At 66.7% G+C, this 227,507-nt stretch carries 204 protein-coding genes, 2 tRNA genes and 1 other annotated feature (1 of these 207 running past the window's edge); of the genes, 94 read left to right on the forward strand and 112 right to left on the reverse strand.

Going from position 1 to position 227,507, the window contains the following annotated elements:
- Positions 1-878: 878 nt before the first annotated feature.
- Positions 879-2,495, forward strand: coding sequence for a gamma-glutamyltransferase (locus tag DWF00_RS16350; RefSeq protein ID WP_114832220.1), 1,617 nt, complete (start codon positions 879-881; stop codon positions 2,493-2,495).
- A gap of 165 nt (positions 2,496-2,660) precedes the next feature.
- Here DWF00_RS16350 and DWF00_RS16355 read toward each other — a convergent pair whose 3' ends face one another.
- The 9 genes from DWF00_RS16355 to DWF00_RS16395 all read right to left on the reverse strand — a co-directional run bounded on the left by DWF00_RS16355 (position 2,661) and on the right by DWF00_RS16395 (position 13,896).
- Entirely contained in the window at positions 2,661-4,247 is a 1,587-nt protein-coding gene (locus DWF00_RS16355) for an ABC transporter substrate-binding protein (protein ID WP_114832221.1), read from the reverse strand.
- 40 nt (positions 4,248-4,287) lie between these two features.
- The gene (locus DWF00_RS16360; RefSeq protein ID WP_114832222.1) at positions 4,288-5,781 is read right to left on the reverse strand and encodes an amidase; all 1,494 of its coding nucleotides are present in this window, start codon (positions 5,779-5,781) and stop codon (positions 4,288-4,290) included.
- Between the two features lie 9 nt (positions 5,782-5,790).
- On the reverse strand, positions 5,791-6,951 hold the full coding sequence (locus DWF00_RS16365; protein WP_114832223.1) for a M20 aminoacylase family protein: 1,161 nt from the start codon (positions 6,949-6,951) through the stop codon (positions 5,791-5,793).
- Between the two features lie 403 nt (positions 6,952-7,354).
- On the reverse strand, positions 7,355-8,128 hold the full coding sequence (locus tag DWF00_RS16370) for a ferredoxin--NADP reductase (protein ID WP_114832224.1): 774 nt from the start codon (positions 8,126-8,128) through the stop codon (positions 7,355-7,357).
- A 373-nt stretch (positions 8,129-8,501) separates the two neighbouring features.
- Entirely contained in the window at positions 8,502-9,281 is a 780-nt protein-coding gene (locus tag DWF00_RS16375; protein WP_114832225.1) for an SDR family NAD(P)-dependent oxidoreductase, read from the reverse strand.
- A 3-nt stretch (positions 9,282-9,284) separates the two neighbouring features.
- Entirely contained in the window at positions 9,285-10,073 is a 789-nt protein-coding gene (locus DWF00_RS16380; protein ID WP_114832226.1) for an alpha/beta fold hydrolase, read from the reverse strand.
- A 4-nt stretch (positions 10,074-10,077) separates the two neighbouring features.
- Entirely contained in the window at positions 10,078-11,670 is a 1,593-nt protein-coding gene (locus DWF00_RS16385) for an ABC transporter substrate-binding protein (RefSeq protein WP_114832227.1), read from the reverse strand.
- Positions 11,671-11,793: 123 nt separating this feature from the next.
- Complete coding sequence (locus DWF00_RS16390) at positions 11,794-12,678, reverse strand: MurR/RpiR family transcriptional regulator (RefSeq protein ID WP_114832228.1); 885 nt, start codon at positions 12,676-12,678, stop codon at positions 11,794-11,796.
- Between the two features lie 87 nt (positions 12,679-12,765).
- The gene (locus tag DWF00_RS16395; RefSeq protein ID WP_114832229.1) at positions 12,766-13,896 is read right to left on the reverse strand and encodes an ROK family transcriptional regulator; all 1,131 of its coding nucleotides are present in this window, start codon (positions 13,894-13,896) and stop codon (positions 12,766-12,768) included.
- Positions 13,897-14,059: 163 nt separating this feature from the next.
- Here DWF00_RS16395 and DWF00_RS16400 point away from each other — a divergent pair, with 163 nt between their 5' ends.
- On the forward strand, positions 14,060-17,725 hold the full coding sequence (locus tag DWF00_RS16400) for a glycerophosphodiester phosphodiesterase family protein (protein ID WP_114832230.1): 3,666 nt from the start codon (positions 14,060-14,062) through the stop codon (positions 17,723-17,725).
- 92 nt (positions 17,726-17,817) lie between these two features.
- Here DWF00_RS16400 and DWF00_RS16405 read toward each other — a convergent pair whose 3' ends face one another.
- Both DWF00_RS16405 and DWF00_RS16410 read right to left on the reverse strand, forming a co-directional pair.
- A complete protein-coding gene (locus DWF00_RS16405) occupies positions 17,818-18,693 on the reverse strand; it encodes a beta-keto acid cleavage family enzyme (RefSeq protein ID WP_114832231.1) in 876 nt (291 codons plus the stop codon).
- Between the two features lie 17 nt (positions 18,694-18,710).
- Positions 18,711-20,042, reverse strand: coding sequence for an aspartate aminotransferase family protein (locus DWF00_RS16410; protein ID WP_114832232.1), 1,332 nt, complete (start codon positions 20,040-20,042; stop codon positions 18,711-18,713).
- A 137-nt stretch (positions 20,043-20,179) separates the two neighbouring features.
- Here DWF00_RS16410 and DWF00_RS16415 point away from each other — a divergent pair, with 137 nt between their 5' ends.
- The 9 genes from DWF00_RS16415 to DWF00_RS16455 all read left to right on the forward strand — a co-directional run bounded on the left by DWF00_RS16415 (position 20,180) and on the right by DWF00_RS16455 (position 28,736).
- A complete protein-coding gene (locus tag DWF00_RS16415) occupies positions 20,180-21,088 on the forward strand; it encodes a dihydrodipicolinate synthase family protein (protein WP_114832233.1) in 909 nt (302 codons plus the stop codon).
- A 21-nt stretch (positions 21,089-21,109) separates the two neighbouring features.
- On the forward strand, positions 21,110-21,394 hold the full coding sequence (locus DWF00_RS16420) for a (2Fe-2S)-binding protein (protein WP_114832234.1): 285 nt from the start codon (positions 21,110-21,112) through the stop codon (positions 21,392-21,394).
- Entirely contained in the window at positions 21,391-22,815 is a 1,425-nt protein-coding gene (locus tag DWF00_RS16425) for an FAD-dependent oxidoreductase (RefSeq protein ID WP_114832235.1), read from the forward strand. The genes DWF00_RS16420 and DWF00_RS16425 overlap by 4 nt, the downstream gene beginning before the upstream one ends.
- On the forward strand, positions 22,812-23,942 hold the full coding sequence (locus DWF00_RS16430; RefSeq protein WP_114832236.1) for an NAD(P)/FAD-dependent oxidoreductase: 1,131 nt from the start codon (positions 22,812-22,814) through the stop codon (positions 23,940-23,942). Before DWF00_RS16425 ends, DWF00_RS16430 begins: the two co-directional genes overlap by 4 nt.
- Positions 23,943-24,107: 165 nt before the next feature.
- The gene (locus DWF00_RS16435) at positions 24,108-24,764 is read left to right on the forward strand and encodes an amino acid ABC transporter permease (protein ID WP_114832237.1); all 657 of its coding nucleotides are present in this window, start codon (positions 24,108-24,110) and stop codon (positions 24,762-24,764) included.
- A gap of 46 nt (positions 24,765-24,810) precedes the next feature.
- Positions 24,811-25,572, forward strand: coding sequence for an amino acid ABC transporter ATP-binding protein (locus DWF00_RS16440; RefSeq protein ID WP_114832298.1), 762 nt, complete (start codon positions 24,811-24,813; stop codon positions 25,570-25,572).
- Between the two features lie 37 nt (positions 25,573-25,609).
- Positions 25,610-26,524: a dihydrodipicolinate synthase family protein gene (locus DWF00_RS16445; RefSeq protein WP_114832238.1), complete on the forward strand. Its 915-nt coding sequence runs from the start codon at positions 25,610-25,612 to the stop codon at positions 26,522-26,524.
- 32 nt (positions 26,525-26,556) lie between these two features.
- On the forward strand, positions 26,557-27,939 hold the full coding sequence (locus DWF00_RS16450; RefSeq protein ID WP_114832239.1) for an aspartate aminotransferase family protein: 1,383 nt from the start codon (positions 26,557-26,559) through the stop codon (positions 27,937-27,939).
- Between the two features lie 14 nt (positions 27,940-27,953).
- Complete coding sequence (locus tag DWF00_RS16455; protein ID WP_114832240.1) at positions 27,954-28,736, forward strand: SDR family NAD(P)-dependent oxidoreductase; 783 nt, start codon at positions 27,954-27,956, stop codon at positions 28,734-28,736.
- 102 nt (positions 28,737-28,838) lie between these two features.
- Here DWF00_RS16455 and DWF00_RS16460 read toward each other — a convergent pair whose 3' ends face one another.
- Both DWF00_RS16460 and DWF00_RS16465 read right to left on the reverse strand, forming a co-directional pair.
- The gene (locus DWF00_RS16460; protein ID WP_114832241.1) at positions 28,839-29,660 is read right to left on the reverse strand and encodes an IclR family transcriptional regulator; all 822 of its coding nucleotides are present in this window, start codon (positions 29,658-29,660) and stop codon (positions 28,839-28,841) included.
- A gap of 132 nt (positions 29,661-29,792) precedes the next feature.
- Positions 29,793-30,641: a transporter substrate-binding domain-containing protein gene (locus DWF00_RS16465; protein ID WP_114832242.1), complete on the reverse strand. Its 849-nt coding sequence runs from the start codon at positions 30,639-30,641 to the stop codon at positions 29,793-29,795.
- A gap of 332 nt (positions 30,642-30,973) precedes the next feature.
- Here DWF00_RS16465 and DWF00_RS16470 point away from each other — a divergent pair, with 332 nt between their 5' ends.
- The 4 genes from DWF00_RS16470 (at position 30,974) to DWF00_RS16485 (ending at position 36,472) form a co-directional block, all read left to right on the forward strand.
- Positions 30,974-32,560: an ABC transporter substrate-binding protein gene (locus tag DWF00_RS16470; RefSeq protein ID WP_114832299.1), complete on the forward strand. Its 1,587-nt coding sequence runs from the start codon at positions 30,974-30,976 to the stop codon at positions 32,558-32,560.
- A gap of 88 nt (positions 32,561-32,648) precedes the next feature.
- Positions 32,649-33,662, forward strand: coding sequence for an ABC transporter permease (locus tag DWF00_RS16475; protein ID WP_114832243.1), 1,014 nt, complete (start codon positions 32,649-32,651; stop codon positions 33,660-33,662).
- Between the two features lie 12 nt (positions 33,663-33,674).
- On the forward strand, positions 33,675-34,583 hold the full coding sequence (locus DWF00_RS16480; protein ID WP_114832300.1) for an ABC transporter permease: 909 nt from the start codon (positions 33,675-33,677) through the stop codon (positions 34,581-34,583).
- Positions 34,584-34,771: 188 nt separating this feature from the next.
- Entirely contained in the window at positions 34,772-36,472 is a 1,701-nt protein-coding gene (locus tag DWF00_RS16485) for a dipeptide ABC transporter ATP-binding protein (protein ID WP_114832244.1), read from the forward strand.
- A 362-nt stretch (positions 36,473-36,834) separates the two neighbouring features.
- Here the strand turns inward: DWF00_RS16485 and DWF00_RS16490 are convergent, their stop codons facing one another.
- From DWF00_RS16490 to DWF00_RS16515, 8 genes are all read right to left on the reverse strand, one after another.
- Complete coding sequence (locus tag DWF00_RS16490) at positions 36,835-37,173, reverse strand: helix-turn-helix domain-containing protein (RefSeq protein WP_114832245.1); 339 nt, start codon at positions 37,171-37,173, stop codon at positions 36,835-36,837.
- On the reverse strand, positions 37,166-37,501 hold the full coding sequence (locus tag DWF00_RS16495; RefSeq protein ID WP_114832246.1) for a hypothetical protein: 336 nt from the start codon (positions 37,499-37,501) through the stop codon (positions 37,166-37,168). The genes DWF00_RS16490 and DWF00_RS16495 overlap by 8 nt, the downstream gene beginning before the upstream one ends.
- A gap of 222 nt (positions 37,502-37,723) precedes the next feature.
- A complete protein-coding gene (locus DWF00_RS29470) occupies positions 37,724-37,897 on the reverse strand; it encodes a hypothetical protein (RefSeq protein ID WP_181832867.1) in 174 nt (57 codons plus the stop codon).
- Entirely contained in the window at positions 37,894-38,304 is a 411-nt protein-coding gene (locus DWF00_RS29115) for a lipocalin-like domain-containing protein (protein ID WP_147283821.1), read from the reverse strand. Before DWF00_RS29115 ends, DWF00_RS29470 begins: the two co-directional genes overlap by 4 nt.
- Before the next feature lie 91 nt (positions 38,305-38,395).
- Complete coding sequence (locus DWF00_RS16500; RefSeq protein WP_114832247.1) at positions 38,396-38,749, reverse strand: hypothetical protein; 354 nt, start codon at positions 38,747-38,749, stop codon at positions 38,396-38,398.
- Positions 38,750-38,801: 52 nt separating this feature from the next.
- Positions 38,802-39,086, reverse strand: a complete 285-nt coding sequence (locus DWF00_RS16505) for a hypothetical protein (protein WP_114853048.1) — start codon at positions 39,084-39,086, stop codon at positions 38,802-38,804.
- Between the two features lie 240 nt (positions 39,087-39,326).
- Complete coding sequence (locus DWF00_RS16510; RefSeq protein WP_114832249.1) at positions 39,327-39,929, reverse strand: twin-arginine translocation signal domain-containing protein; 603 nt, start codon at positions 39,927-39,929, stop codon at positions 39,327-39,329.
- A gap of 4 nt (positions 39,930-39,933) precedes the next feature.
- Positions 39,934-40,200: a hypothetical protein gene (locus tag DWF00_RS16515; protein WP_114832250.1), complete on the reverse strand. Its 267-nt coding sequence runs from the start codon at positions 40,198-40,200 to the stop codon at positions 39,934-39,936.
- Between the two features lie 371 nt (positions 40,201-40,571).
- Here DWF00_RS16515 and DWF00_RS16525 point away from each other — a divergent pair, with 371 nt between their 5' ends.
- From DWF00_RS16525 to DWF00_RS16565, 7 genes are all read left to right on the forward strand, one after another.
- On the forward strand, positions 40,572-40,823 hold the full coding sequence (locus tag DWF00_RS16525; protein WP_114832252.1) for a helix-turn-helix domain-containing protein: 252 nt from the start codon (positions 40,572-40,574) through the stop codon (positions 40,821-40,823).
- Positions 40,820-41,545: a DUF3102 domain-containing protein gene (locus tag DWF00_RS16530; RefSeq protein ID WP_114832253.1), complete on the forward strand. Its 726-nt coding sequence runs from the start codon at positions 40,820-40,822 to the stop codon at positions 41,543-41,545. Before DWF00_RS16525 ends, DWF00_RS16530 begins: the two co-directional genes overlap by 4 nt.
- 76 nt (positions 41,546-41,621) lie before the next feature.
- Positions 41,622-41,906: a hypothetical protein gene (locus DWF00_RS16535; protein ID WP_114832254.1), complete on the forward strand. Its 285-nt coding sequence runs from the start codon at positions 41,622-41,624 to the stop codon at positions 41,904-41,906.
- 78 nt (positions 41,907-41,984) lie between these two features.
- Positions 41,985-42,497, forward strand: coding sequence for a DedA family protein (locus DWF00_RS16540; protein WP_114832301.1), 513 nt, complete (start codon positions 41,985-41,987; stop codon positions 42,495-42,497).
- Between the two features lie 566 nt (positions 42,498-43,063).
- Positions 43,064-43,435 (forward strand): hypothetical protein, encoded by a 372-nt coding sequence (locus DWF00_RS16550; RefSeq protein ID WP_147283822.1) that lies wholly within the window; start codon positions 43,064-43,066, stop codon positions 43,433-43,435.
- A gap of 2,255 nt (positions 43,436-45,690) precedes the next feature.
- Positions 45,691-46,155, forward strand: coding sequence for a hypothetical protein (locus DWF00_RS16560; protein ID WP_114832302.1), 465 nt, complete (start codon positions 45,691-45,693; stop codon positions 46,153-46,155).
- A complete protein-coding gene (locus DWF00_RS16565; protein ID WP_114832258.1) occupies positions 46,152-46,718 on the forward strand; it encodes a hypothetical protein in 567 nt (188 codons plus the stop codon). The genes DWF00_RS16560 and DWF00_RS16565 overlap by 4 nt, the downstream gene beginning before the upstream one ends.
- Positions 46,719-46,977: 259 nt before the next feature.
- On the opposite strand, the gene DWF00_RS30000 is transcribed toward DWF00_RS16565, so the two are convergent.
- Positions 46,978-47,166: a hypothetical protein gene (locus DWF00_RS30000; protein ID WP_281270159.1), complete on the reverse strand. Its 189-nt coding sequence runs from the start codon at positions 47,164-47,166 to the stop codon at positions 46,978-46,980.
- Entirely contained in the window at positions 47,093-47,782 is a 690-nt protein-coding gene (locus DWF00_RS29475; RefSeq protein ID WP_181832868.1) for a hypothetical protein, read from the reverse strand. The genes DWF00_RS30000 and DWF00_RS29475 overlap by 74 nt, the downstream gene beginning before the upstream one ends.
- Positions 47,783-47,907: 125 nt before the next feature.
- Between DWF00_RS29475 and DWF00_RS16575 the strand changes: the two genes are divergently transcribed.
- Positions 47,908-48,132, forward strand: coding sequence for a hypothetical protein (locus DWF00_RS16575; RefSeq protein WP_114832260.1), 225 nt, complete (start codon positions 47,908-47,910; stop codon positions 48,130-48,132).
- 69 nt (positions 48,133-48,201) lie between these two features.
- On the opposite strand, the gene DWF00_RS16580 is transcribed toward DWF00_RS16575, so the two are convergent.
- From DWF00_RS16580 to DWF00_RS16600, 5 genes are read right to left on the reverse strand one after another with little or no spacing between them, the layout of a single operon-like run.
- The gene (locus tag DWF00_RS16580) at positions 48,202-51,030 is read right to left on the reverse strand and encodes a hypothetical protein (protein ID WP_114832261.1); all 2,829 of its coding nucleotides are present in this window, start codon (positions 51,028-51,030) and stop codon (positions 48,202-48,204) included.
- 2 nt (positions 51,031-51,032) lie between these two features.
- Entirely contained in the window at positions 51,033-53,357 is a 2,325-nt protein-coding gene (locus DWF00_RS16585) for a YML083C domain-containing protein (RefSeq protein ID WP_114832262.1), read from the reverse strand.
- Entirely contained in the window at positions 53,357-54,256 is a 900-nt protein-coding gene (locus DWF00_RS16590; RefSeq protein WP_114832263.1) for a hypothetical protein, read from the reverse strand. Before DWF00_RS16590 ends, DWF00_RS16585 begins: the two co-directional genes overlap by 1 nt.
- Positions 54,256-54,534, reverse strand: a complete 279-nt coding sequence (locus tag DWF00_RS16595; RefSeq protein ID WP_114832264.1) for a hypothetical protein — start codon at positions 54,532-54,534, stop codon at positions 54,256-54,258. The genes DWF00_RS16590 and DWF00_RS16595 overlap by 1 nt, the downstream gene beginning before the upstream one ends.
- Complete coding sequence (locus DWF00_RS16600; RefSeq protein WP_147283823.1) at positions 54,531-54,713, reverse strand: hypothetical protein; 183 nt, start codon at positions 54,711-54,713, stop codon at positions 54,531-54,533. The genes DWF00_RS16595 and DWF00_RS16600 overlap by 4 nt, the downstream gene beginning before the upstream one ends.
- A gap of 373 nt (positions 54,714-55,086) precedes the next feature.
- On the opposite strand from DWF00_RS16600, the gene DWF00_RS29120 reads away from it, so the two are divergent.
- The 10 genes from DWF00_RS29120 to DWF00_RS16645 all read left to right on the forward strand — a co-directional run bounded on the left by DWF00_RS29120 (position 55,087) and on the right by DWF00_RS16645 (position 59,056).
- On the forward strand, positions 55,087-55,296 hold the full coding sequence (locus DWF00_RS29120) for a hypothetical protein (RefSeq protein ID WP_147283824.1): 210 nt from the start codon (positions 55,087-55,089) through the stop codon (positions 55,294-55,296).
- Positions 55,297-55,427: 131 nt separating this feature from the next.
- Complete coding sequence (locus DWF00_RS29480) at positions 55,428-55,598, forward strand: hypothetical protein (RefSeq protein ID WP_181832869.1); 171 nt, start codon at positions 55,428-55,430, stop codon at positions 55,596-55,598.
- Between the two features lie 63 nt (positions 55,599-55,661).
- Positions 55,662-56,411: a Crp/Fnr family transcriptional regulator gene (locus DWF00_RS16610; RefSeq protein ID WP_114832266.1), complete on the forward strand. Its 750-nt coding sequence runs from the start codon at positions 55,662-55,664 to the stop codon at positions 56,409-56,411.
- 34 nt (positions 56,412-56,445) lie between these two features.
- A complete protein-coding gene (locus tag DWF00_RS16615) occupies positions 56,446-56,691 on the forward strand; it encodes a DUF6894 family protein (RefSeq protein WP_114832267.1) in 246 nt (81 codons plus the stop codon).
- Positions 56,692-56,874: 183 nt separating this feature from the next.
- The gene (locus tag DWF00_RS16620; protein WP_114832268.1) at positions 56,875-57,093 is read left to right on the forward strand and encodes a hypothetical protein; all 219 of its coding nucleotides are present in this window, start codon (positions 56,875-56,877) and stop codon (positions 57,091-57,093) included.
- Between the two features lie 14 nt (positions 57,094-57,107).
- Positions 57,108-57,320 (forward strand): hypothetical protein, encoded by a 213-nt coding sequence (locus DWF00_RS29125; protein ID WP_147283825.1) that lies wholly within the window; start codon positions 57,108-57,110, stop codon positions 57,318-57,320.
- Positions 57,321-57,351: 31 nt separating this feature from the next.
- On the forward strand, positions 57,352-57,633 hold the full coding sequence (locus DWF00_RS16625) for a hypothetical protein (RefSeq protein WP_114853051.1): 282 nt from the start codon (positions 57,352-57,354) through the stop codon (positions 57,631-57,633).
- A gap of 8 nt (positions 57,634-57,641) precedes the next feature.
- Positions 57,642-57,851 (forward strand): hypothetical protein, encoded by a 210-nt coding sequence (locus tag DWF00_RS16630; RefSeq protein WP_114832270.1) that lies wholly within the window; start codon positions 57,642-57,644, stop codon positions 57,849-57,851.
- Between the two features lie 589 nt (positions 57,852-58,440).
- Positions 58,441-58,719 (forward strand): hypothetical protein, encoded by a 279-nt coding sequence (locus tag DWF00_RS16640; RefSeq protein WP_114853052.1) that lies wholly within the window; start codon positions 58,441-58,443, stop codon positions 58,717-58,719.
- Between the two features lie 100 nt (positions 58,720-58,819).
- A complete protein-coding gene (locus tag DWF00_RS16645; RefSeq protein ID WP_114832273.1) occupies positions 58,820-59,056 on the forward strand; it encodes a hypothetical protein in 237 nt (78 codons plus the stop codon).
- A 426-nt stretch (positions 59,057-59,482) separates the two neighbouring features.
- Here the strand turns inward: DWF00_RS16645 and DWF00_RS29130 are convergent, their stop codons facing one another.
- The 17 genes from DWF00_RS29130 to DWF00_RS16730 form a co-directional block, all read right to left on the reverse strand.
- A complete protein-coding gene (locus DWF00_RS29130) occupies positions 59,483-59,707 on the reverse strand; it encodes a hypothetical protein (RefSeq protein ID WP_147283826.1) in 225 nt (74 codons plus the stop codon).
- A 1,023-nt stretch (positions 59,708-60,730) separates the two neighbouring features.
- Positions 60,731-61,033 (reverse strand): DUF6894 family protein, encoded by a 303-nt coding sequence (locus DWF00_RS16655; protein WP_114832275.1) that lies wholly within the window; start codon positions 61,031-61,033, stop codon positions 60,731-60,733.
- Positions 61,034-61,213: 180 nt separating this feature from the next.
- Positions 61,214-61,456: a hypothetical protein gene (locus DWF00_RS16660; RefSeq protein WP_114853054.1), complete on the reverse strand. Its 243-nt coding sequence runs from the start codon at positions 61,454-61,456 to the stop codon at positions 61,214-61,216.
- Between the two features lie 1,666 nt (positions 61,457-63,122).
- A complete protein-coding gene (locus DWF00_RS16665) occupies positions 63,123-64,592 on the reverse strand; it encodes a SulP family inorganic anion transporter (protein WP_114832276.1) in 1,470 nt (489 codons plus the stop codon).
- A gap of 59 nt (positions 64,593-64,651) precedes the next feature.
- Positions 64,652-64,707 (reverse strand) — a sequence feature (sul1 is cis-regulatory element that is thought to sense ions involved in sulfur or methionine metabolism; They are found in Alphaproteobacteria).
- 565 nt (positions 64,708-65,272) lie between these two features.
- Positions 65,273-65,542, reverse strand: a complete 270-nt coding sequence (locus tag DWF00_RS30130) for a DUF6894 family protein (protein WP_425453125.1) — start codon at positions 65,540-65,542, stop codon at positions 65,273-65,275.
- Positions 65,543-65,729: 187 nt separating this feature from the next.
- Complete coding sequence (locus DWF00_RS29860) at positions 65,730-66,140, reverse strand: hypothetical protein (RefSeq protein WP_114832278.1); 411 nt, start codon at positions 66,138-66,140, stop codon at positions 65,730-65,732.
- Positions 66,141-66,382: 242 nt separating this feature from the next.
- On the reverse strand, positions 66,383-68,134 hold the full coding sequence (locus tag DWF00_RS16680; RefSeq protein ID WP_114832279.1) for a toprim domain-containing protein: 1,752 nt from the start codon (positions 68,132-68,134) through the stop codon (positions 66,383-66,385).
- Complete coding sequence (locus tag DWF00_RS16685; protein WP_114832280.1) at positions 68,134-68,859, reverse strand: YdaU family protein; 726 nt, start codon at positions 68,857-68,859, stop codon at positions 68,134-68,136. Before DWF00_RS16685 ends, DWF00_RS16680 begins: the two co-directional genes overlap by 1 nt.
- The gene (locus DWF00_RS16690; RefSeq protein ID WP_114832281.1) at positions 68,856-69,083 is read right to left on the reverse strand and encodes a hypothetical protein; all 228 of its coding nucleotides are present in this window, start codon (positions 69,081-69,083) and stop codon (positions 68,856-68,858) included. The genes DWF00_RS16685 and DWF00_RS16690 overlap by 4 nt, the downstream gene beginning before the upstream one ends.
- Positions 69,080-69,370 carry a winged helix domain-containing protein gene (locus tag DWF00_RS16695; RefSeq protein ID WP_114832282.1) on the reverse strand — a complete coding sequence of 97 codons (291 nt, stop codon included), beginning with the start codon at positions 69,368-69,370 and terminating at the stop codon, positions 69,080-69,082. Before DWF00_RS16695 ends, DWF00_RS16690 begins: the two co-directional genes overlap by 4 nt.
- Before the next feature lie 204 nt (positions 69,371-69,574).
- On the reverse strand, positions 69,575-69,775 hold the full coding sequence (locus DWF00_RS16705; protein ID WP_245974007.1) for a helix-turn-helix domain-containing protein: 201 nt from the start codon (positions 69,773-69,775) through the stop codon (positions 69,575-69,577).
- A gap of 133 nt (positions 69,776-69,908) precedes the next feature.
- Complete coding sequence (locus DWF00_RS29135) at positions 69,909-71,045, reverse strand: hypothetical protein (RefSeq protein ID WP_147283827.1); 1,137 nt, start codon at positions 71,043-71,045, stop codon at positions 69,909-69,911.
- A gap of 2 nt (positions 71,046-71,047) precedes the next feature.
- Entirely contained in the window at positions 71,048-72,349 is a 1,302-nt protein-coding gene (locus tag DWF00_RS16710; RefSeq protein ID WP_245974008.1) for a tyrosine-type recombinase/integrase, read from the reverse strand.
- A gap of 94 nt (positions 72,350-72,443) precedes the next feature.
- Positions 72,444-72,519: transfer RNA gene (locus tag DWF00_RS16715), tRNA-Thr, on the reverse strand.
- 79 nt (positions 72,520-72,598) lie between these two features.
- Positions 72,599-73,546: a prephenate/arogenate dehydrogenase family protein gene (locus tag DWF00_RS16720; RefSeq protein WP_114832285.1), complete on the reverse strand. Its 948-nt coding sequence runs from the start codon at positions 73,544-73,546 to the stop codon at positions 72,599-72,601.
- Positions 73,543-74,652 carry a histidinol-phosphate transaminase gene (gene hisC / locus DWF00_RS16725; protein ID WP_114832286.1) on the reverse strand — a complete coding sequence of 370 codons (1,110 nt, stop codon included), beginning with the start codon at positions 74,650-74,652 and terminating at the stop codon, positions 73,543-73,545. The genes DWF00_RS16720 and hisC overlap by 4 nt, the downstream gene beginning before the upstream one ends.
- A 34-nt stretch (positions 74,653-74,686) precedes the next feature.
- Complete coding sequence (locus DWF00_RS16730; RefSeq protein WP_114832287.1) at positions 74,687-75,520, reverse strand: chorismate mutase; 834 nt, start codon at positions 75,518-75,520, stop codon at positions 74,687-74,689.
- Between the two features lie 319 nt (positions 75,521-75,839).
- Between DWF00_RS16730 and metX the strand changes: the two genes are divergently transcribed.
- Together metX and metW are read left to right on the forward strand one after the other, a co-directional pair.
- Positions 75,840-77,009, forward strand: a complete 1,170-nt coding sequence (metX, locus tag DWF00_RS16735; protein ID WP_114832288.1) for a homoserine O-acetyltransferase MetX — start codon at positions 75,840-75,842, stop codon at positions 77,007-77,009.
- A gap of 148 nt (positions 77,010-77,157) precedes the next feature.
- A complete protein-coding gene (metW, locus tag DWF00_RS16740; RefSeq protein WP_114832289.1) occupies positions 77,158-77,778 on the forward strand; it encodes a methionine biosynthesis protein MetW in 621 nt (206 codons plus the stop codon).
- A 151-nt stretch (positions 77,779-77,929) separates the two neighbouring features.
- Here the strand turns inward: metW and clpB are convergent, their stop codons facing one another.
- Positions 77,930-80,548: an ATP-dependent chaperone ClpB gene (gene clpB / locus DWF00_RS16745; protein WP_114832290.1), complete on the reverse strand. Its 2,619-nt coding sequence runs from the start codon at positions 80,546-80,548 to the stop codon at positions 77,930-77,932.
- Between the two features lie 176 nt (positions 80,549-80,724).
- Here clpB and DWF00_RS16750 point away from each other — a divergent pair, with 176 nt between their 5' ends.
- Positions 80,725-81,051, forward strand: coding sequence for a DUF2293 domain-containing protein (locus DWF00_RS16750; RefSeq protein ID WP_114832291.1), 327 nt, complete (start codon positions 80,725-80,727; stop codon positions 81,049-81,051).
- Between the two features lie 110 nt (positions 81,052-81,161).
- On the forward strand, positions 81,162-81,950 hold the full coding sequence (locus tag DWF00_RS16755) for an MOSC domain-containing protein (RefSeq protein WP_114832292.1): 789 nt from the start codon (positions 81,162-81,164) through the stop codon (positions 81,948-81,950).
- Here DWF00_RS16755 and DWF00_RS16760 read toward each other — a convergent pair.
- The 7 genes from DWF00_RS16760 to DWF00_RS16790 all read right to left on the reverse strand — a co-directional run bounded on the left by DWF00_RS16760 (position 81,947) and on the right by DWF00_RS16790 (position 90,256).
- Positions 81,947-82,123, reverse strand: coding sequence for an antitoxin PaaA2 family protein (locus DWF00_RS16760; RefSeq protein WP_181832871.1), 177 nt, complete (start codon positions 82,121-82,123; stop codon positions 81,947-81,949). The two genes, DWF00_RS16755 and DWF00_RS16760, sit on opposite strands and share 4 nt — an antisense overlap.
- 177 nt (positions 82,124-82,300) lie before the next feature.
- Positions 82,301-83,395, reverse strand: a complete 1,095-nt coding sequence (locus DWF00_RS16765) for a DUF4167 domain-containing protein (RefSeq protein WP_114832293.1) — start codon at positions 83,393-83,395, stop codon at positions 82,301-82,303.
- A gap of 365 nt (positions 83,396-83,760) precedes the next feature.
- Positions 83,761-84,600, reverse strand: a complete 840-nt coding sequence (gene prmC, locus DWF00_RS16770) for a peptide chain release factor N(5)-glutamine methyltransferase (RefSeq protein ID WP_342769116.1) — start codon at positions 84,598-84,600, stop codon at positions 83,761-83,763.
- Positions 84,601-84,693: 93 nt separating this feature from the next.
- A complete protein-coding gene (locus tag DWF00_RS16775; protein ID WP_114832295.1) occupies positions 84,694-84,942 on the reverse strand; it encodes a hypothetical protein in 249 nt (82 codons plus the stop codon).
- Between the two features lie 57 nt (positions 84,943-84,999).
- Positions 85,000-86,085, reverse strand: coding sequence for a peptide chain release factor 1 (prfA, locus tag DWF00_RS16780; RefSeq protein ID WP_114832296.1), 1,086 nt, complete (start codon positions 86,083-86,085; stop codon positions 85,000-85,002).
- Positions 86,086-86,142: 57 nt separating this feature from the next.
- On the reverse strand, positions 86,143-88,410 hold the full coding sequence (gene ptsP / locus DWF00_RS16785; protein ID WP_181832873.1) for a phosphoenolpyruvate--protein phosphotransferase: 2,268 nt from the start codon (positions 88,408-88,410) through the stop codon (positions 86,143-86,145).
- A gap of 271 nt (positions 88,411-88,681) precedes the next feature.
- Complete coding sequence (locus tag DWF00_RS16790; protein ID WP_114853055.1) at positions 88,682-90,256, reverse strand: alpha,alpha-trehalose-phosphate synthase (UDP-forming); 1,575 nt, start codon at positions 90,254-90,256, stop codon at positions 88,682-88,684.
- A 279-nt stretch (positions 90,257-90,535) separates the two neighbouring features.
- Here DWF00_RS16790 and otsB point away from each other — a divergent pair, with 279 nt between their 5' ends.
- Both otsB and DWF00_RS16800 read left to right on the forward strand, forming a co-directional pair.
- Positions 90,536-91,333 (forward strand): trehalose-phosphatase, encoded by a 798-nt coding sequence (gene otsB, locus DWF00_RS16795; RefSeq protein WP_342769107.1) that lies wholly within the window; start codon positions 90,536-90,538, stop codon positions 91,331-91,333.
- Position 91,334: 1 nt separating this feature from the next.
- Positions 91,335-93,179 (forward strand): glycoside hydrolase family 15 protein, encoded by a 1,845-nt coding sequence (locus DWF00_RS16800; protein WP_114828878.1) that lies wholly within the window; start codon positions 91,335-91,337, stop codon positions 93,177-93,179.
- A gap of 206 nt (positions 93,180-93,385) precedes the next feature.
- Here DWF00_RS16800 and DWF00_RS16805 read toward each other — a convergent pair whose 3' ends face one another.
- Positions 93,386-96,154: a tetratricopeptide repeat protein gene (locus DWF00_RS16805; protein WP_114828879.1), complete on the reverse strand. Its 2,769-nt coding sequence runs from the start codon at positions 96,152-96,154 to the stop codon at positions 93,386-93,388.
- A gap of 370 nt (positions 96,155-96,524) precedes the next feature.
- A complete protein-coding gene (katA, locus tag DWF00_RS16815) occupies positions 96,525-98,030 on the reverse strand; it encodes a catalase KatA (protein WP_114828881.1) in 1,506 nt (501 codons plus the stop codon).
- A gap of 130 nt (positions 98,031-98,160) precedes the next feature.
- Between katA and DWF00_RS16820 the strand changes: the two genes are divergently transcribed.
- On the forward strand, positions 98,161-99,132 hold the full coding sequence (locus DWF00_RS16820) for a hydrogen peroxide-inducible genes activator (protein WP_114828882.1): 972 nt from the start codon (positions 98,161-98,163) through the stop codon (positions 99,130-99,132).
- Positions 99,133-99,207: 75 nt separating this feature from the next.
- On the opposite strand, the gene DWF00_RS16825 is transcribed toward DWF00_RS16820, so the two are convergent.
- Positions 99,208-100,395, reverse strand: a complete 1,188-nt coding sequence (locus DWF00_RS16825) for a pyridoxal-phosphate-dependent aminotransferase family protein (RefSeq protein WP_114828883.1) — start codon at positions 100,393-100,395, stop codon at positions 99,208-99,210.
- 119 nt (positions 100,396-100,514) lie between these two features.
- Positions 100,515-101,141, reverse strand: coding sequence for a LysE family translocator (locus DWF00_RS16830; RefSeq protein WP_114828884.1), 627 nt, complete (start codon positions 101,139-101,141; stop codon positions 100,515-100,517).
- 126 nt (positions 101,142-101,267) lie between these two features.
- Here DWF00_RS16830 and DWF00_RS16835 point away from each other — a divergent pair, with 126 nt between their 5' ends.
- Positions 101,268-101,780, forward strand: coding sequence for a hypothetical protein (locus tag DWF00_RS16835; protein ID WP_114828885.1), 513 nt, complete (start codon positions 101,268-101,270; stop codon positions 101,778-101,780).
- A gap of 94 nt (positions 101,781-101,874) precedes the next feature.
- Here the strand turns inward: DWF00_RS16835 and DWF00_RS16840 are convergent, their stop codons facing one another.
- The 3 genes from DWF00_RS16840 to DWF00_RS16850 all read right to left on the reverse strand — a co-directional run bounded on the left by DWF00_RS16840 (position 101,875) and on the right by DWF00_RS16850 (position 104,622).
- A complete protein-coding gene (locus tag DWF00_RS16840) occupies positions 101,875-102,381 on the reverse strand; it encodes a DinB family protein (protein ID WP_114828886.1) in 507 nt (168 codons plus the stop codon).
- Positions 102,382-102,394: 13 nt separating this feature from the next.
- Complete coding sequence (locus tag DWF00_RS16845; RefSeq protein WP_114829291.1) at positions 102,395-103,615, reverse strand: NAD(P)/FAD-dependent oxidoreductase; 1,221 nt, start codon at positions 103,613-103,615, stop codon at positions 102,395-102,397.
- A 92-nt stretch (positions 103,616-103,707) separates the two neighbouring features.
- A complete protein-coding gene (locus DWF00_RS16850) occupies positions 103,708-104,622 on the reverse strand; it encodes a LysR family transcriptional regulator (protein ID WP_114828887.1) in 915 nt (304 codons plus the stop codon).
- Between the two features lie 238 nt (positions 104,623-104,860).
- Here DWF00_RS16850 and amaB point away from each other — a divergent pair, with 238 nt between their 5' ends.
- The 3 genes from amaB to DWF00_RS16865 all read left to right on the forward strand — a co-directional run bounded on the left by amaB (position 104,861) and on the right by DWF00_RS16865 (position 109,007).
- Positions 104,861-106,384, forward strand: coding sequence for an L-piperidine-6-carboxylate dehydrogenase (amaB, locus tag DWF00_RS16855; protein WP_114828888.1), 1,524 nt, complete (start codon positions 104,861-104,863; stop codon positions 106,382-106,384).
- A 22-nt stretch (positions 106,385-106,406) separates the two neighbouring features.
- Positions 106,407-107,624 carry an acyl-CoA dehydrogenase gene (locus DWF00_RS16860; RefSeq protein ID WP_114828889.1) on the forward strand — a complete coding sequence of 406 codons (1,218 nt, stop codon included), beginning with the start codon at positions 106,407-106,409 and terminating at the stop codon, positions 107,622-107,624.
- Between the two features lie 201 nt (positions 107,625-107,825).
- Positions 107,826-109,007, forward strand: a complete 1,182-nt coding sequence (locus tag DWF00_RS16865; protein ID WP_114828890.1) for a CaiB/BaiF CoA transferase family protein — start codon at positions 107,826-107,828, stop codon at positions 109,005-109,007.
- Between the two features lie 9 nt (positions 109,008-109,016).
- On the opposite strand, the gene DWF00_RS16870 is transcribed toward DWF00_RS16865, so the two are convergent.
- Both DWF00_RS16870 and DWF00_RS16875 read right to left on the reverse strand, forming a co-directional pair.
- Positions 109,017-109,421 (reverse strand): type II toxin-antitoxin system VapC family toxin, encoded by a 405-nt coding sequence (locus tag DWF00_RS16870; protein ID WP_245974013.1) that lies wholly within the window; start codon positions 109,419-109,421, stop codon positions 109,017-109,019.
- On the reverse strand, positions 109,400-109,642 hold the full coding sequence (locus DWF00_RS16875; protein ID WP_114828892.1) for a type II toxin-antitoxin system Phd/YefM family antitoxin: 243 nt from the start codon (positions 109,640-109,642) through the stop codon (positions 109,400-109,402). Before DWF00_RS16875 ends, DWF00_RS16870 begins: the two co-directional genes overlap by 22 nt.
- Positions 109,643-109,696: 54 nt before the next feature.
- Here DWF00_RS16875 and DWF00_RS16880 point away from each other — a divergent pair, with 54 nt between their 5' ends.
- A complete protein-coding gene (locus tag DWF00_RS16880; RefSeq protein WP_114828893.1) occupies positions 109,697-111,370 on the forward strand; it encodes a thiamine pyrophosphate-binding protein in 1,674 nt (557 codons plus the stop codon).
- A 74-nt stretch (positions 111,371-111,444) separates the two neighbouring features.
- Here DWF00_RS16880 and DWF00_RS16885 read toward each other — a convergent pair whose 3' ends face one another.
- The 5 genes from DWF00_RS16885 to tal form a co-directional block, all read right to left on the reverse strand.
- Positions 111,445-112,080: a cytochrome b gene (locus tag DWF00_RS16885; protein ID WP_114828894.1), complete on the reverse strand. Its 636-nt coding sequence runs from the start codon at positions 112,078-112,080 to the stop codon at positions 111,445-111,447.
- Positions 112,077-112,646 carry a YceI family protein gene (locus DWF00_RS16890; RefSeq protein ID WP_114828895.1) on the reverse strand — a complete coding sequence of 190 codons (570 nt, stop codon included), beginning with the start codon at positions 112,644-112,646 and terminating at the stop codon, positions 112,077-112,079. The genes DWF00_RS16885 and DWF00_RS16890 overlap by 4 nt, the downstream gene beginning before the upstream one ends.
- Positions 112,647-112,728: 82 nt before the next feature.
- Complete coding sequence (locus DWF00_RS16895; RefSeq protein ID WP_114828896.1) at positions 112,729-113,328, reverse strand: HdeD family acid-resistance protein; 600 nt, start codon at positions 113,326-113,328, stop codon at positions 112,729-112,731.
- Positions 113,329-113,396: 68 nt separating this feature from the next.
- Entirely contained in the window at positions 113,397-114,107 is a 711-nt protein-coding gene (locus tag DWF00_RS16900) for an SDR family NAD(P)-dependent oxidoreductase (RefSeq protein WP_114828897.1), read from the reverse strand.
- A gap of 3 nt (positions 114,108-114,110) precedes the next feature.
- Entirely contained in the window at positions 114,111-115,085 is a 975-nt protein-coding gene (gene tal, locus DWF00_RS16905; RefSeq protein WP_114828898.1) for a transaldolase, read from the reverse strand.
- Between the two features lie 345 nt (positions 115,086-115,430).
- Between tal and DWF00_RS16910 the strand changes: the two genes are divergently transcribed.
- The 3 genes from DWF00_RS16910 to DWF00_RS16920 all read left to right on the forward strand — a co-directional run bounded on the left by DWF00_RS16910 (position 115,431) and on the right by DWF00_RS16920 (position 119,681).
- Positions 115,431-116,420, forward strand: a complete 990-nt coding sequence (locus DWF00_RS16910; RefSeq protein ID WP_114828899.1) for an ABC transporter substrate-binding protein — start codon at positions 115,431-115,433, stop codon at positions 116,418-116,420.
- 33 nt (positions 116,421-116,453) lie between these two features.
- Positions 116,454-118,199 carry an ABC transporter permease gene (locus DWF00_RS16915; RefSeq protein ID WP_114828900.1) on the forward strand — a complete coding sequence of 582 codons (1,746 nt, stop codon included), beginning with the start codon at positions 116,454-116,456 and terminating at the stop codon, positions 118,197-118,199.
- Between the two features lie 177 nt (positions 118,200-118,376).
- Positions 118,377-119,681: a response regulator gene (locus DWF00_RS16920; protein ID WP_114828901.1), complete on the forward strand. Its 1,305-nt coding sequence runs from the start codon at positions 118,377-118,379 to the stop codon at positions 119,679-119,681.
- A 75-nt stretch (positions 119,682-119,756) separates the two neighbouring features.
- Here the strand turns inward: DWF00_RS16920 and DWF00_RS16925 are convergent, their stop codons facing one another.
- Positions 119,757-120,698, reverse strand: a complete 942-nt coding sequence (locus DWF00_RS16925; protein WP_114828902.1) for a LysR family transcriptional regulator — start codon at positions 120,696-120,698, stop codon at positions 119,757-119,759.
- Positions 120,699-120,824: 126 nt separating this feature from the next.
- Here DWF00_RS16925 and DWF00_RS16930 point away from each other — a divergent pair, with 126 nt between their 5' ends.
- The 6 genes from DWF00_RS16930 to nudC are packed head-to-tail and all read left to right on the forward strand — an operon-like array spanning position 120,825 to position 126,127.
- Positions 120,825-122,321: a CoA-acylating methylmalonate-semialdehyde dehydrogenase gene (locus DWF00_RS16930; RefSeq protein ID WP_114828903.1), complete on the forward strand. Its 1,497-nt coding sequence runs from the start codon at positions 120,825-120,827 to the stop codon at positions 122,319-122,321.
- A gap of 49 nt (positions 122,322-122,370) precedes the next feature.
- Positions 122,371-122,634: a FitA-like ribbon-helix-helix domain-containing protein gene (locus DWF00_RS16935; protein WP_114828904.1), complete on the forward strand. Its 264-nt coding sequence runs from the start codon at positions 122,371-122,373 to the stop codon at positions 122,632-122,634.
- Positions 122,631-123,053 carry a type II toxin-antitoxin system VapC family toxin gene (locus tag DWF00_RS16940; RefSeq protein ID WP_114828905.1) on the forward strand — a complete coding sequence of 141 codons (423 nt, stop codon included), beginning with the start codon at positions 122,631-122,633 and terminating at the stop codon, positions 123,051-123,053. The genes DWF00_RS16935 and DWF00_RS16940 overlap by 4 nt, the downstream gene beginning before the upstream one ends.
- The gene (locus tag DWF00_RS16945) at positions 123,050-124,204 is read left to right on the forward strand and encodes an isobutyryl-CoA dehydrogenase (protein WP_181832598.1); all 1,155 of its coding nucleotides are present in this window, start codon (positions 123,050-123,052) and stop codon (positions 124,202-124,204) included. The genes DWF00_RS16940 and DWF00_RS16945 overlap by 4 nt, the downstream gene beginning before the upstream one ends.
- Before the next feature lie 32 nt (positions 124,205-124,236).
- Positions 124,237-125,124, forward strand: a complete 888-nt coding sequence (gene mmsB / locus DWF00_RS16950; RefSeq protein ID WP_114828907.1) for a 3-hydroxyisobutyrate dehydrogenase — start codon at positions 124,237-124,239, stop codon at positions 125,122-125,124.
- Between the two features lie 43 nt (positions 125,125-125,167).
- The gene (nudC, locus tag DWF00_RS16955) at positions 125,168-126,127 is read left to right on the forward strand and encodes an NAD(+) diphosphatase (protein ID WP_114828908.1); all 960 of its coding nucleotides are present in this window, start codon (positions 125,168-125,170) and stop codon (positions 126,125-126,127) included.
- Positions 126,128-126,290: 163 nt separating this feature from the next.
- Here the strand turns inward: nudC and DWF00_RS16960 are convergent, their stop codons facing one another.
- Both DWF00_RS16960 and DWF00_RS16965 read right to left on the reverse strand, forming a co-directional pair.
- Positions 126,291-127,145: a prephenate dehydratase gene (locus tag DWF00_RS16960; protein ID WP_114828909.1), complete on the reverse strand. Its 855-nt coding sequence runs from the start codon at positions 127,143-127,145 to the stop codon at positions 126,291-126,293.
- A gap of 6 nt (positions 127,146-127,151) precedes the next feature.
- Positions 127,152-127,895 (reverse strand): 3-deoxy-manno-octulosonate cytidylyltransferase, encoded by a 744-nt coding sequence (locus tag DWF00_RS16965; RefSeq protein ID WP_114828910.1) that lies wholly within the window; start codon positions 127,893-127,895, stop codon positions 127,152-127,154.
- Positions 127,896-128,096: 201 nt separating this feature from the next.
- Here DWF00_RS16965 and DWF00_RS16970 point away from each other — a divergent pair, with 201 nt between their 5' ends.
- From DWF00_RS16970 to DWF00_RS16995, 6 genes are all read left to right on the forward strand, one after another.
- Entirely contained in the window at positions 128,097-128,636 is a 540-nt protein-coding gene (locus DWF00_RS16970) for a c-type cytochrome (protein ID WP_114828911.1), read from the forward strand.
- A gap of 183 nt (positions 128,637-128,819) precedes the next feature.
- Positions 128,820-130,688: an extracellular solute-binding protein gene (locus DWF00_RS16975; protein ID WP_245974015.1), complete on the forward strand. Its 1,869-nt coding sequence runs from the start codon at positions 128,820-128,822 to the stop codon at positions 130,686-130,688.
- Positions 130,689-130,694: 6 nt separating this feature from the next.
- The gene (locus DWF00_RS16980) at positions 130,695-131,789 is read left to right on the forward strand and encodes a microcin C ABC transporter permease YejB (RefSeq protein WP_114828912.1); all 1,095 of its coding nucleotides are present in this window, start codon (positions 130,695-130,697) and stop codon (positions 131,787-131,789) included.
- A 42-nt stretch (positions 131,790-131,831) separates the two neighbouring features.
- Complete coding sequence (locus DWF00_RS16985) at positions 131,832-132,959, forward strand: ABC transporter permease (RefSeq protein WP_245974057.1); 1,128 nt, start codon at positions 131,832-131,834, stop codon at positions 132,957-132,959.
- On the forward strand, positions 132,956-134,587 hold the full coding sequence (locus DWF00_RS16990; protein ID WP_114828914.1) for an ABC transporter ATP-binding protein: 1,632 nt from the start codon (positions 132,956-132,958) through the stop codon (positions 134,585-134,587). The genes DWF00_RS16985 and DWF00_RS16990 overlap by 4 nt, the downstream gene beginning before the upstream one ends.
- A 1-nt stretch (position 134,588) precedes the next feature.
- On the forward strand, positions 134,589-135,806 hold the full coding sequence (locus DWF00_RS16995) for a phosphopentomutase (protein WP_114828915.1): 1,218 nt from the start codon (positions 134,589-134,591) through the stop codon (positions 135,804-135,806).
- 1 nt (position 135,807) lies between these two features.
- On the opposite strand, the gene DWF00_RS17000 is transcribed toward DWF00_RS16995, so the two are convergent.
- From DWF00_RS17000 to murA, 7 genes are all read right to left on the reverse strand, one after another.
- On the reverse strand, positions 135,808-137,265 hold the full coding sequence (locus DWF00_RS17000) for a methyl-accepting chemotaxis protein (RefSeq protein WP_114828916.1): 1,458 nt from the start codon (positions 137,263-137,265) through the stop codon (positions 135,808-135,810).
- Complete coding sequence (locus tag DWF00_RS17005) at positions 137,262-137,639, reverse strand: hypothetical protein (protein ID WP_114828917.1); 378 nt, start codon at positions 137,637-137,639, stop codon at positions 137,262-137,264. Before DWF00_RS17005 ends, DWF00_RS17000 begins: the two co-directional genes overlap by 4 nt.
- 139 nt (positions 137,640-137,778) lie before the next feature.
- Positions 137,779-138,180 carry an arsenate-mycothiol transferase ArsC gene (locus tag DWF00_RS17010; protein ID WP_114829293.1) on the reverse strand — a complete coding sequence of 134 codons (402 nt, stop codon included), beginning with the start codon at positions 138,178-138,180 and terminating at the stop codon, positions 137,779-137,781.
- A 47-nt stretch (positions 138,181-138,227) separates the two neighbouring features.
- Positions 138,228-138,701 (reverse strand): UPF0262 family protein, encoded by a 474-nt coding sequence (locus tag DWF00_RS17015; protein ID WP_245974017.1) that lies wholly within the window; start codon positions 138,699-138,701, stop codon positions 138,228-138,230.
- Positions 138,702-138,758: 57 nt separating this feature from the next.
- On the reverse strand, positions 138,759-140,051 hold the full coding sequence (gene hisD / locus DWF00_RS17020; RefSeq protein WP_114828919.1) for a histidinol dehydrogenase: 1,293 nt from the start codon (positions 140,049-140,051) through the stop codon (positions 138,759-138,761).
- A 29-nt stretch (positions 140,052-140,080) separates the two neighbouring features.
- Positions 140,081-140,527 (reverse strand): DUF2948 family protein, encoded by a 447-nt coding sequence (locus DWF00_RS17025; RefSeq protein WP_114828920.1) that lies wholly within the window; start codon positions 140,525-140,527, stop codon positions 140,081-140,083.
- Between the two features lie 31 nt (positions 140,528-140,558).
- Complete coding sequence (murA, locus tag DWF00_RS17030) at positions 140,559-141,848, reverse strand: UDP-N-acetylglucosamine 1-carboxyvinyltransferase (RefSeq protein ID WP_114828921.1); 1,290 nt, start codon at positions 141,846-141,848, stop codon at positions 140,559-140,561.
- 846 nt (positions 141,849-142,694) lie between these two features.
- On the opposite strand from murA, the gene DWF00_RS17035 reads away from it, so the two are divergent.
- The 4 genes from DWF00_RS17035 (at position 142,695) to DWF00_RS17050 (ending at position 149,280) form a co-directional block, all read left to right on the forward strand.
- On the forward strand, positions 142,695-143,648 hold the full coding sequence (locus tag DWF00_RS17035; protein WP_181832599.1) for an enoyl-CoA hydratase-related protein: 954 nt from the start codon (positions 142,695-142,697) through the stop codon (positions 143,646-143,648).
- Positions 143,649-143,801: 153 nt separating this feature from the next.
- Positions 143,802-146,132, forward strand: coding sequence for a putative bifunctional diguanylate cyclase/phosphodiesterase (locus DWF00_RS17040; protein WP_114828923.1), 2,331 nt, complete (start codon positions 143,802-143,804; stop codon positions 146,130-146,132).
- Positions 146,133-146,357: 225 nt separating this feature from the next.
- On the forward strand, positions 146,358-147,818 hold the full coding sequence (locus DWF00_RS17045) for a dihydrolipoyl dehydrogenase family protein (protein WP_245974019.1): 1,461 nt from the start codon (positions 146,358-146,360) through the stop codon (positions 147,816-147,818).
- 10 nt (positions 147,819-147,828) lie between these two features.
- Entirely contained in the window at positions 147,829-149,280 is a 1,452-nt protein-coding gene (locus tag DWF00_RS17050) for a sensor histidine kinase (protein ID WP_114828924.1), read from the forward strand.
- 158 nt (positions 149,281-149,438) lie between these two features.
- On the opposite strand, the gene DWF00_RS17055 is transcribed toward DWF00_RS17050, so the two are convergent.
- Positions 149,439-150,068, reverse strand: coding sequence for a S24 family peptidase (locus DWF00_RS17055; protein WP_114828925.1), 630 nt, complete (start codon positions 150,066-150,068; stop codon positions 149,439-149,441).
- A 276-nt stretch (positions 150,069-150,344) separates the two neighbouring features.
- On the opposite strand from DWF00_RS17055, the gene DWF00_RS17060 reads away from it, so the two are divergent.
- The 3 genes from DWF00_RS17060 (at position 150,345) to DWF00_RS17070 (ending at position 152,251) form a co-directional block, all read left to right on the forward strand.
- Positions 150,345-150,731, forward strand: a complete 387-nt coding sequence (locus DWF00_RS17060; protein ID WP_114828926.1) for a DUF952 domain-containing protein — start codon at positions 150,345-150,347, stop codon at positions 150,729-150,731.
- Positions 150,728-151,816, forward strand: coding sequence for a quinone-dependent dihydroorotate dehydrogenase (locus DWF00_RS17065; RefSeq protein WP_114828927.1), 1,089 nt, complete (start codon positions 150,728-150,730; stop codon positions 151,814-151,816). The genes DWF00_RS17060 and DWF00_RS17065 overlap by 4 nt, the downstream gene beginning before the upstream one ends.
- A gap of 75 nt (positions 151,817-151,891) precedes the next feature.
- Positions 151,892-152,251 carry a hypothetical protein gene (locus tag DWF00_RS17070; RefSeq protein WP_114828928.1) on the forward strand — a complete coding sequence of 120 codons (360 nt, stop codon included), beginning with the start codon at positions 151,892-151,894 and terminating at the stop codon, positions 152,249-152,251.
- An 81-nt stretch (positions 152,252-152,332) separates the two neighbouring features.
- Here the strand turns inward: DWF00_RS17070 and DWF00_RS17075 are convergent, their stop codons facing one another.
- From DWF00_RS17075 to DWF00_RS17095, 5 genes are all read right to left on the reverse strand, one after another.
- The gene (locus tag DWF00_RS17075; protein WP_114828929.1) at positions 152,333-153,595 is read right to left on the reverse strand and encodes an alkyl sulfatase dimerization domain-containing protein; all 1,263 of its coding nucleotides are present in this window, start codon (positions 153,593-153,595) and stop codon (positions 152,333-152,335) included.
- Between the two features lie 139 nt (positions 153,596-153,734).
- Positions 153,735-154,004, reverse strand: coding sequence for a DUF6460 domain-containing protein (locus DWF00_RS17080; protein ID WP_114828930.1), 270 nt, complete (start codon positions 154,002-154,004; stop codon positions 153,735-153,737).
- 124 nt (positions 154,005-154,128) lie between these two features.
- Positions 154,129-154,809: a response regulator gene (locus tag DWF00_RS17085; protein ID WP_114828931.1), complete on the reverse strand. Its 681-nt coding sequence runs from the start codon at positions 154,807-154,809 to the stop codon at positions 154,129-154,131.
- A 134-nt stretch (positions 154,810-154,943) separates the two neighbouring features.
- Positions 154,944-156,755, reverse strand: a complete 1,812-nt coding sequence (locus tag DWF00_RS17090; protein WP_114828932.1) for a cisplatin damage response ATP-dependent DNA ligase — start codon at positions 156,753-156,755, stop codon at positions 154,944-154,946.
- Entirely contained in the window at positions 156,752-157,825 is a 1,074-nt protein-coding gene (locus DWF00_RS17095; RefSeq protein ID WP_114828933.1) for a ligase-associated DNA damage response exonuclease, read from the reverse strand. Before DWF00_RS17095 ends, DWF00_RS17090 begins: the two co-directional genes overlap by 4 nt.
- 23 nt (positions 157,826-157,848) lie before the next feature.
- On the opposite strand from DWF00_RS17095, the gene DWF00_RS17100 reads away from it, so the two are divergent.
- The 6 genes from DWF00_RS17100 to DWF00_RS17125 all read left to right on the forward strand — a co-directional run bounded on the left by DWF00_RS17100 (position 157,849) and on the right by DWF00_RS17125 (position 162,877).
- On the forward strand, positions 157,849-158,808 hold the full coding sequence (locus DWF00_RS17100) for a class I SAM-dependent DNA methyltransferase (RefSeq protein WP_181832600.1): 960 nt from the start codon (positions 157,849-157,851) through the stop codon (positions 158,806-158,808).
- 72 nt (positions 158,809-158,880) lie between these two features.
- Entirely contained in the window at positions 158,881-159,135 is a 255-nt protein-coding gene (locus tag DWF00_RS17105; protein ID WP_114828934.1) for a type II toxin-antitoxin system ParD family antitoxin, read from the forward strand.
- Positions 159,135-159,446, forward strand: coding sequence for a type II toxin-antitoxin system RelE/ParE family toxin (locus DWF00_RS17110; RefSeq protein ID WP_114828935.1), 312 nt, complete (start codon positions 159,135-159,137; stop codon positions 159,444-159,446). The genes DWF00_RS17105 and DWF00_RS17110 overlap by 1 nt, the downstream gene beginning before the upstream one ends.
- 48 nt (positions 159,447-159,494) lie before the next feature.
- Positions 159,495-161,984 carry a ligase-associated DNA damage response DEXH box helicase gene (locus DWF00_RS17115; RefSeq protein WP_114828936.1) on the forward strand — a complete coding sequence of 830 codons (2,490 nt, stop codon included), beginning with the start codon at positions 159,495-159,497 and terminating at the stop codon, positions 161,982-161,984.
- Positions 161,981-162,688, forward strand: a complete 708-nt coding sequence (gene pdeM, locus DWF00_RS17120) for a ligase-associated DNA damage response endonuclease PdeM (RefSeq protein ID WP_245974021.1) — start codon at positions 161,981-161,983, stop codon at positions 162,686-162,688. The genes DWF00_RS17115 and pdeM overlap by 4 nt, the downstream gene beginning before the upstream one ends.
- A 114-nt stretch (positions 162,689-162,802) precedes the next feature.
- A tRNA-Thr gene (locus DWF00_RS17125) sits at positions 162,803-162,877 on the forward strand.
- A 140-nt stretch (positions 162,878-163,017) separates the two neighbouring features.
- Here DWF00_RS17125 and DWF00_RS17130 read toward each other — a convergent pair.
- From DWF00_RS17130 to DWF00_RS17150, 5 genes are read right to left on the reverse strand one after another with little or no spacing between them, the layout of a single operon-like run.
- Positions 163,018-163,935 carry a dihydrodipicolinate synthase family protein gene (locus DWF00_RS17130; protein WP_114828937.1) on the reverse strand — a complete coding sequence of 306 codons (918 nt, stop codon included), beginning with the start codon at positions 163,933-163,935 and terminating at the stop codon, positions 163,018-163,020.
- A 24-nt stretch (positions 163,936-163,959) separates the two neighbouring features.
- Positions 163,960-164,862, reverse strand: a complete 903-nt coding sequence (locus DWF00_RS17135) for an ABC transporter permease (protein ID WP_114828938.1) — start codon at positions 164,860-164,862, stop codon at positions 163,960-163,962.
- On the reverse strand, positions 164,862-165,821 hold the full coding sequence (locus DWF00_RS17140) for an ABC transporter permease (protein WP_114828939.1): 960 nt from the start codon (positions 165,819-165,821) through the stop codon (positions 164,862-164,864). The genes DWF00_RS17135 and DWF00_RS17140 overlap by 1 nt, the downstream gene beginning before the upstream one ends.
- A gap of 55 nt (positions 165,822-165,876) precedes the next feature.
- Complete coding sequence (locus DWF00_RS17145) at positions 165,877-167,451, reverse strand: ABC transporter substrate-binding protein (RefSeq protein ID WP_425453139.1); 1,575 nt, start codon at positions 167,449-167,451, stop codon at positions 165,877-165,879.
- Complete coding sequence (locus DWF00_RS17150) at positions 167,432-168,178, reverse strand: FadR/GntR family transcriptional regulator (protein WP_245974024.1); 747 nt, start codon at positions 168,176-168,178, stop codon at positions 167,432-167,434. Before DWF00_RS17150 ends, DWF00_RS17145 begins: the two co-directional genes overlap by 20 nt.
- 133 nt (positions 168,179-168,311) lie before the next feature.
- Between DWF00_RS17150 and DWF00_RS17155 the strand changes: the two genes are divergently transcribed.
- Complete coding sequence (locus DWF00_RS17155) at positions 168,312-169,265, forward strand: dihydrodipicolinate synthase family protein (RefSeq protein WP_114828941.1); 954 nt, start codon at positions 168,312-168,314, stop codon at positions 169,263-169,265.
- 39 nt (positions 169,266-169,304) lie between these two features.
- Positions 169,305-170,504 carry a mandelate racemase/muconate lactonizing enzyme family protein gene (locus DWF00_RS17160; protein WP_114828942.1) on the forward strand — a complete coding sequence of 400 codons (1,200 nt, stop codon included), beginning with the start codon at positions 169,305-169,307 and terminating at the stop codon, positions 170,502-170,504.
- Positions 170,505-170,822: 318 nt separating this feature from the next.
- On the opposite strand, the gene DWF00_RS17165 is transcribed toward DWF00_RS17160, so the two are convergent.
- Positions 170,823-171,755 (reverse strand): T6SS effector amidase Tae4 family protein, encoded by a 933-nt coding sequence (locus tag DWF00_RS17165; protein ID WP_181832601.1) that lies wholly within the window; start codon positions 171,753-171,755, stop codon positions 170,823-170,825.
- 164 nt (positions 171,756-171,919) lie between these two features.
- Positions 171,920-172,366 (reverse strand): MerR family transcriptional regulator, encoded by a 447-nt coding sequence (locus DWF00_RS17170; protein WP_114828944.1) that lies wholly within the window; start codon positions 172,364-172,366, stop codon positions 171,920-171,922.
- A 75-nt stretch (positions 172,367-172,441) separates the two neighbouring features.
- Between DWF00_RS17170 and DWF00_RS17175 the strand changes: the two genes are divergently transcribed.
- The 5 genes from DWF00_RS17175 to DWF00_RS17195 all read left to right on the forward strand — a co-directional run bounded on the left by DWF00_RS17175 (position 172,442) and on the right by DWF00_RS17195 (position 179,287).
- Positions 172,442-174,760 (forward strand): heavy metal translocating P-type ATPase, encoded by a 2,319-nt coding sequence (locus tag DWF00_RS17175; RefSeq protein WP_114828945.1) that lies wholly within the window; start codon positions 172,442-172,444, stop codon positions 174,758-174,760.
- A gap of 16 nt (positions 174,761-174,776) precedes the next feature.
- Positions 174,777-175,406 carry a methyltransferase family protein gene (locus DWF00_RS17180; RefSeq protein ID WP_114828946.1) on the forward strand — a complete coding sequence of 210 codons (630 nt, stop codon included), beginning with the start codon at positions 174,777-174,779 and terminating at the stop codon, positions 175,404-175,406.
- A 181-nt stretch (positions 175,407-175,587) separates the two neighbouring features.
- Entirely contained in the window at positions 175,588-175,935 is a 348-nt protein-coding gene (locus tag DWF00_RS17185; protein ID WP_114828947.1) for a type VI secretion system tube protein Hcp, read from the forward strand.
- Between the two features lie 89 nt (positions 175,936-176,024).
- Positions 176,025-177,665 (forward strand): DCC1-like thiol-disulfide oxidoreductase family protein, encoded by a 1,641-nt coding sequence (locus DWF00_RS30060; RefSeq protein ID WP_181832602.1) that lies wholly within the window; start codon positions 176,025-176,027, stop codon positions 177,663-177,665.
- Entirely contained in the window at positions 177,662-179,287 is a 1,626-nt protein-coding gene (locus DWF00_RS17195; protein ID WP_245974026.1) for a DUF4166 domain-containing protein, read from the forward strand. The genes DWF00_RS30060 and DWF00_RS17195 overlap by 4 nt, the downstream gene beginning before the upstream one ends.
- A gap of 60 nt (positions 179,288-179,347) precedes the next feature.
- Here the strand turns inward: DWF00_RS17195 and DWF00_RS17200 are convergent, their stop codons facing one another.
- From DWF00_RS17200 to DWF00_RS17210, 3 genes are all read right to left on the reverse strand, one after another.
- A complete protein-coding gene (locus tag DWF00_RS17200; RefSeq protein WP_114828948.1) occupies positions 179,348-182,536 on the reverse strand; it encodes an efflux RND transporter permease subunit in 3,189 nt (1,062 codons plus the stop codon).
- Positions 182,537-182,628: 92 nt separating this feature from the next.
- On the reverse strand, positions 182,629-183,864 hold the full coding sequence (locus DWF00_RS17205; RefSeq protein ID WP_114828949.1) for an efflux RND transporter periplasmic adaptor subunit: 1,236 nt from the start codon (positions 183,862-183,864) through the stop codon (positions 182,629-182,631).
- Positions 183,865-183,918: 54 nt separating this feature from the next.
- Positions 183,919-184,755 carry an alpha/beta hydrolase fold domain-containing protein gene (locus DWF00_RS17210; protein WP_114828950.1) on the reverse strand — a complete coding sequence of 279 codons (837 nt, stop codon included), beginning with the start codon at positions 184,753-184,755 and terminating at the stop codon, positions 183,919-183,921.
- Positions 184,756-184,890: 135 nt separating this feature from the next.
- Between DWF00_RS17210 and DWF00_RS17215 the strand changes: the two genes are divergently transcribed.
- Entirely contained in the window at positions 184,891-185,835 is a 945-nt protein-coding gene (locus tag DWF00_RS17215; RefSeq protein WP_114828951.1) for a LysR family transcriptional regulator, read from the forward strand.
- A gap of 338 nt (positions 185,836-186,173) precedes the next feature.
- Here DWF00_RS17215 and DWF00_RS17220 read toward each other — a convergent pair whose 3' ends face one another.
- The gene (locus DWF00_RS17220; RefSeq protein WP_114828952.1) at positions 186,174-186,896 is read right to left on the reverse strand and encodes a CerR family C-terminal domain-containing protein; all 723 of its coding nucleotides are present in this window, start codon (positions 186,894-186,896) and stop codon (positions 186,174-186,176) included.
- Positions 186,897-186,987: 91 nt separating this feature from the next.
- On the opposite strand from DWF00_RS17220, the gene DWF00_RS17225 reads away from it, so the two are divergent.
- Genes DWF00_RS17225 through DWF00_RS17240 form a run of 4 tightly spaced genes read left to right on the forward strand, consistent with a single transcriptional unit; the run spans position 186,988 to position 192,049 of the window.
- Positions 186,988-188,019: an HlyD family secretion protein gene (locus tag DWF00_RS17225; protein ID WP_114828953.1), complete on the forward strand. Its 1,032-nt coding sequence runs from the start codon at positions 186,988-186,990 to the stop codon at positions 188,017-188,019.
- Complete coding sequence (locus DWF00_RS17230) at positions 188,016-189,788, forward strand: ATP-binding cassette domain-containing protein (protein WP_114828954.1); 1,773 nt, start codon at positions 188,016-188,018, stop codon at positions 189,786-189,788. Before DWF00_RS17225 ends, DWF00_RS17230 begins: the two co-directional genes overlap by 4 nt.
- Complete coding sequence (locus DWF00_RS17235) at positions 189,785-190,927, forward strand: ABC transporter permease (RefSeq protein ID WP_114828955.1); 1,143 nt, start codon at positions 189,785-189,787, stop codon at positions 190,925-190,927. Before DWF00_RS17230 ends, DWF00_RS17235 begins: the two co-directional genes overlap by 4 nt.
- A 3-nt stretch (positions 190,928-190,930) precedes the next feature.
- Entirely contained in the window at positions 190,931-192,049 is a 1,119-nt protein-coding gene (locus tag DWF00_RS17240) for an ABC transporter permease (RefSeq protein WP_114828956.1), read from the forward strand.
- A 177-nt stretch (positions 192,050-192,226) separates the two neighbouring features.
- On the opposite strand, the gene DWF00_RS17245 is transcribed toward DWF00_RS17240, so the two are convergent.
- From DWF00_RS17245 to DWF00_RS17300, 12 genes are all read right to left on the reverse strand, one after another.
- The gene (locus DWF00_RS17245) at positions 192,227-193,543 is read right to left on the reverse strand and encodes a M23 family metallopeptidase (protein WP_114828957.1); all 1,317 of its coding nucleotides are present in this window, start codon (positions 193,541-193,543) and stop codon (positions 192,227-192,229) included.
- Between the two features lie 15 nt (positions 193,544-193,558).
- On the reverse strand, positions 193,559-194,446 hold the full coding sequence (locus DWF00_RS17250) for a peptidoglycan-binding domain-containing protein (RefSeq protein WP_114828958.1): 888 nt from the start codon (positions 194,444-194,446) through the stop codon (positions 193,559-193,561).
- Positions 194,447-194,477: 31 nt separating this feature from the next.
- Complete coding sequence (locus tag DWF00_RS17255; protein WP_114828959.1) at positions 194,478-195,302, reverse strand: hypothetical protein; 825 nt, start codon at positions 195,300-195,302, stop codon at positions 194,478-194,480.
- A gap of 61 nt (positions 195,303-195,363) precedes the next feature.
- Positions 195,364-198,093, reverse strand: coding sequence for a type VI secretion system ATPase TssH (gene tssH, locus DWF00_RS17260; protein ID WP_114828960.1), 2,730 nt, complete (start codon positions 198,091-198,093; stop codon positions 195,364-195,366).
- Positions 198,094-198,095: 2 nt separating this feature from the next.
- Positions 198,096-199,253 (reverse strand): type VI secretion system baseplate subunit TssG, encoded by a 1,158-nt coding sequence (gene tssG, locus DWF00_RS17265; protein ID WP_342769110.1) that lies wholly within the window; start codon positions 199,251-199,253, stop codon positions 198,096-198,098.
- Positions 199,250-201,214 (reverse strand): type VI secretion system baseplate subunit TssF, encoded by a 1,965-nt coding sequence (tssF, locus tag DWF00_RS17270; RefSeq protein WP_114828961.1) that lies wholly within the window; start codon positions 201,212-201,214, stop codon positions 199,250-199,252. The genes tssG and tssF overlap by 4 nt, the downstream gene beginning before the upstream one ends.
- Entirely contained in the window at positions 201,214-201,762 is a 549-nt protein-coding gene (locus DWF00_RS17275; RefSeq protein ID WP_245974028.1) for a type VI secretion system baseplate subunit TssE, read from the reverse strand. Before DWF00_RS17275 ends, tssF begins: the two co-directional genes overlap by 1 nt.
- 121 nt (positions 201,763-201,883) lie before the next feature.
- Positions 201,884-202,369, reverse strand: a complete 486-nt coding sequence (locus tag DWF00_RS17280; RefSeq protein WP_114828962.1) for an Hcp family type VI secretion system effector — start codon at positions 202,367-202,369, stop codon at positions 201,884-201,886.
- A 147-nt stretch (positions 202,370-202,516) separates the two neighbouring features.
- Positions 202,517-204,019, reverse strand: coding sequence for a type VI secretion system contractile sheath large subunit (gene tssC / locus DWF00_RS17285; protein ID WP_114828963.1), 1,503 nt, complete (start codon positions 204,017-204,019; stop codon positions 202,517-202,519).
- 15 nt (positions 204,020-204,034) lie between these two features.
- Positions 204,035-204,574, reverse strand: coding sequence for a type VI secretion system contractile sheath small subunit (gene tssB, locus DWF00_RS17290; RefSeq protein ID WP_114828964.1), 540 nt, complete (start codon positions 204,572-204,574; stop codon positions 204,035-204,037).
- Positions 204,575-204,806: 232 nt separating this feature from the next.
- The gene (locus DWF00_RS17295) at positions 204,807-206,186 is read right to left on the reverse strand and encodes a type VI secretion system protein TssA (RefSeq protein WP_114828965.1); all 1,380 of its coding nucleotides are present in this window, start codon (positions 206,184-206,186) and stop codon (positions 204,807-204,809) included.
- 71 nt (positions 206,187-206,257) lie between these two features.
- The gene (locus DWF00_RS17300; RefSeq protein ID WP_114828966.1) at positions 206,258-206,812 is read right to left on the reverse strand and encodes an OmpA family protein; all 555 of its coding nucleotides are present in this window, start codon (positions 206,810-206,812) and stop codon (positions 206,258-206,260) included.
- Between the two features lie 114 nt (positions 206,813-206,926).
- On the opposite strand from DWF00_RS17300, the gene DWF00_RS17305 reads away from it, so the two are divergent.
- From DWF00_RS17305 to tagH, 3 genes are read left to right on the forward strand one after another with little or no spacing between them, the layout of a single operon-like run.
- Positions 206,927-208,786, forward strand: coding sequence for a type VI secretion system Vgr family protein (locus tag DWF00_RS17305; RefSeq protein ID WP_114829301.1), 1,860 nt, complete (start codon positions 206,927-206,929; stop codon positions 208,784-208,786).
- Between the two features lie 7 nt (positions 208,787-208,793).
- Positions 208,794-209,348, forward strand: coding sequence for a DUF6931 family protein (locus tag DWF00_RS17310; RefSeq protein ID WP_114828967.1), 555 nt, complete (start codon positions 208,794-208,796; stop codon positions 209,346-209,348).
- Between the two features lie 15 nt (positions 209,349-209,363).
- The gene (gene tagH, locus DWF00_RS17315; protein WP_114828968.1) at positions 209,364-210,728 is read left to right on the forward strand and encodes a type VI secretion system-associated FHA domain protein TagH; all 1,365 of its coding nucleotides are present in this window, start codon (positions 209,364-209,366) and stop codon (positions 210,726-210,728) included.
- Here tagH and DWF00_RS17320 read toward each other — a convergent pair.
- Positions 210,725-211,504 (reverse strand): hypothetical protein, encoded by a 780-nt coding sequence (locus DWF00_RS17320; RefSeq protein WP_147283680.1) that lies wholly within the window; start codon positions 211,502-211,504, stop codon positions 210,725-210,727. The two genes, tagH and DWF00_RS17320, sit on opposite strands and share 4 nt — an antisense overlap.
- 84 nt (positions 211,505-211,588) lie before the next feature.
- On the reverse strand, positions 211,589-212,089 hold the full coding sequence (locus tag DWF00_RS17325; RefSeq protein ID WP_114828970.1) for a PAAR domain-containing protein: 501 nt from the start codon (positions 212,087-212,089) through the stop codon (positions 211,589-211,591).
- Between the two features lie 221 nt (positions 212,090-212,310).
- Between DWF00_RS17325 and tssK the strand changes: the two genes are divergently transcribed.
- The 6 genes from tssK (at position 212,311) to DWF00_RS29870 (ending at position 222,589) form a co-directional block, all read left to right on the forward strand.
- A complete protein-coding gene (gene tssK / locus DWF00_RS17330; RefSeq protein ID WP_114828971.1) occupies positions 212,311-213,648 on the forward strand; it encodes a type VI secretion system baseplate subunit TssK in 1,338 nt (445 codons plus the stop codon).
- A complete protein-coding gene (tssL, locus tag DWF00_RS17335; RefSeq protein WP_114828972.1) occupies positions 213,645-215,075 on the forward strand; it encodes a type VI secretion system protein TssL, long form in 1,431 nt (476 codons plus the stop codon). The genes tssK and tssL overlap by 4 nt, the downstream gene beginning before the upstream one ends.
- Positions 215,076-215,106: 31 nt before the next feature.
- A complete protein-coding gene (tssM, locus tag DWF00_RS17340; RefSeq protein WP_114828973.1) occupies positions 215,107-218,733 on the forward strand; it encodes a type VI secretion system membrane subunit TssM in 3,627 nt (1,208 codons plus the stop codon).
- A 3-nt stretch (positions 218,734-218,736) separates the two neighbouring features.
- Complete coding sequence (gene tagF / locus DWF00_RS17345) at positions 218,737-219,426, forward strand: type VI secretion system-associated protein TagF (protein ID WP_114828974.1); 690 nt, start codon at positions 218,737-218,739, stop codon at positions 219,424-219,426.
- 71 nt (positions 219,427-219,497) lie between these two features.
- Positions 219,498-220,286, forward strand: a complete 789-nt coding sequence (locus tag DWF00_RS17350; protein WP_114828975.1) for a PP2C family protein-serine/threonine phosphatase — start codon at positions 219,498-219,500, stop codon at positions 220,284-220,286.
- Positions 220,283-222,589, forward strand: coding sequence for a serine/threonine-protein kinase (locus tag DWF00_RS29870; protein ID WP_114828976.1), 2,307 nt, complete (start codon positions 220,283-220,285; stop codon positions 222,587-222,589). The genes DWF00_RS17350 and DWF00_RS29870 overlap by 4 nt, the downstream gene beginning before the upstream one ends.
- A gap of 293 nt (positions 222,590-222,882) precedes the next feature.
- Here DWF00_RS29870 and DWF00_RS17360 read toward each other — a convergent pair whose 3' ends face one another.
- The 4 genes from DWF00_RS17360 to DWF00_RS17375 form a co-directional block, all read right to left on the reverse strand.
- On the reverse strand, positions 222,883-223,158 hold the full coding sequence (locus DWF00_RS17360; RefSeq protein ID WP_114828977.1) for a hypothetical protein: 276 nt from the start codon (positions 223,156-223,158) through the stop codon (positions 222,883-222,885).
- Between the two features lie 45 nt (positions 223,159-223,203).
- Positions 223,204-224,859: a transglycosylase SLT domain-containing protein gene (locus DWF00_RS17365; RefSeq protein WP_114828978.1), complete on the reverse strand. Its 1,656-nt coding sequence runs from the start codon at positions 224,857-224,859 to the stop codon at positions 223,204-223,206.
- Positions 224,860-224,931: 72 nt separating this feature from the next.
- Positions 224,932-226,479 carry a methyltransferase domain-containing protein gene (locus DWF00_RS17370; RefSeq protein WP_181832603.1) on the reverse strand — a complete coding sequence of 516 codons (1,548 nt, stop codon included), beginning with the start codon at positions 226,477-226,479 and terminating at the stop codon, positions 224,932-224,934.
- A 13-nt stretch (positions 226,480-226,492) separates the two neighbouring features.
- Positions 226,493-227,507, reverse strand: partial view of an OmpA family protein gene (locus DWF00_RS17375; protein ID WP_114829302.1) — the 3' portion only. The gene runs 161 nt beyond the window's last position; only the last 1,015 of its 1,176 coding nucleotides appear in the window; its start codon lies off the right edge, out of view; its stop codon occupies positions 226,493-226,495.

Here is a 227,507-nt window from a genome sequence, read left to right on the forward strand (position 1 = left end):
ACGCTCGACGACCACAACGCCCTCACCCTCAGCAACACCGCGCTCGCATCCCTCACGGCAGACGACTTCCGCTTCGCCGCTTGAGGCGAGACGGACACATACCCAACGACAAAGGAAGGGCGCCCAAAGGGCGCCCTTCCGACCACGACTACCGCCGGGCCAAGCGGCAGCTTGGCGCCTCCGCGCACGCCAAGCGCGGCGCTGTGGAGGATGCCGTGCAGATCGCCCTCTCGCGTGCGGTTGAGGTCTGGGAGAGGCGTCGCGGCTCCGGCGAGGCAACTCCCATCCGCGCGAAGAAAGCGCGGCCTGCTGACGATGGTGGAACACAGGGCCGAAGCCGCCAGTGGTCGGTATAGATGGCAAGCCTTTAGTCTGTTGCCGACCACCAACCCGGCATGCACGATGCCTGCTCCCGAGGAGAAGCCGCAAGCCTACGGGGGACTTGGCCCGGTGGCTCGGAACACCGGGCCTTTTCTTTGTCAGGATACTGCGAGCGCCCAGGCCAGCCCGCATGGTCCTGAACCGGCCCAAACGAAGACGGGCCGTGCCGATGACGGCACAGCCCGACTTTCGATGCGAATTGCCGCCCCGATGTTCGCCCTGACCACGAGGCGGCAGTTGCTTGACCTGTTGCGCCGCTCTACGGCGGCGGCGCCCAGTTGTCGCAAGCGATTCACGTCGATGCAACCAAAAAGAGCAGCGAGGTGAGTTGCTCGCTATTTAGGCAGTTGTCTCCGATCTCTCCGGCCATGCCGGAGCAAGGCGACCGCGACCGGACGCATGGCCCACCTTCTGCGCAGTCATGCGGCGAGGCTTGGAGCGGGGCGCGAACCGGCTGATAGTCGCGCTGTCAGCCTGCCCCGTCGGAGATCCGGACCATGACCACCGCTGCACCGAGCGCCGAGCCATCGGCCTATCGCACGCAAAACTGGGCGCTGAGCAAGCCCTCGGCGCGCGGACGCAATGGCATCGTCGTCAGCCAGCAGCGCGAGGCGGCCGAGGCCGGCGCGGCGATCCTGGAGGCGGGAGGCAATGCCGCCGATGCCGCCGTCGCCGCGGCCTTCGCGCTCGCCGCGGTCGAGCCCTGGAATAGCGGGCTCGGCGGCATCGGCTTCGGCGTCGTGCTCAAGGCCAGCGAGAGCCGGGCGCAGGTGGTCGATTTCGGGCCGGTCGCGCCGCATCGCGCCGATCCGGCCGCTTATCCGCTGACCGGCGTGATGAAGAACGACCTCTTCACCTGGCCGGAGGTGGTCGACGACCGCAACATCCATGGCCCGCTCTCATTCTGTATCCCCTCCGCGGTCGCGGGCTATGCCAAGCTGAAGGAGGCCTTCGGCACGTCGATGCCGATCTCCGAGCTGCTGCAGCCGGCGATCGCGCTCGCCAGGCGCGGCATCGTCCAGGACTGGTACACGACGCTGAAGATCTCCTCCTCGGCCTCGGTGCTGCGGCTCTATGAGGAGAGTGCCCGCATCTATCTGCCGAACGGCTTGCCGCCGGTGCCGCCCTATCAGGGCAAGCCGGGCTTCTTCCGCCTTGGCAACCTCGCCTCGACGCTGGAGCATCTGGCCCGCGCCGGGCTCGACGATTTCTACCGGGGCGAATTCGCCGCGCGCCTTGCCGCCGACATCGCCGCTGCCGGCGGCGTGGTCGATGCGCGGGACCTGGCCGATTGCCGCGCGACGCTGCGCGAGGCGCCGGTGCTCGACTGGCGCGGCAGCCATCTCATCCACACCGCCGGCGGCCTCACCGCCGCGCCGACGCTGGAGGCGGTGATGGACGGCATGGCCGCGCATGTCCCGCCGCGCGGTGGCGCCGACGCGCAATGGTTCGCGACGCTCTCGCGCGTGATGAAGCAGGCCTATGCCGAGCGGCTGGAGGGTTTGGGCGCCTCCAAGCCGATGGCGCTGGAGCCGGCCGAGACCTGCACCACCCATCTCACCGTCGTCGATGGCGAGGGCAACCTCGTCTCGCTGACGACGACGCTGCTCTCCTCGATGGGCAGCCGCGTCGTGCTGCCGGAGACCGGCGTGCTGATGAATAACGGCATGATGTGGTTCGACCCGCGCCCGGGCAGCGCCAATGCGATCGCGCCCGGCGCCCGCCCGCTCTGCAACATGTGCCCGGTCGTGGTGACGCCGAAGGACGGCAGCTGGCCGCGCGCGGCGGCGGGCGCCTCCGGCGGGCGGCGCATCCTGGCTTCGGTCTACCAGATGCTGGCCTGGACGCTGGATTGCGGCATGGATGTCGGGACGGCGGCGCATCAGCCGCGCATCGACGTCTCCGGCCCGGATGCGACGACGGCCGATTGCCGGCTGCCGGCCGAGACGATAGCGGCGCTGGAGGCGGAGGGGCCGGTCAGCGTGGTCGAGCACAGCGTGATGCCGATCAACTTCGCCTGCCCCAACATCATCACCGTCGGCAAGGACGGGGCGGAAGGCTGCAGCGATGCAGCCTCCCCGAGTTCGGCGGCGGTGGCTGCCGGTACGGCCTGATACCAACCCACCTCCGTCATGCTCGGGCTTGTCCCGAGCATCCACGCCTTCACGCGGGACGGACGGGGCAAACTTTCGCCGGAGACGCCTGCCAGTGGCGTCGCAAGACGTGGATGGTCGGCACAAGGCCGACCATGACGGGGAGGATTTTGCCCGGTTGAGGCGTCAGACGCGCTTCAACCCCCAGGGATAGGGCGCCGAGCCCTTCAGCATGCCCGTGAGGTTCTTGCGGTAGGCCGTCTTGATCACGAACTGGCCGAGCGGAATGGTCGCGACCTCTTCCAGCGCGAGCCGGCCGATCGTCTCGGCTGCCTTCTTCTGCCCGGCTTCGTCGGGCGCGTAGAGCCATTCCTCGGCCAGGGCCTCGGCCTGGGGGCTCGTCCACCAGCCGAACCAGCCCGACGCGCCGGGGCCGCGCACCAGGTTGGACAAAGCCGGGCTGCCCCAGCCGATCGCCGCGCCGGTGGTGTGGAAGATGCTCCAGCCGCCCTTCTCGACCGGCTCGCGGCTGTTGCGGCGCTGGATCACCGTGCCCCAGTCGCTCGCCGCCATCTCGACGTTCATGCCGAGCTGCTTGAGCAGCTCGAAGGTCACGTCGCCGAGCGGGCCGATATCCGGAAAGTCGGTCGGGTTGATGATCACGACCTTCTCGCCATTATAGCCGGAGGCCTTGAGCGCGGCCCGGCCCTTGTCGAGGCTCTGCGGCATCAGGTCCTCGAGCTCGCCATTGTAGTAGGTCGTGCCGCGCCACCACAGGTTCCGGCAGGTCTGCCAGGTCGAGGTATCGTCGCCCTGGCTGGCGCGCATGTAGTCTTCCTGCTTGACCGCGAGGCGGACGGCGGCGCGGACCTTCGGGTTGTTGAAGGGCGGCTGCAGATGGTTGAGCCGCATGATCGAGCCGCGGCCAGCGGTGTCGATGACCTCGCGGGTGACGTCCGGGCTCTTGGCCAGCAGCGGCTGCAGGTCGGCGAGCGGGCGCTCCCACCAGTCGATCTCACCCTTGACCAGCGCGTTGGCGGCAGTCGCCGGATCGGGCAGAATCGGCCATTCAACGCGCTTGAAATAGGCGGCTTTGCCGCCGGCATTGCGGCTGGGCGTCTCGCTGCGCGGCTTGTAGCCGTCGAACTTCTCATACACGGCCTTGCTGCCGGAGACGTATTCGGCGGCGACGAATTTGTAGGGGCCGGAGCCGGTCATCTCCGTGACCTGCTTGTTGGCGTCGGTCTGCGCCAGCCGCTCGGGCATGATGAAGGGCGGGTTGTCGCCCTTGGCGAGGCAATCGAGCATCATCGGGAAGGGGCGCGTCAGCTTGATCTCGATGGTGCGCTCGTCCGCCGCGTTCCAGGCCTCGACGACCTTGGCGAGCAACTGGCCGTAGGGGTCGCGCTGGCACCAGCGCTTCATGCTCGCGATGCAGTCGGCTGGTTTGACCGGGGCGCCATCGTGGAACACCAGTCCCTCGCGCAGCTTGATGCGCCAGGTCTTGCCATCGGCGGAGATTTCGTGGCCCTCGGCCATCTGCGGCTGCGGCTTCAGGTCGAGATCGCCGCCATAGAGCGTGTCGAAAATGTAGTAGCCGTGGTTGTTGGTCACGGTCGCCGTGGTCCAGATCGGGTCGAGTGCCGTGAGATTGGCCTGCGGCGCCATCTTCAGCACGTCCGGGCTGGTGCTTTGCGCCAGCGTCTGCGTTGAGAGCGAGGGACCGACCGCGGCGAGCGCCGTGGCACCCTTCAGGAATGTACGACGCTTCATGTTTGCCCTCCTCGATCGCGGCTGCTGCCGCTGCTTATGACTAGTCGAAACCGATGAACCCCGGCGCCTGACGCAAGGGCCGTGCCTGCGCCAGCGCGGCGATGTCGGGCACCGGACGCGCCGTCAGCGGATCACCGGCAAGCGCGTTCTCCAATGCAGCCGCGACCGCGAGCACCTTGGCGTCGCCGCCACGCGGGCCGACGATCTGCAGGCCGAAGGGCATGCCGAGACGGTCCAAGCCCACCGGCAGCGAGATGGCCGGATGGCCGACGATGGTGACGGCATAGGCGCAGGCGAGCCAGTGAAAATAAGTCCGCGTCGGCTTGCCGTCGATCTCGGCCGGGTAGAGCTCGGTCCAGGGCCGCGGGCTGAGCGTCATCGTGGGCGAGATGATGACGTCGTAGCGCTCGAAGAAGCTCTGCCAGTTCTTGTAGACGACGGTCTGCTGCTTCAGCGCCTTGACGACGTCGAGCGCGCCGTAGCGCAGCCCTTCCTCGACATTGGCGCGGACGTTAGGGCCGACCATCTCGGGCGTGTCGCGGACGCGATCATGCATGTTGGCGAGGAAGGAGAGCGCGCGCAGCACCTCGAAGCTCTCGTCGGTGCCGCGGCAATCCGGCGTCGCCTCCTCCGCGACCGCGAAGAGGTTGCTGAAGCGGCCCGTCTTCTCGGCGAAGACCTCGCGGATGTGCTTCTCGGTCGGCGCGAAGCCGAAATCCGGCGTCAGCGCCACCTTGAGCGAGGCGAGGTCGATCGCGCCCGGGCGGGCGAAGTCCTCGGGCTTGCGAATCTGCGCGCCATGCACCGTCGTCGCCAGCGGGTCGATGGCGGCGTCGGAGACCATGCTCGAGAGCAGCAGGCAGAGGTCGGGGACGTTACGCGCCATCGGGCCGAGCACGCTGAGCGGGTTCCAGCCGAAGGGCCGTTTGTCGCTCGGCACCAGGCCGGGCGACGGGCGGAAGCCGACGATGCCGTTGAAGGCGGCGGGGTTGCGCAAGGAGCCGCCGGTGTCGGAGCCGGTCGCGACCGGCACCATGCTGGTCGCGAGCGCGACGCCTGAGCCGCCCGACGAGCCGGCCGCGCTCTTCAGCGGATCGAAGGGGTTGCCGGTCGCGCCGTAGACGGCGTTGCGGGTGTTGGCGCCGGCGCCCCATTCCGGCGTGTTGGTCTTGCCGACGATGACCGCGCCTGCCTTGCGCACGCTGGCGACGATGAGCTGGTCCTTCTCCGGCACATGCTGGGCGAAGAGCGGGCTGCCATAGGTGGTGCGCAGGCCGGCGACGTCCTCGAGATCCTTGATCGCGATCGGCAGGCCGTGCAGCGCGCCGAGCGCTTCGCCACGCATCGTGGCCTCGTCTGCCGCCGCGGCGGTGGCGCGGGCGCGCTCGTCGTCGCGCGCGACCATCGCGTTGACGGCGTGGTCGACCTTGTCGATGCGGCTGAGGCAGCTCTCCAGCAATTCGCGGGAGGAGAGCTTCTTGGTGCCGATCAGGGTCCGCGCCGCGACGGCGCCGAGTTCGCAGGGTTCGGTCATATCGCTCACTCAGGCCGCCAGCCGCGTCTCGACGAGGCGGGCGAGCAGGCTGGCGCCAACCGGCAGGATGCCGTCGTCGAGGATGAAGGCCGGGTTGTGCACCGGCACGGTGCCGGCATGGCCGACCCAGGCATAGGCGCCGGGCACGACGCGCAGCATGTCGGCGAAATCCTCACTGCCCATCACCGGGCGCGGCGTGGTCAGGACGTTTTCGGCACCGACGATCTCGGCCGCGACGGCGGCGGCCGCCTCGGCCTGCGGGCCATGGTTGACCAGCACGTCGAAGATGCCGCGGATGTCGACATGGACCTGCACGCCGAAGGTCTGGCCGATGCCGGCGGCGATCTCGCGCATGCGCTCGCGGATCAGCTTGGCGATCTCGGGCGAGAAGGTGCGGATCGTGCCGGCGAGCGCCGCCTCCTCCGGAATGACGTTATAGGCCGAGCCGGCATGGATCTGCGTGATCGAGACCACTGCGGCCTCGCGCGGGTCGGCATTGCGGCTGACGATGGTCTGCAGCGCGGCGGCCAGCGTGATCGCGGCGATGACGGGGTCGCGCCCGACATGCGGCATGGCGCCGTGGCTGCCCTTGCCGGTGATCTTGATGTCGAAGAAGTCGGCGCCGGCCATGGCAGGGCCGGGAAAGACCGAGATCTGGCCGGCTTCGAGCTGGGGCGCGTTGTGCAGCCCATAGATCTCGTCGCAGGGGAAGCGCTCGAACAGCTTGTCGGCGAGCATGGCGCGGGCCCCGCCCAGACCCTCCTCCGCCGGCTGGAAGACGAAGACGGCCGTGCCGGTGAAGTCGCGGTTCTCGGCGAGGTAGCGCGCGGCGCCGAGCAGCATGGTGGTGTGGCCGTCATGGCCGCAGCCGTGGAAGCGGCCGGGCCTGGTCGAGCGATAGGGCAGGTTGGTCGTCTCCTCCATCGGCAGCGCGTCCATGTCGGCGCGCAGGCCGATGCGGCGGCCGGGGCCGCCCGTGCCATGCAGGATACCGACGACGCCGGTCTTGCCGATGCCGCGATGCACCTCGACGCCCCAGGAGGCCAGCTTCTCCGCGACGATGCCCGACGTCCTCACCTCCTCGAAGCCGATCTCGGGATGGGCGTGGATATCGTGGCGGATGGCGACGAGATCGGCTTTGAAGGCTTCGATCTGGGGAAGGGCAGGCATGGGGAACTCCAAGTCAGAACGTCAAGCAAAACGGAGCCGTCGCGTGCGACTCCGCTAGCCGTCGCCCTGGGCGAATGCGGCCATATCCGCTTCGCTCGGCGCGATGGCGTCGGTCTCGTATGGGAAGCTGCGGAAGGAGATGCGTGGCGACATCGATAGGCTCCGCCAGGACCGGGACAGGCAGGAGCAGGTAACCATGCCCTGCGTCACCCTCCAAGGGAGAAATCGCGCCGACCTGCCCACGCGATAAGCATGGGCAGGCGGTGCCGCATATCTGCGCAGCGGGGCGAAACTCCGCCGCCCGCGTCATTGCGAGCGCAGCGAAGCAACCCAGGGGGACTGGATGAGGCAGACCCCCTGGGTTGCTTCGTCGCTTCGCTCCTCGCAATGACGGTGAGGCGCCTCAGCGCTCGACGAAGGCCTTCTCGATGACGAAATGGCCGGGATGGGCATTGCTGCCCTCGCGGAACGCGTGGGCCTTCAGCCATGTCGTCATGTCCGAGAGCATGGCCGGGCTGCCGCACAGCATGAAGCGGTCGCGGCTCAAATCGATCTCGGGCAGGCCGATATCGTCGGGCAATTGCCCGGTCTCGAAGGCGTGGGTGATGCGGCCGCGATTGCGGAACTCCTCGCGCGTCACCAGCGGGTAATAGATCAGCTGGTTGCTGACCAGCTCGCCGATGAACTCGTCCTGTGGCAGTTCCTCGGTGATCAGGCGCTGATAGGCGAGCTCCGCCTCGAAGCGGCAGCCATGGACGAGCACGACCTTGTCGAAGCGCTGATAGGTCTCCGGGTCCTTGATCACGCTCAGGAACGGCGCCAGGCCGGTGCCGGTGCCGAGCAGGTAGAGCGTCTCGCCCGGCTCCAGGTTGTCATGGACCAGCGTGCCCGTCGGCTTGCGCCCGACCAGGATCTGGTCGCCGGACTTCAGGTGCTGCAGCCGCGAGGTCAGCGGGCCCTGGGCGACCTTGATGCTGAAGAACTCGAGCCGCTCCTCGTAGTTCGAGCTCGCCATGCTGTAGGCGCGCAACAGCGGCCGGCCCTCGACCTCGAGCCCGATCATGGTGAACTGGCCGTTCTGGAAGCGGAAACCGGGATCGCGCGTCGTCTTGAAGCTGAACAGCTTGTCCGTCCAGTGGTGCACGTCCAGCACGGTCTCGGTATTCAGGTTGCTCATCGGGGCATTCCAATTGAACTCGACTGCGACCGCCAGCGAGCGTCTCTAATAGCTGCTCGCAGGTGATGCCGCACTGCACAAAGGCGGCCTGCGACGATGTGGGGCGAGCCGAGCCCGGGTCAAGAGTTTCGTTTTTTGAATCGAACATGGCCGGGAGAATAATCATCTCCGATCAGTCGGTGTTCGGGCGAAACGCGCGTGTTCGCGCTGGAGATTGGCCCAGGCTGGAGATTCTCATGCTTTCGGCCCGAGGTGCTCGACGCGCCTCCGCGAAATATCCTTCAAAAAGGACAAGGACGGCTTCAGCCGGATCTGGCTGGGCCGTCCTCGGGGAGCATGGTGGTTCCGGCGGGTCGAGCGCCCCCGCCGTGCCTTACGGCATCAGGAGCCCGCCATTGATCTCGATCACCTGGCCGGTGACGTAGCCGCTCATCGCGTCCGAGCAGAGCCACTGGAAGGCGCCGACGCATTCGTCGGCAGCGCCGATCCGGCCGAGCGGGATCTGCTTCGCGAGCGCGGCCAGCATCTCGGGCGGGCTGGTGCGGTCCTGCATCGGGGTCGAGAGCACGCCCGGCGAGACGCAGTTGACGCGGATGCGGTCGGCCGCGACCTCCTTGGCCAGCGCCCGCGAGAAGGTGGCGATGAAGGCCTTGCTGCCGGCATAGAGCGAGGAGCCGCCGCCGCCGCCGGTGCGCGCCGCGATCGAGCTCAGGTTGATGATGCCGCCGCCACCGCCCTGCTTGCGGAACTGCGCGACCGCGGCGCGGCAGGCGGCGAAGGTCGAGCGGAAGTTCAGCGCGATGTGCTGCTCGAACAGGTCATCGCTGGTATCGGCGACCGGCCGGCGCTCGATCAGGTCGCCGGCATTGTTGATCAGCACGTCGATGCGGCCGAAATGCTGGACGGTCTCGGCGATCAGCCGCTCCACCACGCCTTTCTCGGAGACGTCGCCTTGCAGCAGGATGGCTTCACTGCCCGCGGCGATGATCGCGTCGCGGACCGTCTCGCCCTCGGCCTTGCCGGAGCGGTAGTGCACCGCGACCTTCATGCCGGCAGCGGCCAGGCCCTTCGCCGCCTCGGCGCCGATGCCGCGGCTGGAGCCGGTGACAAGAACGACCTTGCCTTGCAGATCCTGCCCCAATCCTGTCGCCATCGTTCAAGCTTCCTGCGATATGCTGGCGAGCCCGGCCAGGATGACCTCGGCCACCTCGTCCGGCGCCTCCACGGGGAGCGCGTGACTGACATTCTCGATCTCAATGAGACGGGCGCGGCTGCCGATCTCGGCCTTGAGCGAACGGCCGTTCTCGGGCGGTGCGCTGACATCGGCGAGGCCCTGGACGATCAGGACCTCGGCGCTGCCGGCGGTCCACCAGTCGGCGATGTCGGTCGCGGCAGCGGCGGCGAGATAGGCCTTCATCACCGGCTGTGACCAGCCGGACATCCAGACCGAGATATCGCGCCCCTGTCCGTACCAGGCGGCCTGCACCGCCTTGGCGCGGATGTCGTCGGGCGTATCGACGGCCTGAGCGAGGCGGATCGCCTCGGCGATCTCCGGCGAGGGCTGGACCTTGCCGCTGCAGCCGAGCAGCACGACGAGCCGCACCAGCGCGGGATGATCGGCCGCGACGGTGCGGGCGACGCGGTTGCCGAAGCCATGGCCGATGAGGACGATGCTCTCCGCATCGAGGCCCTCGATCACGGCGGCGACGTCGCCGGCAAGATCATGCAGCGTCAGCCCGTCGAGCGGGCCGGTGCTGCCGCCGCTGCCCCTGGGATCAGGCAGGGCGACGCCATAGCCGGCCTCGACCAGCCGCTCGGCGAGAGGGTCGAGATCCTCCGCAGGTCGTCCAAGGCCCGGCAGCAGGCAAAGCAGCGGGCCGTCTCCGGCCAAGCGGACGCGAAGCGCGACATCGCCGCGCGTGAAGGTGCGGGTGCTGTACTGCATCAGATCAGGTCTTCTCGATGTTCCAGTAGACGAGCGTATTGGCCTTCACCACGCCGGTGACGTTCTTGCGCCAGAGGAAGGGCTGCTTGAACTGGCCGAGCGGGATGTAGGGCAGGAACTCCCAGAGTCGCGCATGCATCTTCTCGATCAGCGCCTTCTGCTTCACCGGGTCGGACTCGCGGATGTACTCGATCCGCATGTCCTCCTCGACCTGGTCGCAGGGCCAGCCGACGAAGTTCTTGCCGTCGCAGGTGGTGATGGTCGAGGGGCTGGTCAGCGGGCTGGCGAGCTGGGCGCCGTTGGCGCTGGTGTGGAAGATGTTCCAGCCGCCCTTGTCCGGCGGGTCCTTCTTGGCGCGGCGCGCCGCGGCGGTGCCCCAGTCGGTGAGCTGGAGGTCGACGTTGAAGCCGACCTTCTTCAGGATATCGACCGTGACCATGCTCATCGCCTGATAGGCCGGGATGTCGGAGCCGCCGATCAGCACGACCGGCCGGCCGTCATAGCTGGATTCCTTCAGGAGCTGGCGGGCCTTGTCGAGATCGGGCTTGCGGAAGGCGTCGGAGCCGTTCTCGGTGCCGTTCGGGCTGCCGCAGACCCAGTAGCCGTAGCATTCGCGCCAATATTTCTGGTCGCCATAGGCGGCCGCCATGTAGTCGGCCTGGTTGACCGCATGGGCCACCGCCTGGCGCGCCTTCAGGTCGTTGAAGGGCGGGAAGAGATGGTTGAAGCGCAGCACCGCATAGGTCTCGATCGGCCAGACCTCGCCGATGACGATGTTGCTGTTGTTGGCGACGGTCGGCAGCAGGTCGAGCGAGGGGCCATCGAGGAAATCGACCTCGCCATTCTGGAGCGCGCCGAAGGCGATCGCCGCATCGGGCATGATGTTGAGCTCGACCCGGTCGAGCTTGACGAGTTTGCCGCCGGCGAAGCCCGAAGCGGGCTCCTTGCGCGGGATATAGGCGGCGAACTTGTCGTAGACGATCTTCGAGCCGGCCCGGTACTCGGCCGTGTTGAACTTGAAGGGGCCGGAGCCGACGATCTCCTTGATCGGCGTGAACGGGTCGGTCAGCGCCTCCTTCTCGCGCATGATGCTGCCGGCGATGCCGTTCGAGCCGCCGAGCAGGAACTCGACATAGTTGAACGGCGCCTTGAGCTTGAGCGTGAAGGTGCGCGCGTCGACCGGCTCCATCCCGACCAGGAGGCTGGCGAAGATCTGGTTCTGCGTGTCGCGGATGAACATCCGCTTCAGCGTGGCGATGACGTCGCGCGTGGTCACCGGCGAGCCGTCATGGAAGGTCAGGCCGGGCCGCAAGGTGAAGGTGTAGGTCAGCCTGTCGTCGGACTTGGTCCAGGTCTCGACCATTTGCGGCTGCGGCACCATGTCGGCGTCCCAGCTGAACAGCGTGTCGTAGACCATCGCCGCGTGCACCGAGGTGACGTTGGCCTGCGACTGGTGCGGGTCGAAGACCAGCGGCTCGGCCTGCGGCACGACCCGCAGCACCTTGGCCACGCTCTGAGCCTGCGCGGGCAGCGCCGGCAGCCCGCAGGCTGCGGCAAAAGACAGGGCGGTCTGAGTGAATTGCCGGCGAGATATCATCGCGTCCTCCCACGAACTCGAATATCGGGCAGGGACGACGATACGCCGGTTATGTAATTTAACAACGTTATCTTGTGAGCATCAGCCAGAATTTTTGCTCAAAAAAGAAACTGAACTACATTTCTAGTCGCCGATCGGCTGCTGGCCGGTGTTCCCATGCATATGGCGGAGCGTGTCGCGCGCCTTGCGCAGCTTGGCGCCGACGCGCTCGGCGCGCTTGGCCGCGACCAGCGTCGCGATGCAGTCGAGCATGTAGAGCTGGCCGTAGCGGCTGCGGTTGGGGATCTCGAAGCGCCGGTCGTCATCGGGGATGTCGAGGCCGATCGGGACGGAGCTCGCCTCCGCAAGCGGGCTCGCCGGGCGGGTGACGGCGATCACCGTCGCGCCATTGGCGCGGGCGAGCCGCGCGCTCTCGAGCAGCGAGGCCGGCCGGCCGGTCACGGAGAAGATGAGGAGCACGTCCTTCGGGCCGCACAGGCTGGCCGCGACCGGCTGGCGATAGGGGTCGATGATGGTCGAGGCGGCGACGTCGAAGCGGTAGAGCCGGTTCTCGGCCTCGGCCGCGACATTGGCGGAGCTGCCGCCGACGCCCATGCAGAAGACCCGCTGCGCCTTGTGGATCGCCTCGGCGGCGCGATCGAGCGCGACGGGATCGCGCTGGGCGAAGCTGTAGGCCAGCGCCTGCGCCGTCGCCTCGTAGACCTGATTGGCGATGGCCGCGGAATCAGCCGCGATATCGGAGGGCTCCGACATCACGAACATCCGCCCGGTCGCGAAATCGCGGGACAGGCGCAGCTTGAAGTCCTTGAAGCCGGAATCGCCCATCCGGCGCGCGAAGCGGACGATGGTGGGCTCGCTGACCCCGGCCTTCTCCGAGAGATCGCGCGTGGTCATGCCGATGGCGGCGTCGATATCGGCCAGGATCGCCTCGGCGACGCGCCGCTCGGCCTTGTTGAGGTCAGGCAGGACCTGCCGCATGCGGTCGATCAGGCTGGCATTCGCGTGCATCAGGGCAAGGCTTTCCGAAAGCTGCGGTCCAAAGCGGGCAGGAGCGGAGCCCCATACTAGCATCCTTGCGGGGTGCGGGCGCGCCGCTCAGTCGAAGTCGACCGCGCCGGGGAAGAAGCGCGTGAAGAACAGCGCGCAGGCGGCGCCGATGGCGCCGGCCGAGGGGCCGAGCCTGGAGGCGCGCACCGGCGCGACCGGCAATCCGCGCGAGGGGCCGGCCAGTGCGGCGGTGTCGATGCGGGCGACGAGCCGCTCGTTGAGGAAGGAGGGCAGCCGGCCGCCGATGACGATGACCTCCGGGTCGAAGAAGCCGGTGGCGATGCGCGCGGCGTCCTCCAGCTGCCTGGCGGCGCGGTCGGCCCAGCGCGCGATGATCGGCTCGGCCTCGGGCGGCGGCGCGTCGAGATCGGCGATGTCGTTCATCTTCATCCCGGCCTCGGCCAGCATCTCCAGCAGGTCCTGGCCCGTCGGGCGCGGCTGGCCATAGGGAAAGAGCACGCCGGAGACGCAGGCATTGCCATAGGCGCCGCGGAACGGCCGGCCGTCGATGATGACGCCGGCGCGGAAGCCGTGGCCGAGATGGTACTTGAAGAAGACGCGGTGCTTGTGGCCCTCGCCGTAGAAATACTCGCCCAGCACGGCGCAGGCGCCGTCATTCTCGATGACGACGTCCCAGCCGAGCGCGTCGCGGAAGATCTTGGTCAGGCCGGGATCGTCGAACTCCGTGAACAGGCTGTGCGCCCGGATGTTGCCGCTCGCATGCGCGAAGTTTCCGGGCACGGAGACGCCGACGCCGACCAGCGCGTCGCGCTCGACATGCGCCTCGCTCAGCATCGAATCCAAGAGCAGCTTCGCCGCCTCGGCCGCCCGCTCCGGCACGGGACGGTCGAGCGCGCCGCGGCGCACCGCGACGACCGTGCCGGCAAGGTCGATCAGCGCCACGTCGATCGTGGTCAGGGCGAAGTTGATGCCGGCTGCGAAGAATTTTCGCGGCGCGATGCTGAGCGGGCGCCGCGGCTGGCCGAGCAGCCCCTGCCGGTCGACCGCCTCCTGCACGATGCCCGCCTCCATCAACCGTCCGGCGATTCGCGTGAGACTCGCCGCGGTGACGTTCAGCCGCTCGGCCAACTCCTTGCGCGACAGGCCGCGCTCGCAAAACAACAGCTCGATCACCCTGCGGTCGTTGAGGGTGAGCGCCGGCACGTTCCCAGTCGACATTCCAGCCCGTTCCACGGTTGCCCGACTAACTTTACTAAAGTGATTAAATTGTCATGTGCCTGACCTAAGGGTCTCCCCGCAGCACATCACGTGACGGCGTCCACGTCGGTTCCGGAGTTCCCGGAACCGCCGACGGCAGAGCCGTGCCTATCTGGAGAGACCCATGTCAAACGATATCAGCACCGCGGCGGGCGCGACCCCGGCCAAGCCGAGCGGCGCCTTCAATTTCGCCTTCGTGTCCTTCGATCAGACGCAGATCGACGCCGGCAACATCAAGGCCAACCAGATCGCCGGCTCCAACTCGGACGGCAACATCAAGATCACCCTCGAAGGCCATACCGAGTTCTTCGCGCTCGACCACGACCGCATCGACAACTCGAACCGCGGCGACTACCACGTGCGGGCCGGCGGCGCGACGAACGACTTCGTCAGGGGCGTGTTCATCGCCTCGGTCGCCCGGAACGGCGTCGACTGGGGTTTTGGCGACGGCACCGAATATGGCGCGGCGGCCATCGGCATCCGCGGCGACAATTCGCTCTTCGTCTCGGTCAACAACTCGCGCGGCGCCGAGTACAACACCGACGTCTCGGTCGCCAATTTCGACTTCGAGCGCTACCTCGGCGCCTGGGTCCGCGACAACGGCAACAGGGTCACGACCGCCGGCCAGGGCACCAGCCGAATTCACACCGAACGGAATGCCGACGCGTCCTTCACGGTGCGCATCGACGGCGTCAACAGCCTCACGGATGGCGTCCTGCTGATCACCGGCGCCGAGAACCGGGCTCAGTATGGCGCCGCGCGGCCTCTCGCCGATGGCAGCGGCTGGATCATCGACGTGCACGACAACAATGTCGATGGCTACGCCAATACCGGCTATGAGTTCGGCTTCACCTACCTGCCCAAGGGCGACGTCAACACGACCTTCGGCCGGATCATGAGCGATGGCTCCTCCGAGGTCGCCAACGGCGACTACACGATCAACAAGATCGGCACCGGCGAATACGAGCTCTACGTCAACGGCAGGACGCCGGCCGACGGCGCCTTGATCGTCACCGCCGAAGGGCTCGACGGCGCCAATATCGACAACGTCGTCTCCTACCAGCCGATGGCGAACGGCAAGGGCTGGATCGTCCAGACGCGCGATTTTCCGAGCACCAACCTCGAAGACGCCGGGAACTCCACCGTCCCCGACGATTTCGGGCACATGAACGGCCCGGTCGATCCCAACTTCGCCGGCGTCCCGGTGGAGACGATCATCGCCTCCTACCAGGACGCCCAGGACGGCAACACGCTCATCGCCGCCCACCGCGCCGGCTACTGGGAGAATGGCGTCCGCATCCTGCCCGAGAACTCGATCCCCTCGATCGAGCGCGCGATAGCGCTTGGCGCGGATATCGTCGAGATCGACCTGATGAAGACCAAGGACGGTCACTACGTCGTCATGCATGACGGCAATATCGACCGCACCACGACCGGCCGCGGCAATGTCTCCGACCTGACGCTCGAGCAGATCCGGGCCGAGCATCTGGTCATCGAGGGCAACCGCACCGTCACCGATGAGCGCGTCCCCACGCTCGAGGAAGCGCTTGCGGCGATCGACGGCAAGGTCATGGTCAACCTGGACAAGGTCGCCGTGTCGCAATTCGCTGAGGTCTCCGCGATTGCGGCGGCGGCCGGCGTCGCCGACCAGTGCATCTTCAAGGCGGCCATCAGCACCGATGCGGAACTCGCCACGGTCAAGGCTGCCCTCGCACAATCCGCCCCCGGCATTCACTTCATGCCGATCATGTATCCCGGCGTCTCGGCCGAGTTCGTCGCGAAGGTGTTCGCGGAGCTGGGTCCCGACGCCGTCGAGATCAACGTCTATCCGAACTCCTTCGGCTGGACCTCCGATCCCGGCCCGTTCTTCACCCCGGCCATGAAGGCCGTCTTCGATCAATATGATGTCCGCTACTTCATCAACACGCTGTTCGATGGCCAGGGCAACGACGACGGCTCGATGAGCGGCGGCAGGGGCGACTTCGTGGCGCTCGGACGTCCCGATCTCGTCTATGGCTATTGGGCCGACCAGGGCGTCTCGATCATCCAGACCGACGAACTGCGCATCGCCGCCAACTACCTGAACGCCCATGGCTATCGCCAGTCTCTCGTCGATGACGGCGGCAGCGCCACGCCGGGCGACGACCTTCTGACGGGCACGGCCGGGGACGACGCGCTGGGCGGCCTTGCAGGCGACGACGTGCTGAGCGGCCTGGCCGGCAACGACACGCTCGATGGCGGGGCGGATGACGACACGCTGCTCGGCGGCGAGGGCAACGACGCGCTCGCGGGCGGCAGCGGCGACGACGACCTCGACGGCGGCGCGGGCAACGACGCGCTGATCGGCGGCGCCGGCGACGACGTGCTCAAGGGCGGCGACGGCGTCGACACCGCGGACTACAGCGCTGACACCGCCGGCGTCGTGGTGAACCTCGCCACCGGCAGCGCCATCGGCGAGGCCTCGGGCCAGGACGAGCTCTCCGGCATCGAGACCGTGCTCGGCGGCGCCGGCAACGACGCGCTGACCGGCGACGCCGCCGCCAACACGCTCAACGGCGGCGCCGGCAACGACGCGCTCGACGGCGGCGCGGGCGACGACACCCTGATCGGCGGCGAGGGCTCGGACACGCTGGTGCTCCAGGCTGCGACCGGCGCGATCCTGCTCGACCTCACCGCGGGCAAGGCGAGCGCGGCCGGGCTCGGCACGGACAGCTTCACCGGCATCGAGGCCTTCCGGCTGGGCGCGGGCGACGACGTCGTGACGCTGGTCGCCGCCTCGGCCCCGGTCGGGCCGATCGACGGCGGCGCCGGCCATGACCGGCTGGTGCTGACCGGCACCGGCACGCTCGGCGCCCTGACCGGCGTCGAGCAGCTCGACCTCGCCGGCAACTGGACCGTCACCGGCCATGGCGCCAACCTCGCCTTCCAGGACGGCGCGCAGACCCTGGCGATCGAGGCCGGCTTCACCGGCACGCTCTCGGAGTTCGGTCAGGACGACCGCATCCAGCTGCTCGGCTTCACCGGGGCGCAGGCGACGCTCGGGGCGGGCAATTTGCTCACCGTGACCGGCGGCGCGGGCGCCACGCTGACGCTTCACCTCGACCCTGCCGACGACTATGCCGGCATGGCCTTCACCGTCAGCGCGGACGGCCTAGGCGGTTCCTACCTGAGCTACGGCCCGGCCAATGCCGGCGACGACGTCTTCAGCGGCGGCAATGGCAGCGACGCCTATGACGGCGGCGCCGGCAACGACGCGATCACCGGCGGGGCCGGCGACGACACGCTTCTCGGCAACCTCGGCAACGACAGCGTCGATGGCGGCTCGGGCGCCGACAGCGTCTCCGGCGGCACTGGTGACGACGTGCTCAAGGGCGGCTCGGGCATCGACGTGGTCGATGGCGGCGACGGCAACGACACGATCGACGCCGGCTCCGATGCCGACACGGTCAATGGCGGCGCGGGCGACGACGTGGTCAAGGGCGGCTCGGGCGACGATCGCCTCACCGGCGGCGCAGGCGACGACGCGCTCTCGGGCGGCTCGGGCCATGACAGCTTCGTCTTCGCGGCCGGCTTCGGCCATGACGCGATCGGCGACTTCACGCTGACCGGCTCGGGCTCGGACACCATCCAGTTCGACGCGGACGTCTTCGCCGGTTTCGCCGCCGTGCAGGACGCTGCCGAGCAGGTCGGCCACGACGTCGTCATCACGCTCGACGACCACAACGCCCTCACCCTCAGCAACACCGCGCTCGCATCCCTCACGGCAGACGACTTCCGCTTCGCCGCTTGAGGCGAGACGGACACATACCCAACGACAAAGGAAGGGCGCCCAAAGGGCGCCCTTCTGATTTCAACCCATCATGCGGCTATGGCGCGGGCGGCTCAGGCCAGCCCGAGGATGGCGCGCGCCTCCTGCGGCGTGGCGATCGAACCGCCGAGGTTCTCGACGAGGCTGACGCCCTTCTCGACGAGCTCGGCATTGTCCCGCGCCAGCACGCCCTTGCTGATATAGACGTTGTCCTCGAGCCCGACCCGGACATGGCCGCCGAGCAGCCAGGCCTGGGCCAGCATCGGGAACTCGTGCCGGCCGATGCCGAAGGCGGCCCAGATGCTGTCCTTGGGCAGCTGCGACTGGAAGTAGAACAGCGTCTCGGGATTGGCGACGGCGGAATAGCGCACGCCGAGCACGATCTGGAACAGCGCGGGCACCTTGATGATGCCGCGCTCGATGAAGCTCTTGCAGAGGTGCAAGTCGCCGCTGTCGAAGATCTCGATCTCCGGCAAGGTGCCAGCGGCATAGATACGCCGCGCCATGATTTCGAGGTTGCGCGGCGTGTTGATCACCACGGCGCTGCCCGAGAACATCGTGTTGAAGTCGAGCGTGCAGATCTCCGGCTTGAGGTCCTCGACATGGGCGACGCGCCGCTCCGGCGTCGTCAGCGTCGTGCCCGGCGCGGCGACCGAGGGCTCGTCCTCGGAGGGCATGAAGCGACCACCTTCCCCGGTCGAGAGGTTGATGATGATGTCGGAGCCCGAGTCCCGGATGCGCCCCACGATCTCGCGGAAGGCCTCGCGGTCCATGCTGCCCTTGCCAGTCGTCACGTCGCGGGCATGGAGATGCGCGACGGCCGCGCCGGCGTTGCCGGCCTCGATCGCGGCGCGCGCGATCTCCTCCGGCGTGACCGGCAGGCCGGGATGCTGCTCGCGCGTCGTCAGGTTGCCGGTGACGGCGCAGGTCAGGATGGTCTTGCGGCCCATGATGGTGGCTCCGGTAGTCAGGCTGGAAGAAGGTCGCTCAGCACGCGGCCGGTGATCTCGACCATCTCGGCGATCTCGTCGGAGGTGACGATATAGGGCGGCGCGAACAGCAGATGGTCGCCGTCGCTGCCATCCGCGGTGCCGCTGGAGGGATAGGCGATCAGCCCGGCCTCCTGCAGTTTCACCTTGAGCGTCTCGGCCAGGCGCAGCGCGCGCGGCAGCGGCTCCTTGGTCTCGCGGTTCTGGACGAACTCCAGAGCCAGGAACAGGCCGCGCCCGCGAATGTCGCCGATATGCGGGTGCTGGCCGAACCTGGCCTCCAGCGCCTCGCGCAACTCGTCGCCGCGCGCGTTGACCGCGTCGAGCAGATCGTCCTCCTCGATCGTCCTGATCACCGCGACGGCGGCGGCGCAGGCGACCGGGTGGCTCATATAGGTGTGGCCGTTGGCGAGCAGGCCGGTGCCGGCGCTGAGCACGTCGACCAGGGATTGCGCCACCAGGACCGCCGCCATCGGCTGATAACCGGCGCCCAGCCCCTTTGCGGTGGTGATGATATCCGGGCAGATCTCCTCGAACGCGCTGGCGAAGAAGCTGCCGGTGCGCCCCATCCCGCACATCACCTCGTCGGCGATGAGGAGGACGCCGTACCGGTCGCAGATCTCGCGGATGCGCTTGAAATAGCCGGGAACGGCGGTGACGCAGCCGAGCGTCGCGCCGACGACCGGCTCGGCGACGAAGGCCGCGACGCGCTCGGGGCCGATGCGCAGGATCTCCGCTTCCAGTTCGTCGGCAACGCGCCTGCCATAGGCTTCCGCCGTCTCGCCCTCGTCCTGGAAGCGGTAGGCGTGGCAGGGCGCGATATGCGAGACCGGCATCAGCATCGGCGCATAAAGCGCGCGGCGCTGCATGTGGCCGCCGACGGAGAGAGCGCCGAGCGTGTTGCCGTGATAGCTCATGCGGCGCGCGATGAAGCGTGTGCGCTCCGGCTCGCCGCGCTCGACCATCGCCTGCCGCGCCAGCTTCAGCGCCACCTCCATCGCCTCCGAGCCGCTGCCGACGAAGGCGACCCGGCCGGCGCCGAAGCCCTCGGGCGCGCGCTCGATCAGCAGGCTCGCCAGTTCCTCCGCCGGCTCGTTGGTGAAGAACGAGGTATGGGCGAAGGGCATCTTGCCGACCTGCTCGCGCACCGCGGCGATGACACGCGGGCTGGAATGGCCGAGACAGGACACGGCCGCGCCGCCGGACGCGTCGAGATAGCGCTTGCCCGCCCGATCGAACAGGTAGGCGCCCTCCCCGCGCACGGCCACTGGCAGCGCCCCGGTCAGGCTTCGATGCAGAATCGCGCTCATGGGCATGCTTTCGAGAGGGAGGCGTCGGCGACTATCGTGGTTGATATACAAAACATTTGAACGTATATCAAACGTGATGACAATGCCGGCAGCCGTCAACTAGGCTGAACGGGCCGGGCGGCAGGAGCGACTGGGCCATGACACGACTGACCGCCGCGAGCTTCGGAGGCTATGTCCCAGCCATCGTGACGCCCTTCTCCGAGAGCGGCGAGATCATGGAGGACGCGTTCAGCGACCTCGTCGAATGGCTGATCGGGAACGGCGCCTCCGCCATCGCGGTCGCCGGCGACAATGGCGAGAGCTGGGCACTCGATATCGGCGAGCGCCAGCGCCTGACCGAGATCGCGGTCAAGCGCTCGGCCGGCCGCGTGCCGGTGGTGACCGGGATCAGCGCGCCGGGCGCGGTCCAGACGGTGCGCTATGCGAAGGCGGTGATCGATGCCGGCGCGAGCGGCGTGCTCGCCATGCCGCAGACCTATGTGCTGAAGGCCAGCCGCGAGGAGCTGCTGCGCCGCTTCGACACCCTGGCCAAGGCGGTCGACATCCCGATCGTGCTCTATAACTCGCCGCGCCGGACCGGGATCGACATGACGATCGACGACGTCGCGGCGCTGCTCGACGTGGCGCCGATCATCGCCATCAAGGAATCGAACCGCGACTTCTTCCACCACACCCATCTGCTGGAGCGCCTGCGCGACCGGATCTCGGTGATGGTCGGGCCCTGCCACTACATCTTCCCGGGCGTCGCGCTCGGCGCGAAGGGCTTCATCGCGACCGGGCCGGAGCTGCTCGGCAAGGATGCCGGTCGACTGGTCGAGATCGCGCGGCAGGCGCCGGGGCCGGAGATGGCGGCGCTGCACTACAAGCTCACGCTCGTCTACCAGACGCTGATGGCGGTGGGCACCTGGCCCTCGGCCTTCAAGGCGGCGCTGAACCTGATCGGCCAGCCGGCCGGCGTGCCGCGCGATCCGGTGATGCCGCTGGCCGGAGCCGAGCTCGCGCGCCTCAAAAAGGTGCTCGACGAGCTCGGCCTGCTATCCGCCTGATCGTCATCGCGGCAAAGCGCCATGCCCAAGGGATTGAGAATCGACGAGACCCTGGCGAGCCGCCGCTCGTTCCACTTCTCCTTCGAGGGGCGCGAGATCCCCGCCTATGAGGGCGAGAGCGTCGCGACCGCCCTGCTCGCCGCCGGCATCACCAAACTGCGCTGCAGCCCCGGCGATGGCGGCCCGCGCGGCCTGTTCTGCGCCATGGGCGTCTGCCAGGAATGCGTCGTCTCGGTCGCGGGGCAGGCTGTCGAGGCCTGCCGCCTGCTGGCAGCTCCCGGCCTCGACGTGAAGGTGCAGCCATGAGCGCGCCTGATGCCTTCGACCTCGCCGTGATCGGCGGCGGCCCGGCCGGCGCCTCCGCCGCAATCGAGGCGGGCAGAGCGGGGCTGCGCGTCGTCCTGCTGGACGAGGGCCGCAGCGCCGGCGGGCAGGTCTATCGCGCGCCGGTCTCGGGCACCGGCGCATCGTCGGGGCAGCCCGATGGAGCCGTTGGCGACCGGCTGCGCGCCGATCTCGCGGCAAGTACGGTGGATTGCCGCTTCGACCATCGCATCTGGCTGGTCGAGCGCGGCTTTCGCGTGCATGGGCTGGGGCCGGACGGCCCGGCCACGGTCGAGGCGCCGCGCCTCGTCATCGCCGTCGGCGCGCAGGAGCGGCACCGCCCCGTCCCGGGTTGGACGCTTCCGGGCGTGATCGGGCTTGCCGGCGCGACCAACCTGATCAAGTCGCAAAAAATCCTGCCGGGGCGGCGCGTCGTCGTCGCCGGATCGGGGCCGCTGCTGCTGCTCGTCGCCGCGTCGATCCTGAAGGCCGGCGGCGAGCTGGCCGCGGTTATCGACGCCAACGGCCGGATGGACTGGCTGCGGCATGCTCCGCAGTTGATGGCGCGACCCGACCTCGTCGGGCGCGGCGCCAAATGGCTGGCCGCGATCCTGCGCGCCGGCGTGCCGCTGCTGTCGCGCCATGCGTTGCGCCGGATCGTCGGGGACGACCATGTCGAGGGCGTCGTCGCCGGGCCGGTCACGGGGGATTGGGACCCTTCGGCCAGCGGCGAGTTCCAGATTGCTTGCGATGCGGTCTGCTTCGGCTATGGGCTCGCGCCCGCCACGGAGACGACGCGGCTTCTGGGCGTGAAGCACGAATACGTACCGGATATGGGCGGCTGGCGCGCCGTGACATTGCCGGACGGGTCGACCTCGGTCGCAGGCCTCTATGTCTGCGGCGACGGCGCCGGCGTGCTCGGCGCCGCCGCGGCCGCGCTTCAGGGGCGCGTCACCGGCCTCGCCGCCGCGCGCGATTCGGGCCACGCCAATGCCGCCGATGCGGTCGAACGCCTTCTGCCCCAGGCGGCACGGGCCGGCCGCTTCGGCATGGCCATGACCGGCCTAGCGCTGCCGCGCGACGGGCTGCTCTCGGCAATGACCCCGGAGACGATCATCTGCCGCTGCGAAGGCCTGCGCCGGGCGGATATCGACAGCGCCATCGCCGCCGGCTCGCAGACGCTGAACGGCCTGAAATCGGCGACGCGCTGCGGGATGGGGCCCTGCGGCGGCCGGGTCTGCGAGGACACCGCCGCCGCGCTGATCGCCCAGCATACCGGCCTGTCGCGCGAGGCGATCGGCCAGAGCACGAGCCGGCCGCCGCTGCGCCCCGTCCCGCTCGGTCAATTGGCCGGCGCGTTCAACTACCTGGACCTGCCGATGCCGGAGCCCGCCCCGCAATGAGCGGCCACGACGACAGCACGAGCTACGACCTCGCCGTCATCGGCGGCGGCATCATGGGCAGCGCCGCCGCGATCCAGGCGGCGGAAGGCGGCATGCAAACGGTGCTGATCGAGAAATCCGAGCTCGGCTCGGGCGCCTCGGGCGTCAATGCCGGGACGCTCTCGCTGCAGATCAAGCGCGTCAGGCTGATGCCCTATGCGATCCGCGGGCACGCACTTTGGGAGCATGCCGGCGACAGGGTCGGCTTCCGCCGGACGGGCGGGCTGACGCTCGCCTTCACCGAGCCGGAGGCCGAGCGCCTGACCACGACCATGGCGATGAAGAAGGAAGCCGGCGCGCCGATCGTGATGAAGAGCCCGGCCGAGGTCGCCGCCCTCGAGCCCGGCCTCAACAAGCAGGTCGTGCTGGCGAGCTATTGCGCCGAAGACGGCTATGCCAATTCCAGCCTGACCGGCGTCTATTACCGCGGCCTGCTGGCCGGTGCTGGCGTCAGGGTGCATGAGCGCCTAGCCGTCGACGGGATCGCGCGCTCGAACGGCGCCTTCATCCTGATCACCGCCGCCGGGCCGATCCGCGCCAAGCGCATCCTGATCGCCTGCGGCGGCTGGATGAAGGATGTCGCGGCCATGCTCGGCGTCGACCTGCCGATCCGCGTGCGCATCAACACGGTCGCGGTGACCGAGCGCTGCCCGCCGGTGGTCGGTTCGGTGATCGGGCATGCGACCGGGCTGCTGACCCTGAAGCAGAAGACCAACGGCACCATCCTGATCGGCGGCGGCTGGCAGGGCCGCGGCACGCCGAAGGACGGCCGCGGCGAGGTCGTGGCCGAGAGCCTGCTGACCAATCTGCGGCTGGCGCAATTCGCCGTGCCGGCGCTGGGTTCGAGCCGGATCGCGCGGGTCTGGACCGGGTTCGAGCCGAACGTGCCGGATTTCTACCCGCTGGCCGGGGCCCTGCCCGGCGTGCCCGATGCCTTCATCCTCGGCTGCGTCAGGGGCGGCTATACGATTGGCCCCTATATCGGCCGGCTGATGGGCGACCTGATCCTCGGCCGCGAGCCCGAGATGCCCCTGTTCGATCCCGCGCGTTTTGCCCCGGCCAAGGCACAGGCCGCCGCAACGCATTGAATTTCATCAATTCCGCCCGCTTTTGCCGCGACAATGGCGATTGACAGGTCGAGGCAGCATAGGCTTAGTTGTTTTTATGCGAATTGATGTTTTGTATATAAAACTATAGCATTGCGCGAAGCCAGACTGTGTCGACCGAAAAGCGCCGATCCAGCGGAGAGGTTCATGGGATACGAGTTCGATTGGAGCGGCGTGCTCAATCTCAAGCTGTGGGGATCGGCGCTGTCGATCACGCTCAGCTACGCCGCCGCGACGATCATCGGCGGCATGCTCATCGGCGTGGTGCTCGGCGTGCTGATGCTGTCGCCGCGGCTCTGGGTGCGGGCGCCTGCGAGCGGCTATGTCCAGCTCTTCCGCTGCACGCCGCTGATGGTCCAGATCGTCTGGTTCTACTACGCGCTGCCGATCATCGCCGGCTTCTCGATCTCGGCCTGGATCGCCGGCGGGCTCGGGCTGACGCTCTACATGGGCGCCTTCTGCGCCGAGATCTTCCGGGCCGGGGTGATCTCGATCGACAAGGGCCAGTGGAACGCCGCGCGCGCGCTCGGCATGAGCTACCTCAAGATGATGCGCCACATCATCCTGCCGCAGGCGGCGCGGCGGATGGTGCCACCCTTCGTCAACCAGTCGGTGCTGCAGCTCAAGAACACCTCGCTGCTCTACGTCGTGGCCGTGCCCGACCTGATGTACAAGAGCTACGAGATCGCCGCGAGCACCTACCGCCCGCTCGAGACCTACACGGTCGTGGCCTTCATCTATTTCCTCATCCTCTACCCGCTCACCAAGCTCGCCAAGCGCCTCGAAGCGCGCGTCGACCGCTGAGGAGGCTGCCGTGACAGAGACCGCGAACGGCGCCGCGCCCCGCCCGATGATCCGCCTCTCCGACATCCACAAGGCCTACGGCGCGCACAAGGCGCTGCGCGGCGTCTCGCTCGACGTCGCGGTCGGCGACGTGCGCGTGCTGATCGGCCCGAGCGGCTGCGGGAAATCGACCCTGCTGCGCTGCGTCAACCTGCTGGAGCAGCCGACCAGCGGCACTGTCGAGGTCGGCAGCGACCGCTTCGTCTTCACCGAGAACGGGCGCATGCCGCCGGCGCGCCAGCTCGAACGCTTCCGCACCCATCTCGGCATGGTCTTCCAGCAGTTCGACCTGTTCCCGCACATGACGGCCGTCCAGAACGTCATGTCGGGACCGCTGATCGTCAAGGCGATGCCGAAGGCTGAGGCGCGCGACATCGCCATGGCGCTGCTGGAGAAGGTCGGGCTCGCCGAGAAGGCGGACGTGCTGCCGCGCAACCTCTCCGGCGGCCAGGCCCAGCGCGTCGCGATCGCCCGCGCGCTGGCGATGGAGCCTGCCGTGATCCTGTTCGACGAGGCGACCTCGGCGCTCGATCCCGAGCTGGTCGACGAGGTGCTGAAGGTGATGCGCGGCCTCGCCGAGGAGGGCAAGACGATGATCATCGTCACGCATGAGATGGGCTTCGCCCGCGACGTCGCGAACCGCGTCTCCTTCATGGATGCCGGGCAGATCGTCGAGGAAGGCGCGGCGGCGGAGGTCTTCCTGCGCCCGCAGAACCCGCGCACCCGCTCCTTCCTGTCGCGCTTCCACATGCGCGACGGCGCAGCCTGATTTCTCCTAGGGGGCCTGCCCCGCAAGACGAGGTGAGATGATGAAGAAGCCTGATTTCCGCGGCGTGATCCCGGCCCTGACCACTCCTTTCCGCCACGACCAGTCGCTCGACGCCGACGCCTTCGGCGTTCTCGCCGAGACGGTGATCGCGGACGGCGTCAACGGCCTGCTGGTCAATGGCTGCACCGGCGAGAGCTGGGCGCTCTCCGACGACGAGCGCGGCATCGTCTTCCGCACCGCGGTCGAGGCGGCGAAGGGGCGCGTGCCGGTCGTCGCCGGCTGCAGCGCCATCTTCGCCAAGGAGGCGATCAAGAAGATCGAGCAGGCGGCCAAGGCCGGTTGCGACGTCGCGATGGTCTCGGCGCCCTGGTACATCATCCCCGGCGAGGAGGAGATCGCCGACCATTTCCGCCAGGTGATCCAGGCCAGCCCGCTGCCGATCCTGCTCTACAACATCCCGCGGCGCACCGGCGTCCATCTCAGCCTGAACCTGATCGACCGGCTCGCCGACGAGGACAAGGTCGTCGCCATCAAGGAAAGCTCCAAGGACTGGGGCACGCTCTCCTCGGTGATCCGGCTCGCGGGCGACCGCATCAGCGTCTTCGCCGGCTATGCCAGCTTCTTCGGCCTCGCCGCGATCAGCGAGGGCGCGGTCGGCTACATGGATTCCGGCACGCCGGTCTTCGGCGCGACCTCGCCGCAATTCTACAAGGCCGCGACGACCGGCGACCTCGCGACCGCACGGCGCATCCAGGCCGAGATGGCCAACATGCTCGCCTCGTTCTTCGGGCTCGGCACCTTCCCGGCCAGCGTGAAGGCCTCGCTCGACCTGATCGGCCGGCCGGGCGGTCGCACCCGCGACCCGATCCGCCCGCTGACCGAGGCGCAGCGCGAGCAGCTCCGCGCCGTCATGGAAAGCAGCGGCTTCCTCGAACGCGCCCGCGCCGCCTAAGCTGCAGCAGAACCTGACCAGGGAGAAGCGAGATGCCCGCAACGGCACCATCACCGGCAGCGCGCGGCGCTGGCGGAGACAACGACTACTATGGCGCGGTGCTATCGCGCGCGGCCGAGATCGAGCAGGCCTATCGCGCCCTGACGCCGCGCTCCGGCGCGCTCTTCGCCCGGGCGGGAACGGTGTTCCCCGGCGGCTTCACCCGCGACGCCATCATGCGCAAGCCCTACGCCGCCTTCGTCACCAGCGGCCAGGGCAGCGTGCTGACCGATGCGGATGGCCGCGCGATCACCGATTTCTGGTTCAACGCCACCTCGCTGCCGCTTGGCCACGCCCATCCGGCGGTGGTCGAGGCGGCCGAGCGGCAATTGCGCAAGGGGACCGCCTATTTCGCGCCGACCGAGCACGAGCTGGCGCTGGCGGAACTGCTGATCGCCCGCGTGCCTTCGGCCGAGCGCATCCGCTTCGCCAATTCGGGCAGCGAGGCGGTGATGATGGCGATCCGCTTCGGCCGCGCCTTCTCGGGACGGCCGCTGATCGTGAAGTTCGAGGGCAGCTATCACGGCTCCTATGACGATGTGAGCTGGTCGGTCAGCCCGGCACCGGAGCGCGCAGGGAGCGCCAGCCAGCCGACGCCGACCGCCGAGAGCGCCGGGCTCGCCGGCACGGATGGCCGTGTCGCAGTGCTGCCCTTCAACGATGCCGAGGCTCTGCGCAGTTTCATCACGGCGCATCACCGGGAGATCGGCGTGCTGCTGGTCGAGCCGATGGCGAACCGCATCGGCCTGATCCTGCCCGACGACGCGTTCCTGCGCGAGGCGCGGGCGCTCTGCGACCAATACGGCATCGTCCTGATCTTCGACGAGGTGATCGCCTTCCGCGTCGGCTATCACGGCGCCCAGGGCCTGCTCGGCGTGACGCCGGACCTGACCACGCTCGGCAAGATCATCGGCGGCGGCTTCCCGGTCGGCGCCGTGGCGGGGCGCGCCGACGTGCTCGACCTGTCATCGCCGGCGCAACGCGAGCGCGTCACCCATGCCGGCACGTTCAACGCCAACCCGATGGTCGCGGTCGCCGGCCTCGCCACGATGTCGGCGCTGACGCCGGAGGTTTTCGCCGGGTTCGAGGCGACGGGCAACGCCCTGCGCAAGCGACTGTCCGACCTGTGCGAGGGCCTGCCGCTGCAGGTCACCGGCGCGGGCTCGCTGTTCAAGATCACAGCGACCGGCACCACGATCCGCAACTATCGCGACGGCGCCACCGCGAACTACGCCTGGGAGAGCACCGTCTCGCTCGCCCTGCTCAATGCGGGCTTCCTGATGACGCCGGGCCTGTCGGGCGTGATCTCCACCGCCACCACGCAGGCGCAGATCGACGCGTTTATCGACGCCCTCGCCCAGATCATCGCCAGCTAGAGAAGCATCTCCTCATGACCACTCTTCCCTCCGGTGCTGCCCTCGCCGGCAAGGTCGCCATCGTCACCGGCGGCGCGACCGGCATCGGCCGCGCCATCGCCGCCCGCTTCGTCGAGGCCGGCGCCTCCGTCGTCATCGCCGGGCGCAATGCCGGCGTCCTGCAGAAGACAGCTATCGAGATTGGCTGCCACGCCGTCGCCGCCGACGTCACGCGGGAGGAGGAGGTGAAGCGGCTCGTCGCCGAAACGCTCGCCAAGTTCGGCGGCGTCGACATCCTCGTCAACAATGCCGGCGTGACCGGCCAGGTCGCCAAGGCCGAGGACCTCGACATCGCGCAATGGGACGAGACCATGGCGATCAACATCCGCGGCACGATCCTGTGCATCAAGCATGTCGTGCCGAGTATGCGCGCGCGCGGCGGCGGCGCGATCATCAACATGTCGTCGCTGATGGGCCTGCGCGGCTATCCGATGCGCAGCGCCTACACCGCGACGAAATTCGCCGTGATCGGCATCACCGAGGCGGTGGCGCAGGAGGTCGGCATCGACAATATCCGCGTCAACGCGCTCTGCCCCGGCGCGGTCAATGGCGAGCTGATGCAGCGCGTCATCGCCGCCCGCGTCGCAGCCGAGAACCGCCCGGCCGAGGAGATCATCCGGGTCAACTACACCGACAAGGCGGCCCTGCGCCGCTGGGTCGAGCCGGAGGAGGTCGCGGAATCCGCGCTGTTCCTGGCGAGCGCCGCCTCCTCGCCGCTCACCGGCGAGCGCATCAAGGTCGATGCCGGGCGGATGTAGCTGGAGCATCGGACCGAAAAGTGGAATCCGGTTTTCGGGATAATCCGATGCAATGACAAAAGCCTAGATCGCCACTTTGCGTCCGATAGGACGCATGGCGATCTAGCGCTTCGGCACGTAGCCGAGGCGGGCCGAGATCCGGAGCGCGGCATTGACCACCTCCTGAACGTCGAGCGTCTCGATCTGCGTCATGTCGAAAGCCGTGTCAGGGCCGGAGATGTCGATGGCCGCGGCGACCTTGCCGTTGCGATCGAAGATCGGCGCCGCGATCGTGCTGCCGCCGGCCTCGACGACGCCGCGGCTGATGACATAGCCCTTCACCACCGCGTCCGAGACCTTGCCCATCAGCTCGGCGACGCTCTTCGGGGTCTGCTCGGTCATCGGCTCGAAGCCGCTGCTCTCGAACAGCAGGCCGATCTCGCGGCTCGACAGGTCGGAGAGCAGCAGCCAGCCCATCGGCGTCGCATAGGCCGGCAGCCGCGTGCCGACGTTGAGGTTGCTGAGGAAGCCCGAGCGCGTCTGGACGCAGCTGAGGTAGAGCACCTCCTTGCGGTCGCGGATGGCGAGATGGGCGGAGACGTTGGTGTTGTCGCGCAGCAGCTCGAGATCGGCGCGCGAGACCTCGATGATGTCCTTCGAGGCGAGATAGGCATAGCCAATGTTGAGCACGCGCGGGCCGAGCGTGAAGCTCTTGCTGTCGGCGACCTCCTCGAGGAAGCCCATGAAGCGCAAGGTATAGGTCAGCCGGAAGACGGTCGAGCGCGTCAGCGAGAGGCGGCGGGCGATTTCGGAGACGCTGAGCGGCCGGCGGGCATCGGCCACGGTCTCGAGCAGAAGAAGGCCGCGCCGCAGGCCGGGGACGAAGTAGATATCGTGATTCTTGTGCGTTTCACGATTGTCGGCGCTCTCTTCTTCGATATCCATGCAACCCTCGATTTCAAGCGCTTGTGTAGCTCATCTCCCATCGTGCCAAAACTGGTTTGATGATTGCCCGGAGACGGGCGCGGCCGCCGTCGTCGCCGACGGCGGCCGCGTCACGAGGCAGGGTCCGGGAGATCAGAATTCGACGCCGGCCGGGATCTTGCTGGTGTCCAGGCCGAACTGCTCCATGGCCTTGAAGATCGCCGCCTTGCTGCGGCCGTCCTTGCGGTACTCGGTCGCCCAGTCCTGCAGGAACTTGGCGAAGCGGTCGTCGCCGTCGCGGCGCGCGCCGCCGAAGGATGGCAAGGTGTAGGCCGGCTGGAGCACCGTCATGGCGCCGAGGCTCTTGTTCGCCTTGAGCGCGCCGAGCCCGGTCAGGACCGTGGTGACCAGCGTGTTGGCATTGCCCGACTGCACGTCGAGAACCGCCTCGGCCATGCCCTTCAGAGCCCGGATCTCGGCATTCGGCAGGTATTGCCGCGCTGCCTGCTCATCGGTCGTGCCCATGACGACGGCGACCTTGACCTCAGGCTTGCTGTAGTCGGTCCACTTGTCGCCCGGGTTGAAGTTCTTGGCGTTGAGCGCGACGTTGGGCAGCGAGTACATCGGCCCGACGAGGTTGAGCACCTTCTTGCGCTCGTCGGAATAGCTCAGGCCGAAGAACGTATCGATCTTGTCGGCCTGGAGGTCGAGCACGACGGTCGTCCACGAGGTGATGACGAAGTCGACCTTGATCTCCTTGTTCAGGGCCTTGCTCAACGCCTTGGCGACGTCGCGGCCCATCTCGGCGGAGAAGCCGATCCACTCGCCGTTCTCCTGCCAGAAATAAGGCGGCCGGTTCGGGATGACGCCGACGCGGACGACGCCGCTCTTGGCGATCGTATCCCAGCTCGGTGCCGCGGCCGCGGGCGTGGCGGCCGGAGCCAGCGCCACCAGGGCGAGAAGCGCGACGGCAGCGCCGCGCAGCATGCGAAAGAGTGTCATCGAAGCCAATCCCCTGCTCGGTCATATTTATGGACGAACTTATGTTTTGCATACCAAACATTATGGTCGAAGCCTTGTCAATGCGGCCCGCCGCTTTTGACAACCTGCGCGCCTTCTCGGCAGCGCATGACCTGATCAAAAAATGAGCAAATAAATCGACCTTGCATACAATAGAGCAGCGGGCGCGCTCGCCATTTCCGTTTCCGGATAAATTTCAAGGGCATGCCTGTTGGCATGCTCCGTGCTTGAACCTTGCATGCTTCACGCCCGCCCTCTGCGGCGGCGTGTTCCTTCGCCCGAAGTGCTGATTGGCCAACAAGGATCGCATCCCGATGATCACCCGCCGTTCCGTCGTCGCAGCAGGCCTCTCCGCCCCGCTCGTCATCCAAGGCACAGCCCGGGCGCAGGCGCCGAGCCGCAGCGAGACGCTGCTGCTCGTGCAGGAATACGGCCCCAACAGCCTGGACATGCAGGGCATCGGCGCGTCGCAGCCGGTCAACGGCGTGGCGCTGAACTGCTACGACCGGCTGCTGCGCTTCAAGCCGGTGCCGATCCCGGGCGGCGGCGGCAACACCATCGCGATGGGCGAGCTCGAGGGCGAGCTGGCCGAGAGCTGGCAGCTCGCCTCGGACGGCATGAGCTGCACCTTCAAGCTGCGCGACGCCACCTTCCATTCCGGCCGCAAGGTCACGGCCAAGGACGTCAAATGGTCGCTCGACCGGGCCGTCTCGATCGGCGGCTTCGCGACGACGCAGATGAATGCCGGCTCGCTGGAGAAGCCGGAGCAGTTCGTCGTGGTCGACGACAAGACCTTCCGGGTCGACTTCATCCGCAAGGACAAGATGACGCTGCCCAACCTGGCCGTCACCATTCCCTTCATCTTCGACTCCGAGCTCGCCATCAAGAATGGCGGCGACGATCCCTGGGCCAAGGAATACCTCAAGAACAACATCGCCGGCTCCGGCGCCTACAAGGTCGAGAGCTGGAAGCCCGGCGTCGAGACGATCTATGTGCGCAACGATGCCTGGACCTGCGGAAAGCTGCCGCAGCTGCGCCGGATCATCGCGCGCGACATCGCCTCGCCCTCGACCCGCCGGGCGCTGATGGAGCGCGGCGACGCCGACGTCTCCTACGGGCTGCCGCCGAAGGACTTCAAGGACCTGCTCGATGCCGGCAAGGTCAACGTCGTCGGCGTACCGATCCCGAACGGCGTCTGGGGCTGCTACCTCAACACGCAGGTCGGCCCGTTCAAGGACGTGCGCCTGCGCCAGGCCGTGGCCTGGGTCATGCCCTATGAGAAGATCCTGCAGGCGTCGCTGTTCGGCCGCGGCGTCGACATGTCGGGCGGCACGACGCCCAAGGTCGCCTGGCCGCAGCCCTTCCCCTACAAGACCGATACGGCCAAGGCCAAGGCGTTGGTCGATGCTGCGGGCGGACCGTTCTCGACGACCCTGTATTTCGACGCGGGCAACGCCACCGTCGCCGAGCCGATGGCCGTGCTGATGAAGGAAGCGCTGGCGACGATCGGCATCACCGTCGAGATCAACAAGGTGCCCGGAGCCAATTTCCGCACCGAGATCGCCAAGAAGACCAATCCGATGGTGCTGAACCGCTTCGCCGGCTGGCTCGACTATCCGGATTACTATCTGTTCTGGACGATGCACGGCAACAACTCGATCTTCAACATTGCCGCGTACCAGAACCCGGCCCTCGACAAGCTGGTCGATGCCGCGCGCTTCGCGCCTGACAAGGCCTCCTACGACGCCAATGTCATCGACTTCATCAAGCTCGTGAACAACGAGGTGCCGATGGTGCCGATCAACCAGCCGACCCACGACGTCGCCATGCAGAAGAGCATCGGGGGCTACCAGTTCCAGCCCTGCCGCGAGCCCGACTTCCGCTACCTGACCAAGGGCTGAGGAGAATCCGTGTCTTCCTCCGGAACCGCGCCGTCGCGCGTTTCCGGGTTTGACCTACGAACCTGCCTAGTCGGATGGGGAGCGCATCATGCTACGGATGATAGGAGCCCGGCTGCTGACGACGGTTCCCTCCGTCATCGGCGTGATCATCGTCACCTTCCTGCTGACGCGGGTTCTGCCCGGCGATACCGCCGCCTATTTCGCCGGGCCGGCGGCGACGCCGCAGGCCATTGCCGAGATCCGCAACAAGCTCGGCCTCGACCGGCCGCTGCCGCAGCAATTCGTCTCCTATGTCACGGCACTGGTGAAAGGCGATCTCGGCCAGTCGCTGACCACCGGCCAGTCGGTGATCAGCGATATCTCGGCGCGGCTGCCGGCCTCCGCCGAGCTGACGCTCGTGGGACTGCTGCTCGCCATGGCAGTGGCGCTGCCGCTCGGCGTGCTCGCTGCGGTGAAGCAGGGCTCGTGGGTCGACCATCTCTGCCGGATCGTCGCGACCGCGGGCGTCTCGCTGCCGGTGTTCTTCACCGGGCTGCTGCTGGTCTACGTCTTCTACTTCATCCTCGGCTGGTCGCCGGCGCCGCTCGGGCGGCTCGACGTCTTCGCCTCCGAGCCACCGCGCATCACCGGGCTGCTGCTGATCGACACGCTGGTCGCACGCGATTTCGAGACCTTCCGTAGCGCCTTCGCCCAGCTCATCCTGCCGGCGCTGACGCTGGCGATCTTCTCGCTGGCGCCGATCACGCGCATGACGCGCGCCTCGATGCTGGCGGTGCTCGGCGCCGATTTCGTGCGCACGGCGCGCGCCAGCGGCCTGAGCAATACCAAGGTCATCGGCACCTACGCCTTCCGCAACGCGATGCTGCCGGTCGTCACCACGTTGGGAATGGTGTTCTCGTTCCTGCTCGGCGCCAACGTGCTGGTCGAGAAGGTCTTCGCCTGGCCTGGCATCGGCTCCTACGCGGTCGAGGCGCTGATCGCCTCCGACTACGCGCCGATCCAGGGCTTCGTGCTGATCATGGCCATCATGTACGTCGCGCTGAACCTGCTCATCGACGTTCTCTACGGCGTCATCGATCCCCGCGTCAGGCTGGAGGGCTGAGCCGTGAACGACATGAGCCAAGCCAAGACTCCGGAGGTCGAACCCGTGCCGGCGCTGCGCTTCGAGGCGCCGCCCTCGACCAGCCTATGGAGCCACGCGCGGCACGTCGTCTCCGAGAACCCGGTCACGGGCCTCGCCTTTGCGCTCTTCGCGCTGATCCTGCTGGCGGCGATCTTTGGCCCCGCGATCGTGCCCTATGACCCGCTGGCGAGCGACACGGCGGCCGCGCTGCAGGCCCCGAGCGCCAAGCACTGGTTCGGCACCGACCAGCTCGGCCGCGACATCTTCAGCCGCGTCATCGCCGCGACCCGGCTCGACTTCTCGATCGCGGTCTTCTCGGTCGCGCTGGTCTTCGTCCTGGGCGGGCTGGCAGGAGTCATGGCCGGCTTCTTCGGCGGCTGGGTCGACAAGGTCGTCGGGCGCATCGCCGACACGATCATGGCCTTCCCGCTCTTCGTGCTGGCGATGGGCATCGTCGCGGCGCTCGGCAACAGCGTCACCAACATCATCCTCGCGACCGCGATCATCAATTTCCCGCTCTATGCCCGCGTCGCCCGGGCCGAGGCCAACGTCCGGCGCGATGCCGGCTTCGTGCAGGCCGCGAGGCTCTCGGGCAATTCCGACTGGCGCCTGCTGCTGACGCAGATCCTGCCCAACATCATGCCGATCATGGCCGTGCAGATGTCTCTGACCATGGGCTACGCCATCCTCAACGCCGCCGGCCTGTCCTTCATCGGACTCGGCGTGCGCCCACCGACGCCGGAATGGGGCATCATGGTCGCGGAGGGTGCGAGCTTCATCGTCTCCGGCGAATGGTGGATCGCCTTCTTTCCCGGCCTCGCGCTGATGGTCGCCGTGTTCTGCTTCAACCTGCTCGGCGACGGCGTGCGCGACCTCGTCGATCCGCAGCGAAGGAATTGAGCGATGAGATGGCATAGCGCGACGGTGCCCCGCTCCCCTTCTCCCCTTGCGGGAGAAGGTGCCGGCAGGCGGATGAGGGGTCGCCGTGCCCTGTCCGTTCAGCGTTGCGATGCGCCAACCGGCAGCGTCGCGCGACCCCTCACCCCAACCCTCTCCCGCAAGGGGAGAGGGGGTAGGCGGAGCCAAGCATGACCGCGCAGCCCCTGCTCGACATCAGGAACCTCACGGTCGAGTTCGCCACCCGTCGCGGCGCGGTGCAGGCCGTGAAAAGCATCGACATCCAGGTCGGCAAGGGCGAGACCGTCGCGATCGTCGGCGAATCCGGCTCGGGCAAGTCGGTGACCTCCTATGCCGTGGTGCGCATCCTCGACCGGGCCGGCAAGGTCGCGGAAGGCTCGATCAGCTTCTCCGGCATCGATCTCGTCACCGCCGACGAGGCGCAGATGCGCGACCTGCGCGGGCGCGAGATCTCGATGATCTTCCAGAACCCGCGCGCGGCGCTGAACCCGATCCGCAAGGTCGGCAAGCAGATCGAGGACGTGCTGCTCCAGCATGTCCAGGCGACGGGCGCGACGGCGCGGGAGAAGGCGATCGAAGCGCTGACCAAGGTCAAGATCGCCCGCCCGGAGGAGCGCTACGACGCCTATCCGTTCGAGCTCTCCGGCGGCATGTGCCAGCGCGTCGTCATCGCCCTCGCGCTCGCCTGCCAGCCGCAGCTGCTGATCGCCGACGAGCCGACCACCGGGCTCGACGTCACCACGCAGAAGGCGGTGATGGACCTGATCGTCGAGCTGACGCGCGAGCGCGGCATGTCGACGATCCTGATCACGCATGATCTCGGCCTCGCCGCCGCCTATTGCGACCGGGTCGTGGTGATGGAGAAGGGCCGCGTCGTCGAGACCGCCGACGCCGCCGACATCTTCCGCAACCCGCAGCACCCCTATACCCGCAAGCTGATGCAGGCGACGCCGCGCATCGGCATGAGCCTCGCCGACCTGCTGCCGGAGGCCTCGAGCGGCCCGCCGGCGCAGGCGCGCGCGCCGCAAGCGGCTCCTGCCGGCACCGAGCCGCTGATGCGGGTCGAGAACCTCGTGAAGGAATATCCAAGGCCGGCGACAGGCGCCTTCTTCGCCAAGCTGATGGGCAAGGCCGAGCCCTCCAGCCCGCCCTTCCGCGCGGTCGACGGCATCAGCTTCGACGTAGCGCGCGGCGAGACGCTCGGCCTCGTCGGCGAATCCGGCTGCGGCAAGTCGACGACCTCGATGATGATCACGCGGCTGATCGACCCGAGCGGCGGCCGCATCGTCTTCGACGGCACCGATATCGGCGCGATCCCGGCCAAGCAATTCGCGGCCTCGCCGCAGCGCCGGCGCATCCAGATGGTGTTCCAGGACCCGACCGACAGCCTGAACCCGCGCTTCACCGCCGAGCGCGCCATCGCCGACCCGATCATGCGGATGAGCACGCTCAACGGCCGCGACGCCCTGCGGGCGCGCTGCGAGGAGCTGGCGCGGCTGGTCGGCCTGCCGGTCGAGCTGATCGACCGCTTCCCGCATCAGCTCTCGGGCGGGCAAAAGGCGCGCGTGGGCATCGCGCGGGCCATCGCGCTCGACCCCGACCTCGTCATCCTCGACGAGCCGACCGCGGCGCTCGACGTCTCCGTGCAGGCCGTGGTGCTGAACCTGCTGGAAGAGCTGAAGCTGCGGCTCGGGATGAGCTATCTCTTCGTCTCGCACGACCTCAACGTCGTACGCCTGCTCTGCGACCGGGTGATCGTGATGCGCTCCGGCGCGATCGTCGAGCAAGGCACGGCCGAGGAGGTGCTGGGCTCACCCAAGGCCGAGTACACCAAGGAACTGCTCACCGCGATCCCGCATCCGCCGGCCTGAGCGCCGCATGTTCCCATCCGCAGCCTGAAGGGCACGGCGCGCCGACCTGAAGTTATCTCTGGACGCCAACCACGCTGGCCCGCGCAATGCCGGCGCGCACCCTCTGCCCGCAGAGGTCGCGAAGACTGCGAGCCTGGCACCACAGGGGCGGCCTCAGGCTGGCTACGCACGGCGCGCGACAATTCAAGGCGGAGGGGAAATGGTGCGCTTGAGGGATTCGATTTATCACCTCAAGATATTGAAATTAAATCGTTTTCTACTTTTTAAGCGACATAAAGGCCAACTAAAAGGCCAACTGAATTCGCCGCTGCTCGTGGTATCGCGCCGCTTTTCTGTGCCAGAACGCCGCAGGCAACAAAATTCTACTGCTCCACATCCCCTCCGCCAGCAGGAAGCGCGTCGAGCAACTTCTCAAGCTCAATGTGCCTGATCAGCGTGAGCCTTCCAAGCTTTAGGGTGACGAGCTGCCGCTCCTTGATCAGCGCATAGATGGTGGTGCGGCCGACGCCGATCTGTTCCGCAGCATCCTCCACCCGATAGGCAAGTCGGGAAGCGGTCGCGGACGCCGAGCGATTGGGCGGAGCCGCCGCTACGCCATTCACCGGCAGGCCGCAACTGGGACAGCAATTCGCCGCCCCTCCCCTTTTCCGTTCATCAATCGTGGCGGCGCCCTTGACGCGATAGGCCAGGGGCTCAGCCATCAGACTGCTCCCGGTCGGCTTTCGCCCGGAGCCGCAGTACCTCGCGATCCAGCATCCCTCGAAACGCTTCAGACGTGGCCTGCATGTCGAAGCCCCGCTCGCTGAGGTGCTTCACCAAGACCCGTTCCCAGTTCGCCCCGTGATGCTCCCAATCCCGCGCAGAGTTCCGTACGACCAGTCGCAGCAAGCACGCAGCCATGTCCTCCCGATCTGGCGTCCGCGACATCTTGAGCTTCTCGCGGTAGTCCGCCTGATAGCTGCGCTGCCGTCGCAGTCGAGCGCGATATCGGTTCGCATAGTGGCGGTCTGCATTATCTTCGATCGACATGGGCATCTCCTTGGCTGGCCTCATGCCCACCTAGAAAAACCCAATCTTTGAAAGTCAGCAGAGAAATTTTTCGGCGATGCTCGCCTGCCGCCCAAGGCCCACCGACGAAGCGAGCGTGAGGCGCAGGGATGAAAAACGGGGTGAGCTAACCGGATTTCATTCTTCATACATTATTATGGCGCTGACCCTGTTTGATATCCGGGCGATCAAACCCGGTGAGCTTCATCGGTCGCGCAGAGGGATGACGCGCCGGCCGATAACTAGCTCGCCATCGACATAGACGACGGGGAGATGGCCGTAGAAGGCGAAGGTCGGCAGGCTCACCGTCTTGACAGCGAAGGTGGTGCGGGAGGGCTTGCCCTTGCCGCGGTGGCGCGTGGTGCGGGAAGGGCTCATGCGCTCGCCGCTCCGCGCAGGTAGGAAATGACGATCTGGAGCAGAGGGGCGTCGCCCTCCAAATCATAAGTGCCCGAGTAGCTGGTGAACTCCTCAAGCGCGAGTGCCGCCCCTTCCGGCGTTGTCGGCATCGGCGGGCGCTCCCCTAGCTCATCCTGAAGCGCCTCGAACATTGCAGCGGATTTTGCACGGTATTCCGCGTCTCCGGCCTTCCATCCCTCGGGCGAGCGGGCCCATCTGTTGAAGGCCTCCGAAGCTTCTCGACAGCGGAGGATGAGGCTGACGAGCGGATCATTTGACGGCGCCGCCGCTATGACTTGCGGCACGCGTCCGGCAATGGTTCCGGGGATAGTGACAGCAATGGCAGCTGCAGCGCTTTTGAGGACGGATCGACGCTCGATCGACACAGCGAGATTCCTTTCGTTGACTTGCTTTCGTGCCATCGAGCTAACTTGATAACGGGACGGCGAGATTGCTTCCGGGGGGAGAGGTGGCGAGCTAGGCTTCCGGCTGGCCTATGGCTTCGTCATTGAGGATGGCGAGCACGAGGTCAGAGAGTTCGTCCGCGGCCTTCCGCGCGTCTTCCACGTCGAGGTCGCGACGCTGGAGCTTATTGGCGAGCGCCAGCAATCGTGCGCGGTCCTCGAGGTATGTGCTGAAAGGCCTGGACGCCGGCTCGCCGTTCAGGATCTTGTCGACCTCGCTCAAAGACCGGTCGATGGCGTCGACCTGAGGCTGGTACCGCGTCTCTTTCGAGATCGACCCGCCCCACATCACGGAGCGGAAATTGCGAACGGCCGTGGCGATCGACGAGACTGCGGCGGCCAGGTTGTTGATGTCGAGAGCTGCCATGAGGTAGCACTCCTCTAGGAAGGGAGGGGTCAGAAGACCGTCGGCGCGACCGTCAGGCTGCGGATTTGGCAATGCGAAGGATGGAAGCGGCCAGTCGCTCGCCCCATGCGGGCAGGGTCTGGATAAACTCCACTGACACCGTGCCGCGCTCAAACGCCGGGACAGCGCTCAGAGCTTCCAGAGCCTCAGCTTGAACGATGGCTCCGGCCATCGTGACCGGTTCCATCTCCATGATGCTGGCGACGTGGCTGATGAGGGCCTCGCGCGCTTCTATTTCCTTGCGCTGTGCGGGCCGAATGCCGGAGACTTCCCGAATTCGGCTCCGCTCGGCGCCCAACGCTGCGGTCGTGCCCCTGAAAGTGCGGGATCGGCCCACCGGGCTTCGTACCAGCCCGGCCAGCCCTCGACTGCGCGATAGACCGCGTCGTGTGCGTCGAGATAGGCCATGACGCGTTGGAAGCGCGAAGGCCTCTGGCCGGGGCTGCGCAATTTTGGCAAGCCGGTAGCGGCTGCCGCAACGGGTGCGGTCGGCATTGGGTATCTCCTGGTGAGTGACGGCGTAGGGGTTGGGGGTGGTTCAGTCGGGGGCAGCGTCGCCGCAGAGGGCGAGGAAAGCGGTCTTTAGTTCCATCGGTGGCTCTCCCGACGCGCGACCGGCTAGGTATTCCCATTCCCGGTCCATCAAATCGAGGTAGGCGACAAACCCGGCCTTCGTGGTGGGAACGGTCGCGAAAGCCGCATCCAGCTTTTTGGAGTCGGTTGAACTATCCTCGTCAGCTGCGTCTTGAAGCTCGTCCACTCGATGTGTGATCCCTGCGGCGTAGTTGGCCGCTCTCCAGGCTACGACCTGCCGCCTCGCTTTGGCCTTGGCCTCCGACATGACGCGCCCGCCATCGGCAAATGGATGGAAAAAGCGGTCAATGTCGTAATCGTTTCGAGCCTCGTTCATGGTCTGGCCATTGAACGATATGGACGGAGCTGGGCCAGCTTCAGCGACCGCAGCCAGATTTGCCTCACTAACCATCTCCAGCTTGGCCAGCCAGACCGCATGGACCGCCTCGTATTCCGCGAGCGCCACAAGGAACGGGTCGGACTGGCCCGCGGCGAGAGCGAGCGCAGGGGCACCGGTAACGGCGATGGCGGCAGCGCCAGCCATGAAGTTGCGACGGGTAGCTTTCATGGGTTCAGGCTCCAACAGAGTGGCGGTTGAGGAGGCGGCGCTTGCCAGGGCGAGCCTTGGCGGGCTGGCGAGCGAGCCCGGCGCATGCGGCCATCAGATCGGCCTCGTCCATGCACAGCTCGCAAATCGCTGCCTTTGGATGCGATATGGTGAGAATCCGGCCCGTTTCGTCGGGCTCCTCCCGGCAGCCGCAGAAGCCGCAGCGGATATCGGCGAGTCGCGTCCGCAGTTTCAGCGAGGCGGGCGGCATCAAGCGATGGAGCGAGGCCATAGCTCAGGCTCCCACGTTAGAGAGGCGGCTTGCAGCCGATCGATGGCCGAGACGTTGAAGCGCTCGCGGTAGTGCTCGTTCTCGATCGCCTGCCGCAGGCCCTCGGCGCCGCCGTGCTGTGCCAAGATGGCGGCTGAGCTGGAGAGCGAACCGACCGTGCTGATAAGCGCGGCGTATGATGGCGGACTTGTCGAAGGCGACACCATGGTGGCTTGCGCGGACCAGTGGCAAATTGCTGTGCATGAACTGTCCCCCTCTTGGCGTTTCCGATGGAAACGATTAAAAGCAACTCTTATGGTTGCTTATAGGCCACAGGGACAGACCATGTCAACCGTTTTAGTTGTATACGGCTGAAAAAATTGTAACATGAAATGGAGAAAGCGGTTTTGATAACTCCGCAGCAATGCAGAGCCGCCAGAGCGGGGCTCGATTGGACGAGGGACGAGTTGGCTCAGAAGGCCGGCGTCGGCCTGAGCACGGTCGCCAGCTTTGAGCGGGAGGAAGGATCGCCCAGGGGGCCAAATCTCGCGGCGATACGGCTTGCCCTCGAGAAGGTAGGTGTCCGGTTTACCGAGGATGGTTGTGTCTGTTTTCCTGAAGCGAAGGAAGGTGCTGGCGAATGACTGCAGTGGCGATCCGGGACAAAGCAGGGTTCGACTACGCCGGCCTCGACCCCACGGAAGCCGAGCAGGCGCGGGGGCATGCCGCCTGGGTCCGGGATACCTACGGCGCGCTCCAAGCGACCACGATGGAAACCGTCGCCGAGATCGGCCTGCGCCTATTGCAGGCACGCGAGACGGTCGGGCACGGCAAGTTCATGCCGTGGGTTTCGTCGGAGTGCGGCTTCAGTCATTCGACGGCGCTGCGCATGATGGACGTGGCTGAGAACATCGGCCCGGATCAAATTCGTCACGTGATGAATTTGCCCGCGTCGTTCGTCTACAAGGTCGCGGCCAAATCGACCCCGCCCGAAATTCGAGAGGAGTTCAAGGCTCAGCTCGCCGCCGGGGAGCGGATCTACACGGGCACGATCGAGAGTCGGATCCTAGAAGCCCGGATGAAGGCGAAGCGCGCAAAGAAGCGCATGAGAATGTCCCCCGCTCAGATCAAAGCCTCAGATGCGCGCGAGCGCCGAGAGGAAGCAGAAAGCGAGCGACGAGCCGCCGAGAGCCAGGCAGCGTTGGCGGCGGCCCGAGCAGTCGTGGAAGCGCTGTTCTCTCGCCTGACCACTGATGAGACAGAGAAACTATTGGAGCTTGGCAAGCGTGCCCGGTATCGCGTGGCCGATGTGGTGATCGAGCGCCTTGGTGCTCTGACCGCCGCCGATATAGCAATCCTGGCTTAGATTCTTCAGCCGTTATGGCGGTGCTGGCGTCAGGCTGGCAAAGCGCGCCGATGGTACGAGTGGGAGGGCACTGACATTGGCCCGCAGCCTTCAAATCCCGAATTCGAAGATCAAAGCCCAGCAGATCGATGGGGCGCAGTTCCAGCACGGTCTGAACGAGGCAGCTTTGACCGCTGAGCGCTTCGCGGAATTATTCTGTAATGGCCGATTGAAGCGCGTTCGGGAGTGGTTGACCGATGAGGTGCCAGTTCCGCCATGGGTACCCGCTTTGCTGGCGGCCATGGGAGTGGCTGACGGTCGGGCGCGCGCCATCGCGACGGCCGAACACCTGCTGGCAATGGGAACCGATAGCGACAAGTAATCGTCGCGCGGCCGTGACGAATGAGAGGTGACCGCTGATGCAGACGAGCACCCCAGCCCTGGCCGCTCCATGGATGCCCTGAGCCTCATCCAACCCTACGTGGCGGCCTACGGGGTGGGGGCCCTGTTCGTGCTCATCTACCTGGAATCGCTTGGCGCTCCCGTTCCAGGCGAAACGGCAGTCATCGCGGCATCAGCGCTCGCCGCTGAGGGGCAACTGAGCCTGCCGCACGCTCTCATCGCCATCTTCTGTGGGGCTGTGCTCGGGGACAGCACAGGCTACGCGATCGGGCGGTTCGGCGGCCATAAGCTGCTCACGACCTACGGACCACGCTTCAAGCTGACAGCGGAGCGGCTGGCGAGTCTGGAGGCGTTGTTTCAGAAGCGCGGCATCTACATCGTCTTGACCGCACGCTTCGTCGTCGTGCTTCGCCAATTAAACGGGGTCATTGCCGGCTCCGTTCGGATGCCTTGGTTTCATTTCCTGCCTGCCAATGTTGCGGGGGCGCTGCTTTGGACCATCGCGTGGGGCGCGGGTCCATATTTCGTGATCCACGTCGTCCAACCCCTCATCGGACAATGGCGCTGGTGATGGCCAGGCGCCGATGGTAGCCGCGGTTAACCCGGTGGGCCGTGCTCAAGTTTCACGGCGGCGTCGAAATCGCTCCAGCATGCGAATGCACCACATGGTGAAACTGGCCATCGGCATTCGCAGGAATGGGATGTCCGCGGCCAAGAGTAGGAGCCCTAGCGGCAGCATCCAGATCCCCAGGAATGGAAGAATCGAGAAAATCCCGCCTAGAACGAGCAGCAGACCGGCGGGCAATCTCACCCATCGCGAGGCAGGGTGTCGAAGCCACCGAATTGCCGACGCGAGCCAATCCGGAACCTCTTGTTCAAGTCGCTTGAACGCAGCTCGCAGAGCCCGCTTCCCGTCCGCCATTCGTCCCTTGCCTGCATCCAAATTTCTCGTTCAACGAGATAGGTAGGCATCCCCGAGGAGGTCTGCCACGCGAATGCTCCCAGCGCCTAAGCGCTGCCTCGTAAATCAGTTCGAGGACGAGGAACCGCGAGGGGCGTCCGAGGTTGGACAAGGGATCGACAATCCGCATCGGACACCGCGTCGCCGGACGTCCTGAACCCCTAGGAATGATAAATATGAGATGGCAGTTCGCAGTCGCGATCGGGTTGGCCTGTGCCGGCTGCGCCGCGCAACCCCAGATTTATGTTCAGAGCCTCAAGGCCAACGACCCAAAGTGGCAATCAGCAGCATGCAAGGCTATCAGGCAGCAGGCCAACGACTATGAGCAGGGTGAAAACGAGCGGCTGAAGTCGTCAGTCATGATCGGGCTGCTCAGCCCCTCCGGAGCGTTAGCGACCACGGACGTAACCAACAAGCAGAACGTTCGACGGAAGCAATTCAACAGGGAACTGCATCTTAGGTGTTCGAGTGCGCCCCTTCCCGAAGACCTCACGAACATTCCGGACATTCAACCGCCGCCGATGCTCAACACCGAACGAGGGAGCTAGCGGGCGTTCACGCGAGGCGAACCTCAAACGTTCCACTCGGGCGGCCTATTTCGGATATAAAAGCGCCCCTGATGTCTCCGTCAGCTCGCGGCCGACTTGTAGTCGAATAGGTGCAGATTCGCCGGCCCTTCCAGACGGCGCGGACGGTCCTTGCAAGCCCGGCGGACCAGACGTGCCTTGCCTTCCGGCCGGACCACATAGCCCCGTCGATGATCCTTCAGGCCCCCCCGGGCCGCCCGGCGCGCCGGATCCAGGTTTTCCAGAGTTGCCGCCCGGAGCACCGGCGGACTGAATGTTGATGTCAGCGTCTCGATCCAGTTCTTCGAGAGTTACCGTCACGGCTCCACCGTTGCCGCCGTCTCCGCCCCGCCCCGCAGCGCCACCAAGTCCGCCTGCGCCGCCATTGCCCCCGTGTCCCGGCCCGGCTGCGCAACTAAACACCGAGGATCTGGAAGAGCCACCTCTTGCACCAGCTCCGCCTTGCCCCCCGTTGCCGCCGTTACCTCCGGGTTCGCCCGATTGGCCATTGTTGCGGATCGTGAGGTGACCCGAAAGAGTCTTTGCAAGAATCTTGATAGCACCCGCACTGGGCCCGTTTGGCCCCATGCTCCCGTCTTGGCCTTGGCCGCCCGGTCGACCACTCTCGCCACTTGTGCCTCCAGATGGACCCGGTGGGCCAGGCAAACCGTCTAGCCCCCCTTTGGGCGGCACGTTCTCGAAACTCGCTATTATCGAGCGGCCGGCGTGGAGCGCACTCGCGCGGAGTGTGAGGCTGAAGCCATTGGTTACGATGCGCGATGGAAGCCGCAACGGCTGGTCGTCCTTGCCCAGCTCTGCCGAATCTTTGAGGATCAGCGGGTCGGCGAACTCGATCCCCTGGAAATTGGTGGGCCGCGAGTCCGGAGGGACATCGGAGGTGACAATCCGGGGCGCGGCCTCCCTGACGCTAAATGGATAAGCGCGAACTGAACGATTGCCCCACCTATCCTCAGCCACCAGTTCAAGCAGGTAGGAACCTGGGCGGGTCAGGTCGTCGCCCGCATGGCCGATGGCGATAGCCACAGAGGGGTTCGCGGACAGCTCGGATCCATTGATGGTCCAGCGGAAACGAAGGGGGCGGTCGTCGAAAGCTCTGGACTGAGCCGCGTTGATGTTGGCACTGAAGGGCAGCGATCCAACTACCGGTATGCCAGTAACGATTAGCGCTGGTTCGCTCGGATCGCGAGCTACGAGGTGTGCGAGCGCGGTGGACGACTTCCGGCACCCACCCTCCGCAATCAGGAGCTGGAGGAAGTTGCACCGATGGTCGTCTGTAACATCAAGAGTAATCTCATAGGCGCCCGATACTTGGGGGGTCCATTCGAGCACCCTCTTGTCAAGGTCGGTAAGCCCGACCTGCGGCGTTGTCCCGTCGGTGCGAGCGAAGAGAGGCGTGACGGTCCATTTGAAGACGAGGCGTTCGACCGGATCGTCAGAATCCAATGAAGCTGCGCCGGACATGCGAACGGCCCGTCCGGTTGGCACAATCCGGAGGCTTTGATCTTCGCTGGGCCGCCCCGCGAACACAATTCGTTCTGTGCCAACGACCATCGTTATTCGGGCCTCAGGAGCCTCGTTTTTCTGAAAAATGCCTCCAAAGAAAGCCACGCCCGCAGTTATCAACACGCCCAGAAATGTCAGGAATGCGCCTAGGTTATTCGAGACGAACCGGACGAGGCCACCGGGCTCGCTTGCCTTAGGCGCCTCCTTTTCAGGAGCTGCGCCCTGAACCACGACGCGAATGGTACTTGGCAATGCCATCCGCTTCTCGCGTCTCCGCCAGCTGACCAAACGACAATGTCAGACGGCTCTTGCCTCTGCAACTTTGGCGCTAAAGTTTTGCTGGTGGCGTGCCGTCAAAGCTCGATTGAGGAGCTCTCGTCGAACATCGAGAATGTGAGGGAGAGGACGCCGGCATAAATGCCATGAAGGCGCTGGTTGCTGAACATAGCTCAAACGCGCAGCGTGGCATGTCGATCGAGGCGCGAACGATGCCCCTGCTTGAATGGCAGCTTTTGAACGGAAGGCCGATGTGATCGAGGAAACCGTATCGCGGGTTCGATGGAGGCGGAGGAAATCGAACCCACGTGATACTGATCACGTGTAGACTGGGGGCGATTCCATCCGGCGGCGTATAATCGGCGAAGAAACGCCCTAAGGGCATAGACACCTATGCGAGCGCGCTGCAGCATACGCGGGAAATGCTCGGGGGGATCATGCGTGTTTTGATTGTTGCCGGCCTAGCGGCCGCCCTCGGCGGCTGTGCGGCCGCGCAGGTCACTAGAACGTCTGCTAATACAATGCAGATCGATGCAGGTGCTGCCCCAGCTTGTGGATCTGCCGGGGCTGCAAAAGTGGCGGCTAAGAGCGCCGCGATTGAAACCGTCCGCGCTGGCTTCGAGCGCTACATTATCGTGGGTAGCCAGGCTCAGAATAATGTCTCAGTTTCTCAAATGCCTGGGAGTTTCCAGACCTCAGGAACCTATGGTGGCGGCTCATATAACGCCACCAGCACCTATGTCCCTGGCCCAACCATCGTGAGCGGGAGCCACGATCGAGCGCTATCTGTCGTGATGTTCAAACCAGGCGATGCCGGCTTTGAAAATGCGCTTGATGCGAAGCAACAGCTCGGCCCGGAATGGCCTGAGCTCGTAAAAACCGGCATCCGAACGTGCCTATGACGCGCAAATTGCCGGCGCGTGACGAGTTTTTCGATGTGTACGGGCCCTATGACATCGAGGTTGACGGAACGCAGGTGCCCGCTTCTCAAAAGGCGCTGTGGGAGCAGGTTCGCGAAGAAGAAGGCTTAGAAGAATCCATAGGGTGTTATATGTTCTGTATCCGGCGCGGTGGGATAATATTGCCGTGGTACATCGGAATGACGGTGGCGGTGAAAGGGTTCCGTGGGGAGACGTTCACGCCGCATAAAATCGATATCTATAATGACTGCCTCCAACGCCAGAGCGGGCAGCCGCAGTTATTTATTTTCCCTTTCATGATCAAGCCGGACGAGAACGCTAACCTGCGCTTTAGTTTGGATCGTACTCGCGGCCGCAGGATAATTAAGTGGCTAGAGAAGACGTTAATGGGCATGGCACTCTCGCGAAATGACGAGCTAGCGAACTTGCGCGATGCAAGCCTCCCCCGCAGCGTGAGTGTTCGAGGGGTTCTTGGGGCACCGCTGCGGGGTAGACCGTCTACCGACGTTGCAGAGGCGCGACGCGCCCTACTCGGCGGGCAATGATCTATCGCCCGTACCTTCCCATGGTCGGTTCACGGCCTACTCAGGAACGGGATGGCCATGCCACGACTCGGGCAAGGCCGCTGACGGGGCTTGTAAGGATGGTGGCTGGGGGGGGCAGTAGCCGGATGCGATCAAATGCCGCCTGCGACCCTAGAAGGGCGCTTTGGCGCCCCGGCCAAAAGGAGCGGCCATCATGGCCATACCTTGCTGCGACGGACAGGGCGTCCGCCGTACCGGCGATACGTTTCTGCGAGCCGGGTCAGGTGATCAACTCAGCCAGCGCTTTCATTTCCTTGACCATCGCGGAAAGCATGCGCCGGTTCTGAACGGCTTCTGCTGTGAAGCGGCCGTGCTTTAGCGCGTACGTGTTTCCTTTAGGCGCGCCGGGGCTCTTTCCGCCGTGCATGCGACAACGGCAGTTCGGCATCGCCGGAGATTGGCAGGACATTCCCGAGCGGGTCCGAGCGCAGCAGCGCGGGCTCAGGTGCATCGGCATTTGGCTTTGCATGGGGCTGACCCTTTGAATTGGTTGCAACCCCACCCCCGCCCCCTGGCGAGCTGAAGTTGCCAATTGCGGCCTGGCCGCCTTCGTGGACATGGACGTGCTTGACCGTGACCTTCTGCTGGCCGCCCTTGCCGCGATGACGATTCAAGGCCTCTATCAAGGTGGCGTAGGTCCGGGAGAGCTTGTTGGCCTGGGCTAGGTTCATTCCGCGGGCTTCGGCCGACTGCTCCTTGATCATCGCCCGGCGGTAGCATTCCATTGCAGCATTGTGCGCGGCGAAGAGCTGGGCGGCCATCATGGCCTCCAACTCGTCGGCCGGTTTCATCTGCATCATGTACGCCACGGCGGCGTTGTACTGCCTGCCCTTCTGTTCCTCGTCAGAGTTGGCGAGCCACAGCGTGTCGAACGCCTGATTGACGAGGATATTATTCCAATCATCAGACTTGGAACCGCCGATGTGGGCCAACTGTCCGTCGTTGCTCGGCTTCACCACGTTGCTCTGGATTGTCCGTCGCTGAACAGGCTTGGCGGGAGGGTTCGCGGAACTGGCTTTCGTCACATCACACCTCGCATCATTACCCAGGCGACTATGGCGAAGCTCGCTAGCATCAGGATGCCGTGTCCTCTTGCAGGCTGACGAGGGAAGGGGCACCTTGAAGCAGAAGCGAACAACAGGGGCGACACTTGGACCGTCTGACACGCGGCTTTCATCGCATCGGCCTCGTTGGTGCCGTGCCGCTCATCTTGGCCGGCCTTGTCTTCCTCGCTGTGGCGTTGTCCAGCGGGAGCTTGCAGGGCAGCAATGGCGAAGGCGGCATGACGCTCCTGTGTGGCGCCCTGGCAGTCCTCTGGTACGTCATCTGCCGTGCGCTCGCGTGGATCATCAACGGCTTTCGCGAGACTGCCTGACGAATGGCGCGCCTCGCCCTGACGCTCTCGCTCGCGTTGGCAATCGCTTTCGGTCCGCATCCTCTGACCCTAGCGCTCATCTTGCTCGGCGGCGGCTGGCAGATAGCCCGCCGTGCTCCCAGGCCCGCCAGTTATCTGTACTGGCCCTGACAGGCCGATGGCCTGCGGCGTGATCCGGTTGGAGGCGCCAAGGCGTTCGGCAAGTCTCGGCGCGATCGGGGTAGGATTGCCGGGATAGTAGAGGCTGCGCGCCTGCCGGGCGGCGTTGATGCCGGCGACGGCGCCAACGCCTTTGCCGCCCGCCAGCCCCACGGCAGCGCCGGTCCAACCACCCATGGATGCGCCGATGGTCGTCAACAGGGCTTCGACTGTGCGTCGCGCCATTTCCCGCATCTGCCCAGCGCCGCGGTTTCCCGAATTGGAGGGGTTGGTCGCCCCAGGCGGAGGAAGGGTCTGCTTGAGCGCCGTCGCAAGCTTCCGCATCTGGCCCATCTCCTCCGAGGTGAACAGCCGCGACGCGAGGCTTTGGCCTTCGCCACCGACAAAGTTGAGGATGCGCTGGCTCATCTTCTGCGCGCCCATTTCGGTCTGGCCTTCGGCGACGTTCGCAATGCGCTGCCACACACCCTGACGGATAGCCGCCCACTCTGGCCCGTCCTTTCCGATCAGATCCCCGATGGCATCGACGAGCCGAAGGTTGGTGCTCGACGACTTGTTGCCGAACCCGAAGATTGCCGATGAGAGGTCTTCGGGAGACATGCGCCGATCGGCAACGTCCATCAGGAGCTTTACCGACGCCTGCGCCTGAGGATTGTCGGGCTGGGCCTTCGCCCATGCGGAGAACATTTGCAGCGACTTGGAATAGCGCTGCATCGCCTCCAGTTCGCCCGAGTTGAACATCTTGCTGGCCAGCGTCCGGCCGCGCTCACCCGTGAATTCGGCAATGCGCTCCGCAATCTTCCGAGCACCGGCCGCATCGGTCGCGTCGAAACCGCCCGTGAGCTTCTGCCAGGCGGCGCCACGGATCGCGCCGAATTCCGCGGAATCCTTCCCGAGCACCTGCCCCAGCCGATCGAAGAGCCGGGCGCTGAGCCCGCTGTCCCCAACGCGGGAGGCGCCGATCAGATAGTTCGCGACCTCCTCATCCGTCCCGCCGCGCTCGATGATGCGCTGGACCGCCCTGCCGGCGTCGTCTCCCGGACCATTGGGGCGAAAGGTCCGTTGCCAAGCCGAGAATTCCCCACGTGCGGCCTTGATCGCTGCAAGCGCCGTCTCGTCGCCGCTGAAAAGCGAACTGGAGAAGGCGCGTTCGAGCTGGTCGTCAAACGCCTCGATGATGCCGCGCATCGCCCTCGCATCGGCGGGGTTTGCCTTGGCGTCCTTGTACCGCGCGATGATGATTTTGCGGGCCTGCTCGACGCCGCGAAGGCTCACACCCTCTACCGTCTGTCCGGGCGCAGGGTTGCCGATGCGGCCCAGATTGAGCGACGCAATCCGGTCCACCTCTGCGAGCGTGCGCGACGCGGCCGGCGTCAGGGTCGCGTCTGGGATGATCGGCTCGGCGCGCTGGAGCAGTGTTTCCGTGATGCGCCGGGAGAGCGGCGCGGCAAACTCGTTGTTGGGGGATCCGGGTACCGTCAGGCCATTGTCGCCGGAACGCGCCACGCCCGTGAAGAACTCCGGGGCCACCTGTCCCTCACGAGCAAAGGCGTCGCCATAGGCCTGCTGATAGCCTCGCTTTCCGACTTCGGCGGCTTGTCGCGTCGCCGCGGCGATCCGTCCGCCGGCATCGACAGGCGTGACATCCTGCGGATTGAAGCGCGAGGCCATGACATCGGAGGCCTCCCGCACCGTCCCCGTGATTCGACCTTGCTTGGCCTCGTAGGCAGACCGGGCACGGCTGGCGAAATCATCAATGGCTTCACCCACGATGCCGCCGGCCTCACCGGGGCGGCCGAGATCGACCTGGCCTCTTGCAGCAGTGGCGCCGATCCGGTCACGAGCGGCCAGGGCCTGGGCTCGCTGCTCCGCAATGGCTTCCTGGGCGACACGCTGAGCCCGGTCGCCATAGGCGCCCCCGGCCATCGCGTTCTCTCGCGACAACACCGCGGGATCTGCGGAGCGCTGGCCTTGCGTCAACCGGATGCCGACCTCGTCAGCTGCCAGAACCCCTTCAGGTACAGCGGCCGGCGCCCTGCCGAGGCGCTTGGAAACCGCGCCGACGGTTGCCCCCAAGGCCCCACCAAGTACGCCGCCGGCTACGCCCATCTGCCCTGCGGCTAGCGCCTTGTCCGCCGCGTCACCATCGCTCTCGACGGCCCCGGTCAGCGCGCCATAGAGACCGCCGGTCGCAGCGGCGTTGAGAACGGTCGCGCCACGAGCACCTTCCCGTACGACACGAACGCCGGGCGATACCAGAGCCGTGGGCAGGAAGCCCCCAACCTGACCCGCAATCCTCGAGCCGGGGTTGAGCGCCTCATCAGCCGCGTCGAGCGCGCGCTGACGCTCCAGATTGTCGCTGTAGCGATCCCCGAAGGATTCACCCTGGCCAGCCCCGAAAGCGGCATCGCCGGCCGCAGCCAGCTTATTCATGCCCGGCACCCATGAAGCTGCACCGCGCATGAAGGCGTCCACGCGCCCGAGCGGGCTGGGCTTGTCCTGCTGCTCTCGGATGCGGACGGCGCCGGCCAGATATTCGGCCTGCCGCATCTGTGTGTCGCCGCCCTCGCGCTGCGCCCTCGTGGCGAAGCCCGTGGGCGATCCGATGGCCGGCGCCTCGGGAGCGTCGAACTGATCGAACACGTTTCCGCCTAGCCTCCGGTTCGGCGCAACCGTGACGACAAGCGGCCCTGATGAGCCGGCCGCACTATCGAACTGATCGAAGATATTGCTGGCCATTGCTATTGCCCCAAGACCTGAGCGGCGGCGCCTGCCCCATATTTGGCGTCGAACTGGTCGCGGGCGCTGGGATTGGAGCGAAGGAAGTCGACGGCGGCGGGCGGAGCTTGTGTGGCCTGGCGCTGCTGCTGCGGGCGATCCGGTGCGGGAGCGGCCTGCCGTTGACCGGGAGACTGGCCCCCCGCTTTGCCGCGCAACTCCTCAATACGACTCTGCGCAATACCCTTCTGGCGCTCCGCCAGCGTCAGCATGCGGTCGATGGTGCGGGCCCGCAGCTCCGGCGGGGTTGATGGATCGCCCAGCAGCCGCTGGAATTCCGACATCTCCCGTTCGGTCGTCGCACCCTTCAGAAGGGCCGACATGCTCTTGATGGCCTCGAAGGACATGATCTGCCCGAACTCGCGGGTAGCCCTGGCCTTTTGCTCATCAAAGATGATGCCAGCGCCTGGAATGCCGGACGTTCCCGCTTGCCCCTTCAAGCCGGCGCCCACGCCCATGTAGGTCTGCCCGTTCAGTTCGCGAGCCCGCTTGAGCGTTTCGATAGTGCCCTCGATTACCGGCAATTCGTCTTCGGCGGCGAAGATGGCCTTCTGATCCGCAGCGGACGGACCGGGCTTGGCCCTGGTGGCGGCCTTTTCGCGCTCGTAATCGAGGATTGAGCCAGCGAAGCCGTTCCGCTTCGCATATTCGTATTCTTTGACGCTGGTAGGGGCGCTGTCCGTCTTCTCCCGCTGGTATTCAGCTGGGCTCTTCGCCTGCGTCCAGCCCATGCCACGCGCGTACATAAACTCCTTGACGGTATCGGGCGCCTTCGAAGCCTCCAGCGCCTCCTTCAGGAAAATCTCGCCAACGGCGCGGGCGTTGGCGGGAAGGTTCGGATTGGCGAGAGCTGTGGCGAGTTTGCCGACCTGTCCTTTCGCCGCTTCCATCTGCCGGGTCATGCCATAGTCGAGCGCCTGCGCGGATGTCGTCGGGCGCGGCAACTGGCTGCTGGGAACCCCTACCTGCGAGCCGACGCCCTGCGTCTGCATCGCCCCGCGCGCCGGCATATCGGCAGCCTGCGCCACGGGCGTCTGACCAAGGGCCGGAAGCGCAAGCGGCGCGTCTCGGCCTTGGGGCGCCGCAAAGTCGTTTTGAGCCCCGCCGCCCTGAGACAGGGCGAACGTCCGCGAACCCGCATCATTCTCGTTCGAGAGATCGGGCGGCATCTGCGCAGGCATCTGGCCGATGGCGGGCACCGCGTCACGAGCCGGGACATCCGCGCCGATGTTGAAGGGGCGAGGCGCTGGCATGGGTGCGCTAGCAACCGGAGAACCGAGCTGCGAAAGTGCGCTGCCCATCCAAGGTTGGGAAACACCCTCATCCTGAAACACGGGGCGCGTCGCCTCGCCTGCCGAGATGGCATTGAAGGCGCTGCCGGTCATGGGCGCCGGCTGGCCGGGCACTGCGAAGCCCGAGCCATTGCCTCGCAAGGCTGCGAGCGCCGCACCGGGCGCCGGCATGTCGGGGCCACCTTGCGCAACCTGCGTCGCATAGCCCCCGCTCTGATGGCGCGCGAGATAGTCCCGCAGGGTCGTGCCGTTATCGTCTGCGGGATTGTACTGGCCGCCCGTCGCGATGAACTTGCGAAGCCCCTCCTTGCCTCCCAGATGCGCGACGGCGCGCATCCCTTCGACCGTGACAGGGACGCCCGCAACTTGCTGGCCAACCATCTTGTCGAGGCCGTTCTGCGCAATGAAGTTGTCGATGTCGCCGAAGTGCCAGCGTTCAGCGCGCTGCTGCAATTCAGGCGAGGTCATGAACTGTTGCGGCGTCGTTCCCTGAGGGATGGCGCCGGCCGCCGCCGCTTCCTGCAAACGTGCTTGGCCGAACTGCGCGCGTCCGAAATGCCCGACTTGGCCACCGGCTCCAACCGCATCGTTCTGAGCGCGCCAGTTGCCACCACTCTCCGAGTTGATCAGCGAGGCGGGCGAGGTTTCGCCGGCAGTCGGAGCAAAGTTCAAGCTCGGAGGCGTACCCTGGCCGAGAGCAGCCAGGCCTCCACCTGAACCGGACAGAGCATCGGCAAGTCCTCGCGTCGCCGCCTCGGAGAGCCCGCGGGTCCGCGACGTTTCGGCGAGCTTGAGCACGTCGACCGCGCTCCCGAGGTCGCCGAGCGACATGATGCGGCTGGCGGCGCCGGAATAATCCGGGTTCGGGCCGGTGAGAGATTGCCCGATGTCGGCGAGCGTGCGCTTCTTGTTGGCCTTGTCATAGGCGTCCGTGAACGCGCTTCCGAGGCTTCCAAGGGGACTGAAGTCGATAAGCCGGGGACCGTAGTTGGCCATTACCATTTCGTCCCGTCGCCGAAGGGTTGGAAGTTCGTCGCGGCGCCGAGCGCGTTGCTGACGGTACCTCCGCCACCGAATAGGGCACCGCCCGCAAGTCCGCCGAGCCCACCCAGGCCACCACCGAGGAGAGACAGGCCGGTCTTGGCGATGTTCATGCCGAAGTTTAACTTGTTGGCCGCCGCGTCCTGGCCTGCCATCAACGCACCTGTGCCAGCGCTAATGGTCTGCTGCCCGAGGTTGGCCAAGTTGCTCGCGCCCAGGCCCGCGAAGTTGGAATAGATCCCCGCTTCTCGGCCGGCCGCGTTGTCGTAAATGTTGCTCTCGTCGCGCCCACGCTGAACGCCAAGGTCCCCAAGGCCACGTTGGAGGGCCGCTTGAGCGCCGGTCGCTTGAAGACCTTGCGTGGAAAGACCGTTGAGCCGATCCTGCCAGCCGCCATATTCCTGATTGGCAAGCTGGCTGGCGCGATCCGTGATGGCGGCCTGCGTATTTCCCGAGCCGAGCGCTCCAAGAGCAGAGGCTTTGCGCGCAACCGCATCCGTCGCCTGATCGACCTGATACTGATAGCTTGGCGATGCCTGGAACTGAGAGACCGCAGCCGCATTGCCCGCCGCGCCGTTCTGCCCGAGGCTGTTCTGATATGTCGTCAGCGCGCCACGGCCGGCCTCCGCCCAAGGGTCGAACCGGCCGATGGCTTCCTGATACTGCGGCACGGCGGCGTCATAGCCCTGCCCGAGTGACGCGAGGCTGTTGGTGCGACCAGTGCCAATGGAGCCGAGCGCGTTGGTCTGCCCCGTATTGAGTAAGGCGCTGATTGAGTTGCCGGTGTTCTGCGCCTGATCGGCAGCCCACATGCCGGTGAGACGGCCTTGCCGGCCTGAAAACGGGTCCGCCATTAGGCCTGCCCTCCGCATCCGATGACTGCGTGATAGGCCTGGAAATGCTGATCTGTGACCGACCAGGCGTCCAGGATGTCGTTGTGGACGCGGGCGTAAGTTTCCGCGTCGCGAGGAGCATGGCGAAGCAGCAACAGCAGCTGCTCGGTGAGCTGTCTCATGCGCTCGGCGCACAATGCGGCGCCGACGATGTGCCGCTCGATCGGCAACGGGGGCGCTACGTTCGCCGGCTCCGAACGCTCGCTCTCGGCGCTCTCGATCTGGTGCAGCGCGTTCACGCAGTCACCGAGCGATTCTGATTATCAGCAGCGAGCGTGAGCTGAGCGCGGATCAACGCGCGGATGGTGCTCGACATCGACGTGTCGCGGCGCTCGGCTTCCTTCTCAACTGCGGCCCGCAATTCGGGTTCGACGCCGCAAATCAGGGTGGCAGTTCGTTTCGGTCGTTTGGAATGCATAAGTGCCTCCATTTCTGGAGACAAGATGACCCAAAACGACTAAAAGATCAATAAAATCAATATACTACACGCCTACAGCCGCTGGCGTTCGCTGGTATCCGTTCGCAGTCGGAAATTTGGATTTTTCGGCCCGCGCCCCCAGATTTATTTTCGTGCGCCTGCCGAGCGGGCGGCGCAGACGGCCCGGCGCTGGCTGCACCGATCGAAGCAATGAGGCGCGGGAACCGGAACAGATTTCGCACAGCCCTAGGACGACGCGCGGTGCGGCTTGCGGTCGCTGTCCTGCGAGGAGACGAAGTATCAAATGATATTGAAGCCGTCCGAGGTACCTCTATATTTCCTCGCCTGAACTGGGAACGGTGGAGTAGACGGCATGACGCGTCTTGTTGAAATGCCAGTTGAAACCCCTTCCATGACCATTCAGACGGACGACGAGTTTCGGGCAGCGCTGGCCAGGCTTCAGACCTTGGAAAGCGCAACATTCGAGACGTCCTACGCTCTCGAAAAATTGGCGTTGCAGGCGGCAGTCGCTGAGTACATGGCCCGAAAGGAAGCCTCTGCTGCTCCGACGGGTGCGATCTAGAGGCCCTCGCGGAAAATCAAACAGGCTGGCCCCCCCAACGCGGCAACTATGTCAATTGATATCGCCGACGCGACGCCGGCACGTCAGTATCGCTGATGAGTCCGACACCGAGCCCCGGTCAGATCACCACGTTGAGCCAACTCTATGCCAGCCTTCGATCCGCGGTCGACGATGCGGCCGAAGCACTGGACGCCGTTCGCGTCGGCGAAAGTTCGGGGGCGGTCGATACCGAGCGCTTTCTCGCTGCCAGCCAGCGGGTGGCGGCTCTCGCCCGTGAAATTGCGGCGATCCTCGACAGGTAGCATCGGACGCCCCAATCTGGCTCGGCCCCGGAAACTCGTCGCAGCCAGCAGGATTCGGCTAACATGAATGATCTACGCGACGACCGGGCCATCGCCGTGGAGGCGCTGATCCGCTATCTGGAGTGCCGCGATCAGGTCTCGGCCTACGAACGCAATCTGCTGGCCAACCTGTCGATGCGTTTCAAGGCCTTCGGCAAGGGCGAGGAGCTCGTCGTCGAGCATTCGCGGCCGAACGAAAGCTGCCTCGTCCTGAGTGGCTTCACCGGCAGGGAGGTCATGCTCAAGGACGGAACGCGCCAGATCACCGCGGTCCACATTCCCGGCGACTTCGTCGACCTCCACGCGCTGTTGCTGAAGCTAATGGACCATAGCGTGGTCGCGCTCACTGAGGTCCATGCGGCCTACGTGCCGCATCAGGAGCTGGTGCGGATCTCGGAGGCGGCGCCTCATCTCAGCCGCCTGCTCTGGCTCTCGACGGTTGTCGACGGCGCCATTCAGCGCGCGTGGATCGCCTGCATAGGCCGACGCAAGCCACTTCACCATCTCGGCCATCTAATCTGCGAACTCAGCGTGCGCCTGAACGCGGTCGGCCTGGCGCCGCGCCATTCCTTCGATTTCCCGGTGACGCAGGCGCAACTGGCCGATGTCCTCGGCATGTCGCTGGTGCAGGTGAACCGGACCTTGCAAGCGTTGCGGCGCACCGGGTTGGTGAGCTGGAAGGCCTCGACCGTTACCATCCACGACTTCGCGGCCCTGGCGGAGCTCTGCGATTTCGACCCGATTTACCTCAACCTGATCAACGAGCCACGCTGACGGAACCAACGGCATCATGCGACATTGATCCGGCATGCCGCGCTACTTCATCGACAGCTCCGACGGTCGTCACAGCGATATCGACAAGGAAGGCCTTGAGCTTTCCGACGACGAGACCGCGCGGCGAATCGCGCTCGATGCTCTGCCAGACATGGCAAGGGACAAGCTGCCGGATGGCGATGAACGCAGCTTCCGCGTCTGCGTGCGCAACTCCGACGGGTCGGTGATCTACCGTGCGCGACTCGATTTGATCGATGAGTGGCTGGACGGCCGCGTCTAGAAGAGCCTGCGCTTCGCACCCTGTCTCGAGATCCTACCGCGACATATGACGCCATTGCTGTCGTTCTCTGTGCGCCGTGCATGGAGCGGCCGACACGGCCAATCGCGAAGTCCATGACCGACCCAGGTTCAGCGGAACGGGTGCCGAAATTAGGCGTTATCGCTGACGGACAGGGGCAATGCGATGGCACACACGGGCAGGCAGTTGGCGCTCGAAATGATTCAGAAGTTTCCCGGCCGAGATTGGATCGCGGAGCTGGCCGACCGCACCAGCCACACTCGCGATTTCATCGAGTGGCACCTCCAAGAGGATATCGCAGTGCCGGACGATGTGAAGCGTGCCGCGGAGGACATGCTGAGGCCGACGGTACTCGATGACGGCAAGCCCGGCAATTTTGCCTAGGCAGAAGGTCTTGCATGTCCCGACCCCGCCCCAACAAGACACGGCCTCTACCGGCGATGGTCGCAAGCACTCGCGACGCAGAGAAGGCAGCCGAGCTCATCGAGGCGCTCAGCGGCTGCCTGGAAGGGACCGCCGAAGAAGGCGCCCTCGTCGATCTGATCTTTAAGCTCGAAGTCTGGGAGGCGAAGAAAATTTGGCGCGGAACAGCCTTGGCACAGCGCCGTTGAGTCGCATCAGTCCCGTTGCGTAGGTGCGGTCATGGCAGTGCGACCCAAGCTCTCGAACACCACTGTCTCGCTTGCGGCTCGCATGCGCCGCAACCATCCCGACCAGACCGAACTTCAGCTCGAACCTCGCGAGCTCTACCGCGAGCAATGCGAGGACGCCGAGGGCAACCGCTACACCGTCATCGCCTGGCGCCCCTTTCCCGGCCTGGACCTCGTGGAGTTCACGCTCGACGACGGCTCGCCGGTGAAGTTCGTCGACGACTGCCTGTTCCAGGTCGCAGAAACCGGCACCTTCATCACCCGCTGCCCGTAAGGACACCCATGACCAGAAAGCCGAGCCGCGTCTTCGTCGTCAGCAGAATCCGCGACGTCATAGTGAGCGCAGACCCGTCCGAAGGAGCGCTCATCGGCATGGAGGTTCCCGGCGAGGCGGACATTGAACTTCGCCTGCCCGCTGATGCCTTGGCCAAGCTCGAGGCTTTGCTAGCGAACGCTAACATGGAGCAGGCGAAGTTTCAGAAGATGCAGTGAGGTGGCCGATGACCTCCCACCAAGGAAAAGGCCCGCCGGCGCGACCTGGGGGAAGCCAGAATCGTCGTAATGAGCCGAGAGGGCGGGCCGCACCGACCTAGTGAAGTGTGAGCGGAGTCCGCGCCCAGAGCCTTAAGCCGGCCCTCCTATCTGTTTCAGGGAGAGTCCAGGGCTCGATAATCTCGCCCTCGGGCGACAGGAAGCGCTCCAAGTAGCCAAAATCTCCGCGTCCGTCGTAGAAGAAGCACACCTTCCAGCCGTCGCAGGAGGGAAGCACCACGAAATGCGCGTGGTTTCCGTGCCTAGGTGGCGGCGCCGCGCTGGCAGCAACGTTGGACAGATACCGGATTTCCATTGGTCTTCTCCCAGGGGAGGTTCGGACCTATCTGCCAAGGCGGGCGGGAAAGCAAGTAAAGTCGGGATGAGTAGTTGTAGCAAATGAGTACGTAACGCTGGCGACGCGTGGCGAGCCTGCGACACTGAAATGGTTGTTTACCGCACCGTAAAGGCGCCCAATGACTTAGCGCTGCATACCTGCGCTTTATCCCTCTGCGAGCCCGCTCGGGAGGCGAGTCCAAGCGAGATCATCATGAAATCCGGCCATGGCAGGTTGATCCTGCGCGATGGGATGGACGTGCCTTTAGACTACTGTATGGCCGCTCTGAAAGAGGGCGCTCGACGTCACGGAAGCCTCATTGGCGATTTGAGCAAAATCGACGCGGGGGAATTCGCCTATACGATCCGGTATGTCCCCGCGGATGACGACGAGTTCACCTTGCTGGTCACGACCTTCCATGACAACTATCTGACGTTCGTTAGCGACGTTGTTCAATCAGGTTACCCGCATGAGGAGCCCGAGCGGAGTTAGCCCCGGGGCCGGGCCAGGCGTGGGGGCTTTGGCTCCCTTTGAAGTCGCCGGAACGGGCGTCGAGATATCGCGTTGCCCCTGATCACCCAGGGAGGACGCCATGGCACTGACCGGCAGACAGATTGCAATCGAGATGACCCAGAAGTTTCAGGGCCGCGATTGGATAGCCGCGCTCGCGGAGCAGTGCGGGCAAACCCGCGACTTCGTCGAGTGGCATCTCAAGGAGGACATGACGCCCCCGATCGAACTTGGCGAAGCAGCCAGCGCGATGCTTGAGCGCGCCGACGATGATTTCGCTGGGCTACCGGCTAACACCCGGAAGCTTCGACAGGGTTGATGCGAGGTCGCCTACCTGCTCGACATGAGTCCGGAGAAGCGCCGAGGCATGCTCGTCGGCGTCAAAGGCGGCACGCCGGACGAGGCCCGGGGTTGAAAAGCCCCCGTCAGCGCGAGCTGACAGGGCGTTCAGTGAGGAAGTAATTGCGACAGAGCCGGACTTTTGGCACCCGCACTGACGCGCGTCACCGTCATCTCTGTTAAAAGACTGTCGCCCGATAGATGCTATTTCTTGACGGGCCTTCCGGGATTGATGGCGCTCGGTGATGCCGACGGCTTGGGCTGGCCGCGGGCCGGCGCGGTTGTTACCGACGACGAGCTTTTCCTGCCCTCTGTGTCGGCAGGAATGCCCGAGCCGGGACGCGGCCGGCTATCACTGGATCGAGGTGGTTGGCCGACTGGCGGCGCCTTGCTGCTATTGGTCATTTCACAGCTCCTCTGGCGGCTCACGGTCGCGACCATTGCCGGCAGTGGCGTCACCATCGCCCGACAAACCCACCGGGTTGGCGCTCACCAAGCCACCGTCATTTGGCTGGGCCTGCGATCGGGCGTACTGACCCGCTGCGTCCGCCTGCGCCGGTTGCTTGGCCCGCATGCTTTGAATCTCGGCTTCTTGCTCGGTTGAGAGAGGATTGCCATGGCCGTCTTTCATGTCGGTCTCCCTTCTATCCGGCCTCCGGCTTCGGAATGGCGGCGGCAAAAGCGCTCCGCATCATCACGGAACAAGGTCCATGCCGGTAGAGGAATTTCGGTTCCCGGCTCCTGCCTCATCATCGTGAAAGATCTAGATCGAGCGGGCCGATCGGGATCGAGACGAGCGGCGCGGCACATCGCGCGGGCGATGCTACGAATGCGGGCTTCATCCATGGCCAAGTGTCCTGAATGCGCTGACGCAGTGGAAAACGCATGCCCACGAGAGGAGTTCCATGGCGAGGCGGGACCCTTGCAGGCGAGGATTCGGCGCATAATGATGTTGCGATGCAGCAGACAAAGAGGCCCTGCTAGCGTGAGCTGGCGGCGCCAAGTTTCCATAATGAACACTATGGGCGCGACTGGGGAACGATGTTTCAGCTGCAGTTCCGTTCGCCGATCAGCGTGTAGGTGGCCTCTCCAGCGCCATCTCAGGCCATGCCTACCAAAAGGTCGCAGTGATCGCCCGAAACCGTCGATGAGCGCCACAAATGGTCTGCTACCGGGTTCGAGGTGCCCGATGCTTGTTGGCCGCCGCGCCGTCAGGATCGTCTTCGGTAAAGGGAGCATGGGGACCCGTGGGATGTTCGGAGAGGGGGCTGGGCCCGGGCCTCTTCTGCTGCTGCTCACCTGGCTGCCCCGGACGCCGGGGCGTCTTGATGAGATCCGGCATGCTATTCGCCGGGGTGGTCGCGGATTTCTCTGCCATCGTGGTCCCCAGATTATTTGAACCGCTCCGAGCCAAATGCGGATCCAGTCCGTTGCTGACCTGAAAACGTCGGAGCGGAAAGATCAGTTCCGATGTGCCCAACGAAAGCGACGCCACCCGAGGATGACGCCGCCTAGACTACCAAGCGCCCCAAGCTGGGGTTATGAGGCGCCATCGGACAAACTTGGCAGCGATTCCATTCCGGCTCTCTCAAGTGATGTTCGCCTGGCGAAGACGGTGAGGCAGAACCCGCAAAGCAAATTCGGCCGGCCTAGGCTAGGTTGGCGGTGTGGGCGGCTCGTCTCCGTCGCCTTCCTCGTCGGAGCGAACCGACGTGGCTTCTTCCTTGAGTGTGTCACCTTCGAATTTTAGCGATGCCCGGTAGACCTCGTCGCCGACCTCGTCCTCTATCTGGACTTGGAGTGCAACTCGTTCACCGTTGGGAAGGCGCTCGCGGGCCATATCGACCAAAGCGCGTTGGGCGTCGTCGGTCGCGGCCTTCCGGTTCTTGAACTCCAGACCGTCCTCGTCCCGGAAGGTGCTATCGCCGTCATCGGTGGTGACAAAGAATTTCGGCATGGGCATGCCTCCTCGATCACCTCAATCACCTCACCTCGAATGTGTTCCAGCGAGGCCGCGATATCGTTGGCTGCGATGGAAGCCCAACGAACAGCTCTCGGTATCCGCTACGCCGTGAGCGATCGGCCGATCGCAAATCGGAGTCCGATGGCCCTGCGAAGTAGAACTGGTCGTCTCGCCCTACGACCGCGGCAGTGCAGTTGGCACGGTCGCCACGAACTGGTCGACGGCGGCCCCCGCAATGTTACCCTGAGGAACAGAAACCGACAGCCCCAGCACGATGTGGGCGAGCCACTCTTTCTTGCTCGCTTCGCGGGACGGGGAAGCCGCATCCCTCGCGGAAATCTCACTCCACGCTCGATTGAACGCGGCTCCAATGCCGGCGAGTTCTTCAGGGCTAGCGGTAATAGAGCGGATCGGCATCTTTTCACTCCATCGCTGCTCCAAGAGAGCAGTGATTGCGAATGGTACGCAAGGCAATTGCGTGCTCACCAAGGAGCGAAGTTAAGGATGGCTGAAGAACCCAAGCGAAACGGCCGAATGAACTACCTGCGATAAGCACCTCGGAGCCCCGAGGTTCCTGTAACGGCGTCCAGCCGGGCCAGCACTGGAATCATGAGACGATTCGTGACCCGAGGTTTATGACGGCGTTAGAGCAATCACCCAGACCTTTGGCCCTACCGCTCATTCGCTGACAGTTTAAATCATTGGCCTGCGACGTGCTGGAGGATTTGCCAATGACCTTTCATCCTTGGGGACTTCTCGCGGCGTGTGATCGGACCCCATGCACTGTAACGGATTGGACTGGCGACCGCCCCGAAAGGGCTTTTTCTAGCCTTCGATCGGCTTTGCGTTACTCCCGGGAAGCACTTCAGGAGGGCGCTGTGTTGGAGATCAGACTGCATGGCGATAGAACCGATGTCACCCTAACAGCCGACCACGTTGCCATCTTGCTCCGATTTGAAAAGACCGCGTGAATCGCACTCAGGGTTAGGCGGACGGGTTGCCTTCGATCGCCAAGGAAGAGACGCCTCACATGAACAGCGGCATCATAACCGCGAAGCCCAGGGCGACGACCACGGCCATGCGAAACCAGACGCCCTGAATGCCTCGGCTGACTGTCATGACGCCCGCTCCGCGCTCTTGAGAAAAGGCGTAGTCAATCTTCGTGAACTTTATCACTGGGCACCGCATTGACGGCCGCTGCCTCAGAGTTTTCACCGGCTTTATTTTCGACTCGTTGCAATTTTCGCTCTTTGCGTTTGCGCCTTCTGATATTGAGAAGAATTGAAAGGCTACGATGAGAACGCTTACGACGTCGCATAGTGAAACCCACCATGTTTGAATTCGGATCATTTTGTTCGAAAAGGAAACAGCATCGGCATCGCTAAAGGAGACGCTGCAATGGGCGAGCCGAATTTCGGTTATCTTCGGTGGTCAGCGGATAAATAACCCGACCGATTGGCGCACTGGCGTTGTAATTTCGATTATTGCCTCGTGCGTGGGTAAATGCTCGCGAGAGGTTACATCAGCAACCGAAAGGCCGCCATGAATGCGACCGCAATCACCATAGCGGCACGCAATACGATGCCGCGTACACTTTCGCTGACTAACACCCTTCGCAAGGTGAGCTGACCGTCGGCTGTAGTCAATCCGATCTTTACCGGATTCACGGGGGACTAGGTTCGAAGGTTGCGCGAGCTGAGTAGGCGTCGAGAGCTCTTAGTTTCGGGGCACGTAGAGCAAGTGTCTGGCTCCGATGAGCGGATGACCGAAATCCAACAGCCCGCGTTTACGGCCGTCACGGAATTGGAAGAGGGAGGTAGAAGCCGACCGTCGCAGTAGCCGTCACCAAGATAATAACGGCCAACCACAGACAGAAATCTGTCTTAGTTTCGGAGTTCGAGAGCATAGCCATCCATCTCCATTGATTGCGAGATAAGTCCGCGATGGAGCTGGTCGTTCCAGAATTGCATAAAATCAGCGCGAATTTGGTAAATCAATTGTAACCCCCCGTCCTCGTGGGGACGAAGTTCGCGCCGATGGTTTGTCCTTCCCCGCTAGGCGGGCGTCACTTGCTCAGCGCAAACTAGCCTCGCTCACCAAGCAGCTCGGATTTGTTCAGCCTTTCAATCAACGTGGAACTGGCTGCGTTTGCACCAATCACTTCGGTATCCACGCCATGAGCTTTAAAGCGCTGGACGACCTTTTCCAGAGCGGCCACGGCTGTGATGTCCCAAAAATGCGCTTCAGATACGTCGATCAACACGCGCCTCCCCTCACCGTCTCGAACGTCGAAGCTATCGACGAACATGTCGGACGAGGCAAAGAAAACCTGCCCGAAGACCCGAAAGGTTAGCCGCTGCGCCGCTTCATCGTTTTCAACTTCGATGCGCATCAGCCGCGCCACTTTGAAGGCGAAGAAGACGCCGCTGAGAAGCACGCCCACCGCTACGCCTAGCGCTAGGTTGGAACTCGCAATCGTCACCAGAACGGTCGCCGCCATGACGGCGCTCGACATCTTGGGGTGGACGATCAGCGTGCGCAGCGAAGACCAATCGAATGTGTCGATAGAGACCATGACCATGATGGCCACGAGTGCGGCGACAGGAACCTGCGAAACGACCGGCTTCAACAGGACCATCAGAATCAGGAGCAGCGCCCCAGCAAACAAGGTCGATAGCCGTCCTCTGCCGCCATACTTCACATTGCTGACCGTCTGACCGATCATCCCGCAGCCCGCAATGCCGCCAAATAGGCTGGCCGCAACGTTCGCAACCCCAAGTCCCGAGCACTCGCGGTTCTTCGAGCTAGGCGTATCGGTCAGGTCATCGACCACGCTGGCCGTCATTAGGGATTCAAGCAGGCCAACCATGGCGATTGCGAGCGCAGGGCCGGCGATGATGCGAAGGGTATCGAGGTTTAGCGGTACGGATGGCCACGCAAACACAGGCAGCGAACTTGGTAGTTGGCCGAGATCGGCCACGGTCTTCACCGGCAAATCCAGCCAGGTTGAAGCGATGGTCAGCACCAAGATGCAGATCAATGGAGATGGAATTGCCGTCGTGACGCGCGGTACGAGATAGATCAGCACCAGGCCGGCCGCCAGGACGGCGTAGGTGGCAGGACCGCCGCCAATGACATGCGGTACCTGGGCCCCGAAGATCAGGATTGCGAGCGCGTTCACGAAGCCTGTGCGCACCGACTTGGAGACAAAGCACATCAGGACGCCCAGTCGGAACAGACCGAACAGTATCTGGACCACCCCCGCCAGAGCGCCCGCAGCCAGCAGATATTGCAGACCATGCGCGTAGACCAACGGCGCCGCTACCAGCGCGACGGAGCCGGCGGCAGCTGAAATCATGGCAGGCCGCCCACCCGCAAAGGCAATCACGATGCCGATCACGAAGGAGGCAAATAATCCGACTTGTGGATCGACGCCGGCAGCGAAGGAAAAGGCGATGACCTCGGGGATGAGGGCGAAGGTGGCGACGGCGCCAGCAAGCATTTCGCGGACAGGACGGCGGAGCCGTTCCCGGCGAATAGTGGACAGGGACATGAACGGGTCTCGCAAACCAGCCATCGAGGTTGGATTGAAGCCAACAAGGAAGGGCGATGCGTGGTTCGGCGGATCGGCGGCCGAAAGAGCCACCCGGATTTGCACCGGGTCCAGTCGGGTAAGCTTGTCTTACCGTTCGAGTGCCGAACTACGCAATGGCTGATCGGGCGCTTTCTTCCCGGCTTACCGTGAGCGGTGGGGTGCGGCTTACGAAGACCGTTCCTTGGGAAAATCTCTCCGCGTGGGCCCATCGACCTCTGAAGCACGAACTTTGCGCCGCCGCATATGAAAAGGCCCCGCCAGCGCGCGCCGACGGGGCCGAGTCTTTGGGGTACAAAGGAATCCGCTGGTAACACTCAAACGCCGGCCAGCGTTCCTGAATGAAAAGGCCCGGCCTCCGCGAGGAGTTCCGGGCCTTTTGTGACCGTCGTCGCGCGTGCGAACGGTCGCTATCGATCTCGCTAATACCTCCGACCGACGACGGCCGGTACATCCGCGGCTCGCGTCCTGGTCGGCGATAGGATGCGCAGACGACTGGGTGGGACATCGGCGCCAGAGCCAAACCCGGATGTTGGGCGTTAGTTCCAAGGACGCGGCCAATGTGAGGGCTCGCCGCGACAGCACAGCAGGTGCTGGACGTCCTCAGATGGCCTCCGGCGCGCCTGCTTTCCTCCCGGCCCCTAAGCGGCGTCTTCCGCACGGCTATTGACTAGCGTGAGATTCGGAGGGCCAAGGCCAAGACGGCTAGCGCTATAGATCGATCGTCCAGCTTCATCGCGAACCGTCGCCGTGAAATGACGATGCTCATCCTCGGCGGTACATTCGCTCGACCGGTCAGGGAGCGCGTAGCGTGCGATTTCGCGAGCTTCAGCCTCGTCGGTGAACTCAAAACCTACCCTATCGACGAAAGCCCGCTCGCCATCGCTCACGTCGACGTAAAAACGCGGCATGATCGAACCTTTCAAAGGTCAAACGCCCTCATTTGACCATAAGTAAGGGGCGGGTGTGAAGGGCGTTCACCGCATCGCCGCGGGGAGGCACTTATGAATTGCTCGCTAGTGAAGCGAAGGTTGATGAGCCTGCGTGCCGCAGCAAACAAAAAAGGCCCCGCCAGCTCACGCTGACGGGGCTTCAATTTCATCGCGGGCACCAATCCCAGAAGCCCGTGGTGCGTTGCGGTGTGGTGTAGAACCAGCAGTATCCGGAACGAGGTGCCCGCCCCGCAATTGCAACTGCGCTGGCGCCCGCGATAAAACCTATCGCTGCGCCTGCCGCCACCGCGCCGCCCCGATTCCAGTGACGACGGGGGTGGACGACAACCACTCGGCCAGGCCTATGGTTCCGAACAGTCGAGCGTCCGCGATAGACATGAGAGCGGCCGCGGGAGCGGTTCACCTGGGGGCGGCTACCACGATGCGAACGTTGAACCTGCCTGGCGCCGCGGACGTTCTGGCGGGATACATCTCGTGCTGAGGAGCGACCTTGCGCCTCAGCAGGACTAGGAGCGGCCAGCGGTGGGATCAGGCTCGTTACGAAGGCGAGCAACATGAAGAGCGATTTCAGTTTCAGATTCTTGCGCAAGCTAACCTCCTAGAAGCGGTTGAGCCCCGTCCCCAATCCTTTGCAAAGCAATCGTATACCTTACGGGCGCTCCGCACACAGCGGTATCAAAAAAAGCGGCGCCACCTCGGAGGATGACGCGCCCAGACTACCAGCGCCCACGGCTGGGGGTATGAGGCGCGTCGGACAAACGAGGAGCGGCGGTTCCGTTCCGAGGCGAGCGCTGAGTCTCATGCTGCCTGTCCAAGCGCCCGATAGCTGCCAGCTACGGCCTCAAACCGCCGCTCCTGCCCCATGAACCAGAACTCCACTTGCCCGGGCGCACCGCACGTGGGCTGACGCCTGATCTTCTTGGCTGAGACGATGGTCTTTCGAGCCTCGTAATCGCGATAGACGACGATGCCGGCATCGGCCTTGTTGCGCCAGTGGGCTGAGCCGGAGATGTCGTAGAGGCCAGGCTGAGGCTCCTTACCTCCGCCGGGGTTCAGCAGCTTTGTCGGATGGGCAACGACGACGACCGTTACGTCATGGACGCGGCCAAACAGCTTGCACTTGCTGATGAGCTGCGAGACGAACTCGGTCTCCTGCTGATTGGAGGGGCGTGAAGCCTCTAGCTCGTTGTAGGGGTCAATGATCAGGCCCCGGATGCCTTTGCGCAGGACAGCGGCCTTGGCCCGCCCCAGCACCCAATCGATCGTCGGGGTGTGATCGGCGGCGTCGATGAAGGCGAAGCGCTCCCGCACCCATCCCAGCGCGGCGGAAAGCTGCTCGGGATCCATGCGCATGGTTGGGCCGGCATGGAACGGCGCGCCTGCCTTGATCTCGCACAAGTCGGCGATATGGCTCTCGGTCCCTGTCTCGGGTGAGAACACCGCCCAGCGCCAATCGTGCAGGCCTGACATCGCGACGGCGACCTGATCGAAGAACCGCGACTTGCCGTGGTTCGGGATGCCAGTGACGACGACAAACTGGCCAGGCATCACCTTGAACGCCTGATCGAAGTCCGGCCCGAGCCCGCACGAGAGCGGCTGAGGGCCATTCCCACGATACATCTCCCACACGCTGTCCGCGAAGTCGTCCACGCTGTAGAGCCCGTCTATGGGCCAAGGCTCGGCGTTGGCGACGCACTCGCGCAGCACATCCGCGCCGTGATCCATCAGGCACTCGTTGGCGTCCTTCGTCTGGGCATCGCCAGCAGACGGGAAACGGACGCGCCAGCAGCGGTCCTTGCCGAGACGGCGCGCTAGCTCCTGCGCCAGCAATTCGCCCGGCCCGTCCATGTCGGTCGCGATCAAGATGCGGCCGGCGGCCTCCAGCTCGGCGGCATGGGTCGCCAGAGGCTCGTAGCGCTTATCCGACTGCTCCGGCTTGTCCGGTGCGCCGTTGGGCAGGCTGACGGCATTCGGCAGACCCGCCTCGATCATGGCGAGCACATCCATCTCGCCTTCGACGAAGATCAGATCCTTGCCGGTCTCGATCGCGTCGGCGTTGTACAGGACCGGCTCGGGCTGCTTCTCCTGGCGGAAGTTCTTGGCCGCGTCGCGGTACTTCACGTTGCGCAGCACGCCCGCCCACTCGTAGGAAAAGGCGATGCAGTCGGCTTCGGCTTCGATCTGGGGAAACCACTGGCGTGAGCGATAGATGCACATGCGCTCCACCGTTGCCGCGCTGATGCCGCGCGAGGCGAACCAAGCCAGCAGCTTGTCGGGCCGCCGCGGATTCTCGACGCGGGCGGGGCGGTTAAACATGCGGACCTCTTTGCGGTGGTGAGGATGGAAGTCGTTGCCGCCGACGCCGCCGATCCAGGGGCAGTGGTGGCAGTCCCATTTCACGCGGTCGTCGAACACGGTGACCGACAGGCAGGGCTCGGTTTTCTTCTTCCGAGCAGCCGAGCAGCGCGGGCACGGCAGCTTGTGATTGCCGAGCCGGTAGGACCGGAGCCGGATGCCCTCTGCGGCGAGCTTTTGGATGAAATCAGCCATCACATCCTCCACGAGTTCGGATCGTGGGAGGCGACGGCTTGCTGACCCCGAAGAGCCGCCTCGATCCACGCAACCGGATCGATTGGGTTCGCGTCGCGGGCGTCCACCAGAACCCGCAGGACCCGGCGACAATCGTCACGTGACGATTTCAGCCATTTGCCGATCAGGGGACGGGCGGCTCCTGTTGGCTTGCCTGTCAGCCCCGTCAGGATCGACACGCCATCGCGAAAAAGCTGGGTCCGCCAGTCTAGCGGGCCGATCTCTGCCGACGGCAGTTCCGGGGCGGTTTCGCCCGTACCTTTAGGTACGGAGTATGTGGTTGTGGTTGGTTCAGCATTGCTTCGTTTTTCAGGAAGCATTGCTGAAGCATTGCTTCGCCTCGAATTACCAGAGGCCTTACCCCCGCAACGTCCTGCGTTTGCACGCTTTTCATACTTCTCCCGAGCCTCTGCCATTTCGCGTTCAACCCGCGAATGGTGCCACCCGTCCTTGAAAAACGATGCCAGGGTGTCGCGACTGGCGGTCCACTCCTCGGGTGTCAAACGTGCGATCCGTTGAAGCATTGCTTCGTCGTTCGGAAGGCCGCCGTGGACCCAGTAGTGCGAGATAAGGAGCAGATACGCGCCGTGCTGCGCGGCGCTCAGATGCAACGTGTCCGCAAGATAGTCGGCGACGTAGAACGCCATCCACGGGCGGCGATTGGGTAACGGAGAAGGCGCGCTCATGGCGTGCCTCCGTTCTTGTCGGCGAAGACCTCGGGCACCGTGTCGAGCATCGCCTTCACGCAGGCGCCGAACTTTTCGAGGGAGCGTTTCAGCGCGATGTCGTCGTCCGTCGCGAGGTGGTCGGTCGCGAGGCCGAGATGTAGTGCGGCCATAGACATGGTCACCATGAGGAAGGCGCGGGGCTCGTAAGCCCCGACGCGATTGGTGGAGGTGACGGCGTTCATGGCGCCATCCGATTGATCACGGTGACGGGCGTCCGCAGGACATACCGGGCGTGGCTGCCGGCGTACGGACCGCCATGCTTCTCGTCGATCGTCTCAATCCCAATGCCGCCGCCGCGCAGCTTGAACACGTAGTGCGACCAGCGCGGGCCGGGATGATCGATCGGCGTGCAGCCTTTCTCGCCCGCAGCAATCAGGTTGTTGAGCGCCCAAGCGTCACGGCCTCGGAAGACGCGCGGGGCCGGATCGCCGTCGATGGTGACGGTGATGCTTTTGAGGTGCTGGCTCATGATCAGCGGCCCTCCCTGAGAAGGCCGGCCAGCCGAGCCATATCGAGAGCGAGCGCCTGAGAGACGGTGACCCGGCCTAAAATCAGCTTGAGCGCCAAGGCCTGTGTGGTAAGTTCGGAAGTGCTTGCTGCCGAGCTAAGCGAAATTCCGGACCCGACGCGCGCCCTGCCAGGCGTCGTCGGGTTCATCGTTTCAAGCTGCATATCAGGCCGCCTTCCGTTCGCCAGAGGGAAGGGCGTCGAGCCAGGTCTTCAGATCATGCGCCGCGATCAGCGTGCGGCGTCCATACTTGCGAGCCTTGATCCGGCCTGCGCCAATCTCAGCGTAAAGGGCGGTAAGCCCGATACCGATAGACCGTGCCGCCTGCTTAGGCGGATACGCGAGAGGCATCTCTTCGAGGTGCATGGATTTGTCCTCAATCGCCCGCATTCGGGTGAACGCAACTGAGCGGGTGAGGACGAAATTGGCTGCGGATCAGCGCCTTCGCGATTTGTTCATTTGTTCGGGGAGGAAAGACCCGAACAATGGGCCGGACAATTCACCCTAGGCGTTTTCGTCCTCGGGTGAGGTCTGGGGCGTGCTGTTGCCAGAGCTTCTGGAATGAGTCGCGGGACACTTCAGGCAGGCTAGATTTTCGCCATGCCTCGCTTCTTCTCCAGTCTGGCCACGCGCCTGAATGAGCGGCTCTCAATGCCTCAATGTCGGCCGAGCTCGCCGCTCTCTTTTTTGGCATGGGAGCCGGTGACGTTTCATCGAGTAGGCCGGAAACCCAGCTCCTTAATGAGGATCGCAGTACGGTGACATCATTCCACCTCAGCGCGTGGGGCGTGTCGTCCCGAAACCTTGCATACGATTCCATATCTCCGCGTTCAGGGTCGATATCGACCCCCCCGCCGTCGTGCGTTACGGCCAGATCATGGGCGAAAACGGCGACGGGAATGGCTTCGGGGCGCCCCACCGTCGCGCAGGTACCGAACAGCTTGATCTTTCCTTGGCGCGCCTGAACGAGCAGGGCAGCCCCCGTGCGAGCCCGGCGTGCTGCTGCCACTAACGGGGCCATATCTGCCGGCGGCACGAGATAACCAAAAGACAGGACGCTGAGGGCCTGAGCGAGCAGTACCCAATCGCCGCCCGGCATCTGGTCCAAGCTCGACAACTCAATCTCGGGGGCCAGCGCCCAAGGCGTTCGGCCTATCAAGTCTGCACCCGCAACCGAGTTCAACGCCGGAAGTTGGAGGCGGATGAACCTCTCCAGTTCATCGCCCCGGACAAACACTGGCGCACCACCTGTTTCAGGTCCAGGACAGGTCAAATGATGAAGCTCCGTGCTCAAGCCGGGAACGCCGAATGAAATGGCTTCAATCCAACGTTCGCGGTTAGCGAGTTCGGCTGGTTCGCCGGTCTTCGCATCGCGGATCATCGCGCGAAAATGACCTGAAGCCAGTGCCGTGCGCATCAAACGCTCGACCCGCCTTCGCGATTCATCGTAGGCATTCCAGGCTTCATTGGGAGCGCCCACCCAGTTGCCGCCGAACTCCTTCGAAAATTCTTCGTCGGGAACGCGTTGGCTGAGCGCGAGGAAATGCTTCTCACTATCCTCGATTGTGCGCCAAGCGCGCTCAAAGGCGTCTGATAGCCACTCATGGCCATTCGGCAGCGTGTGTGCAGCGCCCATTCCTATCGCTCCGCCGGCCAGTGAAACTTGGCGCCCGCGCGCATCAGGTCAACCTGATCCGCCCACCACTGAGCCATCTTCACCCGTTCTTCCCAGTACTCACCACGAGCATAAGCACGCCGTACCTTATTCGGCTCCTCGTGGGCCAACGAGCGCTCGACGGCATCGGCGTGCCATAGCTTCGACTCGTTGAGCAGCGTTGACGCGCTGGAACGAAAACCGTGAGCCACGTGCTCTTCGTTGGCGTATCCCAAGCGCCGCAGGGCGGCGTTCAGGGTATTCTCACTCATCGGACGCTTGGTCGAGCGCATCGATGGAAAAAGCAAAGCGGACTGCGCATCGTCGCGAAGAGGCTCGGTCGCGTCGCGCAATTCCTCCAGCAGCACTATCGCCTGGTGAGGCAGCGGCTTGTAATGCTCGATACGCATTTTCATGCGGTCTGCGGGGATCAGCCACTCCTTCAGCTGGAAATCGAATTCCTCCCATCGCGCGAACCTCAGCTCGCCAGGCCGGGGATAGAGCATCGCCATCAGCTGAAGAGCTGTGCGTGTGGTCGGTTGTCCGTCGAACCCATCGATTGCGCGCAGCAATTGCCCAAGCTGCTTTGGCTTCGTGAGAGCCGCATGGCTGACCGTGACAGGCGCTTGAATGGCTCCCCGGAGAGCAGCAGTTGGGTCGCTGACAACCAGTCCATCTATGATGGCCGCGCGAAAAACTTCGCTGAGCGTGGATCGTAGTCGCTTGGCTGTTTCGAGGTGATTTTTCTTTTCGAGCTTGCGAAGCACCGCGAGGGTTTCAGCGCTTGTGATTTCGCCTATGGGCCGCCTTCCGAGATCCGGACGTGCCAAGCCAAGCAGCCACCGAACCTTGCTGAGCGTGCGTTCAGCCTTGTTGGCCTTCTCTTTGGCCTCGATCAGCATATCGGCCCGAACGTTGAAGGTAGCACCGCGAGCGCTGGCGGCGGTCAACTTCGCGACCTTCTTTTCGGCTGATGGGTCCTTCCCATCCCTCAGTTGCTTCTTCGCGGCATCACGACGCTCACGGGCGGTTCTCAGGTCGATCTCTGGGTATGGCCCGATCGCGAGCTTTTTCTGCTTGCCGTCAATTCGGTAGGCCAAACGCCAGAGTTTCGATCCGGTTGGCATCACCCATAACTGAAGCCCCTCCCCGTCCGAGAGCTTCACGACCTTGTCCTGAGCCTTTGCGTTCCTGATGGCGACGTCGGTAAGTGGCACTGTTGGCCTCGGGTTGATGGCCTCCTCAAGGAGTCCAACAATTGGGCCAACAAATGCGGCGACTGTCAACGAACGCCGCCGAACGTCAGTGGACAGAAAGCATAGAAAAACCGGCCTTTTGAGCCGGTTCGTGAACGTCAGCGAATGTCGGTGAACGGGAGTGTGGTGCCGCTTGAGGGATTCGAACCCCCGACCCCCTCATTACGAATGAGGTGCTCTACCAGCTGAGCTAAAGCGGCAACGCGTGGGGCTCTACCAGCCCGGCCGATTCTTGGCAAGAACGAAGCGGACAAAACCGACGGAATGGACGCGCTCCCGTCAGGGTTTGCGCAGCTTTTCGGTCTCGGGCTTTTCCTGGCCGAGCGCGATGATGCCGCGGCGGATGGCGCGGGTGCGGGTGAAGTGCTTGTGCAAGGTCTCGCCATCGCCGAAGCGGATGGCTCGCGTCAGGATCGACAGATCCTCGCTGAAGCGGCCGAGCATCTCCAGCACCGCCTCCTTGTTGTGCAGGAAGACGTCGCGCCACATGGTCGGGTCGGAGGCCGCGATGCGGGTGAAGTCGCGGAAGCCGCCGGCCGAGAACTTGATCACCTCCGACTGCGTGACAGCCTCCAGGTCCTCGGCCGTGCCGACGATGTTGTAGGCGATCAGGTGCGGCAGATGGCTGGTGATGGCGAGCACGAGGTCGTGGTGCTGCGCGGTCATGACCTCGACCAGCGCGCCCATGCCCTCCCAGAAATGCCGGGTCCTGGCGATTGCGCCGGCATCGGTCCCCTCAGGCGGGGTCAGGATGCACCAGCGGTTGAGGAAGAGGCTGGGGAAGCCGGCATCGGGGCCGGAATTCTCGGTGCCCGCGACCGGATGGGCCGGGACGAGATGCACGCCCTCGGGCACATGCGGCAGAACGGCCTCGACCACCGCGTTCTTGACCGAGCCGACATCCGAGAGAATGGCGCCCGGCTTCAGGCTCGCCGCGATCTCCGCCGCGACCGCGCCGCAAGCGCCGACCGGGACGCAGAGGATGACGTGGTCGGCGTCGCGCGCCGCCTCGGCCGCGGTATCCGCGATCTCGTGGCCGAGGTCGAGCTCGCGGGCGCGGGTGCGCACGGCCTCGTCGCGGTCGCTAAGCACGATGCGGCCGGCGAGGTTGAGCTCCTTGGCGGCATGGGCGATCGAGGAGCCGATCAGGCCGATGCCGATGATGGCGAGCCGGCCGAAGAGCGGCTCGTCGCGGCGCGGCGCGAAGCTTTCCGACGGCGCCGTCACGCCGCCTTGCCCAGGAACTCGGCCAGGGCCGCGACGACGAGCCGGTTCGCCTCTTCCGAGCCGATGGTCATGCGCAGGGCATCCGGTAGGCCGTAGGCGGCGACGGCGCGCAGGATCAGGCCGCGCTGGGTCAGGAAGGCGTCGGCCTCCCTGGCGCTCTTGGCCGCGTCCTTGGGGAAGTGGATCAGGATGAAGTTGCCGACCGAGGGCGTGACTGAAAGTCCGAGCTTCTCCAGCTCGGCCGTGGTCCAGGCCAGCCACTTGTCGTTGTGCTCGATCGCGGCGGCAACATGGGCCTCGTCGGCAATCGCGGCGCTGCCAGCCTCGATCGCGGCGCCGTTGACGTTGAACGGGCCGCGGATGCGATTGAGCGCATCGACGAGATGGGCGGGTCCGTAGAGCCAGCCGAGGCGCAGGTTGGCGAGGCCGTAGATCTTCGAGAAGGTCCGGGTCATCACGACGTTCTCGCTGGTCGCGACCAGTTCGAGGCCCGAGGCATAATCGTTGCGGCGGACATATTCGGCATAGGCGGCGTCGAGCACCAGCAGCACGTTCGCCGGCAGGCCGGCATGCAGGCGCTTGACCTCGTCGAAGGGCAAATAGGTGCCGGTCGGGTTGTTGGGGTTGGCGAGGTAGACGATCTTCGTCCTGGGCGTCACGGCCGCCAGGATGGCATCGACATCGGCGGTGAAGTCCGTCTCGGGCACGACCACCGGCTTGCCGCCCGCCGCCATGATGGCGATGCGGTAGACCAGGAAGCCGTGCTCGGTGAAGACGCCCTCGTCGCCGGGGCCGATATAGGCGTTGGTGAGCAGCGAGAGCAGCTCGTCCGAACCCGAGCCACAGATGATGCGGGCGGCGTCGAGCCCGTAGCGGCCGGCAATCGCCTGGCGCAGCTGCGTCGCGGAGCCGTCGGGGTAGAATTCGAGCTTGCTGGCGAGCGCGCCATAGGCTTCGGCCGCCTTGGCGCTGGGGCCGAGCGGGGTCTCGTTCGAGGAAAGCTTGTGCAGCTTCACGCCGGCCGGGGCGGCCGATTTGCCGGGCACATAGGCCTGGATGTCGAGGACGCCGGGGCGCGGGACGGGGCGGGACGCAGGCGTGGTCATGAGCGTGGACCTTGCAGGAATGTCGGTTTGAAGATCAGCGGGTGGGCTTGAAGGCGAAGCGGGCAGCGTGGCTGCCGATCTCGGCGAAGTCGCTGAGGCCCGCGGGCGCGAGCGCGGCGCGGATCGCGGCCTGGTCCGACTCGCCGGAGGCAGCGACGAGCAGCGAGAGATGCGAGCCGTCGGCGGCGCTGGCGGAGACCTCCGCCAGATGCTGGGCCAGGCCGGCGCGCAGAGCGTCCGACCAGCGCTCGACCCTGGCAGCATAGAGCACGATCTCGCGCACGGCGGCGTCGGCCAGCGGCTTGGCGATGCAGTAGACCGGCGTGCCGGCCGGATGGTCGCGCCGCTCGATGAAGGGCAGGCGCGCGATGATCTTTGGCCTATCGGAGCCGATCAGGTCGCGCCACCAGACACCGGCGCTGGCGCCGAGGTCCATGCGGAAGATACCGAGATCGCCGGCCGACTCGGCCACCGCCGAGATGACCGCCTGCGCGTCCTCGTGGGTGACGAAGGGCACGGTGAAGCCGAAATGGAAGCGGGCGGAATCGCGCATCGCCGCGTCGCCGCCGGAGACGTCGGCATGAACGGAATAGTTGGCCTGCACATAGGTGAAGGTCGCGATGATCGTGCGCCAGATGCTCTCGATCGTGTCGAGCGGCAGCAGGCCGCGATGCGAGAGCGCGAGGCGCTTCATGATGTCGGCCTCGCGGCCAGGCCGGAAGGCCGAGCCCGACACTTGAGTCTTCTTCACCGCGATCAGCGTCTCGATGATCGAGGAGCGCTCCATCAGCAGCGCGTGCATTGTGGAATCGATGCGGTCGATCTCGCTGCGCAGGTCGGCAAGGGTCGTCGGGGCGGTTTCGGTCATGGCAGGCAGCGCGAGGCGCTTCTCTTTCGCTTGTCTCAACCCTCATCCTGAGGAGCCACCATCGTCATTGCGAGCGCAGCGAAGCAATCCAGGGGTCTCGCGCAGTCCCTCTGGATTGCTTCGTCGCTACGCTCCTCGCAATGACGGCGGAGGAACTGCTCCTCAGGATGAGGGCTGAGGTTCGCCTAGGCTCTTAGCGCCGACAAAGGATATTGGCAAAGCCGCGCGTTGACAGAGCCGCGCCGTCGCGGCATCGGTAAGTTCGATCTTTCGAACGAGCCGGCCGACAAGACAAATCGGCCTGCCAAAGCGGACGATAATGCGCGACGACGTTCAAAGCCTTGCCGACCCGCTGAAAGAGGCCAACGAGCCGTCGAGCCCGGTGGCGCGCTTCGGCAGCGACATCCCGCTGCTGATGGATTGCGGCGTCGCGCTCGATGCCTGGCAGATCGCCTACCAGACCTATGGCGAGCTCAACGCGGCGAAATCGAACGCCGTGCTGGTCTGCCATGCCCTGACCGGCGACCAGCATGTCGCCAGCCGCAACCCGATCACCGGCAAGGGCGGCTGGTGGACGGCGATGATCGGCCCGGGCAAGCCGATCGACACCGAGCGCTTCTTCGTCATCTGCGCCAACGTCGTCGGCGGCTGCACCGGCACGACCGGCCCGGCCTCGACCAATCCCGAGACCGGCAAGCCCTGGGGCCTCGGCTTCCCGATGGTGACGATCCGCGACATGGTGCGGGCGCAGGCGCATCTCATCGACGCGCTCGGCATCGACAGCCTGTTCTGCGTCGCCGGCGGCTCGATGGGCGGCATGCAGGTTCTGGAATGGGCGGCGAGCTATCCGCAGCGCGTGTTCTCGGCCCTGCCGCTCGCCACCGGCGCCAAGCACTCGGCCCAGAACATCGCCTTCCACGAGGTCGGGCGACAGGCCGTGATGGCCGACCCGGACTGGCGCGGCGGGCGCTATCTCGAAGAGGGCACGCGCCCGGCCAAGGGCCTGTCGGTGGCGCGGATGGGTGCGCATATCACCTATCTCTCGGAGCAGGCGCTGCACCGCAAGTTCGGCCGCAAGCTGCAGGACAGGGAGGCGCCGACCTTCTCCTTCGACGCCGATTTCCAGGTCGAGAGCTATCTGCGCCACCAGGGCATCAGCTTCGTCGAGCGCTTCGACGCCAACTCCTATCTCTACGTGACGCGGGCGATGGATTATTTCGACCTCGCCGCCGACCATGACGGCGTGCTGGCCAAGGCCTTCACCGGCACCAAGACGCGCTTCTGCGTGGCGTCCTTCACCTCGGACTGGCTGTTCCCGACCACCGATTCGCGCGCGATCGTGCATGCGCTGAATGCCGCCGGTGCGTCTGTCTCCTTCGTCGAGCTCGAGAGCGACAAGGGCCACGACGCCTTCCTGCTGGAGGAGCCGAACCTGTTCGCGACGACGCGCGGCTTCCTCAACGCGGCGGCGCGGGCGCGGGGATTGTGATGAGCCGAATGACGCGCCTCCCCCGTCATGCTCGGGCTTGTCCCGAGCACCCACGTCTTGACCACCGCACTCGACAAGCGAAGACGTGGATGGTCGCCACAAGGGCGACCGTGACGGCACAGCGCGATGAGACGGCGGGAGCCACGCCATGGCGCTGAGCGAATACACCAACCGCATCGACCTCAAGCTCGTCGCCGAGATGGTCACGCCGGGCTCGCGCGTGCTCGATGTCGGCTGCGGCGATGGCGAGTTGCTGGCGCTGCTGGCCGATACGCGCCAGGTCGATGCGCGCGGCATCGAGCTCTCGCGCGAGGGCGTCGCCGGCTGCGTGGCGCGCGGGCTCTCGGTGATCCAGGGCGATGCCGATACCGACCTGTTCGAATACTCCGACGATTCCTTCGACTACGTCATCCTGTCCCAGACCATCCAGGCGACGCGCGAGCCGCGCGTCGTCCTGGAGCAGATGCTGCGCATCGGCCGGCGCGCCATCGTCTCCTTCCCGAATTTCGGGCATTGGCGCATGCGCGGCCAGGTCTTCTTCCTCGGCCGCATGCCGGTGACCGACGCCCTGCCCTATTCCTGGTGGGACACGCCCAACATCCATTTCTGCACGATCCGCGATTTCGTCACGCTCTGCGACGAGGTCGGCGCCGTGAAGGAGCGCGCGGTCGCGCTCAACGCTGCCGGCGGCAAGGTCGGCGTGAGCGCGCCCTGGTGGTTCTGGAACCTCTTTGGCGCGCAGGCGGTGTTTTTGCTGAAGCGGGGATGATCCTTCTCCCCTCGGGGGAGAAGGTGGCAGCGCAAAGCGCTGACGGATGAGGGAAGTCAGGCGCTGACATGGAAAAGGGCCGCGAAAGCGGCCCTTCCCTCATCCGTCGCCTTTGGCGACACCTTCTCCCCCGAGGGGAGAAGGGTTCAAGTCAATTCAGCGCCACCCCAACCGGGCGCTTCTCCTTCACGACCGAGACATCGCCGAGCATCAGGCCGGCCGGCCCGACCGTCACAGGCAAGGTCTCGCCGTCATGGACCTTGCCGGCAAGCAGCAGCTCGGCCAGCGGGTCCTGCACCGATTTCTGGATCACGCGCTTGAGCGGGCGGGCGCCATAGGCCGGGTCATAGCCCTTGTTGGCGAGCCACTCGCGCGCCTCCTCGGAGAGGTCGAGCACGATCTTGCGGTCGGTCAGCAGCTTGGCCAGCCGCTCCATCTGGATGTCCACGATCGCGCCCATGTCCGCACGGCGTAAGCGATGGAACAGGATGATGTCGTCGATGCGGTTCAGGAATTCCGGCCGGAAGGCCTGCCTGACCACGCCCATGACCTCGTCGCGCACCGCATCGCTGTCCTGGCCTTCAGGCTGGTTCACCAGATACTCGGAGCCAAGGTTCGAGGTCATGATGATCAGCACGTTGCGGAAATCGACCGTGCGGCCCTGCCCGTCGGTGAGGCGCCCATCGTCCAGCACCTGGAGCAGGACGTTGAAGACGTCGGGATGGGCCTTCTCGACCTCGTCGAAGAGCACGACCTGATAGGGCCGGCGGCGCACGGCCTCGGTCAGCGCCCCGCCCTCCTCGTAGCCGACATAGCCGGGAGGCGCGCCGATCAGGCGGCTGACCGAGTGCTTCTCCATGTACTCGGACATGTCGAGGCGGACCATCGCGGTGTCGTCATCGAACAGGAACGACGCCAGCGCCTTGGTCAGCTCGGTCTTGCCGACGCCGGTGGGGCCGAGGAACATGAACGAGCCGATCGGCCGGTTCGGGTCCTGCAGGCCGGCGCGGGCGCGACGGACCGCGGTCGAGACCGCCTCCACCGCCTCGCGCTGGCCGACGACGCGCGCCGCCAGAACCTCCTCCATGCGGAGCAGCTTCTCCTTCTCGCCCTGGAGCATGCGGTCGACCGGGACGCCGGTCCAGCGGCTGACGACCTGCGCGACGTGATCAGGCGTCACCGCCTCCTCGACCATGCCGGAGGTCTCGCCGACAGCCTCGATCTCGGCGAGCACCTTCTCGAGCTGCGGGATCTCGCCATAGGCGAGCTCGCCGGCGCGCTGGTACTCGCCCTTGCGCTGCGCCTGGGCCAGCTCGGTGCGGGCATTGTCGAGCTTGGTCTTGATCTCCGCCGCCTGGCCGAGCTTGTCCTTCTCCGCCTTCCAGCGCGCGGTGATGCTGGCCGAGCGGCCCTCGAGCTCGGCAAGCTCCATCTCCAGGCGCTTCAGGCGCTCCTTGGAGCCGGTGTCGCTCTCCTTCTTGAGCGCCTCCTGCTCGATCTTCAGGCGGACGATCTCGCGGTCGATCGAGTCGAGCTCCTCCGGCTTGGAATCGACCTGCATGCGCAGGCGCGCCGAAGCCTCGTCGACGAGGTCGATCGCCTTGTCGGGCAGGAAGCGGTCGGTGATGTAGCGGTTCGACAGCGTCGCAGCCGAGACCAGCGCCGAATCCGTGATGCGGACGCGGTGGTGCTGCTCGTACTTCTCCTTCAGGCCGCGCAGGATCGAGATGGTGTCCTCGACACTCGGCTCGTCGACGAAGACCGGCTGGAAGCGCCGGGCCAGCGCCGCGTCCTTCTCGACGTATTTGCGGTACTCGTCGAGCGTGGTCGCGCCGATGCAGTGCAGGTCGCCGCGCGCCAAAGCCGGCTTGAGCAGGTTGGAGGCGTCCATCGCGCCATCGCTCTTGCCAGCACCGACGAGCGTGTGCATCTCGTCGATGAACAGGATGACGCCGCCATCGGCGGACGAAACCTCGTTCAGCACGGCCTTGAGCCGCTCCTCGAACTCGCCGCGATATTTCGCGCCGGCGATGAGCGAGCCCATGTCGAGCGCCAGCAGCTCCTTGTCCTTCAGGCTCTCCGGCACGTCGCCATTGACGATGCGCAGCGCCAGGCCCTCGGCGATGGCGGTCTTGCCGACACCTGGCTCGCCGATCAGGACGGGGTTGTTCTTGGTGCGGCGGCTGAGCACCTGGATGGTGCGGCGGATCTCCTCGTCGCGGCCGATGACCGGGTCGAGCTTGCCGTCGCGCGCCGCGGCGGTGAGGTCGCGGGCGTATTTCTTCAGCGCATCATAGCTCTGCTCGGCCGATGCGGAATCGGCCGTGCGGCCCTTGCGGATCGCCTCGATCGCCGAGTTCAACCCCTGCGGCGTCACGCCGGCCTTGGCGAGCGCCTTGCCGGCCTCGGTCTCCTTCTCGATCGCCAGCGCGAGCAAGAGCCGCTCGACCGTGACGAAGCTGTCGCCGGCCTTGTCGGCGGCCTTCTCGGCCGTATCGAAGACGCGGGCGAGGCCCGGCGTCAGGTGCAGGCCGGCGGCGCCCCCACTGACCTTCGGAAGCTTGGCGAGGGCCGCGTCCGTCAACTGCAAGGCAAGCCGCGACTGGCCGCCGGCGCGGTCGATCAGACCGGCCGCCATTCCCTCGTTATCGTCGAGCAGCGCCTTGAGCAGATGCTCGGGCGTGAACTGCTGGTGGCCGTCGCGTAGCGCAATGGTCTGCGCCGCCTGCAGGAAGCCCTTGGCCCTGTCGGTATATTTCTCGATGTTCATCTCGTCACTCCGCCCGCCGCTGCGCCCCGTGGCGACGCAATCGGCTGCCTTTCATTGGGATAGGGCTCCCAAGGGACACCCTTCGCGACAGAGATAGGTGTGGCATCCGCGCAACGTAAGAGGGGGCGGCGCAGGACGCATTGACGAGTGTCGAATTTGCGGGGCAGCCTCGCGCCATGGCTGGGACCAAGAGGCAGCAGGCGATTCGCAGGGCGCTGAGGGCGCTCGCACCCGGCATCCCGCTGATCGACGCAGAGGCCGTGGTCACGCTGGCCGAGCGCCGGCACATGAAGGAGCTGCCGCCCTCGACCGCGCTCTGGCTCGCGCTCGGCAGCCATGTCCGGCACAGCCATACCGATTACGACCGCCTGCTCGACGAGGGCTATGAGCGCGACGCGGCGCGCTTCTTCGTGGTCGAGGAGACCGACGCGGTGCTGTCGAGCTGGGGCTGCCAGCGCTCGGTGGCCGATGGCGAGGAGACCGAGGCGGAGATCGATGCGTGAGCGCGATCGAAATCACTAAAAGGACTTGATCGCATTAAAAGGATTTGATCACACTCCCGCAAGAAGCACGGTTAAGCTCGCGTGATCAGACCAGCATCCCGAGACCCTGCATGCGCATCTCCTCGCTCTACCGCTATCCCGTAAAGGGGCTCTCGCCCGAACGTCTCGGCAAGGTCGCGCTGGCGGCCGGCCAATACTTCCCCGGCGACCGGCTCTTCGCCATCGAGAACGGGCCGGCGGGGTTCGATCCGGCCGAGCCGGTGCATCAGCCGAAGATCAAGTACCTGATGCTGATGCGCAACGAGTCGCTGGCGCGGTTGAAGACCCGCTACGACGACGACAGCCGCGCGCTGGTGATCGAGCACGAGGGCGAGGAGAAGCTGCGTGCCGACACCACGACTGCCGCGGGGCGCGCCGCGATCAGCCGCTTTTTCGAGGGCTACATGCCGGGCGAATTGCGCGGCGAGCCGAAGCTGCTGACCGCGCCGGAGGGCTATCGCTTCACCGATTCGCGCTCGGGCTTCGTCTCGATCATCAACCTCGCCAGCGTCGCCGAGTTCGAGCAGCGCATCGGCTCAGCCGTTGATCCGCTGCGCTTCCGCGGCAACGTCATGGTCGAGGGGTTGGCGCCCTGGGCCGAGTTCGAGCTCGCGCCCGGGCAGGAGATCGCCGGGCCGGCGGGCCTGAGGCTGCAGGTGATCAAGCGAATCGAGCGCTGCGCCGCGACCAATGTCGACCCGCAGACCGGCTTCCGCGACCTGCAGATCCCGAAGGCGCTGATGACGGCCTACGGCCATTTCGACTGCGGCATCTATTGCCGGATCACCGCGGGCGGGACGCTGAGCGAAGGCGACAGTCTGGAGGCGTTGCCGGTGCGGGTAGAGGTCGGCGCGGCCTAGGTTTTCTTCCGGCGCTTCTCGTCGATCAAAGCCTGGGCCTCGTCCATGACCCGTTGATGGGGAATCGCCGGGCGGTTACCATCGAACGCCTCTCGGAGCTTCGTCCGCCACCATGCATCGGGGGCGAGCTTGCGGTCACGTCCGGCATGCAAGACTGGTCTTTGCGTGCCCATTCCAGCCCTCCCGTCATTGCGAGCGAAGCGAAGCAACCCAGGGGGTCTCGCGCAATCCCCCTGGGTTGCTTCGCTTCGCTCGCAATGACGGGAGGGCTGCTGCGAAGGGGTTGCAAGCTCCAAAAGCAAAGGGGCCCTCGCGGGCCCCTGCTCTGTTCGTTTCGTCAGGCCAGCGCCTTACTCGGCCCCGCCATCGACCTCGGAGCCAAGCGCGTCCATGACCTCGCGCGGCGAGCGGCGGCGGCGGGCACGCTTCGGCGCGGCCTCCTCACCGGCATCGGCCTCTCCCGCGGGAGCAGCGGCCGGCTGCGGAGCCGGAGCAGGTGCTTCCACGACTGAGACCGGCTCTTCGGCCACAGCGATCGGCACCCTGACCGGCGTGGTCAGGAAGGATGGCAGACCGGCCGGCACATCGCCATTGGCCTCGTCCTCGACAACCGCCTCGCGGCGCGGGCGACGCTCGGGCCGAGGGGCACGCTCCGGACGTTCGGGGCGGTCGCCACGCTCGAAGCGGCGCTCGGCCGGATTCGGCTGGACGTTGTCGCGCGGCGGCGGCGGCGGTGCGGCCTCCGGCTGCTCGCCCGTACCCGGCACGTCCTGGCGCGGGGCATAGTTGCCCGGTTGGCCGTTCTGCCCGCCTTCCGGACGGTCGAAGCGACGCTCGCCACGATCGTTGCGGTCGAAGCGGCGGTTGTTGTTATTGTTGCGGTCGTTGTTCGGGCGCTCAGCGAAGCGCTCGCCACCACGATTCGGACGGTCGAAGCGCTGGCCGTTGTTCTGCTGGCCCTCGCCGCCCTCGCCATCCTGACGCTGGCCGCCATTGGCGTTGTAGCCATTGCCGTTCATGCCGCCCTGGGGCTGGTTTCGCATATCGGGCTGCGGAGCGCCCTGCTGGAAGCCGCCGCCGTCCTCGTCGCCCTCTTCCTCGCCCTCCTCGCTGTCATCGCCAAAGCCGCGCGTCGGCGGGAAGCTATGGCCGTATTGCTGGGCCATCTGCTCCTGAGCAGCAAGAAGGATGCGGTAATAGTGCTCCGCGTGCTGGAAATAGTTCTCAGCCGCGACCGGATCGCCGGAAGATTGCGCATCGCGCGCCAGCTGCAAGTATTTCTCTGCAATATTCTGGGCGGTGCCGCGGACCTTCACGTCCGGCCCGTTGGATTCATAGCTCCGCTGTAGCGGATTCGGCGCTTTTCGGTTGCCGTTATTACTGCTGTTATTGTTATTGTTATTGTTGTTACGGCCGCGCATACGCCGGTTCTGACCTGGTCTCATTCGCGTCTATCTCGCGCTCTGTGCTCAAAGCAACCGAATGATCATGCGCGCTCCGGTGCGTAGCGGGTTGCGACGCCGCGCCGGGTTTTGGTGGACCTGAATGGGCAATGCGCCGTTCGTGGTCTTCACGCGCTCTTTTCCGTCAGGGGCTCATCTTCGCCCCGAAAGCCGATTGGCGCCTCGACGCCAACTGATGTCCGATCTTGCTTTGTCGGTTCCGTCAATCCGCGGATTGTCCGCAGGCAACACTCATTTATCAGGAGGCTGCCCAAGGCTCGGCGCTGACGGCACCAGCTTCGGCTAGGAACGTGCATAGCGGCTTTTGCCGGCGACTCCAAGCAAATTCGCACAAAAACCTGTGCGCATCATCTTCTGCCGGCAAAGATCAGAGCCCGCGCATGGCCGCCCAGATCATGCCGCGCACCGATATGACGCAAGCCAGACTGTTCCATCAAGCCCGTTACATCAGCCTCCTGCCCGGCCCCGATCTCCAGGACGATCACGCCCCGGGGGGCGAGTAGGCCCGGCAGGCTACGGGCGAAATCCCGGTAGGGATCGAGCCCGTCGGCCCCGCCATCGAGCGCCAGGAGCGGATCGAAATCGCGCACGTCGGGCGCCAGGCCGGCAATGTCACCATGGCGTATATAGGGAGGGTTGGACAGGATCAGATCGAAGTACCCTTCGATTCCCTGCGTCCAATTGCCCTGCCTGAAGGTGGCGCGCTCCGCCACCCCGTTCAGCGCGGCATTGCCGGCGGCGGTGGCGCGGGCCTCCTCGGAGAGGTCGACGCCAAGGCCGTGCGCCCGCGGGAACTCGCTCAACACCGAGATCAGCAGGCAGCCCGTGCCGGTTCCGAGGTCGACAATGGAGAGGGGCTCGCCGCGGCGCTCGCGCAGCATCTCGACCGCGGCCTCGACCAGCGTCTCGCTGTCGGGGCGCGGTTCGAGCGTCGCGGGCGACAGCTTGAAGGGCAGCCCCCAGAACTCACGCTCGCCGAGGATGCGCCAGACCGGCTCCCCCGCCAGCCGGCGCTCGGCATAGCCGCTCAGGATCGTGGCTGAGGCATCGTCGAGCAGGGCGGAAGGGTCCGACAGGGCGAAGCGGTTGCCGGTCGCGCCCTCGATCAGCAGACGGGCATCGAGCGCGGCGCTCTCGCCGCCGACAGCGCGCAAGCGCCCGGCAAGACGACGCCGCGCCTCCCCTATGGTCGGCGCGGCGCTGTCCTGAGCGGACGCTTCAGGTATCGGGTGGCGGCCGGGCGCTGGAGGCTCGGCCGCGTTCTGATTGGTCATAAGGCCTCAGTTGCCCTGCATCTTGCCGTCCATGCAGATGGTCATCTTCTGCCGGATCGCCGATTTGCCCTCACGCGTGCCGCGCAACTCCTGCGAGCAGGCCCGCCGCGCCTGGGACTGGGTCATTGCGTTGTGCAGGGACGCCGGCTCCCCTGAGGTGACCTTGCGAAAGGTGCGCTCCTGAGCGCTCGCCTGGCTGCCCATGGCAAGAGCCATCAGGCTGGCCAGCGCGATACCGGATACGAGTTTGATCATGGCTATCTCCCACCGTGAATGTCGATATGACCTAAACGTCGGTGAGGCCAATATGTTTCACGCCGCGCCCTCGGCCGCGAGAAGCTTGGCCTGGTGCTCGGCGGTGAGCGCGTCGATGATCTCGTCGAGCGCCAGGCCCTGCAGCATCTCGTCGAGCTTGTAGAGCGTCAGGTTGATGCGGTGGTCGGTGACGCGGCCTTGCGGGAAATTATAGGTGCGGATGCGCTCGGAGCGGTCGCCCGAGCCGACCTGCGAGCGGCGGTCGGCGGAACGCTCGGCGTCGATCCGGCTGCGTTCCGCGTCATAGAGCTTGGCCCGGAGCAGGTCGTAGGCGCGCGCCTTGTTCTTGTGCTGCGAGCGTTCCTCCTGGACCAGGACGACGATGCCGCTGGGGATGTGGGTCAGGCGCACCGCCGATTCGGTCTTGTTGACGTGCTGGCCGCCGGCGCCCTGGGACCGCATCGTATCGACGCGGATATCGGAATCGTTGAGCGTGACGTCAACGTCGCCGGCAAGCGGCAGCATCGCGACGGTGGCTGCGGAGGTGTGGATGCGCCCGCTCGTCTCGGTGTCGGGCACGCGCTGGACGCGATGCACGCCCGATTCGTATTTCAGCCTGGCATAGACGCCGCGCCCGGCGATCTCGGCGATGACCTCCTTGTAGCCGCCGACCGTGCCCTCGCTTTCCGAGAGGATGTCGACGCTCCAGCCCTTCTGCGCGGCATGGCGCTGGTACATGCGCAGCAGGTCGCCGGCGAAGAGCGAGGCCTCGTCGCCGCCGGTGCCGGCGCGGATTTCGAGGATGACGCCGCGCTCGTCGGCGGCGTCCTTGGGCAGGAGCGCGATCAGGATCTCGCGGGCGCGGATGTCGATCTCGGCGCGGGCGGCGTCGCGCTCCTCATAGGCGAGATCGCGGAACTCGCTATCGGTCGCGGGATCGTCGATCAGCGCCAGCGCCTCGTCGAGCGAGGTTTGCGCCCGGCGCCAGGCGGCGATCGCCGCGACGACGGGGTCGAGCTCCGCCAGCTCCTTGCCGAGCTCGACGATGCGCGTGGCGTCGGACGAGCGGTTGATCTCGTCAGTGGCGGCGGCGTGGCGCGCGACGATGCCGTCGAGGCGGTCTTGCGGAAGCTGAAGGGACATCGGGAACTCTGAAACGGGACATAGGTGGCGGGCGACGGCGTCTCGAAAGGAGCGTCGCTAGACCGGCACCTTCAATTCGGTGGCGAGCGCGGCAAGCTGCGGGCGCAGGCTCGCCGTGCCATCGGAGGAGGCCAGCATCCAGTCCATGCGCTCGCGCAGCTTGCCGATGTCGAGCGCGCGGAGCATCGCCTTGACCGGGCCGATCGAAGCCGCCGACATCGAGAAGCCGCGATAGCCGAGGCCGATCAACGCCATTGTCTCCAGCGGCCTGCCGCCCATCTCGCCGCAGACCGTGACGGGGCAGCCGGTTTCGCCGGCGGCCTCGACGATGCCGCGCAGCGCCCTGAGCGCGCCGATCGAGAGCGGGTCGAAGCGGTCGGTGACGCGCCGGTTCTCGCGATCGGCCGCAAACAGGAACTGCATCAGGTCGTTGGTGCCGATCGAGAGGAAATCGGCCTCGCGCGCGATCTCCGGCAGCTCGAAGAGCAGCGAGGGCACCTCGACCATGACGCCGAGCTTCAGGCTGGTCGGCGCCGGGCGCTGCTGCTTCTCCAGCATCTCCAGCTCGCGCCGCACGATGAAGCGGGCGCGCAGGAACTCATCCACGGTCGCGACCATGGGCAGCATGATGCGCATCTCGATGCCGGCGCCGGCGCGCAGCATGGCGCGCAGCTGGGCGCGCAGCAGGCGCGGCTTGTCGAGGCCGATGCGGATGGCGCGCCAGCCCAGCGCCGGGTTCTCCTCCTCGACGCGCTCCATGTAGGGCAGCACCTTGTCGCCGCCGATGTCGAGCGTGCGGAAGGTCACCGGCCGGCCCTGCGCCGCCTTCAGCACCGCGCCGTAGAGCGCCTGCTGCTCGGCCGTGGTCGGCATGTGCTGGGCCACCATGAATTGCAGCTCGGTCCGGAACAGACCGATGCCGGCCGCCGCCGTCTCGTCGAGATTGGGCATGTCGACCAGCAGGCCGGCATTGATCTGCAAGGTGATCTCGACGCCGTCCTTGGTGACGGAGGGCAGCGTCTTGAGCTTGCGGTACTGCTCCTGCTTGCGGGCCCGCAGGCGCGCCTTGTCCTTGTAGGCGTTCTCGACGTCCGGCTGCGGGCGGATCTGCACCTCGCCGGCCTGGCCGTCGACGATGACCGCGTCGCCGGGCTGGACCAGCGCCGTGACGTTGACGATCTCGCTGACCACGGGGATGCCGAGCGCGCGCGCCACGATGGCGATGTGGCTGGTCGGGCCGCCCTCTTCGAGCACCAGGCCGCGCAGATGCGCGCGGTCATAGTCGAGCAGCGCGGCCGGGCCCATCGAGCGGGCGATCAGGATGGCATTTTCGGGCAACTGCTCGCGCGCGACGCCATTGGCCTTGCCCATCAAGGTGCGCAGCAGCCGGTTGGCGAGGTCGTCGAGATCGTGCAGGCGCTCGCGCAGATAGGGGTCGGTCTGGCGCAGCATCTTGGCGCGCGTGTCGGACTGCACGCGCTCGACCGCCGCCTCGGCGGTGAGGCCGGTCATGACCACCTCGCGCATGCGCCGGAGCCAGCCCTGGTCATGGGCGAACATGCGGAAGGTCTCGAGCACGTCGCGATGCTCGCCGGTATGGGCGACGTCGCCACGTTCGATCAATTCGTCGATCGAGGCGCGCATCTCGCCGATCGCGGCCTCGAGCCGCCGGACCTCCTGGGCCGGGTTCTCGGCGATGAGGTTGGTGATCGCGACGCGCGGCTCGTGCAGCACGGCATGACCGAGGCCGACGCCGTCGGCGAGCGTGACGCCGATGCCGTGGATCGGCCGGTCCAGGCCGATCGAGGCGCCGGGCGCCGCCAGCGACTTCAGGCCGCCGGCCGCGATCATCTCCGCCATGATCATGGCGGTGGTCTGGAGCGACTCGACCTCTTCCTCGCTGTAGAGCCGCGAGGCGCGGTTCTGGATGACGAGCACGCCCATCACCGCGCCGCCGCGCAGGATCGGCACGCCGAGGAAGGAGCGGTAGATCTCCTCGCCGGTCTCGGGCCGGTAGGAGAAGGCCGGGTGCGCCTGCGCGTCCGAGAGCGCGATCGGCTCGGCCTCGCTGGCGATCAGGCCGACGAGGCCCTCGCCGGCGCGCATCGTGGTGAGGTGGACCGCCTCGCGGTTGAGGCCCTCGGTGGCGTAGAGCTCGAGCGAGCCGTCCTCGCGCAGGACGTAGACCGAGCAGACCTCGGCGACGAGGTTGCCTGCGATGAGGACGACGAGCCGGTCCAGCCGCTCCTGCGGGCTGACGGGCGCTGCCATCACCTCGCGGAGGCGGCGCAGCAGAACGCCCGATCCTCCGAGAGCGCCTCGCATCAATACGGCCCTCCGCCCGCCTCCTCGGCCATCTCAGCCGATATCCGTCGCAGACCTGACCTGCCGTGGACGAGTCGCAAGCAAGCTCTGGTTCAAATCGCCTTCTAGTGCGCGAACGTTTTGAAGGGAAGCGTTTCCACCCTCGGCCGGGCGCGAAACGCCCAGGCGCTCGCGAATAGAGGAGAATATGGTGGGGTAGCCCGAATTGGCGACATGAAAGCCGTCCCAGAAGGAACGATTCGGCCCGGACGAGGCCGAATCGCCGGCGGAACTAGGTCCGGGGCAGCGGCGGCACCTCGCCGGCGGTCCGGTCGGCCGAGGACGGCGCCGGGCGGGGCTCGTGCGCGAGCGCCGTTCCGCGCTGCGGAGCGGCGCCGGCCTCGCGGGCGGGACGGCTGGCGGCGCGCACCGCCCGCCGCACCGTGTCGGCGGAACCACGCCGGCGCGAGGCCACTGAGGCCGCTTCCTCGGCCGGCGTCTCGATGCCGGACAGGGCGGCGAGGTAGCGCCGCGTCCACCAGCCGATATCGGTGGCCGAGATGGTGGCGTAGAGGCGCTCGAACCGGCGCTGGCGCTCGGATTTCGGCATGGCGAGCGCAGTGCGGATCGCTTCCGCGACCTCGTGGACATCGTAGGGATTGACGATCAGCGCCTCGCCAAGCTGCTGGGCGGCACCGGCGAAGCGCGAGAGCACGAGCACGCCGGGATCGGCCGGGTCCTGCGCCGCGACGTATTCCTTGGCGACGAGGTTCATGCCGTCGCGCATCGGCGTGACCAGGCCGACCTGAGCGCGGCGGTAGAAGCCGGCGAGCGCGTTGCGCGAATAGGCCTTCTTGACCACGCGGATCGGCGACCAGTCGAACTCGCCGAGCGCGGCGTTGAGCCTTCCGGCGACCTCGTCGGAGAGCCGGTCGAGCTCGGCATATTCCGGAACGTCCGAACGCGAAGGCGGTGCGATCTGCAGCAGGCCGACATGGCCGCGATGCTCGGGGTGGTTGCGCAGGAACTGGCCGAAAGCCTCCAGCCGCTGGACGATGCCCTTGGAGTAGTCGAGCCGGTCGACGCCGATGACGAGCTTGCGCGTGCCGAGCGGGCCGGTGGTGACGCGGATCGGCGTGGTCGCGGCGCGCACCGAGGCGGCGGCGAGCTTGCGGAAGGCCTCGACGTCGATGCCGATCGGGAAGGCCCGCACGATCGTCTCGCGCCGGCCCATCGCGACCTTGTCGCCGTCGGCGCGGGCGCTGCACATCTGGACGAGGCCGTTGATCAGGTTGCGCGCATCGACCTGCGTCTGCACGCCGACGAGGTCATAGGCGCCCATGGTGCTGATCAGCGTCGTGCTGAAGGGCATGGCGCCGAAGACCTCGGCGGGCGGCCAGGGGATGTGGTGGAAATAGCCGATCCGGTTCTTCACCCCGCGCCGGCGCAGGTCGGCCGCGAGCGGGATCAGGTGGTAGTCGTGGATCCAGATCACGTCGTCGGGCTGGAGCAGCGCGGCCAGCGACTTGGCGAAGCGGCGGTTGACGCCGAGATAGCCGGCATAATCGGTGCGGGAGAACTCGGTCAGGCCGAGCCGGTAATGCATGTTCGGCCAGAGCGCCCGGTTCGAGAAGCCGAGATAGTAGGTCTGCCGCTCGGCTTCAGTGAGGTCGGTGACGGCGTAGGAGACCTTGCCGCGCTGGACCGTGCGGACCGCGCCATCCTCGCTGATGCCCCCGCTCCAGCCGAACCAGAGCCCGCCATGCTGCTCCAGCGCCTCGCGCAGGGCGACGGCCAGGCCGCCGGCCACCGCCTTCTCGTGACGTTCGGGAATCGTGACGCGGTTGGAAACGACGACAAGGCGCATCTCGGGAATTCTCCATCCAGCCGGTGCCCGAATTTCGTCACCGGAAGCAGGAACAGAACGCGCCGGCGCACGTAATGTTTCTCGGAAGGGTCCGGTGCCAATGGCGAAGCCGTGTCCGGCCTGCGTTGAAATCGTGATGGCGCCGGCAGGCTGGAAGCAGAATGTGGCAAGTTCGCGAGCATCCGTTGACGGCAACGCCCCTTCCCTAAGGCTCGACGTAAGGACATCATCTGTCCCGGCGCCGCGCTTTTGCCTGTTTCGTCACGCAGACAGACTGAGATGATGGACCTGATCGAACCGGAATCTGGCAATCAATCCCGCGACTTCGCTACGGCGGAGCAGGAGATCGCGCTCTTTCTCGACTTCGACGGGACGCTGGTCGAGCTCGCCCCGCTACCCGACGAGGTGAAGGTCGACCGGCGCGTCGGGCCGGCGCTCGAAAAACTGCGCTCGGCGCTCGGCGGGGCGCTCGCACTGGTCTCCGGCCGGCCGATCTCGGTGCTCGACGACTTCCTGACGCCGCACCGATTCGACGTCGCCGGCCTCCACGGCGCGCAGGTCCGGCTCGCGGGCGAGGTGCGCACCGAGTCGAAGGTGCCTGAAACCCTGCGCGAGGCGACCCGCGAGCTCGTGCGCTTCGCCAACAGCCATGTCGGCATCATCGTCGAGGACAAGCGGATTTCGGTCGCGCTGCATTGGCGCCTCGCGCCGCAACTCGAGGAGGACGCGCTGGCTCTGATGCACAAGGTCGCCGCGAAGACGGGCCCATCGGTCAGGCTGCAGGAGGGCAAGTCGGTCGCCGAACTGGTGCCGGCCGAGGCCAGCAAGGGCGGCGCCATCGCCTGGCTGATGCGGGAGCCGCCCTATCTCGGCCGGACGCCCGTCTTCATCGGCGACGACATCACCGACGAGGCCGGGTTCGAGATGGTCAACGCGCTCGGCGGGCTGTCGATCCGGATCGGCGAGGGCCAGACCTGCGCGACACGGCGCCTCGCCTCCCCCACGGTGCTACGCACCATCTTGCTCGAAGCCGCCGAGAGCGGCAGCTTGAGTTCGCATGCATTCTCCCAGGGCTGACATGACAATCGAAACGACGACCAACGCTGGGCAGCACTCTGCCTCGCTCGATCTCGGCGTGATCGGCAATTGCTCGATCGCCGCGCTGATCGACCGGCGCGCGCATATCGTCTGGGGCTGCTTCCCGCGCTTCGACCGCGACCCGGTGTTCTGCTCGCTGATCGACAACAAGCCGGAGGACGGCGACGCCATGCCGGAGAAGGGCGTGTTCGCGATCGAGCTCGTCGGCATGACGCGCTGCGAGCAGAGCTATCTCGACAACACCGCGATCCTGTCCTCGGTGCTCTCCGACGACCATGGCAACGCCATCGAGATCCTCGACTTCGCACCGCGCTTCGTGCGCTACGAGCGCTTCTTCCGGCCGCCGCAGCTGGTGCGGCGGGTGCGGCGGCTCTCGGGACGGCCGCGCATCCGCGTCGTGCTGAGGCCCTGCCTCGGCCTCGGCGAGCTCCCCGACGAGATCACCCGCGGTTCCAACCATGTCCGCTATGTCGGCGCCGACCAGACGATCCGGCTGACGACGGACGCGCCGATCTCTTATGTGATGGAGAGCATCCCGTTCGCGGTCGAGCGGCCCTTTTCCTTCTTCATCGGCTCGGACGAGGCGCTGCGCGCCGAGATCGAGACGACCTCGCGCGAGTTTCTGGACAAGACCACCGATTACTGGCGCGACTGGGTGCGCTCGCTCTCGATCCCGTTCGAGTTCCAGCGCGAGGTGATCCGGGCCGCGATCACGCTCAAGCTGTGCTCGTTCGAGGAGAGCGGCGCCATCGTCGCGGCGCTGACCACCTCGATCCCGGAGGCGCCGGGCACCCAGCGCAACTGGGACTACCGCTTCTGCTGGCTGCGCGACGCCTATTTCGTCGTGCACGCGCTGAACCGGCTCGGCACGACCCGGACGATGGAGGATTATCTCGGCTTCATCACCAACGTCGTCGACACCTTCTCCGAAAGCGGCGCGGAACATCTGCCGCCGCTCTACCCGATCACGCGGGGCGGGGCGCTGACCGAGTTCGAGGCGCCCAATCTTGCCGGCTATCGCGGCCACCAGCCGGTGCGCGTCGGCAACGGCGCGGCGACCCAGATCCAGAATGACGGCTATGGCGCGGTCGTGCTGGCGGCGACGCATTCCTTCTTCGACCGGCGCCTGATCCAGCCGGGCAAGGAGGCGCTGTTCGCGCAGCTCGAACGCATGGGCGAGATCGCGATCTCGGTCTTCGACAAGCCCGATGCCGGGCCGTGGGAGCTGCGCGAGAAGCAGGTCGTGCACGCCTTCTCCAGCGTGATGTGCTGGGCCGCCTGCGACCGGCTGGCGCGCATCGCCGGTACGCTGGGGCGGGCCGAGCGCAAGGACTACTGGCGCGGCGAGGCCAAGCGGCTGAAGGGCATCATCAGCGAACGCATCTGGAACCAGGAGAAGGGCACCTTCGTCTCGACCTTCGACGGCTCCGACCTCGACGCGACGCTGCTGCTGATCGCCGAGCTCGGATTCGTCGCGGCTGATGACCCGCGCTACATCGCGACCGTCGAGGCGATCGGCCGCGAGCTCGGCCGCGGCGACCTCCTGCTGCGCTATGCATCGGAAGACGATTTCGGCTTCATGCATACGGGCTTCCTGATCTGCGCCTTCTGGTATGTCGACGCGCTGCACGCCATCGGCCGGCGCGACGAGGCCAAGGAGCTGTTCGGCCGCATCCTCAAGCGGCGCAACAGCTTTGGCCTGCTCTCGGAGGACGCCGACCTTGCCACCGGCGAGCTCTGGGGCAACTTCCCGCAGACCTATTCGATGGTCGGGCTGATCAATTCGGCGATGCGGCTGAGCCGGAACTGGGAAGAGGCGTTTTGAGAGCGCCTTAAGGCGTATTCCCCGCCGTCATGCTCGCCCTTGTGGCTGATATCCACGTCTTGGACGGTGCCCGCGATGGGCGAAGACGTGGATGGTCGGGACACGCCCGACCACGACGGGAGAAGCTGGTCGTTACGTCGCTGTCTCCAGCCGCGCACGGTAGCTTCCGATCGTCGCGGTTCCGCGCGGAATGGCGTCGGCGGCCCCTACTTGGCCGACATCTTGCGGATCAGCGCATCGCGGGCGGCGCGGGCGGCAGCCTTGAGCGCCTCGTCCTCCGGCTTGCGCAGCGGCAATTCCAGCGCCTTGGCGTAATAGCCAAGCGCGAGCTGGTCCGAGGCGATGCCGGCATAGAGATCGCCAAGGCGCTTGTTGGCCGCAAGCGCGGCATCAGGCTTGGACGCCGCCTCCTCGAACACGCCGATCGCGGCGGGCGCATCGCCGCTGCGGGCCTTGAGGTCGCCGAGTGCCAGCAGGATGCGGCCGTCACTGGCATTGGCCGCTCGCGCCGCCTCGGCATCGGCGAGCGCGGCCGTGAGATCGCCGAGGCCTGCCTGCGCCTCGATGCGGACCAGCCAGGCCTCGGCATCTCCGGGCGCGGCCGTGGTCCTCATCGTCGCATCCTCGACCGCGCCCTTGAGGTTTCCGGTGGCGAGCCGCGCCCTGGCGCGCAGCAGCGGCAGGTCGGCGTCAGGCGCGTTCGCGGCCAGCGCCTCGGAGGCGAATTTCTCGGCCGCGGTGGGATCCTTGGTCGCGAGGTTGACCCGCGCCGCAAGCGCGAGCCAGCGCGGTGCGGCCGGTTCGATCCGCAAGGCCATGGCGATGTCGGCCAGCGCGGCGGGATCGCCGGCGCGATAGGTCAGTCCGGCGCGCTCGCCATAGGCCTGGGCGCGATCGGGCGCGAGCCTGATCGCCTCGCCGAAATCGGCGCGGGCGGCGATCATCTGGTTGAGCTGGATGCGGGCGAGGCCGCGCGCGACCAGGAGGTCCGCGGCGAAGTTCGGCGTCAGATTGTCGTTCTGCGCCTTGGCTGCGATCTTGAGGCTGGCGTCGAGCACGTTGCTGATGTCGCCGCTGGCGTCGAGCGCGCGGCCGAGCCGGGCGGAGGCGGCGCCACGCACGGCGATGGCGGCCATGTTGAACTGGTTCGCCGCAACAAGCGCATTTGCCGCCTCATAGGCGGCAGCGGCATCGCCGCGCGCCAGCAGCGCGCGAGCGTAGAGCGGGCCATGCCCGATCGCGGCGCGAGGGTCGCGGGCCTTCCAGGCGTCGATCTCGGTCAAGGCGGCATCGATCTGGCCGGTCTCGATCAGGGAGATGACGAGCGCGTCCTCACGGAACAGGCCGGCAGACTCGGGCTTCATCAAGGCCTTGGCCTGGCGCGCATCGACCAGTGCTTCCGCGGGCTTGCCGGAATAGAGCAAGGCCTGCGCGCGCAGGTCATAGGCCCATGGCTTCATGTCGTCATCGAGGGCCATGATCGCCGTCAGATCGGCGCTGGCGCGCTCATAATCGCCCTTGGTGAAGGCGACCACCGCGCGGGTGACGCGCGCCCGCTTGGCCTGCCCGGCGTTCCCCGCCGCAAGCCGCAGGGCGCTGTCGGCATCGGCCCAGGCGAGATCGAGCGGGCGCAGGTCCTCGTCATAGCGGTATTCCGAGGAATGCCCCTTGGCCCGGCCAAGCAGCGCCGGCGAATAGCCGGGCGCGGCCGCCACCGCCTCCTCCAGATCGGCGAGACGCTGCCCGAAGGGGCGGGCATAGGACCGTTCGATCAGCCAGTCGGCCTTGGCCTCTGGCGTCGCGGCGGTCTCGACCAGCCGGTCGCAGCTTTGCAGGCGCAAGGGATCGTCGCGCGTCTCGCAACGCTTCTTCAGCTCGGCCTCGTCGAGCTCCGACACGACAATCGGCTTCGGCGCATCCATCTGGATAATGCGCGCCGCGGCGCGGTCGCGCGAGGCGATGTCCTGGGCCGTCCTGGCATCGGTGCGGGCGGCGCTGCGCTGGTAGATCGCGCGGGCGCCATCGCGATCTCCCGCCGCCATCAGGATCTCGGCCTTGACCTGCTGCGCATCGAACAGCTTTGGGTCGAGCTCGACGGCCTTGTCGGCATCGGCCCTGGCGCCGTTATTGTCGTTGAGCGCCAGCTTGACCGCGGCGCGGGTCGAGTAGGCCCGGGCGTAGCGCGGCGCGAGGCGGACGACCTCGTCGGCATCGGCCAGCGCCTCGGCCGGGCGCTTCAGTTCGAGCCTGGTTCTGGCGCGGGCTTCGAGCAGGTCGGGCTGGTTCGCGAATGCCTTCAGCCCCTCGCTCGCCTCGGTCTCGGCCGCGTCGAAAGCGCCGAGCCGATAGTGGGACAGAGCCTTCGTGATGAAGCCGTCATGCGTGCGGAAGCCGAGTTCGCGGCCGCGATTGATGGCGGTGATGGCATCGCCGTACTGGCCGAGGCGATAGAGCAGCAGGCCGCGCAGGTAATAGCTGCGGGCGTGCTCCTTCTCCCAGAACAGGCCCTGGTCGATGTCCTTCCTGGCGCCGTCGAGATCGTCGAGGACGATCTTCAGATAGGCGCGGTTGGCGTGGTTGTCGGCGGCGAAGGGCTCGCGCTCGACCGCGACGGAGAAATCAGCCATGGCGCCGCCGTGATCGCCGACAGCGTAGCGGGCTCGGCCGCGGTCGCGGTAGAGCGCGACGAAGTTCGGCGCGAGCTTGATGGTCTCGTCATAGTCCTTCAGCGCCTCGGCGGGACGGCCGAGCGCGATCAGGACCTGGGCACGGCCGAGATGGGCGAAGGCCCGCACCTCCGGCTTGGGCTTGCCCTTGAGCATCGCCGTGCAGGCGGCGAGGCCCTTCTCGGTTCGGTCTTCCTTGCAGAGCTGCCGGGTGGCGGCGGTTTGCGCCCACGAGGTGCCGGACGCTGCCGGCAGCGCTGCTGCCGACAGAAGGGTCAATGCAAGCAACCGCAGACAGAACCCCGCCATAGAGACCTCCCGCCCAAGATTACGCGGGAGACTACCATGACGGGCTTACGATGAAACACCTTGGCATCGCGACCCGGCGAGGCGCCCTCTTCCCTTCTCCCGTGTGGGAGAAGGGAAGAGGGCGCCGGATGAAGGCCCGCCGCTGAACCAGTTACCACACCGTCATGCTCGGCCTTGTGCCGAGCATCCACGCCTTGCGGCGTTGCAACCAGCTACGGCGTGGCAAAGACATGGATGGTCGGGACAAGCCCGACCATGACGGGAAGGGCACAGCAGCAGTGTTTGACGTCCGGCCCTCATCCGCCCCTGCCGGGGCACCTTCTCCCATCCGGGAGAAGGGAAGAGAGCCGCTCGCCCGGTCGTCCGGCTCCTACTCCGCCGCGCGCTGCGGCGTGTTCTCGGTCACCGAGATCGCCGGGCGCTCGCGCCCATCGGCCTTGGCCAGCGCGGCGCGCACGCCGTTGCCGTAGTCGGGGTGGACCTTGTCGAAATGGGTGAGCTGGCGCTCCTCGATCTCCTGCGGAATGCCGCCCATCGCCGCCGCGATGTTGGAGAACAGGCGCTCCCTCTGGCCCTGGTCGAACAGGCCGAACAGCGCGCGCGGCTGCGAATAATCGTCATTGCCGATGCGGTGGTTGAAGCGGTCGGCATCGCCGGCGATGCGCAGCGGCGGCTCCTTGGCGGAGGGCTGCTCAACCGGCCCGCCGAAGGAGTTCGGCTCGTAATAGGCGTTCGGATTGCCGGTCTTGATGCCGCCATACGTGTTCATCTGGCCATCGCGATGGTAGTGATGGATCTCGTGGCGCGGCCGGTTGACCGGGATCGTCTCGTAATGGGTGCCGAGCCGGTGACGGTGGGCGTCCGCATAGGAGAAGATGCGCGCCTGCAGCATCTTGTCGGGCGAGAAGCCGATGCCGGGCACGATGTTCGACGGCGAGAAGGCGACGTTCTCGATCTCGGCGAAGTAATTCTCCGGATTGCGGTTCAGCTCGAGGACGCCGATGTCGATCGGCGGATACTCGCCATGCGGCCAGACCTTGGTCAGGTCGAAGGGATTGTAGGAGGTCTTCTCCGCGTCCAGCTCCGACATGATCTGGACCTGCACCTTCCACTGCGGAAATTCGCCACGCTCCAGCGCGTTGAACAGATCCTCCTGCGTGGATTCACGGGTCTTGCCGATGACCTTCTCGGCCTCCTCGTTGGTCCAGTGCTTATGGCCCTGTAGGGTCTTGAAGTGGAACTTCACCCAGTAGCGCTCGCCTGAATCATTCCAGAACGAATAGGTGTGCGAGCCGTAGCCGTTGATGTGGCGGACGTCGGTCGGCAGGCCGCGGTCCGACATCAGGATCGTCACCTGATGCAGGCTCTCGGGCGAGAGCGACCAGAAATCCCACATCGCGGTAGGCGAGCGCATGTTCGTCTTGGGATGGCGCTTCTGGGTGTGGATGAAGTCGGGGAACTTCACCGGGTCGCGCACGAAGAAGACCGGCGTGTTGTTGCCGACCAGATCCCAGTTGCCCTCGTCAGTGTAGAACTTGATCGCGAAGCCGCGCACGTCGCGCTCGGCATCGGCCGCGCCGAGCTCGCCGGCAACGGTCGAGAAGCGCAGGATCAGCGGGGTTTCCGTGCCCGGCTGCAGCACCTTGGCCTTGGTGTATTTGGAGATGTCGCCGGTGATCTTCAGCGTGCCATGGGCGCCCCAGCCCTTGGCGTGGACCGGGCGCTCCGGGATGCGCTCGCGGTTCTGATGCGCCAGCTTCTCGAGCAGCTGGTAGTCCTGGAGCAGGACCGGGCCGCGCTCGCCGGCGGTGATCGAATTCTGGTTGTCCGGGATTGGCGCGCCCGCGCTCGTCGTCATCGTCGGGTTCTTGGACATGCGGTCCTCCACAGCTCACGGCGCCGCCGGTGGGCAGCACCAGATTTCGAATTGGAGGAACTAACATCCCTTTGCGACGATGATGTCCAATAGCATTTACGCGACGCTTCGATAAGTTTATCAAATCGACATGATCACCCTGAAACAGCTTCGCTATTTCGGCGCGGTGGCTCGTCACCGGCATTTCGGCCGGGCGGCGGAGGAGTGCCATGTCAGCCAGCCGGCGCTCTCGCTACAAATTCAGGAGTTGGAGACGCAGCTCGGCTGCCAGCTCGTCGAGCGCCGTCGCGGGGCGATCGCGCTGACCGAGATCGGCCGCGAGATCGCCGAGCGCGCCGGCCGCATCCTGATCGAGGCGAGCGACCTCGTCGACCATGCCCGGCATCGGCCGAACCTGCTCAGCGGCGAGCTCGACCTCGGCGTCATCCCCTCGATCGCGCCCTATCTGCTGCCGGCGACCCTGCCGCTGCTGCAACGCCGACACCCGGCGCTGGAGCTGCGGCTGCGCGAGACGCAGACCGCGACCCTGCTCGACGAGCTCAGCGACGGGCAGCTCGACGTCGCCCTGCTCTCCCTCCCCGTCGATCGCCCGGGGCTGGAGACGCTGCACCTGTTCGACGACGGCTTCGTGCTGGTGACGCCGTCCGGGCAGGATGGCGACGATCCGTTCACGCCAGAGGCCGCGCTCTCGGGCGATAACCTGCTGCTGCTCGAAGAGGGCCATTGCCTGCGCGACCAGGCGCTGAGCTTCTGCCGCACGGCGCAAAGCAGCTCGCGCCGGCAATATGGCGCCTCCAGCCTCTCGACCATCATGCAGATGGTGGCCAACGGCTTCGGCGCCACCTTGATGCCGGCGATGGCGCTGCCGATCGAGCTCCGGCCGGACATGCCGGTAAGGCTCTTTCGGTTTGCCGAGCCCGAGCCGAGCCGCTCGGTGGGGCTGGTCTGGCGCAAGACCTCGCCGCGGAAGCACGACTTTCAGGCACTGGGACGGATTTTGGCGGAGGTCGGTGAGATGCTGACAGCCGAGCGGGGGCAGGCCGCCGAGAAAGACCTGATCAGCCTGCGGGCCAGAACTGAATCGTCATTGCGAGGAGCGTAGCGACGAAGCAATCCAGGGGGACGTAGAGCGCAATCCCCCTGGATTGCTTCGCTGCGCTCGCAATGACGGCTCGGTTTATGCGCCCATCCGCGCGCCGTGGCTGAGATGCGCGATGGCCGCAGCGACGCCGCCGCCGCCATGCGGGATGTTCTGCGCCTGCAGGGCCATCTCGACGGCGCCGAGACTGCCCAGCACCATCGGCGCGTTGACATGGCCCATATGGGCGATGCGGAAGGCCTTGCCCGTGAGATCGCCGATCGCGAGGCCGAGCGTCACGCCGCAGACCTTGCGGGCATAGTCGGTGATCACGGCCGGATCGCCCTGGACGAGGATCGTGGTGACCGAGGGCGCGCGCTGCGACGGCTCGACGACGTTATAGGTCAGGACCTGACCCTCAGCCCATTTCGACATGGCGGCCTGGGTGGCGCCGGCCAGAAGCGAGTGGCGCTGCCAGACGGCCTCCAGCCCCTCCTCGAAGAGCATGTCGATGGCCGCGCGCAGGCCGAACATCAGGTGCTCCGGCGGGGTGCCGCAATGCTTCATGTAGAGCAGCGGGTTCATGCGCGAGGTCCAGTCCCAGTAGGACGTCCGCATCGTCGCCTGCTGATGGGCGTTCAGGGCCTTCTCGTTGGCGGCGACGAAGGCGAGGCCGGGCGGGGTCATCAGGCCCTTCTGCGAGGCCGACATGGCGACGTCGACGCCCCATGCATCCATCTCGAACGGCATGCAGCCGAGCGAGGCGACGCCGTCGACCATGAGCAGCGCCGGATGACTGGCGTCGTCGATGGCCTTGCGGATCGCCGGGATGTCGTTGACCACGCCTGAAGCCGTGTCGATCTGGACCGTCAGCACGGCCCTGATCTCGTGCCTCTCGTCGCGGCGCAGGCGCTCCTCGAGCGCGGCCGGATCGACCGCCGCGCGCCAGGAACCTGCCAGAACCTCGACATCGGCACCCATGAAGCGGGCCATCTCGCCCCAGCCGATAGCGAAGCGGCCGCTGGCAAGGACGAGGATCTTGTCGCCGCGGGAGAGCACGTTGGTGAGCGACGCCTCCCAGCCGCCATGGCCGTTGGCAGCGTAGAGGAAGGTCTCGCCCTTGGTGCGGAACACCGCCTTGAGGTCGGCCAGCAGCGTCTCGGTCAGATCGACCACCGTCTTGGAGGCAAGCTCCTCGGCCGGGCGCATCATCGCCTGCAGCACGCGGTCGGGGATGTTGGTCGGGCCGGGAATGGCGAGCAAGGCCCGGCCGTTGGCGACACTCATGGAAGACTCCTGCTACCCGCGCTTAACAGCCGAAACACCGGCCGGCCGCCGCTCATGGCCCAATGCCCAATCTCTGGAAACGATGCAAATTGACGCTGCCGAAACTCTGTGCAGCCGGGTCAGCGTTGTGCCTCAGTCGCCATCTTCAGCGCCAATCCTGCAAGCACGGTGCCCATCAACCAGCGCTGCACCACCGCCCAGAGCGGGCGCTCGCGCAGGAAGAGCGCGATGCTGCCGGCGGCGAAGGCGATCATCGCGTTGACGCTGACGACGATCTGGACCGCGCCGAGCACGACCGATTGCGAAAGCACGCTGCCGGCCGCCGGATCGATGAACTGCGGCAGCAGCGCGAGATAGAGCATCGCGATCTTGGGATTGAGCAGGTTGGTGACGAAGCCCATGACGAAGAGCTTGCGCGGGCTGTCATGCGGCAGGTCGCGGACCTGGAAGGGCGAGCGCCCGCCCGGCCGCACCGCCTGCCAGGCGAGCCAGAGCAGGTAGGCCGCGCCACCGAAGCGCAGCGCGTCATAGGCATAGGGCACGGCGAAGAGCAGCGCGGTGATGCCGAAGGCAGCACAGAGCATGTAGAAGACGAAGCCGAGCGCGACGCCGCCGAGCGAGATCAGCCCGGCCATGCGCCCCTGCGAGATCGAGCGCGAGATCAGGTAGATCATGTTCGGGCCGGGCGTCAGCACCATGCCGAATGCGACGAGGGCGAAGGCAAGCAGGCTCGAAATCTCAGGCATGGCGGGTCCCCAGCGTGGTGCCGGCAAACTGCACGCCGCAGGCATATTCGACAAGCCGCAGGGAACAGGGTGCTGCCATGCCAGTTCTTCACGCCGACAGGGCGTCGAACCGGGGGGCAGCGCCGCATGATGATCTTCAGCCGCATTCTCTACACCGGCATCGCCGGCGCGCTTCTGGCGGCCGCCGTGATGCTGATGGTGGTCGCCATCTGGCAGACGGCGACCGGGTTCTGGACCGGCGACGGCGCGCTCGACACGCTGCTCGACGGGATCGGCCTCGTCATCATCGCGGTCGCCGTCGCCGATGTCGGAAAATTCCTGTTCGAGGAAGAGGTGATCAGCGACCGCGAGCTGCGCCGCCCGGCCGAGGCGCGGGGCTCGCTCACAAAGTTCATGACGATCATCATCATCGCGCTCAGCCTGGAATCGCTGGTGCTGATCACCAAGGCCTCGCGGACGGCGATGAGCGACATCGTCTATCCCGGCCTGCTGGTACTGCTGGCGGTGCTGGCGATGGTCGGGCTCGGCCTGTTCCAGAAGCTCAGCCAGAACACGACGGCGATCGTGCCGGACATGAAGGAGGGCGAGGAGAAGGAGAAATCCTCGTCACGCAAGACTCCAGCAGCGAAGGAAGCATAGGCCGTCATTGCAAGCGTAGCGAAGCAATCCAGGGGCAGCCGGGCACCCAGCCCTCCTGGATTGCTTCGCTACGCTCGCAATGACGTCGCAGCGTTCAGCGCGGCTCGTCGACCAGGAAGAGGTCGGTATCCTCCGGCTTCGTGCCGGCTGCGGTCAGCATGGCGTGGATCTGGCCGCGATGATGGGTCTGGTGGTTGAAGAGATGGGCGATCGCCAGCGCGCGCGGCTTGCCCATCTCGCGGCCGGCGGCGCCGGAATACCAGATCAGCGTGCCGCGCAGCCAGGCGTGCTCGACCGTCTCGGACCAGGCGATGATCGCAGCGTCGCGCTCGGCGCGATGATGGCGAAACTCGGCCCAGTCCTTGAAATAGGTCACGGAATCGCGCCCGCCGATCGGCGGCTTCTCCGTGCCGATCAGGCGCGAGAGCCAGACCTCGTCAGCCCAGAGGACATGGTTGAACGTGCCGTGGATCGACTTGAAGAAGGCGCCGCGGTCGCGCCAGCGGGCCTCGTCGTCGAGCAGGTCGGCGGCATCGCACAAGCTCTTGTTCTGCCAGGCATTGTAGCGCGCCATGGTCTGGACATAGGCGGGATCGACCATCGCGGACGGCTCCTCAGATGATATTGGCCTCCGTCAAAGGCCTGCCGGCGACGATGCGCTCATGGCCGAGATCAGCAAGATCGAGCGTGCGATAGCGGCCATGCAGGATGTGCTCGGCAAGGCCGCGCCCGACCGCCGGCGATTGCTGCAGGCCGTGGCCGGAAAAGCCGTTGGCGAGGTAGAGGTTGGGCACCCCGACTGCCGGGCCGAGGATGGCGTTGCCGTCGAGCCCGTTTATGTCGTAGGGGCCGGCCCAGGCGCGGCCGGGCTTGATCGCCTCGAAGGCGGGCACGCGATGGGCAAGCGGCGCCCAGACATGCTCCTCGAAGAAGGACCAGTCGACATCCTCGACATCGGCGTCGCTCTCGATCCATTCGCGGTCGATCTCGGCCGGGGGCGAGGCGCCGCAAATGAACATCTGGCCGTCGCCGCTGCGCTTGCCTTCGGGGCGGCAATAGGCGCCGGAGGTGTCGATCAGCAGCGGGCAGTTCTCGACCTCGCCCTTGCAGGTGAAGCTGAAGACGTAGCGCTTCATCGACTTGACCGGAATCGCGATGCCGGCGGTGGCAGCGAGCCGGGCGCCATGAGTGCCGGAGGCGTTCACCGCCGCGGCGCAGGCGATGCGGCTGCCATCGGTGAGTTCGACGGCAATGAGCTTACCGGCTTCGACGATATAGCGGGCGACCTCGCCCTGGCGGTATTCGACGCCGAGCGCGCGTGCCTTCCTGCGAAACGCCTGCAGCACGGCCCAGCCGTCGAACCAGCCCTCGCCGCTGACGCCATAGGTGCCGCAGGCGAGGTCGGAGGTGTTCAGCCAGTCGAATTTGCTGCGCAGCATTTCTGCAGCATAAAGTGCGATATCGGCGCCTTCGGATTGCTGAAGCTTTTGATTTTGTTCAAGAATGTTGCGCGCCTCGTCGCCGGCGACATAGAGGTAACCGCCCTCGTGCAGATCGATCGAAGGCGCCTCGCCATCGACCGCGAGATGGCGGCCGATGTTGCGCAAAAAATCGATGCCGAAGAGCGAGATCCGGATGTTCACCAGGCTGGAGAATTGCTGGCGGATGGAGGCCGCCGAGAGCGCCGATGCCGAGTAGCGATAGGTCGGGTCCTTCTCGATCACGACCACCTTTCCCTTGAAGCCGGGATCGGCGGCAAGGTGGTAGGCGACGGAGGAGCCGATGGCGGCGCCGCCGCAAATCACGACATCGGCTGTTTCGGACAAGGACGGCATGACGGCCCCTCGCATGGCGGCCATGACATCGCGCGGCCGAGGTTGGTGAATTCAGCGCATGAATGACAAGGCGGCGGGCGCTTGTCGAGTGCCTAGGTCGCCGCAGCGAATTCGCCGAGCAGCCAGTCGCGGAAGGCTATCACCGCCGGCAGCCCGGCCTTGGCCTCGGGATAGACCAGATAATAGCCCTCCGTGCCGGTCACCGGCCGGTCGACCGGGACGACGAGCGCGCCCGAGCGCAACTCCTCCTCGATCAGGAAGCGCGGCACGATCGCCAAGCCCAAGCCCGCAACCGCAGCCTGCGAGACCATGGCGAATTGCTCGAAGCGCGGGCCCATCATGGCGCGCTCGGGCGGCAGGCCCTGCTTCTCCAGCCAGTTGGCCCAGGCGCGCGGCCTTGTCGATTGCTGCAGCAGCGGCACGCGCAGCATGTCGGCGGCCGTGACGATGCCGGCGCGCGCGATCAGCGAGGGCGCCGCGACCGGCACGACCTCCTCGCCCATCAGCCGGTGCAGCACCGCGCCGGGCCAGACCGGATCGCCGAAATGGATGGCCGCGTCGACCTCCTCGCGGCTGAAGTCGAAGGGCACCAGCCGCGTCGCAAAATTAATGGTGATGCCGGGATGGGCCTCGATGAAGCGCGGCAGGCGCGGGATCAGCCAGCGCGTGCCGAAGGTCGGCAGGATCGCCAGGTTGAGCACGCCGGCGGCGCCGCGAAAGGCCATGGCCGAGACGGTGGCCGCCGCCAGCCGCGACAAGCCATCGCGGATATCGGCGGCATAGGCGCTGCCGGCCGGAGTGAGGCTGACGCGCTTGCGCACGCGCTGGAACAGGCTGACGCCGAGTACCTTTTCGAGGTGCGCGACCTGCCGGCTGACCGCGCCCTGCGTCAGGCTCAGTTCCTCCGCGGCGCGAGTGAAACTGCCATGCCGGGCCGCCGCCTCGAAGGCGGCGAGCGCCGACAGCGAGGGCACCGAGAGGCGGCCGGGGATGAGTTCCAAGTTCATGATTTTCTCTCACCAACTGGTGAGAACATATCGGTTGCCGCGAGCGGCCGGAAGAGGGCATTGTGCCAAGATATGGGCGGCACTATCGCCCGAGCCCTCGTCCTGAGGAGCAGGCTTAAGCCTGCGTCTCGAAGGATGCTCCAGTTCGCAGTGCCCTGCTGGATCATCCTTCGAGACGCCGCTTCGCGGCTCCTCGGGATGAGGGCTGTGGGATTCTGACAGAAGGCTTCGGTTCGACATGGCTGCAACTGCTCTGCCGCAGGATACGCTCGCGCTGCTCAAGCGCCTCCGAGTGTCCGACGGCGCCTTCGCCTCCAAGGGGCTCGACGCCCATTCGCCGATCACCGGCGAGACCATCGTCACCCTGCGCGAAACCAGCGTTGCCGAGACCGAGGCCGCGATCGGCCGGGCGCAATCGGCCTTCCTGGCCTGGCGCAAGGTGCCGGCGCCGCGGCGCGGCGAGTTCGTGCGCCTGCTCGGCGAGGAGCTCCGCACCCACAAGGCCGATCTCGGCCTGCTGGTGACGATCGAGGCCGGCAAGGTCACCTCGGAGGGCCTCGGCGAGGTCCAGGAGATGATCGACATCTGCGATTTCGCCGTCGGCCTGTCGCGCCAGCTCTACGGCCTGACCATCGCGACCGAGCGCGCCAACCACCGCATGATGGAGACCTGGCACCCGCTCGGCGTCTGCGGCGTGATCTCGGCGTTCAACTTCCCGGTCGCGGTCTGGTCGTGGAACGCGGCGCTCGCCTTCGTCTGCGGCGACAGTGTGGTCTGGAAGCCCTCCGAGAAGACCCCGCTGACGGCGCTCGCGGTGCAGGCCATCACCGAGCGCGCGATGAAGCGCTTCGGGCCGGAGGCGCCGGTCGGCCTGTCGGAGATCCTGATCGGCGGGCGCGAGATCGGCGATGCGCTGGTGCAGGATCACCGCGTCCCCATCCTCTCGGCCACGGGCTCGACCCGGATGGGCAAGGAGGTCGGCCAGAAGCTCGCCGCCCGCTTCGCCCGCGCCATCCTCGAACTCGGCGGCAACAATGCCGCGATCGTCGCGCCCTCGGCCGATCTCGACCTGGCGCTGCGCGGCATCGCCTTCGCCGCGATGGGCACGGCCGGCCAGCGCTGCACCACGCTGCGCCGCCTGATCGTCCACGAGAGCGTCTACGACGCGCTGATCCCGCGCCTGATCAAGGTCTACGGCTCAGTGAAGATCGGCGACCCGCGCCAGGCCGGCGTTCTCGTCGGGCCGCTGGTGGATGAGGCCGCCTATCACGGCATGCAGAAGGCGCTGGGTGAGGCCCGTGCCGCCGGCGGCACCGTCCATGGCGGCGAGAAGGTCGATGTCGGCGCTGGCGGCTTCTATGTCCGCCCTGCCCTCGTGGAGATGCCGGAGCAGGTTGGCCCGGTCGAGCGCGAGACCTTCGCGCCGATCCTCTACGTGATGAAGTACAGGGCGCTGGACCAGGCGATCGCCATACAGAACGCCGTCGGCGCCGGCCTGTCCTCCTCGATCTTCACGCTCGACATGCGCGAGGCCGAGAGCTTCATCTCGGCGGAAGGCTCGGATTGCGGCATCGCCAACGTCAATATCGGCCCGTCCGGCGCGGAGATCGGCGGGGCCTTCGGCGGCGAGAAGGAGACCGGCGGCGGCCGCGAGGCGGGCTCGGATGCCTGGAAAGCCTATATGCGCCGCGCTACCAATACGCTCAACTACGGCACGACCTTGCCGCTGGCGCAGGGCGTCAGCTTCGACGTCGACGCCTGACGGGACCAAGGGGAGAACGACCATGACTGAGCCCGCCCGCGCCCATTCCACCAGCGAAAAGCCCGCCGCGTTCAAGTGGGACGATCCGTTCCTGTTCGAGGACCAGCTCAACGAGGACGAGCGGCTGATCCGCGACACGGCCCGCGACTTCGCCCAGGAGAAGCTGCTGCCGCGTGTTTCGGAAGCGTATCTCAACGAGACCACCGACCGCGGCATCTTCAACGAGATGGGCGAACTCGGCCTGCTCGGCGTGACGCTGCCGGAGGAATACGGCTGCGCCGGCGCCAACTACGTTTCCTATGGCTTGGTGGCGCGCGAGGTCGAGCGGGTCGATTCCGGCTACCGCTCGATGATGTCAGTGCAGTCCTCGCTGGTGATGTACCCGATCTACGCCTATGGCGACGAAAGCCAGCGCAAGAAGTACCTGCCCAAGCTCGCTTCGGGCGAATGGGTCGGCTGCTTCGGCCTGACCGAGCCCGACGCCGGCTCCGACCCCGCGGGCATGAAGACCCGCGCCGAGAAGGTCGCCGACGGCTACAAGCTGACCGGCTCGAAGATGTGGATCTCGAACTCGCCGATCGCCGACGTCTTCGTGATCTGGGCCAAATCGGTCGCGCATGACAACCAGATCCGCGGCTTCATCCTCGAGAAGGGCATGAAGGGGCTGTCGGCGCCGAAGATCGGCGGCAAACTCTCGCTGCGCGCTTCGATCACCGGCGAGGTCGTCATGGACGGCGTCATCGTGCCGGAAGAGAACCTGCTGCCGAACGTCTCCGGCCTGAAGGGTCCGTTCGGCTGCCTCAACCGCGCCCGCTACGGCATCTCCTGGGGCGTGCTCGGGGCGGCCGAGGATTGCTTCCACCGCGCCCGGCAATACGGGCTCGACCGCAAGCAGTTCAACAAGCCGCTCGCCCAGACCCAGCTCTTCCAGAAGAAGCTCGCGGACATGCAGACCGAGATCTCGCTCGGGCTTCAGGGTAGCTTGCGGGTCGGCCGGCTGATGGACGAGGGCAAGGTGGCGCCGGAGATGATCTCGATCGTCAAGCGCAACAATTGCGGCAAGGCGCTCGACATCGCCCGCCAGGCCCGCGACATGCACGGCGGCAACGGCATCTCGATCGAATACCATGTCATGCGCCACTCGGCGAACCTGGAGACGGTCAACACCTATGAGGGTGCGCATGACGTGCACGCGCTGATCCTGGGGCGGGCGATCACCGGGCTGCAGGCGTTTTTCTGAGCGAATGATGCGCCTGACGATTGCCGAACAGGGCTCTGCCCTCCCCCCGCTTGCGGTGGGGAGGGTCGGGTGGGGGGCCGAACGACCGGGTTCGCACCTTGCCCGGCCGGCCTCCAACAGCGCGGCAGTCGCCTCAGTCGATCACTCGCCCCCCCACCCTAACCCTCCCCACCGCAAGCGGGGGGAGGGAACGAGCGTGCCATGACCTCTCCTCCCCTCGCCGGCCTGCGCGTCCTCGAACTGGCGCGCATCCTCGCAGGCCCGTGGATCGGGCAACTGCTCGCCGATCTCGGCGCCGATGTCGTCAAGGTCGAGGCGCCTGAGGGCGACGACACGCGCAAATGGGGGCCGCCCTTCGTCGAGGGCAAGGATGGCGAGCACCTCTCGGCCGCCTATTTCCACTCGGCCAATCGCGGCAAGCGCTCGATCACGGCCGATTTCCGCAGCGAGGAAGGCCAGGCGCTGGTGCGCCGGCTGGCTTCCCATGCCGATGTGGTGATCGAGAACTTCAAGGTCGGCGGGCTCGAGAAATACGGGCTCGATGCCGCCTCGCTCCGCGCCGCCTATCCCCGGCTGATCTACTGCTCGGTCACCGGCTTCGGCCAGGATGGCCCTTATGCCCCGCGCGCCGGCTACGACTTCCTGGTCCAGGGCATGGGCGGGGCCATGTCGGTCACCGGCGAGCCGAGTGGCGCGCCGATGAAGACCGGCTATGCCGTCGCCGACATCTATACCGGGCTCTATGCCTCGGTCGGCATCCTCTCGGCGCTGCGTCGGCGCGATGCCACCGGCGAGGGCGCGACGCTCGACCTCGCGCTACTCGACACGCAGATCGCCGTGCTCGGCAATCAGGCGATGAACTACCTCGTCTCGGGCAAGCCCGCTCCGCGGCTCGGCAATGCCCACCCGAACATCGTGCCCTATGACGTCTTCCCGGTCGCCGACGGGCACATCATCATCGCGACCGGCAATGACGGGCAGTGGCGCAAGCTCTGCGAGGTGCTGGGCGAGCCGGCGCTGGCTGCTCATCCCGACTATGCCGAGAACCGCTCGCGCGTCGCCAACCGCGTCGCGCTGACCGAGAAGCTGCAATTCCTGACACAGCGCTACGGCAAGGCCGACCTGCTGGCGGCGCTGGAGAAGGTCGGCGTGCCCGCCGGGCCGATCAACGGGATCGACGAGGTTTTTGCCGACCCGCAGGTGATTGCTCGCGGCGTCAGGGTCGATCTGCCATCGGAAGCCGCGACGAACGGCACGATCCCGACCGTCGCGTCGCCAATCGTGATCGACGGCGTCAGGCAGGTCGCGCCCATCCCAAGCCCTCGCCTTAACGAGCATCACGACGACATTCTGAACGATCCCGCCTGGGGCGGAGGCGGCTGAATGCCCCGCTCACCAGAGACGGCGCGCGCCGAGCGCATCGAAGGCCGCGTCGGAGGAGACGATTGTCAGCTCCTCGATGATTGCCTGCGCAGCGAGCATCCGGTCGAATGGATCGCGATGCTCGCCCGGAATAGCACCCGCGAGAAGGGCGTGCTCGTTCGAGAGCGGGAGTGCGATGAAACCGTCGGCAGCCAAGGCGTCGGCAAAGGTCGCAAGCACGTTTTCGACGCCCGGGAGCTTTCCAACTCTATGCTTGGTCGCGATCTCCATTGCCGAGATCGAGCTCACATGGACCTGATTATTTCTGTCCAGGATTGGCCCGAGGACCTGTGGCCTCAATGCTCTGCCGCCGAGCCAGAACCAAAGAAGGGCCGAGGTATCGAGAAGGAGCCTCAATCGTCGCGCCCTTCCCACAGCCGAAGCTCTTCCTCCGGCAAGGGTTCGAAGAATTCAGGTCCGATGTCGAACTGGCCGGCAAAGCGCCCCGGCTTACGCTCCGGCCGCGCCTGCTCAATCGGCACCAGCCGCGCAACCGGCTTGTCGCGGCGCGAGATCACGACCTCGCCGCCCTTCTCGACCTCCTCGATCAAGCGGGAGAGGTTCGTCTTGGCCTCGTGGATGGTGACGCGCGTCATTGCGGCCTCCTCGCTCAACCTGACCAACTTAGCTAAGTATCGGAGTCAAGGTCAATGACGACACCACGCACCGGCGGGCAGATCCTCGTCGACCAACTCCTGATCCACGGCGCGACCGACGCGTTCTGCGTGCCGGGCGAGAGCTATCTCGCAGTGCTCGACGCGCTGCACGACGCCAAGCTCAAGGTCACGATCTGCCGGGCCGAGGGCGGCGCGGCGATGATGGCCGAGGCCGCCGGCAAGCTCACCGGCAAGCCCGGCATCTGCTTCGTGACGCGCGGTCCCGGCGCGACCAACGCCTCGCCGGGCATCCACATCGCCGACCAGGACTCGACCCCGATGATCCTGTTCGTCGGCCAGATCGAGCGCGGCATGCGCGAGCGCGAGGCCTTTCAGGAGCTCGACTACCGCGCTGTCTTCGGCACGATGACGAAATGGGCGACCGAGATCGACGATGCCGCGCGCATCCCCGAGATCATCAGCCGCGCCTTCCATGTCGCGACGGCCGGGCGTCCCGGCCCGGTCGTGATCGCGCTGCCCGAGGACGTGCTGACCGACCTCGCCGATGTAGCCGACGCGCAGCCCTACCAGGTCACCGAGACGCATCCCTCGCTGCTCCAGACCATCGACCTGCAGAAGCGGCTCTGGGCGGCGAAGTCGCCGGTCGCGATCTTGGGCGGCTCGCGCTGGAACCCGCAGGCGATCGAGCGCTTCCAGCGCTTCGCCGAGCGCTTCGACCTGCCCGTCGCCGTCTCCTTCCGTCGGCAGATGCTGTTCCCGGCCGACCATCCGAATTTTGCGGGCGATCTCGGCATTGGGCCCAATCCGAAGCTCTTGAAACGCATCCAGGAGAGCGACCTCGTCCTGCTGGTCGGCGGGCGGCTCTCGGAAATGCCGAGCCAGTCCTACACGCTGTTCGGCATTCCCAATCCCGGCCGGCCGCTGGTGCATGTCCATCCTGATCCGGAAGAGCTCGGCCGCGTCTACCGGCCCTCGCTCGCGATCAACGCCTCGCCGACTGCGTTCTGCGCGGCGCTGGAGACCGTGCATCCGCCGCAGGTCATTCCCTGGGCCGGCGCGGCGGCCGAGGCGCACGAGGCCTATCTCGGCTGGAGCGAGCAGCCGGCGCCGGTGCCGGGCGCCTTCCATCCCGGCGAGGCCGTGACCTGGCTGCGGCGCAACCTCCCCGCCGACGCGATCCTCTGCAACGGCGCCGGCAATTACGCGACCTGGGTGCACCGCTTCCATCGCTTCACGAAGTTCGCGACGCAGCTTGCGCCGACCTCGGGCTCGATGGGCTATGGCGTGCCGGCCGCGATCGGCGCCAAGCGGCTGTTTCCCGAGCGCACCGTGATCGCCTTCGCCGGCGATGGCTGCTTCCTGATGAACGGGCAGGATTTCGCCACCGCCGTGCAGTATGAGCTGCCGGTGATCGTCATCGTGGTCGATAACGGCATGTACGGCACGATCCGCATGCATCAGGAGCGGCATTATCCCGGCCGCGTCTCGGCGACGATGCTGAAGAACCCGGATTTCGCAGCCTATGCCAAGGCCTTCGGTGGCTATGGTGAGCGCGTCGAGACCACCGCGGAGTTCGCCCCCGCCTTCGAGCGCGCGGTGGCAAGCGGCAAGCCTTCGATCCTGCACTGCATCCTCGATCCCGAGGCGATCACGCCGGCCAAGACGCTGAGCACGATCCGGGCCGAGGCGCTGGCGGCGAAGGGGTGAGCCGTCATTGCGAGGAGCGTAGCGACGAAGCAATCCAGGGGGTCTCGCTCACCCGGTCCCCCTGGATTGCTTCGCTACGCTCGCAATGACGGCTGGGCTTTGCGGGAACCGAACCACATCCGGCGTAGCAGGTTGTCGCGCCAGAACACGACATGGACGGCCGCCGCCGCGAAATGCACGGCGCCGAGCGCCAGCAGCGCGTTGCCGGCGAAATCGTGCAGGCGCAGCATCAACTCGTAGGTTGCCTTGTCCGGGCCGATCGGATGCGGCACCTGGAACAGGCCGAAATAGAGCGTCGGGATCTGGATCGGCGAGGACGCGGCGAGCAGCAGGCCGGTGACCGGCAGCGCGACGACGCAGAGATAGAGCCCGGCATGGACCGCGTCGCTGGCGAATCGCAGCAGGCGCCCATCATTGGCTGATGGCGGCGGCTTGACGAGGAGCCGCAGCAGCAGGCGGGCGACGACGAAGCCCGCGACGGTCAGGCCGATCGACTTGTGCAGCTGGTAGAGCTCGAAACGCTCGACGAGGTTGCGCGTCTCGTCCTGCATCGGGCTGGCGATCAGGAACTGCGCCGCGATCAGGATCAGAGTGAGCCAGTGCAGCGCGACCAGGGCCGGGTGCCAGCGTGCCGGCGGGTTGGCTTCTCCAGACGCATTTTCTTGACGCGAACCGGCAGCCACTTCGCCCGACAATGCCTCGGGACTCATCGCATCACCTGGCCCTTGATGACGAGATCGACCTTGTCATCGACGACGTTGACGTCGCGGCCGATCTCGAAGGCCGGGCGCAGGAAGGAGCCGCTGGCGCTGAACGGCAACTTGTCGCCGCGCTTGGCCCGCTCGATATCGCCGTCGACCGTCACGCTCACCGTGATCGGCTGGGTGATCGAGCGGATGGTCAGATTGCCCTTGATGTCGAGGCTGCGGTCGCTTGTGCGGGTGACGCTGGTCGAGGTGAAGCTGGCATTGGGGAAGCGGGCGGTGTCGAGCATGCTCTCGCCCTTGATGAAGCCATCCATCAGCGACGAGCCGGCCGTGACCGAGCCGGTATCGATCGTGACCCTGATCCGGCTCTTCTCCGGGTGGTCGAAATCGAGCCCGAGCGCGCCGTCGAAGCGACCGAACTTGCCCGTCGCGACCACCGCACCGAAGCGATGCGTGACGAAGCTGAGCTCGGTCGAACTTCGGTCGAGCTTCCAGGCCGTCTGGGCCGAGGCCGGGCCGGCGAAAAGCATGGCGGAAAGGGCGAGTGCAGGAGCGAATGAGTATTGCATGGCCGCAATCTGCTGCCCGGTTGATGGCCGAGCCGTGGCAAAGATCTTGCGCTCACGCAAAAGCAAGGCGGCGCGAACGCGCTCAGTGGGCGTGCTTGCTAATCACGCCGTCGAAGGTCGAGCGGATCGCGCGGGCCAGCGCGATGCTGGCCCAGCCCTGCACGATCAGCTCGAAGGCCAGGAAGGTGCCGAGGACCCACAGGCCCGAACTCGGCCATTGCGCCAGGATCAGCACGCCGAGCGCCAGCGAGAGCAGTCCCGAGATCAGGATCCAGATCCAGGCCTTCATCGGCCGGGTCTGAAAGGCGACGAAGGTGCGGAGGCAGCCGACCGCGACCAGCATGATGCCGGCGACCAGCGTCAGCGACAGTGTCGCCGCAAGCGGATTGAGGAAGGTGAAGATGCCGAGCGCGAGGTAGAGCAGGCCGATCAGGACGTGCATCAGCCGGCTCTTCCAGCCGCCATGCCGGGCGGCATCGACCAGCATGATGATGCCACCGACGAAGATCATCGCGCCGAACCAGATCGCGCTGGCAACGCTGAGCAGCGCCACCGCGCCCAGGCCAAGTATGCCGAGGATGATGAGCGCGATGCCGGCGGCGAGCAGCCAGCCCCAGTTGCGCCGCAGCGGGATCAGGTGCGTGCCGAGCGATGGCGGATGATGCAGCGGGGCTTCGGACATGATCGCCACCTCCGGCGGGGCCTTACGCTAGGTTCCCACCGGCGGCTGACGGCGTCAACAGCGCGGCCTCAATAGGTCGCGCGGCCGCCCGAAAGGTCGAACACGGCGCCCGTCGAGAAGCTGCACCGCTCGCTCGCCAGCCAGGCGACGAGCTCGGCCAGTTCCTCGACCTCGCCAAGGCGCCCGAGCGGGCTCTTGGCGATCATCGCCGCGACCGTCTCGGGCGACATCTGCTGCAGGATGTCGGTGTCGATCGCGGCGGGCGCGACCGCGTTGACCAGCACGCCGGTCTGCGCCAGCTCCTTGCCATGCGACTTGGTGAAGGCGAGGACGCCGGCCTTGGCCGCGCTATAGGCGGACAATGTCGGCGTGCCCTCCTTGCCAGCGAGCGAGGCGATGTTGACGATGCGGCCATAGCCGCGCGTCGCCATGACATCGGCGACCGCCCGCGAGCACAGGAAGGTGCCGGTCAGGTTGACCGCCTGGACCTTCAACCATTGCGCCAAAGGCGTCTCGGCGACTTTCGTCGACGGCCCGGTCATCCCCGCATTGTTGACGAGCACGGCGATCGGGCCATGCTCGCTCTCGGTGCGCGAGACGGCTGCCGCGACCTGCTCCTCGTTGGATACGTCGCAGGCGATATGACCCCAGCCGCGCTCGCGCGGTGCTTCCAGGTCCCAGATCACGGGCGTCAGCCCATCCTGCTCGAGCCGGTCGGCAATGGCGCGACCAATACCCTTGGCGCCGCCGGTGACGACGGCGATCGGTGATTGCGGCATGGTTCAGGCGAGCTTTTCGGCGACCAGCTTGCGCAGGCTGACGAGGTCCTTGACGAAGCCGCGGATGCCCTCGGCCAGCTTTTCCGTCGCCATCGCGTCCTGGTTCATGGCGAAGCGGAAAGCCTTCTCGTCGAGAACGATCTTCTTTGCGCCGTCCGGGGAGGCAACCTGCGGCGAGGACGCCGGAGACAATTTGCGCGGCAGCTCGCCGGTCGCCGCAGCCAGTTCGTCGAGCAGGCTGGGGCCGATCGTCAGCCGGTCGCAGCCGGCCAGCGCCTCGATCTCGCCGGTGTTGCGGAAGGAGGCGCCCATCACCACCGTCTTGATCCCGAACGCCTTGTAGTAGGCGTAGATGCTCTTGACCGAGACGACGCCCGGATCGGTCTCGGCCGTGTAGGGGCCGCCGCCGGCCTTGACGTGCCAATCGAGGATGCGGCCGACGAAGGGCGAGATCAGGAAGGCCTTGGCATCGGCGCAGGCGACGGCCTGCGGCAGCGCGAAGAGCAGGGTCAGGTTGCAGTCGATGCCCTCGGCCTGCAGCACCTTGGCGGCCTGGATGCCCTCCCAGGTCGAGGCGACCTTGATCAGGATGCGGTCGCGCTCGATGCCGCGCTCCTCATAGGCGGCGATGATGGCGCGCGCCTTGTCGATGCTCGCCTGCGTGTCGAAGGAGAGGTCGGCGTCGACCTCGGTCGAGACCCGGCCGGGCACGATCTTGGTCAGCTCGGCGCCGAAGGTGACGGCCAGCCGGTCGCAGACCGCATTGACGCGCGCCTCGCCGGAATGGCTCGCCTTCTTGCCCCAGGCAATGGCCTCCTCGACCAGCGCGGCATAGGCCGGCGTCTCGACGGCCTTGAGCAGCAGGGTCGGATTGGTGGTGCAATCGACCGGCTTGAGGCGGCGCACCGCTTCGATGTCGCCGGTATCGGCGACGACCGTGGTCATCTGGCGGAGCTGGTCGAGCTTGGAGGCGGTCATGGCGATCCTGCGGAATTGACGGCTGTGAACTCTGCTTTGAAGAGAACTCTGCTTTCGAAGAACTGCGACCCTGGGGCGCAGTTCCAACGCGGTCAAGCAGGTCGCGAGCAGAGGCGGCCTGCACGAGCCGGTTAAAGCCTGTCATGGGGCGATGGCCATCCCATGACCTTAGCCGGCCATCAAAAATGCGGCATGGGTGCCATAGCGACGAAAATCCGATTGCTTCCTGCCTCGGCTTGGGCTGGAAACGCACGCACCAGCACGGACGCGACGTTCACCGATGTGTCACATGGCTGGTCTACCGCGACCGCTTGGCCCGCTCGGGCCTCCGGACAGGAGAGAAACATGCGTTCCAATGCGGTGATCGCGCTGGCTGCGGCCGGCCTTGCTCTGGGCGCCCTTGCGTCGCAACCGGCCATGGCCGTCGAAGGCAAGCTGGTGCTCTATACCAGCCAGCCCAATACCGACGCCCAGCAGACGATCGACGGCTTCAAGGCGAAATACCCCAACGTCGACGTCAGCTTCGTCCGCGACGGAACGCCGCGCGTCATGGCGAAGCTGCGGGCCGAGTTCGAGGCCGGCGCGCCGCAGGCCGACGTGCTGCTGATCGCCGACGCGGTGACGATGGAAGGCCTCAAGAAGGAGGATCGCCTCCTCGCCTATGACAAGGCCGACCTCTCGGCCTATCCGGCCGGCATCCATGATCCGCAGAAGATGTGGTTCGCCACCAAGCTGATCACCACCGGCATCGTCTACAACACCAAGGCGACGATGAAGCCGACGAGCTGGCTCGACCTGACCAAGCCGGAAGTCAAGAACCTGCTGGCCATGCCGAGCCCGCTGAATTCCGGCGCCGCGATGATCCACACGATCACGCTGACCGGCAGCCTGCCGGGCGGCTGGGGCTACTATGAAGAGCTGAAGAAGAACGGCGCGCTCGCCGCCGGCGCCAATGGCGACATCCTGCGCCAGGTCGCCACCGGCGAGAAGCTCTACGGCATGATCGTCGACTTCATGCCGATCCGCGAGAAGGCCAAGGGCGCGCCGGTCGAGTTCGTCTTCCCGAAGGAAGGCGTCTCCGCCGTCAGCGAGCCGGTCGCGATCCTGAAGAGCACCAAGAACCCGGAAGCCGCCAAGGCCTTCATCGACTTCGTCCTGTCGAAGGACGGCCAGGAGCTGACGCTGAAGCAGGGCTATGTCGCCGCCCATCCGGCGGTCGCGCTGCCGGCCGGCTACCCGGCCCGCGACGCGATCAAGCTGATGCCGTTCGACGCCGGCAAGGCGCTCGCCGACGAGGCCGCCTCGCGCAAGCGCTTCAGCGCGATCTTCGAGTGATCGTCGCCGTGAAGCGGGTTTGAGCGCATCGCCATGACGCTGGCAGCTCCAGCAGATGTGCGGCGAACCCGCTTCCGCCCGGCCCTGCCGGGACTGAGACTGCCGGCAGGGCTCTTCCTGCCGGTTGCGGTGATGCTGAGCGCAATCCTGCTCGGCGCGCTGCCCTTCCTGCGGCTCGCCATCGCCGCCTTCGCGCCGGGCTGGCAGTTCGCACCTGACGCGGCGCTGGCCGAGATGAGCAGCCGCGCCGCGGTCACCGCGACGCTGCACACCTTCGAGACCGCCGGCTTCTCGGCGCTGGGCGCGCTGCTGGTCGGCGGCGCCGTGGCGCTCCTGCTTTGCACTACCGACGTGCGCGGCAAGCGGCCGCTCGCCTTCGCCTTCGTCTTCTCGATGATGATCGCGCCGCAGGTGGCAGCTTTGGCCTTCCTCAGCCTGTTCGCGCCGAATTCGCCGGTGCTGGCGCTGCTCGGCCTGTCGCCGGAGCCGGGCACGCCGAACCCGCTGCTCGGCTCGGGCGGCATCATCCTTGTCATGGCTCTGCATCACGCGCCGCTGGTGGCGATCACGCTCTGGACCGGCCTGCGCAGCGTGCCGCATTCGCTGGTCGAGGCGGCGCAAATGGAAGGCGCCGCGCCGTTCACGATCGTCACCCGCATCCTGCTGCCGGTGCTGCGGCCGCAATTGATCGCGGCGGCCTTGATCGCCTTCGTCGCCGGCATCGGCAATTTCGGCATCCCGGCCCTGCTCGGCCTGCCGGTGAACTATTTGACCTTGCCGACGCTGATCTACCGGCGGCTGTCGAGCTTCGGCCCGGCCGGGCTGCCTGATGCCGCGGCGCTCTCGCTGCTGGTCGCGCTGGTGGCGGGCCTCGGCATCATCGCCGGCATGCTGGCGACGCGGCGCGCGGGCGGCAAGGTCGAGATCGAGAAGCCACTGGAGCCGTTCTGGCGGCTCGGCAGGGCCCGGCCGCTCGTTGCCGGCGGGCTCTGGCTCCTGCTCGCGCTCAAGCTCGGCCTGCCCTTCCTCGCCCTGCTTGGCGAGGCGTTGACGCCGGCGCTCGGCGTAGCGCTGTCCTGGCAGAGCCTGACCTTCGACAAGTTCGCCGAGGTGCTGATCCGGCAGAACGTCACGGTACGCGCCTTCCGCAACTCGTTCCTGTTCGCGGGTACGGCCGCGGTGATCCTCGCCTTCGTCTCAATCGCCTTCGCCTATGCGCTGGAGCGGCGGATGGGCAAGTTCCGGCGCGTCGTCGAGCTGGTGATCGAGCTGCCCTATGCGCTGCCCGGCGTCGTGCTAGCCATCGCCTGCATCCTGATGTTCCTGAAGCCTCTGCCGCTGATCGGCGTCAGCATCTATGCCACCCCCTTCATCATCCTCTTCGCCTATCTCGCCCGCTTCATGCCGCTGGCGCTGAAGGCGCCGGTCGCGGCGATGGCGCAGATCGAGGCGCATCACGAGGAGGCGGCGAAGCTCGACGGCGTCACGCTCTGGCAGATGCTGCGCTACATCGTGGCGCCGATCCTAGCGCCCGCGGCGACGGTGAGTGCGCTTATGGTCTTCCTCGTCGCCTTCAACGAGCTCACCGTCTCCGCGCTGCTCTGGTCCTCCGGCACCGAGACCCTCGGCGTCGTGCTGTTCAGCCTGAAGGAGGCCGGGCTCGCCGGCGAGGCGGCGGCGATCGCGATCAGCGCATCGGCCGTGATCCTCGTCGTGATGCTGCTGCTCGACCTCTGCGCCAAGCGCCTGCCGGACAAGGTCCTGCCCTGGCGGATCTGACACGCAGGCCTTTGCCCGGGGGCAAAACGGCGGGCAGTGACCTAAAGTTAATCCAGCCTTTACCGCGCTTGATCAGTTTCAACCGCGAGGGGAAGTCGCGTCATTTCCCGATGTTTGATTTGGCCTGCCGTCTCGACCGGACGAATTGCCAGTATGGTTCGTAAGGATCCTGCGTCGATGAAGTATCGTGCCGGCGTTCGCCGCAAATCCGAGTCGGTCACTGACGCGCGCAAGCTTCTCGTCGTCGAGGATTCGAAGACCTTTTCGAAGGCGCTGCACAAGCTTCTTTCCGACGAGATCGGCCTGCCCGTCATTGCCTGCGCCTCGCTGAACGAGTTGCACGAGGTGGTCACCGAGGAGCCCGACGTCTACGGCATCGCCGTGGTCGACCTCAACCTGCCGGACGCCCCCGACGGGGAAGCGATCGATTTCACGGTCCAGCGCGGCATCCCCACGATCGTCTTCACCGGGAGCTTCGATGTTCAGACACGCGCCAGGATCATGGAGCGCGACGTCATCGACTACGTCCTCAAGAACAACGAGTTCGCGCTGGAGACACTGGTCACCGCGGTGAAACGCGCCTTGACCAACCGCGACACGCGCATCCTCGTCGTCGACGACATGACCGTTGCGCGCAAGCATCTCGCCCGGATGCTGGCGATCCAGCAGTATTCCGTCATCGAGGCAGGCTCCGGCGCGGAGGCGCTGTCGCTACTGGCGGCCAACCCGGACGTCCAGATCGTGATCTCCGACTACAACATGCCGGACATCAACGGCTATGAGCTGACGCGCAAGATCCGCCGCATGCTCGCTCCCGACAAGGTGCGCGTGATCGGCGTCTCCTCGACGAACGACCTTGCCGTCTCCGCCGGCTTTCTGAAGGCCGGGGCCAACGACTTCATTTCCCGGCCCTTCATGCCCGAAGAGCTGCAATGCCGGATCGCGAACAATGCCGACACGCTGCTGCAGCTGAGGCAGCTGCAGGAACTGGCGGCCCGGGATCACCTCACCGGACTCTTCAACCGCCGGCACTTCTTCGAAAACGGCCCGGAGCTCATGAAGTCGGTGCAGGCGCGCCCGGTGAGCGCAGTCGCGATCCTCGACATCGACAACTTCAAGCAAATCAACGACACGCATGGCCACGGCGTCGGCGATCAGGCGCTCGAGCTGGTCGCGCGCTGCCTGGCGGATTCGGTCAAGGGGACCGGCAACCTGCTCGCGCGGCTCGGCGGCGAAGAGTTCGCCATCCTGTTTCCGGGAATGGACCCGGCCGCCGCGATGCGCTTTTGCGACCATATCCGGCTGGATATCTCGCACGCCGCCGTGCAGGTCGGGGCTGAGAGGCTCTCGGTCACGGCCTCGATCGGCGTTGCCGAGGCAGACGCAGCAGATAGCTTCGACCATTGCCTGCGCGCCGCGGACCAGGCGCTCTACGTGGCGAAGCAGCAGGGCCGGAACCGCGTCTGCCTGGCGGCCGCCTGACGCCGACAGACCCTAGGCTTTTGTTATTGCATCGGATTTTTCCGAAAACCGGATTCCACTTTTCGGTCCGATGCTCTAGCCGTCGACCAGAGCGAGGCGCAGAGCGGCCGTCGCAGACTGCTCGCCCATCAGCAGCGCCCGCGCAGCCTTCGACTCGCGCACGATGAAGTCGACGATGGCGCGGACACGGGCGACGTCCTTCAGGTCGGCATGGACCAAGAGCCAGAAGGAGCGCGTGATCGAGACGCGCTCCGGCAGAACCGGCACGAGCCTGTGCTCACCCTCGGCCATGAAATGGTGGATGATGCCGATGCCGGCGCCGGCGATGACCGCGTTCATCTGCGCGAGCACGCTCGAACTCTGGATCTGGGCGCGCAGGCCCTTGGCGACCTCATCGAGATAGTCGAGCTCGGGCGTGAAGATCAGGTCGTCGATATAGCCGACGATGCGATGGGCGAAGAGATCGTCTGGACCGGTGATCGCCGGCATCGCGTCGAGATAGTCCTGCGAGGCGTAGAGGCCGAGCCTGTAGTCGCAGAGCTTGCGGGCGACGACCTTGCCCTCCTTGGGCGGCGCCAGCGTGATCGCGACATCGGCCTCGCGTTTCGAGAGCGAGAGCAGGCGCGGCATCGCGATGAGCTGGAGTTCAAGCCCGGGATAGGCCGTGGCGAGCTTGGCGAGACGCGGCGCCAGAAAGGTGGTGCCGAAGCCATCGGGCGCGCCGATCCTGACCGTGCCGGCCAGCGCCATGTCGGCGCCGCCGATATCGCTCTGGATCGCCAACGCCTCGGTCTCCATGCTCTCGGCCTTGGCGAGCAGGCGCTCGCCATGCGCAGTCAGCGTGTAGCCCTGCGGCCGGCGCTCGAAGAGCTTGGCCTTGAGCGATTCCTCCAGCGAGGTGACGCGGCGCGAGACCGTGGCATGGTCGGCGCCGAGCCGCCGCGCCGCCGCCGTCAGCCGGCCCGAGCGCGCCACGGCGAGGAAGAAGCGCAGGTCGTCCCAGTCGAAGCGTTCCATGGCCGCCCTCTCCGGTATTTGCGTTTCCGCACGGCAGACAATCCGATATCGCTATAGCCGTGCGCAAACGTGAATGGTAGAGGAAGCTCAATTCACACCACCACAGCAATTGGTAGGGAGGTCGCGATGCGTCAGGTCGGGCATTTCATTGGCGGCAAGCACGTCGCGGGCACCTCCGGCCGCACGGCCGACATCTACCAGCCGATGGATGGCAGCGTCATCGGCAAGGTCGCGCTGGCTTCCCCTGCCGAGGTCCGCGCCGCAGTCGAGAACGCCGCCGCCGCCCAGCCGAAATGGGCCGCCGTCAACCCGCAGCGCCGCGCCCGCGTGCTGATGAAGTTCCTCGACCTGATCGCGCAGAACAACGAGGAACTCGCCGAGCTGCTCGCCCGCGAGCACGGCAAGACCATCGCCGACGCCAAGGGCGACATCCAGCGCGGCGTCGAGGTGGTCGAGTTCTCGCTCGGCGTGCCCAACCTGATGAAGGGCGAGTTCACCGACGGCGCCGGCCCGGGCATCGACATCTACTCGCTGCGCCAGCCGCTCGGCGTCTGCGCCGGCATCACCCCGTTCAACTTCCCGGCGATGATCCCGCTCTGGAAGCTCGGCCCGGCCATCGCCTGCGGCAACGCCTTCATCCTGAAGCCGTCCGAGCGCGATCCCGGCGTGCCGATGCGGCTGGCCGAGCTGTTCCTCGAGGCCGGCGGCCCTCCCGGCATCCTCAACGTCGTCAACGGCGACAAGGAGGCGGTCGACGCCATCCTCGACGACCCGGACGTCAAGGCGATCGGCTTCGTCGGCTCGACCCCGATCGCCGAGTACATCTACGCCCGCGGCTGCGCCAATGGTAAGCGCGTGCAGTGCTTCGGCGGCGCCAAGAATCACATGATCATCATGCCCGACGCCGACATGGACCAGGCGGTCGATGCGCTGATCGGCGCCGGCTACGGCTCGGCTGGCGAGCGCTGCATGGCGATCTCGGTCGCGGTCCCCGTCGGCAAGGCCACCGCCGACGAGCTGGTGAAGCGGCTGATCCCGCGCGTCGAGAGCCTGAAGATCGGCCCCTCGACCGATTCCTCGGCCGATTACGGCCCTGTCGTCACCAAGGCGGCGATGGAGAAGATCAAGGCTTACGTCGATCTCGGCATCGAGGAGGGCGCCAAGCTCGTCGTCGACGGCCGCGACTTCAAGATGCAGGGCTACGAGAACGGCTTCTATGTCGGCGGCTGCCTGTTCGACCATGTCACCAAGGACATGCGCATCTACAAGGAGGAGATCTTCGGCCCCGTGCTCGGCGTCCTGCGCGCTGAGAGCTATGACGAGGCGCTGAAGCTCACCAACGACCACGAATACGGCAACGGCACCGCGATCTTCACCCGCGACGGCGATGCGGCGCGCGACTTCGCCTCGAAGGTCCAGGTCGGCATGATCGGCATCAACGTGCCGATCCCGGTGCCGCTGGCCTACTACACCTTCGGCGGCTGGAAGCGCTCGGTGTTCGGCGACCTGAACCAGCACGGCCCGGATTCGATCCGCTTCTACACCAAGACCAAGACGGTGACGGCGCGCTGGCCGAGCGGCATCAAGGACGGCGCGAGCTTCGTCATCCCGACGATGGGTTGAGGCATGGCCACCTCCATGATATCATTATTGATATCATGGAGGCTCGATCATGGCACAGGTTCTGATCCGCAATATCGATGAGGAAACGATGGCCTCGCTGAAGCTGCGCGCCGAAATGAACGGCCGCTCGCTGGAGCAGGAGCTCAGGATCATCCTCAAGAGCGCAGCTCCATTGACCCCCGACGAATTGGTCGCGACATCTCGCCGCCTGAGAAGTGTCTTCGCCAAGGAGGATTTTGATATCGGCACCGCGATTCGCTGGGGTCGCGACGACGAATTCGAGGAGCTCGAGCAGGCTTTCGACCGGTCATGACGCATGTCATCGATGCCAGCGTCGCGGTACGGTGGACGATCGAGATGCCGCTCTCCGAGAAAGCGGAATTACTATTGCACAGGGGCCGCCCCCTCATTGCACCGGATTTCGTGATCGTCGAGGTCACCAACGTCCTGCTCATGAATATTCGAGACCGCGCCGACCGTGTTCAACGCGCGCTCGACGGTCTCGAATTCCTCCCTCGCTGGTTCGCACATTTGGAACCGGCGATCTGGCTGCGACACCGCGCGATGACCTACGCGATAGAACTTGAGCATTCAGCTTATGACTGCTTCTACCTTGCCTTGGCCGTGCGCGAGAACGCGCGGATGGTGACGACGGACGAGAAATTTATCCGCAAGGTCGAAGAATCCGACTACCGCAAGCATATCGTCCATCTCGCGGAATGGCAGCCATGACCGCCTTCTCCCTCAGCGAAGACCAGATCGCGATCCGTGACATGGCGGCGAGCTTCTCGGCCGAGACGCTCGCGCCCCATGCCGTGCGCTGGGACGAGGAGAAGCACTTCCCGGTCGAGGAGATGCGCCAGGCCGCGGCGCTCGGCATGGGCGGCATCTACATCACTGAGGATGTCGGCGGCTCAGGGCTTGGCCGGCTCGATGCGGCGCTGATCTTCGAGGCGCTGGCGATGGGCTGCCCGACGGTCGCAGCCTATATCTCGATCCACAACATGTGCGCCTGGATGATCGACCGCTACGGCGCGGACGAGCAGCGCAAGGCCTGGCTGCCCAAGCTGTGCTCGATGGAGCACCTGGCGAGCTATTGCCTGACCGAGCCGGGCGCTGGCTCCGACGCTGCCGCGCTGAAGACCAAGGCCGTGCGCGACGGCGACCACTACGTGCTCGACGGCCAGAAGCAGTTCATCTCCGGCGCCGGCGTCTCCGACATCTACGTCGTGATGGTGCGCACCGGCGAGGCCGGCCCCTCCGGCATCTCGACGCTCGTGGTCGAGAACGGCACGCCCGGCCTCTCCTTCGGCGCCAACGAGAAGAAGATGGGCTGGAACGCCCAGCCGACGCGGGCGGTGATCTTCGAGAACTGCCGCGTACCCGTCGCCAACCGGCTCGGGCCGGAGGGGATCGGCTTCAAGATCGCCATGGCCGGGCTGGATGGCGGCCGGCTCAACATCGGCGCCTGCTCGCTCGGCGGCGCGCAGGCCGCGTTCGACAAGGCGCTGGCCTATGCGCAGGAGCGCAAGGCCTTCGGCGCGCGCATCGCCGATTTCCAGGCGCTGCAGTTCAAGCTCGCCGACATGGCGACGGAACTGGAGATGGCGCGGACCTTCCTGTGGCGGGCGGCGTCCGCACTCGACGAGACGGCGCCGGATGCGACCAAGCTCTGCGCCATGGCCAAGCGCGTCGCCACCGATACCGGCTTCGAGGTCGCCAACCAGGCGCTGCAGATCCATGGCGGCTACGGCTACCTCGCCGATTACGGCATCGAGAAGATCGTCCGCGACCTGCGCGTGCACCAGATCCTGGAAGGCACGAACGAGGTGATGCGAATGATCGTGGCGCGTGGTTTGGTGGGGCGCGCCAAGGGCAACTGAACGTAACGACGACCGGCCGGGAGAGAACGACCATGACCAGCATCGCCTTCATCGGGCTCGGCAATATGGGGGCGCCGATGGCCGGCAACCTCGTCAAGGCGCAGCACAAGGTCGTCGCCTTCGATCTCGCCCAGGCTTCGATGGACGCCGCCGCCGAGCTTGGCGTCGGGCTCGCCACTTCGGCGCAGGACGCGGTCAAGGAGGCCGAGATCGTCGTCACCATGCTGCCGGCCGGCAAGCACGTTCTCTCCGTCTGGGCCGACATCCTGCCCAATGTGAAGCCCGGCACCTTGCTGATCGACTGCTCGACCATCGACGTCGACTCGGCCCGCAAGGCCCATGCGATGGCGGCCGAGCTGAGCTGCCTGTCGCTCGACGCGCCGGTCTCGGGCGGCGTCGGCGGCGCCAAGGGCGCGACGCTGACCTTCATGGTCGGCGGCTCGAACGACGCCTTCGCCAAGGGCGAGGAGATCCTTGCCCAGATGGGCCGGCGCGTCGTGCATTGCGGCCCGGCCGGCAATGGCCAGGTCGCCAAGATCTGCAACAACATGATCCTGGGCATCTCGATGATCGGGGTCTGCGAGGCCTTCGTGCTGGCCGAGAAGCTCGGCCTGTCGCATGAGGCGCTCTACGACGTCGCCTCGACCTCGTCGGGCCAGTGCTGGTCGCTGACGACCTATTGCCCGGTGCCCGGCCCGGTGCCGACCTCGCCGGCCAATAACGGCTACAAGGCCGGCTTCGCCTCGGCGCTGATGCTCAAGGACCTCAAGCTCTCGCAGGAGGCGGCGCAAGCGGCGGGCGCCGCGACGCCGCTCGGCGCGGCGGCGGCGCAGCTCTATGGCCTGCACAATGCCTGGGGCGAAGGCGCGGCGGATTTCTCCGGCATCATCCACCTGCTGCGCGGCCGCACGGAGGCGTGAGTCGCGCTTGCGCGGCAGGCTCGCGAAGGTCTAGGACGGGGCCATGAACGACGTCTCCCCACGCCACCGCGAACGCTCCGCCCTGACGGGCTTCGCCACCAGCAACCTCGACCGGAGGGCGGACCTGCGCGACAAGCCGGACGCCGTCCAGGCGCTGCGCCTGCGCTCGGATACGCGGCTCACCGTCGTCGCCGGCGATACGCCAGTGCTGAAGCGGCTGGGCGAGGAGACGCAGTCGGTCTGGTTCAGCCATTCCGAGAGCGAATTGCTTGGCCAAGGTTTCGAGGAGGTCTTCCTCGGGCTCGATCCGACTGGGGCGCCGCGCTTCGCCCGGCTGCTCGACAAGACGATGGTCGAGCCGCTGCGCGAGCGGCCGGAGCTGCTGCTCACCGACCTGCGCTCGGTCGCGTTGAAGCGCCTCGTGCCGAACGAGGAGCTCGGCCCGCTCGGCGAAGGCAAGGCGATGCTCGACTGGCATGCGCGCCACCGTTTCTGCGCGCAGTGCGGCGGCCCGACCAGGCTCGATTCGGCCGGCTGGAAGCGGCAATGCGATGCCTGCGGCGCCCAGCATTTCCCGCGCACCGACCCGGTCGTGATCATGCTCGCCGTGCGCGGCGACAAGTGCCTGCTGGCGCGGCAGTCGCGCTTCGCGCCAGGCATGTATTCCTGCATCGCCGGCTTCGTCGAGCCGGGCGAGACCTTTGAGGACGCCGTGCGCCGCGAGACCTGGGAGGAAGCGGGCCTGCGCGCCGGCACGGTGCGCTACATCGCCTCGCAGCCCTGGCCGTTCCCCGGTTCGCTGATGATCGGCTGCCTGGCTGAGTCGCTGAACGACGACATCGTGCTCGATGGCACCGAGCTGGAGGCCGGGCGCTGGTTCAGCCGCGAGGAGGCGCTCCAGATGCTGGAAGGCAAGCATCCCGAAGGCTTTACCAGCCCCCAGCATCTGGCGATCGCGAATACGATCCTGAAGGCTTGGGCGGTCGAAGGCGAAGAGCCATAGGGCTTTTGCCCTTCTCCCCTTGGGGGAGAAGGTGGCTCGGCGAAGCCGAGACGGATGAGGGAAGTCCCTCAACCGAAACAAGAAAAAGGGCCGCCTGCGCGACCCTTCCCTCATCCGTCGCCTGCGGCGACACCTTCTCCCCCGAGGGGAGAAGGAGGAGTGGCTACTCCCCCGCCTCGGCGAAATTCTCGCGGAACGGGTTCGCCGGGTAGACGCCCAAAACCTTCATCTCGCGCGAGAAGTAGTCCAGCTCGGTCAGCGCCCGCTTCAGGTCCGGGTCGTCCGGGTGGCCCTCGACGTCGCAATAGAACATCGTCGCCGAGAAATGGCCGTCGACCATGTAGCTTTCGAGCTTTGTCATGTTGATGCCGTTGGTGGCGAAGCCGCCGAGCGCCTTGTAAAGCGCAGCGGGGATGTTGCGGACGCGGAACATCAGCGTCGTCACGATCTTGGCCGAGCCCTGGCGGGCATATTCCGGATATTTCGAGAGCACGACGAAGCGCGTCGTGTTGTGCTTCTCGTCCTCGATATCCTCCATCAGGATGTTCAGCCCGTAGACCTCGGCCGCGATATGCGGCGCGATCGCGGCGCGGGTGACGTCCCCGGCCTCGGCGACCTGCCGGGCCGAGCCTGCCGTGTCGGCCGCGACCTCGGCCTTGAGGCCGAGCTTCTTGATGATCTTGCGGCACTGGCCCAGCGCATGGATGTGGCTCTGCACGGTCTTGAGCGTCGCCAGCGTCGCACCCTGCACCGCCATCAGGTGAAAGCGGATCGGCAGGAAATGCTCGCCGATGATGTGCAGGCCGGAGCGCGGCAGCAGGTGGTGGATGTCGGCGACGCGGCCGGCGATCGAGTTGTCGATCGGGATCATGCCATAGCGCGCCGAGCCATCACTGACGGCGGAGAGCGCGTCCTCGAAGGTGGCGCAGGGCAGCAATTCGCAATCGGGGAAGACCTGCAGGGCGGCCTGCGAGGAGAAGGCGCCGGGCTCGCCCTGGTAGGATACGATGACGGACATGAGGCTTTAGGCTCCGGCGCGGGACTTCAGGATGTCGCGGGCGCGTTCGAGGTCGTGCGGCGTGTCGACGCCGAGCGGCACGTCGTCGACCACGATGATGTCGATGCGCATGCCGTCCTCGACGGCGCGCAGCTGCTCCAGCCGCTCGCGCTTCTCCAACGGCGAGGGAGGCAGGCTGACGAAGCGGTCGAGCGCCTTCCGGCGATAGGTGTAGAGGCCGATATGGTGATAGAGCGGCCCCTCCCCGCCCGGCGCCGTCACCCTGGTAAAGTAGAGCGCGCGCATGCGGCCGGGCGCGACCTCGCTGCCGATCGCCTTGACGACGCTCGGCTCGTATTTCTCGTCCTCGCGGGTGATCACCGCGGCGAGCGTGACGATGTCGACTGCGGGGTCGGAGAGCGGCTCGACCGAGGCCGCGATCACCCGCGGGTCGATGGTCGGCAGGTCGCCCTGGACGTTGACGATGATGTCGTGGCGGCCCTCGGGATCGACGATATCGGCGGCTTCCTTGATCCGGTCGGAGCCGGTGTGGTGGTCGGCGCGGGTCAGCACGGCGCGGCCGCCGGCCTTCTCGACCGCCTCGACGATGCGCGGCTCGTCGGTCGCGACCACCGCCTCGCCGACGCCCGATTCCATCGCCCGGCGCCAGACATGCACGATCATCGGCTCGCCGAGGATGTCTGCGAGCGGCTTACCGGGCAGGCGCGTCGCCTGCATGCGGGCGGGGATCAGGATGAGCGGCTGGGACATGGGCTGGAAAGCTCGGCGGGCAGCGTCGCTGCGTTGCGACGGGAAGCGTCAAAAGGTCTCAAAGCGGAGGGTGCTTATACGAGTTGCAATCAAGCGCGCAAAGCGGTTAAGCAACGGCCGTGCGTCGGCGCTGTCAGGCTCCGGCCAGAGCGCTGTCCGCTTCGTGCGTCCCCGACGACGAGGCTCGAGGGTTTCGATGCGATGAATATCGAGCTGAACAAGATCGCTGGCGCGGGCCTCTCCACGCTGCTCGTGGTGATGAGCCTGAACATGATCGCCGGGATCGTCTTCGCGCCGCACAAGCCGGCCGTGCCGGGCTACGACCTGCCGAGCGAGGAGCCGGCCGGCGCCGCCGGTGCCGCCGCCCCGGCCGCCGACGAGCCGATCGAGGTGCGCCTCGCCAAGGCCGATCCGGCCAAGGGCGAGAAGGCCGTCGGCGCCTGCAAGGCCTGCCACACCTTCGAGAAGGGCGGCGCCAACAAGGTCGGCCCGCATCTCTACGGCGTCTACGGCCGCAACGAGGGTTCGGTCGACGGCTTCGGCTACTCGGCCGCGATGAAGGGCCGCAACGACAAGGTTTGGGAGGCCGATGGGCTCGACCACTTCCTAAAGGGCCCGAAGGCCTACGTTCCCGGCACCGCAATGGCCTTCGCCGGCATCAGCAAGGCCGACACCCGCGCCGACGTCATCGCCTATCTGAACACGCTCGCCGACGCGCCGAAGCCGCTGCCGAAGCCCTGATCGCTTCGCGCAGCGTCGATCCGACGCATCACGATCAAGCCAGGCCGGGCCGTTCAGCCCGGCTTTTGCTTGTCTGCGCCATGCTGCTGCCGCCAGGATAACGGCGAATCCCGCAATGACTGGCGTCGCCTGCCGCGTTCGACATAATCGGAGCGCGAATCAGGCGGTGGAGGACAAAGGAGCATGGCGATGCGCATCACCCGCCGCAGATTGCTGGAAGCCGGTGGCGTCGCCCTTGCGGGCGCAAGCCTGCCGCGGCTGAGCGGCCCGGCGCTGGCTCAGGCGGCCGAGGTGCATGGCCTCTCGACCTTCGGCGAGCTGGCGCTGCCGCCCGACTTTCCGCATTTCGCTTATGTAAATCCCAAGGCGCCGAAGGGTGGCTACATCACGCTTCAGATCAGGAGCGGGAGCGGCAACCAGACCTTCGACACGTTCAACACCCTGAACATCTATGTTCTGCAAGGCGACGGCGCGGCCGGCATGGATGCCTGCTTCGACAGTCTGATGGCCGGCTCCGGCGACGAGCCCGGCGCACTCTACGGGCTTCTGGCCAAGAGCGTCGCAATCTCGCCGGACAAGCTGACCTATCGCTTCCGGCTGCGCCCCGAGGCCAGGTTCCACGACGGCAGCAGAGTGACGGCGGCCGACGTCGCCTTCTCGATGACCATCCTCAAGACGAAGGGCCACCCCTCCTACCGGCTGATACTGAACGAGCTGGTCTCGGCCACCGCCGAGGGCGAGGAGATCGTCGTGGTGCAGCTCTCGCCGAAGCGGGGCCGCGACCTGCACCTCATCGTCGCGGGGTTGCCGGTGTTCTCGGAGGCATACTGGTCGACCCGCAACTTCGAGGCCTCGACCCTGGAACCGCCGCTAGGCTCGGGCCCCTACAAGGTCGGGCGCTTCGAGCAGGGCCGCTTCATCGAGTTCGAGCGCCTCCCGGACTATTGGGGCCGGGATCTGCCGGTGAATATCGGCACGAACAATTTCGACCGGTGGCGTTGGGAGTATTTCCGCGATCGGCAGGTCGCGTTCGAAGCATTCAAGGCCGGCATCATCACCTTCCAGGAGGAATACACCTCGCGCATCTGGGCGACGGGCTACGATTTCCCCGCCATCAACGAAGGCAAGGTCAAGAAGGAATCGCTGCCGAGCACAGCGCCGACACGCTCGCAGGGCTGGTACTTCAATCTGCGCCGCGACGCCTTCAAGGACATCCGCATCCGCGACGCCCTGAACCTCTGCTTCGACTTCGAGTGGACGAACAAAAACATCATCTTCGGCTCCTACACACGCATGACGTCGTTCTTCGAGAACTCGGATTCGAAGGCGGCCGGCAAGCCGTCCCCCGAGGAACTCAAGCTGCTCGAGCCATTCCGCGGCAAGGTGCCAGACGAAGTCTTCGGCGACCCTTGGCTGCCGCCGGTCAGCGACGGCTCCGGCAGCGACCGCGCCCTGCTGCGCAAGGCCGACGAACTCTTCCGCGCCGCTGGCTGCAAGCGCGAGGGCAATGTGCTGAAGCTGCCCGACGGCAAGCCCTTCGAGATCGAGTTCCTCGACTTCTCGGCAGCTCTGCAACCGCATACCCAGCCATTCCAGGCCAATCTGAAGCGACTTGGCATCAATGCGACCTCGCGCATCGTCGATGCCGCGCAGTATCAGCGCCGGCTCCAGGAATTCGACTTCGACATTGCCAGCATGGCGCTGGGCGGAAGCTCCATCCCGAGCGACACGCTGCGCATCATCTACGGCTCAGAAGCCGCAAAGACGCGCGGCTCGCGCAATGTCGTCGGCATCGCCGACCCCGCCATCGACGCGATGATCGAGCGCATCGGCCAGGCGCAGAGCTATGCCGAGGTCGTGGTCGCGGCCAAGTGCCTGGACCGGCTGCTCAGGGCCGGGCGCTACTGGATCCCGATGTGGTGGAACCCGAACGAGTGGCTCGCCTTCTGGGACATGTTCGACCGGCCGCAGACCAAGCCGAAATACTCCTCCGGCGCACCAGGCATCTGGTGGTACGATGCCGAGAAGGCCAAGCGGATCGGAAAGGCTTAACCCAGCATGCTGAGCTACATCGCCCGGCGCCTGGGGCTGATGGTGCCGACCCTGTTCGGCATCCTGCTGATCTCCTTCACCATCGTGCAGTTCGCGCCGGGAGGCCCGGTCGAGCGCGTGATCGCGCAGTTGCAGGGCCAGGGCGGCAATGCCACCGACCGCGTCGGCGGCGGCACGGGCGGCGATGCCGGAGCGCAGACGGGAGGCGATTCCAACTCGGCCTATCGCGGCGCGCAGGGGCTCGACCCCGCCTTCATCAAGGAGCTGGAGAAGCAGTTCGGCTTCGACAAGCCGGCGCCCGAGCGCTTCCTCAAGATGCTCAACGACTATATCCGCTTCGATTTCGGCCGCTCCTATTTCCGCGACGCGCCCGTATTGCAACTGATCAAGGAGAAGCTGCCGGTCTCGATCTCGCTGGGACTGTGGATGACCCTGCTCTCCTATGCAATCTCGATCCCGCTCGGCATCCGCAAGGCGGTGAAGGACGGCTCGCGCTTCGACGTCTGGACGAGCGGCGTCGTCATCGTCGGCTATGCGATCCCGGGCTTCCTCTTCGCGATCCTGCTGGTCGTGCTCTTCGCCGGCGGCTCGTTCTGGCAGATATTCCCACTGCGGGGCCTCTATTCGGAGAACTGGAGCGATCTCAGCCTCTTCGGCAAGGTCGCCGACTATCTCTGGCACATCGCCTTGCCGATCACGGCGATGGCGCTGGGCGCCTTCGCCACCTCGACGCTGCTGACCAAAAACTCGTTCCTCGACGAGATCCGCAAGCAATACGTGCTGACCGCCCGCATGAAGGGCCTGTCCGAGCGCGGCGTGCTCTACGGCCATGTCTTCCGCAACGCGATGCTGATCGTCATCGCCGGCTTCCCCGGCGCCTTCGTGCACGCGCTCTTCACCGGCTCGCTGCTGATCGAGACGATCTTCTCACTCGACGGGCTCGGCCTCCTCTCCTTCGAATCGATCGTCAACCGCGACTATCCGGTGGTCTTCGCCAATCTCTACATCTTCTCGCTGATCGGCCTCATCGTGCACCTCATCACCGACCTGACCTATACCTGGGTCGACCCGCGCATCGATTTCGACACGCGGGAGGCCTGAGGCATGGAGACGCTGATCGACCTGCCGCCGCCGGCAACGAGGATGGTGCTGGCTCCGCCGGAAGCTAAGCAAGGCTGGCTCAAGCTCTCGCCGATCAACCGGCGCCGGCTCGACAACTTCAAGGCGAACAAGCGCGGCTGGTGGTCGCTCTGGCTCTTCCTCGCCCTGTTCGTGCTCTCGCTCTTCGCGGAGCTCATCGCCAATGATCGCCCGCTCATCGTCCGCTACAAGGGCGAGTGGCTGTTTCCGGTCGCGGTGAACTATCCCGAGGAGAAGTTCGGCGGCTTCTACGCCAATACCGACTACCGTGACCCGACGATCGCCAAGGAGATCGACGCCAACGGCTTCGCGCTCTGGCCGCTGATCCGCTACTCCTACAACACCAATAACCGCGACACGCCCACGCCACTGCCGGCGCCGCCGACCTGGCTGCTCAAGGACGAGCAGTGCCGGCCGATCGCCGAGCGCAGCGGCGGCATGACCTGCCGCGACATCGAGTGGAACTGGCTCGGCACCGACGACCAGGGCCGCGACGTGGTCGCGCGGCTGATCTACGGCTTCCGCATCTCGATCCTGTTCGGGCTGATCCTGGCGACGATCTCGTCGGTGATCGGCATCGCCGCCGGCGCGATCCAGGGCTATTTCGGCGGCTGGACCGACCTGATCTTCCAGCGCGTCATCGAGATCTGGACCGCGATCCCGGCGCTCTATCTGCTGATCATCGTCGCCGCGATCATCACGCCGAGCTTCTTCGTGCTGCTCGGCATCCTCCTGCTGTTCTCCTGGGTGGCGCTGGTCGGCGTGGTCCGAGCCGAGTTCCTGCGGGCGCGCAACTTCGAATATGTCCGGGCGGCGCGCGCGCTCGGCCTCTCCAACCGCAAGATCATGGTCAAGCACCTGCTGCCCAACGCCATGGTGGCGACGCTGACCTTCCTGCCCTTCATCCTGAACGGCTCGATCACCACCCTGACTTCGCTCGACTTCCTCGGCTTCGGCCTGCCGCCCGGTTCGCCCTCGCTTGGCGAATTGCTGGCCCAGGGCAAGGCGAACCTGCAGGCGCCCTGGCTAGGGCTCTCCGGCTTCCTGGTGATCGCGCTGATGCTGTCGCTGCTGATCTTCATCGGCGAGGCGGTTCGGGATGCGTTCGACCCACGAAAGACGTTTGCGTGACCGCCCCCCTCCTCTCCGTCGAAGACCTCTCCGTCGCCTTCCGCCAGGGCGGCAAGGAGACGCTCGCCGTCGACAAGGTCTCGTTCCAGGTCGCCAAGGGCGAGACGCTGGCGATCGTCGGCGAGTCCGGCTCGGGCAAGTCGGTCTCGGCGCTCTCGATCCTGAAGCTGCTGAACTACCCGGCCGCGCATCACCCGTCGGGCAAGATCATGTTCAAGGGCCAGGACCTGATCGCCGCCGACGAGGACGCGATGCGCAAGGTGCGCGGCAACGACATCACCATGGTGTTCCAGGAGCCGATGACCTCGTTGAACCCGCTGCACACGATCGTGCAGCAGATCGGCGAGATCCTGGAGCTGCACAAGGGCCTGCGCGGCGAGGCGGCGCTCATGCAACGCGTGACCGAGCTGCTCGAACTCGTCGGCATCCGCGACGCCAGGAGCCGGCTCAGGGCCTACCCGCACCAGCTTTCCGGCGGCCAACGCCAGCGCGTGATGATCGCGATGGCGCTCGCCAATGAGCCGGACCTGCTGATCGCCGACGAGCCGACGACGGCGCTCGACGTCACCGTGCAGGCGCAGATCCTGACCCTGCTCAAGGAGCTGCAGAGCCGGCTGGGCATGGCGATGCTGTTCATCACCCATGACCTCGGCATCGTCAGGCGCATCGCCGACCGGGTCTGCGTGATGCTGAAGGGCAAGATCGTCGAGCAGGGGCCGGTGGCCGAGATATTCGGCAACCCGCAGCACGCCTATACCAGGCGCCTGCTCGCGGCCGAGCCGAAGGGCCGGCCCGAGCCGGTGGCGGAAGGCGCCGCGACTTTGCTGGAAGCCGGGCCGATGAAGATCTGGTTCCCGATCAAGACCGGTTTCCTGCGCCGCACCACCGGCCATGTGAAGGCGGTGGATGGCATCTCGATCAAGGTGCGCGAGGGCGAGACGCTCGGCGTCGTCGGCGAGTCCGGCTCCGGCAAGACCACGCTCGGCCTCGCCATCCTCCGCCTGATCTCCTCGGAAGGGCCGATCGTCTTCCTCGGCGACCGCATCGACGGGCTGTCGAGCAAGGCGGTCCGGCCGAAGCGGCGGGACCTGCAGGTCGTCTTCCAGGACCCCTACGGCTCGCTCTCGCCGCGCATGTCGGTCGCCGACATCGTCGAAGAAGGGCTGACCGTCCAGAACAAGGGCCAGAGCTATGCCCAGCGCCGGGAGGTCGTGGCGCAGGCGCTGGCCGATGTCGGGCTCGACCCCGCCGCGATGGACCGCTATCCGCACGAGTTCTCCGGCGGCCAGCGCCAGCGCATCGCGATCGCCCGCGCCATGGCGCTCAACCCGAAATTCGTCGTGCTGGACGAGCCGACCTCGGCGCTCGACATGTCCGTGCAGGCGCAGATCGTCGAGCTGCTGCGCGAGCTCCAGGCGAGGCGCAAGCTCGGCTACCTCTTCATCAGCCACGACCTCAAGGTGGTCAGGGCGCTGTCGCACCGGGTCGTGGTGATGCAGAACGGCAAGGTCGTCGAAGAAGGCCCGGCGGAAGAGATCTTCGCCCGGCCGCGCGAGGCCTATACGCAGGCGCTGCTGGCGGCAGCGCTCAACCTCGAGCCGGCGGGTGCTGCCGCCGTGAAGGATTGAGATGGCCCGCGCCATCCTGATCGTGCTCGATTCCGTCGGCTGCGGCGCGGCGGAGGACGCGGCCTCCTATGGCGACGAAGGCTCCGACACGCTCGGCCATATCGCCGAGGCCTGCGCCGCCGGCAAGGCCGACCGCGACGGGTTGCGCCAGGGACCGCTGCGCCTGCCCAACCTTGCCCGGCTCGGCCTCGCCCATGCCTCGGAGGCGTCGACCGGCAAGCCTCTCGCCGGCGTCGCCAAACCCGCGGCCCCGGCGGGGCAACACGGCTATGGCGTCGAGACCAGCCAGGGCAAGGACACGCCCTCGGGCCACTGGGAAATCGCCGGCTGCCCGGTTCCGTTCAAATGGGGCTATTTCACCGCGCTGGAGAACTCATTCCCGCCGGAGCTGGTCGCGGCGATGATCCGCGAAGGCGAGCTTCCCGGCATCCTCGGCAACAGGCACGCCTCCGGCACTGCGATCATCGACGAGTTGGCGCAGGAGCACATCCGGACGGGCAAGCCGATCTGCTACACCTCGGTCGACTCGGTGCTTCAGATCGCAGCGCATGAACAGCATTTCGGGCTGGAGCGGCTCTACGAGCTCTGCCGCAGGACGCGTGTGCTGGTCGATCCTCTCAGGATCGGCCGCGTCATCGCCCGCCCCTTCGTCGGCTTGCCGGAGACTGGTTTCACGCGCACCGGCAACCGCAAGGATTTTGCGATCCCGCCGCCGAACGAGACCATCCTCGACCGGCTCGCGGCGCAGGGCCGCAGCGTGACCACCGTCGGCAAGATCGGCGACATCTTCGCCCACCGCAATACCGGCGAGGAGATCAAGCCGTTCGGCAACGCGGCGATGTTCGAGGCTGCGGTCGCGGCCTTCGAGCGCCTGCCCGAGGGCGGCTTCTGCTTCCTCAACCTCGTCGATTTCGACACCGAGTTCGGCCATCGCCGCGACGTGCCGGGCTATGCCGCGGCGCTGGAAGCCTTCGACGCCATGCTGCCGAAGCTCGAAGCGAAACTACGGCCGGGCGACCTCGCCATCATCACGGCCGACCATGGCAACGACCCGACCTGGCGCGGCACCGACCATACCCGCGAGCACGTTCCGATCCTCGCCTTCGGGCCCGGCATCGGTGGTGGTGCGATCGGCCGGCGCGAGAGCTTCAGCGACATCGCCGCGACGATCGGCCAGTGGCTCGGCGTCGGAGCCATGGGACCCGGCCGGGCCTGGTAGGTCAGGCCACGGCGACCCGCCCGCAGAAGGCAGCGACCTCACGGCGAATGCTGTGAGCCTGCGTGGCGAGCGCATCGGCGGCGCTTTGCAGATGCTCGGCGGCGCCATGAGTCCGCACGGTCATGACCTCGAAATGATCGACGACGCCGGCGCTGCGCCGCGCCCCTTCGAAGGAAAGCTGCACCTGGCGGGCGATCTCCGAGGTCGCCTCGCCCTGCTCGTGGACTGCGACGGAGATCGCCTCCGAAACGCGCTCGACCTCGCCCACCGACGCGACGATGTCGCGGATCGCCTTCAGCGAGCGCTGCGACGCCATCTGCATCGCCCCGATCTGCTGGGAGACCTCCTCGGTCGCCTTCGCCGTCTGGGCCGACAGCGTCTTGACCTCGCTGGCGACCACGGCGAAGCCGCGGCCCATCTCGCCGGCCCGAGCCGCCTCGATCGTCGCATTGAGCGCGAGCATGCTGGTCTGCGCGGCGATGCCGCGGATGATCTCGACCACGGTCCCGACATTCTCGCTGCTATGGACGAGATGCTCGAGCTCACCGCTGGCGTGGCGGGCGAGTTCCGCCGCAGCCTTTGAGCCCTCGGCAGAGTAGGAAACGTTGCGGCCGATCTCACCGATCGAGGCAGCAAGTTCGTTGCTGGCGGCAGCAAGGTGATCAATGCCCTGCATCGTCGTGTCCGTGGCGTTCGAAACCAGAGCCGTCTGCTGGCGGACCTGATCGGAGGTACCGGTCAGTTCGCGCGAGCCGCTCTGCATGGCTTCGGCGGAGCGGTCGAGCACCGCCATGGCATCTTCCATCTGAGCGCGGAAGCTGGCGACGACACCGCGCAGCATCTCCGCGCGCACGCCCAGCTCATCCGCAAGCCGCCGCTCGCGTTCGCCCGCGACGCGTTCACGCTCGGCAACGTCCTGAGCCCGCGACAGGCTCTCCGCGTTCATGGCGAACATGCGCGCCATCACGACGGCGATGACGGTCAGGAAGGACGTCTCGACGATCACGATGACGGCGTGGAGCAGCACGCGCAGCAGGCTGCCGCCCTGGTAGAAGACGGCCGAAGGCAGGAGATATTGCAAGGCGAGATGGTGCAGCGCCGTCAGGCCGGCACCCATGACTATGGGCCGCCAGTCGCAGAAACCGGCAAGCAGAGCCAGCACCGCGAAATAATACATGTGCATGTCCGGCTGCCAGGGATGGCCGGCGAAGCCGTAGACCAGCATCGAGACCTGGCCGATCAGCACGACGGCGATCGAGAGCCGCGTGACGGGAGCGGCTCCAAAGCGGGCGTAGAGAAGCAACGCCCCCGCGGCCAGAAGGAAGGCGAATGCCGCCGGCAGCAGGCTGCTATCCGCCCGCAACCACGTGCAGAGCGCCAGCAGCGGAACATGCGCGAAGGCGAGCCCGATCAGCGCGCACGCAACGCCACGACGAACGTCGACCAGGTTCCAGTTCACGACGATGCTTCCCTTGGCGAGGCGGTATCCAGGCAACCCGCGAGCCCGGCCAGCCCGAGCATGAGCCACGCTCCCTCGGGCCTGGACGGCCTGATCGCATCAGCTGCGAGCGGGGCGACGATGACGATGAAGGGCGAGGCGCCGCTGCGAAGAACGGCGTGCCCCGCGGCAAGACTGCGCGCGACCGCCTCATCCTTCGAGAGCCATGGCGGGTAGACCAGGGCGATCGGCCGCCCCGGCGTCTCCTCGCCGGGCAGGCTGGCGACGGCTCCGACGAATGCCGTGAGCGAGATGCCCGCGACGATCAGACCATCCCGAAGGTAACGGGCAAGACTTCGTGTCTGAATGGTCGCTTGTAAGCATCGAGCCGGCATGGGACCGCTATTTTCCCGAAATGCCAGGCTGGTCGCACGGCCTTCAACGACTTGGAGGATTTCTGTAAAATTTTACTTAAACCCGAATTCCGTTTCGTAATCCGTCGATCGCCTCCGGGCGAAGCCTGGATCGGCACCCCTATCTCAATCGCTCCGTAACCCGCCGCATCAGCATGTCGCGGACGTTGCGATAGGCGTCGAGCACCTGCTCGCGCGAGCCCTGGACCAGCGTCGGGTCGGGCGTCGGCCAGTATTCGACATCGGCCGCGAGCGTACGGGTCAGTTCGAGCGCCTTGTGGTGCGCCTCCGGCGAGAGCGAGATGATCAGGTCGAAATTCAGCCCCTCCCACTCCTCCAGCTCCTGGATCGATTTCGGCCGGTGCTTGTGGGCGTCGATGCCGATCTCATCGAGCACCTCGACGACGAAACCATCGGCATCGCCTTTGCGCGCTCCGGCCGACTGGACGTAGATCGACTTGCCGAAGAAGTGCTTGGCCACAGCCTCCGCCATCGGCGAGCGCACGGCGTTGTAGGCGCACATGAAGAGCACGCTATGGACCTTGCGCGGCGGCGAAGGCTCCAACTCGCTCAGCCCTTCCAGTGCAGGGCGTAGATCAGGGTGAAGAGCCGGCGCGCCGTGTCATGGTCGATCTCGACCTTGCCGGAGAGGCGCTCGACCAGGATATGGGCGGCCTCGTCGTGCAATCCGCGCCGGCCCATGTCGATCGCCTCGATCTGGCTCGGCGTCGAGGTGCGGATCGCGCCGTAATAGCTGTCGCACACCATCTCGTAGTCCTTGATGATGCGCTTGAACGGCGTCAGCGAGAGGTGATGCGTGATGACAGGCGCGCCGTCGGCCTGCTTGACCTCGAAGACGAGCCGGCGCTCGACCATGGCGAGATGGGCGGTATAGGGCCCGCCATCGAAACCGGGCAAAGCGAAGTGGTTGCGCTCGACCAGATCGTAGATCGCGACGGCGCGCTCGTGCTCCTGATCGGCTCCGCCGCGCCCAAGCGAAGCTTCGTCGAGCGTCACGCTGATCAGGCAATGGCTTTCCGACATCAGGACTCCCATCGCTGGCCGCGGCTCCACCGCGGCCGCGAACGACAATCCCTCGATTCAGAGATTGAGCCTGATCGTCACTGAACGGCCATGCGCCTGCAAGCCCTCCGCCTCAGCGAGCTGTGTAGCGGCCGGCGCCAGGGCCCGCAGCGACTCGGGACTGCATTTCAGCAGCGAGGTGCGCTTCATGAAATCGGCGACGCCGAGGCCGGACGAGAAGCGGGCGGAGCGCGCCGTCGGCAGCACATGGTTGGGACCGCCGACATAGTCGCCGATCGCCTCCGGCGTATGGCCGCCGAGGAAGATCGCGCCGGCGTTGCGGATCATGCCGGACAGGCGCTCGGGCTCCGCCGTCATGATCTCGAGATGCTCGGGCGCGAGCCGGTCGACCAGGGGGACGGCGCCCTCAAGGCTCTCGACCAGCAGGATCGCGCCATAATCCGCCCAGCTCCTGCCGGCGATGGCGGCGCGCGGCAGCGTCGCGAGCTGCGCCGCGACGGCCTTCTCGACCGCAGCCGCAAGCGCCGCGTCGTTGGTGACGAGGATCGACTGGGCCGATTCGTCATGCTCGGCCTGGGCCAGGAGGTCGGCGGCGATCCAGTCGGGATTGGCGCTGCGGTCGGCAAGGACCAGCACCTCGGAGGGGCCGGCGATCATGTCGATGCCGACCTGGCCGAAGACGCGGCGCTTGGCGGCTGCGACATAGGCGTTGCCTGGGCCGACGATCTTCGCCACCGGCGCAATGGTCTGCGTGCCATAGGCCAGCGCCGCCACGGCCTGCGCCCCGCCGATGCGATAGACCTCGTCGATGCCGGCGAGCCTGGCCGCGGCCAGCACGAGCGGGTTCGTCGCGCCGCGCGGCGTCGGCGCCACCATGACGAGGCGGCCGACGCCCGCGACCTTGGCCGGGACCGCGTTCATCAGCACCGAGGAGGGATAGCTCGCCGTGCCGCCGGGAACGTAGAGGCCGACGGCCTCGATCGCGCTCCAGCGCCAGCCGCTCTCGACGCCGAGCGCATCGACGGACCAGGAATCGGCCGGCTTGAGGCGCAGGTGATAGGCCTCGATGCGCGCGCGCGCCGTCTCCAGCGCCGCCAGCAGTTCGGGCGAGCAGGCGGCGACGGCGGCGTCGATCTCGGCCTCACTGATGCGCAGGGTCGCGGGCGTCAGGTCGAAGCGGTCGAAGCGGGTGGTGCAGTCGATCACGGCGCGGTCGCCCTGCTGCTTGACGGCGTCGATGATCTCAGCGGCGATGCGATCGACGTCTTCCGAGACCTCGCGCTTGGTGGTCAGCAGCGCGGCGAAGGCGGCGTCGAAGCCCGGGTCGCGTTGATCGAGCCTGATCGGCATCGCAAATCCTGGAGTTGGTCTTGACTGGTTCAGTCGCCGTTGGGGTGGCCGGGCGTCGCCACGGCTTCCCAGACCGGGCCAAGATCCTTCATCTGGGCCTCGACGCATTCGACTTCGAGGAGGATCGCGGCGCCGTCCGAGAAATGCAGCGTGACCTCGCCCGCCGGGTTGGCGGTCTCGGCAAAGGTGATCGCAAGCAGGTTGAGGACGATGCCGGTCGCCTTCGGGTCGACCTTGGTGCTGCGCGCCTTGACCACGCGCTCGAAATGCAGCGCGGCGAGGCGCCGGCGCTTATGGCCGTGCTCGGCGCCCTCCCAGTCGAAGCGCCGCGCCGCCAGGGCGAAGCGGCGCTCCGCCGGCAGGTAGGCGATGTCGCCCACCTGCAGGACCGCATCCTGCAAATGGGCGGAGATGATCGCGAGATCTTCGGTGTCGAGCGCGATCAGCTTGAGCGGTTCTGCGGCGTCATCGGACATCCCGCTGTTCTGGCGAGCCGCCCGCCCGGCGTCAACCGGTGATGCGCTCGACCTGGGCGCCACAGCGGGTCAGCTTGGCCTCCAGCGCCTCGAAGCCGCGGTCGAGATGGTAGACGCGGTTGATCATGGTATCGCCCTCGGCGGCGAGGCCGCCGATGACGAGCGAGACCGAGGCGCGCAGGTCGGTCGCCATCACCGGGGCGCCGGTGAGCTTCATAACGCCCTCGACATAGGCGACGTCGCCGTCGAGCCGGATCTTGGCGCCGAGGCGGACCAGCTCCTGCACATGCATGAAGCGGTTCTCGAAGATCGTCTCGCGAATGCGCGAGGTGCCCTTGGCCTTGGTCATCAGCGCCATGAACTGGGCCTGGAGATCGGTCGGGAAGCCGGGGAACGGATCGGTGTCGACATCGACGGCGGTGATGCCGGCGCCGTTGCGGCGCACGCGGATGCCCTCGTTGGTCTCGGTGATCTCGGTGCCGGCCTTGACCAGCACGTCGAGCGCCGCCTGCAGCAGGTCGGGCCGGGCGCCTTCGAGCAGCACGTCGCCGCCGGTCATCGCCACCGCCATCGCGTAGGTGCCGGTCTCGATCCGGTCGGGCAGCACGGTGTGATGCGCGCCGCCGAGGCGCGAGACGCCGGTGACGACGATCCGCGAGGTGCCGGCGCCTTCGATCTTGGCGCCCATCTTGGTCAGGCAGGCGGCGAGGTCGACGACCTCCGGCTCGCGCGCGGCGTTCTCGATCACCGTCGTGCCGTCGGCCAGCACAGCGGCCATCAGCGCGGTATGGGTGCCGCCGACCGTCACCTTCGGGAAGACGATCTCGGCGCCCTTCAGCCCCTTGGGCGCTTTCGCCAGGGCATAGCCGTTCTCGATCTCGATGGTGGCGCCGAGCTTCTCCAGCGCCATCAGCAGCAGGTCGACCGGGCGCGTGCCGATGGCGCAGCCGCCGGGCAGCGAGATCTTGGCCTCGCCCATCCGGGCCAGGATCGGCGCGATGACCCAGAAGCTGGCGCGCATGGTCGAGACCAGCTCGTAGGGCGCGCAGGTATCGACGATCTGGCGGGCGGTCAGCGAGATGGTCTGGCCGGTCTCGGCCGACTGGCCGATGCGCTTGCCGGCGACCGTGCGGTCGGCACCGTGGTTGGAGAGGATGCGCGAGAGCGCCGTCACGTCCGAGAGGCGGGGCACGTTGACCAGCGTCAGCGTCTCGTCGGTGAGCAGGCTCGCGATCATCAGGGGCAGCGCCGCGTTCTTCGCGCCGGAAATCGGAATCGTGCCGTTGAGCTGCTGGCCACCGGTGATGCGGATGCGGTCCATCGTGATGCCTTGCTGAAGGCGCCGGCGCGAGGGCCGCGCGGCGCGGAAAGACGGGGTTCAGGACCGGGGAATATCGGCCTGGGCTGGTGGTGCCGCTTGCTCCGCGTCCGCGTCATCCGCCCGGCGAGCGCGCGCCTGTGCCTTGCGGCGCTTCAGGTTCTCGCGCAGGGCGGCGGCGAGGCGCGCCCTCTTCTCGTCATCTGCGGCTGCTTGGCGGCTCAAGGCATCAACTCGGCTTAAGGTGTTTCAACGCTCCGATCGCGGCGAATTCGCGGCCATGACTAGCGCCGCACGGCCGCTTGGACAAGTTTTGGGAACGCATAGGCCGGCTCAGGCGATGGCGGCCCTGCGCCCCATGCCTGTCCGGCTGACGCTATCGCATGACGGGGCCGCGCTGGAAGCCGGCAAGGCACCCCGTCCCCAGTATATCAGCCGCGCCTCCCGACCCGTCCCAAGCTGGCTCCGGCCGCTACGGAATTGTCCCAGCTTGATGCGTCGGCTTCCAAGCCTCTGAATCGGCCGTCGCCACCCGGCGCAAGAACAACTTAGGCGCGCACCCGATTTCGGACCGTTCATGTCGTTCCCCGGCCGTCGCGCGCAACTTTAATCAATCACGCGACGCAAGGTCATAAGCGTCAGATCGGCGGAACGGCGCTTGCCTTCGGCAGGCTGACGCAGTGCCTCGCATTTCATTTCCCTACGGCATGTTGGGATATGAGGCCGCGACGACCGCCTCCCGACCCCAATCGACAAACGTTAGCGAAATTAACCAATTCCGCGAGTTTGCATTTACAGTTCATTAACTTCACCTACCCTTACGGCATTCCGGGATACGGGGTTTGCGGCATGCTCCAGGCTTATGGCTCGAATACGCGACCGACTTCGGCGACCACGCTGGAATGCTGCGAAGTCATCGATGCGATCCGCTACAAGGCGGGCTTCCTGCCGGAAGTGCAGCTCGCCTACGAGGCTGAGATCAAGACGCTCTGGGTGACGATCAAGCCGGAGCTGAAGCCGGTCTTCACGCTGCAGTTGCTGGACAGCCTGGGCAAGATCCAGCGCGCGATCTTCGCGCTCTGGGGCGCGCCGGACCAATACCACACCGCGCCGGTGCGCTTTCTCGCCTTCCGCGGCACCGGCCCGTTCTTCACGCTCGGCGGCGACCTCGACTTCTACCTCGACTGCCTGGCCAAGAACGACCGCGCCGCCCTGGCCGAATATGCCCGGCTCTCGATCGAGGGCGCGGTCTGGAACGCGAGCGGGCTCAACGGCCTGGTGATCACGCTCTCGACCATCCACGCCAAGGCGATCGGCGGCGGCATCGACGCGCCGCGCTCCTGCAACATCATGATCGCCGAGGAGCAGGCCTCGTTCGTCTACCCCGAGATCAAGTTCAACCACTTCCCGATCACGGCGGTGGCGATCCTCTCGCGGCGGATGGGCGCGCGCGCCGCCGAGCGCATGCTCCTCTCCGGCGAGGAGATGAGCGCGGCCGAGTTCATGGAGGCCGGCGGGCTCGAGGCCGTCGTCCCGGCCGGAAGCGGCGACGACTGGATCCGCAAATACGCCGCCGACTCGCTGCCGGTCCACGCCGCCAAGACCGCGCTGTTCTCGGCCTTCAACCGCCGGGCCGGCGACCTGCGCGAGGAGCTGGCGCATCTCGGCCAGATCTGGACCGACTGCATGCTGCGCCTGAACCCGAGCGCGATCTCGAAGCTCCAGCGCATCGCCCAGACGCAGGACCGGATGCTGGCGCGGGTCTATCAGCGGCCGGCGACCGTGGCGCTGGCCGGCGTCTGAAGCACGGCCTGCGGTATCCCTTCGTGCAACCCTGACCCGGTTGCACGCGTCCTCACGAAACATTTACCTGTCGTATCGTAAGGCTTTAGGTGGCGCGGAGTTCGGCGAGTCAATACGCCAGCGCCTCCCCATGGCCGCGCAAGGCAGGAATGGATGGCGGGCGCTCTGAAAGGGCTTACAGACGGCGGCAGACCGGGCGAAATCCGCGAGGAGTTCGACCTGCCGGGCTACCGCCTGCTGGTCAGTTCGCTGTTCTCGTCGCCGGGCTCGATCATCCCCGGCGGCATCGCCGGCATCCTGACGCCCTATCTGTGCTGGCTTTCGTCCGGCATGACCATCTTCATGACGCTGACCATCGTCGTGGCGGTGGTCGTGGCGCTGAGGATGATGACGGTCGTCACCTATCGCCGGCGCGAGCATGCGGATGACAGCTTCGCCGAGACGCGGCGCTGGGACCGGGAGTATTTCCTCGGCGCGACCGTGTTCAGCGCGGTGCTCGGCTATAGCTGCTACGTCGCCCTGACCCAGACCGACGACCCCGCGGCGCATATCACCTCGGTCTCCTCGACCATCGCGCTCGCCTCGGGCTATGTCGCGCGCAATGCCGGCCGGCCGAAATTCGTGGCCGTGCAGTTGCTCACCTTCTGCGTGCCGATGGCCTTCGGGCTGATCCAGGCCCACAACGTCTACTACCAGTATATCGGCTATTTCGCCTTCCTCTACGTGCTGGCCAACATCGCCATCACCAACTCGCTGCACCGCAACCTGCTGGCGCTGAGCGATGCGACCAAGCAGTCCAAGGCGCTGGCCTCGGCCCTGCACTCGCAGAACCTGACGCTCGACGCCGCGCTGAACACCATGATCCACGGGCTGGCGATGTACGATTCCAGCCTGAAGCTCGCGGTCTGCAATGCACCGCACCGCACGCTCTACGGCATCCCCGACACGCTCGCCCTGCCGGGCACGCCGCTGACGGCGATCGCGCGCTTCCTGATCGAGCGCCAGGTGATCAGCCCCGACCAGGTGCGCGAGACCAGGCGGGTCCTGGCCGAGGTCCAGCAATCGCAGCAGGCGGCCAGCCGCGAGCTCCAGACCCGCGGCGGCAGGCTGCTCGTGGTCACCATCGCGCCGGCGGCCGAGGGCGGCGTGCTGATGCTGACGGAGGACGCGACCGAGCGGAAGGCGACCGAGGCGCGCATCGAGCAGATGGCCCGCTTCGACGAGCTCACCGGCCTCGCCAATCGCTTCGAGTTCAACAACCGCCTGGCCGAGGCCTTCGACCGGCTGGAGCGGACGGGCGAGCCCTTCGCCCTGCTCTATATCGACCTCGACGGCTTCAAGCAGGTCAATGACAGCCTCGGCCACGATATCGGCGACCGCGTCCTGGTCGAGACCGCGAGCCGGCTGCGCGGCGCCATTCGCGGCGGCGACCTGCTCGCTCGCTTCGGTGGCGACGAGTTCGTGCTGATCCTGCCCTCGGCGAGCCATAGCGTCGTCACCACGATCGCCCAGCGCATGATCGACGCGATGGGCAGTGCCTTCCAGCTCGACACCAAGACCGTCTACGTCACCGCCAGCGTCGGCATCGCCATGGCGCCGCACGACGCCGCGACCCCGGCCGACCTGCTGCGCCATGCCGACACGGCGCTCTACAAGGCCAAGGCTGCCGGGCGGAACACGCTGACCTTCTTCAACCCGGCCATGGCCGAGGAGGCGCTCGACCGGCACGAGATCGAGGTCGACCTGCGCATTGCCTGCGACGAGCGCTCGCTGGAGCTCTACTATCAGCCGATCATCGACCTGAAGACGCAGGAGATCGTGACCCGCGAGGCGCTGATGCGCTGGCGCCACCCGACGCGCGGCATGATCCCGCCCGGCGTCTTCATCCCGATCGCCGAGCAATCCGGCCTGATCGCCGCGATGGGCGACTGGGCGATCAAGCAGGCCTGCAAGGACGCCGCCACCTGGCCGAACGAGGTCGGCGTCTCCGTCAACATCTCGCCGCTGCAGTTCCGCGAGCCGCGCCGCATCGTCGAGACCGTCAAGGACGCGCTGATCACCTCCAACCTCGGCTCGCACCGGCTGACGCTCGAAGTGACGGAATCGCTCCTGATCGAGGACAACAAGGCGACGCTCGCCGTGATCCACGACCTGCGCGCGCTCGGCGTGAAGTTCGCGCTCGACGATTTCGGCACCGGCTATTCCTCGCTCGCCTATCTCTCGACCTACCCGTTCGCGCAGGTGAAGATCGACCAGAGCTTCAGCCGCGACGTCCACGCCAACGAGGCCTCGAAGGCTATCATCGAGGCGGTCTGCCAGCTCGCCCGCCGCCTCTCGATGAACGTCGTGGTCGAAGGCATCGAGACCGAGTCGCAGCGCATCGCCGTGCAACTGCTCGGCGCGCACCGGGCGCAGGGCTATCTCTTCGGCCGGCCCGAGCCCCTGTCCAGCATCACCTCGGACAAGGGGCGCCACGTCGCCTGAGGGCTCCGGCGGCGCATCGCACCATCGCTCACGAGGTGGTGACCCGCTCCCTATGGTTGTCCTGCCCTATCGCAGCCGGATAGCCTTGATTCCGTTGATATGGCAACGCATCAGCAAGCGACTGATTTGGCGTGAGTTCTGCCGGATCAGGTAGGGCATGGCCTGCGCGAAGAAGCGGTTCCCGCTTTTTCGCACCATGCTCCGGGCGGATCAGGGAGAAGCAGCGTGACCGACAGCTCCGCGACAGCGCCAAAGCCAGCGCCGCTGACGCCCGATCTCTGCGTGATCGGCGCCGGCCGGGCCGGGCTCGCGCTCGCCTCGGCCGCGGCGGCCTTCGGGGTGCCCACCGTCCTGATCGCGCGCGACGGCATGAGCGGCGCCGGGCGGAATGCGGGCGGCCTGCCCTCCGGCGCGCTGATCGCGGCCGCCGCGCAGGTGCGGGCGCTGCGCGAAGCCTCGCGCTTCGGCATCGCGGCCGGCGAGCCGCAGGTGAATTTCGCGCAAGTGCACGACCATATGGCGCGGGTCGCTGCGGCGCTCGCACCGAATGCCTCGGCCGAGCGCTTCACGGCTTTAGGCGTCAAGGTGATCACCGGCGAGGCGCGCTTCCGCGACCGCAACTCCGTGCTGGTCGGCGACCAGGTGATCAAGGCGCGGCGCTTCGCCGTCGCCACAGGCTCGCGCCCGGCCATCCCCGCCATTGTGGGGCTGGAGGAGCTTGCCATCCTCAGCGAAGACAGCATCGCGACGCTGACCCGCTGCCCCGACCGCCTGATCGTGCTGGGCGGCGAGCCGGCCGCCATCGCGCTCGCGCAGGCGATGCAGCGGCTCGGCAGTGTGGTGACGATCGTGGCGGCGCAGGGCCTGCTGCCGGGCGAGGACCCCGAGGCGGTCGGGCTCATCCGCCGCGCGCTGCTGCGCGAGGGCGTGACGCTACATGAGGAGACTAAGGTGTTGCGGGCCGAGACCGCGGCGAAGGGCCGGGTGCGGCTCGTCCTCGCAGGCGAGCCCGAGCACATCGTCGAGGGCACGCACCTGCTCGTCACGGCGCGCGAACCCGACCTCGCCGCGCTCGACCTCGAGCTCGGCGGCATCACCAGCGATGCGGCGGGCATTACCGTCAGTACCGGCCTGCGCACCAGCAACCGCCGCGTCTACGCCATCGGCGCCTGCGCCGGTGGGGCACCAGGCGGGCTGCAGGCGCCGCATGTCGCCGACCATCACGCCAGCCTGGTGCTGCGCCGGGCGCTGTTCCGGCAGCCGGCAAGGCTCGGGGCGGCCGTGATCCCGCGCATCGTCCAGAGCGATCCCGCGCTCGCCAGCGTCGGTCTCACCGAAGCGCAGGCGCGCGCCAAGAGCCCTGCCATCAACGTGCTGCGCTGGCCCTATGCCGAGAGCGACAAGGCGCAGGCCGAGCGCAAGACCGAGGGCTTCGTCAAGCTCGTCACCGACAAGAAGGGGCGCATCCTCGGCGTCACCATCGCCGGCGCTCAGGCAGCCGAACTGATCTTGCCCTGGAGCATGGCGATCCAGAAGGGCTTCGACGTGAAGGAGATGGCGGGCTTCGTCATGCCCTCCCCGGCCTTCTCCGAGATATCCGCCCGCGCCGCGACCTCGTTCTTCGCGCCGCTCGCGGCAAAACCCGGCCTGCGCCGACTCATCGGCTTCCTCAGACGTTTCGGGTAAGCTGCGCTCGATGCAGGATCCAAACCTCGACACGAATGCGCTTTCGGTCAGCGTCCCGCGCAGCCTGACGCGGCCCGGCCTCTCGGCCAAGCTGCTGATGCTGACCGTGCTGTTCGTGATGCTGGCGGAAGTGCTGATCTACCTGCCGTCGGTCGCGAATTTCCGGCGCAACTGGCTGAACGACCGGCTCGCCGCGGCGCAGATCGCCGTGCTGGTGCTCGAAGGGGTGCCGGCCGATGGCGGCCTGCCAGAGGGCAGCGAGGCCCGGCTGCTGGCCGGCGTCGGCGCGCGCGCCATCGCGGCCCGCGTCGGCGGGGCACGGCGCCTGCTCAGCCTCGACACGATGCCGCAGGAGGTCGCTCTGACCGTCGACCTGCGCCAGCTCGACTGGGTGACCGCGATCTCCGACGCGGTGCAGGTCCTGGTCGCGCCGCCGCACGGCATGCCGATCCGCGTGCTCGGCGAAGCGGTCGGCGGTGCCGATTTCGTCGAGATGGTGATCGACGAGGGCCCCTTGCGACGGGCCATGCTGAAATTCTCGGCCAACCTGCTGCTGGTCTCGCTGCTGATCTCCGGCCTCACCGCCGTCTTGGTCTATGTCGCGCTGAACGGGCTGATCGTCGGGCCGATCCGCCAACTCGCCGCCAACGTCATGGAATTCGAGGCCGATCCCGAAAACCCGCACCGGGCGATCACGCCGACCCAGCGCGCCGACGAGATCGGCGAGGCGGAACGCGCCTTGGCCCGCATGCAGCGCACGCTCGCCGGGGAACTCCGCACCAAGAAGCACCTCGCCGAGCTTGGCCTCGCGGTCAGCAAGATCAACCACGACCTGCGCAACATGCTGGCTGCGGCGCAGCTGATGTCCGACCGGCTGACCGAGACGCGCGACCCGAAGATCCGGCGCTTCGCCCCGCGCCTGATCGCGACGCTCGACCGCGCCATCGCCTTCTGCCAGGCGACGCTGGCCTATGGCCGCGCCGCCGAGGCGATGCCGGACCTGCGCGACGTCGCCCTGCGCCAGCTCGTCGCCGACTCGGGCGAGTTGCTCGGCCTGGCCGAGCACCCCGTCGTCGCCTTCGCCAATGACGTCCCGGCCGAGCTGTCGCTGCCTTGCGACCCCGACCAGATGGCGCGCGTCCTGCTCAACCTGATGCGCAATTCCGTGCAGGCGCTGACCGAGGCCGGGGCGGAAGCCGGCCGCCGCCCAACGCTGACGGTAACGGCGGGGCGCGAGGCCGCCGATATCGTGCTGCGCGTCGTCGATAACGGGCCGGGCGTGCCCGATCGGGCACGGGCCAACCTGTTCCAGGCCTTCCGCGGCTCGGTCAGCCCCGGCGGCGCCGGGCTCGGCCTCGCCATCGCCGCCGAACTCGTCCGGCTCCACGGCGGCACGATCGCGCTCGAACCCTCGCAGGTCGGCGCGGTGTTCAAGGTAGCACTCCCGTTGCGAGCGGCCTGAAACCTCCAGTCTTTATGCTGAAGAACCTCCGCCGTCATTGCGAGGAGGCGCAGCCGACGAAGCAATCCAGGGGGGCGTAGAGCGAACCCCCTGGATTGCTTCGCTTCGCTCGCAATGACGGCGGAGGTTCTTCAGGAGAGGGGTTGAGTTCCAGGCGCTTACTGGCTGGCCCAGATCACCCGCGCCATGAAGGCGATCTCGGTGCGCGGCAGCACGCGGTCGGGATGCTCGGGATTGAGCGAGGCGAGCTCGATCGTCTTGGCCGTCTCGCGCTTGAGCTGCTTGGCCAGCACCTCGCCCTCGACCGTCTTGACCACGACGCGGTCGCCGCGCCTCACCGTCGCGGCCGGCGAGACGATGATCGTGTCGCCGTCGCGATAGAGCGGCAGCATCGAATCGCCGGCGATCTCCAGCGCGTAGGCCTTCTCGTCGGAGGCGCCGGGGAAGGCGACCTCGTCCCAGCCCTGCCCGGCAGGGAAGCCGCCATCGTCGAAGAAGCCGCCGGAGCCGGCCTGGGCGAAGCCGATCAGCGGGATCGTCTGCGCCGGAGCGGCGCCGGCGCGCATCACCACGCTCATGAACTCGTCGAGCGAGGCGCCGGTCGCGCCGAGGATCTTGGCGATCGATTCGGTCGAGGGCCAGCGCTCACGCCCATCCGGGCCGATGCGCTTGGAGCGGTTGAAGGTGGTGGCGTCGAGCCCGGCCTTGCGGGCGAGCCCGGAAGGGGTGAAGCCATAGCGCTGGGCCAGAGCGTCGATCGCGCTCCAGATCTGCTCATGGGACAACATCGGAGAGGCCTTGTCCTGACATTGCCGAGTCGGCGGGGATAGATATAGGAAATATCCCCTATCGCATAAGATTTCAATCTTTTTCTACCCAGCACGTCGGCATATCGACACAGGTGGCTACGTCATTCTCGTCATGGTCGGGCTTGTCCCGACCATCCACGTCTTGCGCCGTTCATCGCAAGCAAAGACGTGGATGCTCGGCACAAGGCCGAGCATGACGGCGGCGCGATGAAACCCGTTGCACTCCCGGATGACGCGGTTCCGGTTTCACCCAGCATGCTCTATGTCGATCCGACACAGGACCGCCGAGGCCTTCAATTGCCGCTCATCTACAAGATTTGCCCCGAGCCGCTCTGGCGCGACGCCGAAACCGCCGGGTACTTTGCCGGTGCGCCGGTCGATCTCGCCGACGGCTTCATCCATTTCTCGACCGCGGCCCAGGCACGCGAGACGGCGGCGAAGCACTTTGCCGGGCAGAGCGGGCTGCTGCTGATCGCGGTCGACGACGCCAAGCTTGGCCCGGCGCTGCGCTACGAGCCTTCGCGCGGCGGGGCGCTGTTCCCGCATCTCTATACGCCGCTCGATTCCAGGGCCGTGCGCTGGGTCGCGCCGCTGCCGCTCGGCCGAGACGGCAGCCATCTTTTCCCGGAGGACATCGCGTGATCGGCAGCCTGTTCAACCTCGCCCGGCCGCTGATCCACAAGTTCGATGCCGAAGCCGCCCATCGCCTGACCATCGCCGCCCTCGCCGTCGCTCCGGCATTCAAGCCGGCATCCGACGACCCCGTGCTGGCGACCGAGGCCTTCGGCCTGAGCTTCCCCAATCCGGTCGGCCTTGCCGCGGGCTTCGACAAGCATGCCGAGGCGATCGACGGTTCACTCGGGCTCGGCTTCGGCTTCGTCGAAATCGGCGGCGTGACGCCGCTGCCGCAGCCCGGCAACGCCAGGCCGCGCGTCTTCCGCCTGCCGGAGGATGGGGCGGTGATCAACCGCTATGGCCTGAACAGCGAGGGCATGGAGGCAGTCGCGGCCAGGCTCGCGGCCAGGCGCAAGCGCGGCGGCCTCGTCGGCGTCAATCTCGGCGCCAACAAGGACTCGGCCGACCGCGCCGCCGACTACGCCATTCTGGCGGGCCGCCTCGCCCCGCTCGCCGATTTCCTGACCATCAACGTCTCCTCGCCGAACACGCCCGGCCTGCGCGACCTCCAGGCCGAATCGGCGCTCGACGACTTGATCGCGCGGGCGCTCGCCGCCCGCAATGAGGCGGCGACTGGCGGCAAGCCGACGCCGGTGCTGCTCAAGATCGCGCCCGACCTGACCCTGCCGGAGCTCGACGGCATGGTCGCGGTGGCGCGCAAGCGCCGCATCGACGGGATGATCGTCTCCAACACCACCATCGCCCGGCCGGACAGCCTGCGCAGCGCGGCGAAGGCCGAGACCGGCGGCCTTTCCGGCAAGCCGCTCTTCGCGCCCTCGACCCGGCTGCTGGCCGAGACCTACCGGCGCGTCGAAGGCCAGTTCCCGCTCATCGGCGTCGGCGGCATCGATTCGGCCGCCACCGCCTTCGCCAAGATCAGGGCCGGCGCGAGCCTGGTGCAGTTCTACTCGGCGATGGTGTTCAAGGGTCCCGGGCTGATCGGCGAGGTCAAGGCCGGACTCGCCAATGAGGCGCGCAAGGCGGGATTGCCGCGGCTCAGTGTGCTGGTCGGCCGAGATGCCGAGGCGATCGCGAGGGGTGAGACGATCTGAGGCTCGTGCCGCGAGCCGTGAGCGGCAACGTGTCGGCTAAGGGTGGAGAGCGGCCCCTGCTCAGGAGCGCAAGCGATGCCGCTGAGCGACCTGCATCCGGCGCTTCAGCTCATCCATGATGTCCTTGATTTCACAATCTACGACGTAAAGGTCACCGAGAGAGCGCCTGTTAAGCGGGCCGCCGTACAAGAGCCCTATGGTTCGGTAGAAAATACGAGCGTGCAAAGGCCCTCTGCCGAAGGGGATCGCGATGCCGATGTTGTACAGCCATCGGCTCAAAGCGTCGCCAGCGTGCGGTGCCAGCCCTTCGCGATCGGCGATGCATTTTTCGAGCTGGGAAGCGAGTTCATCGTCGCCGAGCTTGGCGAGATCGCCACGAAGATTAAGGCCAAGTCTCAAGCGGCTCTCCGCTACTTCGGCTGGGGGCTTAAATAACGATCTCACTTAGACGGCCACCAAAACTTGTCGCGCGGCCAATGTCTACAACGGGTCGGTAGCCAACGAATCGCGGCCCCCTCAGCCTTTCGACCTCCGCTCCGCATCGCGCTGGTAAACCGCATAGAAGGCCTTCCCCATCAGCGAGGTCTCGCCGTCGATGCATTTTTGCAGGACGCCGGCGCGGAGCGCTTGGATATGCGCGTCTCCCGGAGCGGCGGCACCCGCGAATTCGGCAAGGTGAGCGGCAAGCCGCGTCTCGCCCTGCCCGGCCAGCGTAGCAGCCCGCTCGGCAAGGTTATGCGCGCCGCCCGCGAGCCGCGCGATCTCCGCAGCCAGATCGGCATCGCTCGCCGGCTTCAGATGGGCCGGGTTGCCGTCGAACCAGCCCGCATAGAGATGGTAGAGGCTGCGAACGAGGAATTCCGGGTCATCGTATTTAGGCAGGAGATAGGGCTTCAGGTACCGGGCCGGCACCTTCACCGCATGCAGGATGCGGTCGAGCGTGGCGCCCTGGTTCATCAATCGGAGCGTCTCGCGCGTCAGATGCTCGAGCGCCTCCGCGCCGTCGCGCAGCATCTGCGCGGCGCGGGCCTCCCCGAAGACGACCGGGCCATGGCCGGGGATCAGGACCGCTGGCTTCAGCTGCTCCATCCGGCGCAAGGCGACGGCCCAATCCGGCGCGTAGCGCTGGACCTTGCGAGGATTGCCGGCATTCGGGAACACCCAGATGACGAAGTCGCCGCTCGCCAGGACGCGATGCCGGGGCAGCCAGACGAAGGTCGCATCGTCGGTCTCGCCGCGGCCATGGGCCAGTTCGATCGGCTCGCCGCCGATCGTGAGCGCGAGGCTCTCGTCATAGACCTCGTCGGGCCGGCGCTGGCCGATCGGATAGACATAGCCCGGCTTGTCGAATTGCTGGCCCTGAACGAGGCTGTTGTAGCCGTGCGAAGCTTCATAGCGCTCCATTCGGCCGAGAACGTTGCGATGGGCGATGATGCGGGGCCTGGGAATGCCCTTCGCATCGGCCTCCTCGTCGATGAGCTTGATGCCGCTGGTGTGGTCGATGTGCCCGTGGGTGTAGATCACCGTGTGGATGGGGTTGTCGTCCCAGGTTCGCACCAGGGCCAGGGTTTGGCTTGCGGTATCGGGCTTGGCCGTGTCGATCAGCACCAGCCCGTCCGAGGTGCGGATTGCGGTGACGCTCCCGCAAAAATACGTCGTATGGACCGTGATGATGTTTTCGGCGACCCGCGTGACGGCGCCCTCGGACACCGCCTCCGTCCATTCCTCCATGTGCGCGGAGCCGTTCCAAAGCCGCTCGAACAACGCGTCCTGAGCCATCCCGAAATCCCCTCTCAACGGAGTTGAGCTCTTCGCTTAGCACCTCCGACAGAGGAGTGAAGCTCAAGCAAGGGAGATGCTGACAGCTCATGTCAGCTAAAAATCGATAGCGAACACCCCTGATTTCTGCGCCTACGACCTAGCGCCGCGAGGCAAACAGGCGCGACAGCAGCCAGAGCGGGATCACGATCAGCGCGCCCGCGATGACCCATTGCCCGACCTCGCGCACGGCGCCGAAGCCGAGATCGCCGAGCGAGCGGACGAAGCGCAGGACGGCATCAAGCAGGCCGCGCGGCGAGACGCCGAGGAAGGCCATCGCCGCCCCGACCAGCAGCGAGATGAAGATCAGCCGGACCAGGACGCTGAGAAGCGATCCGCCGAGAAAACGCTCAAGACTACCGTTGGCCATGGCCGGACACTCTCCTGAACGGTCGTAACATCACGCCACGCTTGAACCGGACCTGAATGCAGTTCCCGTTTGACGGATTTCCTTCACGCGAGCCTGTCGCCACTTCGCTTGGAAATGCGTTGGCTCACGCCGTCGCCGAAGCGCCAGTCGTGGCCCAGGAGGCGCCGGCGATCTTGGCGGCGGCGATGACGGCCTGGGTGCGGCTGTCGACGTTGAGCTTGGTCAGGATGGCCGAGACATGCGCCTTCACCGTCGCCTCGGAGACGCCGAGCTCATAGGCGATCTGCTTGTTGAGCAGCCCCTCCGACAGCATCATCAGCACGCGCACCTGCTGCGGCGTCAGGGTCGAGAGGCGGCGGACCATGTCGGCGATCTCGGCATCGACGGGAGCGGTCAGGTCGACGCCGGGCGGCGTCCAGACGCCGCCGTCGAGCACGGCGCGGATCGCCTCGCCCATCTGCTCCATCTCGGCCGTCTTCGGCAGGAAGCCGAGCGCGCCAAATTCGATGCAGCGGCGAATCACCGCCGGATCGTCATTGGCGGAGACGACGATGACGGGAATCTCCGGATGGTCGGCACGCAGGAAGAGCAGGCCGGAAAAGCCCTGCACGCCCGGCATGGTCAGGTCGAGCAGCACGAGATCGGCATCGGCATCCTCGGCCAGCGCCTTGGTCAGCGCCTCCAGCGAGCCGACCTCGCTGACCTCGGCGCCGGCAAGCGCGTGGGACACTGCCTGGCGCAGGGCGCCGCGGAAGAGCGGGTGGTCGTCCGCGATCACGATATGGGTCGCTGGTTGCAACTTCATAGCCTCGCTTCCCTGCACGATTCCCGGCAATGGCCGGGCCGACATCCTGTCCGCAGCCGAGCCTTAGCTCAAGCGCATGTAAGCGCCAACGCAGACAGCGCGGAGTGTAACATTTTTCGGGAGATAAAGGGGGTCTATGCCGGAAGGAGCTGCTCCAGCGCCTCGATCCGGTCGGCCTCGCCGGGCGGCTTGTCCCAGCGGATGCGGCTGATGCGGGGGAAGCGCATGGCGAGGCCGGATTTGTGCCTGGTGGAGCGCTGCAGCCCCTCGAAGGCGACCTCCAGCACGAGACCGCTGCCAGCCTCATGCGTGACCTCGCGCACCGGGCCGAAGCGGTTCAGCGTGTTGCGGCGGACGAAGCGGTCGAGCTCGACGAGCTCCTCGTCGGTGAAGCCGAAATAGGCCTTGCCGACCGGCACCAGCTCGTCGCCTTCCGGCGTCGCGCGCCAGACGCCGAAGGTGAAGTCGGAATAGAAGGAGGAGCGCTTGCCGTGGCCGCGCTGGGCATACATCAACACGCAATCGACCAGCCGGGCATCGCGCTTCCACTTGTACCAGTAGCCCTTGGGACGGCCGGGCAAATAGGGCGAGTCGAGCCGCTTGAGCATGCAGCCCTCGACCGCCTCGGCATCGGCGCCTGCGCCAGCCGAGGCCGGATCGGCGCGGGCGGCGGCCAGCGCATCCCAATCGGCGAAGGGGATCGGCGGCGAGAGATCGACGACGGGCGAGGCCAGCCTAGAGATGAAGGCCTCCAGCCGCTTGCGGCGCTCGGTGAGCGGCAGCTCGCGGATATCCTCCTCGCCATCGACGAGCAGGTCGTAGGCACGGATATGGGCGGGATACTCGATCAGCATCTTCGGCGTGACGCTCTTGCGGTTCAGGCGCTGCTGCAACGTGTTGAAGCTCTGCACGGCGTCCTCGCGCCGGACCAGCAATTCGCCGTCGAGGGCGCCGTCCAGCACCAGGGCGTCGAGGATGTCGGGGAAGGAGGCGCCGATATCCTCGCCGGTGCGCGAATAGAGCCGAGTCACGCGCGTGCCGTCGGGCCTAGTGCCGCTGGCGGCCTGGACGCGGATGCCGTCCCATTTCCACTCGGCCTGGAAGGCTGAGGGGTCGAGCTTGTCGAAATCGCCATCCTCGATCGCGTGCGAGAGCATGACCGGGCGGAACGGCGCCGGATCGGTCGCCTCGGGCCGCGGCGCCCTGCCCTCCAGCCAGGCAAAGAGCTCGGCATAAGGCGGCTCCAGCCCGTGCCAGACCTGCTCGACCTCGTCGGGCGCGATGCCGCCGAGACTGGCGACCGCCGTCTTGGCGAGGCGGGCGGAGACGCCGATGCGCAGCGCGCCGGTGATGAGCTTCAGCAGTGCCCAGCGCCCGGTCTCGTCGAGCGCGTCGAGCCAGGAGGCGATCAGGCGAGGCAGCTCCGTCTTGCCGGAGTTGCGCAGGCCGGCGACGACCTCGGTGAGGGTGAGCGGCGGGCGGTTATGGCCGGGCTCCGACGATGCCGCCCCAGGCTCCTCCCTTCCCCCTTGCGGGGAAGGGTATGGGGATGGGGGGCGAACGACTGGGTGCGACGCGGCTCGTATAAGCGAAACGGCTGGAATCTCGGCCAAGCGCTCCGACTTTTCACCCCCCACCCCTGCCCCTCCCCGCAAGGGGGAGGGGTTCCCTGGCGAGCTAGGCCACATCAGCGCGACCGTCTCCGAGAGATCGCCGACATAATCGTAGGAGAGCGCGAACAGCACGGGGTCGGTGCGCTCGGCGATCAGGGCGCGGATCAGCCCGGCCTTGGCGTTCTGGAAGACGAGGCCGCCGGTCATCGCCGCCAACGCATAGCCGCGATCGGGATCGGGCGTGGTGCGCAGGTAATCCGCGATCAGCGCCAGCTTGGCGTTGCGGCGCGGCTCGTAGGCAAGGCGGTCGAGCAGCCAGGCGAAGCGGTTCATGGGTTGGCCTCGCTCGGCGCCGCCTCGGGCTCCGCCTCGCCCTCGTCACCGTAGCCGACGAGGTGCAGCGGCTTGGCCTTCAAGCCGACCGTGCCACACCAGTGCGCCAGCGCATCCGCCTCGCCATGGGTGACCCAGATCTCGCCGGCGCCGGTCTCGCGGATCGTCGCCTGGAGGTGGTCCCAGTCGGCATGGTCGGAGATGATCAGCGGCAGCTCGACGCCCTTCTGGCGAGCACGGGCGCGCACGCGCATCCAGCCCGAGGCGAAGGCGGTGACCGGGTCGGGGAACTTGCGGGCCCAGAGGTCCTGGATCGCGCTCGGCGGGCAGATCACGATCTCGCCGCCCAGCGCCTTGCGTTCGGCCGCCACGACGGGGCGGATGTCGCCAACGGGCGCGCCCTCAGCCTCGTAGAACTCCGTCAGCTTCGCGACGGCGCCGTGGATGTAGATCGGCCTGTCGTAGCCGGCCTCGCGGATCAGCGCCATGACGCGCTGCGCCTTCCCCAGCGAATAGGCGCCGACGATATGCGTGCGCTCGGGGAAGAGCCTGACCGATTCCAGCAGCTTGGCGACCTCGGCATGGGCCGGCGGGTGGCGGAAGACCGGCAGGCCGAAAGTCGCTTCGGTGATGAAGATGTCGCAAGGCACCGGCTCGAAGCCGGCGCAGGTCGGGTCGCGCTCGCGCTTGTAGTCGCCGGAGGCGACGATGCGCAGGCCGTTGCACTCGACCACGATCTGGGCCGAGCCAAGCACGTGGCCTGCGGGCACGAAGCGGAAATCGACCAAGCCGATGCGCGTCACCGCGCCGGGCTCGGCCACCTGGCGCGAGTTCGTAAAACCCTCGCCATAGCGCAGCGCCATGATCTCGAGCGTCTCGCGCGTCGCCAGCACGGCGCCATGGCCGGCGCGGGCATGGTCGGAATGGCCATGGGTGATCATGGCGCGCGCCACCGGCCGCACCGGATCGATATGGATATCGGCGGGCGGGCAATAGAGCCCGGCCGGGGTCGGGATCAGCAGGTCGGATGGGCGCCAATTCTGCCGGGTGCTCTGTCTGGCCAGTGTCATGCTCCTCAGATAAACCCGCCGCCATGACTGAAAAGGGCAGTAGCGCGCATTCCACCAGCTCCGGCGACCCCAAGCTCGACCGGCGCTATGCCTGGGCCGAGGCCGCCTTCAAGGAAGGCGACCCGAAAGCCGCGATCGAGATCCTCGATCAAACGCTCGCCGAGGCCTACGGGTTCACCGCCGCCTGGCATCTCTATGGCCTGGCACAGGAGGCCCTCGGCCATAACGAGGAGGCCGCCACCGCCTGGCGGCAATGCCTGGTGCTCGACCCCGCCGACCATTTCGGCGCCAGGCTCGACCTCGCCCGGGTCGGCGCCATGCCGGCCGAGGAGGCGACCTCGGAGAATTTCTCCGGCACCTTGTTCGACGGCTATGCCGACCGTTTCGACAGCCATCTGACCGAGGCGCTGCAATATCGCGCTCCTGCCCTGCTCAAGGAAGCGCTCGGCCGGATTTGCGCGCTGACGAGCCGCAGCTTCCGCTTCGAGACGGTCTTCGATCTCGGCTGCGGCACCGGGCTGATGGGCGAGGCGATCCGCGCCGAGACCGGCTTCCTCGCCGGCTGCGATCTCTCGCCGCGCATGATCGAGCGGGCGCGCGCCAAGACCAAGGCCGATGGCGCGCCGCTCTACGACAAGCTCGCGGTCGCCGGACTGACCAGCTTCCTCGCCAGCCGGCCGGACAAATCGGCCGATCTCGTCATCGCCGCCGACGTCTTCGTCTATCTCGGCGACCTCGGCGCCGCCTTCGCGCAGAGCGCGCGCGTGCTGCAGCCCGGCGGGCTGTTCGCCTTCACGGTGCAGAGCCATTCTGGCGAGGGCGTCATCGTCGGCGAGGACCGGCGCTTCGCCCATGCCGACCTCTGGCTGCGCGAGAAGCTGCACGAGGCGCGGCTACGGCCATTGCGCATCGAGGAGGCCAGCACGCGGCAGGATCGCGACCGGCCGGTGCCGGGGCTGCTGGTGGTGGCGGAGCGGGGCTGACAGCACCGTCAGCGCGATAGCCATTTTTGCGCATATTATGTTATCCTGCTCGCTGTTGAGGAGGAGCCCGGCATGAATGTTTCGATCGGACGGCGCTGGGAGGAGTTCGTCGCCTCCGCCGTGGAGACAGGCCGTTACGGCTCGGCCAGCGAAGTCGTGCGCGAGGGCTTGCGGCTAGTCGAGGAGCGCGAGGCAAAGCTTCAGGCGCTGCGGGACTCCCTGAACGCGGCGATCGAAGAAGGCAGCTGGCACACTGACGAGGAAGTCGCCGCCGCAATCGAATCCGCTCTCGACGAAGAGGATGCCAACGACGCCGCGAAGCGCTGATGCGCCAGCTGCGCTATGCCAATGCCGTCAGACGCGATCTCGTCGCAATCACGCGATTCATCCGCAAAGGCAGCGGCAATCGAGCCGTCGCCGAGGCTTTTGCACGGAGCGTTCAAGACCAATGTCAGCAGTTGGCGCGCCTTCCAGGCGAACTCGGGCGACCACGGCCTGACTTGCGACCGGACATGCGCAGCTTCGCCTTCAAGGGCTATGTGATCTTTTTCCGATACGCTGGCGATGCCGTCGAGATCGTGCGTGTCATCGAACGTCATCGCGACGCTACCGCGCAGTTCGATGATGACAAAAGCTGATAGCACAACCATTCCCTCAGCCCACCTTCCGTTCTATCTTTGTTCAGAATGGACGCGCGCGCCGATCTCCTTCCGCAACACTTCTCCGCTTGGTTCGCCAGCCGCGGCTGGAGCGCGCGGCCGCATCAGCTCGCTCTGCTGGAGGAGGCGCGGGCCGGGCGCTCGACCTTGCTGGTCGCGCCAACCGGCGCCGGCAAGACGCTGGCAGGCTTCCTGCCTTCGCTAGTCGAGCTCGCCGAGAGCGACGGCAGGTATGATGGCCTGCACACGCTCTACATCTCGCCATTGAAGGCGCTCGCGGTCGACATCGCCCGCAACCTGGAAACACCGATCCGCGAGATGGCGCTGCCGGTCAGCGTCGAGACCCGGACCGGCGACACCTCCGCTGCCAAGCGCACCCGCCAGATCGCCAGGCCGCCCGACATCCTGCTGACCACGCCTGAGCAGCTCGCGCTGCTTGTCTCGCATCGCGACGCGAAACCCTTCTTCGCCAACCTGAAGCGCGTCGTGCTCGACGAGTTGCACGCGCTCGTCACCTCCAAGCGCGGCGACCTGCTCTCGCTCGACCTCGCACGCCTGCGGGCGCTGGCGCCGAAGCTCTCGGCCGTGGGGCTTTCGGCGACAGTGCGCGAGCCCGCCGATCTCCAGCGCTTCCTCGGTGGTTCCGCCACGCCGGCCGGGCTCGTCACGGTGAAAGGCGGCGCCAGCGCCGAGATCGGCATCCTGCATACGGCCAGCCGCATCCCGCTCGCCGGGCACACCACCGGCCATGCCGTGCGCGATGTTTATAAAGCGATTTTGGACCATCGCCTGACATTGGTCTTCGTCAACACGCGCATGCAGGCCGAGTTCATGTTCCAGGCGCTCTGGCACATCAACGACGACAACCTGCCGATCGCGCTGCATCACGGCTCGCTCGACGCACAGCAACGCCGCAAGGTCGAGGCGGCGATGGCGGCGGGCAAGCTGAAGGCCGTGGTCTGCACCTCGACGCTCGATCTCGGCATCGACTGGGGCGATGTCGACCTCGTCGTCAATATCGGGGCGCCCAAGGGCGCGAGCCGGCTGATGCAACGCATCGGCCGCTCCAACCACCGCATGGACGAGCCCTCGCAGGCGTTGCTGGTGCCCTCCAACCGCTTCGAGCTGCTGGAATGCCGCGCCGCGCTCGATGCGGTGACTGAGGCGGCGCAGGACACGCCGGAGCCGCGCATCGGCGCGCTCGATGTCCTCGCCCAGCACGTGCTCGGCGTCGCCTGCTCCGATGGATTCGCTCCTGATGCGCTCTATGAAGAGGTGCTGACGGCCTCGCCCTATTCGGACCTGACGCGCGCGGATTTCGACGCCACGGTGAACTTCGTCGCGACCGGGGGCTATGCGCTGCGCAGCTACGAGCGCTTCGCCAAGCTCAGGCAAGGCAAGGACGGCCTGTTCCGCGCCAGCAACCCGCGCGTGATCCAGCAATACCGCATGAATGTCGGCACCATCGTCGAATCGACCATGCTCAAGGTCCGGCTCGGGCGCTTGCGCGCCGGCAGGCCCGGCCAACCCGGCATGCTGTCGCGCGGCGGGCGCGTGCTCGGCGAGATCGAGGAGTATTTCGCCGAGACGATGACGACGGGCGACACCTTCGTCTTCGCCGGCGAGGTGCTGCGGCTGGAGGGCATCGTCGAGAACGAGGTGGTCTGCTCGCGCACCACGACCGGCACCGACCCGAAAGTGCCCTCCTATGCCGGCGGCAAGTTCCCGCTCTCGACCTTCCTCGCCGCCCGCGTGCGCGCCATGCTGGCCTCGCCGAAGGAATGGGACAAGCTGCCGGACGAGGTCTCGGCCTGGCTGCATGCGCAGCGCCTGAAATCGCGCCTGCCGAAGCCGGGCGAACTCCTGATCGAGAGTTTTCCGCGCGGCGGGCGCTTCTATCTCGTCGCCTATCCGTTCGAGGGTCGCCTCGCCCACCAGACGCTCGGCATGCTGCTGACGCGGCGGCTGGAGCGCGCCCGGATGCGGCCGCTCGGCTTCGTCTGCAACGACTATGGCATTGCTGTCTGGTCGTTGGGCGACATGTCGGCGGCGATCGCGCGCGGCGCGCTCTCGCTCGACGAACTCTTCGCTCAGGACATGCTCGGCGACGATCTGGAGGAATGGCTGGCCGAATCGGCGCTGATGAAGCGGACCTTCCGGGCCTGCGCCGTGATCGGAGGGCTGATCGAGAAGCGCTTCCCCGGCCAGGAGAAGAACGGCCGGCAGGTGACGATGTCGACCGACCTCGTCTATGACGTGCTGCGCCGGCACGAGCCGGATCATGTGCTACTGCGCGCCGCACGCGCCGATGCCGCGACGGGCTTGCTCGATATCGGCCGACTCGCTCAAATGCTGACACGAATCGGCGGCCATATCGTGCACCAGCCGCTGGACCACGTGTCGCCGCTCAGCGTGGCGGTGATGCTGGAGATCGGCCGCGAAGCGGTTCACGGCGAGGCGGCGGACGAGATCCTGGCGGAGGCGGAAGCTTTGATGCTCGAAGAGGCGATGGCGTGAACTCGGCGGCGAACGCCCTGCCCGCAGCAGCCGAGGCCTTCATGCTCGGCCGGCTCGCGATCATGCCCGATCTCTCCGGCGCGCTTGTCCTGCCGGAGGAGCGGACGCTGATCGTCGCCGACCTGCACCTGGAGAAGGGCTCGGCCTATGCGGCGCGCGGCGTCTTCCTGCCGCCCTACGATTCGACCGCGACGCTGGCGGCGCTCGCGGCCGCGATCCTGCGCCACGACCCGGCCCGCGTGATCGCGCTCGGCGACAGCTTTCACGACCGCGGCGCGGAAGAGCGCATCAGCGCTGACAATCTCGCCTCGCTGCGCCTGCTCCAGAAGGGCCGCGACTGGCTCTGGGTCACCGGCAACCACGACCCGCAGATCAGCCGCGCGATGGGCGGCGACAGCGCCGCCATGCTCAGCCTCGCCGGCGTGGCGCTGCGCCACGAGCCGGACCCGGACGAGCCGGACTACGAGATCGCCGGCCATCTCCACCCCGCCGCCAAGGTCAGGATGCGCGGCCGGGCCTTGCGCCGACGCTGCTTCGCGCTCTCGGAGCGGCGCTGCATCATGCCGGCCATGGGCGCCTATGCCGGCGGCCTGAACCTGCGTGACGCCGCCTTCCGGCCGCTGTTCCGCCACGGCGTGACGGCGCATATGCTCGGCGACGGGCGCCTGTTCCGCATCGACAGGCGGTTGCTGTTGGCTGATTGAAGACGACGGGTTGCGTCGGCGCGGTGCTTATGGCATCAGGGCGCCGCTTCGGAACGACGCCGCGCCCGCTTTCGCCACGCGCGATCGACCGGGCGCATCAAGGCTAGCGGTCCTGCTGCGGTAGCTCAGTGGTAGAGCACTCCATTGGTAATGGAGAGGTCGAGAGTTCAATCCTCTCTCGCAGCACCAGCCCATCCCGTTGATATCACCGAGACCCCTGAACGCAGGCGTGCCGACAGAACCTGAACCAGGGCAGCGGCGCCCTGCCGCCCCCGCCAAATCCAAGCACCCGCGCCTTTACACGCGCTGGCAGCGCAGGCCTCGCGCTCCTAACCGAGAAGCCCGGTACCCCTGAGAATCGCCTTGATCGCTCCTGCTTCTTCGGCGTTGAGGGAGCGTTGCGGGCGGGCCATCGTGTTGGTGTCGATGACGCCGAGAAGCTGCATCGCCGTCTTGAAGGCGCCGACACCGGCGGAGCCCGCGCTGGTGCGGCCGAGCGAGATCCAGACCATCTCGAACAGGCGGCAGAGCCGTTCCTGCTCCTTGCGGGCCTCGTCCCATTTGCCGGCCTGGGTCAGCCGCCAGAGCTTGACGTAGCCCTTGGGATCGACGTTGGCGAGGCCGGGGACCACGCCCTGGGCGCCCATCAGCGCGGCGTTGTCGACCACGATCTCGGACCCCGTCATCGCGAAGAAATCAGGCAGATCCGCCAGATCCTGCCTGACGAAACGGAAATTGCCGTCGTCGCCGCTGGAATCCTTCAGGCCGGCCACGGTTCCTTCGCGGGCGAGCGTGACGGTCGTCTTGCGCTCGAGCTTGATGTGGACGCAGACCGGGATGTCATAGGCGATCACCGGGCGGTCGACCGCCTCGCGCACATAGCGGAAATGGTCGATCGTCTCGGCCTGGTTGGTCCGGGTGTAGAAGGGCGCGGTCACCACCAGCGCGTCGGCGCCGGCGGATTGGGCCACCTTGGCGTGCTGGATGACGCGGTCGGTCGTCGGGTCGATCACGCCGGCGAAGATCGGCACGCGGCCATTGTTGATCTTGACGGCGTGCTCGATGATTTTTCGGCGCTCGTCACCGCCGTGGAAGACGACTTCGCTGGTCGATCCGAGCACGAACAGCCCGTCGACGCCGCCGTCGAGCAGATGCTCGATGACACGGGTGAAGGAGGGGTAGTCGACCCGGAAATCCTTTGTCAGGGGGGTGACGACCGGGGGAACCACTCCGTGGAAGCGTGTCATGAACCGAGACTTTCTCTGCTTGAATCACTTGAGGTCTGTGCGGGGGTCGAAGGCGTCGCGAAGGCCGTCTCCGATGAAATTGATGGCGAGCACGGTCGCCACGAGCGCCGCGCCCGCCGGCATCCACTGCGTGGGGTGCAGTTCGAGCACGACGGTCGAGCGCGCCGCCCTCAGCATGTTGCCCCAGCTCGCTTCGGGCGGAACGATGCCCATGCCCAGGAAGGAGAGGCCGGCTTCGAGCAGGATCGCATTGGCGAATTGCAGGGAGGCGTAGACCACGAGGATGTCGAGCGAGTTCGGCAAGGCATGGCGGAAGAGCAGATGGCCTAGACCAGCGCCAAAGCCGCGGGAGGCGACGACGAAATCGCGCTCGCGCAGTTCCAGCAGCCGAGCCCGCACCATGCGCGACAGCACCGGCCAGGACAGGAGCGAGATCACGAAGATCGTCGGCAGGATGCCAGGGCCGGTGATCGAGGCGAGTACCAGCAGCAGGATGACCGGCGGCAGCGTCATGGCGAGATCGACGAAGCGCATGATCGCGTTGTCGACGGCGCGCCCGCCAAAGGCGGCGAGCGCGCCGACGACGAAGCCGATCATAAGCGAGATCGCGACCGAAACCGACGCGATCAGCAGCGAGATCCGCCCGCCCTGGAGCAGGCGGGCCAGCGTATCGCGGCCGACGCCGTCGGTGCCGAGCCAATGGGAGGCCGTCGGCCCGGAGTTGAGCGCCCGCAGATCGATGCTGTTGGGGGCATAGCGCCACCAGAGCGGATAGGTCAGCACGGCGAGCAGCACCGGCGCCAGGATGAGCAGGCCTGCGATCGCCACGCGATTGCGGAAGAAGCGGCCGAGCGCGCGTTGCAGCGGGCTCCGGCTGAGGCTTTGCAGGGGGGCCGCGCTGGCGGCGATGGGGGCGTCCGCGATCATCAGTTCACCTGGATGCGCGGATCGACCACCGCATAGGCGAGGTCGGTCAGGAGGTTGACCAGGATGACGCCGGCGCCGACCAGCAGCGTCGCACCCATGATCACCGGGTAGTCGCGGGTCTCGACGGCCTTGACCATCAGGAGCCCCATGCCCGGCCAGTCGAAGACGCTTTCGATGAAGATCGCGCCGCCAATCGCGACGCCGATGGTCGAGCCAATCAGGGTGATCACCGGCAGGATGGCGTTGCGCAGCGCGTGCCTGACGATCACCGCGAACTCGTCGACGCCCTTGGCCCGGGCCGTGCGCAGGTAGTCCTGGTTCAACACCTCGATCATCGAGGAGCGCATGTAGCGCATGAACAGCGCGGAATAGCCGACGGCGAGCAGCGAGGCGGGCAGGATGAGGTGAGCCAGCAGATCGGAGAGCGAGAAGGGCGCGCCCGGCGTCAGCATCCCGCCCGAGGGGGCCCAGCGCAGTATCACCGCAAAGACGTAGAGGCCGAGCAGGGCGTTGAGGAAGGCCGGGGTCGAGATGGCGATGAAGGCAAGCACGCCGAGCCCGAGATCGATGGCGGAGTTGCGCTTGACCGCTCCGGCGACGCCGGCCGCGATGCCCAGCACGATCGCCATGGCAAGGCCGGTCAGCATCAGCAGCAGCGTCGGCCCGGTGCGCTCCATCAGGAGCGGCAGCACGCGCACGCCGGCCCGGTCGATCGAATAGCCGAGATCGCCGCCCAGCGCCGCGCGCAGCCAGGCGAGATATTGCACCGGCCAGGGTTGGTCGAGGCCGAGCCGCTGGCGCAGCGCGTCCATCTCGACCTGGCTCAGCGGGGCCAGCGGATTGAGGTAGGCATCGACCGGGTCGCCGGGGGCCAGGCGCAGCAGCACGAAGACCATGATGCTGAGCGCGATCAGCATCATCAGCCCGGCGGCGAGCCGCTTCAGATAGAAGCCAAGCATGGGTCAGTCCGTCGTCGAGGGGACGAGGGAGGGCGTTTGGCACCCTCCCGCCGGCTCAGGGCGCGATCGACCATTTTTCCGGCGTGGCCGCGAACGGCCCGCCGCCCGGCGCCGGCGTCCAGACGAAGTCCTTGAGCTTGACCGAGGCGACGCCGTAGCGGTTGGCGACCCACATCGTGCCCCAGGGCAGGGTCTTGTTCATGACGGCGCAGACGTCCTGGTATTTCGTCGTCGCCTTGGCCTGATCGGTCTCGGCGACGGCCGCATTCAGCGCGGTGTTGAGTTCGGGGATCTTGATCTGCAGGAAGTTCTGGCCGACGGGCGGCATCTGACTCTCGTTCAGCCCGAGATTGAGCGTTCCGGGATCGGGGCCGTTCTGCAGGCCGGCATAGACCAGCGGGAAATCGGCCGGGTTCGGCGTCCGGGACATGACGATGCCGTTATAGCCGGCGGGATCCAGCGCGCGCGGCACGACGTTGATGCCGACCTGGGCGAGCATGGACTGGACTGCGGCCATGACGTTGGCGGTCAGCGGGTTGTTGTAATAGGTGATCCACGAGATCGGCTTGGTGCCGTTGATCTTGTCCCAGCCGGCATCCTTGAGCAGCTTTGTCGCCTTGGCCGGGTCGTAGGCATATTCGTCGAGGCCCTTCGGGATCAGGCTCCCTTCGACGTAGCCGCAATCGGCCTTCTTGGCCGCGCCCTTGTAGAGGCTGTCGATGATCGCGTTGCGGTCGATCGCATGCATCACCGCCTGACGGACGCGGATGTCGTTCCAGAGCGGCACCTGGTTGTTGAAGCCGATATAGTTGGCGACGTAGGAGGCGCCTTCGATGATCGTGTAGTCCTTGTTGCCCTTGAAGGTCGGGACGTCGTCGGACTCGATATAGGTGAACTGGATTTCGCCGGCCCGCAGCGCCGAGATCGCCGCGGCCGCATTGGCGAAGTAGCGGTTGATCAGCCGGTCGACTTTGGGCCTGCCGCCGCGATAGGTCTCGTTGGCGGCGAGTTCGACGAAGCGGTCGGTCTCGTAGCGCACGAACTTGAACGGGCCGGTGCCGATCGGCTTGGTCGACCACATCGCGTTCTTCGCCATGTCCTCAGGCGCGATCGCCGCGAGCGCATGCGCCGGCAGGATCATCATCTTGGTCAGGCTGACGATCAGGGCGTTGTCGGGCCTGGAGAGCTTGAGGACGACGGTGCGCGGGTCTTTGACCTCGACGCTGTCGACGGCCGCCAGGCGCGCGGAGAGCAGGCTCGCGGTCTTCGGGTTCTTGTTGAGCTCGATGGTGAACTTGACGTCGGCCGCGGTGAATTTCTGGCCGTCATGCCAGGTCTCCTCGGCCAGCTTGAAGGTATAGCTCAGCTTGTCGTCGCTGATCTCCCAGCTCGTCGCCAGCGCCGGCACGAGCTTGGTCAGGCCGGCATCATAGGTGACGAGCGGCTCGAAATAGGTGCTCAGCCACGTGTAGCCGGCCGGCGCCGTCATCGGGTTGAAATTGCCCTGCAGGCCGCCGGGGCCGACGTCGAAGCCGCCGGTGATCGTCTTCGTCTGGGCGAAGGCCGGCGTCATCATCGTGCCGGCCAGCAACGCTGCGCAGATCAGCGCCTTACGATACGTCCTCATGATCATGGTATCCTCCCGTTAGCTCGCCGCCTTTGTTGGCCGCGATTATTTTTGAGATGCCGTGATAGTGGTGGTCGAGGCGCTCGCGCGCCGTCTCGGCGTCGCGTTTGGCGACGGCTTCGACGATCTCGTGGTGATCGCGCCAGGTTGCGACGGGATCGCGATTTTCGAGATTGATGAAATCCGAGGCCTTGATGAAGGCCTGCCAGAAGATGTCGAGCAGCTTCAGCAGCAGCTGGTTGTTCTGGCAGCGGAACAGGGTGCGGTGGAAGCGCCGGTCCTCCTCCAGGAAGCTTTTGCCGGCATCGACCCGGGCCTTCATCTGGCCGGTGATGGCGCGCAGCTCGGCGATGTCGTCGGCGCCGATCACCTCCACCGTCCTGCCGATCAGCGCTCCTTCCAGGGCGCGGCGGATGGTCAGGAGCTCCTCGAAATCAGCGAACCGGCCGCGCAGGCCGAAGGCGAGGTTGTCGAGCAGCGGGGCGAAGGAGAAGTCGCTGACGAAGATGCCGATGCCCCGCCTGGTTTCGAGGATGCCGACGGATTCCAGCGCCTTGACCGCCTCGCGCACCGAATTGCGGCTGACGCCGAGCTGCTGGGCGAGGTCGTTCTCCGGCGGAAGCTGGCTGCCCGGAGGCAGGTCGCTCTCGTCGATATAGGCCTTGACGCTTTCGAGCACCGAGACGTGCAGCGATTGCGGCTTCACCAGGGGCCTGATCGTCCGGTTCACAGCCTTCGACCTCGTCATTGGGCGCGGACAGCACGCTGCCAGGGAGCGCAGTTGGATGCCGTTCGTCTGTTGAACGATATTTACTTGTAGGATATCCCTGAAGTCAACAAGGTGGTGAGGCGGGGAAACGGCGATGGCCGGGAAGCTCGAACGAGCAGGCAGGTGGGGCAAGCTGCGCGGCAACTGGGCGACTCTGCTGCTGCCGATCGAGCCCGATGGGGCGATCGACCTGTCTAGGCTGGCCGACGAGATCGACGTGCTGATCGCCGCCAGGGTTGATGGGATCTATTCGAACGGCACCGCCGGCGAGTGCCACAACCAGACCGAGACCGAGTTCGACGCGATCCAGCGCGTCCTGGCCGAGCGCTGCAGCCGCGCGAAGACGCCCTTCGTGATCGGCGCCTGCCAGCCCGACCCCAGCGTCGCCCTCGACCGGCTACGCCGGGCCGTCGCACATGCGCCCGATGGCATCCAGGTGATCCTGCCGGATTGGTGGCCGGTCACCGACCCTGAGGCGGTGGACTTCCTGCAGATGGCGGCCGAGGCGGCGGGAGACATCCCGCTCGTGCTCTACAATCCGCCGCATGCGAAGCGCGTGCTGTCGCCGGCGACGCTCGCTGCCGTGCTGAAGCAGGTGCCGCAGGTCGTAGGCATCAAGCTCGCCGATGGCGATGCGGCCTGGTATTCGCAGGCTCAGGCGCATCTGGACGATTGGGCGCTCTACCTGCCGGGCCACCACCTTGCGACCGGGGTCCAGGCAGGCGTCGCGGCCGGGGCCTTCTCCAACGTCGCCTGCCTCAGCCCGCGCGGCGCGCAACTGTGGACCGACATGATGCGGACGGACATCGCGGGCGCCCGCGAGATCGAGCAGCGCATCTGCACTTTCATGGACGAGCACATCCTGCCGTTCCGGCGCGACCATGGCTATTCCAACGCCGCGCTCGACAAGCTGCTCGCCGCCGTCGGCAATTGGGCGCCCGTCGGCCCGCGCCTGCGCCGGCCCTATCGCTGGATCGACAATGCCGAGGCGGAGCGGCTGCGGCCGATCGCCCGGCGCATGATGCCGGAGATCATGGACGCGCGCTGAGTTTGACCATGCCCTGACCATCGCCCAAGCGAGGGACCCATGCCTGAGATCACCGGAATTCGCTGCGTCCTGCTGAGTTCGCCCTACGCCGACGCGGATGAGCGCGAGATCAAGGCCTGCTTCCCGAACGGGCCGAAGCGCACGATCGGCATGGTCGAGGTGACGCTGGACAATGGCGTGACCGGCATCGGCGAAGGCTATCTCGCGGTGTTCGCACCGCTGGTCTTCAAATCGATCGTCGATCTCTGCACGCCGCTGATGCTGGGCAAGGACGGCTTCGACATCCCGCGGCGGGTCAAGGACCTGCGCTCGCTCTGCGATTACTGGTCGCTCCAGGGCGCGGCGCGCCATGTCATCAGCGCGTTCGAGGCGGCCTTGCAGGACGCCAAGGGCAAGAGCCTCGGCGTGCCGGTCTATGAGCTGCTCGGCGGCGCCAGGCGCGACTCGATCCAGATCTACGGCAGCGGCGGCTGCTGCGACGCCAAGCACCAGTTCAACCGCGAGCTCGACCTTCTGGGTGCGAAGGGCATCGGCATCTACAAGATCCGCTCGGTCAAGCGCGACGTCTGGCGCACCGTCTGGGCGCTGGACGAGGCGGCCAGGCGCGGCATCCGCGTCGCCGTCGACATGTGCCAGAATCTGGCCGATCCGCCGCAGCCCGTGGACGATGTCGTCGCCTTCGTCGAGGCAGTCCACGCCAAGACGGAGCAGCGCATGCTGTTCGTCGAGGAGGCCGTCGGCCCCGACAGCCCCGAGGCGTTCCGCGAGCTGCGCCAGCGCATCGACGTGCCCGTCTGCGGCGGCGAGATCATCACGACGCCGAAGGAGATGATCGAGCGCATGCGCGCCGGCGCCTATGCCTTCGTTCAGCCCGACGCCTCGGTGATCGGCGGCATCAGCGCGGTGATGGAGATCTTCGCCGTAGCGGACGAGCTCAAGATCGACGTCGTCGTGCATGCCTGGGGCGGAGCGGCGGCGATCATGGCAAACTACCATGCCGCCTTTGCCGGCGGCGGCAAGCTGGTGGAGTTCCCGATGCTCGACTTCCCGCTCGGCCGCGAGATGATCGGCGGCCAGGGGCGGATCGAAGGCGGCCGCTTGCTGCGCCCCACCGCGCCCGGGCTGGGCCTGACGCTGACGCCCGAGATGGAAGCGCGCTACCCCTTCGACGAGAGCGCCGTCTATAGCTGCGTCCTGAACGACTGGAACCCGCCGCCGGACGCCTATTGGGAGCAGTGATGCGCTGCTGGTGCGTTTCGCGTCTAAATGGAGACATCACGTCCCGTGAACCGGCGCCGCAAGCAGACGTTTCGAGAATCTGCGACAGGCCAGTTTCGGAGCGCCTGAAGTGGTCGACAGTGAAAGCTTTGTTCCAGCGGCCCTGCCTGTGAGTGGACCATTGCACCTGTCTCCACATCGATATAAAGTGTATAAACCATTGTTTTTGCTTATCTATAAGCCAATTTGACTCTCTCGCAGCACCCGCCCGCATCATTGCTCCCGCGACCTGCACGTTGTCCGGCCTCAGCCGCCCGCAGCCACAGGCCCTGCCCGCTCTCAGAAGCTCATCTTCGCCGCGCTGAAGGGTAGCGCGGCGATGTTTTCGTAGCTTCCCGCCATCATCGTGACGTTCGAGACGGGCAAATAAGCGTAGAGCTCGGCGGCGTAGTCCTCGTCATTCCACTGAATGCGGAGCGATGGCCCCTGGCCGGCCGAGAAGCGTCCGGAATTCGCCTCGGTCGGGAGCGGGCAATTGGGATATGCCGGCGCGATCTTCTTATAGACGACCGTGCCGTCCGGGTAGAAGTAGTAGTAATATCTGGCCATGAGGTCGGTTACGACCCACCAGCCGATGAGCCAGGGCGGAGCGATGAAGGCCGGCCGCTCCGGCACGACCTCCCAGAAATAGATGCTAGGGCGGGCCCACATCCAGTTGGCGTCGATCGTGGCGACACCGCTGCTGTTATTGCCGATCGGGGCGCCGTTCTGGAGGACCCTGGTCTTGTCCCAGATCTCGGTATGCGCCCCGGCATAACCCTCCCTGAAGGCGAGGATGCCTTGCCGGCCGGCGAGATAGGCCTCCATGGTTTTTCGCGTGTTGCGGGAGCCGGCCTTCACGGTCTCGCCCTGGCCGTATTTTCCGTTCAGGTAATTCTCCAGCTCGTCGACGGCGCCGAGATGATAGCCGCCGCCGAAATGCGCGTTCGGCCTCGGCCGCGGGCTCGCCGCGGGAACCGTGTGGTCGCCGCCGACGGCGTTCAGCGCCCAGCTGACCTGGAAGCAGCAAGGCGTGTTCAAGGCCTGCTTTTTCTTCGGGTCATCGGGATGGGCCAGGTTCCACGCGTCGACCTCCTTGTTGTGCTTGACGGCCGACGCGTTGAGCCCGTCGACATAGGTCTTCATCGGCGCCGGCAGAGATCTGTAGGTTGGGTAGCTCTGGATCAGCTTGGCCGCGTCCAGCCGCAGCTTGCCGTCTTGCTCGTTCGCCATCGGACACTGCCTCCCGCAGGATGCGCAGCCGGCGCTGGGATGGTCGAGCCAATCCGACCGATCACGCGGCTGCCTCTGCCCTTCAGTAAGCCCTCCGGCGAATGCGATGGTCATCCCTCATTCGAAGGACGAAATCCGCTCGCCTTCAAGACCACCGCGCAGTCTCAATGCGCCTCGTGGCTACACAGGCCGTGATCGGCCAGCGCCTCGATGATGGCGCAGTCGCAAGCTTTGACGCCGCCGGCGCAGGTCGTGGCGATGCGGGCGAGCTCGGTCTCCAGCGAGCGCAGCCGGGCGATCTTGCGCCGGACGTCGTCGAGATGGCCCGCCGCGATGGCGTGGGCCTCGTCGCAGGCGATCTCCGGCGTGTCGGAGAGATGCAGCAGGGTGCGGATGCCCTCGACCGGGAAGCCGAGGTCGCGCGCATGCTTGATGAAGGCGAGGCGCTCGACATGCCTGCGGCCATAGCGGCGCTGGTTGCCCTCCGAACGCTCCGGCGGCGGCAGCAGGCCGACCTGCTCATAGTAGCGGATGGTCTCGACCTTGACGCCGGTCTCATCCGACAGCGCGCCGATCGGGACGACGCGCTCGAGTTTTTTCGCGGCGAGCATGATTTTCCTCTTGAACCTCTAGTCACTCCAGCTTGTACATAAGATGTCTCAAGGCGGCGACAAGCGGAGACGAGCATGGCCAATCGCAGCGAAACCGAGCTCCTGAGCTGGAAAGTCGGCGGCATGGACTGCCCGAGCTGCGCCGCGACGATTCGCGCCGCGGTCGAGAAGCTGCCCGGCGTCAGCGAGGTAAAACTCTCGGTGATGACGGAGACGATGACGCTCGCGCTCGATCGGCAAGCGGGCGCGGTCGAGGCCGTCGAGCGCCGCGTCATCGGGCTCGGCTATACCGCGACGCCGATCGCGGCCAAGGCGGCGGCCAAGTCCTCCGCTCCGGAAGCTGCCAGTTGCTGCGGGCACGATCACGACCATGGCCACAGCCACGATCATGAAGACCACGACCAGCATGGCCACGATCACAGCCATGAAGGCCATGATCACGGCCACAAGCATGAGCACGTCGCCGCCAAGGCCGATCCGGGCCACGGCCTGCCCGGCCATGTCCATGAGGTCACGCCGGACGGCGCGAGCTGGTACCAGACCAACAAGGGCCGGCTCGTCCTCGTCACCGGCGCGCTGCTCGCAGCCGCCTGGAGCGCGAGCCTGCTCTGGCCGGCGGCGGCGCATTGGGCCTTCATCCTCGCCTGCCTGATCGGCGTGGCGCCAATCGCGCGACGCGCCTTCGCCGCCGCGAGCGCCGGCCTGCCCTTCACCATCGAGATGCTGATGACGATCGCCGCCATCGGCGCGCTGTTCATCGGCGCGGCCGAGGAGGCGGCGCTGGTCGTCTTCCTCTTCGCCGTGGGCGAGGTGCTGGAGGGCGTCGCGGCCGACCGGGCCCGCGCCTCGATCCGCGCGCTCGGCGAGCTCGTGCCGAAGACGGCGCTGGTCGAGGAGAACGGCGCGACGAAGCAGGTCGATGCGGCCGCGCTCAGGATCGGGCAGACCGTGCTGGTCCGGCCCGGCGACCGCATTCCGGCCGATGGCGAGATCACGGACGGCATCTCCGGCATCGACGAGAGCCCGGTGACCGGCGAGTCGGTGCCGAAGACCAAGGGCGTCGGCGAGCCGGTCTTCGCCGGCTCGGTCAACCGCGAGGCTGCCCTGCGCGTGCGCGTCAGCAAGGCCGCCGAGGACAACACGATCTCGCGCATCATCCGGCTGGTCGAGGAGGCGCAGGAGGCGCGGGCGCCGACAGAGCGCTTCATCGACCGCTTCTCGCGCATCTACATGCCGGCGATCGTCGGGCTGGCGCTGCTGGTGCTGCTGGTGCCGCCGCTGCTCTTCGGCGGCGAATGGTCGGTCTGGATCTACCGTGCGCTGGCGCTGCTGCTGATCGGCTGCCCCTGCGCGCTGGTGATCTCGGTGCCGGCGGCGATCGCGGCCTCGCTCTCGGCCGGCGCGCGCAGCGGCCTGCTGATGAAGGGTGGCGTCGTGATCGAGGCCGCCGCCCGCACCGGCCTCGTCGCCTTCGACAAGACGGGGACGCTGACGCAAGGCACCCCGCGGGTGACGGATGTCGTCGGCCTGGGGCGGCCGGAGCGCGAGGTCGTCGCGCTGGCGGCTGCCGTCGAGACCGGTTCGAGCCATCCGCTGGCGCAGGCCGTGCTGGAGCGGGCCAAAGCCGATGCAATCAGCGTCGTGCCTGCCTCCGGCGCTGCGGCGATCGCCGGCCAGGGCGTCACCGGCACGGTCGGCGGCGAGGAGGTCTTCGTCGGCGCGCCGCGCCATGCGACCAGCCGCGCCAGGTTCGACGATCAGGCCAACGCCCAGGTCGCGCAGCTCGAAAGCGCCGGCAAGACCGTCGCGGCGGTGATCGCCGGCGGCAGGCTCGCCGGGCTGATCGCGCTGCGCGACGAGCCGCGTGAGGATGCGGCGCTGGCGGTGGCCGAGTTGAAGCAGCTCGGCATCCGCTCGGTGATGCTGACCGGCGACAATGCCCGCACCGGCGCTGCCATCGCCGGTGCGCTCGGCATGGAGCACAAGGCCGAGCTGATGCCGGACGGCAAGGTCGCGGCGATCAAGGACTACGCGATCGAAACACCGGTGATGATGGTCGGCGACGGCATCAACGACGCGCCGGCGCTCGCCGCCGCCACCATCGGCGTGGCGATGGGCTCGGGCACCGACGTGGCGCTGGAGACGGCCGATGGCGCGCTGCTCAAGAGCCGGGTCCGCGACGTGCCGGCGATGATCCGGCTGGCGCGGGCGACGATGGGCAATATCCGCACCAACATCGCCATCGCGCTGGGCTTGAAAGCCGTGTTCCTGGTGACGAGCGTGCTCGGCTATACCGGGCTCTGGGTCGCGATCCTGGCCGATACAGGCGCGACCGTGATCGTCACCGCCAACGCGCTGCGCCTGCTGCGCTTCGACGCCGGCAAGACCGGCTGAGCGGGGAGCACTACGCATGACCGCGATGGAGGCGATGAGCTACCTGATGGTGCTCGTCTACGTCATCAGCTTCCTGGCCATGTCGGCGATCCTGGCCAAGGAGGCGGGGCGGCCAATCTGGCTCTTCGGCAAAGGCAGCGACAGGCAGAAAGTGCCCGCCCTGCTCTTCCGCGTCGCCTTCGCCGGCAGCGTGCTCTGGCCGCTCGTGATCGCGACGCTTGGCGACCCGATCAGGGGCGACCCGCTGGCGCGCTGGTTCGACGGCCCCTGGTACGATCTCCTCGGCCACCTGCTCTGCGTCATCGGCGCCTGCATCGCCATCATCTCGCAGCGCTACATGGGCGCCTCCTGGCGCATCGGCGCGGCCGAGGGCGAGCAAGGGCCGATCGTCGACACCGGCCCGTTCGCGATCTCGCGCAACCCGGTCTTCGTCGGCCAGGCCGTGCTGTTCACCGGGCTGTTCATCGTGCTGCCCAACCTGATGCAGGCGGCCTTTACGCTGGCGCTCTTCGTCGCCATCGCGCTGCAGGTCCGGATCGAGGAGCGCGTACTGGCGGCCTCGCTCGGCGAGCCCTATCTCGCCTACCAGCGCAAGGTGAAACGCTGGATCGGAACCTACCCGCCGCGACCGGACCAAGCCCCGTAGTCTCCCATTCCTTAGCGTTGCCCATACGTCTATGCTGCCGGGATCGAAGCGGCTGCGGCCGCGCTTCGACGGGTGCCGAGGCCACACCCGACCGGCCGACAATCACGTCCACGACGAATTCCGGAATCATCCGAACACGTTGCGCGGGTTTATCCGCCCGCAGCCACCATGAGGGGACGGCATGTCGATCTATGTGGAATTCGGCGAGCCTTTGGACAAAAACTGCCAGGCGACATCTGCCAGCCTCGGAACGACATCCCCGCCGATCGCGGGCGGAATCTCGCATAGAGCGCAGTCGAAGGATTTCTCCTTCACCAAGACGCGCGACTCACTGAGCCCGGAATTGTCGAAGCATATGGTCCAGGGAACGAGATTCGGCACCGTCGTGATCGAATTCTACAAGAATGACGAGACGCTCTATGCCGTCTACACGATGAGCGATGTCATGATCGCTTCCTGGCAAAGCAGTGGGGAATCGGAAGGGATCGGCCTGAACTTCGGGGGCATTTCGACAAAGTACTACGGATAGCCAACCTGCCCGCACGCGTTGCCCGCTCCGCCGCAATGCCATAGGCTCTGACGCCACGAGCGCATCCGCCTGCTGCCCAGACCGAGTTCATGCGAGCCAAGACCGTAGCGATCGCGGGATGCGGACCGGCCGGCCTGGCGGCAGCCCTGCTGCTTCAGCGCGACGGCCATCGCGTCACCATCTACGAGCGCTTCGAGGCGGCCGGCCCGGTCGGCTCCGGGCTGATGATCCAGCCGACCGGGCTCGCCGTGCTGCGCGAGCTGGGGCTGGCCGAGGAAATCCTTGCAGCCGGCGCGCGGATCGACCGGCTGTTCGGACGCTCCGTGCCCTCCGAGCGCATCGTGCTCGACGTGCGCTATGCCGCGCTCGGGGATGGGGCGGGCCATGGCATCGGCATCCACCGCGCCGCACTGTTCAACGCTCTCCACGCCGCCGCGGTCGCCGCGCAGATTCCCATCATCACCGGACGCAGCGTGGCTTCGGCCGAGCCGACCGCGGCTGGCGCTCGCATGTTGATCTTCGCTGATGGCGAGCCGGCCGGACCGTTCGACCTCGTCGTCGATGCGCTGGGCACGTCGAGCCCGCTTGCGCCGCCAACCGGACGCGCCCTGGCCTATGGCGCGTTCTGGGCGAGCCTCGACTGGGTGGAGGGCGCCGGCTTCGACAAGGCCGCGCTGGAGCAGCGCTATGTCCGGGCGAACCGCATGGTCGGCATCCTGCCGATCGGCCGCCCCTCGCCCACAGACGCGCCGAAGGCGACCTTCTTCTGGTCGCTGCGCACCGACCAGCTCGACGCCTGGCGGCAGGCGGGGCTTGCCTCGTGGAAGGCGGAGGTGCTGAAGCTCTGGCCGGCGACGGCGCCCTTCCTCGATCAGGTCACGGCCCCGGAGCAGCTGACCTTCGCGCGCTATGCGCACCGCACGCTGCCGCAGCCGGCTCAGCCCGGCCTGATCCATCTCGGCGATGCCTGGCACTCGACCAGCCCGCAGCTCGGCCAGGGCGCCAACATGGCGCTGCTCGATGCCTATGCACTGGCCAAGGCGCTGCGCGAGAGCGCTGACCTGGCCATCGCGCCCGCCCGCGCCGTGGCGCTGCGCCAGCGGCATGTCCGGCTCTACCAGGGCATGAGCGCGCTGTTCACGCCGGTCTATCAATCGGACAGCCAAGCCCTGCCTCTGCTGCGCGACCGCATCGCCGGGCCGCTCTCGCGCATCCCGCCGGCGCCATGGATCCTGGCGGCGATGGTGAGCGGGCTGATCGGCTGGCCATTGCGGTCGCTCGGGCTGAACGCGCAGGCTCCACCCGATCTCGGCCCCGCGCTGGCGGCCGGGACGCGCGACCGGCCCCTGATCGTCTTCGACGGCGATTGCGTGATGTGCTCGGCGCAGGCGCAGTTCGTGATGCGCAACGACCGCGCGCGCCGCTTCAACCTGACCACGGCGCAGGGGCCGCTCGGGCAGGAGCTCTATCGAAGGCTCGGCCTGCCGACGGAAGATTTCGAGACGATGCTGCTGGTCGAGAATGGCCGGGTGCAGAGCCATTCCGACGCCGCGATCGGCATCGCCGCCGGGCTCGGCTGGCCATGGCGGGCGGCGCTCGTCGCAAAACTCATCCCGCGTGCGCTACGCGACCGGCTCTATCGGCTCATTGCACGCAACCGCTATCGCTGGTTCGGCCGGCGAGAGACCTGCTGGCGGCCGACGCCGGATGTCGCGGACCGCATCCTGTGAAGGTGCTCTTGCTCGGCGGCTATGGCGGCTTCGGCGCCCGGATCGCGCGGCGGCTTGCCGCGGCCGGGCATGAGGTGCTGGTCGCCGGGCGCAGCCGCGAGAAGGCCGAGCGCTTCTGCGAGGGGCAGCCCAGCCTCACCCCGCTCGGGCTCGATCGCGATCTTGGGCTCGCGGCGGCGCTGGCGGAGCACCGCCCCTTTGCGCTGATCGATGCGGCCGGGCCTTTCCAGGGCACCGGCTATGACGTGGCGCAGGCCTGCATCGCGGCGGGCTGCCATTATCTCGACATTGCCGATGGACGGGAGTTCGTCGGCGGCATCGGTGTGCTGGATGAGGCGGCGCTAGCGGCAGGCGTCGCGGTCATTGCCGGCGCCTCCAGTGTACCTGCCCTCTCGGGCGCGGTGGTGCGCGAGCTTGCAGTGGGGGTGGAGCGCATCAGCGCCGTCGAGATGGCGATCAGCGCCTCGAACCGCGCCACAGCCGGGCCTTCGGTCACCAAGGCGATCTTCTCCTATATCGGCAAGGCGATCCCGCTCTGGCGCGGGCGCCGCCCCCATACCGGCCATGGCTGGCAGGATCTGCAACGGCTCGACTTCTCGATCACGGGCGAAGCGACGCTGCGCGGCCGTGTGGTAGGCCTCGCCGATGTGCCCGACCTTGCCCTGCTGCCCGAGCGGCTGCCGGGCAGGCCTGCTGTGACGTTCCGGGCTGGCACCGAGCTGGCCGTGCAGAACCTCGCGCTCTGGCTGGCGAGTTGGCCGGTGCGCTGGGGTTGGCTCGCCGATCTCTCGCGCTTCGTGCCGCTGGTGCTGCGGGCGCAGAAGTTGACCTCGGGCTTCGGCAGCGACCGCTCCGGCATGATGGTGCGGCTGTTCGGCCTGGCCGGCGGCAGGCGCGTCGAGCGGCGCTGGACTCTGATTGCGAGCGGCGGCGACGGGCCGGAGATTCCTGGCCTGGCAGCGGCGATCCTCGTCGACAGGCTGGCCGCCGGAAGCATCGCGCCCGGCGCGCGCGATGCCGGGGAGTTGCTGGCGCTGGCCGAGTTCGAGCCGGCTTTCTCCGCCCTCGCCATTCGCCATGAGGCAACCGAGTGGCCGCAACCGGCGGCGCTCTATGAGCGGGTGTTGGGCGCGCGTTTCCTAGCGATGCCGGCTTCCGTCCGTGCCATGCATGGCGTGCTGCGCGACGATGGCGCGAGCGGCCGGGGCACCGTGACGCGCGGCAACAACCCAGTGGCCCGGCTCGTCGCGGCTGTCTTCGGCTTTCCGGCTGAAGGCGAGCACGTGCTGCATGTCTCCTTCACGGAGAAGGACGGCGCCGAGACGTGGACGCGCGATTTTTCGGGGAACCGCTTCACCAGCGAACTCTCGCAGCACGGCGAACACCTCGTCGAGCGCTTCGGACTGTTGCGCTTCGGCTTCCATCTCGAAGCCGATGACAGAGGGCTCGCGATGCATCTCAAGCGCTGGTGGCTGGGGCCTGTTCCCCTCCCCCTTGCGCTCGCGCCGCGCTCGCTGGCGCGGGAATGGGAGGCGGATGGACGCTTCCAGTTCGACGTGCCGATCGCGCTGCCGCTGGTCGGGACGGTGGTGCACTACCGCGGCTGGTTGGAGCGCAAATGAAAAACGCGCCGGGGACCAGCCCGGCGCGTTCTCGAACGGCTTGAGGTCGTGCGGAGAACCTCAGGCCGCCTTTGGCACGTCGTGCTGCTGCGCCAATTCCTGCTCGATGTTCTTCAGCGGCTTGTTGCCGGTGAGCTTGCGCATCAGCACGTAGAAGACCGGCGTCAGGAAGATGCCGAAGGCGGTGACGCCGATCATGCCGGCGAAGACCGCGACGCCCATCGCATGACGCATCTCGGCGCCGGCGCCGGTCGAGGTCACCAGCGGAACCACGCCCATGATGAAGGCGAGCGAGGTCATCAGGATCGGCCTGAGGCGCAGGCGGCTGGCCTCGATCGCGGCCTCGACCGGCGTCCTGCCCTCGAATTCGAGCTCGCGTGCGAATTCGACGATCAGGATCGCGTTCTTGGCCGATAGCCCCACTAGGACGACGAGGCCGATCTGGGTGAAGACGTTGTTGTCCCCGCCCGTGTACCAGACGCCGGTCATCGCCGCGAGCAGGCCCATCGGGATGATCATGATGATCGCGATCGGCAGCGTCAGGCTCTCGTACTGGGCGGCGAGCACCAGGAAGACGAGCAGGATCGCCAGCGGGAAGACGAGCAGAGACGAGTTGCCGGCCAGGATCTCCTGATAGGTCAGCTCGGTCCATTCGAAGGCGAAGCCCTTGGGCAGCGTCTCGTTGGCGATGCGCTCGGCCGCGGCCTGGGCCTGGCCGGAGGAATAGCCGGGGGCGGCGCCGGCGTTGATGTCGGCGCTGAGGAAGCCGTTATAGCGCATGGCGCGTTCCGGGCCGGTGTCGTTGCGCACGTTCAGCACGGCGTTGAGCGGCACCATCTCGCCCGAGCTCGAGCGGACCTTCAGCTTGCCGATATCCTCGGCATAGGCGCGGAAGGGCGCATCGGCCTGGACGCGCACGGTGTAGGTGCGGCCGAATTTGTTGAAGTCGTTGACATAGGACGAGCCGAGATAGATCTGCAGCGTCTCGAAGACATCGGTCACGGCGACGCCGAGCTGGCGCGCCTTGGTGCGGTCGATATCGGCATAGAGCTGCGGGACGTTGACCTGGAAGCTCGAGAACATGCCCGCCAGTTCAGGAGCAGTGGCGGCCTTGGCCATGAAGGCCTTGGTCACCTCGTCCAGCGCCTTGTAGCCGAGGCCGGCGCGGTCCTCGATCTGCAGCTTGAAGCCGCCGATCGTGCCGAGGCCCTGGACGGGCGGCGGCGGGAACATGGCGATGAACGCCTCCTTGATGCCGGCGAACTCCTTGTTGAGCTGCATGGCGATAGCGGCGCCGTTCAGGTCGGGCGTCTTGCGCTGGTCGAAGGACTTCAGCCCGACGAAAACGATGCCGGCATTGGACGAGTTGGTGAAGCCGTTGATCGACAGGCCCGGGAAGGAGATCGCGTTCTCGACGCCGGGATGCTTCAGGGCGATCTCGTCCATGCGCCGGATGACGTCCTCGGTGCGGTCGAGCGTGGCGGCATCAGGCAGCTGGGCGAAGCCGACGAGGTACTGCTTGTCCTGGCCCGGCACGAAGCCGCCGGGAATGGTGCGGAACAGGCCGACCGTCAGGGCGACGAGGCCGACATAGACCACCATCATCACGGTCTTGCGGCCGAGGATGCGCTTCACGCCGCCGCCATAGGCCTGCGAACTGCGGTTGAAGAAGCGATTGAAGCCGCGGAAGAACCAGCCGAAGGCGCCGTCCATGACGCGTGTGAGCAGGTCCTTCGGCGCATGGTGCGAGCGCAGCAGCAGCGCGGCGAGCGCAGGCGAGAGCGTCAGGGAGTTGATCGCCGAGATCACCGTCGAGATCGCGATGGTGAGCGCGAACTGGCGATAGAACTGGCCGGTCAGGCCGCTGATGAAGGCGAGCGGGACGAAGACCGCGACGAGCACGAGTGCGATCGCGATGATCGGACCGGAGACCTCGCGCATCGCCTTGTAGGTCGCCTCGCGCGGCTCCAGGCCGTTCTCGATGTTGCGCTCGACATTCTCGACCACGACGATGGCGTCGTCGACGACGATGCCGATCGCCAGCACCAGGCCGAACAGGCTGAGCGCGTTGATGGAGAAGCCGAAGAGATACATCACCGCGAAGGTGCCGATGACCGAGATCGGCACGGCGACGAGCGGGATGATCGAGGCGCGCCAAGTCTGCAGGAAGATGATGACGACGAGCACGACGAGCGCGATCGCCTCCAGCAGCGTGTGGACGACGGCCTCGATCGAGGCGCGCACGAACTGCGTGGTGTCGTAGACGATCGAGTAGTCGACGCCCTCGGGCATGTTCTGCTTGATCTCGTGCATCACCTCCCGCACGCGGTCGGCAATGGCGATGGCGTTCGAGTTCGGCGCCTGGAAGACCGGGACGGCGACGGCCGACTTGCCGTTGAGCAGCGAGCGCAGCGAGTAGTCGGCAGCGCCGAGTTCGAGGCGGGCAACGTCGCGCAGGCGGGTGACGGCGCCGGTCGCGCTGGTCTTGATGATGATGTCGCCGAACTCCTCCTCGTTCTGGAGGCGGCCCTGCGCATTCACCGAAAGCTGCAGGTCGAGGCCGGGGGCGTTCGGCGAGGAGCCGATGACGCCGGCGGCGGCCTGGACGTTCTGGGCGCGGATCTCGTTGACGACATCGCTCGGCGACAGGCCATGCTCGGCCATGCGCTGCGGATCGAGCCAGACGCGCAGCGAATAGTCGCCCGAGCCGAAGAGCTGGACCTGGCCGACGCCGTCGATGCGCGCCAGCCGGTCCTTGACGTTGAGGACGGCGTAGTTGCGCAGATAGGTCATGTCGTAGCGACCGTTCGGCGAGGTGATGTGCACCACCATCGTCAGGTCGGGCGAACTCTTGATCGTGGTGACGCCGAGGCGGCGCACCTCCTCCGGCAGCCGCGGCTCGGCCTGGCTGACGCGGTTCTGGACGAGCTGCTGGGCCTTGTCGGGATCGGTGCCGAGCTTGAAGGTGACGTTCAGAGTCATCACGCCGTCGGTCGTCGCCTGGCTCGACATGTAGAGCATGCCCTCGACGCCGTTGATCTGCTCCTCGATCGGCGTCGCGACGGTCTCGGCGATGACGCGCGGGTTGGCACCCGGGTACTGCGCGCGCACCACGATGGTCGGCGGCACGACCTCGGGATATTCCGAGATCGGCAGCACGCGCAGCGAGAGCAGTCCCGCGATCAGGATCAGGACGGAGAGAACGCCCGCGAAGATCGGGCGGTCGATGAAGAATTTTGAGAGGTTCATGTCGGCCCCCTTGGCCAGACCTCCGGCAGCGCCGCGGGCCTCAGGGGCTCCGCGGCTAGGATGTGCCGGGGTTATGTTTCCGGATCACGGCGTCAGCGCTGGGCGACGTCCGTGCTTTCGTTGGGTTGGTTCTTGGCGACCTGCTGGCGCAGCTCGGTCTTCTCGGCCATCGGCACCTGCTCGGGCGCGACGGTCGCGCCAGGGCGGACGCGCTGCAGGCCGTTGACGACGATCTGCTCACCCGCCTTCAGACCGCTGGTGACGATGCGCAGTCCCTCGGCGCCGGCGCCGAGCGTGACCTCGCGCCAGGAGGCCTTGCTGTCGGGGCCGACCACGAAGACGAACTTCTTGTTCTGGTCGGTGCCGACGGCGCGCTCATTGATGACCAGCGCCGGTTCGGAGCGGGCCTGGCCGAGGCGGATGCGGACGAACTGGCCCGGCATCAGCGCACCATCGGGGTTGTCGAAGATGGCGCGGACGCGCACCGTGCCGCTGCCGGCATCGACGGCGTTGTCGACGAACTGGAGCTTGCCGGTGATCGGCGTGCCCTCGTTCGTCACCGTGCTCATCTGGACCGGGATCAGGTCGAGCCGGCGCGGACCGCCATTGGCCGGCGGCAACGTTGCCAGCGCCAGGAGCACGGTCTTCTCGTCGGCATTGAAGCTGGCATAGATCGGATCGACCGAGACCAGCGTGGTCAGCAGCGAGGAGCCGGCGCCGGCGGCGATGAGATTGCCGATCGTGACCTCGAGCCGGCCGATGCGGCCACTGATCGGGGCGCGGATCTGCGTGTAGTCAAGGTTGAGCCGGGCTGTCCGCACGGCTGCTTCAGCGGCCTTCTGGTTGGCCTGGGCTTCACGCAGCGCGTTCAACCTCGTGTCGAGATCGCGTTGCGAGACGTTCTGCGTCGACATCAGGCGCTGGCCGCGCTCATGCTCGGTGGCGGCAAGCGCCACGCGAGCCTCGGCCGCCACGACCTGCGCCTGGGTGCGCTCGAACTCGGCCTGGTAGGGCGCCTGGTCGATGCTGAAGAGCAGGTCGCCCTGCTTGACCAGGCTGCCCTGCTGGAAATGCACGGCCTCGACGACGCCGGAGACGCGCGAACGCAGCTCGACGCGCTCGACCGCCTCCAGCCGGCCGGAATACTCGCCCCAGTTGATGAGGTCGCGCTGCTCGACCGTCGCGACCGAAACCGGGGTCGCGGGCGGCGCAGGCGGGGTGGTGTCGCCCTGCGCCGAGCCATTCATCACGAGCAGCACGGCGGCGACGGAGACGGAGGCGGCGAGGCTACCGCCCAACAAGGCGCGACGGATCGTTCCCTGAATCATGGGTTCATTCCTTCCGAGAGATTGAAAAACGAAATAGCGGCCGCGGCGTCCGGATCAGGACGGTGCGGTGGCTTCGAAGAACTTGCTTACATGGTCACGTGCCAGACAGAGGCAGGAGCCTTCCTTCGGACCCTCGGCATAGGCCTCGGGCCAGTTGCTGGGCGCAGGTTGCAGATGGCTGCGGACGAAAACACCCGCTTCCTGCAACCGGTGCCCGTAATCGGCTGTTTCATCGCGCATCGGATCATCCTCGGCGGTGATCAGCAGCGCAGGCGCCAGCCCGGCCAGGCGCGAGGCGCCAAGCGGGCAGGCATAGGGATGGGCCGCCTTGTCGGGCGAGCCGAGATAATCGTGCCAGCCATCGGCCCAGCGGCAGCCGACGGGGCCGCCTTCGGCCGCGCGCAGCGAATAGGTGCCGAGGCAGGAATCGAGCATCGGCGAAAGCAGGATCTGGCCGGCGAGCGGCGGACCCTGACGATCGCGCGCCATCATCGCCAGCGCGGCGGCGAGGTTGCCGCCGGCCTCCTCGCCCGCGACATAGAGCGGCGCATGCTTCGCGGCCCAGCGGCTGCGGTTCTTGTAGACGGCCTGGAGCCCGCTGAAGGCGGCTTCGAGCACATCCGGGAAGCGATGCTCGGGCGCGAGCGGGTATTCGACGGAGACCACGGCCGCGCCGGAGCGGGCCAGCATGGTCGCAACGGCCTCACCGCAATCCAGTGAGCCGTCATTGAAAGTGCCGCCATGCAGATGCATCACCAGCACGGGGCTTTTGCCCGGGGCCTCCGATACATAAATGCGGGCGGCGAGCGAAACCGGCTTGGCCGCAAGCGTCACCTCGCGCCGCGAAATCGCGGCGGGGCGGCTTTCCGAAATGGTCGGCAGAGCGGACATGACAGGGCTCGGCGGCGGTGTTGCGATGCAGCATGATTTAAGCGAGGGCATATTCGGAATAAACTGCCTCTTTGCTCATTCATTATTTCCAGATAGAAATAATCACGCGATCTCGCTTCACATCCGGAGATGGTGATGGACCAGCTCAGCGCCATGCGTGCCTTCACCCGCGTCGTCGAGGCCGGCAGCTTCAGCCGCGCCGCCGACCTGCTGGACATGCCGAAGCCGACGGTGACCAAGCACATCCAGCAACTGGAGACGCATCTGCGCGCCAAGCTGCTGAACCGCACGACGCGGCGCGTCACCGTGACGATGGACGGCGCCGCCTATTACGAGCGGGCGCTGCGCGTGCTCAACGAGATCGACGAGCTCGACGGCAGCATGGCCTCGTCGCAGGCGCGGCCAAGCGGGCGGCTGCGCGTCGATTGCAGCGCGCAGCTGGCGCTCAGGGTGATCATTCCCAACCTCGCCGAATTCCACGAGCGCTATCCCGAGATCCAGCTCGACCTCGGCCTGAGCGACCGGCCGGCCGACCTGCTGGCCGAGAACCTCGACTGCGCCATCCGCGCCGGCGAGATCACCGACCAGAACCTGATCGCCCGGCGCATCGGCGAGATGTACATGGAGACCTCGGCCTCGCCCTCCTACCTCCAGCGCCATGGCGTGCCGCAGCACCCGACCGACCTGGAGAAGGACCATTTCGTCATCGGCTATCGCTATGCGGGCACCAGCCGCACCGCGCCCTTCACCTATGCCGACGGCAAGGAGACGCATGAGGTCAGGGGCAACTACATCGTCTCGCTGAACGAGGGCACCGGCTATATCGCCGCCGGGCTGGCCGGGCTCGGCGTCATCCAGGCCCCGACCTTCATGGTGCAGGAGCATGTCGCGTCGGGCGCGCTGGTGCCGGTCCTGACCAATTGGTGCTCGGCGCCCAAGCCGCTGCACATCATCTACCCGCCGAACCGGCACCTTTCCAACAAGGTGCGTGTCTTCGTCGACTGGCTGGCGGTGCTGTTTGCCAAGGACGACCTGATCCAAAGGCGCTCGGCGCTGCCGCATGACGGGCATCGGCCGTAACCAACCTTGCCGAACAAGGCGCGGGAGCCCTCTCCTTCCAGGGAGGGCGATCGCATATGGAGAAGGAAAGGGGAACATTGCCTGTCGGAGTAGCGCAACCTTCGCGCTTCGATTCGGTTTTGTTCCCGTTCCGATTCCGGTCGCAAGAGCCGGCTTTTTCCGTATGCGATCGCCCTGCCTGTAAGGAGAGGGTTGGGTGAGGTGTCGGCCCTTTGACGCTGCTGCCGTGACCCCGTCATTGCGAGCGCAGCGAGGCAACCTAAGGGGTCTCGCGCAATCCCCATGGGTTGCGTCGCTGCGCTCGCAATGACGGCGTTCAGCCTCACTGGTCCAACGGCCTACACCTCACCCTGCCCTCTCCTTACAGGAGAGGGTTCCCCGCGCTCGACCTCTTGCTGCCGCAACTCCGCCGCCACTGCGGCGATGCCGCCGAAGGCGAAGCGCTGGAAATGCGCGACGATCTCCTCGATTCCCGCCGGCCCCGAGGCCAGCCCGGGAAAGACCTGACTGAGGATCTGCCGGTCGCCGACCAGCATGACGACGAAGGGCGCGACCACGCTGAGCGCGCAGCGGGCGACGGCGTCGTGATCATGCGGCAGGCCCAGAATGTCGCCGATGAGGCCGGTGACGATGCGCTTCTTCGGCAGGATCTCGCGCTCGCGTAGCACGACGAAGGCCGGCGACGGCGCCAGTACCTCGCGGCTCAGCACCCGCAGCGGCCAGGAGGCCGGGCCGGTCACCGTCAGCACCACCATGCGGATGATGATGCGCAGCTTGTCGGCGGGTTCGCCCGGCGCCTCGGCCAGCGCGCGCAAGGTGTCGTAGGTCACCAGCCGGCGATGCGCCTCGACCAGCACCTCGGCATGCAGCCCGTCGATACCGCCATAATAGTAGTTCACCGCGGCGGAATTGGTGCCGGCCCGCTCGGCGATCTCCTTGCCGGTCGTGCGGTCAAAGCCCTTCTCGGCGAAGACTTCACCGGCCGCCTCCAGAATCTGGGCCTTGGTCGCGGCGCCGTCCTCGCGGCGGCCGGAAACCTTTCGGGGTGATTTGCGTATCATGCCTTGAGCATAGCGCCTCGCAGCGACAAATCAAAGATAGAGTTTAAATTTAAATTTGACTTCCGATGCGAGGCGCTTATCCTGACCAACCATGAGCAAGCCAATCCGCATCCTCCTTCTCCTGATCCTCCTCGGCGCCGCCGGCGGCGGAGCGTGGTGGTACCTGCATCGCCCGAAGACGAGCGACGAGCTCACGCTCTACGGCAATGTCGACCTGCGCCAGGCCTCGCTCGCCTTCAACGGCAACGAGCGCATCGCCGCGGTGCTGGTCGAGGAAGGCGACATCGTCCGCGCCGGGCAGGTGCTGGCGCGGCTCGACACGTCCCGGCTGAAGCCGCAGGTCGCGCAGGCGGAGGCCTCGCTGGCCTCGCAGAAGGCGGCGCTGCTGAAGCTGCGCAACGGCAGCCGGCCGGAGGAGATCGAGCAGGCGCGCTCCAACCTGAATTCGGCCCGGGCCGATTCCGTCAACGCCTCGGCGCAGTATGACCGGCGGCGCGCGCTCTCGGCCAATGCCGTCAGCCAGCAAGACCTCGACGCCGCCAAGGCGGCGGCCGAGGTCGCCACGGCCAAGGTCGCAGTGGCCAAGAGCTCGCTCGACCTGGCGCTGGTCGGGCCGCGAATCGAGGATATCAAGCAGGCGGAGGCGCAAGTCCTAGCCAGCGAGGCGCAGCTTGCGTTGATCAGGCAGCAACTGGCCGATGCCGAGCTGATGGCGCCGTTCGACGCGATCGTGCGCTCGCGCCTGATGGAACCAGGCGAGATGGCCTCGCCGATGCGGCCGGTCTTCTCGCTGGCCGAGCGCAGCACGAAATGGGTGCGCAGCTACGTGCCCGAGCCGAAGCTCGGCCATATCCGCTCGGGCGAGCGCACCAAGGTGATCTCCGACAGCTTCCCCGACAAGCCGCTCGACGGCTGGATCGGCTTCATCTCCCCAGTCGCCGAGTTCACGCCGAAGACCGTGCAGACCGAGGATTTGCGCACCAGCCTGGTCTACGAGGTGCGCGTCTTCGTCGAGGACCCTAACGACGTGCTGCGGCTGGGCATGCCGGCGACGGTGCGGCTGCTGCCGGATGCCGAGCCGAAGGCGCTGCCGCCGGGCCAAACCGGAAAGCCGCAGCCATGAGCGCGGATGTGCAGGCTGTCCCCGTCTCGGCGCAGAACCTGCACAAGAGCTTCAAGCGGGGCACAGGCGAGATCGTCAAGGCGCTCGACGATGTCTCGTTCGCAGCGAAGGCCGGGACTCTGACCGCGCTCGTCGGCCCCGATGGCGCCGGCAAGACCACGCTGCTGCGCCTGATCGCCGGGCTGATGGTGCCGGATCAGGGCGAGCTCGAGGTCGTCGGCGTCAAGGTCGCGAGCGATCCGCAGGCAGTGCAGGACCGCATCGGCTACATGCCGCAGAAATTCGGGCTCTACGAGGATCTGAGCGTCCAGGAGAACCTCGACCTCTATGCCGACCTGCACGGCGTCACGTCGGAGCAGCGCCAGGAGGTCTATCCGCGCCTGTTCGAGATGACGCAGCTCGGGCGCTTCCGCGAGCGGCTCGCGGGCAAGCTGTCGGGCGGCATGAAGCAGAAGCTCGGCCTCGCCTGCACGCTGGTGCGCGCGCCGGAGCTGCTGCTGCTCGACGAGCCGACGGTCGGCGTCGACCCGCTTTCGCGCCGCGAGCTCTGGGAGATCGTGCTCAAGCTGGTGCGCGAGGACGGGCTCACCGTCGTGGTCAGCACCTCCTATCTCGACGAGGCCGAGCTTTGCGACCATGCCGTGGTGATGCATGCCGGCAAGGTGCTGTCGCAGGGCACGCCGGATGAGATCACGGCCGAGGCCAGGGACCGCGTCTTCATCGTCGCGACGCCCGACGGCATGCCGGCGCGCTCGTTGCAGGCCAGGCTGTTCCAGCAGAAGGGCGTGATCGACGCCGTGCCCGAAGCCGGGCAGGTGCGGGTCGTGCTGGAGGCTCCAGACGGGACGGAAGCGCTCGCCATCGACGGCCACGAGACCGCGCCTAGGCCGGCCAAGCCGCGCTTCGAGGACGGGTTCATGGTGCTCTTCGCCACTGTGGCCGAACGAGCCGAGCGCAGCGGCATGGAGCTCGACCGGCCGGTCTCGGGCAATAGCGCCGACGTCGTCGTCGAGGTCGACGACCTCGTCCGCAGCTTCGGCGATTTCACCGCCGTCGACCATATCAGCTTCAAGGTGCGGCGCGGCGAGATCTACGGGCTGCTCGGGCCCAACGGCGCCGGCAAGAGCACGACCTTCCGCATGCTCTGCGGCCTGCTGCCGGCCTCGCACGGGCGGCTGCAAGTCGCCGGTGCGGACCTGCGGACATCGCGGGCCGAGGCGCGGCAGAAGCTCGGCTACGTCGCGCAAAAGTTCTCGCTCTACGGCCAGCTCAGCGTCGACGAGAACCTCGACTTCTTCGCCAGCGCCTATGGCCTGCGCGGACGGAGGAAGGCCGAGCGCATCGCCTGGGCCAAGCGGCAATTCGAGCTCGACCAGTTCGCCAGCCTGCCGAGCATCCAGCTTCCCGGCGGCTTCAAGCAGCGCCTCGCCATGGGGGCAGCGCTGTTGCACGAGCCCGATATCCTCTTCCTCGACGAGGCGACCAGCGGTGCCGACCCGATGGCGCGGCGCGAGTTCTGGGGCCGCATCACCGCGCTCTCCGAGCAGGGCGTCACCGTGATCGTGACGACCCACTTCATGGAAGAGGCGGAGTATTGCGACCGGATCATCATCCTCGATGCCGGGCAGAATCTCGCGGAGGGCACGCCGGCCGAGATCCGCGCCCATGCCAGGCCCGAGGGCGGCGAGGAGGCGACGATGGAGGACGCCTTCATCGCCATCGTCGAGCAGGCGCGCAGCGCGCGCGCCCAGCCAAAGGCCGCGGCATGAGCAGTGTTACCACACATGGCGGCGGCGGCCGCTGGCGGCGCATCTCGGCGCTGATCCGCAAGGAGACCTGGCAGATCTTCCGCGACCCGAGCAGCATCATCGTCGGCATCATCATGCCGATGGTCCTGCTCGTGCTGTTCGGCTACGGCCTGTCCTTCGACGTCAAGAACGTGCCTGTTGCCATCGTGATGGAGGAAAGCTCCGCCGAGGCGCGCGGTGCAGCCTCCAGCTTCGAACTCTCCGACTATTTCAGCGCGCGCGAGGTCAAGACCATGGCCGAGGCCGAGCGCCTGTTGCTCGACAAGAGCGTCAACGCCATCGTGCGCATCCCCGCTGATTTCGCCCGCCGGATGGAGCAGGGCACGGCCGAAATCCAGATCCTCGTCCACGGCACCGATGCGAATACCGCCCGCATCTCGCTCGGCTATGCGCAGGGCGCGATCGCGGTCTGGATGGCGCGGGAGGCGGCGCTCGGGCGCGTCGTCACCGGCCCGCCGATCGATGTCGAGAACCGGATGTGGTTCAACGACGCCAATAACAGCAGCTACTTTCTGGTGCCCGGCCTAGTCGTGCTGGTGATGACCCTGATCGGCGCGCTCCTGACCTCGCTCGTCGTCGCCCGCGAATGGGAGCGCGGCACTTTTGAGGCGCTGTTCGTGACGCCGGTGCGCTCGACCGAGATCCTGCTCGGCAAGACCGTGCCCTATTTCGTGCTGGGGATGATGGGCCTGGCGCTCTCGATCGCCGGCGCCAAGCTCCTGTTCGACGTGCCGATCCGCGGCTCGCTGGTGCTGCTCGTCATCGCCTCGACGCTCTACCTTATCGTCGCGCTCGGCATCGGCCTGCTGATCTCCTCGGTGACCAAGAGCCAGTTCGTCGCCAGCCAGATCACCATCATCGTCACCTTCCTGCCGGCGATGATGCTGTCGGGCTTCATGTTCGACATCCGCAGCATGCCGGTGGCGATCCAGGCGATCACCCATATCTTCCCGGCCCGCTATTTCGTCAGCGTGCTGCAGACGCTGTTCCTGGCCGGCGACATCTGGGCGGTGGTCCTGCCCAACGCCGCCGTGCTCGCCGGCATGGCCGCGCTGCTGATGGGGCTCGCCATCCGCGCCACGCGCAAGACGATCGGGTGAGCCATGCTCGATAGCCTCCTGCGCATCCTCGCCCTCATCCGCAAGGAGCTGCTCGCGATCCTGAAGGACCCGCGCAGCCGCATCAGCCTGATCGGCCCGCCGGTGATCCAGTGCCTGGTCTTCGGCTATGCCGCGACCTACGACCTCAACAACGTCTCCTACGCGCTGCTCGACCATGACCGCAGCTCCGCCTCGCGCGCGTTGATCTCGCGGCTCGACGGCTCCGGCGTGTTCACCCGCGTCGGGACGCTTGAGGTCGAGCGGCAGATCGCCGAGTTCATCGACGACCAGCGGGCGCTGCTCGTCATCACCATCCCGCAGGATTTCGAGCGCGGCTTGCAGGCCAGCGCCACGCCTGCCGTGCAGGTCATCGCAGACGGCCGCAACTCGAACACGGCCGGAACGGCGCAGGGCTATGTCAGCCAGATCGTCACGAGCTTCGGCGCGGAATGGCAGGCCGCGCATGGGCTGCCCGGCCCTCCCGTGCAGATCACCACGCGGGCCTGGTACAACCCCAGCCTGGAGACGCGCTGGTACATGATCCCGGCGCTGGTCGGCACCATCACCATGATGATGACGATGATGCTGACCGCGATGTCGGTGGCGCGCGAGCGCGAGGAAGGCACGTTCGACCAGCTCCTGGTGACGCCGTTCCGGCCCTCGGAGATCATGGTCGGCAAGGCGGTCCCGGCGATGATGGTCGGGCTGATCCAGGCGACGATGATCCTGCTGGTGGCGCAGCTCTGGTTCCGCATCCCCTTCGCCGGCAGCTACCTGATCCTGTATTGCGGACTGGTGCTGTTCCTGGCGGCCTCGGTGGGGATCGGGCTGTTCATCTCCTCGATCGCCGGCACCATGCAGCAGGCGATGATCGGCAGCTTCGTGCTGCTGATGCCGTTCATGCTGCTTTCGGGACTGACCTCGCCGATCGGCAACATGCCGCAGGTGTTGCAATACTTCACCTTCATCAACCCGCTGCGCTACGCGATCTCGATCACGCATCAGGTCTATCTGGAGGGGGCCGGGTTCGGGCAGCTGCTGCCGGAGATGCTGGCGCTGGTGGCGATTGCCGCGGTGACCTTGCCGATCGCGGCGTGGATGTTCCGGAACCGGCTGGGGTGAGAGCAGAGCGCATTCCGAGAACCCGCGGGAGCCCTCTCCTGTAAGGAGAGGGTTGGGTGAGGTGTAGGCCGTTTGACGCTGTAGCTGTGAGCTGACCGCTGCTTGCTGAGTTTTACTGGTGTTCTGGCCTACACCTCACCCTGCCCTCTCCTTACAGGAGAGGGTCCCCCGCGCCCTTCAACGCAGCGGCGCGCCGGGATTGAAGCCCTGCGACAGCCGCGCACCCACCTGGATGAACTTCAGCGGGTTCAGCGCCTCGTCGTCATGGCGCGTCTCGTAGTGGAGATGCGGGCCGGTCGAGCGGCCGGTCGAGCCGATGCGGCCGATGATGGTGCCAGCGGCGACGATCTGGCCCGGCTTGACGTCGAAGGCGCTGAGATGGCCATAGCGCGTGGTCAGGCCGTTGCCGTGGTCGAGCTCGATCAGGTTGCCGTAGCCGCCGGCGACCTCGGCGCGCAGCACCTTCCCGGCGCCAGGCGCGTGGACGGGCGTGCCAGTCTCGGCGCGGAAATCCATGCCGGCATGCATTGCGCTGGCGCCGGTGAACGGGTCGGTGCGCGTGCCGAAATTGCTGGTCGTGCTGTCGTCCCCGTCGAGCGGGCGGCGCAAGGGAACGATGGTCGCAAGATCGCGCCAGCGGCCATAGGCGAGCCTCGTCTCGTCCAACTGCTTCAGCCCGTATTCGAAGCTGCCGGGCCGCATCGCGACCGAAAGCGGCACGAGCGGCCCGCCCATGGCGGATTGCGCCGGCGGCAGCTTGACCTTCGCGACGTCGAGGCCGAGCTCGGACAGCGCCGCGCGGATCTCCTGGACGCGCCCGACAAGGTGGCGGCCCAGCGTCGAAAGCTGGCGGCCCTGCTCCAGATCGACCCGGCCGAGCGATTGCTCGAGCACCGCCAGCCGCTCCTGCAAGGGCAATTTCTCGCCGGCCCGGTTGAGGGCTGCGATCTGGCGCCGCTGCGGCGAGGAGCGGGTCGGGTCGAGCCGGTCGAGCAGCGCTTCCCCGCCGGCGAAATCGATGCCGTTGGCCGGCGCCTGCGCGCCGCCACCGGGCAGGATCGGGGCGATCGCCTGCCCGGTCAGGCCGCCGAGCAGGGTCTGCCGGGTCTCGAGCTCGACCTGCTTGGCGATCAGGTCGGCGAGGCGGTCATCGGCGCCCTCCCCGACCGAGCCCTGACCCTGGCCGCCGGCCTGCTGGGTGGCGATGGCGCTGACCAGCCGGCGCGTCATGACGCGCAGCTTCTCCTCGTAGCTCTTCTGCAGGAAGGCCTGCTCCTCGCGCTGGGCTGCGAGCGCCGCCCGCTCCTGATAAAGCCACCAGGTCGCGAGACCCGCCCAGGGCAGGGCGACGAGGCAGAGCAGGACCAGCACGAACCGCAGGAGCCGCCCCACCTTGCTGCGCGGGCGCGGGGCGCGCTGGCGCCGGCCGGTCTCGGGCTCATGCGGCCCACCGGCAGGCTCTTCCGGACGTTTCTTCAGCCGAGCGGGTTGCATGGCAGGCGCAATCGATCACGAGGGCAGTTTATGCACCAGCTTGCTGGCGAAAACACGGTTGAGCTGCGAGACCGTCAGATAGGCCGGCGCGCCGGTGCAGACCGCGGCGTTGCACATCAGGTTGGCTGAATCGTCGGTGTGGACCGGCACGAAATGCGAGCCGAGCAGCGCATGGCAGACCTCGTGCGCCATGGTCGTCTTGTCGATGGCACTCGCGGCGATCATCACCGCCGGGCGGGTCGGGGCGTGGCCGGCGCAGCCTTGCAGCGTGCTGCCGTTCTTCTCGCGCAGCACCGTCGCGAAATAGACGGTGATGTCGTTGGGGCCGACATTCTGCCGGCTGCCGGAATTCTGCAGCAGCTTCTGCTCGTCGGAGACCTGGTCCCATTCGCAGTCGCCGTCGACGACGTTGAGCGTGAGCTGCTCGCCCGGCGCCAGCCCGATGCTCTCGCCCGACTGCATGATGACGTCGATCATGTACTGCGCGAAGACGTCCTGCATCACCTTGAGCTGGGTGAACTCCGGCACGACGGGATTGTCGATCGAGCGCATGTGGACGTTGATCTTGTGTGTCATCACCGACGGCGGCAGGGGCTGCATCGGCGGATCGTTCGTCGGCAGCAGCTCGTCGAGCTTCGTCATCGTCTCGCGGCCGATGACGCCGTCCTTGGTCAGGCCGGTCCTGGCCTGGAACTGCCAGACCCGGCTTTCGGTCTCGCCGCCGAAGATGCCGTCCGGCGCGCCCTTCTTGGTGGTGATCGCCATGGCGAGCCCGAGATCGATGAAGGCCTGCTGGACGATCGCGACATGCGGGCCGGTCGAGCCGCGGCGGATCGGCGCCAGATTGGTCGCGGCCTGCTGAAGGTGATTGTTCGAGGCAAAGCGCGGTGATTTCAAAGCCATGGCAAAAACTCCCTTGGCAAAGTCGGAGAGATCAAGGCGTCGGGCGGTTGACCAGCTTCACCCGCGGACGCCGGATCTTGTTGTTGCGGCCGTCCTTGGTCTTTTCGAGCATGAGGTCGCCGGCCTGCGTGTCGTGCGAGGGCGGAGACCGGCAGATGCGGTGCCCGAGTTCGTGGGCGATCGTGTGCGAGACGAAGTCGAGCTCGGTCTCCTTGCGCCGGAGCGTGTCGATGATCGTCCGGGTACCCAGGGTCTCGCCCGGGATGTCGCCCTCGACGCCCCAGCCCAGATAGACGTGCCAGTTGGCCGAGGCGTGGTTGCCGTAGTCGATCAGCGCCCCGAGGTGCTTCTTGTTGTCCAGCGAGATCTCGGGTTCGTGGATGTCGAGCTTCTGGCCGAGCCCCTCGTCGAACATGCCGAGGCTCTTGATCGTGACGTTGGCGCTGCGGTTCCAGATCGCGTTCACCTTCTTGACGATCTGCTCGACGTTGAACTTCTTGCGGACGCCGGGCAGGTAGTAGAACGCCGCCACGACCTCCAGCTCATTCACGACGTCGACATTGATGTAGTAAACCGTCGCCCCGGAGGATCGGCTGACGAAATTGAAGCTATAGAGCCCCTGCCTTTGGCCCGAGAGCCAGATCTCGCGATGGTCCGCCTTGTACAGGTCGGTCTCCGAGAAAATCAGGCCCTGCCAGTTGCCGTCGACCGAGAACACCTCAAAATCGAGATCGTCCGCGCCTTTGATGATCAAGCCGCGCGCCCCGCCGCGCTCGATCAGCTGCCAGGGCATGTTGCCGCCGCCGGCGGCCTCGAAGCCATCGGTCAGATCCTTAGGCTTGACCGTGATCGCCATCTTCGCCTCCGACGTCGTGGGATAGGCAGGTTGTGGCGCCCGCGCAGGGCGGCGCGAGGGCTCAGGCGCAGTGGTATTCGAACTGGCCGTCGCTGACCGCGACGCTCGCCTCGGTCAGCGGCTTCTTCTCGAGCTGCAGATTGAGGATCTGGCGCGAGAGCGCCGGGAGCATCGAGTTGGTGATGATGTTGTCGATCATGCGGCCGCCCGAATCCGGGTCGTTGCATTGCGCCACGATGTGCTCGACCACCGCGTCGTCATAGGTGAAGGCGGCGTTGTGGTTGTCGCGCAGGCGCTTGCCGATGCGCCCGAGCTGGAGCCGGACGATGCCGCCCAGCATTTCGCCGGAGAGCGGATAATAGGGGATGGTCACGAGGCGCCCGATCAACGCCGGCGGGAAGACCTTGAGCAAGGCCGGACGCAGCGCGACGGCGAGTTCCTCGGAATCCGGTCGCTCCTCCGGCTTGCCGGCCATGCGCATGATCTCGTCGGTGCCGACATTCGAGGTCAGGATGATCAGGGTGTTCTTGAAGTCGATGCGCCGTCCGGTCCCGTCCTCCATCTGGCCCTTGTCGAAGACCTGGAAGAAGAGCTCGTGCACGTCGGGGTGCGCCTTCTCGACCTCGTCGAGCAGCACGACCGAATAGGGCTTGCGGCGCACGGCTTCCGTCAGTCGGCCGCCCTCGCCATAGCCGACATAGCCGGGAGGCGCCCCCTTCAGGGTCGAGACGGTGTGCGCCTCCTGGAACTCGCTCATGTTGATGGTGATGACGTTCTGCTCGCCGCCATAGAGCGCCTCGGCCAGCGCCAGCGCCGTCTCGGTCTTGCCGACGCCGGAGGGGCCGCAGAGCATGAAGACGCCGATCGGTTTGTTCGGGTTGTCGAGCCGGGCGCGGCTGGTCTCGATGCGCTTGGCGATCATCTTGATGCCGTGGCCCTGGCCGACGACGCGCTTGTTCAGCGTCTCGGCGAGATTAAGCACGGTCTCGATCTCGTCCTTGACCATGCGGCCGACCGGGATGCCGGTCCAGTCGGAGACGACCGAGGCGACCGACTGCTCGTCGACATGGGCGTAGATCATGCGGTTGGCGGGATCGATCTCGCCGAGCGCCTGGAATTTTTCACCGAGCGTGGCGCGGGCCGCGGCGGGATCGATCTCGGGCTCGGCTGTCGGAGCGGCCGGAGCGTCAGTCGCAGGCGTGGGTTCGGCATCCGGCTTGGCCTCGGCACCAACCGTCTTCGCATCAGCCGGCTTCTCGCCGAGCTTGGCGCGCAGCGCCTTGATCTCTTCGACGATCGCCAGTTCCGAAGCCCAGGCGGCTTCCAACTCGCCGAGCTTCGCCGTCCGCTCGGCGATCTCGCCGTCGATCTCGGCCAGCCGGCCGCTGAGCGCGCCGCCGAGGTCCTGGTCGGAGACGAGGTTCGCCTTCTCCTGCTCCAAAGCCGAAATGCCGACGCGGGCATCCTCGATCGCGGCGGGCGTGGCGCTTTGGCTGATCGCGACGCGGGCGCAGGCGGTGTCGAGCAGGCTGACCGCCTTGTCGGGCAGTTGCCTTGCCGGGATGTAGCGATGCGAGAGCTGGACGGCGGCGACGATCGCGGCATCGGAGATGCGGACCTTGTGGTGCTTCTCCATCGGCGCGATCAGGCCGCGCAGCATGGTGCAGCAGCGTGCGACGTCGGGCTCGTCGACCTGGACCGGCTGGAAGCGCCGGGTCAGCGCCGGGTCCTTCTCGAAATACTGGCGGTACTCGGACCAGGTCGTCGCCGCGATGGTGCGCAAAGTGCCGCGGGCGAGAGCCGGCTTGAGCAGGTTGGCGGCGTCGCCCGTGCCGGCCTGGCCGCCGGCACCGATCAGCGTATGCGCCTCGTCGATGAACAGGATGACCGGGGTCGGTGAGGACTGGACCTCGTCGATGACCGAGCGCAGGCGCTGTTCGAACTCGCCCTTCATCGAGGCGCCGGCCTGCATCAAGCCGATATCGAGGGCGCAGACGCGGACGCCGCGCAAAGGCGGCGGCACATCGCCCGAGGCGACGCGCTGGGCAAAGCCCTCGGCGATCGCGGTCTTGCCGACGCCGGCCTCGCCGGTAAGGATCGGGTTGTTCTGGCGCCGGCGCATCAGCACGTCGATGACCTGGCGGATCTCGTCGTCGCGGCCGAGGATCGGGTCCATCGTGCCGGATTTGGCCTTGACCGTGAGGTCCTGCGAGAAGCGGTCGAGCGCCGTCGTGCCCTTGGCGCCCTCGGCCTGCTCGGCGCCGGGCGTGCCGGCGGCGCGCAGGCCGGAGCCGTCCATCGGCCGCAGGTTCTCCTCCTCCGAGGCCTCCCAGATCTTGGCGTGGCCGACCGCGAGTTCGTCGACCGGAATCTTGCCGAACTCCTTCGAGATCGCGGTCAGCGCGCGGCGCAGGTCGAGCGACTTCAGCGCCGCGACCAGCACATGGCCGGTCCTGATCTGCGTCTCGCCGAAGAACAGCGTGGCGTAGTGCCAGCCGCGGTCGAGCACGTCGACGACGTTGTTGGCGACGCCCGGCATCTCGGTCTCGTTCTTGCGGAAGCCTTCGAGGACCCCGCCGATATCGGTAGCGAGCTTGCCCATGTCGAGCCCGTAATGGGCCGCGGTCAGGCCGATATCGGTCGAGCGCCGCTGCAGGATCTGCGCGAGCCAATGCGCCAGCTCGACATTGCGGTTGCCCGCGCCCTTGGCCTGCCTGAGGGCCTGGATGAAGGCTTCGTAGCCGACCCGGTTGAGCTTGCCTGTGACGGCTTCGAGGCTGATATCGGCCATGGCTACCCCCTACGCTGTGAAGTCTGTGTCGTCTCGCCGGCGGCCTGAGCGGCGCGCTTCTGGCGCATGCGGTCGGCCGGGTGGAAGCGCGCGTCGCGGCGCAAGGCGCCCTCGCTCTCGCCCCAGTTCGGCGCCATCCACGAGGTCCAGCCGAGATTGCCGAAGCCGCCGAGCGTGACCGGCTTGACCTCGCCGACCGGCAAGGCGAGCTCGACATCCCATTCGAACTGCTCGCCGAGATAGTAGAACACCGCGTCGGCCAGCGGCTCGCAGAGGTCGCCATTGGGCAGGAAGCGGCAGAACTGCTCCATGTCGCGGGCGACGATGCGGACGCGGAACTTGTCCTCGACGCTGTAGACGCTGGCGCCCACGAGCGCGTCGCCGCCGAGCGTGCAATGGCCCTGGCCGAGGCGCGTGCGGTCGGCGGGATCGAAGACCAGCCGCATGCCGATGAACTGCTCGATATCGACCTCCGCCTCGAACAGGCCGGAGAGGAAGCTGCGCAGCCGCGAGGCGGATTTGGCCTGCGCGCCGATCAGGCCGGCATGGGCGAGCTTCTCGGGATCGGGCACCGCATCAAGGCCGTGATAGGGCTTCGAGCCCAGCCCGATCATGCTGCCGATATAGGCGGCGAAGCGGTCGAGGTCGGGGCGGTCGTGCTGGGCGATCGGGCGGGAATCGGCCCAGGCCCGGTAGAACAATTGCAGGAAGCGGTGGTTGAGGATGTCGAGGAAGCGCGGAAAGGAATCGTCGCGCTCCAGCTGCCAGTGGAAGGTCTCTTCGGTCGTCGCCAGCGGCAGCGCGCCCTGCGGCCCGAGCAGGCCGAGAAACTTGACGAGAAGGCGCATGCGCCCCTGCGCGTCGTGGTCGGCCTGGGCAATGGTCGAGGCCGGGAACTCCATATAGGCGGGCTCGCCGAGCGCTAGATATTCGTCGCGCCGCGTCGCGGCATCGCCGATGCGGGCGCTCTCGGGGAAGCTGCGCTCGATGCGCCGCAGCGTGGCGTAGAAGTCGAAGCGCCAGGGCTCGTCCTGCAGCCGCGCGGCGAAGCTCGGCTCCTTCTGCAGCGGCTGCTGCGGCAGCACGGGCGCAGCCTCCTGCGGCGGCGCGGGCTCCGGCGGCAGGGCGGCCTCGTCTTGCAAGGCGGGCTCGCCGGTCACAGGATGCGCCTCGCGCCGGCGCGGGGCGGCCAGCGCATGACGTCGCCGCGCTCGACCGTGCGGACCACGGTCTGGGTGAAATGGTTCATGGCGGCGTATTCGGCGAAGAAGCGGTCGAGCACCGCGCCGAGCAGGAAGACGCCGCTGCCCTCGAAGGCCTTCTCCTCCAGCGTGACCACGACCTCGAGCCCGCGCGCCGCGCCGGTGCCGGCCCGCTGCGGGAAGCGGCGGATGACGGGGCGGCTGTCGACGCTCTTGATGCCGCGGATGCGGCGCTCGGTGGCGCTGTCGGCGAGATCGGCGAACAAAGCCAGCATCTCGCGCAGGGCCTCGGCGTTCTGCCCGGCGCCGCGCTGGACCAGCCCGAGCTGGTTGAGGCTGAGCAGGTTGATCAGCCGCCAGGTCACCACGCCGGTGCTCGCCGTCTCCGAGCGCAGCTTGAGCTGCGAGACGATCGGCTCGCGCGGCGGCGTCGGCCCGGCCAGGCAGGTGACGTCGAGCACGACATTGTCGATCAGCCGGAAATCGGCGCCGCCGACGCCGGTCGGCAGATGCTCGGTGAGGTGGCGGTTCGAGCAGAGCGCGCGCACGCTGAGCTCGGCCACCGAATTCGCGTCGTTCATCCCCGCCGGCTCGACCAGCGAGATGAACATGTCGGTGCCGGTATAGTCGGAGGCGCGGCCATAGCGCCGCTCGGCGGCCGAGCGCCGGCGCGGCAGGCGGCGCTGCGTGTAGAGCAGGCCGAGCTCGGGCGAGGCGCCCTCCGGCGAGGAGTAGAGCGGGTGCACCGGCTGCTTCTCGCGCCCGCCGAGATAATGGGCGTAGACGTCGAGGATGCTGTGCGGCTCGTAGTCGAGATAGCGGCCGCGATCGGGCACGACATGGTATTCGTGCTGGTTGCTGCGCACCGGGATGCGGTCCGCCGTCTTCTCGAACAGGTTCACGGCAGGCGCCGCATAGAGCGAGAACATCTCGCGCTGCACCGCGGCGGCGAGCCGGGCGTTGACCTCGTCGAAGACGAAGATGACGTCGACCGCCTTCGCCTTGAGTTGCGGCATGATCTTGGCGAGGCCGGTCAGCTTGAAGCCGAGGAACTTGCGCGGGAACCAGAACAGCTCGCGCAGCAATTCGAAGCCGCGGAAGACGCGGCTATCGGCCGGCAGCAGCGCCTCGTCCTCGTCGAAGCCGATCTGCTCCAGCCCGCACTCGGCCCCCGAGGTGATGACCGGGTCGCCGAAGGCGTCGAGATGACGGAAATAGATGCCGACGCGATCGGAGAAGAGCTGCTCGTAGAGCGCGATCGCATCCGATTCCGCGCCGAGCAGATGGACCTTTAGCTCCCTGGTGCGGCAGCCGGCGAACCAGCTCGTCGGCTGCTTGGCGGCCGGCACTGCTGCGGCAGGCTCTTCCTCGGCATTGGCCATGGTGCGATGGGTCAGCGACAGGCGCAGGCCCGAGAGCCCGCGCGTGCCGGTCTGCAGGCCGAGCGCCTGGAGCGGGCCAGGCGCGGGGATATATTCGGCCGCCGTCACGTCGAACGGCCAGAGCGTGATGTCCGAGCCGAGCCGGTAGCGGCAGGCGACGCGCCGGTCGCGCTCCAGATAGGTCGCGTCGAGATAGGAGCCGCGCGGGATGCGTTGGCCTTCGCGCAGGGCCGGATCGCCGAAGACCGGCTTCACCCCGGCGAGCAACGCCGAGGGCGTTGGCGCGAGATAGTTCGGGATGAGCTGCTCGAGCAGGTTGTTGGTGAACTCGGGGAACTCGTGCTTGAGCTTGAGCTGGACGCGGGCGGCGAGGAAGGCCGCGCCCTCGAGCAGGCCGCCGACCATCGGGTCCATGCGGTCGCCGACGAGCCCGCCCAGCCGCTCGGCGATCCCCGGATATTCCTCCGCGAATTCCTTGGTATGCTCCGTGAAGAGCCGCAGCTCTTGATTGTAGAAATCCAGGAATTCCTGATTCATCAGCTGCTCTTGATCGCGATCTTGCCGCTGTCGAGCTCGACATCGGCGACGAACTGAACCGGGACGTTGAGCGGGTCGCAGTTGAGGTCGGCCCGGACGACGAAGCGGATCTTGAGCTCGGCCCGGTCCAGGCTGTCGTCGCGCTCGACCGCGATGGACTGCCTTATCAGCCGCGGCTCGAAGCGGGTCAGCACGTCGGCGAGATCGTCCTTGATCGCGTTGACGCGGAACTCGTCGATCGAGAGCCGGGTGATGTCGGGGAAGCCGTGGTTGAGCACGGAGCGCGCGACGTGCTCATGCTGCGAGAGATCGAGCGACGAGGCGAGGTTGATCGTGTTGACCAGCGCGCCGAGGTCGATCGCGATCTCGCGGCGCAGCTTCGGCTCGGTGATCGCGGCGCGCGGCGCGGCGCGGCGGTTGGCGATGATGCGCTCGCCGCCATCGTCGCGCAGGTCGAGCGCCGTCTTCGCGTCCTTGCTGCGATGCGCCTCGCGGAAGGCGAACATGAGCGGCGGGCGCAACCGGTTCTTGTTTCCCCGCTCCATCATCGTCCTCCTCCCGGCCACGGCTCGACGAAGATGATGCCCTGCGCACCGGAACCGGAGCGCAGGGCTGTGCAGGCAATGGCCAAGGGCCCGGCTCAAAATCGCCGGCGGCCCGACGCCGATCTCACGACGTCTTGTTGGTCTTGACGTTCCAGGTGCCGGTGATGGCGCCGTCGAGCGAGCCGTCGGCCTTCTGCGGCTTGTACTCGAACTTGATCTTGGTGAAGTTCAGCGAGAACTGGTCGACCGGGACCGAGCCGCTGCCGTTGCTGCCGCCGGACTGGTAGCTGGAGACGAGCAGGTCCTCGAGCGTGACGGTATAGGCTTCCTGCTGGTCCTTGCCCTGCTTGCGGACGAACAGGACCGCCTTCTTGATGTGCTCGCCGGTCGCGCAGAACTGCATCAGCTTCGGCGAGGCCTTGTTCACATGCGTGGTGAAGTGAACGTCCTGAAAGCTCACCTTGCCCGCGCCGCCGCCGGCGCCGGCGCCGTGGCTGCCGCTATTGGTGTTGCCCCAGGAAAACGAATCGATCTCGATCGTATCCTTATGCTTCGAATCATGGCTCTCGCCCTTGATCCCATCGATCTCAAGCAGGAAATCGCTCGGCATATTACCCTCCAGAGTTGGATTATTTGATCTGAGCTTTCAGCCACCAGGATGACTTGACTGAGCTTGCTCCAGGCGCGGAGCTGCGTCGTCATCAATATGCAGGAGGGCGAACCGTCCTCCCGCTGCGGCAGGCGCTGGGCCTTGATGCTACTGCTTCGGCGCCGGCAGGCGCGAGACGAGGCTCATGCCGATATCCATGCCCTCGAGCTGGAAATGCGGCCTGAGGTAGAACTTTGCCGAATAATATCCGGGGTTCTCCTCGTCCTCGAAGACGTCGATGCGCGCGTCTGCGAGCGGGCGCCGGGCCTTCGTCTCCTCGCTGGAACCGAGCGGATCGCCGTCGATATACTCGGTGATCCATTCCTGCAGCCAGCGCCGCAGCGGCTCCTTCTCCTTGTAGGAACCGATCTTGTCGCGAACCATGCATTTCAGGTAATGCGCGAAGCGCGACACGGCGAACATGTAGGGCAGGCGCGAGGACAGGTTGTCCGACGCCGTCGCCGCCACGCCGTCGGGGCCGGAGAAGGTCTTCGGCTTGTACAGCGACTGGGCGCCGATGAAGGCGGCCTTGTCGGTGTTCTTGCGGTGGATCAGCGGGATCAGCCCGGATTTCGCCAGCTCGGCCTCGCGGCGGTCGCTGATCGCGATCTCGGTCGGGCATTTCAGGTCGATGCCGCCATCATCGGTCGGGAAGGTGTGGGTCGGCAGGTTCAGCACCTCGCCGCCCGACTGCACGCCGCGGATGCGGGTGCACCAGCCATATTCCTTGAAGGCGCGGTTGATGTTCACGGCCATGGCGTAGGCCGCGTTCATCCAGGCGTAGTTCTCGCCCCTGTGGCCGTCGGTATCCTCCTCGAAGGCGAATTCCTCGACCGGCTCGGACTTGGCGCCGTAGGGCACGCGCGAGAGCACGCGCGGCAGGCACAGGCCGACATAGCGCGAATCCGCCGCGTCGCGCAGCGACTTCCAGGCCGCATAGTCGGGCGTGTCGAAGACCTTGCCGAGATCGCGCGGATTGGAGAGCTCGGTCCAGGCGTCCATGCCCATCAGCGTCGGATCGGCGCCGGCGAAGAACGGGGCGTGGGCCGAGGCCGCGACCTTGGAGAGGTCGCGCAGCAGCTGCACGTCGGTCGGCAAGTGGCTGAAGTGATAGTCGCCGACCAGGCAGCCGAAGGGCTGGCCGCCGAGCTGGCCGAACTCCTGCTCGTAGACCTGCTTGAAGAGCGGGCTCTGGTCCCAGCGGGCGCCGGGATAGGTCTTGAGATTGCGGTAGAGCTCGTTCTTCGAGACGTTCATCACCTTGATCTTCAACTGAGCGTCGGTCTCGGAGTTGAAGACGAGGTAGTTGAGACCGCGCCAGGCGCTCTCGATCTGCTGGTATTCAGGTGCGTGCAGCACCTCGTTCATCTGCTCGGAGAGCTTGGCGTCGAGCCGCGCGATCATCTCCTCGATCGTGTCGAGCACGTCGTTCTTGATCAGCGTGGAATCCGCCAGAGCCTGGCTGACCAGGGTCGAGAGCGCGTTCTCGACCTCGGTCGCCGCCCTCTCGGTCTTGGGCTTGAAGCTCTGCTTGAGGATCGACGCGAATTCGTCGGGGTCACGGGTTTCGACAGCCGCCCCGCCGGGCTGCTGGATCTGGGTTTCCGCCATTGCCGCCTCGCTTGCTTAGCTGTTGCCGTCTGGAGTCTTGGTCTCGGCCGTCTTGTCGGCGAGCTTGTCCTTGAGCGCCGCCATCAGCTGAGGATCAGCCAGCAGCGCCTTGACCTGGTCGCTCGCCGCCATCTTGCCGTCCATGAAGCGCAGGAGGTTGGCGAGTTGCTCGCGCGCCTCCAGCAGCTTGGCCATGGCCGGAACCTGGCGGGCAATGGCGGCCGGGTTGAAGTCCTCGAACTTCTTGAACTTCAGGGCGACGGAGAGCTTCTCCGCGTCGCCGTTGCCGCCGAGCCTGTTGGGCACGTTGAAGTTCACGGCAGGCTCGATCGCGGCGAGGCGCTGATCGAAATTGTCCATGTCGATGTCGAGGAACTTGCGCTGGGAGATCTCGGGCTTCTCGATAGCCGAGGCATTGCCCGAAAGATCCGCCATCACCCCCATCACGAAGGGCAATTCGACCTTCTGCTCTGCGTTGTAGGGATCCTCATACGTGATGTGGACCCGCGGCGGCCTGTTGCGGCGAATGAATTTTTGCCCTGAGTCACCGGCCATTGGAGAGCTCCCCCTTCCAACCGGCATCACGCAAAGTCGCGCGATGCCATCATGCGCTTCTTACGTCGGGTGCACCATACACCTTTGTCGACGTCACGAAAGTTGCTTTAGGCATCGGCCGGATACCGTATCCGGCCCGATGCCTAAGGTTTTCGATAAGGCATCGGCTTTTCCCGAAAACCGCATTCCACTTTTCGGGCCGATACCCTGGAACAAACCGCGACCGAAACCTTCACTCGTCTGGTCGGATCGCGACCTCCGGCAAGATGTCGCCAAGCAGAGCCTGGAAATCGACCTGCGCCAGGGCGCAGGCCTTGTCCATCAGCAGCGGCGCCGGATGCGACGGCTCGACCTGCCGGTAGAAGGCGGCGACGGCCTTCATCCGGCTAACGGCCTCGACGCGGGTCGAGAGCATGACGGGCCCGGCCGCGACCGGCCCTGCGCCCACCCCCTCTTCCGACTGCGTCTCATCTCCCGAAGCTTCCTCTTCGGCAGCCTCATAGTCCTGAACCGGCTCCTCATAGGAACCGTTGCCCTGGGCCAGCCGCTCGAGCGGCAGGCGGAACTTCAGGTTGCCGCCAAGCTCGATCAGCGCCTTGTCGACATAGTCCGGGAACATGATCTGGATGACTTCGATCAAGGACTTACCGATCAATTGCTGGGCCTGGCCGATCAGCAGAACGGCCGGGCTCGATGGCTCTACCCTACGGAAATATTCGAGGCAGGAGGCCAGCGCATCCTTCACTTGAAGGATGCTGGAGCAGGTCGAGCCGGTGTCAGATGCAGCGGCAGGCGCACGCCCGGCACCGGGCTCGCTTCCCGCCGGCGCGGCCGCAAGCGTACTCTGCCCCGGAGCACGGCGGCCGACGGCAGCGTCAAGGAAGGCGATGATTTGATCGACCAGCACCGACAAGCGCGGAAAGGTCACGGCCTGATCGTAGCCGGCACGCTCGATCCAGATGGCCTGGATGCGGCCGAGCGCCGCCTTGATGGCGCCGACCTGCCCCAGAGTCGCAACGAGGGCATCGAGATCGGTCTCGGTCAACGCCGCCTGGATGGCGCTGGCATCGGGATGCTCCTCGCCCTCGACGAGGCGGACATCGCCGCTGGCGACGAGCTGGCTGCGGATCGCCACGGGGCCGAGGCGCCGGCTGGTGAAGAGCGGCGCGTGCTGGAGCGGCAGCACCACGGTCGGCATGTCGTCGAGACTCTGCAGCGCCACGGAGCGCATGATGACGTCGCCATCCTCCGGGCGCGGATGGACCTCGTCCCATTGCTCGGCGAGATTGCCGGCGATGAGGCCGAGGCAGCCGGCGAAGCCGGCGATGTCGCGGTTCAGCAGCGACAGCTTGCCGGCGAGCGCCGCGATCCTGAGGTCGCGGGTGCGGCCGAGCAGCTTGCCGATGTCAGTGAAGGCCGTGGCGAAGTCGATCGAGGCGCGGTCGAACGGGACCTGCCGCCCGTCATCCTCACGGCGGAAATAGGCGGTCGGCAGCGCCACTTCGAGGCGCGCCATGACGTTCATGAAATCGGGATCGTATTCCAGATCCGGACCGCAGGGATCATCCGGCGAGAGCGCCTGCGCCACCTCTGCGAGATTCAAAGCCGCCATATGCCCCCACCGGTCAGCGATCCAGCGGCTCGTCGCCCGCGGGTGTTGTCGTGATCTGCGTCAGCCGCCCGTCATTCGACGCGCAGCCGCGTCTCCACCCGGCGGTTCTCGCCGGAGAACGGGTCCTGGACCAGTGGCTTGTTCTGGCCGTAGCCGCGGGCGAGCAGCTTGGAGGTGTCGACGCCCTGCTCGTTGAGGTAGCGGACGACGGACCTGGCGCGGCGCTCGGACAGGTCGAGATTGTAGTTCGGCGTGCCGCTGGCGTCGGTATGGCCCTCGACCAGGAAGCTGCTCTTAGCCAGCTGAGGATTTTTCAGGGCCTTGGCGAACTCGTCGAGATTGAGCCTGGCGTCGGGTTCGAGAACGTCCGAGTTGTACTTGAACTTGACGACGAGGTCGAAGGCGCTCGGCGGCTTCACGACGTGGCCGGCGCGGTTGCACTCGGCCTCGGTGCCGACGCAGAGCCCGCGCGTCACGCCCATGGTCGGCGCCGGCGCGGCCGGGCCGAAATGTTTGACGATGTCTTCGGCCTTGTAGGAGGTCTGAGCCAACACGGGCTGGAAAGCCCAGGGAGACAGCCCCATGACCAAGGCGAAAGCGATGACGATGCGAGGTTGCTTGCGCATGGTCTCCCCTCCGTTTAGCTTCAGTTCAGTTGTCGAGCCTAGGCTTTCTACTATGCCTCCGCTTGGCCGCTGCGTCAATCACAAACCCCCGCCGCAAGCCACGAGGTTCCGTTGATGCCCGCCGAACTTCGACAATCACAAAGACTCGCATCATTCACGACGCCGTCAGGCAAAGATGAATTCGCACTTATCAAGTTCGAAGCCGAAGAGGCCTTGAGCGAATTGTTCACATATAAAATAGAAGCCACAAGCAAGACGGAGAATGCCGATCTCGTAGGTATTATCGGTGAAAAATGTTCTGTCAAGATGATATTGAAGGATCAGCAGGAAAGAATATTTCACGGCATCCTGATCGACGCACAATGGCTCGGCCGCGACGACGACCTGCATGTCTACCGGTTTGTGCTACGGCCATGGCTGTGGTTGCTCTCGCAGCGGACCGATTGTCGTATCTTCCGGAACAAGACACCGCTCGACATCATCGGCGACATCTTCAAAAAAGAAGGTAAGGCCAGCTTCGAGGACCGGGTCAGCGATAAGCCCGACGAAGTCGAGTATTGTGTTCAATACAGGGAAACCGACCTCGATTTCGTTTTGCGGCTAATGGAGCAATATGGGATTTACTATTATTTCAAGCATACCGACGCCAACCACACGCTGATCCTCTCCGATTCCAAATCGGCGCATGACCCGATCAAGCCGCCGGCGGCGCCGAGCTTCACCGGATCGAAAGCGGGCTATCCGTTCACGCCGCAGGACAGCTCGATGTCGCGCCATATCGAGCACCTGACGCATTGGTCGACGCAGCGGCGGCTGCGGACCGGCAAGGTCGAGCTGCGCGACTACAACTTCAAGGAATCGACCTCGGACCTGACTAGCCGCAGCGAAGAGGGCTTCCAGAAGGCCAAGAGCTACGAGAGCTACGACTACCCGGGCGCCTACACCAAGCGCAATGACGGCGAGCGCTTCGCCAAGGTCCGCGCCCAGGCGGTGCAGGCGCATGACGACCGGCGCTATGCCGCCGGCGAGGCGCCGAGCCTGCATCCGGGCGCGCTGATGACCTTCGCCAGCTACCCGACGCAAGACGAGAACATCGAGTACCTCGTGGTGCGCGCCACCCACGCCTATGGCGTGCAGAACTACCGCTCGAGCGCGCGCGCCGACGACTCGATCTATCACGGCTCCTACGAGCTGCAGAAGGGCGAGAACCGCTTCCGCGCGCCGATCGTCACGCCCAAGCCCGTGATCTACGGCCCGCACACGGCCAAGGTCGTCGGCGAGAAGAACAAGGGCGAGGAAGGCGACATCGACGTCGACGAATATGGCTGCATCTACGTGCGCTTCCACTGGGACCGCGAGGACGAGTCGACCTCGCGCCGGGTCCGCGTCGCGCAGCTCTGGTCCGGCAAGAACTGGGGCGGCCAGATCATCCCGCGCATCGGCCAGGAGGTCGTGGTCGAATTCCTGGAGGGCAATCCCGACCAGCCGCTGGTGACCGGCACCGTGGTCAACGACCAGCACATGCCGCCCTACGAGCTGCCGGCGAACAAGACCCAGTCGGGCCTGAAGTCGGAATCGACCGCCGGGGCCGGCTTCAGCGGCACCTATAACGAGGTCATGTTCGAGGATAAGATGGACCATGAGGTGCTCGGCCTGCGCGCCGAGAAGGACCACAAGGTCGTCGTCCGCAACATCGAGACCCGCGAGCACGGCGAGGCCTTCGTCGGCCCGGGCGAGTACTCGCGCGTGACCACCCTGGTCAAGGGCAGCGACAAGGTCGACATCCAGCAGGGCAGCCAGCTCGTCGAGGCGCTCAACGAGATCAAGTTCAGGGTCGGCGACAGCGTGATCAAGATGACGCCGACTGGCATCGAGATCACCGCGATGACGATCAAGATCAACGGCTCGATCACGACCGACGTGCTCAGCGACGGGATCATGACCATCAAAGCCCAGCTCGTGAAGATCAATTGAGGCGGGCATGACGCGGCTTCGCTTCACCACGGCGCAGGAGGTCTTCGAGACCTTCCCCTCCGCACGCAAGCTCGTCAGCCAGGCGCCGACGGGCGAGCGCCCCCTCGCCTTCCTGGCCAAGCTACTCGACGGGCCGGAGCCGCAGGATGCCGTGAGCTTCTGCGCCTTCCTGCTGCCGCGGCGCGAGACCGTCTGGTGGGCGGTGCAGAGCCTGCGCTCGCTGCAGCCGCCGGGCCGCAGCGACGCGGCTCTCACTGCGGCCGAGGCCTGGGTGCGCAACCCCGACGACGCGACGCGCCGGGCGGCGCTGGCCATCGGCGAGGCCGGCGATCCCGAGCAGGCCTCGACCTGGGTCGCGCTATCGGCCGGCTATTCCGGCGGCAGCATGGTCGCGAGCCATTCCGTGCCCTGCCCGCCGGACTTCACGGCGAAGACGGCCCGCGTCGCCGTGCTCGCCGCGATCCGCCAGGCGCCGCAGCAGCAGCGCGACGCCGCATTGCGCGGCTGCATCGAAGCGTGCATTCGTTTGGCGAATGACGATGGCGGCAAGGCACGGGCGTAACGGCGGACCTCTGACATGGCGCTGACGCTCACGATCGAGAACGAGACCTCCCTGCCGGATGGCGGGCCGCTCAGCGTGACGCTCAGCGGCACGCGCGGCATCGATATCGGCCGCGACCAGCATCTCGACTGGTGCCTGCCCGACTCGACCCGCGCCATCTCCGGGCGGCATTGCGAAATACGCTTCCAGGACGGCGCCTATTGGCTGCGCGACGTCTCGACCAACGGCACCTATGTCAATGGCGGCAGCCATCGCGTGCAATCGCCCTACCGGCTGCAGAACGGCGACAAGCTCGAGATCGGCCACTACATCATCGCGGTGGCGATCGACGGCGCCCCGGCCCAGGCGGCTGAGATCGACGAGGCGCCCTATCAGAGCGCGCCGCAGCCCGAATCGCTGTGGGATTCGGGCGGCGGCGAGGCCCCGCCGATCCCGCGCCGCGACCTGCTGCCGCCGAACAAGCTCCGGCCCGTCCATCCCGGCTTCATCGATTGGGCTGCGGACATCCCGGCCCCCGGCGCTGGGGCGTTCGAGCCGAGCCCGCCACCGTCGCAGCCGCAGCCGCAGCGGCCCGACGATTTCGCCTGGGCGCCCTACCAGACCCCGCCCGTGCCCGAGCCGGAGCCGATCGCGCCGATCCCGACGCCGCGGCGGCCATCTGCACCGCCACCGGCGGCCGGCGACCCGTGGAACGACCCGGCTGCGCCCGCGCCATTGCCCGATCCGGAGCCGTTCCAGCCAGCGCCCGTGGCCTCCGCGCCAATGCCGATGCCGATGCCGGCTGGGCCGGTCTCGCCGGCCGAGTTCGTGCAGCGCTTCGCCAAGGGGCTCGGCCTGCCGCCGGAGGCGCTGAGCTGGCAGGATTCCGGCGCCTTCGCCGAGCAGCTCGGCGGACTGATGCGGCTCGTCGCGGTCGAGCTGAAGCTGCTGCTGGCGGCGCGCGCCGAGAGCAAGCGCATCGCCCGCAGCACCAACCAGACGATGATCCAGGCGCAGGACAACAACCCGCTGAAATTCTCGCCGACGGTCGAGGACGCGTTGCAGTTGATCTTCGGCCGGCCGACCAGCGGCTATCTCAACGCGCAGAAGGCCTTCGACGAGAGCTTCAAGGACCTGAAGATCCACCAAATCAAGACCTATTCGGCGATGCAGCACGCACTGCGCATGCTGGTCGAGGATCTCGACCCGCAGGCGGTGGCCGAGAGCGTCGCGCCCGAGGGCGGGCTAGGCGGGCTGATCGGCTCGCGCAAGGCCAAGATGTGGGACGCTTATGTGGCGCGCTGGGAGGCCAAGACCGCGCCCTACGAGGACGGGCTGGTCGACGCCTTCATGCTCTATTTCGCCGAGTGCTACGACCGCGGCGGGCGCGGCGAGGGTTAGGGCCCGCTCGTCAGGATCGCCGCGATGTTGTGCGGCTGGAGTTCGCGCGGCGTGTCGTCGAGGCTCGCCTTGTAATAGTCGAGTACGCTGAGCTGCTCGTAGACGTTCCAGAGGGATTCGTCGGCGAAGGCCTCCGCCCTCTCCTCGAGATTGAGGATGGTGTTGAAATCCGGCGTGCCCGGCGCGCCGTAGACGATCGGCGGCGGCACGGGCTTGCCGCGCTTCTGCGCGGCGGCGGCCTCGAAAGCCTGGCGCGCGCCCGGCAGCCAGGAGCGGAGATAGGCGGTCTCGATGTCGCGCTCGGGCGCGCCGGTGCCGACCAGCACCTGCCGGCAGGCTATGGCGAAGGCATCGGTCAGGCCGTTCGATTCGGCGGCGGAATCGGCCTTGTTGAAGTTGGCGTGCAGCGGCTCGACATAGGCGAACAGGTTCTCCAGCCGCCGCGCCGGATCGCCGCGCAGGTAGGTCCAGGGATTGGCCGCGTCGATCTTGATCTGGCCCGGCAGCAAGTGCGCCGCCTGGAGGCCGTCCGGGGCACTGAAGAACTGGCGCTCGGCGGCGGTGCAGGTGACGTTGCGCAGCGGCGAGAGCGGCCGCATCAGCCGCGCCGGGTCGCGCATCAGCGCGAGATGGCAGAGCACCTTGACGACATGGCCGTTGCGGGCGTGGCTATGCCCAAGCGCCGAGGCGCGGTCGGTGCTGAAGCGCTCGACGCGCAGATGGCGGAAGCGCTCGATCGCCCCCTCCGCCCGGTCCGGCACCCGCCGTGTCCCCATCGCAGCCTCCCGAGACGCTAGAAAAGTTGGCGCATGGCTCGTGCGAAAAACCGGTTCCCCCTTTTTCGCGCCATACGCTTGCCGTCAGCCGCCGATGATCACCGTCGGCAGGCCCATCACGATCTTGTTCGGCGGCCCGAGCGCCTCGACGATCGTATCACCCATCCGGCAGGCGGCCAGCCCATTGATCAGCACGGTCTGCGAGCCGTCCACCACCACGCCCGGCCCATGCGGCTGAGGCGGCATCAAGGTCGCGCAGAGATGGATGTCAGCGCCGCCGGCGGCCCCCGAGATCATCGATCCCATGCTGGCGCCTGCCGTCGTCTTGGCCGCCTCCTCGGCCGCCTTGGCCGCCGCAGCGCCCGGCGTCGGGGCGGCCGCCAACGTCGCTGCGGCAGCCACCTGCAACGCCGCGTCGGAAACGGCCTTGGCCGCTTGGATGGCGGCAGCGGCAGCGGCGGAGACGCCGCGCCAGGCCGGCAGGGTGCCGATCAGCACGTCGAGGCTGCCCGGCCCCGGCGTGAGCAGGCCGGGCAAAGGGTGCAGCACCGGGTCGGTCGTGCGTGCGGCTGGGCCCGTCGGCATGCGCGCTCCTCAGATGTCGTAGCGTCCCGCGCCATCATGGCCGCAGATGTTTTCACTCCACATCCTTCATGTTGAGGATGCCAGCTTGCCGGCGCCCATGTCAGCCTGCCGCTGAGCGTGAATCAGGCGATGACCCACGGGCAGCTGGGGCATTCGCTTGGTGACGCCTGAAACCGTTTTCGTATATGCTTCGAAAGCAGCTTGAAGATCGAGAGAACCGGATGTCGTGGTACAGCAAGGTCATCTGGTCGGAAGGTCTGTTCCTGCGGCCGCATCACTTGCAGCAGGGCGACCGCTATCTCGAAAATCTGCTTGAAAGCCGCGTCCGACATGTGACCCCCTACCCATGGGGCTTCTCGGTGCTCGAACTCGATCGTGACCTGGCTCAGCAAAGCCGCATCGGCCTGCGCCGCGCGGCCGGGATCATGCCCGACGGCACGCCCTTCTCGCTACCCGACAACAGCCCACTGCCCGCCGCCATCGAGGTGCCGGAGAATGCGGCCGGCCAGATCGCCTGGCTGTCGATGCCGCTCGCGGCCTCGAATACGCGCGAGGTCGAGGACAGCCTGAACGGCAGCGCCAGCCGCTATGTCCCGGCAACGGAGATGCTGATCGACTCCACCGCCTCGTTGCGGATCGAGGAGGAGATCGACGTCGCCCATCCCCGGCTCACGCTGGAGCTGCGCAAGACCTCGAAAGCCGGCTATGTCGCACTGGCGCTCGGCCGCATCCTGGAGGTGCGCGACCGCGCCGTGCTGTTCGACGAGAAGTTCGCGCCGCCCGTGCTGATCTCCGCCGCCCACCCCGTGGTCGAGGGCTGGCTCGACCGGGTGATCGGCTGGATCGACAACAAGCTGGAGGAGCTGGCGCGCTATGCGGCCGATCCGACCGCCGGCGGCGGCCTGCAAAGCGCCGATTACTTCATCCTGCAGATGCTCAACCGGCACATCCCGGTGCTCAAGCACATGCGGCGCTCGCGCTTCGTCCATCCCGAGCGGCTGTTCGAGATCTTCCTGGCGATTGCCGGCGAGCTCGCGACCTTCACCACGGCCGAGCGCCGGGCCCGCGACTATCCGGCCTACGACCATGACGACCTCGAAGGCTGCTTCATGCCGGTCGTGCGCGACATCCAGGACTTCCTCTCGGCCCAGCTCGGCCGAAGGGCGATCCGGCTGGAGATCGTCGAGCGCGCGCCCAACGCCTTCATGTCGACGATCCGCGACCGCTCGCTGGTCCGCAACGCGACGCTGATCCTGGAGGTGGCGGCGCGGAGGCCGCTGACCGAGATCCAGGCGCAGTTCCCGCAGCTCTTCAAAGTCGGCCCCAACACCAAGATGAACGAGATCGTCCACGCCCATCTGCCGGGCATCAACCTCGTGCATCTGCCGACGCCGCCGCCGCAGATCCGGGCGCTGACCGACCACGTCTATTTCTACCTCGACCGGACCTCGCCGCTCTGGCCCGAATTCAGCAGCGCGAGCTCGATCGGCATGCATTTCTCGGGTGACTGGCCGGATCTCGAGATGGAGCTCTGGGCCGTTCTGGAGGGCAGGCGATGAGCGACCCGGGTTCGCCCTCCGATCCGTTCGGCCGCTCCGACCGAACCATCATCCGGCCGAACCCCGGGCGCCGCATCGCGCCCTCGCGCCCGACCCAGCCAGCCGCCCCGGCGCCAGGCCCCGCCGCGCCCGCATCCGTGCCGTCGCCGGGCGTGCCCGGCTCGGGCGAGGAATGGATGGCGACGCCGCAGCCGGCACCGCCGCGCCCGCAGGCGCCGCCATCCGGCGCGCCGCCAGTCGGCCTGCCGAAGCGCGAGCAGATGATCACGCCGAACGCCAACCCGCTGCTGAAGGCGGGGGGGCCGCTGCTGCTGCTGCTCGGGCGCCTCAGGGCCGCGCTCAGCAGCGCCTCGGCGACGCAGCTGATCGGGCAGGTCGGCGATTCCATCGAGGCCTTCGAGCACGAGGTTCGCGCCACCGGCGCCTCGGCCGAGCAGACGCGCACCGCCAAATACGTACTCTGCGCCACGGCCGACGACATCGTGCAGAACATCCCCGGCGAGGACCGGCACGTCTGGACGCAGTACAGCATGCTCTCGCGCTTCTTCGGCGAGCGCGTCGGCGGCGTGCGCTTCTTCGAGGAGCTCGACAAGGCCAAGGCCGACCCGTCTGTGAACTACAACCTGCTCGAACTGATGCATGCCTGCCTGGCGCTCGGCTTCCAGGGCATCCACCGGACGTCGTCGGGCGGCGCGGCCAACCTGCAGATGATCCAGCGCAACCTGTTCGAGACGCTGCGCCGGGTGAAGCAGCCCGACCCCGAGCTGTCGCCGCGCTGGCAGGGCCAGGCCGTCGCCTCGCAGGTGCAGCGCTTCAAGGTGCCGGTCTGGTCGGTGGCGGCGATCGCGGCCGTCGCCGTGCTCGGGCTCTACCTCGTCTTCCGCATGCTGCTCAGCGGCAGCGCCGAGGTCTCGGCCGCGCAGCTGCTCTCGGTGCATCCGAAGGGCGAGCTCGGCATCGTCCGCAAGGTCTTCTCGGCCCCGCCTCCGCCACCTCCCCCGGCGCCGACGCAGGCCAAAGTCTGCGCCACCGTGCAGCCGCCGATCGTCTGCCAGGTCACGCCGAACGTCATTCTGGTGCGTCTGGTCGACATCACGCTGTTCGAGCCCGGACAGGCGCAGGTGCGGGCCGAGTTCCGGCCGCTGATCGAGCGCATCGCCGCCGTGCTCAACGAGGAGGGCGGCGCGATCAAGGTGGTCGGCCATACCGACAACCAGCCGATCCGGACCGCGCGCTTCCCGTCCAACCTGCAGCTCTCGCAGGAGCGGGCCAAGGCGGTCGGCGACCTGCTCCAGACCAAGCTCACCAAGCAGGACCGGATCAGCTTCGAGGGCAAGGGGCCGGACGTGCCGATCGCCCCCAACACCACCGCGGACGGGCGCGCCAAGAACCGGCGCGTCGAGATTCTGATCCAGCGCAACAGCTGATGGGTGCGCTGATGCAGGAGAGAGACGGACGATGAGCATCGCGATTTGGCTGCGCATAGCCGCGATCGTGATCGGCACGCTGGCGCTGGCCGCGCTGGTCTGGTTCGGCGGGCCGTTCATCGCCGTGGGCGAGGTGCGCCCGTTCGAGTCGCTCTGGGTGCGGCTGCCGATCGTGCTGCTGTTCGCGCTCGGCGCGATCGTCTGGATCGCGCTGATCATCATCAGGCGGCGCAAGGCGACGGCCGCGCTGACCGATGCGCTGGAGAAGACGGAAGACGCCAGCGGCGACGGCGCGGCACTGAGCGGCGCGATGCGCGACGCGCTCGCCACCCTGAAGCGGTCCCGGGCCACGGATGGCGGTGACTATCTCTACGACCTGCCCTGGTACGTGATCATCGGCCCGCCCGGCGCCGGCAAGACCACGGCGCTGGTCAATTCCGGCCTGAAATTCCCGCTGGCGCGCGGCGCGACGCCTTCGGCCGTCGCAGGCGTCGGCGGCACCCGCTATTGCGACTGGTGGTTCGCCGAGCAGGCCGTGCTGATCGACACGGCCGGGCGCTACACCACGCAGGACACCGATGCCAAGGCCGAGCGCGCGAGCTGGCTGTCCTTCCTCGACCTGCTCAAGACCAACCGGCCGCGCCAGCCGATCAACGGCGTCATGGTCGCGATCAGCGTCGAGGACATCCTGACCTCGACGCCGGAGCAGGTCGCCGCCCATGCCGACGCGATCCGCAGCCGCCTGCTCGAACTGAACGAGCGGCTCAAGGTCGATTTCCCGGTCTACGCGATCTTCACCAAGTCCGACCTGATCGCCGGGTTCAACGAGTTCTTCGTGAACCTCACCGAGTCGCAGCGGCGCATGGTCTGGGGCCATACCTTCCAGACGCTCGACAAGACCCGCAACATGATCGGCGACGTGCCGCCGGAATACGACGCGCTGATCGAGCGCCTGAACGAACGCCTGCCCGACCGGCTGCAGGACGAGCACAACCCGAATGCGCGCGCGCTCCTGTTCGGCCTGCCCAGCCAGATGGCGACGCTGAAGCCGAAGATCACCGAGTTCCTCGGCCGCGTCTTCGAGCCGACGCGCTACCACGCCAACGCCACGCTGCGCGGCTTCTACTTCACCTCCGGCACACAGGAGGGCACCCCGATCGACCAGTTGATCGGCGCGCTCTCGCGCAATTTCGGCAGCGAGCATGCCGCCGCCGGCTCGTTCTCCGGCCGCGGCAAGAGCTATTTCCTCACCGACCTGATCCAGAAGGTGATCATCGGCGAATCCGGCTGGGTCTCGACCGATCTCGGCGCGGCCCGGCGCTCGACGGCTTTCCGCGTCGCCGGCTTCACGGCGGTGGCGCTCGCCGCGCTGGCGGCGGCCGGCTTCTGGTGGATGAGCTACTCGCGCAACAGCGACCTGATCACCGCGACCAATTACGGGCTCGCCGACTACCGCACCAGCGCCGCCCCGGTGCTGCAGGAGACGACGATCTCCGACCGCAACTTCAGCCGCGTCCTGCCGCTCCTGCACAAGCTCAGGAACATGCCGGCCGGCTACGCCACCAAGGACGAGCCGACGCCGGTCATGGCCACGTTCGGGCTGAGCCAGCGCGAGCGGCTCGAATCCGCAGGCGTTGTCAGCTACCAGGAGGCGCTGGAGCGGATGCTGCGCTCGCGCATCATCTTCCGGCTGGAGGAGCAGCTCGAGGCCAACATCAACAATCCCGGCTTCGTCTACGAGGCGCTCAAGGTCTACCTGATGGTCGGCGGCCAGGCGAAGCTCGACCGCGACCTGGTGATCTCGTGGATGCGGCTCGACTGGGCCGAGAACCTCTTCCCCGGCGCGGCCAACGCCAAGGGCCGCGAGGCGCTGGAGGAACACCTCATCGCGATGCTCGCCCTCGACGAGGGCGACCGCGAGCCGATCGTCAAGCTCAACCAGTCGCTGATCGAGAACTGCCAGCGCACCTTGCGCCGGATGAGCATCGCCGAGCGCGCCTACGAGATGCTGCGCACCCAGGCGCGCGGCGAGCAGCGCGACTGGGTGGCGTCGCAGCGCGGCGGCTCGGATGTGCGCCTCGCCTTCGAAGGCATCGGCGGCGAGGATCTCGACGCGGTCCGCGTGCCGTATTTCTACACCTATGGCGGCTTCCAGAGCGCCTTCGTCGATCGCCTCGGCGATATCGGCGAGCGCATCGAGAAGGAGCGCTGGGTGCTCGGCGAGAATGTCGACCAGGCCGCGATCACCTCGCAATACGCGACGCTGTTCCAGGATCTGCTCAAGCTCTACGCGCGCGACTTCACCGCGACCTGGCAAAAGACCCTGCGTCGGCTGAAGCTGCGGCCGCTCAACGCCGACAAGCCGAAATACGTCGCGCTCAGCGCCATCGCCGCACCAACCTCGCCATTCAAGCAGCTGCTCGAGTCGATCCGCGACGAAACGCAGCTGACCAAGGAGCGTCCGAGCGTGAAGGGCGCTGCCACGAAGGCGGCCGGCCAGGCGGTGGAGGCGCTCGACAAGCGCGCCAGCGATGCGCTCGGACGTCTCGGCGCCAGCCTGCCGCTCGCCGCGCCCGGCGTCGACCGCGTGCTCGCCAGCGGCGGCAACGAGGCGCTCGGCGCCAATATCGAGAGCCAGTTCAAGCAGTACCACGTGCTGGTCGATGGCGACCTTGGCCGCCGCCCGGTCGACCAGCTCCTGCAGATCTTCGCCGAGATCAACCAGAACCTCGCCATCGCCGCGACGACGCCGGCGCAATCGGCCGCCGCCAATGCAGCGCTGGTGCCGCTGATCGCGTCCCTGCGCGCCAACTCCTCGCGCTACCCGGCGCCGTTCGACGGCATGATCGTGCAGGCGGTCAACGACTTCGAGGGCGACGCCACTGGCGCGACCGTGGCCCTGCTGCGCCAGGCGCTGGGCGACCAGGTCTCGCGCGTCTGCGCCGATATCGTCACCAACCGCTACCCGTTCGTGAAGGCGAGCGCGCGCGACGTCCCGTTGGCCGATTTCGCCCGGCTGTTCGCGCCCGGCGGCATCATGGACAAGTTCTACAAGGAGCGGCTCGAACCCTATGTCGACAGCTCGAAGGAGCAATGGAGCTGGCGGGTCGACAGCCGCGTCGCGCGCTCGCTCTCGCCGACGACCCTGCGCGAGTTCCAGCGCGCCGGCGAGATCAGGGACGCCTTCTTCCCGACCGGCGGCAATCTGCCCTCCTTCCAGATGATCGTGGTACCGACCGCGCTCTCCTCCGACGCGGCCAGCGCCAAGCTGGAGATCAACGGCTTCAACGTGATGAGTCAGCAGGGTGTCAACACGCCGACCCCGGTGATGTGGCCGGGCGCGGGCGTGGCCCGCACGGCTGTGACGCTGACCCTCGGCGGTGCCAGCAACAATGCCGGCGGCCTGTTCGGCGGCGGATTTTTCTCCGGCGGCTCGTCCTCGCAGCCGCAGGGCGAGGCCAAGCTGTTCGAGCGCGACGGCGTCTGGTCCTTCTTCCGCCTGCTCGATGCCGGCTCTGTGCTCAAGCAGGGCGACAACGTCGTGCTGACGCTGAGCGGCGGCGGCAGGCAGGTCGCCTACCAGTTCGGCGTCGGATCGCTGAAGAACCCGCTCGTGCTGCCGGCGCTGCGGGATATCCGCTGCCCATCGGGGATCTGATCGATGAGCTGCGGGCTGTTCGGCAAGCTCCCGGACAAGCGCGACTTCATCGCCGTCAGCGCCCCCACGGCCTTCCTCAAGGTCTACGAGCCCTGGCTGCAAGGCGGGCTTTCCGCGAGCCGGCTCGAACTCGGCGGCAAATGGCAGGACGCCTTCCTGAACGCGCCGATCTGGCGCTTCTGGCTGGGATCGGCCTATTGCGGCGGCTCGGTCACTGGGGCCTTCATGCCCTCGGTCGACGGCATCGGCCGCTATTTCCCGCTGACGGTGTTCGCGCTCGCCGAAGCCGGTGCCGCCATCCCCTCCCCCGAGCTCGACCCGCAGGACGCCTGGTTCGCGCAGGCCGAGGACTTCTTGCTGCAGGCGCTCGAACCGGACGCGACCTATGCCTCGGTGACGCAGCGCCTCGCCCAGCTGCCGCGGCCCCATGACGAGATCAAGGCCGCGCCGCCCAAGGACATGGTGCGGCTCTCCGACGGGACGATCGTCAGCGCGCTGACCTCGTCGGGCTTTCCCGAGCGGCTGACGGCCTTGCGCCTGGAGGATCATGCGCGCTCCTATGCGCACTCGGCGTATTTCTGGACTGTAGGTGGCGAGCATTTCGAGCCGCTTGCGCTCGTCGGCCAGGCGCTGCCTACTCCCTACCTGTTCAGCGGGCTTTTGACCGGCCGCTTCGACGCGTTCCTGACATAAGAGTTGGCGCATGGCTGACGCGAAAATCCGGACCCCACTTTTTCGCACCCTGCCCTAGGGGATGCCGCCGCATGAACGAACTCCGCCCCACGATGCCTGCGTTCGAGACCGGAGCGGTCAGCCATGCCGGCCGGGTCCGCAAGGCCAATGAGGACCATCTCGTGACCAGGCCGGAATTCGGCCTGTGGGCGGTCGCCGACGGCATGGGCGGGCATGAGAACGGGGCGCTCGCCAGCGCGACCGTCGCCGCGGCGCTGGAGGGCATCGGCGCCGCAAGCTCCGCGCCCGACCTGCTGGCACGGCTAGAGGAGGGCGTGCTCAAGGCCAATGCCGAGCTGCGCGAGATCATCGAGGCGAAGGGCGGCGCGCCGATGGGCTCGACGCTGGTGGTGCTGCTCGTGCACGAGCGCCATTTCGCCTGCGTCTGGTCGGGCGACAGCCGGATCTACCTCGTGCGGGCCGGCCGCATCCTGCAGGTCTCGCATGATCATACCGAGGTGCAGGACATGGTCGACAAGGGCGTGCTGACGCCCGACGAGGCGAAGCGCTCGCCGCGCCGGCACATCATCACCCATGCGATCGGCGTCCACGACCAGCCCGAGCTCGACCTCAACAATGGCGAGCTCGAAAGCGGCGACACCTTCGTGCTGTGCTCGGACGGGCTGACCGAGCACGTCGCCGACGAGGAGATCCTGCTTGCGGTGCGCGAAGCCGCCCCGCAGGCCGCCTGCGACGCCCTGCTGGCGCTCACGCTCGAACGCGGCGCGCGCGACAACGTCACCGTCATCGTCGTCCGCTACCAGCGCGAGGATGGCGAGAAGACGCGCTGGTTGCCCAACATGAGGAGCGAGGCGCCATGAGCGACTCCGACCGCACCGTCTTCGCGCCGCGCACCACCGGCGTCGCCATCGGCACGAAGCTCAACGGCATCTACGAGATCGAGCGGCTGATCGCGGCCGGCGGCATGGGCGAGGTCTACAAGGGCCGCGCGATCCAGACCGGCGACGCCGTGGCGATCAAGATGATCCGCCCTGAGATGGCGCAGAACGAGAACGCGTTGACGCTGTTCCGCAAGGAGGCGGCGGCGCTGCACAACCTCTATAACGAGGCCATCGTCCGCTATTACGTCTTCACCATCGACCCGGTGACGCAGTCGCCCTATCTGGCGATGGAGTTCGTCGATGGCCAGGCGCTGTCCGACCGCATCACGCAGGGGCCGATGGATTTCGAGGAGGTCGACATCCTGCGCCGGCGCATCGCCACCGGCCTGCATGCGGCCCACCTCATCGGCATCACCCACCGCGACGTCTCGCCCGACAACATCATCCTGCCCGGCGGCAGCGTCGCCCGCGCCAAGATCATCGATTTCGGCATCGCCAAGTCGAGCCTGATGGGCGAGGGCACGGTGATCGGCAGCGGCTTCGCCGGCAAGTACAACTACGTCTCGCCCGAGCAGCTCGGGCTGGAAGGCGGCGACGTCACGCCGAAATCCGACATCTACAGCCTCGGCCTCGTGCTGGCCGGCGCGCTCACGGGCAAGGCGCTCGACATGGGCGGGACGCAGATGCTGGTGCTGGAGAAGCGCCGGCGCGTGCCGGACCTGAGCGGCGTCGATGCCCGCTTGCGGCCGCTGCTGGCACGCATGCTGGCGCCGAACCCGGCCGACCGCCCCGCCGATATGGCCGAGGTCGCGGCCTGGATGCCGAAGGGCGCGAAAGCTGCTGGCAGCGCGGCCACGACGCCGCGTCGTTCGCCGGTGGGGGCGATCGTGGGCATCTGCGCCCTGCTCCTGGTTGCCGGCGGCGGCTACTATGCCTGGACCCAGCTCCAGCCGGCGAGCGTCACTGGCGCCGGCTCCAGGCCGTCATCCGGCAACGAGCCGCCGGTACTGACCGGCTCCGATGGCGGCGGAGAATCGCAAACGGGCGGCGCGTCCCAGAGCGGCGGCGCTTCGCAGTCGGCCGGGACCGCGCAAACCGGAGGAACGGCGCAATCCGGTAGCGGGCCTCCGACCGGCGGGACGGCACAGACTGGCGGGGCCTCGCAGGCAGCCGGAAGCTCGCAGAACTCCGGACCATCGAGCGGCGGCGGAGCGCAAGCGGGCGGAACGTCGCAGAGCGGCGGCCCCGCGCAAGCCGGGGGAGCCTCCCAGACCGCCGGAACATCGCAACCCGGCGGCGCCGCGCAAAGCGGCGGAGCCGCGCAAGCGGGAGGATCGCAGACTGCGGGGACCGCGCAGGGCAGCGGATCGCAAGCCGGCAGCGCCTCACAAAGCGGCGGCGCAGCGCAGGCGGGGGGATCGCAATCCGCCGGGACGTCTCAAGGCAGTGGCTCGTCGCAAGCAGGTGGCGCCTCGCAGGCGGGAGGAGGCTCGCAGACTGCCGGAACCTCGCAAGGCAGCCAGCCCTCGCAAGCCGGCGGCGCATCGCAGAGCGGCGGGCGTTCGCAAGCCACGGGGACATCTCAAGCCGGCGGCAGCCCGCAAACCGGCGGGCGCACGCAGACCGCCATGAACTCGGGCACGGATGACGGGTCGGCCAACCTGACGCCGGCCGGGCGCATCGAGCGCTATGTCAGCTCCTATGATGGCGGCTCGTGCTTCTTCCTGTGGCCGACCGAGATCACCGCCCAGAAGGCTGATATCGAGGGCTTCGGCAGCGGGGCCGAGCCCTTCGTCACCTTCGACACCGCCTTCAAGCAGGCGCAGGGTTTCGAGGCGCAGATCAGCCTGCGCCCGGTCACGGCGGCGCAGTGCCCGATGGTCGATTTCCTGCGCCAGCTCGGCAGCCGGATCGACCGCAGCCCAAAACTCCAGATCGGCGCCTTCACGATGAAGAGCGGCGAGGTGCTGAGCGGCTCGGTCGAGACCGACGGCAAGCAGAACCTCGACATCGTGCTGATCGGCGACGACGGCATGGTCTACAACCTCGCCAGCTTCCTGAAGCGCGAGGGCACGAAGGCGAGTTTCGGCCTGAAGCTCGACGCGACCGGCACCGGCGCCAAGCCGCAGACGGTGCTCGCGCTGGTCAGCCCCGCGCCGCTGCCGACGCTGTCGGGGCCGAACCCGGCGCCCGCCGCCGATTTCTTCCCCAACCTGGCGCGCGACATTGCGAGGCTCGACGGCAAGCTCGGGCTCGGGGTGAAGTATTTCCGGATCGAGTGAGGATTGCCACAGCGCACACCCTGCAAGGCAGGCGGGGGAGCCCTCTCCTGTAAGGAGAGGGTTGGGTGAGGTGTAGGCTGCTGGACCAGCGAGGCTGAACGACCCCCACCGTCATTGCGAGCGCAGCGAAGCAACCCAGGAGGTCTCGCGCAATCCCCCTGGGTTGCTTCGCTGCGCTCGCAATGACGGTGTGAGCTCACGGCAGCAGTATCAAACGGCCTACACCTCACCCCTGCCCCTCTCCTTACAGGAGAGGGGTTCCCCGCGCGCGATCTTGCGATGCTCAGGCGCGCTCAATTCTCCCGGTAGAGTTCGCCCCACTCGTCCTGCCAGAGCCCGTCGGCATCCTCGACCACGATCGGAGCCCTGATCTCGTTGGCGAGCTTGATCGCCACCCGGTAGGCCTCGACCGAAGCCATCTCGTCGCTGATGAAATCGTTGACGAGATGGCCGCCGGCCAGTTCCGCCGGGCAGGCGATCTTGCCGACGGGCTTGCCGTCGCGCTGCGCGAGGCTAAGCGTGATCGCGTCGGGTTGGGGCTCGTCGACCTGCTCGAACCGGTTAGCCATGCTGAAGCCTCCCCTTGAGATGCCCCCTATCGGGCGGATGAATGCCTATTTCGTCGCGCCCGGCCGCTGCGCCGCCTGCGCGCCCCAGAGCTTGCGCACGTCGCCATAGCGGTCGAGCCGGAGCTTGATCATGTCGTTGAACTTCTTGTGCACCTCGGAGACCGAGAGCGTCTTGGTCTCGCCGCCGGCATCGGCATAGAAGATCGGCCGGTTGGCTTGGGCCGGGCGCGGCAGGAGGTCCGCCGCCTTGGTGCCGGGCGTCTCCTCCATCGTCTCGATGAAGGTCTGGGCCGCGTCGGGCCCGAGGAAGTGGATCAGGTAGATCTCGCCGCCGGTGAGGTGCCGGCCCATCGCCTTCTCCAGCCGCAGCGTGTCGCGCTTCAGCATCTCGGCCGCGAGCAGCGCCGAGATATAGGGTTCGCGCCGCATGTCGAGGATGCGCTGGCGCTCGCTGGCATCGGCAATGGTGAACTGCCGGCCCGAGCGGCCGATCTGCCTGACCTCGTTGACGAGGCCGTGCTTGGTGCCGAATTCGTAGATGACGCCGAGCCAGGTCTGCTCGATGAACTGGTAGAGCCCGGTCGCCGAGGAGGTCTTGGCCTGCACCGCCGTCGAGAAGGCGGATTCCTTGTCGGCGACGGCCATCAGCAGGGTCGGATCGGCGCCGACGACCCGGCCGGCGCGCACGATCATGTCGACCAGGTGCCGGCGGATGCGGATCGGCCCGAAGGTGAGGAGCTGGTCGGGATCGCCGCTCGCCGTGACCGGAGCCTGCGGCGCCTGCCCCTTTGGCGGGATCTGCGTCACCGGCACGCGCGGCGGCACCAGGATGATGTTGGAGGGCGGCAGGACCGGCGCGGCGACGGCCGGTGCCTCCGGCGCGTTGCCGACCTGCTCGCGGATATTGGCGAGCGAGGGGTCGTTGCGCAGGGCGAATTGCGTCGCCTGGCGCGCCGCCTCGAGATCGCTCTCGACCGAGGAGAGGATGAGCGAGGGCCGCGCCACGGCCTGGAGCGCCGGCGCGTCCTCGGCCGGCAGAACGTCCTCCCGCGCCGCTTGCGGCCGCAAGGTGGCGATGGCGAAGCCTGCGGCCACGACGAGCGCCACGACGCCGCCGCCCGCGGCTAGCGCGAGCAGCGCCTTGCGCGCCGTTGAGGGCGGAGCCTCCGCGAGGAGCTGCGCGGCGGGCTGCACTCCCACAGGCTTGGCCTGGCCTGGCGCGTCATCCGTGAGGCCGGGCTTCGCCTTGGCCGAAATCACAGCAACCGCCGGCGCGGGCGGCTTGTCGGCGACGCGCTTCGCAAGCACGGCAAGCCAGGGCGGGCCGTCGCCGCCGGCCTTTTCCTTGAGCGCCGCCAACTCGTCGACCATGCGCCGCGCGGCGAGCGAGGAGAGCTTCGCCTCGCGCTCCAGCAGGCCGGCCGCAGCCTTGGCGCCCTGCTCGGTCAGCAGCTTGATGGCGAAGAGCCAGAGCTGCAGCGAGGTGCGGCGGCTTTCCAGCGGCGTGCCGGCGGCGGGATAGATCAGGTAGTTGCAGTGCCCGCAGGCATAGGCACGCAGCTTCGGCCGTTGCACGAAGGCGGAGACCTTTCCGCAGGCCTTGCAGGCAATGCTGACGCCGCCCTCCCGCGCGCGCATCAGCGCTTCAAGGCAGGCATCTTCCTGAAACGCGGCCTGGAACTGCTCGAAGCGCTGGCTCATCTACCGCTCCGCATCGAGGCGGCTCCTTGCGCCATCGGCAGAATACGCGTGAATATCGGGAGCGACAACGCTTCAGCCTGACAGCAGCGCGAGCCGGGCCACATCCTCCAAATGCATGAGGACCTCGTCCCGCGTCGCAAGCTTCGGCAGGCCGGGCGGGGCCTCGCCGGAGGCATGAGCCTCGGCGAGGAAGAGGTTGAGGTCGGCCAGCAGCGCCTCGGCATCGCGCGTCCCGTCCATCAGGCAGACGAATTTGCGCACGACGATGCTGTCCAGCGTCACGGCGCGATGGAGCAGGTCGGTGACCTCGCTCGAGCTCTCCGCCTGCCGGCGCGCCAGCCGGCTCGCGACCGGGCGCTCGCTGATCGTGTTCGCCACCTGCGGCGGCTCCAGCCGGATGTCGAGCAGCCCCGCCTTGAAGATCGCGAAGAGCGCCTCGCTGAGGCGGACCGCTTCGCGCTCGCGATCCGCGACGGGGCCGATCTCGGCCAGCGCCCGCGCGATCAGGTCGCCATGACCTAGGCTGGCCGGCCAGGCGCGACCGAGCGCGCGCAGCGCCGCCTTGCACGAATCGAGGTCGATCGAGACCGCGACGCCCTGCTGGAACTGGAAGCGGTCGACGCCCGGCCGCCTCTCCTGCTCTGATATCTCGACCTGCCGGACATAGGCCGAGAGATGATAGGGGCTGAGCGAGTCCGCATCCATCTCCCGCCGCAGCGCGACCTCGGTGCGGCAGAGCAAGGTTTCGCGGAACGAGCGGCCGATCAGCAGGTCGAGCGACTGCTCGCGGGCGAGCGGGTCCTCGGTCCCGACCTGCGCCAGCAATTGCTGCGCCGCGCCGCCGGCCGTGCCGAACTGGTTGGGAAACGACGCCTCGGCCAGGAATTTGAGGCCGTGCCCGGCGGCGGCGCTGACGACCTCGTGCACGGTGAAGGCGCGGGCGATCGGGTTGAGATCGTCGTGATAGAGCACGGCGTCCGGCAGCTCATCGACCTGCTGGAGCCGCTTGCGCAGGGCCGCGCCATAGAATGAATCCGGGTCGGTCGCCTCGGCGAAGCTCTTCAGGGCGGCGCGCGCCGTGCGGACGCGCTCGAGCGGCTCGGAGACATCACGCGTGTGGAACAGCATCACGTCGCGGGCGATGTCACGCAGATGGCCGCCCGGCAGGGCGTTGTAGCTGACATAGGCGACGCCCTGCGGCGCCAGCAGCTCGCCGAAGATCGCCAGGATCTTGTCGCGCACGAACTGCGGCACCCAGGAATAGACGCCGTGCACGAGGATGTAGTCGAAGCGCCCGAGCGCGGCCGACACGTCCATGATGTCGCGCTGCTCGAAGGCGACATTGGCGAGCCCGAGCGCGCCGGCATTGCGGCGCGCCAGCTCGACGGCGCTGCGGCTGAGGTCGATGCCGAGGAAATCCGCCCGCGGAAAGCGGAGTGCCATCGGGATGAGGTTGCCGCCCGAGCCGCAGCCGAGCTCCAGCACGCGCATCCCAGCCATGGGTGCCGGGCTCATGCCGTGGATATGGGCGATGGTGGCGAGCTTGGCCGGGTGGGTCTGCGAGAAGGCGTGGCCCGGATAGGCGACGGCGTCATAGGGGTTCGCGGCGACGTCGTTCATTTGGCCTCGCCGATCAGCAGCCGATGACCTTGAACTCGACCCTGCGGTCGAGCGCGTCGCTGGCATCGTCCTTGCCGGTGCCGATCAGGTTCTCCTTGAAGCCCATGCCGGTCGCGATCATGCGATTCCTGCTGTCGGGCGCGCCGATCTGGAGCAGCTCCATGACGAACTGCGCCCGCAGCACCGAGAGCCGCTCGTTCATATTGGGCATGCCGGTGCGCGAGGTATGGCCGACGATCTCCAGGCAGGCGCCCTTGGCGCGCGCGCGCGTCGCGATCTGGCTCAGCCACATCGGATAGGGCTCGGTGATCTGCGGGTTGTCGATGAACTGGGTCGAACCCGGCTTGAACAGCAGCTTCACCATCAGCTGGTTGCCGGCGAGGCCGGAATCGACGAGATCGCCGAAGGCGTCGACCGCGTCGTCGCGGCGGCCGAGCTTGGCGGCTGAGAGGTAGGTGCCGATGCGGACGCGGTGCTGGTCGCCGCCCGGCAAGGTGCGGGCCGTGTGGTAGAAGGCGAGCGCCTCGCGATAGCGCTTGGCCTCGTATTCGAGGATGCCGTCGTTGATCAGCGCCGCCGCGCGCAGCCGGTCGGCATAGACGGCGTCGACCGGGTCGCCCAGCTTCGTGCCCTGGCAGGTCTTGATATAGGCCTCGGTCGCCTGGTCCTTCGCCCAGACGGGGGAGTCCCGGTAGTACTGCGTCGGCGTGACGTCTATGCCCTCTGGCTTGGCCCGCGCCACGCCCTTGGAGACGATGCTCTTCGACTTGAGGTCGGCCAGCGTCAGGCAGATGCGGAAGGCGTCGCGCGGCCCGGCATTGTCGCCACCGTTGTTGACCGCCGTGAAGGTGCCGATCAGCACGACCGGCTCGCGCGCCAGCGCCTCCGAGGAGAAGGGCTGCACGGCGAAGCGCGGATAGGATTTCTGCACGATCTCGGTCAGTGCCTGCTGCATCGAGCGCGTCGCGGCCGATTGCGCGCCGGAGACGCCGTCGATCAGCGGGTCGATGACCAGCTCGACGCGGTCG

The organism is Allobosea caraganae, assembly GCF_003351345.1.
Lineage (GTDB): Bacteria > Pseudomonadota > Alphaproteobacteria > Rhizobiales > Beijerinckiaceae > Allobosea > Allobosea caraganae.

Coding starts and splice junctions, on each gene's coding strand:
- DWF00_RS16350 (WP_114832220.1), top strand. CDS start 879: ATGACCACCGCTGCACCGAGCGCCGAGCCATCGGCCTATCGCACGCAA.
- DWF00_RS16355 (WP_114832221.1), bottom strand. CDS start 4,247: ATGAAGCGTCGTACATTCCTGAAGGGTGCCACGGCGCTCGCCGCGGTC.
- DWF00_RS16360 (WP_114832222.1), bottom strand. CDS start 5,781: ATGACCGAACCCTGCGAACTCGGCGCCGTCGCGGCGCGGACCCTGATC.
- DWF00_RS16365 (WP_114832223.1), bottom strand. CDS start 6,951: ATGCCTGCCCTTCCCCAGATCGAAGCCTTCAAAGCCGATCTCGTCGCC.
- DWF00_RS16370 (WP_114832224.1), bottom strand. CDS start 8,128: ATGAGCAACCTGAATACCGAGACCGTGCTGGACGTGCACCACTGGACG.
- DWF00_RS16375 (WP_114832225.1), bottom strand. CDS start 9,281: ATGGCGACAGGATTGGGGCAGGATCTGCAAGGCAAGGTCGTTCTTGTC.
- DWF00_RS16380 (WP_114832226.1), bottom strand. CDS start 10,073: ATGCAGTACAGCACCCGCACCTTCACGCGCGGCGATGTCGCGCTTCGC.
- DWF00_RS16385 (WP_114832227.1), bottom strand. CDS start 11,670: ATGATATCTCGCCGGCAATTCACTCAGACCGCCCTGTCTTTTGCCGCA.
- DWF00_RS16390 (WP_114832228.1), bottom strand. CDS start 12,678: ATGCACGCGAATGCCAGCCTGATCGACCGCATGCGGCAGGTCCTGCCT.
- DWF00_RS16395 (WP_114832229.1), bottom strand. CDS start 13,896: ATGTCGACTGGGAACGTGCCGGCGCTCACCCTCAACGACCGCAGGGTG.
- DWF00_RS16400 (WP_114832230.1), top strand. CDS start 14,060: ATGTCAAACGATATCAGCACCGCGGCGGGCGCGACCCCGGCCAAGCCG.
- DWF00_RS16405 (WP_114832231.1), bottom strand. CDS start 18,693: ATGGGCCGCAAGACCATCCTGACCTGCGCCGTCACCGGCAACCTGACG.
- DWF00_RS16410 (WP_114832232.1), bottom strand. CDS start 20,042: ATGAGCGCGATTCTGCATCGAAGCCTGACCGGGGCGCTGCCAGTGGCC.
- DWF00_RS16415 (WP_114832233.1), top strand. CDS start 20,180: ATGACACGACTGACCGCCGCGAGCTTCGGAGGCTATGTCCCAGCCATC.
- DWF00_RS16420 (WP_114832234.1), top strand. CDS start 21,110: ATGCCCAAGGGATTGAGAATCGACGAGACCCTGGCGAGCCGCCGCTCG.
- DWF00_RS16425 (WP_114832235.1), top strand. CDS start 21,391: ATGAGCGCGCCTGATGCCTTCGACCTCGCCGTGATCGGCGGCGGCCCG.
- DWF00_RS16430 (WP_114832236.1), top strand. CDS start 22,812: ATGAGCGGCCACGACGACAGCACGAGCTACGACCTCGCCGTCATCGGC.
- DWF00_RS16435 (WP_114832237.1), top strand. CDS start 24,108: ATGGGATACGAGTTCGATTGGAGCGGCGTGCTCAATCTCAAGCTGTGG.
- DWF00_RS16440 (WP_114832298.1), top strand. CDS start 24,811: ATGATCCGCCTCTCCGACATCCACAAGGCCTACGGCGCGCACAAGGCG.
- DWF00_RS16445 (WP_114832238.1), top strand. CDS start 25,610: ATGATGAAGAAGCCTGATTTCCGCGGCGTGATCCCGGCCCTGACCACT.
- DWF00_RS16450 (WP_114832239.1), top strand. CDS start 26,557: ATGCCCGCAACGGCACCATCACCGGCAGCGCGCGGCGCTGGCGGAGAC.
- DWF00_RS16455 (WP_114832240.1), top strand. CDS start 27,954: ATGACCACTCTTCCCTCCGGTGCTGCCCTCGCCGGCAAGGTCGCCATC.
- DWF00_RS16460 (WP_114832241.1), bottom strand. CDS start 29,660: ATGGATATCGAAGAAGAGAGCGCCGACAATCGTGAAACGCACAAGAAT.
- DWF00_RS16465 (WP_114832242.1), bottom strand. CDS start 30,641: ATGACACTCTTTCGCATGCTGCGCGGCGCTGCCGTCGCGCTTCTCGCC.
- DWF00_RS16470 (WP_114832299.1), top strand. CDS start 30,974: ATGATCACCCGCCGTTCCGTCGTCGCAGCAGGCCTCTCCGCCCCGCTC.
- DWF00_RS16475 (WP_114832243.1), top strand. CDS start 32,649: ATGCTACGGATGATAGGAGCCCGGCTGCTGACGACGGTTCCCTCCGTC.
- DWF00_RS16480 (WP_114832300.1), top strand. CDS start 33,675: ATGAGCCAAGCCAAGACTCCGGAGGTCGAACCCGTGCCGGCGCTGCGC.
- DWF00_RS16485 (WP_114832244.1), top strand. CDS start 34,772: ATGACCGCGCAGCCCCTGCTCGACATCAGGAACCTCACGGTCGAGTTC.
- DWF00_RS16490 (WP_114832245.1), bottom strand. CDS start 37,173: ATGGCTGAGCCCCTGGCCTATCGCGTCAAGGGCGCCGCCACGATTGAT.
- DWF00_RS16495 (WP_114832246.1), bottom strand. CDS start 37,501: ATGTCGATCGAAGATAATGCAGACCGCCACTATGCGAACCGATATCGC.
- DWF00_RS29470 (WP_181832867.1), bottom strand. CDS start 37,897: ATGAGCCCTTCCCGCACCACGCGCCACCGCGGCAAGGGCAAGCCCTCC.
- DWF00_RS16500 (WP_114832247.1), bottom strand. CDS start 38,749: ATGGCAGCTCTCGACATCAACAACCTGGCCGCCGCAGTCTCGTCGATC.
- DWF00_RS16510 (WP_114832249.1), bottom strand. CDS start 39,929: ATGAAAGCTACCCGTCGCAACTTCATGGCTGGCGCTGCCGCCATCGCC.
- DWF00_RS16515 (WP_114832250.1), bottom strand. CDS start 40,200: ATGGCCTCGCTCCATCGCTTGATGCCGCCCGCCTCGCTGAAACTGCGG.
- DWF00_RS16525 (WP_114832252.1), top strand. CDS start 40,572: ATGGAGAAAGCGGTTTTGATAACTCCGCAGCAATGCAGAGCCGCCAGA.
- DWF00_RS16530 (WP_114832253.1), top strand. CDS start 40,820: ATGACTGCAGTGGCGATCCGGGACAAAGCAGGGTTCGACTACGCCGGC.
- DWF00_RS16550 (WP_147283822.1), top strand. CDS start 43,064: ATGAGATGGCAGTTCGCAGTCGCGATCGGGTTGGCCTGTGCCGGCTGC.
- DWF00_RS16560 (WP_114832302.1), top strand. CDS start 45,691: ATGCGTGTTTTGATTGTTGCCGGCCTAGCGGCCGCCCTCGGCGGCTGT.
- DWF00_RS16565 (WP_114832258.1), top strand. CDS start 46,152: ATGACGCGCAAATTGCCGGCGCGTGACGAGTTTTTCGATGTGTACGGG.
- DWF00_RS30000 (WP_281270159.1), bottom strand. CDS start 47,166: ATGTCCTGCCAATCTCCGGCGATGCCGAACTGCCGTTGTCGCATGCAC.
- DWF00_RS16580 (WP_114832261.1), bottom strand. CDS start 51,030: ATGGCCAGCAATATCTTCGATCAGTTCGATAGTGCGGCCGGCTCATCA.
- DWF00_RS16585 (WP_114832262.1), bottom strand. CDS start 53,357: ATGGCCAACTACGGTCCCCGGCTTATCGACTTCAGTCCCCTTGGAAGC.
- DWF00_RS16590 (WP_114832263.1), bottom strand. CDS start 54,256: ATGGCGGACCCGTTTTCAGGCCGGCAAGGCCGTCTCACCGGCATGTGG.
- DWF00_RS16600 (WP_147283823.1), bottom strand. CDS start 54,713: ATGCATTCCAAACGACCGAAACGAACTGCCACCCTGATTTGCGGCGTC.
- DWF00_RS29120 (WP_147283824.1), top strand. CDS start 55,087: ATGACGCGTCTTGTTGAAATGCCAGTTGAAACCCCTTCCATGACCATT.
- DWF00_RS16610 (WP_114832266.1), top strand. CDS start 55,662: ATGAATGATCTACGCGACGACCGGGCCATCGCCGTGGAGGCGCTGATC.
- DWF00_RS16615 (WP_114832267.1), top strand. CDS start 56,446: ATGCCGCGCTACTTCATCGACAGCTCCGACGGTCGTCACAGCGATATC.
- DWF00_RS16620 (WP_114832268.1), top strand. CDS start 56,875: ATGGCACACACGGGCAGGCAGTTGGCGCTCGAAATGATTCAGAAGTTT.
- DWF00_RS29125 (WP_147283825.1), top strand. CDS start 57,108: ATGTCCCGACCCCGCCCCAACAAGACACGGCCTCTACCGGCGATGGTC.
- DWF00_RS16625 (WP_114853051.1), top strand. CDS start 57,352: ATGGCAGTGCGACCCAAGCTCTCGAACACCACTGTCTCGCTTGCGGCT.
- DWF00_RS16630 (WP_114832270.1), top strand. CDS start 57,642: ATGACCAGAAAGCCGAGCCGCGTCTTCGTCGTCAGCAGAATCCGCGAC.
- DWF00_RS16640 (WP_114853052.1), top strand. CDS start 58,441: ATGAAATCCGGCCATGGCAGGTTGATCCTGCGCGATGGGATGGACGTG.
- DWF00_RS16645 (WP_114832273.1), top strand. CDS start 58,820: ATGGCACTGACCGGCAGACAGATTGCAATCGAGATGACCCAGAAGTTT.
- DWF00_RS29130 (WP_147283826.1), bottom strand. CDS start 59,707: ATGAAAGACGGCCATGGCAATCCTCTCTCAACCGAGCAAGAAGCCGAG.
- DWF00_RS16655 (WP_114832275.1), bottom strand. CDS start 61,033: ATGCCGAAATTCTTTGTCACCACCGATGACGGCGATAGCACCTTCCGG.
- DWF00_RS16660 (WP_114853054.1), bottom strand. CDS start 61,456: ATGCCGATCCGCTCTATTACCGCTAGCCCTGAAGAACTCGCCGGCATT.
- DWF00_RS16665 (WP_114832276.1), bottom strand. CDS start 64,592: ATGTCCCTGTCCACTATTCGCCGGGAACGGCTCCGCCGTCCTGTCCGC.
- DWF00_RS30130 (WP_425453125.1), bottom strand. CDS start 65,542: ATGCCGCGTTTTTACGTCGACGTGAGCGATGGCGAGCGGGCTTTCGTC.
- DWF00_RS29860 (WP_114832278.1), bottom strand. CDS start 66,140: ATGTTGCTCGCCTTCGTAACGAGCCTGATCCCACCGCTGGCCGCTCCT.
- DWF00_RS16680 (WP_114832279.1), bottom strand. CDS start 68,134: ATGGCTGATTTCATCCAAAAGCTCGCCGCAGAGGGCATCCGGCTCCGG.
- DWF00_RS16685 (WP_114832280.1), bottom strand. CDS start 68,859: ATGAGCGCGCCTTCTCCGTTACCCAATCGCCGCCCGTGGATGGCGTTC.
- DWF00_RS16690 (WP_114832281.1), bottom strand. CDS start 69,083: ATGAACGCCGTCACCTCCACCAATCGCGTCGGGGCTTACGAGCCCCGC.
- DWF00_RS16695 (WP_114832282.1), bottom strand. CDS start 69,370: ATGAGCCAGCACCTCAAAAGCATCACCGTCACCATCGACGGCGATCCG.
- DWF00_RS16705 (WP_245974007.1), bottom strand. CDS start 69,775: ATGCACCTCGAAGAGATGCCTCTCGCGTATCCGCCTAAGCAGGCGGCA.
- DWF00_RS29135 (WP_147283827.1), bottom strand. CDS start 71,045: ATGGGCGCTGCACACACGCTGCCGAATGGCCATGAGTGGCTATCAGAC.
- hisC (WP_114832286.1), bottom strand. CDS start 74,652: ATGACCACGCCTGCGTCCCGCCCCGTCCCGCGCCCCGGCGTCCTCGAC.
- DWF00_RS16730 (WP_114832287.1), bottom strand. CDS start 75,520: ATGACCGAAACCGCCCCGACGACCCTTGCCGACCTGCGCAGCGAGATC.
- metX (WP_114832288.1), top strand. CDS start 75,840: ATGCGCGACGACGTTCAAAGCCTTGCCGACCCGCTGAAAGAGGCCAAC.
- metW (WP_114832289.1), top strand. CDS start 77,158: ATGGCGCTGAGCGAATACACCAACCGCATCGACCTCAAGCTCGTCGCC.
- clpB (WP_114832290.1), bottom strand. CDS start 80,548: ATGAACATCGAGAAATATACCGACAGGGCCAAGGGCTTCCTGCAGGCG.
- DWF00_RS16750 (WP_114832291.1), top strand. CDS start 80,725: ATGGCTGGGACCAAGAGGCAGCAGGCGATTCGCAGGGCGCTGAGGGCG.
- DWF00_RS16755 (WP_114832292.1), top strand. CDS start 81,162: ATGCGCATCTCCTCGCTCTACCGCTATCCCGTAAAGGGGCTCTCGCCC.
- DWF00_RS16760 (WP_181832871.1), bottom strand. CDS start 82,123: ATGGGCACGCAAAGACCAGTCTTGCATGCCGGACGTGACCGCAAGCTC.
- DWF00_RS16765 (WP_114832293.1), bottom strand. CDS start 83,395: ATGAGACCAGGTCAGAACCGGCGTATGCGCGGCCGTAACAACAATAAC.
- DWF00_RS16775 (WP_114832295.1), bottom strand. CDS start 84,942: ATGATCAAACTCGTATCCGGTATCGCGCTGGCCAGCCTGATGGCTCTT.
- prfA (WP_114832296.1), bottom strand. CDS start 86,085: ATGTCCCTTCAGCTTCCGCAAGACCGCCTCGACGGCATCGTCGCGCGC.
- ptsP (WP_181832873.1), bottom strand. CDS start 88,410: ATGCGAGGCGCTCTCGGAGGATCGGGCGTTCTGCTGCGCCGCCTCCGC.
- DWF00_RS16790 (WP_114853055.1), bottom strand. CDS start 90,256: ATGCGCCTTGTCGTCGTTTCCAACCGCGTCACGATTCCCGAACGTCAC.
- otsB (WP_342769107.1), top strand. CDS start 90,536: ATGATGGACCTGATCGAACCGGAATCTGGCAATCAATCCCGCGACTTC.
- DWF00_RS16800 (WP_114828878.1), top strand. CDS start 91,335: ATGACAATCGAAACGACGACCAACGCTGGGCAGCACTCTGCCTCGCTC.
- DWF00_RS16805 (WP_114828879.1), bottom strand. CDS start 96,154: ATGGCGGGGTTCTGTCTGCGGTTGCTTGCATTGACCCTTCTGTCGGCA.
- katA (WP_114828881.1), bottom strand. CDS start 98,030: ATGTCCAAGAACCCGACGATGACGACGAGCGCGGGCGCGCCAATCCCG.
- DWF00_RS16820 (WP_114828882.1), top strand. CDS start 98,161: ATGATCACCCTGAAACAGCTTCGCTATTTCGGCGCGGTGGCTCGTCAC.
- DWF00_RS16825 (WP_114828883.1), bottom strand. CDS start 100,395: ATGAGTGTCGCCAACGGCCGGGCCTTGCTCGCCATTCCCGGCCCGACC.
- DWF00_RS16830 (WP_114828884.1), bottom strand. CDS start 101,141: ATGCCTGAGATTTCGAGCCTGCTTGCCTTCGCCCTCGTCGCATTCGGC.
- DWF00_RS16835 (WP_114828885.1), top strand. CDS start 101,268: ATGATGATCTTCAGCCGCATTCTCTACACCGGCATCGCCGGCGCGCTT.
- DWF00_RS16840 (WP_114828886.1), bottom strand. CDS start 102,381: ATGGTCGATCCCGCCTATGTCCAGACCATGGCGCGCTACAATGCCTGG.
- DWF00_RS16845 (WP_114829291.1), bottom strand. CDS start 103,615: ATGCCGTCCTTGTCCGAAACAGCCGATGTCGTGATTTGCGGCGGCGCC.
- DWF00_RS16850 (WP_114828887.1), bottom strand. CDS start 104,622: ATGAACTTGGAACTCATCCCCGGCCGCCTCTCGGTGCCCTCGCTGTCG.
- amaB (WP_114828888.1), top strand. CDS start 104,861: ATGGCTGCAACTGCTCTGCCGCAGGATACGCTCGCGCTGCTCAAGCGC.
- DWF00_RS16860 (WP_114828889.1), top strand. CDS start 106,407: ATGACTGAGCCCGCCCGCGCCCATTCCACCAGCGAAAAGCCCGCCGCG.
- DWF00_RS16865 (WP_114828890.1), top strand. CDS start 107,826: ATGACCTCTCCTCCCCTCGCCGGCCTGCGCGTCCTCGAACTGGCGCGC.
- DWF00_RS16875 (WP_114828892.1), bottom strand. CDS start 109,642: ATGACGCGCGTCACCATCCACGAGGCCAAGACGAACCTCTCCCGCTTG.
- DWF00_RS16880 (WP_114828893.1), top strand. CDS start 109,697: ATGACGACACCACGCACCGGCGGGCAGATCCTCGTCGACCAACTCCTG.
- DWF00_RS16885 (WP_114828894.1), bottom strand. CDS start 112,080: ATGAGTCCCGAGGCATTGTCGGGCGAAGTGGCTGCCGGTTCGCGTCAA.
- DWF00_RS16890 (WP_114828895.1), bottom strand. CDS start 112,646: ATGCAATACTCATTCGCTCCTGCACTCGCCCTTTCCGCCATGCTTTTC.
- DWF00_RS16895 (WP_114828896.1), bottom strand. CDS start 113,328: ATGTCCGAAGCCCCGCTGCATCATCCGCCATCGCTCGGCACGCACCTG.
- DWF00_RS16900 (WP_114828897.1), bottom strand. CDS start 114,107: ATGCCGCAATCACCGATCGCCGTCGTCACCGGCGGCGCCAAGGGTATT.
- tal (WP_114828898.1), bottom strand. CDS start 115,085: ATGACCGCCTCCAAGCTCGACCAGCTCCGCCAGATGACCACGGTCGTC.
- DWF00_RS16910 (WP_114828899.1), top strand. CDS start 115,431: ATGCGTTCCAATGCGGTGATCGCGCTGGCTGCGGCCGGCCTTGCTCTG.
- DWF00_RS16915 (WP_114828900.1), top strand. CDS start 116,454: ATGACGCTGGCAGCTCCAGCAGATGTGCGGCGAACCCGCTTCCGCCCG.
- DWF00_RS16920 (WP_114828901.1), top strand. CDS start 118,377: ATGAAGTATCGTGCCGGCGTTCGCCGCAAATCCGAGTCGGTCACTGAC.
- DWF00_RS16925 (WP_114828902.1), bottom strand. CDS start 120,698: ATGGAACGCTTCGACTGGGACGACCTGCGCTTCTTCCTCGCCGTGGCG.
- DWF00_RS16930 (WP_114828903.1), top strand. CDS start 120,825: ATGCGTCAGGTCGGGCATTTCATTGGCGGCAAGCACGTCGCGGGCACC.
- DWF00_RS16935 (WP_114828904.1), top strand. CDS start 122,371: ATGGCACAGGTTCTGATCCGCAATATCGATGAGGAAACGATGGCCTCG.
- DWF00_RS16940 (WP_114828905.1), top strand. CDS start 122,631: ATGACGCATGTCATCGATGCCAGCGTCGCGGTACGGTGGACGATCGAG.
- DWF00_RS16945 (WP_181832598.1), top strand. CDS start 123,050: ATGACCGCCTTCTCCCTCAGCGAAGACCAGATCGCGATCCGTGACATG.
- mmsB (WP_114828907.1), top strand. CDS start 124,237: ATGACCAGCATCGCCTTCATCGGGCTCGGCAATATGGGGGCGCCGATG.
- nudC (WP_114828908.1), top strand. CDS start 125,168: ATGAACGACGTCTCCCCACGCCACCGCGAACGCTCCGCCCTGACGGGC.
- DWF00_RS16960 (WP_114828909.1), bottom strand. CDS start 127,145: ATGTCCGTCATCGTATCCTACCAGGGCGAGCCCGGCGCCTTCTCCTCG.
- DWF00_RS16965 (WP_114828910.1), bottom strand. CDS start 127,895: ATGTCCCAGCCGCTCATCCTGATCCCCGCCCGCATGCAGGCGACGCGC.
- DWF00_RS16970 (WP_114828911.1), top strand. CDS start 128,097: ATGAATATCGAGCTGAACAAGATCGCTGGCGCGGGCCTCTCCACGCTG.
- DWF00_RS16975 (WP_245974015.1), top strand. CDS start 128,820: ATGGCGATGCGCATCACCCGCCGCAGATTGCTGGAAGCCGGTGGCGTC.
- DWF00_RS16980 (WP_114828912.1), top strand. CDS start 130,695: ATGCTGAGCTACATCGCCCGGCGCCTGGGGCTGATGGTGCCGACCCTG.
- DWF00_RS16985 (WP_245974057.1), top strand. CDS start 131,832: ATGGTGCTGGCTCCGCCGGAAGCTAAGCAAGGCTGGCTCAAGCTCTCG.
- DWF00_RS16995 (WP_114828915.1), top strand. CDS start 134,589: ATGGCCCGCGCCATCCTGATCGTGCTCGATTCCGTCGGCTGCGGCGCG.
- DWF00_RS17005 (WP_114828917.1), bottom strand. CDS start 137,639: ATGCCGGCTCGATGCTTACAAGCGACCATTCAGACACGAAGTCTTGCC.
- DWF00_RS17010 (WP_114829293.1), bottom strand. CDS start 138,180: ATGTGCGCCTACAACGCCGTGCGCTCGCCGATGGCGGAGGCTGTGGCC.
- DWF00_RS17015 (WP_245974017.1), bottom strand. CDS start 138,701: ATGTCGGAAAGCCATTGCCTGATCAGCGTGACGCTCGACGAAGCTTCG.
- hisD (WP_114828919.1), bottom strand. CDS start 140,051: ATGCCGATCAGGCTCGATCAACGCGACCCGGGCTTCGACGCCGCCTTC.
- DWF00_RS17025 (WP_114828920.1), bottom strand. CDS start 140,527: ATGTCCGATGACGCCGCAGAACCGCTCAAGCTGATCGCGCTCGACACC.
- murA (WP_114828921.1), bottom strand. CDS start 141,848: ATGGACCGCATCCGCATCACCGGTGGCCAGCAGCTCAACGGCACGATT.
- DWF00_RS17035 (WP_181832599.1), top strand. CDS start 142,695: ATGCTCCAGGCTTATGGCTCGAATACGCGACCGACTTCGGCGACCACG.
- DWF00_RS17040 (WP_114828923.1), top strand. CDS start 143,802: ATGGCGGGCGCTCTGAAAGGGCTTACAGACGGCGGCAGACCGGGCGAA.
- DWF00_RS17050 (WP_114828924.1), top strand. CDS start 147,829: ATGCAGGATCCAAACCTCGACACGAATGCGCTTTCGGTCAGCGTCCCG.
- DWF00_RS17055 (WP_114828925.1), bottom strand. CDS start 150,068: ATGTTGTCCCATGAGCAGATCTGGAGCGCGATCGACGCTCTGGCCCAG.
- DWF00_RS17060 (WP_114828926.1), top strand. CDS start 150,345: ATGCTCTATGTCGATCCGACACAGGACCGCCGAGGCCTTCAATTGCCG.
- DWF00_RS17070 (WP_114828928.1), top strand. CDS start 151,892: ATGCCGCTGAGCGACCTGCATCCGGCGCTTCAGCTCATCCATGATGTC.
- DWF00_RS17075 (WP_114828929.1), bottom strand. CDS start 153,595: ATGGCTCAGGACGCGTTGTTCGAGCGGCTTTGGAACGGCTCCGCGCAC.
- DWF00_RS17080 (WP_114828930.1), bottom strand. CDS start 154,004: ATGGCCAACGGTAGTCTTGAGCGTTTTCTCGGCGGATCGCTTCTCAGC.
- DWF00_RS17085 (WP_114828931.1), bottom strand. CDS start 154,809: ATGAAGTTGCAACCAGCGACCCATATCGTGATCGCGGACGACCACCCG.
- DWF00_RS17090 (WP_114828932.1), bottom strand. CDS start 156,755: ATGAACCGCTTCGCCTGGCTGCTCGACCGCCTTGCCTACGAGCCGCGC.
- DWF00_RS17095 (WP_114828933.1), bottom strand. CDS start 157,825: ATGACACTGGCCAGACAGAGCACCCGGCAGAATTGGCGCCCATCCGAC.
- DWF00_RS17100 (WP_181832600.1), top strand. CDS start 157,849: ATGACTGAAAAGGGCAGTAGCGCGCATTCCACCAGCTCCGGCGACCCC.
- DWF00_RS17105 (WP_114828934.1), top strand. CDS start 158,881: ATGAATGTTTCGATCGGACGGCGCTGGGAGGAGTTCGTCGCCTCCGCC.
- DWF00_RS17110 (WP_114828935.1), top strand. CDS start 159,135: ATGCGCCAGCTGCGCTATGCCAATGCCGTCAGACGCGATCTCGTCGCA.
- DWF00_RS17115 (WP_114828936.1), top strand. CDS start 159,495: ATGGACGCGCGCGCCGATCTCCTTCCGCAACACTTCTCCGCTTGGTTC.
- DWF00_RS17130 (WP_114828937.1), bottom strand. CDS start 163,935: ATGACACGCTTCCACGGAGTGGTTCCCCCGGTCGTCACCCCCCTGACA.
- DWF00_RS17135 (WP_114828938.1), bottom strand. CDS start 164,862: ATGATCGCGGACGCCCCCATCGCCGCCAGCGCGGCCCCCCTGCAAAGC.
- DWF00_RS17140 (WP_114828939.1), bottom strand. CDS start 165,821: ATGCTTGGCTTCTATCTGAAGCGGCTCGCCGCCGGGCTGATGATGCTG.
- DWF00_RS17155 (WP_114828941.1), top strand. CDS start 168,312: ATGGCCGGGAAGCTCGAACGAGCAGGCAGGTGGGGCAAGCTGCGCGGC.
- DWF00_RS17160 (WP_114828942.1), top strand. CDS start 169,305: ATGCCTGAGATCACCGGAATTCGCTGCGTCCTGCTGAGTTCGCCCTAC.
- DWF00_RS17165 (WP_181832601.1), bottom strand. CDS start 171,755: ATGGCGAACGAGCAAGACGGCAAGCTGCGGCTGGACGCGGCCAAGCTG.
- DWF00_RS17170 (WP_114828944.1), bottom strand. CDS start 172,366: ATGCTCGCCGCGAAAAAACTCGAGCGCGTCGTCCCGATCGGCGCGCTG.
- DWF00_RS17175 (WP_114828945.1), top strand. CDS start 172,442: ATGGCCAATCGCAGCGAAACCGAGCTCCTGAGCTGGAAAGTCGGCGGC.
- DWF00_RS17180 (WP_114828946.1), top strand. CDS start 174,777: ATGACCGCGATGGAGGCGATGAGCTACCTGATGGTGCTCGTCTACGTC.
- DWF00_RS17185 (WP_114828947.1), top strand. CDS start 175,588: ATGTCGATCTATGTGGAATTCGGCGAGCCTTTGGACAAAAACTGCCAG.
- DWF00_RS30060 (WP_181832602.1), top strand. CDS start 176,025: ATGCGAGCCAAGACCGTAGCGATCGCGGGATGCGGACCGGCCGGCCTG.
- DWF00_RS17200 (WP_114828948.1), bottom strand. CDS start 182,536: ATGAACCTCTCAAAATTCTTCATCGACCGCCCGATCTTCGCGGGCGTT.
- DWF00_RS17205 (WP_114828949.1), bottom strand. CDS start 183,864: ATGATTCAGGGAACGATCCGTCGCGCCTTGTTGGGCGGTAGCCTCGCC.
- DWF00_RS17210 (WP_114828950.1), bottom strand. CDS start 184,755: ATGTCCGCTCTGCCGACCATTTCGGAAAGCCGCCCCGCCGCGATTTCG.
- DWF00_RS17215 (WP_114828951.1), top strand. CDS start 184,891: ATGGACCAGCTCAGCGCCATGCGTGCCTTCACCCGCGTCGTCGAGGCC.
- DWF00_RS17220 (WP_114828952.1), bottom strand. CDS start 186,896: ATGATACGCAAATCACCCCGAAAGGTTTCCGGCCGCCGCGAGGACGGC.
- DWF00_RS17225 (WP_114828953.1), top strand. CDS start 186,988: ATGAGCAAGCCAATCCGCATCCTCCTTCTCCTGATCCTCCTCGGCGCC.
- DWF00_RS17230 (WP_114828954.1), top strand. CDS start 188,016: ATGAGCGCGGATGTGCAGGCTGTCCCCGTCTCGGCGCAGAACCTGCAC.
- DWF00_RS17235 (WP_114828955.1), top strand. CDS start 189,785: ATGAGCAGTGTTACCACACATGGCGGCGGCGGCCGCTGGCGGCGCATC.
- DWF00_RS17240 (WP_114828956.1), top strand. CDS start 190,931: ATGCTCGATAGCCTCCTGCGCATCCTCGCCCTCATCCGCAAGGAGCTG.
- DWF00_RS17245 (WP_114828957.1), bottom strand. CDS start 193,543: ATGCAACCCGCTCGGCTGAAGAAACGTCCGGAAGAGCCTGCCGGTGGG.
- DWF00_RS17250 (WP_114828958.1), bottom strand. CDS start 194,446: ATGGCTTTGAAATCACCGCGCTTTGCCTCGAACAATCACCTTCAGCAG.
- DWF00_RS17255 (WP_114828959.1), bottom strand. CDS start 195,302: ATGGCGATCACGGTCAAGCCTAAGGATCTGACCGATGGCTTCGAGGCC.
- tssH (WP_114828960.1), bottom strand. CDS start 198,093: ATGGCCGATATCAGCCTCGAAGCCGTCACAGGCAAGCTCAACCGGGTC.
- tssF (WP_114828961.1), bottom strand. CDS start 201,214: ATGAATCAGGAATTCCTGGATTTCTACAATCAAGAGCTGCGGCTCTTC.
- DWF00_RS17275 (WP_245974028.1), bottom strand. CDS start 201,762: ATGATGGAGCGGGGAAACAAGAACCGGTTGCGCCCGCCGCTCATGTTC.
- DWF00_RS17280 (WP_114828962.1), bottom strand. CDS start 202,369: ATGCCGAGCGATTTCCTGCTTGAGATCGATGGGATCAAGGGCGAGAGC.
- tssC (WP_114828963.1), bottom strand. CDS start 204,019: ATGGCGGAAACCCAGATCCAGCAGCCCGGCGGGGCGGCTGTCGAAACC.
- tssB (WP_114828964.1), bottom strand. CDS start 204,574: ATGGCCGGTGACTCAGGGCAAAAATTCATTCGCCGCAACAGGCCGCCG.
- DWF00_RS17295 (WP_114828965.1), bottom strand. CDS start 206,186: ATGGCGGCTTTGAATCTCGCAGAGGTGGCGCAGGCGCTCTCGCCGGAT.
- DWF00_RS17300 (WP_114828966.1), bottom strand. CDS start 206,812: ATGCGCAAGCAACCTCGCATCGTCATCGCTTTCGCCTTGGTCATGGGG.
- DWF00_RS17305 (WP_114829301.1), top strand. CDS start 206,927: ATGCCCGCCGAACTTCGACAATCACAAAGACTCGCATCATTCACGACG.
- DWF00_RS17310 (WP_114828967.1), top strand. CDS start 208,794: ATGACGCGGCTTCGCTTCACCACGGCGCAGGAGGTCTTCGAGACCTTC.
- tagH (WP_114828968.1), top strand. CDS start 209,364: ATGGCGCTGACGCTCACGATCGAGAACGAGACCTCCCTGCCGGATGGC.
- DWF00_RS17320 (WP_147283680.1), bottom strand. CDS start 211,504: ATGGGGACACGGCGGGTGCCGGACCGGGCGGAGGGGGCGATCGAGCGC.
- DWF00_RS17325 (WP_114828970.1), bottom strand. CDS start 212,089: ATGCCGACGGGCCCAGCCGCACGCACGACCGACCCGGTGCTGCACCCT.
- tssK (WP_114828971.1), top strand. CDS start 212,311: ATGTCGTGGTACAGCAAGGTCATCTGGTCGGAAGGTCTGTTCCTGCGG.
- tssL (WP_114828972.1), top strand. CDS start 213,645: ATGAGCGACCCGGGTTCGCCCTCCGATCCGTTCGGCCGCTCCGACCGA.
- tssM (WP_114828973.1), top strand. CDS start 215,107: ATGAGCATCGCGATTTGGCTGCGCATAGCCGCGATCGTGATCGGCACG.
- tagF (WP_114828974.1), top strand. CDS start 218,737: ATGAGCTGCGGGCTGTTCGGCAAGCTCCCGGACAAGCGCGACTTCATC.
- DWF00_RS17350 (WP_114828975.1), top strand. CDS start 219,498: ATGAACGAACTCCGCCCCACGATGCCTGCGTTCGAGACCGGAGCGGTC.
- DWF00_RS29870 (WP_114828976.1), top strand. CDS start 220,283: ATGAGCGACTCCGACCGCACCGTCTTCGCGCCGCGCACCACCGGCGTC.
- DWF00_RS17360 (WP_114828977.1), bottom strand. CDS start 223,158: ATGGCTAACCGGTTCGAGCAGGTCGACGAGCCCCAACCCGACGCGATC.
- DWF00_RS17365 (WP_114828978.1), bottom strand. CDS start 224,859: ATGAGCCAGCGCTTCGAGCAGTTCCAGGCCGCGTTTCAGGAAGATGCC.
- DWF00_RS17370 (WP_181832603.1), bottom strand. CDS start 226,479: ATGAACGACGTCGCCGCGAACCCCTATGACGCCGTCGCCTATCCGGGC.